Here is a 230686-nt window from a genome sequence, read left to right on the forward strand (position 1 = left end):
AGCCGTCGGCGGTGGCGGCCGCGGCGGCGGCCCGCCGGACCGGGGTCCGCACCAGGCCGCGGAACAGCGCCGGGACGGTACCGGTCGCCGTGGCCTCGGTGCGCAGCCCCGCGTAGTCGAGCCGCATCGGGAACAGCACGGCGCCGCCGTCGGCGCGGGCCGCCTCGAAGAGCGCGAGCCCCTCGTCGGCGGCGATCGGGGCGACCCCGCCGCGCGCGATGCGCCGCAGGTCGACCTCGTCGAGACCGCTGCCCATGCCCGCACCGCCCCACAGGCCCCAGGCCAGCGCGGTGGCCGGAAGCCCCTGGGCCACGCGGTGCTGGGCGAGCGCCTCCAGGAAGGAGTTGGCGGCGGCGTAACTCGCCTGTCCGGGCGCACCGAACACGGCGGCGGCACCGGAGAACAGCACGAACGCGGACAGCTCGTGGCCGCGGGTCAGCTCGTGCAGGTTGAGCGCCGCGTCCACCTTGGGACGCAGCACCCGGGCCACCCGCTCGGGCGTCAGCGAGCCGAGGATGCCGTCGTCCAGGACGCCCGCCGTGTGCACCACGGCGGTCAGCGGATGCTCGGCCGGGATGGCGGCCAGGGTCGCGGCGAGCGCGTCGCGGTCGGCCACATCGCAGGCCGCCCAGGTCACGGTGGCACCGGCCGCCGTGAGATCGGCGGCCAGCTCCTGGGCGCCGTCGGCGTCGGCGCCACGGCGGCTGACCAGCAGGAGTCGCCGTACGCCGTGGGCGGAGACCAGGTGGCGGGCGAAGAGGCCGCCGAGGGTGCCGCCGGCGCCGGTGATCAGTACGGTGCCGTTGGGGTCGTACGACGGGGCGGTGACGGTATCCGCGTCGGTGTCAGCGGTGTTCTCGGTGACCGGCACCCGGGCCAGCCGGGGCGCGAGCGCCACGCCCGCGCGCAGCGCCAGCTCCGCCTCGTCCACGCCGAGCGCGGCGGGCACCGTACGGTACGAGCCCTCCTCGCCGTCCACATCCAGCAGCACCAGACGGCCGGGGTTCTCCGACTGCGCGGAGCGGAACAGACCGCGCACGGCGGCGTACGGCAGATCCGCCACGCCCGCCCCCGGCTCGGTCTCCACCACGCCCCGGGTCAGCAGCACCAGGCGCGACGCGGCGAACCGCTCATCGGCCAGCCACTCCTGCAGCAGGGCGAGGGTGGCCTGCGTGGCGTCGTACACGGCCGCCGCGTCGGCGCCAACACCGGCACCGAGACCAGCACCGGCACCGGCCAGCAGGACGGTGTCGGGCGCGGGCGCCCCGGCGTCCACCGCCGTCCGCAGCACCGACAGATCCCGGTACGCGGCGAGCCGGATTCCCGGCCCGAACGCGCCCTCCAGCGCGACCAGTTGATCGGCGTCGGCGCCGAGCACCGCCCAGTCGCCCGTGGCCGCGCCGGTCGCGGGCGCCGGAACCGCCGTCCAGTCCAGCCGGAACAGCGACTCGTGCAGCCCACCGCGCGCCGCGCGGACCTGGTCGGCGGAGGCGGCCCGCAGCGCCACGGACTCGACCGTGGCCACCGGACGGCCCGTACCGTCTGCCACCAGCAGCGAGACCGCGTTCGACGGCCGCTCGGACAGCCGCACCCGGAGCGCACCGGCCCCGGCCGCGTGCAGCTGCACGCCGTTCCAGGCGAACGGCAGCAGCGCGCCCTCGGCCAGCGCCGCCTCACGGTCGGCGCTGTCGAGGCCGATGACGTGCAGCGCGGCGTCCAGCAGAGCCGGGTGCAGCCCGAACCGCTCGGCCTCGGCGCCCGACGTCAGCGGCGAGCCCTCGGGGAAGCCCACCTCCGCGTAGAGGTTCTCGCCGAGCCGCCAGGCGCCCTTGAGCCCCTGGAACACCGGCCCGTAGCCGAGACCCGCCCCGGCCAGCTCCTCGTACAGCCCCTCGACCGCGATCGGCGTCGCGCCATGCGGTGGCCATACGGCCAGCTCATCGGTCTCGCCGGACGCGGGGATCCGGGCACCGGGTGCGAGCACACCGGTGGCGTGGCGCGTCCACGGCTCGGTCCCGAGCGCGTCCTGCCGACGCGAATGCAGGCTGAAGGAACGGCGGCCGGACTCATCCGGCCCGTCCACCACGAGCTGCACCCGCACCCCGGTGTGCTCGGGCAGCACGAGCGGGGCTTCCAGGGTCAGTTCATCCAGCCGCTCGCAGCCGACCTGGGCGCCTGCGGCGCCGGCCAGCTCGACGAAGGCCGTACCGGGCAGCAGCACGGTGCCCATGACCGCGTGGTCGGCCAGCCAGGGATGCGTACGGGTGGAGAGCACACCCGTGAGCAGGAGTCCATCGGCGTCGGCGAGCGCGACGGCGGCGCCGAGGAGCGGATGGTCGATGTCGCCCAGCCCGATCGACTCGGGGTCGCCCGCCGCGAGGGCGGCGGCGCTGGGCCAGTAGCGCTGGCGCTGGAAGGCGTAGGTGGGAAGCTCGGCCGGGTCCACGGGGGCGACGCCCGCACCGGCGAAGAGGGCCGTCCAGTCCGGCGTCACCCCACGGACATGCGCCCGCGCGACGGCCGAGAGCAGCGCCTCGGCCTCCGGGCGGTCCTTGCGCAGCGCGGCGGCGAACGCGGTGTCCTCGCCGGTCACACACTCCTGCGCCATCGCGGAGAGCACGCCGTCGGGGCCGAGTTCGACGAAGGTGGTCACACCCTGGGCTTCCAAGGTGCGGACGCCGTCGAGGAAGCGGACGGCCTGACGGACGTGGCGCACCCAGAAGTCGGGGCTGGTGATCTCCTCAGCGGAGACGACGGAACCGGTGAGGTTGGAGACGATCGGAATGCGCGGGGCCTCGTACGACAGCCCCTCCGCGACCTCACGGAACGCCTCCAGCATCCCGTCCATACGCGGCGAGTGGAACGCGTGGCTGACCGTGAGCCGCTTCGTTTTCCGACCCTGCGCCTCGAACGACGCGGCGATCTCCAGCGCCGCGTCCTCGTCGCCCGCGACCACGACCGACGTCGGCCCGTTCAGCGCGGCAATGCTGACCCGTTCGGTCAGCAGCGGCAGCACCTCGTCCTCCGACGCCTGCACCGCGATCATCGCGCCACCGGCCGGAAGCTCCTGCATCAACCGCCCACGCGCCGCCACCAGCGCGGCGGCGTCCGCGAGCGAGAGCACACCCGCCACATGGGCGGCGGCCAGCTCACCAATCGAATGCCCGGACAGGAAGTCCGGCGTCAGACCCCACGCCTCGACCAGCCGGAACAGCGCCACCTCAACCGCGAACAACGCAGGCTGCGTGAACCCCGTCTGGTCCAGTACGGCCGCGTCATCCCCGAAGAGAACCTCGCGCAGCGGCCGCTCCAGATGCAGATCCAGATGCGCGCACACCTCATCCAGCGCATCCGCGAACATCGGATAGGCGTCATACAACTCACGGCCCATGCCCAGCCGCTGGCTGCCCTGCCCCGTGAACAGGAACGCCACCCTGCCCTCGGCAACCACCCCCTCGACCACACCCGAGGCAGACTCACCCCGAGCCACGGCGTCGAGCGACCGCAGCAGCTCGTCCCGGTCGCCGACGGTCAGCACCGCACGCCGCTCCAGGGCGGCGCGGCCGACGGCCAGGGCGTGGGCGACGTCGAGCGGCGCCGACTCCGGCCGCGACGCGAGGTAGGTGTGCAGCCGCGCGGCCTGCTCCCGCAGCGCCTCGGCGTTCTTGGCCGACAGGACGAACGGCAGGAGGCCATCGAGGCCGTTCCGCTCGGGCGTCTCGGCCGGGGCGGCCGGAAGCGCCGGGACCGGGTCCGGGGCCTGCTCGATGATGGTGTGCGCGTTGGTGCCACTGATGCCGAACGAGGAGATACCCGCACGGCGCGGACGACCGGTCTCCGGCCACTCAACCTGCTCCGTCAGCAGCGAGACGGCCCCCGCCGACCAATCCACATGCGGCGACGGCGCGTCCACATGCAGCGTCTGCGGCAACACCCCGTGCCGCATCGCCAGCACCATCTTGATGATGCCCGCGACACCGGCCGCCGCCTGCGTATGACCGATGTTGGACTTGATCGAGCCCAGCCACAACGGCCGGCCCCCAGCCCGCTCCTGACCGTACGTGGCCAACAGCGCCTGCGCCTCGATCGGATCACCCAGCGTCGTCCCCGTACCGTGCGCCTCGACCACATCCACATCGCCCGCCGACAGCCCGGCGCTGGTCAGCGCCTGCCGGATGACACGCTGCTGAGACGGACCGTTCGGCGCCGTCAGACCGTTCGACGCACCATCCTGGTTGATCGCCGAGCCCCGCACCACCGCAAGCACCAGATGGCCATTGCGCCGCGCATCCGACAGCCGCTCCACGAGCAGCATGCCGACGCCCTCGCCCCAGCCGGTGCCATCGGCCCCGGCCGCGAACGCCTTGATCCGGCCGTCCTCCGCCAGCCCGCGCTGACGGCTGAAGTCGATGAAGTTCTCGGGGGTGGACATCACCGTGACGCCGCCCGCGAGCGCCATCGTGCACTCGCCCTGCCGCAGCGCCTGCACCGCCAGATGCAGCGCCACCAGCGACGACGAGCAGGCCGTGTCGACCGTGACGGCCGGGCCCTCCAGACCGAAGGTGTACGCCACCCGGCCGGACACCACGCTCGCCGCGTTGCCCGTGCCCAGATGGCCCTCCAGGCCCTCGGGCGCCTGCATCAGCAGCGACAGATAGTCCTGGCCGTTGGTCCCGGCGAAGACGCCGATCTGCTGACCGCGCAGCGCACCCGGGTCGATGCCCGCGCGCTCGAACGCCTCCCACGAGGTCTCCAGCAGCAACCGCTGCTGCGGGTCCATCGCCAGCGCCTCACGCGGCGAGATCCCGAAGAACGAGGCATCGAAGTCCCCGGCGTCGTAGAGGAAACCACCCTCACGCGCGTACGACGTCCCCTGACGGTCCGGGTCCGGGTCGTACAGCCCCGCCAGATCCCAGCCACGGTCCGACGGGAACTCCGCGATGGCGTCGCCACCCGCCGCCAGAAGCTCCCACAGCTCCTCGGGCGACCGCACCCCACCCGGGAAACGGCAGCTCATCGCCACGATCGCGATCGGATCGTCGGCCACCGCGACCGCCGGCGCGGCCACGCCACCGGCCACCGCGGCGTCCGCGCCCAGCAACTCCGTGCGGAGGTGGTCGGCGAGGGCGGTGGCGTTCGGGTAGTCGTAGATGAGCGTGGCGGGCAGCCGGAGGGCGGTCGCCGCGTTCAGCCGGTTGCGGAGTTCGACGGCGGTGAGCGAGTCGAAGCCCAGCTCCTTGAAGGCACGTCCGGCCTCGACCGCCTCGGCCCCACCGTGCCCCAGCACCGACGCGACCTGCGTCCGCACCAGCTCCAGCAGCGTCTGTGCGCGCTCGTTGTCCGTCAGGCCGGACAGCCGCTCCGCCAGGGTGCCGGTCCCGGCGGTGGCGGCCGGGCGCGGCGCGCCCTCGACGGGCGCCGGACGCGCGGCCCGTACCTCGCCGAACAGCGCACTCGGCCGTACGGCGGTGAACTCGGCCAGGAACCGGTCCCAGTCGATGTCCGCGACCGTCACGGCGGTGTCATCGAGGTCCAGCGCCTGCCGCAGCGCGGTGAGCGCCGACTCGGGCGCCATGGGCGGCACGCCGTCGCGGCGCATCCGCCGCTCCAGCGCCTCGTCGGCGGCCATGCCGCCCTCGGCCCACGGGCCCCAGGCGATCGAGGTGGCGGGCAAGCCCTGGGCGCGGCGCAGCTCGGCCAGCGCGTCCAAGTAGGCGTTGGCCGCCGCGTAGTTGCCCTGCCCGGCGGCACCCACCGACCCGGCGAACGAGGAGAAGAGGACGAACGCCGAAAGGTCCAGGTCGCGCGTCAGCTCATGGAGGTTCTGCGCGGAGGTGGCCTTGGCGCGCACCACGCGCTCCAGGCGCTCGGCGTCCAGCGTGTCCACAAGGCCGTCGTCCAGCACACCGGCCGCGTGCACGACGGCGGTCAGCGGGAACTCGGCCGGTATGGACGCCAGCAGTTCCGCGAGCGCGTCCCGGTCCGCCACATCACACGCGGCAACGGTCACCCGAGCACCCGACGCCGCCAGCTCATCCCGCAGCCCCATCGCGCCCGGGGCGTTGAGCCCCCGGCGACTGGTGAGCACCACATGCTCGGCACCGTTCGCCACCAGCCAGCGGGCCAGCCGCGCACCCAGCGCACCCGTACCGCCGGTCACCAACACCGAACCCGAGGGCCGCCAGCCCTCGTCGTCCGACATCCGGGTGCCGGAAGCCTCGGTCAGCCGGCGTCCGAAGACACCCGAGCCGCGCACCGCGACCTGATCCTCGCCACCGGCCCCGGCCAGCACACCCGCCAGCCGCCCCAGCGCACGCTCGTCGGCCGTCTCGGGAAGGTCGACCAGACCACCCCAGCGCTCCGGCAGCTCCAACGCCACCACCCGGCCAAGCCCCCACACCAGCGCCTGGCCCGGGCTCACCACACCATCCGAACGCCCCACCGACACCGCACCCCGCGTCGCCACCCACAACGGCGCCACACCCACACCCGCATCACCCAACGCCTGCACCAACGCGGCCGTCCGCAGCAGACCCGCCTCACCGTCGACCGCCGCCAGCAGGGAGAACACCCCCGCCACCGAACCGCCCACGACCGCCGTACGCAGCTCATCCGCCATCCCGGCCCGGTCCGCCGCAACCGACTCGACCACACGCACATCCACACCACGCCCGGCCAGCATCCGCACCACACCCGTGGCCCACACACCCCCGGCCCCCTCCACCGGGACCACAACCACCCAGCAGCCACCCGACACCCCAACCGAAGACCGCTCCGTCACCGGCTTCCACACCACCCGGTAACGCCACCCATCCACCGCAGAACGCACCGACTCCTGCCGCCGCCACGACGACAACGCAGGCAGCACCTCACCCAGCGAAACCCCCGGATCCACCGCCAGCTCCGCCGCCAACGCGGCCACATCCCCGCGCTCCACCACATCCCAGAACCGCCCATCGACGGCACTGCCCGACGCGGCGACCTCCGCCGCCGGGGCCTCCTCCCACCAGTACCGCGTGCGCTGGAAGGCGTACGTCGGCAGCTCGACCCGCCGGGCACCGGTGCCCGCGAAGTAGCCACCCCAGTCCAGGGACTGGCCCCGGACGTGCAGCAGGGCGAGGGCGGCGGTCACCGACTCGGCCTCCGCACGTCCCTTCCGCAGCACGGCGGCGAACGCGGCTTCGCCGCCGGTCACACACTCCTGCGCCATCGCGGAGAGGACACCGTCGGGGCCGAGTTCGACGAAGGTCGTCACACCCTCCGCTTCCAACGTCCGCACGCCATCGAGGAAGCGAACGGCCTGACGGACGTGGCGCACCCAGAAGTCGGCCGTCGTGATCTCCTCGGCGGAGACCACGGTCCCGGTCAGATTCGACACGATCGGAATGCGCGGGGCCTCGTACGACAGCCCCTCCGCGACCTCACGGAACGCCTCCAGCATCCCGTCCATACGCGGCGAGTGGAACGCATGGCTGACCGTGAGCCGCTTCGTTTTCCGACCCTGCGCCTCGAACGACGCGGCGATCTCCAGCGCCGCGTCCTCGTCACCCGCGATCACGACCGACGTCGGCCCGTTGAGCGCGGCAATGCTGACCCGTTCGGTCAGCAGCGGTGAGACCTCGTCCTCCGACGCCTGCACCGCGATCATCGCGCCACCGGCCGGAAGCTCCTGCATCAACCGCCCACGCGCCGCCACCAGCGCGGCGGCGTCCTCCAGGGACAGCACACCCGCCACATGGGCGGCGGCCAGCTCACCAATCGAATGCCCGGACAGGAAGTCCGGCGTAAGACCCCACGCCTCGACCAGCCGGAACAGCGCCACCTCAACCGCGAACAACGCAGGCTGCGTGAACCCCGTCTGGTCCAGTACGGCCGCGTCATCCCCGAAGAGAACCTCCCGCAGCGGCCGCTCCAAATGCAGATCCAGATGCGCACACACCTCATCCAGCGCATCCGCGAACACCGGATAGGCGTCATACAACTCACGGCCCATGCCCAGCCGCTGGCTGCCCTGCCCCGTGAACAGGAACGCCACCTTGCCCTCGGCAACCGCCCCCTCGACCACACCCGAGGCAGACTCACCCCGAGCCACGGCGTCCAGGCCCGCGAGGAACGTCTCGCGGTCGGTGGTGATGAGCGCCGCGCGCTGTTCCAGCGCGGTGCGGCTGGTGGCGAGCGAGAAGGCGAGGTCGGTCGGGCTCAGTTCGGGGTGGGTGCGGAGATGGGTGGCCAGCTGTGCTGCCTGGGCGTGCAGCGCCTGTCCGTCTTTCGCCGACAGCAGCCACGGCAGCACGGGCAGATCACGCGGCGCGGGCTCCACGACCGCAGCCGGAAGGTCCGGGGCCTGCTCGATGATGGTGTGCGCGTTGGTGCCACTGAGCCCGAAGGACGACACGCCCGCGCGGCGCGGACGACCGGTCTCCGGCCACTCAACCTGCTCCGTCAGCAGCGAGACGGCCCCCGCCGACCAATCCACATGCGGCGACGGCGCGTCCACATGCAGCGTCTGCGGCAACACCCCGTGCCGCATCGCCAGCACCATCTTGATGATGCCCGCGACACCGGCCGCCGCCTGCGTATGACCGATGTTGGACTTGATCGAGCCCAGCCACAACGGCCGGCCCCCAGCCCGCTCCTGACCGTACGTGGCCAACAGCGCCTGCGCCTCGATCGGATCACCCAGCGTCGTCCCCGTACCGTGCGCCTCGACCACATCCACATCGCCGGCCGACAGCCCGGCGCTGGTCAGCGCCTGCCGGATGACACGCTGCTGAGACGGACCGTTCGGCGCCGTCAGACCGTTCGACGCACCATCCTGGTTGATCGCCGAGCCCCGCACCACCGCAAGCACCGGATGGCCATTGCGCCGCGCATCCGACAGCCGCTCGACCAGCAGCATGCCGACGCCCTCGCCCCAGCCGGTGCCATCGGCCCCGGCCGCGAACGCCTTGATCCGGCCGTCCTCCGCCAGCCCGCGCTGACGGCTGAAGTCCACGAACGCCTCCGGCGTGGACATCACCGTGACGCCACCGGCGAGCGCCATCGTGCACTCGCCGCCGCGCAGCGCCTGAACCGCCATGTGCAGAGCCACCAGCGACGACGAACACGCCGTGTCCACCGTCACCGCCGGGCCCTCCAGACCGAAGGTGTACGCCACCCGGCCGGACACCACGCTCGCCGCGTTGCCCGTGCCCAGATGGCCCTCCAGACCCTCGGGCGCCTGCATCAGCAGCGACAGATAGTCCTGGCCGTTGGTCCCGGCGAAGACGCCGATCTGCTGACCGCGCAGCGCACCCGGGTCGATGCCCGCGCGCTCGAACGCCTCCCACGACGTCTCCAGCAGCAACCGCTGCTGCGGGTCCATCGCCAGCGCCTCACGCGGCGAGATCCCGAAGAACGAGGCATCGAAGTCCCCGGCGTCGTAGAGGAAACCACCCTCACGCGCGTACGACGTCCCCTGACGGTCCGGGTCCGGGTCGTACAGCCCCGCCAGATCCCAGCCACGGTCCGACGGGAACTCCGCGATGGCGTCGCCACCCGCCGCCAGAAGCTCCCACAGCTCCTCGGGCGACCGCACCCCACCCGGGAAACGGCAGCTCATCGCCACGATCGCGATCGGATCGTCGGCCACCGCGACCGCCGGCGCGGCCACATCGCCGCCCGCAGCGGCGTCCACGCCCAGCAACTCCGTCCGCAGATGGTCCGCGAGAGCGGTGGCGTTCGGGTAGTCGTAGATGAGCGTGGCGGCCAGCCGCAGGCCGGTCGCCGCGTTCAGCCGGTTGCGCAGCTCGATCGCGGCCAGCGAGTCGAAGCCCAGCTCCTTGAAGGCACGTCCGGCCTCGACCGCCTCGGCCCCACCATGCCCCAGCACCGACGCGACCTGCGCCCGCACCAACTCCAGCAGCGCACGATCCTGTTCGGCCCTCGAAAGGCCGCGCAGGCGCTCGCCGAGCGGGGTGGCGGAGTCGGCATCGGTGACGACCTGTCCGGTGTCGGCGCCGGTCGCGGCGCGCGGCCCGGCCTCCGCCGCCGCCAGCTCGGCGATCAGCGGGCTCGGCCGTACGGCGGTCAGAGTGCGGGCGAAGTTCTCCCAGTCGATGTCCGCGACCGTCACGGCGGTGTCATCGAGCTCCAGCGCCTGCCGCAGGGCGGCGACGGCGGATTCGGGCGCCATCGGTGGCATGCCCTCGCGGCGCATCCGCCGCTCCATGGCGTCGTCACCCGCCATGCCGCCCTCGGCCCACGGGCCCCAGGCGATCGAGGTGGCGGGCAAGCCCTGGGCGCGGCGCCGCTCGGCCAGCGCGTCCAAGTAGGCGTTGGCCGCCGCGTAGTTGCCCTGCCCGGCGGCGCCCACCGACCCGGTGATCGAGGAGAAGAGCACAAACGCCGAAAGGTCCAGGTCGCGCGTCAGCTCGTCCAGATGGCGCGCGGCGTTGACCTTCGCCCGGAGCACCGAGGCGAACCGCTCGGGCGTGAGCGAGTCCAGTACGCCGTCGTCGAGCACACCGGCCGCGTGGACGACGGCGGTCAGCGGAAGCTCCTCCGGCAGCCCGGCCAGCAGTTCCGCGAGCGCGTCCCGGTCCGCCACATCACACGCGGCAACGGTCACCCGAGCACCCGACGCCGCCAGCTCATCCCGCAGCTCCACCGCGCCCGGAGCCTCCAGCCCCCGGCGACTGGTGAGCACCACATGCTCGGCACCGTTCGCCACCAGCCAGCGGGCCAGCCGCGCACCCAACGCGCCTGTACCGCCCGTGACCAGCACCGACCCAGCACCCGGCGACCACGAGCCCTCGGAGGCCGAACCCGTTGCCGACCCCGCCGCGGCCGCCCGCACCAGCCGGCGTCCGAAGACACCCGAGCCGCGCACCGCGACCTGATCCTCGCCACCGGCCCCGGCCAGCACACCCGCCAGCCGCCCCAGCACCCGCTCATCCACCGACTCCGGCAGATCGACCAGACCACCCCAGCGCTCCGGCAGCTCCAACGCCGCCACCCGGCCAAGCCCCCACACCAGCGCCTGGCCCGGGCTCACCACACCATCCGAACGCCCCACCGACACCGCACCCCGCGTCGCCACCCACAACGGCGCCGCACCCACACCCGCATCACCCAACGCCTGCACCAACGCGGCCGTCCGCAGCAGACCCGCCTCATCGTCGACCGCACCCGCACCCTCGCCCACCGCCAGAAGCGACACCACACCCGTCACCGAACCGCCCACGACCGCCGTACGCAGCTCATCCGCCATCCCGGCCCGGTCCGCCGCAACCGACTCGACCACACGCACATCCACACCACGCCCGGCCAGCATCCGCACCACACCCGTGGCCCACACACCCCCGGCCCCCTCCACCGGGACCACAACCACCCAGCAGCCACCCGACACCCCAACCGAAGACCGCTCCGTCACCGGCTTCCACACCACCCGGTAACGCCACCCATCCACCGCAGAACGCACCGACTCCTGCCGCCGCCACGACGACAACGCAGGCAGCACCTCACCCAGCGAAACCCCCGGATCCACCGCCAGCTCCGCCGCCAACGCGGCCACATCCCCGCGCTCCACCACATCCCAGAACCGCCCATCGACCGCCGAACCCGACGCGGCAGCCTCCGCCGATCCCGGCAGGGCCGGGGCCGGGGCGTTGAGCCAGTACCGCTGGCGCTGGAAGGCGTAGGTGGGCAGGTCGATCGTGCGGGCGCCGGTGGTGGCGTACGGGGCGGCCCAGTCGGCCTTCTTGCCCCGGACGTACGCCAGCGCCACGGCCCCGGTCAGGGTTTCGGCCTCGGGGCGCCCGCCGCGCAGCGTCGCGGCGTAGGCGGTGCCGTCGGCGTCGGGCAGGCAGTCCTGGGCCATGGCGGTGAGCACGGCGTCGGGGCCGAACTCCAGGAAGGTGGTGGCGCCCTTGTCGGCCAGCGTCCGCACACCGTCCAGGAAGCGGACGGCCTCCCGGACATGGCGCACCCAGTACTCGGGCGAGCACAGCTCCTCGGCGGTGGCGACGCGCCCGGTGACGGTGGAGACCACGGGGATGCGCGGCGGTGCGTACTCCAGCACCTGGGCGACGCGCCGGAATTCGGCGAGCATGCCCTCCATCAGCGGGGAGTGGAACGCGTGGCTCACGGTGAGCCGCTTGGTCTTGCGGCCCCACTCCTCGAAGGACGCCGCGATCTCCAGCGCCGCGTTCTCCTCGCCCGAGACGACGACGGAGCGGGGGCCGTTGACGGCGGCGATGCCGATCCGGTCCTCGCGTCCGGCGAGCAGCGGCAGCACCTCGTCCTCCGACGCCTGCACCGCGATCATCGCGCCACCGGCCGGAAGCTCCTGCATCAACCGCCCACGCGCCGCCACCAGCGCGGCGGCGTCCTCCAGGGACAGCACACCCGCCACATGGGCGGCCGCGAGTTCGCCGATGGAGTGTCCGGCGAGCAGTTCGGGGCGCAGTCCCCAGGATTCGACGAGGCGGTAGAGCGCGACCTCGACGGCGAACAGGGCGGGCTGGGTGTAGTCGGTGCGGTCCAGGAGGGCGGCCTCGGGGCTGCCCTCCTCGGCGAAGAGCACGTCGAGCAGCGGGTGTTCGAGCTGCTCCTCGAGGTACCAGCAGGCGTCGTCGAGGGCTTCGGCGAAGACGGGGTAGGCGTCGTAGAGCTCGCGGCCCATGTCGAGGCGCTGGCTGCCCTGTCCGGTGAAGAGCAGGGCGAGCTTTCCGGCGACGGGGGCGCCGCGGACGACGGTCGGTCCGTCGCCGTCCTCGGCGAGGGTGCGCAGGGCGGAGAGGAAGCCGTCGCGGTCGCCGGCCAGGAGCACGGCGCGCTGTTCGAAGGTGGCGCGGGTGGTGGCCAGGGAGTGGCCGATGTCGGTGAGGGCGAGCCCGGGGTCGGCCTCCAGCAGCGTGTGCAGCCGCTCGGCCTGGCCGCGGAGGGCGTCGGTGGTCTTCGCGGACAGGGTCCAGGGCAGGACGGCGGGTTCCGCGGAGCCCTGGCCGTCGGGGGCCTCGGCCTCGCTTCGCTCCTCGCCGTCGGCCGGCGGCTGTTCGATGATGGCGTGGGCGTTGGTGCCGCTCATGCCGAACGAGGAGACGGCCGCGCGGCGCGGGCGGTCGTTCTCCGGCCATGCCCGCGCCTCGGTCAGCAGCTCGATGTCACCGGCGGTCCAGTCGACATGCGGGGTCGGCTCGTCGATGTGCAGGGAGCGCGGCAGGACGCCGTGGCGCATCGCCATGACCATCTTGATGATGCCGCCGACACCGGCCGCGGACTGGGTGTGGCCGATGTTGGACTTGAGCGAGCCGAGCCACAGCGGCCGGTCCGCCGCGCGCTCCTGGCCGTAGGTGGCGAGCAGCGCCTGGGCCTCGATGGGGTCGCCCAGCGTCGTACCGGTGCCGTGGGCCTCCACGACGTCGACGTCACCGGACGAGAGTCCGGCGTTGGCGAGGGCCTGGCGGATGACGCGCTGCTGGGCGGGGCCGCTGGGGGCGGTGAGGCCGTTGCTGGCGCCGTCCTGGTTGATGGCGGTGCCGCGGACGACGGCGAGGACCCGGTGGCCGTTCTTCTGGGCGTCCGAGAGCCGTTCGACGAGCAGCATGCCGACGCCCTCGCCCCAGGCGGTGCCGTCGGCGGCGGCGGCGAACGGCTTGCAGCGTCCGTCGGCGGCGAGGCCGCGCTGGCGGCTGAAGGCGATGAACGAACCGGGGTTGGCCATGACGGCCGCGCCACCGGCGAGCGCCATCGTGCACTCGCCCGCGCGCAGCGCCTGGACGGCCAGGTGGAGCGCGACCAGGGAGGAGGAGCACGCGGTGTCGACGGTGACGGTGGGGCCTTCGAAGCCGAAGGTGTAGGCGATCCGGCCGGAGGCGACGCTGGCGGCGTTGCCGGTGACCAGATAGCCCTCGAAGCCCTGCTCGGCCTCGTGCAGCCGGGGGCCGTAGTCCTGGGTCTCGGCGCCGACGAACACACCGGCCCGGCCGCCCCGGAGGGTCGCGGGGTCGATACCGGCGCGTTCGAAGACCTCCCAGGAGGTCTCCATCAGCAGCCGCTGCTGCGGGTCCATCGCGAGGGCCTCGCGCGGCGAAATACCGAAGAACGCCGGATCGAACTCATCGGCGTCGTGCAGGAATCCGCCTTCGCGGGTATAGCTGCTGCCTGCCTTGTCCGGGTCGGGGTCGTAAAGCCCGGCGAGATCCCAGCCCCGGGTCACCGGGAATTCGGAGATGACGTCTTTTCCGCCCGCGACGATTTCCCACAGTTCTTCGGGAGAGCCGACCGAACCGGGGAATCGGCAGCTCATTCCGACAATGGCGATGGGCTCGTCGGCGGCGATCGGACCCATTGTGGCGTCGGCCGGGGACGCGTCGGGACCGTCGTTCTCCCCCAGCAGTTCGGCGCGCACATGGCGGGCGAGGTCGGCGGGGGTGGGGTGGTCGAAGGCGAGGGTGACCGGCAGTCGCAGTCCGGTGGCGGCGGTCAGCCGGGCGTGCAGATCAACGGTGGCGAGGGAGTCGAAGCCCAGGTCGAGGAAGGGGCGCTCGGGGTCGAGGACATCCGGCGCCTTGTCCTTGAGGGCCTGCTCGACGATCTCGCCGACCCAGGCGGTGAGGGCCTCGGCGCGCTCGGCCTCGGGAATCTGGGCGAGCCGGTCCCGCCACGGGGACGTTCCCTGGGGGCTCGTGCCCCCCATTTCGGTGTGCTCGGGCGTGAAATCCACGGACTCACTCACCATCGCGCGCCCCATTACCCTCGCAGACATAACACCAAGACCGTACGTCAGCTTTACACAGGGCAGGGCGGCTAGAAACCCCTTCAAACCCCCTATGGACCCCTATCATCCCTTTGGGGTCCCGTATCCGCGGGGCATCGCGCAATGGCCACGCTTAATTCACCAGAGTGCATGAGAATTCCGGTGACGACAAGGATCTCGAGCAAATAATGCGCCCAGTATTCAGTTTTTCGGAGGCGGAGGGGTTCAGAGGTGGAGGGGCGGCCTTTCGGTCCGCCCCTCCACCTCTCGGGGGATCGCCAGTTGGTCTTGGGGTGGTGTCAGCCGCGGTCGGGGGCTCTCTCGATGAACGGAGCGAGCAGCCCGGGTACCGCGGTCTCCGCGAGGGCGATTCCCTGGCCTTCGGTCAGGTCGTACACGTGGTAGACGCCTTCACCGGCGGCGGTGGTGGCGCCGAGGGTGATCAGCCCGACCCGGCGCTGGAACGGAGTCCGGGAGAACTTCCAGCCGATGATCGCCTCACGCTGATGGGCGACGGTGCGGCGGGCGAACGCCCCGGAGCACATCACCAGGAAGCGACCGCGCAGGAGGTGGCCGAGGCTGTGGTAAGCGTTGAAGGCGAACGCCACCAGGACCGGCACCAGCACCACACCGGTGATCACGCCGGTGATGACGAGCCAGGAGCCGAGCCACAGGCCCAGGCCCACCGGGACGGCCGCGATCAGGACCGACCAGATGAGGGCGCGGTTGATCCGGCGCCGCAGGGCCTCCCTGGGGTGCGGGAGCAGACCCTTGCGCTCGATCAGACCGGGGCCGGTCGGCAGCGCCTCGGCGGCGACCCGCAGGGCCTCGCCGCGCGGAGTGGGCGGGGTCAGGGCCCGGCGCCTGCGGTTGTCCTCCTGGTTGCCCAGACCGCTGGCGACGGCGTTGAGCTTGGCGCCCTTGGCCCAGCGCAGCGGGATGGGCTCGACGAGTTCGAGGCCGCGCAGATGGCGTTCCTCGATGCTCACGGAGCGGGTGGCCAGCAGTCCGCGGCGGATGCGGAGGATTCCGCCGTCCTCGCGGCGCAGTTCGTAGCCCGCCCAGTTCTCGATGAAGGTGGCGGTGGAGCCGATCATGCCGAGGACGACGATGAGGACGGCGGCCAGCAGGGCTCCGTACCAGAGCGGAATGGTGCCAAACCGGTTCTCGAGGTCCTTGATGATGCCGAGGTCGAGCGGGTTGACCTGGAGCTCGCTCAGGGTGCGGTAGGCACTGGCCGCGGCGATGAAGACGCCGCCCACGCCCCAGAGGGTCAGCGGGCCGTAGCGCAGCCAGGACCAGTCCAGCCGGCTGAGCACACCGTCGCTGTCCACCGGCCGGGCCCGGCCGGCGTCGCGCAGGGCGATGATCCGGCCGCGCAGCTCCAGGGCCTCGGCCTTGGTGATGCCGTCGAGGGCGAGCCTGCGCGCGGCGGCGTCGCTCTGGTCCCCGCTGTCGATCCGCAGCGTGGTGAGGCCGAAGATCCGGTGGACCGGGTTGGCGGTGAGGTCGACACCGCGGATGCGGCCGATCGGGACCGAGCGCTCGCTGCGGAAGAGCAGACCGGTGTGGAGCTCGAAGCGGTCCTCGGTGAGCCGGTAACGGGTGGTGAACAGGCGCATCAGCCCGATGCCGCTGATGACCAGGAAGGTCACGAACAGCGAGCCGAGGGTGATGATGACCTGGAGGTTGGTGTCGCCGCCGGTGACCGCGAGGCTGGCCAGGAACATGGCCACCGGTGCGGCCAGGATGGACAGGTTGACCAGGAGCAGACGGCTGTTGAGCCGCCCCCAGTCCTGGCCGGCCGCGTGGGAGGGCGACCGCACGGTGGTGTCCGACGTCATGTGGCGTCTCCCGGGACGGCCTGGGTGGACTTGGCCAGGTACTCGACCAGGTCCGACGCCATCTTCTGGTCGATGCCCTTGATCTTCACCGCGCCCGCGGCGGAGGCGGTGGTCACGGTGACGCCGGAGAGCCCGAACATCTGCTGGATCGGGCCGCGCAGGGTGTCCACGGTCTGGACCCGGGAGAGCGGAACGACCCGCCACTGCTGCCAGAGCCAGCCGGAGGCCGCGTAGACCGCCTCGTTGGTGGCCTCCCAGCGGTGGACCCGGTAGCGCCAGGCCGGCATGACGGCCATGTAGAGCAGCCCGGGGACCAGCGAGATCAGCGTGGCCCACATGAAGAACTCACGTGTGGGGGGGATGGAGGCCCACAGGATCCCGAAGACGAGCGGCAGAGGCAGGGCGAAGACCGCGGACTGCACGGTCCACCAGCCGATCGCACGGCGGTCGACCCGGTGCCGAGGCGGTCGGAGCCTCAGGTTGTCATGGCGTTCCACTGCTTCACCCTGCTCTTGCGTCTGACGGGTGCCGGGGCGGGCCCGGCGGGGTTGGTGGACTATGAAACCAGGCGGTTCAGACCGACGCACCGGTGGTGGTCTGCTGCGGCAGCTGAGCGCTCGCGGCGTCCTGGCCCTTCAGCTTGCGCATCTTGGCCAGCAGCACGGCGGTACGGGTCAGCACCATGGCCAGCGACATGAACACGAAGGCGTTGGCGTAGGTGTCCTGACCGCTGATCTTGTAGTCGATGGAGAACTTGACCAGGTCCATGGTGAACCAGTGCTCGGCGCCGTAGGCGAAGAGGATGCGTCCGCTGGAGAGGACGATCCACACCAGGGCGTAGCCGATGCCACCGATGGTGTAGAGGTCACCGGACGTGGCGTCCTTGTAGGCGGGCAGCAGCACTCCGGCGATCAGACCGCAGATGACACCGGTGCCGACACCCACGAGCTGCAGGGAGAGGTCGTTGCCCTTGGTGGGGAACGACTCGACGAAGATCGCGATGACGATGGCCACGGCGATGACCGAGCGCACCATCCGCATCGTGGTGATGCGGCGACGGCCGATGTCGGTCGCCAGGATGATGATCAGGATCGTGCCACTGGCGATCAGTGCGGACATGAACTGGCTCATCTGTGGCATACGGGACGTTCTCCAAGCCAAAAAGGGTGATGTGCAGGCGGTGTGACGACTTACCGTCCCACCTGGCTCAACGCTAGAAGCGGTTCGGGCACCGCGAGACGACTGAACGGTGGGTTCCGGCTGTCAACCGTCCGGTGGACACGGTGGACACGCGTGGTAGTACTGAGCCCGTGCGCAATCACTCTCCGGGGGAGGGCTCGCAGACCGGGGCGTACTACGGTCCCGAGTCCGGCACCCGCTGGTTCGGCCTGTGGGACGGCTTCTTCGCCGTCTCCTATCTCGTCACCGCGATCCTGCTCTTCCTCTCCAGTGGCTCCCAGGCCAGTCACTCCATCCCGATCGCCGCGCTGACGCTGTGCGTGCCGTGGTACGCGGCGGTCGGCCGGACGCTGATGATCGAGGACACCTACGGCCCGCGGAACCTGGTGTTCACGGCGGGTCTGGTGACGCTGTTCTGTATCACCACGGCGTTCAACCTCGTCGGCGCGTTCGCGCTGTTCGCCGTCATCCCGATGCTGATCATGAGCCTGCCGATGGTCTCGGCGGTGGTGCTGGCCACGGTGGCCAACCTCTGCCCCGTGCTGGTGGTGGCGTTCATCGGTGAGGACCTGGGGCTGAGCGTCCTGGGTGTCCTGCCCATCTCGCTGCTGAGCATCGCGCTGTCGATGCTGCTGGGGCTGTGGATCAAGCGGGTGGTGCGGCAGAGCAAGGGGCGCGGGCAGCTCATCGAGGAGTTGCGGCGCAGCCGGGAGCGGGTGGCGCGGCTCTCCCACGAGGCCGGCATCTCGGCCGAACGCGAGCGGCTGGCCCGGGAGATCCACGACACCCTGGCGCAGGGCCTGACCAGCATCATCAGCCTGGTGCAGGCGGCCGAGTCGGAGGTGCGCGACGCCCCGGACCAGGCGGTGAACCATCTGTCGCTGGCCGGGCGGGTGGCCAAGGAGTCGCTCGCCGAGGCCCGTGACTTCGTCGCCGCACTCACCCCGCCCGCGCTGCGCGGCGGTTCGCTCTCCCAGGCGGTGCACCGACAGGCCGAGGGGCTGATCGCCGAGACCGGCCTGGAGGTGCGGTGTTCGGTGATGGGCGAGGAGAAGTCGCTCCCGATGGCGGTGAGCGTGGTGCTGCTGCGCACGGTGCAGGAGGCCATCGCCAATGTGCGCAAACACGCCAAACAGGCCCGTACGGTGGATGTGATCGTGCTCTTCGACCAGGGCGGCGTCCGGCTGGTGGTCCGTGACGACGGCGAGGGTTTCACCCCGGACGGCACCCAGGAAGGCTACGGGCTGCGCGGGATGCAGGCCCGGGTGGAGGAGATCGACGGGGTGGCGTCCGTCACCAGCAGCCCCGGACGGGGCACCACCGTGGAGGTGAGCGTGCCGGTGACGGCGCTGACCGGGGAGGCAGTAAGTGGCTGAGCGTGTGCCGGGCAATCCGAGCGGCCCCATCAGGGTCTTGCTGGCCGACGACCATCCCGTGGTGCGGGAGGGGCTGAGCGCCATGCTGGAGTCGGCCGAGGGGATCACGGTGGTCGGGCAGGCCGGTTCCGGTGAGGAGGCGGTGGTCCAGGCGGTCGCGCTGCGGCCGGACATCACCCTGCTGGATCTGCGCATGGGCGGGATGGACGGGGTCGAGGCCACCGGGCAGATCCTGCGGCAGGTGCCGGGCTGCAAGGTGGTCATCGTGACCACGTACGAGGACGACTCCGACATCCTGCGCGCGGTGGAGGCGGGCGCCGCGGGCTATCTGCTGAAGGGCAGTTCACGTCAGGAGCTGATCGACGCGGTGCAGACCGCGGCACGTGGCGAGACGGTGCTCACCCCGTCCCTGGCGGGCAAGCTCTTCCGCTCCCGGACGGTCGAGCCGTCCCCGCTCTCCGGCCGTGAGCGCGAGGTGCTGCGGCTGGTCGGCCGGGGGCTGACCAACGCCGAGATCGGCGCCGAGCTGTTCGTCAGCGAGGCCACGGTCAAGACGCATCTGCTGCGCTCGTATCGGAAGCTCGGCGTCTCCGACCGCACGGCCGCGGTGATGAAGGCCCTGGAGCACGGGTTGTTGAGCTAGCGCGGCCGTGGTTCACGACCGCGGCCGGCCCGTCGGCCGTGGTTCACGACCGCGGCCTGCCCGCCCTACACCGTCCCCGTCAGGCTGCTGTCCGAGAGCTTCGCGGGCAGGTCACGGCGGCGCTTGACGTTCAGCTTGCGGTAGATGCGGGTCAGGTGCTGCTCCACGGTGCTGACGGTGACGAACAGCTTGGAGGCGATCTCCCGGTTGGTGTTGCCGTGCGCGGCCAGCACCGCGATCCGCACCTCCGCCTCGGTCAGCGCCTCCACGTCGCGCTGCTGCTCGGCGCCCTGGCCCGGCTGGGCGGCGGCCGCCGCGAGCTCACCGGCGTCCGCGTGGCGGGGCATCAGTTCACGGCACAGCGGATCGGCGCCGCAGGTCTTGGCCACGTGCCACGCCTTGCGGACGAACACCCGGCCCCGGTTGAAGTCGCCCAGCGAGCGGTAGGCGCGGCCGAGTTCACCGAGGGCGATGGCCAGCTGGATGCGGTCGTCGCCGCCCTCCAGGATCTCGACGGCCTCCTTGAGGCGGGGCACCCGGCGCTTGAGCTCGTCGGTGCGGGCCAGGACGACCAGCAGGGCGCCGCGCAGCCGGGGGTCCTCCGGGCCCAGCCGTAGCTGCTCCTCGGCCAGCGCGCGGGCGCGCTTGGGGTCGCCGAGGGCCAGCCAGGTCTCGGCGGCGTCCACCCGCCAGGGGGTCAGCAGGGGCATGTCCATCCGCCATGCCTCCATCAGCTCACCGGCGGCCGTGAAGTCGCCGAGCGCGGCGTGGTAGCGGCCGGTGGCCAGATGGCAGCGGCCCCTGGCCCGCAGGTAGAGCAGCCCGGGGAGGGTCTGGAAGAGCTCGTCGGGCAGGGGCTGTTCGAGCAGCGCCATGGCCTCGTCGTAGTGGCCCATCCCGGTCTCGGCCTGGATCAGGGTGGACAGCAGCAGCCCGATGCCCACGCCCCAGCCCTGGACCGAGATCCGCGACATCGCGCTGCGCGCCTGGTGCGCGGCGACCTGCAGATCGCCCTGGCGCAGCGCTATCTCGGCCCGTACGGCGGACAGCAGCGCCTGCCAGGTGGGGACGCGGCGGGCGGAGCATTCGCCCAGCAGCCGCTCGCACCAGGACAGGGCGAGGTCGAGCCGGCCGGCCAGGACCAGCGCCAGCAGCGCGATGACCAGCGGCTGGAGGGTGCTGTCGCTCAGGTGGTGGCGCTGCAGGACCCGCTCGGCCTCGATGACGGCCCGGTCGGCCTGGCCCTCGGTGAGCGCGGCGGACATGGTGGCGGCGGCGTGGGCGTAGGCCAGGTAGGCCAGGTCGCGGGGGGCTCCGGTGGCCGCCGTGACGCCGGTCCCGACGGTGGGGAGGCGGTCGCGCAGCGGGGGGCTGAGCATCGTCAGCCACTGGGCGGAGGCGGAGACGGCGGCGGTCATCGCGGGGTCGTCGCCGGTGCCGGCCGAGCGGGCCAGCGCGGCGACGGCGTCGGCCGCCGCGTCCAGCCGCCCGGACCAGACGAGGTAGGAGGTGATCGGGGCGACGTCGCGCGGCGCGAGCCGGCCCCGCTCGGCGTCCGCGAGGAGCTCCGGCAGATGGCTCTCGGCGGCGGCCGGGCCGATCCGCCAGGCGATGCTGACCAGCCGGGCCTTGAGCGCGGTGCGCTCGGGGCCGGACCCGCAGGCGTGGTGGGCCTGTTCGAGGCAGCGGAGCGCGAACTCCAACTCCTCTTCGACCAGAGCGAATTCGGCGGCCTCGCGCAGGACGGGGACGGTCCAGCGCTCGCCGTCCTGCCGGGCGGAGACCAGCTGGCGGGCGACGTCGAGGGCGGAGGCGCCGTCGGCGTGCAGCAGCCGGGCGGCGCGGACGTGCAGGGCGTCACGGGCGTTCGCGGGGGTCGCGTCGAGCACCGCGGTCCGGGCCACTTCGTCGCGGAAGGCGTTGTGTTCCAGGATGGCGCACTGGTGCAGGTCCTGGACGCCCTGCTGGACCGTGCTGACGCTCAGGTCGAGGAGTTGGCCGAGCAGCCGCGGCGAGCGGGCGTCGCCGAGGACGGCGACCCCGCGGGCGACCTCCAGCACCTCGGGCTCGCCGCGGTGCAGACAGCCGAGGACGGCGTGGGCGAACGCCTCACCGGGCGCGGGGCGCTGCTGGGCCTCGCCGTGCTCACCGACGGTCCGCCAGTCCTCCAGCAGGGCACGCAGCAGCATCGGGTTGCCGCCGGAGACACGATGGCACTCGGGGGCGAGGCGGGCGGCGACGGTGGCGGACAGGGAGCCGGACAGCGCCTCGGCGACGCCCGACTCGGTGAGCATGTGCAGCCGCATGCGGACGCAGTTGGGCTGGCGGAGCAGTTCGGCGTGGAAGGTGAATTGTTCCTGACGAAGTCGGGGGGATTCGGTGAGGACGATGAGAACCTTCGCCTGACGCACCCGGCGGGCCAGGTGGAGCAGGAATTGCAGGGACTGATCGTCGCCGCAGTGCACATCGTCGACGAGGACGACAAGAGTGCGATCGTCGACCATCCGCAGCAGTACCGAGGAAATCTGGGACATCACGTGCATGCGTCCCGCGGCGGTGCTTTCCAGCCCGTTTCCGTCAAGCAGTGCGATCACTTCGGATCGCACACCGGAGGGCATCGCGCCGTTGTCGAAAATCTTCCGGATAATCCCGAACGGGAGATCTCTCTCGGCTCTTGAACCGGTCGCTTCCAGGAGCAACGCGCCACTTTCGATGGCTTGTTCGGCAAAGGTGTTCAGCAGCGTGGTCTTCCCACTGGCCACCGCACCGCTGACCAGAGCCAGCCGACCTCTGCCCTGTGTCGCGCCGCGCAGCATTTCACGCAGGGCGGAGAGGTGGTTCTCCCATTCGAAGAGGTTCGCAGGCAAAGAATTCATCCCCCGATGAACGCCACCTGATACCCCCAACGGACCGCCGGGGGCAACAAGCGTGACGAGTGGTATTTTCCAGTGCGTCGGCCAGGTTGCTGAAGCGCCCGGGTCAGGGTCTCAGCCCCGAAAGCTTCTCCGCGACGAGACTCATAATCGGCCCTTGATGCCCGGCCAAGAAGAAGTGCCCCCCGGGGAACACCCGGATGTCGAACGGGCCGGTGGTGTGCGACCGCCATGCCTGAGCCTCTTCGAGGCTGGTCCTGGGGTCGTTGTCGCCGGTCAGCACGGTGATCGGCGAGCGGACGGCGGCGCCGGGCGCGGAACGGTAGGTCTCGATCGCCTTGTAGTCACCGCGGATCGCCGGCATCGCCATGCGCAGAATCTCCTCATTTCCGAGGACGCGCGAATCGGTGCCGCTCAGCAGCTTCATCTCGCGTACGACACCGTCGTCATCGCGCCGGTGCACATTCTCATCGCGGTAACGGGACGGCGCCCGGCGGCCCGAGGCGAAGAGGGCGAGCGCGGAGAACTCCGCGTCGGCCTCCTCCAGCCGACGGGTCACCTCGAACGCGAGAACGGCGCCCATGCTGTGCCCGAAGAAGACGACCGGGAGATCGAGCCACGGCTTCAACTCCGCGGCGATGGCGTCCGCGTACTCACCGATGTTCTCGATCAGCGGGTCCTGCCGCCGGTCCTGACGCCCCGGATACTGCACGCACAGGACATCCGCGGACGACGAAAGCGTTTGGGACATCGGGAAGAAGAACGACGCCGAACCACCGGCGTGCGGCAGACAGATCAGACGGGCGCGACTCTCGGGCGCCGGATGGAATCGTCGTATCCAGACGCTGTCGTCTCGCTGTGCACCCATGCGTAGGGAAGTTCTTTCACTCGTCAGGCAATCCGTGCGGGCAGACGGCAGAGCCTACCGGGCGTGCGTCCAGGGCACCTCGGCGCAGCACTGCCCCTTCATGATTAACACGCCCATTGATGTAGGGGGCACCCCTAGTCTAGGGGGATTCTCCTTGACTGGGGCCCCGGGGCGTGCGTGACTGTCGACCACTCCTCGTGAGCGCCTCCGTCAGATCGTCCAGGGCGAGGACGAGTTGCTCGGCGTCGCGCAGCGCCACCCCCGGGCGGTCCCCGGCCCGCTGCTGCCACCGCGTCAGCGACTGGTGCACCGCCTCCCAGTCCGGCGGCCGCCGCTGCCGTACCGCCTCGGCCGCCGGCGGCAGCGCCTGCCGCAGCGCCTCGGCGAAGTCCCCGGCCGCCTCGGACGGCGCCGCGTCGCGCTCCGGCACATGCGCCTCCAGCAGCATGACCACCCGTGCCATCGTGGACAGCGCCGTCTGTGCCGCCCGCGCCGCCCGCTGCGACAGCCCACGGTGGCGCACCGGTTCCCGGTGCGCCTGTGCCTCGCTCTGTTCCCAGGCCGACCGCGCCGCGCGGGCGTCCAGCAGGGCATCCCGCACCTGGCGGGGGCGGCGGTCGGCGGGGCGGGCGTAGGCGTCGAAAATGGCGGTGGCGAAGGCGCCGTTGGCGGTCAGCCAGTCCGCGAGCCGGTCCCGCAGCCGCGGTGTCTCCCAGGCGGGGAAGACCGCGTACGCCACCATCGCCAGCACCCCGCCGAGCAGGGTCAGCGCCACCCGCGCCTGCACGGTCTGGCCCCAGGCCGCGCCCGCGATGCTGAGCAGGAAGACCACATACGCGCTCACACACGCGGAGGTCACGATGAAACCGGTGCGCATCAGCAGGTACATCGCCAGGACGCACACCACGGCCAGCCCGGCGCTCAGATAGGAGCCGGGGTCGACCAGTGCCACCACACCGCCGCCGACCAGCACACCCGCCAGGGTGCCCAGGAACCGGGCGACACCGCGGGAGTACGTCTGGGCGAAGTCCGGCCGCAGCACCATGGTGGAGGTCAACGGCGCCCAGTAGGCGTGCCCCAGCGGCAGGGCCGTGCTCAGCAGATAGCCGCTGACGCTGACCGCGCACAGGCGCACCGCGTGGCGCAGCACCGGCGAGGACCAGCGGGCCTCGCGGCGGATGGCGCGCAGCGCCATGGCCACGGCGCCGGTCATACCGGGCCGGGGCAGGAAGCGGTGGACCGTGCGGCCTTCGGCGGACACCTCCTCCACCGGCTCATCGGACGCCTCCACCACGTCCGCCACCAGCGAGAGGAGCCGCAGCGCGGCACGGCGGGCGGCGCCGTTCAGCTTCGGCCCGTCCTCCGGCACCCGCAGGACGGACATGGCCTCGGAGGGCACCCGCACCGGCCTGCCGTGGCGGATGGCGTGGGCCACCGCGTCCAGCACGGTGCCCGTGGCGGCCAGCAGTTCCCGCACCCGGTCGCGCTCGGGCCCCTCCTCGGGGGCGCCGACCACCGGGTCGGCGAGCGAGGCGAGCACCGGGCGGATCCGCTCGGCCAGCAGCCGGTAACCGCGCAGCTGCCTAGGGCGCCGCCGGGCCTGACGCGGAGTCAGGGCGGCGGCGCTGCGGGCCTCCATCAGCGGCTTGGGGTCGAAGTGCGCCATCGGCTCGTAGCGCAGCTTGCGGGCGTAGTCGGCTACGGCGGCGAGCGCGTCCGCGAGGGCGTCGCGCTGCACACCCCACGGGCGGACCGGAAAGAGCACGATCAGCGTGGCCTGCACCACGCCGCCGAGCCCGACCAGCAGGGCGTGCCCCAGGGCGCCCAGGGTCGAGGTCGGCAGGGTGACCGTGATCAGCATGACGGCCACCATCTGGGTGGAGACCAGCCCGGAGACCGGGCCGACCGCCCACGACATGCCCGTCATCAGCGTCCATACGGCGAGCATGAGGACGAAGGTGAGGGTGTGGGTGGCGGCCAGATAGCCGAGGAAGGTGCTCACCGCGAGACCGGCCGCGGCGGCCAGCGCCAGCCAGGGGCGGGGGCGCCAACTGCGCTGGAAGGTGGCGACCCCGGCGGAGAAGGCGCCGAAGGCCGCCGAGACGGCGAGCGTCGGCGAGCCGAGCCACAGCGCCATCCCGATGACGATCGCGACCCCGCACGCACCGCGGAGCGCGACCAGCGGCTCCATCCTGGTGCGCTCGATCGCAAGGCCGGTCCGGGCGGTCTCCTTCAACGCGTGCGACCAGGTCATGCGGCGAGACTACGGGGTGGCCCCGGGAGAACTGAACCAACCGTTCCGCTCTGGATTCCGCCCGGGTCCGACCCTCGGCGGGGATCAGTCCCCGGGCTCGCAGTCCACCTGGAGGAGCTGGAGCGGTCGGCTGCCGTCGAGGTCCACATAGGCGGTGAAGGTGCGGGTCGTCGGCGCCTGGCCCCAGTGGGTGGTGATGGTCGCCCAGCCGACCCGCGCGGACTGGGCCGTGGTCACCTCGCCGACCTCGATGTCCCTCGGCTCGTTCTGCGCGCACAGCAGCAGGTCGTAGTCGGGCGTCTGGGCGGCCTGCTCCTTGAGCTGGTCCGAGACCAGGTGCTCCCGCTCCCAGGCGCGCGGGCCGTGGTTTCCGTAGAAGCCCTCCAGGAAGTGGTGGATCTCCTCGGCGGTGTAGCGGCCGTTCGGGTCGGTCTGCGCGGCTGCCGAGGCGGGCGACCCGGCGGCCAGCGCGAATCCGAGGCCGAGCGCGGCCACACAGCCGCCGGCCACCGCGGCACGGGAACGAAGTGAGCGCATCACAACAGACATGACAAATCCCCCTGTATATGGTCTTGCGTTGATGAGTCGCCCCTTATGCGGGCGAGCACCCAAGTAGACCCTTCAGCCCCGCGAATGGTTGCCTCAACTGTCCCTGGGACATGAGAACTTCCCCCGCGGCCCCCAGTGCGTGGCCCGCCCGGCCGGATTCTGGGTGAACGCGCCGCAGTAGAGCACCGGCTCCGAGCCCCGGTCGGTGTGGTGCAGGATCACCAGCGGCTTGTCCCGGGGCACCGAGCGGCCCCGCCCGACGTCCAGATAGCCGCTGGCGCCCTGTTTCCGGATGCCGTTGTCGAGGCCGATCTGCACATTGGAGCGCTCCACGTTGTCGGTGCTGCGGAAGGCCCGGTTGGCCGCCTCGGCCATCAACTGCATCGCGTCGTACGCCAGGGCGGCCCGTCCGTCGTCGCGCCACAGGTCATGGGCTCCGAAGTCCCTGGCGTAGTCGGCGTTGAACTTCTTGGCGATATCGCTCAGCCGCGGATGGCCCGCGGGCAGCACATGGACGGTGTGGTAAAGCCGCAGCCAGGGCCGGTCCGCGTACGCACCGGCGAGGGCGGCGGTGGTGAGGTCATTGCCGCCGAGCACCGTCAGCTTTCTGCCCTCGCACGCGGTGTTGTCCCCGAAGTCGTCGAGGAACGCGCTGAACTGGAGGGCGCGGGAGGCCCAGTAGACGACCGTACGGGGGTTGGCGACGACCCGCTCGCACACCGCGTCGGCCAGCTCCCCGATGCTGTCCTTACGGGCGGCACCGTCCGGCCCCGGCCCCTGGGTGACACCACCGGACCGGCCGCCGGGGGTGTACTCCAGGGTGAACGGCCGGGCGCCGAACCGCTCGGCGAACAGCGTCCCTATCTCATCGCTGTACAGATCCCGGGGGTCCTTGACGACCACGGCGGCGCGGGCCGGGGAGCAGCTCCCGGTGCCGTCGTCCATGATGTTGCCCCGGCGGGCGAACTCGGCCTCGATCGCGGCCTCACGGCTGTCGGTGGGCGCCACCCTGCGGTAGTACCCGTCCACCTGCATCAGATCCGCCGTGGCCGTGGTGCCGATGACCGGGATCCGCGCACCGCCCAGGATCCGCACAGCCTCCTGGGTCTGCTTCAGGCTCTTGGAGAAGCCCACCACGCCGATGATCCCGGAGCCCTTCCTCCGGGCGTCCTCGGCGACCTGGCGGGCGATACGGGGCGCGCTGGCGAAGTCGTCCCCCGCGTTACGGCTGTCGATGCGCAGCCACACCTTCTGGGAGTCGTTGCGCGCCTCGTCGTTCAGCGCGCGCTGGGCCAGTGCGATACCGCGCAGCTCGGGCACGGCCGCGTTGTACCGCTGCCCCCGCGGGTCGGCGGCCACGTCCGAGCCGATGTGCACCACCGTACGGGCGGTGCCGTCGCCGTCCCCGACCTCGCGGCCCACCCGTGCGTTCTCCTCGCGGATCAGCCGTCGGGCGTCCTCGTACTGCTTCCGGGGCGAGTCCGCGCTCAGCTCGGGCCGGCCCGCGACGACCTCGCTGGACGCCCCGCCCAGACAGCCGCGGTCCGGCTCGTCCGTGACCCGGTCCAGCAGCCATACGCCCGGGGCGCTGAGCAGGGCCGCCACCACCACCCCGGTCAGGGTCAGCTCCGCGGCCGGGCCCAGCCGGAAGGTGCGCGGCGAGACAGGGTCGAGGTCCAGCCCCTCCGACTCCGGCACGGGCGCGGGCAGCGCGGCCCGCAGCGGCCGGGGCGCCCGCGACGGCATCCCGCTCGCACCGCGCAGCCGGGCGGCCGCCCGGCCCAGCCCGCCGCTCTCCCCCGCGGCCGCCCCGCCCGCCGGGGACGCGGCCGCCCCGTCCGCCCGGGGCACGCCCGCACCGTCCGCCGGGGAGACGGCCACCATGCCCGCCGGGGAGACGGCCACCACCACGACCGCCGCACACCGGGTGTCCCGAGCGGCCTCCGCGTACCGCTCCAGGAAGCGCGACCCGGCGACGTCCTCCGGCAGCTCCAGCAGAAAGACACACCGAGTGCGCCGCCGGCGCCGCCAGGGCGAGATCCGGCCCGGCCGGGCCGCGCGCCGCAGATCCGCCAGCAGCGCGCGCAGCAGCAGCTCCTCCCACCGGCCGACCGCCGCCTCCGGGTCGCGTCCGCGCTCGGCGCGCAGCAGCCGCGCGGCGTTCTCGAAGAAGTCCTCGGCGGTGCGGCCATGGCTGATGCGCCGCCAGTCGGCGTACCAGCCGCGCCGGGTGGAGCGCAGCAGCAGGCGGGTGCGGCGCCGCCCCCACCACCAGCGCGGCAGCAGCTGGAAGAGGGGGCGCGTCAGCAGCCGGCGCAGCTCCGCGATCCAGCCCGGGCCCGCCGTGCCGCCCTCGGCGCCTTCGCCGCCGAGTGTCCATAACGCCCGCAGCAGCGGCCCTCGTGCGATCCGCTGGGCATAGCAGTGGTCGCGCAGCGCGCGGCCGTCCGGCTCCGGGGCCCGCGGGTCCAGCGCCTGCTCGACGATGTCCCACGTCAGGAAGAAGTCGGTGAGCCGCAGGCGGCCGGTGCGGCGGGGCACATCGACGCACAGCTCGCGGCCGAGGTCGAGCGTCAGCGGCCGCCGTCCGGCGGCGTCGCGGATCTCATCGGGGCCGAGCGCCGCGTACGGCACCCGCTTGGCGCCGTCGGGATAGAGCATCCGGCGCAGCCCCCGCATCGCCTGATGGGCGTGGGCCACCGCCCGCTCGCCGTCGGCGAGCAGCAGCACGGGCGGCAGCAGATCCCGCCCCTTGGCCTTGCGGTCCCGAGGCACCACGGCGCCCTTGAGCGCCTCGATGAACTCCTCGGCCCCTTCTCCCTCCACGAACCCAGGCACGTGGCCACCCCCGATGTCCCCCGTTTTCTCCGTGGGCCTGGGATCCCCGGCCCCCACGACGGCGAAACCCCCTGCCGGACCGGGTCCGGCAGGGGGCGGGGTAAACCACTCAAACGTGCGAATCACACGTCACATACGCCTCAGTGGTTCTCCGTATGCACCTCAGTGGTTCGTCACATACGCCTCAGTGGTTCTCCGTATGCACCTCAGCGGTTCGTCGCATGCGCCTCAGTGGTTCTTCGGGAACCCGAGGTTGATGCCGACCTCCTCCGACGGCTCCGGCCAGCGGGTGGTGACGACCTTGCCGCGGGTGTAGAAGTGCACCCCGTCGTTGCCGTAGATGTGGTGGTCGCCGAAGAGCGAGTCCTTCCAGCCGCCGAAGGAGTGGTAGCCCACCGGCACCGGAATCGGCACATTGACGCCGACCATGCCCGCCTCCACCTCCAGCTGGAAACGGCGGGCGGCACCGCCGTCGCGGGTGAAGATGGCCGTGCCATTGCCCCAGTTGGAGCTGTTGATCAGCTCGATGGCCTCGTCGTAGGTCTCAGCGCGCACCACACACAGCACCGGGCCGAAGATCTCGTCACGGTAGGCGTCGGCCGTCGGCGGGACCTTGTCCAGCAGCGAGACGCCGATGAAGAAGCCGTCAGCACATTCAGGGTGTCCCTCGACGGTGTACCCGGTGCCGTCCACGACCACCTCGGCGCCCTGGGCCGCGGCCCCGTGCACATAACCGGCGACCTTGTCGCGGTGCTCCTTGGTGATCAGCGGGCCCATCTCGGAGGCCGGGTCGTTCCCGGGGCCGATGCGCAGCTTGGCGGCCCGGTCGGCGATCTTCTTCACCAGGTCGTCGCCGATGTCGCCGACCGCGACGACGACGGAGACCGCCATGCAACGCTCACCGGCCGAGCCGTAGGCCGCGTTGATGGCGTTGTCCGCGGCGAAGTCCAGATCCGCGTCGGGCAGCACCAGCATGTGGTTCTTGGCGCCGCCGAGCGCCTGCACCCGCTTGCCGTGTTCGATGGCCTTGGACTGGATGTACTTGGCGATCGGCGTGGAGCCGACGAAGCTGACGGCCGCGATGTCCGGGTGCTCCAGCAGCCGGTCGACGGCCACCTTGTCGCCGTGGACGACATTGAGCACCCCGTCCGGCAGCCCCGCCTCGGTGGCCAGCTCGGCCAGCCGGCGGGAGGCCGAGGGGTCCTTCTCGCTGGGCTTGAGGACGAAGGTGTTACCGCAGGCGATGGCCACCGGGAACATCCACATCGGCACCATCGCCGGGAAGTTGAACGGCGTGATGCCCGCGACCACCCCGAGCGGCTGGCGGATCGAGGACACATCGACCCCGGTGGAGACCTGGGTGGACAGCTCGCCCTTCAGCTTCTCGGCGATCCCGCAGGCCAGCTCCACGATCTCCAGACCACGGGCCACCTCGCCGAGCGCGTCCGAGTGGACCTTGCCGTGCTCGGCGGTGATCAGCTCGGCGATCTCGTCGCGGTGGGCGTCCAGCAGCTCGCGGTACTTGTAGAGGATCGCGGTGCGCTTGGACAGGGACACCGTGCCCCAGGAGCGGAACGCCTCCGTGGCCGCGGCCACGGCCGCGTCGACCTCTTCCACGGAGGCCAGGGCGACCTGGGTGTCCTGAGCGCCGGTGGCGGGGTTGTAGACCGGGCCGTACGCGCCGGTCGCGCCCTCGACGGTCTTTCCGCCGATCCAGTGGTTGACGGTCTTCATGGGTGCGGAGCCTTTCTCTCGAACAACGTCAGAAACGTCAGAGGTGGCGGCGGCGTGCGGCGGCCTGCCGGTCGTAGTCCTCGCGGGCCTTCACGGCGGCCGGACGGGTCGCGGTCTGGGCGACAGGCACATCCCACCACGCCTGTGCCCCGGGTGCGCCGGACACTGTGTCGGCCGTTTCGGTCTCCACATAGACACATGTGGGCCGGTCCGAGGCGCGCGCTGCGGCCAGCGCCTCGCGCAGCTCGCCCACGCTCTCGGCACGCAGCACGTCCATGCCCAGCGAGGCGGCGTTGGCGGCCAGATCGACCGGGAGCGGATCGCCGGTGTACTGCCCGTCGGGCGCTCGGTAGCGGTAGGCGGTGCCGAAGCGCTCGGCGCCGGTGGTCTCCGAAAGACCGCCGATCGAGGCGTAGCCGTGGTTCTGGAACAGCACGATGTTGATGTTGATGCCCTCCTGGACCGCGGTGACGATCTCGGTGGGCATCATCAGATACGTACCGTCGCCGACCAGCGCCCACACCGGGGTGGCGGGCGCCGCGAGCCGTACGCCGATGGCACCGGGGATCTCGTAGCCCATGCAGGAGTAGCCGTATTCGAGGTGGTACTGGCGCGGGGAGCGGGCGCGCCACAGCTTGTGGAGGTCGCCCGGCAGCGAACCCGCCGCGTTGATCACCACATCCTCGTCGCCGACGACCGCGTCCAGCGCGCCCAGCACCTGGGTCTGGGACGGGCGGGCGCTCTCGTCCCCGGCGGCGTACGCGGCGTCCACCCGGCGCTCCCACTCGGCCTTGCCGGTGCGGTACTCGGCCTCGTACGTCTCCTCGACCCGGTGCCCTGCCAGCTCCGCGGTGAGCGCTTCGAGCGCGGCGCGGGCGTCGGCGACCACGGTGGTGGCGCCCAGCTTGTGGGCGTCGAACGGCGTGATGTTGAGGTTGAGGAAGCGCACGGCCGGGTCCGCGAACAGGGTCGCGGAGGCGGTGGTGAAGTCGCTGTAGCGGGTGCCCACGCCGATGACCAGGTCGGCTGTGCGGGCGAGGTCGTCCGCGACGGCGGTGCCGGTGTGGCCGATCCCGCCGATGTCGGCGGGGTGGTCGTAGCGCAGCGAGCCCTTGCCGGCCTGGGTGGAGGCCACCGGGATGCCGGTCGCGTCGACAAGCGCGCGCAGGGCGTCCTCGGCCTCGCTGTGGTGGATCCCGCCGCCCGCCACGATCAGCGGCCGGCGGGCGGCCCGGATCGTCCGCGCGGCGGCGGCCACCTCGGCCGCCTCGGGGGCGGGGCGGCGGACATGCCAGACCCGGTCGGCGAAGAACTCCCCGGGCCAGTCGAACGCCTCGGCCTGGACGTCCTGCGGAAGGGCCAGGGTGACGGCGCCGGTCTCGGCCGGGTCGGCCAGCACCCGCATGGCCTGCAGCGCGGCCGGGATCAGCGCCTCGGGGCGCATCACCCGGTCGAAGTAGCGGGAGACCGGGCGCAGCGCGTCGTTCACCGAGATGTCGCCCGCGTACGGGACTTCGAGCTGCTGCAGCACCGGGTCGGCGGGCCGGGTGGCGAAGATGTCGCCGGGCAGCAGCAGCACCGGCAGCCGGTTGACGGTGGCGAGCGCCGCACCGGTGACGAGGTTGGTGGCGCCGGGGCCGATGGAGGTGGTGACGGCCTGGGCGGCGAGCCGGTTGTTCTGGCGGGCGTAGCCGACCGCGGCGTGCACCATCGCCTGCTCGTTACGGCCCTGGAGATACGGCATGGTGTCCGGCCCGGACTCCAGCAGCGCCTGGCCGAGCCCGGCCACATTGCCGTGGCCGAAGATGCCCCAGGTGGCGTTGATCAGGCGCTGCCGCCGCCCGTCGCGCTCGGTGTACTGGTGGGCCAGGAACTCCACCAGCGCCTGGGCGACGGTCAGGCGGCGCACTGCCGAAGCGGTCATCGTGGGTCTCCAGCGGGTGCGGAATCGGGTGCTTGACCGGGTGCGGAATCGGGGGCTTGATACAGGGGCAGACGGGGGTCGACGGGCTGGTCCGGCCAGGTGGAGCGGATCCAGGCGTGGTCCGGGTGGTCGCAGATGAGCCAGGCACGCTCCTCCTCGGGGCCCGCCATGACGTTGAGGTAGTACAGGTCATGGCCGGGGGCGGCGATGGAGGGGCCGTGCCAGCCGTCGGGGATCAGCACGGTGTCCCCGGAGCGGACCTCGGCGAGGACGTCGGTGCCGCGGCCGTGGCCCGACGGGGAGACCCGCTGATAGCCGATGCCCTCGTTGCCGTGGGCCTCGGCGACCTCGAAGTAGTAGATCTCCTCCAGCTCGCTCTCCTCACCGGGGCGGCACTGGTCGTGCTTGTGCGGCGGGTACGAGGACCAGTTGCCGCCCGGGGTGAGCACCTCGACGGCGATGAGCTTGTCGCATTCGAAGACGCCGGCCGCGCCGAAGTTGTTCACCTGGCGCGAGCAGTTGCCGCTGCCGCGCAGCTCGACGGGGACGGCGGAGGCCGGTCCGTAGCGCGCGGGCAGCCGCCGCTCGCAGCGGGCGCCGGTGAGCGCGAAGCGGCCGCCCGCCCCACTGGCGATCTGGGCGTGGGAGTCGCGCGGCAGGTAGACGAAGTCGCTCACCCCGCTGAACACGCTCTCCCGGCCGTGCAGTTCGAAGGTCTCGCCCTCCGCGATCACGGTGCAGCCACCGCTCAGCGGCAGCACGATCCACTCGCTGTCACCGGTGGCCAGGGAGTGCGAACCGCCGGGCGGCAGTTCGAGGACCCGCAGGCTGGAGTAGCCCCAGCCGGCCCGCTCGGGGGTGATGTCCACGACGTAGGGGCCGTCGGCCGCCTTGCCGGCCCGCACATGGAAGCCGGGGAACGGATCAGTGGTGGTCATGGCGTGAAGTCTCTGCCTTCCGTAGCGTCACGTCTCGTAGCGTCACGTCTCGTGCTCACGTTTCGTAGCTCACGTTTCGTAGCGTCACAACAGGCCGACGGCGGTGTCCACGGCGGTCTCGACGCTGCCCTCCGCCGGATAGAGCAGCGAGCGCCCGACGACCAGCCCCTGTACGGTCGGCAGCCCCAGTGCCTTGCGCCACTTCTCGTACGCCTCCTCCTGGTCCTGCGGAGACTTGCCCACGTCGCCGCCGAGCAACACCGCCGGCAGGGTGCTCGTCTCCATCACCGTCGCCATCTCGTCGGCGTCGTCGGTGACCGGCACCTTCAGCCAGGTGTAGGCGGAGGTTCCGGCGAGGCCGGAGGCGATGGCTATGGACTTGGTGACGGCCTCGGCGCTCAGATCGTTGACGACCTTTCCGCCCGTGCGCCGGGAGATGAACGGCTCGACGAAGACGGGCAGCCGCCGCTCGGCCATCTCGTCGATGGCGCGCGCCGTGCTGACCATGGTGGTCAGCGAACCGGCGTCGTCGTAGTCGATGCGCAGCAGCAGCTTGCCGGCGTCGAAGCGCAGCCGGGTCAGGTCCTGGGGGCGGTGCCCGGTGAACCGGTCGTCGAGCTCGAACGAGGCCCCGGCGAGGCCGCCACGGTTCATCGAGCCCATGACGACCTTGCCCTCGAGGGCGCCGAGCAGCAGCAGGTCCTCGAGGATGTCGGCGGTGGCGAGCACCCCGTCGACCCCGGGACGGGACAGCGCCACGCACAGCCGCTCCAGCAGATCGACCCGGTTGGCCATGGCCAGCTTGTGCCCACCGACGGCGAGGGCGCCGCGCGCCGGGTGATCGGCGGCCACGATCATCAGACGGCCGCTGTCACCGATGAGGGGGCGGCGGACCCGGCGGTCGGCCGCCTCGGCGATGGCCTCCGGGTGGCGGCTCCGCACCGTCACAAGGTCCGAAACGCTGATACTCAAGGTGTTGCTCCTCCTTTTCGAGGCTCGGTTCGCCTCCGGGGCGCTCCAGCCTCCCCCAGCTACCGCTGGGAGGTGCCCCCTGTCGACGGTCGACCGTGCTCGGTCGCCCACGCGGCGGAGCCGCATATCGATTGCGGCCCTCGCTCCCTGTGCGCGCTCTCCCTTACGACAGCGACGCGCCCCTTCGGCTCGCCCCCAGCTACCGCTGGGAGGTACCCCCAGCCGGTTGACGGGGACACCCCCGTAACGATGGGCACCCATCGGCCTTGCCGCTGGGCCCTGGGTCAGTCCCCACCCAGCAGGGCCTCGACCTCCCCTTCCGTGGGCATCGCGGAGGAGCAGGCGAGGCGGGACGCGACGATGGCGCCCGCCGCGTTGGCGTACCGCATGACGCGCTCCAGGGGCCGGCCCGAGAGCAGTCCGTGGCACAGGGCGCCGCCGAACGCGTCGCCCGCGCCGAGTCCGTTGACCACCTCGACCGGGACGGGCGGGACCTCCGCGGTGGTGCCGTCGCGGTGCACGGCGAGCACCCCGCGCGGGCCCTGTTTGACGACGGCCAGCTCCACGCCCGCGTCCAGCAGCGCCTGCGCGCAGGCTTTGGGCTCGCGCGCACCGGTGGCGATCTCGCATTCGTCCACGTTGCCGACGGCGACGGTCGCATGGCGCAGCGCCTCGGTGTAGAAGGGCCGGGCGGTCTCCGGGTCGGCCCAGAACATCGGCCGCCAGTCGAGGTCGAAGACGGTGGTGCCGCTCTTGGCACGGGCGGCGAGCGCGGCGAGGGTGCTGGTGCGGCTGGGCTCCTCGCTGAGCCCGGTGCCGGTCATCCAGAAGATCCGGGTGGCGCGGATGGCGTCGAGGTCCAGCTCATCGGAGTGGATCTCCAGATCGGGTGCCTTGGGGCGGCGGTAGAAGTACAGCGGGAAGTCGTCGGGCGGGAAGATCTCGCAGAAGGTGACCGGGGTGGGGTACTGCTCGACGGGGGTGACGAAGCGGTCGTCCACCCCGAAGGCCCGCAGCTCCTGGTGGATGTAGTCGCCGAACGGATCCGCCCCGGTGCGGCTGATCACCGCGGAGCGGCGGCCGAAGCGGGCCGCGGAGACCGCGACATTGGTCGCCGAGCCGCCGAGAAACTTTCCGAACGATTCGACCTGCGGCAGTGGCACACCGGTCTGCAGCGGATACAGGTCCACTCCGCTGCGGCCCATCGTGATCAGGTCGTACGGCTCACTCATGCCTGCCCCTTCGGGAAAGACGCAGCTCAGGGTCTGGTGCACAGAACTCCGGGAGGTCCCCCGGCCCTTCAGGTCTAGACGTGTCCCCCAACCACTGTCAAGGCTTTGTCCTTACATACTGACGTCATCATTCGGGACCACCAGGGGCACGTTATCGCGTCGTTACGTCCAGATGAAATGTTGTCATGACAAAGCCTTGACAGAGGCCGGCCGCGAGGAGTTGGCTCCCGTTCTGCACGGCCGTGCCAACTCGACGGACCTGCCTTGAGAGGTACTGGAACGGATGGACCTCAGACTCAATCGACCCCGCAAACGGGTTCGCTGCCGACAAGACCGACACCCCCGGCTGAAGATCGCGGCGATCACCCACGCCCCTGGGAACACCTTCTGGGACACGATCCGCAAGGCGCCAAGGCCACGGACCTCGCCTACTCCAGCAACCGTTCCTAGTGACTGAGCGGGAGTGAGTCCTGGTGCCAGGACTCGTGCTCAGCCGTGTGCCCCAAACGGTTGTGGGCACACTGGTCCCCCGCTTTCGCTCCGCGTCCGGCGCCGACGGATCGTGTCCGTGGTCCGGGAACGCGGGGGCGGGTTTCCTCACGCCCCGGGATACCCGATGCGGCCTGGACGGTCCGATGCCCCGCACGATCGCTCCGGTCGTGCGGGGGCGGTGCCGTCCGTCGCCGGATCGGATGCCCCAGGGCGCGCCTGCCGATCGCCACCGCTGCCGCATGATGGCGAGTGGTCTTCCTTCTCTTCCCGGTGAGGGACTTTTGCCAGTGCTGAGCGCCCCAGCGACTGGTGTAGGCGGGATCGACGGACACAACAGTGATGCCAAGCTCGGCGGCCATGGACACCAGTCGGCCGCGCAGCCTGCTCACGGGCATGCCGGAGATCAGCCGTCGGAACCGCTTTCGCCGCCCGTGCTTCTCCCGGGTCTTCTCCGCTTGGAAGTTCAAGTCCTCGATCGCGATGGCCGCCCCGTAGCGTTTGGCCCAGTGCAGCAGACGGATCAGGGCATGCCGCGCCTGCGCATCCCGGTGCGATGCGCAGCCGGTGAGGTCGTAGTCGAACCTGCGGGGCGCACCGACGGGGTTGCCGTGGATGTCCAGATGCCAGGCGGCCAGATGGTCGGCGTTGGTGTCCACACCGACCAGCCCTCCGGACCGGACCGCCTCCAGCGGTACTGCCCGCACGGGCGGGGTCTGCCAGGAGGCAGTCAGGTACCAGCGGTCCCGCTCCACGTCGTACTGGATCCGGTATGCCACGGCACGGTTGGCCGCAACACGGTCGGCCCACTGCTCGCCCCGGTGCCGGAAGCCGACCCGGCAGGCCAGCACGTACCGGCCGTGGGGTCTGTTCGCCAGCCCGGCCAGCGGTGCCGGAAGCTTGATGCTCACCTCACCATCCGGGCTGACACGGATCGTCTCGTTCCCGTACCGCTTCCCCGACTCGCCGTCGGCCCGGAGGAACCAGCGCTCAGCCTCCCACCGCACACGCCACTTCGCCTCGGACATCTGGGCGGCCTGGAGGTTGTGCCGGTTGCGCAGCAGCTTCCTGCCACCCCGCACCACGCGCACCCGCCCGGCCTCACGATCCGCCCGCTCCCGCTCCAGCCAGTCCTCCAGCAGGCGCAGGCGCCGAGACTTGGCGAACCATTCCCGCCGGGAGCGGTAACCACCCGGCGAACCCTTGCAACCTTTCGCGCCGACCGGCAGCGACAGCCGACCAGTGATCATGTCGACCCCCGCCTGGAGGTTCTGGATATGCGCGAGCTGACCCCGCCGGGCCAGCGCCCACTGATCATGAGTGGCCTTGGTGACACTGCCCGCCCACCGCGAGGAAGACTGTCCGGTCAAAGCCCGCTTGCGCTGCGCCCACTGATCACTGTCATGAGCCAGCCCGGCCGCACAGCGGGCCTTCAAGTCCCGGGACGCCAGGGATCCCATCTGGCCACCGACCAGGCGCAGGGCCATCACGTCCTGCCCGGCCAAGCCCTTGAGGCCGGTGCGGATGGCCACCCCGGTCGGGCCGGGCGCCACGAACGGGTCCGCTACCTCGCGCAACCCGCCCACTCCCGCCACCCCCTACCCGGCACGAAGACTTCCCGTCACCGCAGCCAACGAGCATCACCCGCAAAGGTCACGCGTACGACGCAGGAGCTCCCGTTCCCTTCCGGGACCCATAACGCGGTCGTCGATGCTCACTCGTGCACACCAAAATGCTCCCAAGTGCTGTCAACCGACAGCAGATCCGAACCCCGACTGGTTCAAGTTCTTCATCGGCGTGATGCTGCTGCTCGCGACCCTCGTCAATCTGTGGGTGCGCCGTCAGGCCGCCAGGAGGTGACCGTCATGGCAACGAAGGAACCCAAGAACAGCCCCGCCGGCGCCGCGCAGGCCGCCGCACCGGCCGATGAGCCGGTGGTCCGGCTGCGGGGCGTGGGCAAGCTCTACGGGAACGTACGCGCCCTGGAGGGCATCGACCTGGCCGTCCGGCCGGGCCGGGTGACCTGTGTGCTCGGCGACAACGGCGCCGGCAAGTCCACCCTGATCAAAATCATCTCGGGGCTGCACCAGCACGACGAGGGCGAGTACCTCGTCGACGACAAGCCGGTGCGGCTGAACAATCCGCGTGACGCCCTGAGCCTGGGCATCGCCACCGTCTACCAGGACCTGGCCACCGTGCCCCTGCTGCCGGTGTGGCGGAACTTCTTCCTCGGCTCCGAGCTGACCCGCAGCCCCTGGCCGGGCGCCAGCTGGACATCCAGCGGATGAAGAAGATCAACGACGAGGAGCTGTCCGCCATGGGCATCCACCTCGACAACCTGGAACAGCCCATCGGCACCCTCTCCGGCGGCCAGCGGCAGTCCGTGGCCATCGCCCGGGCGGTCCACTTCGGGGCCCGGGTGCTGATCCTGGACGAGCCGACCGCGGCGCCAGGCGGCGTCATCTTCATCACCCACAACCCGCACCACGCCTATATGGTCGGCGATCACTTCGCGGTGCTGAGGCTCGGCGCGCTGGAGCTGAACGCGGCGCGCGAGGACGTCAGCCTCGAAGAGCTGACCAACCATATGGCGGGCGGCGCCGAACTGGCCGCGCTCAAGCATGAGCTGGCCCAGGTCCGCGGGGTCGATGTGGATGAGCTGCCCGAGGAGGTGACCGCCCCTTCCGCCTGACCGAACGCCTTCCCCCTGACCCCCTGACCCTCCGCCCCCTGGCCCCCTGGCCCCCTGGCCCCCTGGCCCCCTGACCCTCTGCCCCTCCGACCGTCTGACAGGACGCCATCCTCCGGACACCTTTCTCCTGACAAGACGTCCGAATGTCCTGACGAACTCTTGACGGCCGCCCGCCCGGCCGGTGAAGCTGCCCAAAACAGTACGACGCGGGCACCCCAGAACACCGAGGAGACCCTCTGCCATGACTGCCGACGCCTCCCCCGCACCCGCCCTGGACCGCATCCGGGTCGGCTCGGCCCCCGACTCCTGGGGGGTCTGGTTCCCCGACGACGACCAGCAGATCCCCTGGCAGCGCTTCCTCGACGAGGTCACGGAGGCCGGCTACCAGTGGATCGAGCTGGGTCCGTACGGCTATCTGCCGACCGACCCGGCCCGGCTCACCGAGGAGACCACCCGGCGCGGCCTCACCGTCTCCGCGGGCACCATCTTCACCTCGCTGCACCGGGGCCCCGAGGTCTGGGACGCCACCTGGGAGCATGTCTCCCAGGTGGCCGAGCTGACCCGGGCGATGAACGCCAAGCACCTGGTGGTCATCCCGTCCTTCTGGCGGGACGACAAGACCGCCGAGCTGATCGAGCCCCCGACGCTCACCGCCGAGCAGTGGCGCTATCTGTCCACCGGGATGGAGCGGCTCGGCCGTGAGGTGCGGGAGCGCTTCGGGCTCGACATCGTCGTCCACCCGCATGCCGACACCCATATCGACACCGAGGAGAACGTGGCCCGCTTCCTGGACGCCACCGACTCCGACCTGGTCAACCTCTGCCTGGACACCGGCCACTACGCCTACTGCGGCGGCGACAGCGTCAAGCTGATCGAGACCTACGGCGAGCGCATCGGCTATCTCCACCTCAAGCAGGTCGATCCGGAGATCCTCGCCGATGTGGTCGAGAACGAGGTGCCGTTCGGCCCCGCCGTCCAGCGCGGCGTCATGTGCGAACCGCCGAACGGCGTTCCGGAGCTGGGACCGGTCCTGACCGCGGCCCAGAACCTGGATGTGGACCTGTTCGCCATCGTCGAGCAGGACATGTACCCCTGCCCGCCCGACCAGCCCTTCCCCATCGCCGAGCGCACCCGGCGCTTCCTGCGCTCCTGCGGCGCCTGACCTCCCTTTCGCCCCCACGGGCCGCTTCGCCCCCACGGGCCGTCGAACCGTCCAGAGAGCAGAGAGAGAAGAGAGATCAGCCAATGACGCAGCAGGGAACGCTCGGGGTCGCCGTCATCGGGACCGGCAAGATGGGCGCCGACCATGTCCGCCGCATCAACGAGGTGATCAGCGGCGCCCGGGTGGCCGCCGTGGTCGACATCGACGAGGCGCGGGCCAAGGCGGTCGCCGACACCGCCGACGGCTGTCAGGCGTTCACCGACCCGGCCGCCGCGATGGCCGCCCCCGGCGTGGACGCGGTGCTGATCGCCTCGCCGGGACCCGCGCACGAGGCCGCGCTGCTCAGCGCGTTCGAGCACGATCTGCCGGTGCTGTGCGAGAAGCCGCTCACCCCGGACTCCGCGTCCGCGCTGCGGGTGCTGGAGGCCGAGCAGAAGCTGGGCCACCGCCGGGTCCAGGTGGGCTTCATGCGCCGCTACGACACCGAGTTCATGAAGCTCAAGGCGCTGCTGGCCGGTGGTGAGCTGGGCCGCCCGCTGCTGCTGCACTGCCGCCACCGGAATGCCTCGGTGCACTCGTACTTCACCAACGAGATGATGATCACCGACTCGGTGGTGCATGAGATGGACCAGTCGCGCTGGCTGCTGGAGCAGGAGATCGCCGCGGTCACCGTGCTCAAGCCGACCCCCAGCTCGCTGTCCCCCGAGCCGCTCAGCGACCCCCAGCTGGTGGTCTTCGAGACCACCGGTGGTGCGATCGTCAATGTGGAGATCTTCGCCACCTGCGGCTTCGGCTACCAGGTCCAGGCGGAGGCGGTTTGCGAACGGGGCACCGCCCGCGTCGGCGACGCCCACGGCATGCTGGTCAACCGGCCCGGCACCTGGGGCGGGGAGATCGCCCCCGACTTCGTCGCCCGCTTCGAGGAGGCGTACGACCGGGAGGTGCAGGCGTGGGTCAATGCCACCCGGCGCGGGGAGGTCGAGGGCCCCAGCACCTGGGACGGTTATGCCGCGACCGCCGTCAGCGAGGCGGGGGTCCGGGCCCAGGCCACGGGTGAGCGCACGATCGTCGAGATGATCGAACGCCCCGCCTTCTACAGCTGACGCCCCACAACTGACGACCCATCAACTGATGCCCAGCGGACCGGCCGTTTCCACGCGGCCGGTCCGCTGTGGCTGGTCCCTCTGTGGCTGGTCCCGCTGTCGTCGCGGCACCGGGTCCATCGTCGGGTGCGTCACTCCTGCGTCACAACCGTCACATCTCCACAGGTCTACGTCACAGGTGCTCAACAGCCCCTGGCCGCCCGTCACTCAGCGTCGTTGACCCGGGCACAGGCTGATGGAGCGTGAGCAGGCGCGCCGCGGCTCCCCCGACGGCCCCACTGGCCGTGGCCGCGACGACCTGCGGAAGGGCGTAAGAGATGACCGACCGGAGGCTGTGGTCCTACAAGGAGATCGCCGCGCATATCGGTGTGCAGACCGACACCGTGCGGTCCTACCGCAAGCACGGCCTGCTGCCGCCCCCCGATCTGGTGGAGGGCGGCAAGCCGTACTGGTACGCGGATACGATCCGCTCCTGGGTGGCCCGCAGACCCGGCAACCGCCGCGCCCGGCGGGACGCCAAGGACTAGCGGCGCCGTGGTGCCGTATCCCCGTGATCCGTTAGCGGCGGCCCGTGCTCACCCGGTCCCGCCCCGTCTCCCCGTCTCCGGACAGCCCGTCCTCCTCACACTGGCGGTCCGCCTCGCTGCCACTGGCGGCATCTGTGCCGGTCCCGGCGTCCGTGCGGCTTCCGGCGGGAGCGGACTCCCCCTCGCTCAGCCCGAACCGGGTGTGCAGCCGGCGCAGCGGGCCTGGGGCCCACCAGGTGGCCCGGCCGGTCAGCTTCATCACCGCCGGCACCAGCAGACCGCGCACCACCATCGCGTCCATCAGCACGGCCAGGGCGATGCCGAGCCCCAGCATCTTGGTGTTGGTGACCCGCGAGGTGCCGATGCCCACCATCACCACGGCGAGGATCAGCGCCGCCGCCGTGATCAGGCCGCCGGTGCGCCGCAGTCCGAACTCGACCGCCGTCTGATGGTCCCCGGTGCGGTCGTACTCCTCCTTGATCCGGGAGAGCAGAAAGACCCCGTAGTCCATGGAGAGACCGAAGGCGACGCAGAACATCAGGACGGGCAGGGTGGTCTCGATATCGCCGGAGGTGGTGAAGGAGAGCGGACCGGACAGATGCCCGTCCTGGAAGACCCACACCACCGCGCCGAACATCGCGGTCAGACTGAGTGCGTTGAGCAGCACCGCCTGAAGCGGTATCAGCACGCTGCCGGTGAGCAGGAAGACCAGCAGCAGGGTGACGGCGACGATGATGCCGACGGCCCAGGGCAGCCGGTCGCCTATGGAGTCCTTGGTGTCCACCAGGACGGCGGCGGTGCCGGTGACCGAGGTGGTGAATGGCGACTCCTGGGCGCGGATCGTGCGCACCAGGTCCTGGCTGGCGGCGTCCACGGCCTCGCCCTTGGGCAACACGGTGATGTCGGCCGAGCCACCGGCCAGACGCGCGGCCTCCGCCGGCCCCGGCTCGGCCACCCGCCGCCCGTCCGCGAACCGGCCCGCCGGGCCGTCCACCCGCAGCACCTGGGGGAGGGCTGAGACCTCGGCGCTGTAGTCGGCGAGGGCCTTGGTGCCGGTGTCGCCCTCGGCGAGGACCTCCACCGCGCCCCCGGGACCGCCGGGGAACCCCTCCCGGATGTGCTGCTGCACCACATGGGACTCGGCGCTCGACGGGAGCTGGCGGTCGTCCGCCGTGCCGAACTCCACCCTCAGGAACGGCAGTCCCAGCACGACCAGACCGGCGACGGTGGCCAGCGCGAACAGCGGGGCGCGCCGCATCACCAGCCGGGCGAGCCGCGCCCAGCCCGCCCCGGGCTCACCCTTGCGGGCCGGGCGGCCGCGGCGCAGCAGCCGGGTGAGGTCCAGTGCGTTGACCCGGTCCCCCAGCAGGATGAGCGCCGCGGGCAGGACCACCAGGGCGGCGGTGGCGGCGATCAGCACCACCGCGATCCCCGCATAGGCGAAGGAACGCAGGAAGTACTGCGGGAAGACGAGCATGGCGGCGAGCGAGGCGGCGACGGTCAGCGCCGAGAAGAGCACGGTGCGCCCGGCGGTGCGCAGCGTGGTCGCGACGGCGGGCAGCTTCTCCGCGCCCTGGGCCAGCTCCTCCCGGAAGCGGCGCACGATGAACAGGGCATAGTCGATGGCGAGTCCGAGGCCGAGCGCGGTGGTCAGGTTCTGCGCGAAGACCGAGACATCGGTGAACTCGGTGAGCCCGCGCAGCACCGCGTCGGTGCCGAGGATGGCGATGATGCCGACGCCGAGCGGAAGCAGGGCGGCCACGGCGCTGCCGAAGACCATGACGAGCAGCACCAGGGTGATGGGCAGGGCGATCATCTCGGCCCGCAGCAGATCCTCCTGGATGGTGGACTGCAGCTCATGGCGGACCGCGACCATCCCGCCGACCGATACCTCGACCGGGCCATGGGCGCCCCGGTAATGGGGCGCTATGCGCTCCAGCGTCTTGCCGGCGGCGGACTCGTCGCCCACGATCCGCGCGGCGATGATCGCCTCGCCCCGGTCACGGGCCCGCAGCGAGGGCGCGCCGGTGGCCCAGTACGAGGTGACACCGGTGACCGCCTGCTCATCCGAGAGCTTCTTGGCGAGGGCCCGGGCCTCGGCGGCGACGGCCGGGTCGTCCACGGTCCTGCCGCCGCTGTCGACGAGCAGGATCAGATTGGGCTGGGAGGCGGGGAAGCGCTTCTCCAGTGCCTTGGTGGCATACGAGGACTCGGCCGCCGGGTCCTCCCAGCCGCCGCTTCCCAGCCGGTCGGCGACCCCGCTCCCGGCCACGACGGCCAGTGCCGTGAAGAGCAGAGCGATCAGAAGGGACAGCCGCGGCCGCGCGGTGACCAGGCGCGTCCACCCTCCGATCCGCTCCCCGGGCGGGCGGTTGACATCGGTCATGGCGCGGTGTCCCCTTCACCTGTGCCCCATGCCGCCACCCACACGTCCGTAGGCAGCATGGGCCGCTGATTACCATAGGTGGTAAACACGAGCGACCGCTCGCGTTTCTCAAGAATGCGAGCGGGCGCTCGCGTTTGTCAATCGAACACGGAGAGCCGGGGAAAACAGGTGAGCGAGAGCAAGACGGACCTGCGCGACGAAACGGCGAAGCCGCGCCGCAGACAGGCGCGCGGTGAGCGCCGGATCCAGCAGCTGCTCGACGCCGCCGCCCATGTCTTCTGCCGCACCGGCTACACCTCGGCGAGCACCAACGCCATCGCCCGCGAGGCCGGGGTCTCCCCCGGCACGCTGTACCAGTTCTTCCCGAACAAGGAGGCCATCGCCGTCGAGCTCGGCGAGCGCCTCAACCGCCGGATGGTGGAGACCCACGGGACCGTCTTCACGCCCGAGAACGTCGGACTGCCCCTCGGCGAGCTGCTCGACACGGTCCTCGACCCGATGATCGAGTTCAATTGCGCGAATCCGGTCTTCCTGGCCCTGCTCCAGTCCTCCGACGCACCGGGCCGGCTCCTCGAAGAACACGCCGAACTGCACGACTCGATCCAGGACCGCATCAGCGAGCTGATCGGCGTCCGCAACCCCGGCCTCTCCCCCGAGCGCCGCACCCACACCACCACCATGGCGTTCGCCCTGTTCAAGGTCGGACTGACGCTGATCCTCGGCCATGAGGGCGCCGAACGGGAGGCGTACGTCGCGGAGTTGAAGGCCGCTCTGTACGGCTATCTCGCCCCGGTGCTCGGCACCGAGGGAGTCCGCGCCCGCCCCTGACCCCGCACCACGCCCCCTTCCCCGGCCCCTCGTATGCCCCGGACCGGGGAGAAGTGCGCGCGGGCGCGGCACACCTGTCACGGACCGGCGCACTACCGGCTTCCATCAATACCCCCTAGGGGTATAGAGTGGGACTCGTCAGGAGACGCTGAGGCATCCCGGTGCCTCCTGCGCACCGACCGTCACGCTCACCCCACACAGGAGAAACCCCATGAGCTCCGAGGCAGTCACCACCGTCTACCAGGTGACCGGCATGACCTGCGGCCACTGCGAAGGCTCCGTCGCCGAGGAGATCGGCACCCTCGACGGCGTCACCTCCGTCAAGGCCGTGGCGTCCACCGGGCAGGTCACCGTGATCTCGGCCGCTCCGCTGGACGACGAGACCGTCCGCGCCGCCGTGGACGAGGCGGGCTACGAGCTCGCCGGCCGGGCAGCCTGAGCGAGCCCCCACCAAACCTCCGCCGGACCGTACCGCCCTGCTCATACAGCCGCCGTACGGCCCGGCCCTCCTCCCAGGAGACCAGACATGACCAGCACGGCACCCCCCGCCGGGGCCGCCGCCGACACCACGGCGACGACCGGCGGGCCCTCGCAGGTCCAGCTCGCCATCGGCGGTATGACCTGTGCGTCCTGCGCCGCGCGCATCGAGAAGAAGCTCAACCGCCTCGACGGCGTCACCGCCACGGTGAACTTCGCCACCGAGAAGGCCAAGGTGTCCTACGGCGCGGGGATCGAGGTCGCCGACCTGATCGCCACCGTCGTCAAAACCGGGTACACCGCCGAGGAACCGCGCCCCGCCGTGCCCGAGCCCCGCACTCCCGGGGACACCGGCGCACCGGAGACCGACCGGCGCGGCGAGGCCGGACCGGACCCGCTGCGCCATCGCATGCTCGTCTCCCTCGCCCTGTCCCTGCCCGTCGTGGTGCTGGCGATGGTGCCGTCGCTGCAGTTCGACAACTGGCAGTGGCTCTCGCTCACCCTCGCCGCGCCGGTCGTCGTCTGGGGCGGCGCGCCCTTCCACAAAGCCGCCTGGACGGGCGTCCGGCACGGCGCGGCCACTATGGACACCCTGGTCTCCATCGGCACTCTGGCGGCCCTTGGCTGGTCCCTGTGGGCCCTGTTCTTCGGCCACGCGGGCATGCCGGGAATGCGCCACGGCTTCGATCTCACCGTCTCCCGGGCCGACGGCTCGTCTTCGATTTACCTGGAGACGGCCGCCGGGGTGACCACCCTGATCCTGCTGGGCCGCTTCCTGGAAGCGAAGTCCAAGCGGCGGGCGGGCGCGGCGCTGCGCGCGCTGCTGGAGCTCGGCGCCAAGGACGTGGCCGTGCTGCGCGGGGGGAGCGAGGTGCGGATCCCCGTCGGCGAGCTGGCGGTCGGCGACCGCTTCGTGGTGCGCCCCGGCGAGAAGATCGCCACCGATGGCACGGTGGTCGAGGGCTCCTCCGCCGTGGACGTCTCGACGCTGACCGGCGAATCGGTGCCGGTGGACGTGGTGGCCGGCGACGCGGTGGCGGGCGCGACCGTCAACACGGCGGGCCGGATCGTGGTCGAGGCCACCCGCGTGGGCGCGGACACCCAGCTCTCCCGCATGGCCAAGCTGGTCGAGGACGCGCAGAACGGCAAGGCCGAGGTGCAGCGGCTCGCCGACCGGGTCTCGGGGATCTTCGTGCCGATCGTGCTGCTGATCGCCCTCGGCACCCTGCTGGGCTGGCTGCTCACCACCGGCGAGACGGCCGCCGCCTTCACCGCGGCCGTGGCCGTCCTGATCATCGCCTGCCCCTGCGCCCTGGGCCTGGCCACCCCGACCGCGCTCATGGTCGGCACCGGCCGCGGCGCCCAGCTGGGCATCCTGATCAAGGGGCCCGAGGTGCTGGAGTCGACCCGCCGGGTGGACACCGTCGTCCTGGACAAGACCGGCACGGTGACGGCCGGGCAGATGCGGCTGCGCGGGGCCGTCACGGCGCCCGGCGTGGACGAGGAGGAGCTGCTGCGGCTCGCGGGCGCCCTGGAGCACGCCTCGGAGCACCCGATCGCGCGCGCCATCGCGGACGGCGCGGCCGAGCGGCTCGGCGACCTCCCGACGCCCGCGGACTTCCGGTCCGAGCCCGGCCTCGGCGTCCAGGGCACGGTGGACGGTCACGCCGTCCTGGTCGGCCGCGAGAAGCTGCTCGGCACATGGGCCATCGAACTGCCCGAGGACCTGGCGGCCGCCAAGGCGGCGGCCGAGTCGGAGGGGCGGACGGCGGTCGCCGTGGCCTGGGACGGTAGGGCGCGCGGCGTCCTCCTGGTGGCCGACGCCGTCAAGGAGACCAGCGCCGAGGCGGTCGCCCAGCTACGCGCCCTCGGCCTCACCCCGATACTGCTGACCGGCGACAACAGGCTCGTCGCCGAGGCGGTGGCCCGCGAGGTCGGCATCGACGACGTCATCGCCGAGGTGCTGCCCCAGGACAAGGTGGACGTCGTGCAGCGGCTGCAGGGCGAGGGCCGTACGGTCGCCATGGTGGGCGACGGGGTCAACGACGCGGCCGCCCTCGCCACCGCCGACCTCGGGCTCGCGATGGGCACGGGCACGGACGCGGCCATCGAATCCGGGGATCTGACACTGGTCCGGGGCGACCTGCGGGTGGCGGCGGACGCGATCCGGCTGGCGCGCCGGACGCTCGGCATCATCAAGGGCAACCTCTTCTGGGCCTTCGGCTACAACGTCGCCGCGCTCCCGCTCGCGGCCGCCGGACTGCTGAACCCTATGATCGCGGGAGCGGCCATGGCGTTCTCGTCCGTGTTCGTGGTGACGAACAGTCTGCGACTGCGGACCTTCACAGCGTCTACATAGATTCACCAAGTCCCCATAAGCCGCACAACACCCATACGGCAGAGCCTTGATCTTCAAATCGAGGCTCTTGCCCTTTTATGGCCCATATGGCAAGAGACGCAGATCACAGACAACCCAACGTAACCATCGAGGGGGGTCGCGAGTCTAATGGGACGGTGGGGATTCGTCTTGGGGGACGCGTCCCGCTACGCGTAGCCGGGACGACGTACTCGGGGAGCTTTGAGCGGCCCTCCCGTAGGTACGCGTCCCGGCGGATCGCGCACCGTACGGCCCGCAAGGGCCCGTGGACACCCGGCCGGATCCCGTGGGGGGAATCCGCTCCGGGGCAAGGGAAGCGCCCCGCTCCGACCCGTGGGGGGATCGGAAGCGGGGCGCTTCTCGGTATTTTTTGAGGCTCGGTTCGCCTCCGGGGCGCAAAAGCCTGTGTCGACAGCCGGCGTGCCCGGTCGCCCACGCGGCGGAGCCGCATATCGATCGCAGTCCTCGCTCCCCGCGCGCGCCTCCCTTTCGGCACAAGGCGCGCCCCTTCGGCTCGCCCCCAGCTACCGCTGGGAGGTGCCCCGGCCGGAAGACCCCATGGGGCGGATGCGCGAAGGTGCCCGGCTCAACTACAAGTGCCCCCGACCTATCAGGACGGGGGCACCGGAGAAGCGAAGGTCAGCGCTCCTCGACCGGGACGAAGTCGCGCTCGACGACGCCCGTGTAGATCTGGCGCGGGCGGCCGATGCGGGAGCCCGGCTCCTTGATCATTTCGTGCCACTGGGCGATCCAGCCCGGCAGCCGGCCGAGCGCGAACAGCACGGTGAACATCTCGGTCGGGAAGCCCATCGCCCGGTAGATCAGACCGGTGTAGAAGTCCACGTTCGGGTAGAGCTTGCGCTCGACGAAGTAGTCGTCCGCGAGGGCGTGCTCCTCCAGCTTGAGCGCGATGTCGAGCAGCTCGTCGGACTTGCCGAGCGCGGAGAGGACATCGTGCGCCGCCGACTTGATGATCTTCGCCCGGGGGTCGAAGTTCTTGTAGACGCGGTGCCCGAAGCCCATGAGCTTCACGCCGTCTTCCTTGTTCTTCACCTTGCGGATGAAGGTGTCGACGTCGCCGCCCGAAGCCTGGATGCCCTCGAGCATCTCCAGCACGGACTGGTTGGCGCCACCGTGCAGGGGACCCCACAGCGCGTTGATGCCCGCCGAGATGGAGGCGAACATATTGGCCTGCGAGGAGCCGACCAGCCGGACCGTGGAGGTCGAACAGTTCTGCTCGTGGTCGGCGTGCAGAATCAGCAGCTTGTCGAGCGCGGAGACCACGGTCGGGTCGAGCTCGTACTCCTGGGCGGGGACCGAGAAGGTCATCCGGAGGAAGTTCTCGACGTAGCCAAGGTCATTGCGCGGGTAGACAAAGGGGTGGCCGACCGACTTCTTGTACGCATAAGCGGCAATGGTCGGCAACTTGGCCAGCAGCCGGATCGTCGAGAGGTTGCGCTGCTTCTCGTCGAAGGGGTTGTGGCTGTCCTGGTAGAAGGTCGACAGCGCGCTGACCACGGAGGACAGCATCGCCATCGGATGGGCGTCCCGCGGGAAACCGTCGTAGAACCGCTTGACGTCTTCATGCAGGAGCGTGTGGCGGGTGATCTCCCCACGGAAGGCCGCCAGTTCATCGACGGTCGGCAGCTCCCCGTTGATCAGCAGGAAGGCGGTCTCCAGGAAGGAGGCGCGCTCCGCCAGCTGCTCGATGGGGTAGCCGCGGTATCGCAGGATGCCCTGCTCACCGTCCAGATAGGTGATCGCGGATTTGTACGCGGCGGTGTTGCCGTAACCGGAATCCAGGGTCACCAGACCGGTCTGGGCGCGCAGCTTGCCGATATCGAAGCCCTTGTCGCCGACGGTGCTGTCGACCACCGGGTAGGTGTACTCGCCGTCCCCGTACCGCAGTACTACAGAGTTGTCGCTCACGTCATCCCTCACCGACGTCTGGTTCTCTTCTTCGAGGTGCCCTGACTCCCCCCACCTTCCCCTACTCGGGTAGAGAACGTGCACTCGGGGTCGGCTGAAGAGCCTTTTGGCGGCACTCAGTGCCGCCTTCACGGCCATCCTGCCCCGTTCGTCATCGTTCGGAAACCCTCTTGACACGCTCGACTGTCACATCGCCGCCGAGTCGGTGGTCCAGCGCGGTACAGCGCCTCCCCGCCGAGACGGTGCGCACCGCTTGCCCCAGCGCGCGGCGCGAGCCGACCAGCACGACAAGGCGCTTGGCACGGGTCACCGCCGTGTACAGAAGGTTGCGCTGCAACATCATCCAGGCCCCGGTGGTCACCGGAATCACGACGGCCGGGTACTCACTGCCCTGTGACCGGTGGATGGTCACCGCATAGGCATGAGCCAGCTCGTCCAGCTCGTCGAAGTCGTACGGTACCTCCTCGTCCTCGTCCGTCCGCACGGTCAGCCGCTGTTCATCGGTGTCGAGTGAGGTGACGACGCCAACCGTGCCGTTGAAGACCCCGTTGGCCCCTTTCTCATAATTGTTACGGATCTGGGTCACCTTGTCGCCGACCCGGAAGACCCGGCCGCCGAAGCGGCGCTCCGCGAGGTCCGGACGGGCCGGGGTGATGGCCTGCTGAAGCAGTCCGTTGAGCGTGCCCGCGCCCGCCGGGCCCCGGTGCATCGGGGCCAGAACCTGCACGTCACGGCGGGGGTCGAGGCCGAACTTGGCGGGGATGCGGCGGGCCGCGACGTCGACCGTGAGCCGCCCGGCCTCCTCGGTGTCGTCCGCGACGAAGAGAAAGAAATCCGACAGGCCCTGGGTGACCGGCGGCACCCCCTCGTTGATCCGGTGGGCGTTGGTGACCACACCGGACTGCTGGGCCTGGCGGAAGATCCGGGTCAGCCGCACCGCCGGGACGGGGCTCCCGGGGGCCAGCAGATCGCGCAGCACCTCCCCGGCGCCCACGCTGGGCAGCTGGTCCACATCCCCGACGAAGAGCAGATGGGCACCGGGCGGAACCGCCTTGGCCAGCTTGTTGGCCAGCAGCAGATCGAGCATCGACGCCTCGTCGACCACGACCAGATCCGCGTCGAGCGGGCGGTCCCTGTCATATGCCGCGTCCCCGCCGGGCTTGAGCTCCAGCAGCCGGTGGACGGTGGACGCCTCCGCGCCGGTCAGCTCGGACAGCCGCTTGGCGGCCCGGCCGGTGGGCGCCGCCAGCACCACCTTCGCCTTCTTGGCGCGGGCCAGCTCCACCACGGACCGCACGGTGAAGGACTTGCCGCAGCCCGGCCCGCCGGTGAGCACCGCCACCTTCTCGGTCAGCGCGAGCCGCACCGCCTGGCTCTGCTCGGGCGCCAGCTCGGCGCCGGTGCGGCTCGCCAGCCAGCTCAGCGCCTTGTCCCAGTCCACATCCCGGAAGGCGGGCAGCCGGTCCTCCTGGGTGCGCAGCAGCCTCAGCACCTGGCCGGCGAGGGAGATCTCGGCGCGGTGGAAGGGCACCAGATAGACCGCGGAGACCGGCTCGCCGTCCGCCGGGCCCGGGACCGGCTCGCGCACCACGCCCTCGTCCTCGGCCGCCAGCTCCCCCAGGCAGTCGATGACCAGACCGGTGTCCACCTGGAGCAACTTCACGGCGTCCGCGATGAGTTGCTCCTCGGGGAGATAGCAGTGGCCCTGGTCGGCGGACTGGGACAGCGCGTACTGCAGACCGGCCTTCACTCGATCGGGGCTGTCATGGGGAATGCCGACCGACTGGGCGATCTTGTCGGCGGTGAGGAAGCCGATGCCCCAGACGTCGGACGCCAGCCGGTACGGCTCGTTCTTCACGACCGAAATCGACGCGTCGCCGTACTTCTTGTAGATCCGCACCGCGATGGAGGTGGAGACGCCCACCCCCTGAAGGAAGACCATCACCTCCTTGATGGCCTTCTGCTCCTCCCAGGCCGCGGCGATCATCTTGGTGCGCTTGGGGCCGAGGCCCGGAACCTCGACCAGCCGCTCGGGCCGCTCCTCGATGACATCGAGGGTGTCCACGCCGAAGTGCTCGGTGATCCGGTCGGCGATCCGGGGGCCGATGCCCTTGATCAGGCCCGAGCCGAGATAGCGCCGGATGCCCTGGACGGTGGCGGGGAGGACGGTCTGGTAGTTCTCGACGGTGAACTGTTTGCCATATTGCGGATGGGAACCCCAGCGGCCCTCCATCCGCAGTGACTCGCCCGGCTGGGCTCCCAGCAGCGATCCGACCACGGTCAGCAGATCGCCCGAGCCCCGGCCGGTGTCGACCCGCGCGACCGTATAGCCGTTCTCCTCATTGGCGTAGGTGATCCGCTCCAGGACCCCTTCGACCACCGCGAGTTTGAGCATGCCTCGACCGTACCGCCGGGAGGCGACAGGCGGTTCGGGCCTGTGGACAACGCCTGCGGACAACGCCTGCGGACAGCGCCCGTGGACAGCGCCAGTGGACAGCGCCCGTGGGGAAGAACAGGTCGTGGATCCCACGGCGGAATATCACGATCCGGTTTCACCGGCGACCGACCCCTTGCCTCCTTCGATGTAATCGATTCCAATCCATGTAATCGATTCCACAAGGAGGTGGACGATGCCGGCCATCAAGGACGTGGCGCGGCGTGCCGGGGTCTCCGTCGCGACGGTCTCACGGGTGCTCAATGACCACCCCTCCGTTCGCCTGGACACCCGTGAACGGGTGCTCGCCGCGGTCGCCGACCTCGGCTACCGCCCCAACGCGGTGGCCCGCTCGCTGCGCACCGATCAGACCCGGACCCTGGGGCTGGTCATCAGCGACGTGCTGAATCCCTTCTTCACCGAGCTGGCCCGCTCGGTCGAGGACGCCGCCCGCGAGCTGGACTACAGCGTGATCATCGGCAACGCCGACGAGCGGCCCGAACTCCAGGACCACCATGTGCGCACCCTCATGGACCGCCGCATAGACGGCCTGCTGGTCAGCCCCACCGACGGCGGCTCCCCGATGATGCTGGCCGCCGCCCGCGCCGGCACCCCCATGGTCTTCGTCGACCGCTGGATCGAGGGCGAGGGCCTGGACGCGGTGCCGGTGATCCGCACCGACGGACGGGGCGCCATCCGCGATCTGGTGGACCATCTGTGCGCCCTCGGACACCGCCGGCTCGCGATCATCGCGGGCCCGGCGGCCACCACGACCGGCCGCGAACGGGTGGACGCCTTCCGCTCGGCGCTGCGCGAGTTCGGTCTGGCGCTGTCCGAGGACCACATCGGCCAGGGGGACTTCCAGGCGGACAGCGGCCGCCGGGTGACCGCCCGCTTCCTCGATCTGCCGCACCCCCCGGACGCGATCTTCGCCGCGGACAACCTGATGGCGCTCGGCGCGATGGACGAGATCCGCGCGCGGGGGCTGCGGGTGCCGGGCGATGTGGCGCTCGCCGCGTTCGACGACATCCCCTGGTTCGTCCACACCGATCCACCGATCACCGCCGTCGCCCAGCCGACCGGAGCGCTCGGCCATGCCGGCGTACGCGCGCTGATCGACCTCGTCGAGGGGCGGCCCGCCGAATCGGTGACCCTGTCCGCCCGCCTGGTCACCCGCCGCTCGTGCGGCGAGCCCGAAGGGAGCAAGCCATGAGTGCCGAGTCCGAACGGTCCTCCCCCGGCGGGGCGGAGCTGCTGCGCATGGAGGGGGTCCGTAAGACCTTCCCCGGGGTGATCGCCCTGGACGGGGTGGACTTCGATCTGCGCCGGGGCGAAGTGCACGTCCTCCTGGGCGAGAACGGCGCGGGCAAGTCCACGCTGATCAAGATGCTCTCCGGCGCCCACCGCCCCGACGGGGGCCGGATCCTGGTCGACGGCGGCCCGGTGCGCATCAACAGCGCGCAGGACGCCGAGCGGCTCGGGATCGCCACCATCTACCAGGAGTTCAACCTCGTCCCGGACCTCACCGTGGCCGAGAACATCTTCCTGGGCCGCCAGCCGCGCCGCTTCGGCATGATCGACCGCAAGACCATGGACGAGCGCGCCGCCGAACTGCTGGCCCGCGTCGGGGTGGACGTCGCGCCCCGGACCCGCGTCCGGGACCTCGGTATCGCCCGGCTGCAGATGGTGGAGATCGCCAAGGCGCTGAGCCTGGACGCCCGCGTCCTGATCATGGACGAGCCGACCGCCGTGCTCACCACCGAGGAGGTCGACAAGCTCTTCCGGATCGTGCGAACCCTGCGCGCGGACGGGGTGGGCGTCGTCTTCATCACCCATCACCTGGAGGAGATCGCCGCCCTGGGCGACCGCGTCACCGTGCTGCGCGACGGCCGCAGCGTCACCCAGGTCCCGGCCACCACCGAGCAGGACGAGCTGGTGCGGCTGATGGTGGGCCGCTCCATCGAGCAGCAGTACCCACGGGAGCGCACGGACGCCGGTGACCCCCTGCTGAAGGTCCGGGGGCTCACCCGGAACGGCAGCTTCCAGGACATCGGCTTCGACGTGCGCGCCGGGGAGGTGGTGGGCCTGGCCGGGCTGGTCGGCGCGGGCCGTACGGAGGTCGTCCGGGCGCTCTTCGGCGCCGACCCGTACGACTCCGGCTCCGTCGAGGTGCTCGGCCGTCCGCTGGCCCGCCATGACGTGGTGGCCGCCATGCGGGCCGGGATCGGCCTGGTCCCCGAGGACCGTAAGGGCCAGGGCCTGGTCCTGGACGGCAGCGTCCAGGAGAACCTGGGCCTGGTCACGCTGCGCGCCGCCACCCGCGCCGGGCTCGTCGACCGGGCCGCCCAGCGGAGCGCGGCGGCCGGGGTCGCCGAGCGGCTGGCCGTCCGGATGGCCGGGCTGGACCAGCGGGTGCGCACCCTGTCCGGCGGCAACCAGCAGAAGGTCGTCATCGGCAAGTGGCTGCTCGCCGACAGCAAGGTGCTCATCCTCGACGAGCCGACCCGCGGTATCGACGTGGGCGCCAAGGTCGAGATCTACCAGCTCATCAACGAACTCACCGCGTCCGGCCACGCCGTTTTGATGATCTCCAGCGATCTGCCCGAGGTGCTGGGGATGAGCGACCGGGTCCTGGTCATGGCCCAGGGCCGGATCTCGGGCGAGCTGACCGCGCGAGAAGCGACCCAGGACGCCGTGATGGCCCTGGCAGTGAAGGACGTCAAGGGCGCCGACGAAGGAGTCGGCGGCAACGAAAAGGAGGGCCCCCGTGGCCACTGACACGCTTACGAAGGACCCCGGGGGCTCGGCGGTGCTGCGCCGCGTGCTGCTCGACAACGGCGCCCTGAGCGCCCTGGTACTGCTGGTGGCGGCCATGTCGCTGCTCTCCGGCGACTTCCTCACCACCGGCAATCTCCTGAACGTCGGCGTCCAGGCGGCGGTCACCGCGATCCTCGCCTTCGGCGTCACCTTCGTCATCGTCGCCGCGGGGATCGACCTGTCGGTCGGCTCGGTGGCCGCGCTGTCCGCCACCGTGCTCGCCTGGTCGGCGACCTCACAGGGGCTGCCGGTGTGGATCGCCGTGCTCCTGGCCGTCGCCACCGGTATCGCCTGCGGCCTGATCAGCGGGGCGCTGGTCTCCTTCGGGAAGCTGCCGCCGTTCATCGCCACGCTCGCGATGCTGTCGGTCGGCCGCGGCCTGGCCCTGGTGATCTCCCAGGGCAGCCCGATACCGATCCCCGACTCGATGTCCGGCCTCGGCGACACCATCGGCGGCTGGCTGCCCATCCCGGTGCTCGTGATGATCGGCATGGGGCTGATCACCGCGGGTGTGCTGGGCCGTACGTACGCGGGTCGCGCGATGTACGCGATCGGCGGCAACGAGGAGGCCGCCCGGCTCTCCGGGATCCGGGTGACCCGCCAGAAGCTGGTCATCTACGCGCTCTCCGGCGGCTTCGCGGCCGTCGCGGGCATCGTGCTCGCCTCCCGGCTGTCCTCCGCCCAGCCGCAGGCGGCCGTCGGCTACGAACTCGACGCGATCGCCGCGGTCGTCATCGGCGGCGCGAGCCTGTCCGGTGGCGTCGGTAAGGCGTCCGGCACGCTCATCGGCGCGCTGATCCTCGCGGTGCTGCGCAACGGGCTCAACCTGCTGGAGGTCTCCCCCTTCTGGCAGCAGGTCGTCATCGGGGTCGTCATCGCGCTCGCGGTGCTGCTGGACACGGTGCGCCGGCGCGCCGGGGCCGGCCCGGGCGCGCCCGGGGCCGCGGCGGGCGGACCGTCCGGTGGCGGCCGTAAGAAGGCCGTCAACGCGGGCAAGTTCGCGCTGGCCGCCATGGTCGTCGCCGCCATCGCCTTCGGTGCCTCCGTCTGGCGCTCCGGCTCCTCCGGGGGCGCGTCCACCAAGGTCGGGCTCTCGGTCTCCACTCTCAACAACCCCTTCTTCGTGCAGCTGAAGGCGGGCGCCCAGGAGGAGGCCAAGCGGGCCGGGGTCAGCCTTACGGTCACCGACGCCCAGAACGACGCCTCCCAGCAGGCCAATCAGATCCAGAACTTCACCAGCCAGAACATGAAGTCGATCATCATCAACCCGGTCGACTCCGATGCCGCGGGCCCGTCCGTCCGGGCCGCCGACAAGGCGGGCATCCCGGTGCTGGCCGCCGACCGTGGCGTCAACAACGCGAAGATCGCGACCCTGGTGGCCTCGGACAACATCACGGGCGGCAAGCTGGCCGCCAAAACGCTGGCCGAGCGGCTCGGAAAGAAGGGCACGATCCTGGTGCTGCAGGGCACTCCCGGCACCTCCGCCTCGCGTGAGCGCGGTAAGGGCTTCGCGGAGGGCCTCAAGGCGTACCCGGACATCAAGGTCGTCGGCAAGCAGACCGCCGACTTCGACCGGGCCAAGGGGCTGGATGTGACCACCAATCTGCTCCAGGGCCACCCGGGCATCGACGGGATCTTCGCCGAGAACGACGAGATGGCGCTCGGCGCGGTCAAGGCGCTCGGCTCCAAGGCGGGCAAGTCCGTGGATGTCGTCGGCTTCGACGGCACCCCGGACGGGCTCAAGGCCGTCGAGAACGGCACCCTCGCCGCGACCGTCGCCCAGCAGCCCAAGGAGTTGGGCCGGATGGTGGTACGGAACGCCGTCAAGGCGGCCAAGGGGCAGAAGATCGACGGCACGGTGAAGGTACCGGTGAAGGTCGTCACTGCGAAGTGACAAACGAAAGGACGTGCGGATGCACGACTACGACCTGCTGGTCGTGGGGTCGGCCAACGCCGATCTGGTGATCGGAGTCGACCGCCGCCCCGGGGCCGGCGAGACCGTCCTCGGGTCCGACCTCGCGGTCCACCCGGGCGGCAAGGGCGCCAACCAGGCCGTCGCCGCCGCCCGGCTGGGGGCCCGGACGGCGCTGCTGGCCCGGGTCGGCGACGACGACTACGGCCGGCTGCTGCTGGATTCGCAAGCGAAGGCCGGGGTCGACACCGCCGGCGTCCTCGTCGGCGGCGCGCCCACCGGGGTCGCGCTGATCACGGTGGACCCCTCGGGTGACAACAGCATCGTGGTCTCCCAGGGCGCCAACGCCCGGCTGACCCCCGGCGACGTCCGGGCCGCGGCGAGCCTGCTGGCCGCGGCGCGGGTGGTCTCGCTGCAGTTGGAGATCCCCCTGGAGACGGTCGCCGAGGTGGTCCGCGCGGCGGGCGCGGGCTTCGGCGGCCGCCCCGGGCCGCGGGTGGTGCTCAACCCCTCGCCGACCGCCCCGCTGCCCACCGATGTGCTGGCCGCCTGCGATCCGCTGGTGGTCAACGAGCACGAGGCGCGGTTCCTGCTGAGCGACGCCCCGGTGGGGTCCTCGGACGACCCCGAGGAGTGGGCCGACGCCCTGCTGTCGCGCGGTCCGCGCTCGGTCGTGGTGACCCTGGGCGCCGAGGGCGCGCTGGTCGCCGACGGCGACCGTACGGTGCTGGTGCCCAGTCCCGCGGTGACGGCCGTGGACACCACGGGCGCCGGGGACGCCTTCACCGGCGCGCTCGCCTGGCGCCTCGGCGTCGGCGACGACCTGACGACCGCGGTGCGGTTCGCGGTGCGCGTGGGCGCCGCCGCGGTGACACGGGCCGGGGCGCAGGCGTCGTTCCCGAGCGCCGAGGAGGTGGCGGCGCCGTGAAGCGATCCGGGATTCTCAACCGCCGTCTGAGCGCGGGCATCGCCCTGTTGGGCCACACCGACACGGTGATGGTGTGCGACGCGGGCCTTCCGATACCGGACGGGCCGTTCGTGGTGGACCTCGCCTTCACGGCCGGGGTGCCGTCGTTCGAGCGGGTGCTCACCGGGCTGCTGGACGAGCTGGTGGTCGAAGCGGCCACGGCGGCGCGGGAGGTACGCGACCACAACCCCGGGGCGACCGCCCTGCTCGACCGCCTCTTCCCGGCTCCCGCGCTGGATCTGGTCCCGCACGAGGAACTCAAGACGATGACAGGACGGGCGAGGCTGGTGGTGCGTACGGGGGAGGCGCGGCCGTACGCGAACGTACTGCTGCGGTGCGGGGTGCCGTTCTGAGGGGTGCGACGCGCGGTCGCCCCCGGGGCGCGGTGCGAGACGTTTCGAGGGGCCCGGCCTTGGCCGGGCCCCTCGTTTCCCCCTCCACAGGGCTCCCTCTCAATCCCCCCGGATCCTCCCCAGGAAGCCCGATGCCAGGTACGACCCACCAAGGGTGGGAACGGTTGCACGGTTTCCGGTAGTTATCGATCCGTTACGAGACATCAGCCCAGGACATTTTCTCGGGCCGCGACAACCTCGGGTGGGGCCGCACGTCTGGTGGGGTGAAGGCGGGTTCCGGAACGGGTCCTTCGGGCCCTCGGTACGCGCCTCCCCATCAGCGTTCGCCCAATCCTTTCGGGAGTCGTTCCGTATGCAGCACGACCGCGCCAAGAAGCCCAACCGCCGTCTGCGCCCCTGGATCGTGGGGTCGGCCGCCGGTATCGCCCTGATCGTGGGCGGGGGCATCGCCGCCCAGGCGGCCACCGGCGACCACTCCGGCCCGGCCAAGCCGGCCCCGTCGGCGACCTCGAAGCCGGAGCCCACCAAGCCGCCCACCACCAGCAAGCCGGAGCCCACGAAGCCGCCCACCGGCAAGCCCGAACCGACCCAGCCGCCGGCCAACGGGCCCGAGCCCACGCTGCCGCCCACCAGCGTCCCCGAGCCGACCCAGCCGCCCACAAGCAGGCCCGAGCCCACCAAGCCGCCCACCACGCGCCCGGAGCCCACCAAGCCCGCACCCACACCGCCGCACACCAGCGTGCCCGCGCCCACCAAGCCCAGCCGCTAGCCCGACCACGGGTGGGGCGGGGCCGGATCCGGAGCCGGTCCCGCCGCACCGATGAGGTGAACGAGGACGATGCAGCTCACTCTTGTCCTGCCCTGGTGGGCCCGGTTGCCCTGGTGGACCCGGCTGCTCCGCCGCGCCCGGACGACCGCCTCGACACCGCCGGTGGAGACACCGCGCGCCGGGCGGCGGCTGCGGGCGCTGAGGCCGGTGGGCGGCCGGGGCGACGGCGAGCCCGGCCCCACGCTGGCCGATCTGTACCGGGCCCGGCGGCTGGACATGATCCGGCTGGCGGTCTTCCTGGTGGACGACCTGCACACCGCCGAGGACGTCGTCCAGGACGCCTTCGCCGCCGTCTGCCGCCGCCACGGCTCACGGCTGGACAGCCTCCAGGACGCACACGCCTATCTGCACACCGCCGTGGTCAACGCCGCCCGCTCGGTCCTGCGCCGACGGCGTACGGCGCGCGCCTACACCCCGCCGTACCAGGGGCCGGGAGCGCCCGTGGACGAGCCGCTGCTGCTCGCCGAGGAACACCGGCAGGTCCTCGACGCGCTGGCCGAACTCACCGCGCGCCAGCGCGAGGTGCTGGTGCTGCGCTACTGGTCAGAGCTGTCCGAAGCCCAGATAGCCGAAACGCTGGGCGTCTCCCGAGGCACCGTGAAGTCGACCGCGAGCCGTGCGCTCGTCACTCTGGAAAAGCTGCTGGAGGCGGCCCGATGAGCACTCCCCCACCCGTCGAGGACCGGTTGCGCGCCGCGCTCGACGCCCGTGCGCGGCTCATCGACGTCCACGAGCTGTCCCCGTACCGGCCGCCCACCGGCCCGGCCTGGGGCACGCGGCGGATCCGGCGGGTCGCGTCCGCCGTCGCCGTGGCGGCGGCAGCGGCGGCGGCCGTCGCCTTCCTGCTGCTGTCCGGCTCCCCGGAGGACAACCGCCCGGCCCCGCCCGCCCGCGACCCCCACACCTCGCCTCCGGCCACCTCGGCCCCCTCGGCGCACGGCTCGCCCACGTCCGAGCCCTCCCCGACCTCGCCGCCCGCCACCCCGCCCCCGACCTCCACCGCCACCCAGCGCTGACCGGCCGCCCCGCACGCGCTGGGTGATACGCCGCGCTCTTGGTCAGTCGCGGGTAGCACCCTCCGGCCAGATCACCCGAGACCGGACACCGGTGCGCTCGGCGTAGGCCACGACATCGGCCGTGCCGCCGTACCCACGGGCCGGCTGCCCGTCCCAAACGGCGACCAGCTCATCCACCGCGCCCACCAGAATCTCGCTTCCGGCCATGTGCGCCTGGGAGCCCGACTCCACCATGCCTGTGCGGTGGATGTCGGCGGCCTGTTGGATGAGACGGTCATAGGTCTGGTGGTGCTCCTCCGGCAGGCCCTCGCGGTACTTCTCCGCAGGGACCACCACCTCCAGGCGGCCACCAGCCTCCAGCACCAGCTCAGCGAACCAGGCGTCCGGGCCGTCGGCGATACACGAGACCCCGGTCAGGTCAGGACCGTAGCGCGCAAGTTCCTCTTGAAGGGCCCGGCGGACCAAACGCTCCGTCTCTGGGGGGAGACCGCGGTGGCCGGTGATGCCGAGGCGCATGGGCCACTCCTTTCGTGATCACAGGTAGATGCCGTGCAGTCGGTCGTCGAAGTCGCGGACAACCCTGGGTGGAGTCGTCGAAGCGTAGGACCGTCGGAGCCCACGGGCGCGCTCGATGATCCGGCCTGACCGATACCGTGCGCCTGTTTCCACACGAAGGCCCCCAACCTGGTGGTCAGGGGCCGATCGCTGCAATCCCGTTCGGGCCGGGAGTACCGTCTGAGTGTCGAGTTCAGAACGGAGTTCAGTATGCACGAGGACACAGGCATTGGCTCCAGCCTCCGCAAGATCCGCAAGCGGCGCGGTCTGACGCAGAGGGAACTGGCCACAGCATCAGGCGTATCGCTCTCGCTGATCCGGAAGCTGGAACAGGGAGAGATCGCCGACACGCGCATGGAGACCGCGCACACACTGGCCTCCACACTGCGCGTCCCGACGAGTTACCTCCTGGAGCGCGATGACGAGGAGCCCGCCGGCGAGGCCGCCGAGCCCTGGCGCCCGCTGAGGCAGGCCGTTCAGGTCGCGCCGGTCCGCACGGGCGAGGCCCCGACGGTGGAGGGCGTGCGTGCGATGCTTCCGGAGGTGCGCTCGGCCTACTTCGACAACCGGCTCGGTGAGTTGACCGGGCTCCTTGCCCCGCTTCTGGTGGATGCCGACGCGCTCGGCGACTCCGCTGAGGCGCGGGACGTGCGCTCCCATCTGCTGCAGATCGCCGGATCGGTGCTGACCCAGGTCCGCCAGTACGGTGCCGCGGAGACCGCGCTGCGCCGCGCCCTGGATGACGCACCGGACCGGCTGCGCGCGGCGGGGATCATCGCTACCTGGAGCTGGCTCCTCGTCCGGCAAGGCAAGTTGGCCGCGTCCCGGGAAATGGCCACCAAGTGGGCGGACGATGTGGAGCCGCGAGTGTCCCGGGCGACGCCGGAGGAGCTGGCGGCGTGGGGCTGGCTGCTGATCCAGTCCTCAGCCGCCGCTCTGCGCGACAACCGGCGGGGGGAGGCAGACGACACGATGCGCCTCGCCCAGTCAGTCTCCGTCCTGCTGGGGCGTGAGTTGCCCCGTGGCACTGAGCGCCTGACGACCTGGGGCCCGACCACCGTGCGTTATAAGGCGTGCGAGAGGCACATCGTGCTGGACGAACCGGACAAGGTGCTCCGCGCAGCCAAGCCGAAGCGGCCCGGCCGGGCCACGGCCAGGAAGTCCGGCGGTCTGGCGGTGAGCACCGAGTACCACCGGCACCGGCTGGACGTCGCGAAGGCTCACACCATGATGCGGCAGTACCCAGAGGCTGTGGACGTACTGACCAGCGTGCACGCCACCGCGCCGGAGTGGCTGGCCAGTCAACGATACGCGCGCGACATCCTCGGCGATGTGGTGGAGAAGCGGCGGACGTTGACGCCGGATATGCGGACGCTGGCGGACGCGGTCAGTCTGCCGCTGTAACGCTCAATGGCACTTCCGCCCACGGCCCACTGGAAGTGCCATTGAGTGACCCCCGTCACCACACTTAGCGTCACGACACGGATACAAACCGGCCACGAGGAGCCGTGTCGTGATCGCTGATCCACAGCCAGCGCTGCCCTGGACACCGTCGAACAAGCAGGACATCGAGGCGTTACCCGCAGGCAGATGGTGGGACGCCGTGCGCGCAGCCCCGACCATCGGCGAACGCGCCCTGCAGCTGCTCGGCGACGAGACCGGCGCCGTCATCCAAGACAAGCACGGCCCCCTCTACTGGCTCGTCGCCGTCGGCACCGCAACGAGCTGGCACCTGAGGCAAGTCCGCGTCCTCACCCAGCTCACGGACGAGAGCACCGACCTCGGCGTACCGCCTGCCGCCTGGACGAAGGGCCCCAGCACCCACTGGCGCGTGCCCCTCTCGGCCGACCACTACCTGACCGACGCCTGGCGCCTGTGGGGGGCGCTGGCCAAGGCCGACCGCGCCGAATACGGGCGCGTACCTGAGGGCCGCCAGCTCTGCTACCGCTGCCAGCTGCCCACGAACGAACCGATCCCGGTCGAGGTGGAGAGCGGTGACGCTGTCGGCAGGACCGTCTACGCCTGCCCCACGCACGCCGCCGGCTACCGGAGGAACGGCCGCCGCCCGCCGGCCCTCACCAACGCGACCGCAGACCAGCACGAGGGGCGGGCCCGATGACGGCCGTCGAGCAGACCAAGGACCCGTTCGCCGACGAGACATGGCGCGCGGCCATCGACCACGCCGCGGGGTGCCCGGCCTGCCGCACGCCCGGCGCCGGATGTGAGACCGGGGAGCGACTGCTGCGCGCCTACGAGGAGGCCGCGCGGCTGACTCGATCCTGCAGCCCGTGACCCACCAATTGACTCCCTCTCCGGTGCTGAAGTGCACAGTGCCGGAGAGGTGATTCCCGTCCATCGAGCGAGAGGCATAAACATGCAACTGGTTGCCCCCCTTCCCCTTCAGACCAGTGCCCCCGTGGGCACCGCGCCGGACAGCATCCGCCCGTACGCGTTAGCCGGAGCGCGTTTCCGGCCCGCCACCTCGGCCGCGGTTCCGCAGGGTCGCCCGGTCTACGACCCTGTCAGTCAGACGGCCAGGTTCGAGGACGGCGCTCCGCTGACGGCCATGGCCACGTCCCAGAAGACCAACCAGGACGGCGCCATCAACAACCCTCCGCCGAGCGACGAGGGTGGGGATCCCGGAGCGATTGAGTGACCAACACCGTTCTGGTGGTGGACGACCCCTTCGAGGCGGGAACCGATCTCGTCGTGGAGGGGCTGTCCTCTTCCGATATCCCCGTTTTCCGCATGGATACCGCTGACTTCCCTCGCGAACTGGAGTTACGGGCCACCAACGTTGACGGACAGTGGGCCGGCACGCTCTCCAACAAGTACAGAAGCATCGCGCTGGCTGACGTGAAGGCGGTCTACTGGAACCGGCCGAACCTGTTCCAGTTCCCCGAACTGTCTGAGTCGTACGCCCACTGGGCTCGTGGCGCTGCCCGCATCGGCCTCGGCGGCGTGCTCATGAGTCTCGCCGCCAGGTGGATGAACCACCCATCCAGAGCGTCTGTCGCGGAGTTCAAACCCCAGCAGCTCCGCACCGCACGCTCCATGGGGCTCGCTACTCCCCGAACTCTGATCACGAACTCCGCGGATGAGGTGCGGGCCTTCGCGGAGAACGTCGAAGTCCCATTGATCACCAAGCCACTGGGGGCACCGCACGTTGTCCACTCCCGGGGCTCGGAGACCATGTATACGCGCGAGGTCGACCTTGACGCCCTGGGCGGCGTGGAACTCACCGCACACCTGTTACAGGAGCGTGTCCCCAAGCAGTACGAAGTGCGCCTCATCGTCGTAGACGACATCTGCCACAGCGTGAAGATCAAGGCGCACAGCGAGGCCGCCCGTACGGATTGGCGATCCGACTACGACGCGCTGGAGTACGAGCCGATCGAGACGCCGACCGATGTCATCAACGGAGTGCGCGGGTGCATGGCTCGACTGGCCCTCACCTACGCTGCGATGGACTTCATCGTGCAGCCGGATGGTCGGTGGACCTTCCTGGAGGCAAACCCCTCGGGCCAGTGGGCATGGCTCAACCGTCCGGAAATCCCCCTGGCCGCTTCCATCGCTCACACCCTGGAGAACTGGTGCCGCCGGTGAACTGGAAACCGCTCGCTGAGAATCTGGCAAGCATCCTGGAGGGCTCGGGCGACCTGGTCTCCTCTCACTGGAAGCAGGCGTTCGAGGAGGTGCCTCGGCACGTCTTCGTCCCACGCTATTTTCAGAATCAAGGGGGCGTACCCACTCGATGGAAGCCGCTCGACGCCGCTTACAGCGGAGACTGGCTCAACCCCATCTACACCAACGCCACACTCGTCACCCGTCTCGACCCCGAGACGGCGAAGTCCGCGGATGGGCTGTTCACCGGCGTCCCCACGTCGTCCAGCACACAGCCGAGCCTCACGGCCCGGATGCTGGAAGCCCTTGACGTACAACCTGGAGACCGGGTCCTCGATGGGGGCACTGGTACTGGCTACCAGACCGCCCTCATCGCTCACCGCCTGGAGAGCGCTGACCAGCTCGTGACGGCGGACATTGACCCGAATGTAACGTCCGAAGCCCTGCTCAACCTGGAGGCCATCGGCATCACACCGAACGTGCTCACCGTGGACGTGAGGGAATGGACTTGGCCGCCGGAGTCGTTCGACAAGGTGATCATTACGTGTGCCCTCCCACGGATCACCGAGACATTGCGGTCTGCGGTCGCCCCCGGGGGACGACTCGTCGCGAACCTCTTCCCGCCGCTGAGCGGGGGTCTGGCCGTCCTCGACCGCATGCCGGACGGGAGCCTGGAGGGGCGCTTCCAGGCGGGCGGCGGGTCCTTCATGGCGGCGCGTACGGCGGCGCCGCCCCCTCCTCCGCCGCTTGCATCGGGACCGGTAGACGCATCGGGGGAATCCCACGTACCGGTCACGGCCTTCGACAGCTACCACTTCACCTTCCTGCTGGCGTCCACGCTGCCCGGGGTGGTGCTCCAGTACGGCACTGACGACGAGGGGCACACTATGCGTCGCCTGGTGATGCCTGACGGGGCGTGGGTTGAGGGCATCTTCGTCGGCGAACAGACGCAGTTCCACGAGACAGGCGAGCGCGGCATCTGGGACACCGTCGAGGGCTGGTGGGGGTGGTTCGTTGATCACGACATGCCGACATGGGATCGCTTCGGCCTGACGGTCTCGGACGAAGAACATCGCCTCTGGTACGAGACACCTCGGGGCCTCTCGTGGCGGCTGCCTGTGTGAGTGAGGCGCGTAACCAGAGCGCTAAGGGGCCCCTCCCGACAGGAGGGGCCCCGCTGTTCCCGGCCTCGGCTACACCGCCGCGTCGCTGTCCCGGATGGAGCGCGGCAAACAGCCCATGCGCGATGTACAGCTGTCACGGCAGGTTGCCGAGTATCTGGACATCCCGCCCGACCTGCTGGGACTCGCACCCCGACACGAGCAGGAGACATCCCGCCGATACGTCGATCAGCGCCTCTCCGACACCACTAGCGTGGACGCGCAGGCCCTGTTCGGCGAAGAGGGGGACGACCCGGTGCGACGCCGCAAGCTTCTGACCGGTCTGGCCGGGGCGACCTCCAGCGCCGGGGTGCGTTCGGCTGTCTGGAGGCGACGCTGCCCGACGCACCCCGGAGCAGTCGCTACAGCACCAGCGCCCGATAGCGGTCGGCGACCTCGGCCAGGACCTCCGCGCCGTCCCGGGCCCACAGGTCCGGGTTGAAGATCTCCACCTCGATCGGGCCGGTGTAGCCCGTGGCGTCGACCCGCTCGCGGAACCAGCGGAAGTCCACCGAGCCGTCGCCGAGTTGGCCCCGGCCCAGGAGGACGCCCTCCGGGAGGGGCGTGGTCCAGTCGGCGAGCTGGAAGGCGGCGATGCGGCCGCCCTCGCCCGCGCGGGCGATCTGGTCCGCCACGGTGTCGTCCCACCACAGGTGGTAGGTGTCCACGATCACGCCCACCTGGTCCGCCGGGAAGCGTGTCGCAAGGTCGAGGGCCTGGGCGAGGGTGGAGACCACACAGCGGTCGGCGGCGAACATGGGGTGCAGGGGCTCGATGGCCAGGCGGACGCCGTGGTCGGCGGCGTACGGGGCCAGTTCCCCCAGCGCGTCGGCGATGCGCTCGCGGGCGGCGAAGAGGTCGCGGCTGCCGGGCGGGAGGCCGCCGGAGACCAGGACGAGGGTGTCGGTGCCCAGGGTGGCGGCCTCGTCGATGGCCTTACGGTTGTCGGCGAGTGCCGCGGCGCGCGCCTCGGGCTCGATCGCGGTGAAGAAGCCGCCCCGGCACAGGCTGGTGACGGTCAGGCCCGCGTTCCGCACCAGCTCGGCGGCGGCCGCTACGCCGTACTTCTGGACCGGCTCGCGCCACAGGCCCACACCCGTGACGCCCGCCTTGACACAGCCCTCCGCCAGCTCGGGCAGCGACCACTGCTTGATCGTCTCCTGGTTGAGGCTCAGCCGGGACAAGGCGCTCATCGGGCGACTCCGTACACGGACAGCAGGTCTTTCATCCGGGATTCCGCCAGCGCCGGGTCCGGGAACAGGCCAAGCCCGTCCGCCAGTTCGTACGCCCGCGCCAGATGCGGCAGCGAACGGGCCGACTGCAGGCCGCCGACCATCGTGAAGTGCGACTGGTGGCCCGCCAGCCAGGCCAGCAGCACCACGCCCGTCTTGTAGTAGCGGGTCGGGGTCTGGAAGAGGTGACGGGAGAGTTCCACGGTGGGGTCCAGCAGGGCGCGGAAGGCCCCCACATCGCCGGTGTCGAGCCTGCGCACGGCCTCGGCCGCCAACGGGCCCAGCGGGTCGAAGATGCCGAGCAGGGCGTGGCTGAAGCCCCGGTCGTCGCCCTCGATCAGCTCGGGGTAGTGGAAGTCGTCGCCCGTGTAGCAGCGCACCCCGTCCGGCAGTTCGCGCCGCAGATCGATCTCGCGCTGGGCGTCCAGCAGGGAGACCTTGATGCCGTCGACCTTGTCGGGGTGGGCGGCGATGACGTCGAGGAAGGTGCGGGTGGCGGCGTCCAGGTCGGTGCTGCCCCAGTAGCCCTCCAGCGCCGGGTCGAACATCGGGCCCAGCCAGTGCAGGACCACCGGCTCGGCGGACTGGCGCAGCAGATGGCCGTAGACCTCGAGATAGTCCTCGGGGCCCTTGGCCACCGCGCACAGGGCGCGCGAGGCCATCAGGATGGCCTGGGCGCCGGACTCCTCGCAGACGGCGAGCTGTTCCTCGTAGGCGGCCCGGACCTCGGCCACGCTGTAGGGGTAACCGATCTCGGTGGCGGAGAGCTGGTCGGTGCCGACGCCGCAGGCGATCCGGCCGCCGACCGCCTTCGCCTCGGCCGCCGAGCGGCGGATCAGCTCGGCGGCGCCCGCCCAGTCCAGGCCCATGCCGCGCTGGGCGGTGTCCATGGCCTCGGCCACGCCCAGCCCGTGCGACCACAGGTGGCGGCGGAAGGCCAGGGTGGCGTCCCAGTCCACGGCGGCCGGGCTGTCGGGGGTCACATCGGCGTACGGGTCGGCCACCACATGGGCGGCCGAGAAGACGACCCGGGAGGTGAAGGGGGCCCCGGGGGTGAGCGACAGCGGCTCGGTGCGGGGTTCGTAGGGGCGGGTCGTGCCGCCCGGCGCGGGAAGGTGGACGGTCACAGGCTCAGCTCCGGTACGTCGAACCGGCGGCCCTCGGCCGACGACTTCAGGCCCAGCTCGGCGAGCTGGACGCCGCGCGCCCCGGCCAGCAGGTCCCAGTGCCAGGGCTCGTCGAGCGCGACATGGCGCAGGAAAAGCTCCCACTGCGCCTTGAAGCCGTTGTCGAACTCCTCGTTGTCCGGCACCTGCTGCCACTGGTCGCGGAACGCCTCGGTGGCGGGCAGATCGGGGTTCCAGACCGGCTTGGGGGTGTGCGAGCGGTGCTGGACGCGGCAGTTGCGCAGGCCCGCGACGGCCGAGCCCTCGGTGCCGTCCACCTGGAACTCCACCAGCTCGTCGCGGTTCACCCGGACCGCCCAGGAGGAGTTGATCTGGGCGATGACGCCGCCCTCGAGCTGGAAGACGCCGTAGGCCGAGTCGTCGGCGGTGGCCTCGTACGGCTTGCCGCGCTCGTCCCAGCGGGTCGGGATGTGGGTGGCGGCCTGCGCCTGGACGGTGCGCACGGGGCCGAACAGCTCGTGCAGCACGTACTCCCAGTGCGGGAACATGTCGGAGACGATGCCGCCGCCGTCCTCGGCCCGGTAGTTCCACGAGGGCCGCTGGGCGGCCTGCCAGTCGCCCTCGAAGACCCAGTAGCCGAACTCCCCGCGCACGGAGAGGATTCTGCCGAAGAAGCCGCCGTCGATGAGGCGCTTCAGCTTCAGCAGGCCCGGCAGGAAGATCTTGTCCTGGACGACCCCGTGCTTGACGCCCGCCGCCTCGGCGAGCCGGGCCAGCTCCAGGGCGCCCTCCAGACCGGTGGCGGTCGGCTTCTCGGTGTAGATGTGCTTGCCCGCCGCGATGGCCTTCCTTATGGCCTCCTCGCGGGCGGCGGTGACCTGCGCGTCGAAGTAGATGTCGACGCGGTCGTCCGCGAGCACGGCGTCCAGGTCGGTCGAGACGTCCGCGACCGGGTCGAGGCCGTGGTGCTCGGCGATCTCCTTGAGGGCGTGCTCCCGGCGGCCGACGAGCAGCGGCTCGGGCCACAGCACGGTGCCGTCGCCGAGGTCCAGGCCGCCCTGTTCGCGAAGGGCGAGGAGAGAGCGGACGAGGTGCTGGCGGTATCCCATCCGGCCGGTCACACCGTTCATGGCGATCCGCACTGTCTTGCGTGTCACGTGGGTTCTTCTCCTCACCGCGAGTGATAGTAAGCGCTTTCTAACATCAACGCTAACCGCCCCGCCCCGCCCCTGTACAGAGCGAACACGGGGGCGAACGCGGGACAGTCAGCGCTTCAGCGGGGCGTCAGCCGATAACGCAGGGACGCACGCCCGGTGATCAGGACCCGCTGCCCCGCCGGGGTCAGCTCGCCGCCCAGCCGGCTGTAGCGCTCGCCGGAATCCACGACGGCGGGCTGGCGCGGGCCACTGCCCGGGGCGCCGACGGCCAGCAGTCCGCCCGCCACGGCCGTCCCGGCAAGGAGGTGACGACGGGGCAGGGGGGTCATAGGTGGTGCTCCGTGGCTCGGGCCGCCAGGGCGAGGGGGCCGGGGACGAGGAACGCGAGTGGCGGGTAGGCCCAGGCGCAGACGGCGGCGGTGGCGACGGCCAGCAGCAGCACGGCACTGGCGCGGGGCCCGCGCACGCTGTCGTACGCCGCCGAGCGCAGCGCGGCCCGCCAGCTCGTCGCCGACTCGGGGCGGGCGCAGGCCCGCAGATAGACGACGGCGAGCAGTCCGGCCACGGCGAGCAGCGCGGGCCGGAAGACCGCCGCGCCCGGCAGCCCCGCGCCCGCCGCGAGCGCGTTGAACAGCAGCAGGACGCCGCCGGCCAGCAGGCCCGCCCCGGCCAGCAGATCGCCGGTGCGCAGCCGTTGGCGCAGCGCGCGGAGGTAGCCGCCCGCCGTGGTGGGCGCGTCCTGGCGCACCCGCCGGTCCAGGACGGCGCAGGCCGTGGACATGGCGGCCGGGGCGGTGATCAGCGGCAGCGAGGCGGCGGCCGTGGCCAGGCCCACCGCCAGGACGTCGGCGAAGAGGGCGAAGCGCGGGCCGAACAGCTCGCCGGGTTCACGTTTGGTGGCGGTGTCCATGGCCGGTCACCCCTTCAGTCCGGAGCTGGCCATGCCCTCGACCAGGAACCGCTGGAAGGCGAGGAAGAAGAGCACGATGGGCAGCAGCGCGAACACCGACATCGCGAACATCGGGCCGAAGGCCGACTGGCTGGAGGCGTCCACGAAGGACCGCAGGGCCAGGGTCAGGGTGAACTTCTCCGGCTCGAAGAGATAGATGAGCTGGGTGAAGAAGTCGTTCCAGGTCCAGATGAAGGTGAAGATCGCGGTGGTGATCAGGGCGGGCCGGGTCAGCGGCAGGATGACGCTGAAGAACGAGCGGAAGGGCCCGCACCCGTCGATCCGCGCCGCCTCCTCCAGCTCACGCGGCAGTCCGCGCATGAACTGCACGATGAGGAAGACGAAGAAGGCGTCGGTGGCCAGGAACTTCGGCAGGATCATCGGCCAGTAGGTGTTCACCATGCCGAGCTGGTTGAAGATGATGTACTGCGGAATGAGGATGGCGTGGTGCGGCAGCATGATCGTCGCGATCATGAACGCGAAGAGCGGACCGCGCATCGTGAACCGCAGCCGCGCGAAGGCGTACGCGGCGAGCGAGCAGCTGATGACGTTGCCGAGCACCGCGCCGCACGCGATGAGCAGCGAGTTCCACAGCAGCCGTCCGACGCTGACCTCGTTCACCCCGTCCAGGGCGGTGGAGTAGTTGCTCCATTCGAAGTGGCTGGGCAGCAGCTTGAGGCTGGCGATGACCTCGTCGGCGGGCTTGAACGAGGTCGCCAGCAGCCAGGCCAGCGGATAGAGCATCACCAGCAGCACGGCGATCAGGCAGGCGTGCAGCGCGATCCGGCCCGCGGGCCGCCGCCGCGCCGCCGGGCCGGCCGGGGCGGTGGAGATCGGGGCGGTGGTCATCGGCCCCCCTCATTGGTGTCGTTGGCGTAGAAGACCCAGGCCCGGGAGGTGCGGAAGAGCACCGCGGTGACGACCCCGATGGCCAGCAGCAGCGCCCAGGCCATGGCGGAGGCGTAGCCCATATGGGAGGCGGTGAAGCCGCGGTCGTAGAGGTAGAGCGTGTAGACCAGCGTGGAGTCGGCGGGTCCGCCCTTGCCCGCGCTGACCGCGAAGGCGGGGGTGAAGACCTGGAACGCCTGGATCATCTGGAGCACCAGGTTGAAGAAGAGCACCGGGGAGAGCATCGGGATGGTGATGGAGCGGAACTGCCGCCACCAGGAGGCCCCGTCGACCGCGGCCGCCTCGTACAGCTCCACGGGTATCTGCTGAAGACCGGCCAGGAAGATCACCATGGGGGCGCCGAACTGCCAGATGGTCAGCAGCGCGACCGACAGGATGGCCCAGCCCGGCTTGTTGATCCAGCCGCCGATGTCGATGCCCATACCGGAGAGCAGATTGTCCACCGAGCCACCGTCGTTGAAGATCGCCCGCCAGACCAGGGCGATGGACATCGACGCGCCGAGCAGCGAGGGCGCGTAGAACGCCGAGCGGTAGAAGCCCTTGCCGCGCTTGACCGACTTCAGCGCGATGGCGACGGCGAGCGCCATGGCGAGCTGCAGCGGCACCGCGATCACGACATACGTCAGGGTCGTGATGACCGACCGCCAGTAGCGGGGGTCCTCGGTGAACATCTGCGTGTAGTTGCGGAAGCCGATCCACTGCGGCGCGTCGAACATGTCGTAGTCGGTGAACGACAGGTACAGGGACACGGCCATGGGCAGCAGCGTCAGCACGGCGGCGCCGAGCACCCATGGGGACAGGAACACCCAGGCGGCCCCCTGCCGCTCGCGCTTCGGCGCCCGCTTGCCGCCGGTGGCGGGGGGCGCGGCGTCCTGGGGGCGGGTCGCGGTCGCGGTCATTGCCTCAGCTCCGCCTTCGCCTCGGTGATGTAGTTCTCCGCCGCCTCGCGCGGCGACAGGCGCTCGTAACTGACCTGGTCGTAGTCGCGCGAGAAGGTGGACTGCAGGGAGGTGTCACCCTTGGGCGGCGCGGGCGGCGGGTCCTTCAGCTTGCCCTCGAACTGCTTCTGGTAGGTGGAGATGACCTGGTCGAAGCCCTCCAGCTTGGGCAGGACGCCCTGCCGGATGGTGTCGTTGGCCGGGATGCCGCGGGAGGCGCCGAGGACCGCGCCCGCCTCCTTGTCGTTGAGCAGGAAGTCGATGAACTGGGCCGCCTGCTTGGGGTGTCCGGTCTTGGCCGAGGCACCGAAGAACATCGACGGCTTGAAGTACTGCCCGGGGGTGCCGTCCTCCCCGACCGGGAACGGTGCCAGCTTCAGCCCCTCGCCGACGATGGCCGAATAGCCGCTGACGGGGGCGTCCCAGTTGAAGTCGGCGACGGACTTCAGCCGACCCAGCGGGGTGTTCTCCACCGTGCCGTCCATCTGGGTGGTCTGCTCGGCGGACGAGACCGCCCCCTCCTTGCGGAGCCCCGTGCACCACTCCCAGTAGCGGGTCAGATCGTCGGCGGTGAAGCCGAGCTTCTCGTCCTTGGTGTAGAGGGACTTGCCCCGGCTGCGCAGCCAGATCTCGAAGACGTCCTCGCTCTGGCCCGGGTCGGTGGAGCCGACCCGCCCCTTCGTCGCCGGGGACGCCGCCAGCTTGCGCATCGCGTCGGCCCAGTCGTTCCAGGTCCAGGTCAGGGTCGGTTCGGGGACGCCCGCCTTGCGCCACAGCGTGGCGTCGTACGCCATCGTCTCGGTGCCGCGGGCCACCGGGAGCGCGTACTGCTCGCCGTCCACCACTCCGGTGGCCAGCAGCCCCTTGTCGATCTCCGAGGTGCGCAGCTCGGGGTGTTTGCCGAGGTTCAGCAGGATGCCGGAGGTGGCGTACTGGTTGATCTGCCGGTAGTCCAGCTGCATCACATCGGGGGCGTCGCCGCCCGCCGCCTGCGTGGCCAGCTTCGCCTTGTAGGTGTCGAAACCCGCGAAGGACGTGCTGATGTCGATGTCGGGGTGGCGCTTCTCGAAGAGCCCCACGGCCTCTTCGGTGCGGGCGGCCCGGTCGGGGTTTCCCCACCAGGTGAACCGCAGGCTGACCTTGCCGCCCGAGCCGCCGCCGCCATCGCCGCCGCAGCCCGTGAGGGTCCCCCCGAGCGTGAGCACGAGAGCCAGGGCGCAGGACGCCTTTGTCCTGTTTCTGCGCATACCGGAGCCGACCTCCCTCCTGAATTGTCCGTTGAGCGTATGAGTGTGCGTGGTGGTGTTCTACGGCGACTATTCGCCGTAGTACGGGAGCGTGACACCCGGCAGTTCGTACTCGTCCCGGCGGCCGCACATGCCGTAGCCGCCCCGGCGGCTGGGCCCGGTCGCGGTGACCCGCGCCTCGGCCAGATGCGAGGGGTCGCCCGCGGCGAGCGCGGTGAGCTGCTCACCGGTGCGCCGCGCGGCGGCGAGCGCCCCATCCCGCCAGCGCGGCTCCCACTCCTTCACCTTGGGCGCGGCGATCCGCACCGCCGCCTCGTGGAAGGCGCGCAGCGGCCCCTCGTCGCCGCTCTCGGCGGCGGCCCGCAGCGTCAGATAGCCCTCGATCGCCAGGTCCCGGCGGCGCCGGGCGGCCGCGTCGGCCTCCGGCCCCTCCTTGGCGGGCAGCGCGGCGGCCGCCGCGTACCGCTCGGGGTCGGCCAGCACCTCGGGCGGGAAGGTGAAGACGGCGTCCCCGGCCTCCGGCAGCCCGCTGTTCTGCATCAGCACGGTCACCCTGAGGCCGCCGCCCTGCACCATCCGGTGCACCGTGCCGGGGGTGAACCACACCACCGCGCCCGGCTCCAGCGGGGTCTCGGTGAAGCCGTCCCCGACGGTCAGGGTCTGCACGGCGCCGCGTCCGGCGGTGACCACATACGCCTCGGTGCAGGCCAGATGGAGATGGGGGCTGCCGCCGCACACCCCGTCGGCGGCCTCCCACTCGTACGCGCTGATGTGGGACATCCCCACGCCACCCGGCAGCGGGGCGAACATCTCGCTCATCCGGCTCACCACCCGTGGTTCTTGAGGTAGCCCTCGGCGCGCGCCCGGTCCCAGGCGCCGTCGGCGACCACCACCCGGTAGCGATAGCCGAAGGACTCCCCCGGGGGAAGCTCGAACTCCTCGAAGAACGCCCAGGAGGGGGCGACCGAGGGGATCGGCTCGGAGCGCACGAACCAGTGGGAGGCGTGGATGGATTCCGTGTTGTCGAGGTTCTCCGGGGCGTGCGCGAACAGCAGCGTGGAGTGGCCGTCCACGCCGTCGTGCTCACCGGTGAAGGCGACCCAGGGGGCGTCGGCCGCCGGGGTGCCCATCAGGTCCGAGGCGCCCTTCTCGCCCTCGCCGCCGCGCCCGTCCGGGCCGATCACGTCGCCGCCGGTGAAGTCGCGCGGGCCGCGCCAGTTGAGCCCGGTGTATCCGGCCATCTCCCGGCCGGCGGTGGTCGGGGAGCCGAAGCGCAGGGCCTCGCCGCGGATGTTGGTGAGGCGGATGGACCAGTCCAGGGCCCAGGTACCCTCCTCCGGTTCCACCGAGTGGAGTTCGATGGTCCGCACCTCGCGCGCCCACTCCTGGCCACCGCTGTGTTGTGCAGAAGGATGGGCGACCCACGTGAGGTTCTCCACGAAGCGCAGCCGGTCGTCCGCGACCGCGAACTCCTCGAAGCCGTCGTGGCGCATCGAGCCCACGCGCTCCTCGACATGCTGGTAGCCCTGCTCGGGGCCGAGGTAGGAGTTGCCGCCCCAGAAGTTCTGACCGGACAGATGGCTGGAGGTCATCTGCAGGCCCTTGTGCCAGCGGTGGTCGCTGGGCCGGTAGCCGGAGACCGGGTTACCGGCGAGGGTGCGCAGCGGGTGGGCGTAGGGCTTACGGGCCTCGAAGGCTTCCGGGTCGGGCCGGTAGACGTAGGCCATCAGCTCGACGCCGCCGGAGGCGACCGAAATCCGCTCGCCGTGGGTGTGGGTGACGGTGATGTGCTGGGTCATGGCGGCCTCAGCTCTCCTTGGTGGTGGCGGTCGCTGCCTTCGGCGCCCAGGCGGGGTGGTCGCCGTGCATGGCGTCGTAGTACGGGTCCCCGGGCACGATCTCGCCCGCGCGCACGGGCTGCCCGGTGAAGGCCGCCTTGTAGAGCGCGGCGATGAACTCGAGGGTGCGGCGGGCGTCCTGGCCGCTGCCGGGGGGCCGTACGCCGTCGCGTATCGCGTCCAGCAGCCCGGTCAGCTGGGCCCCGTGCGAGCTGGGCAGATCGGCGGCCGGGGTGCGCCAGCGCCGCTGCCGGGCGGGCTCGTCGCGAAGGTGCGGCGCGGGGGTGTAGACCCAGTCGTCGTTGCGGTGGCCGTAGAGATGGGTCAGCTCGACGGTGGCGTCCGCGCAGTCGATGCGAATCCGGCTGACCTCGTCGGGCGAGAGCACGCTGTTGACGACGGTGGCCATGGCGCCGTTCGCGAACCGCACCAGCGCGGTGGACACGTCCTCGCTCTCCACCTCGTGGATCAGCCGTCCGGCCATGCCGCGGATCTCGGTCCAGTCGCCGAGGAGATGGAGCAGCAGATCCATCTGGTGGATGCCGTGGCCCATCGAGGGGCCGCCGCCCTCGGTCTCCCAGCGGCCGCGCCACGGCACCGCGTAATAGGCGGTGTCGCGGTGCCAGGTGGTCTGGCAGTGGGCCACCAGCGGCTGCCCCAGGGCGCCCTCGGCCAGCAACTCGCGGGCGTGGACGGCGCCCGAGCCGTAGCGGTGCTGGAAGACCACCGAGGCGTACGGACCGCCGGCCTCCCGCTCGGCCGCGGCTATCTCGTCGTACTCGGCGAGCGTGAGGCACAGCGGCTTCTCGCACAGCACCCAGGCGCCGGCCTTCAGCGCGGCCACCGTCTGCTCGCGGTGCAGGGAGGGCGGGGTGCCGATGAGCACCAGTTCGGGGCGTTCGGCCTCCAGCATGGCCGCCACATCGGAGTAGCCGGTGACGGCGAAGGTGCCGCCTTCGGCCGCCGTGGCGCGGAAGGCGTCGAGTCGGTCGGCGGCCACGTCGACGGCGGCGACGAGGTCCACACGGTCGGCGTGATCACGTAGTGCGGGCAGATGGCTGCCGGTGACGATTCCTCCGGTGCCGACCACTGCGGCACGGATACGGGCGGTGGCTGCTGCGGCCATGGGCTGAGGCTCCTCGCCGGGGGTAAGCGCTTACTGGGGAGGACCCTAGGCATGGTCCGGATGACAGGACAAGACCCTGGACGGCAGAATCGCGCCGCTCATGGAGTGAGAGCATGGGGGCGCCAATCAGTGCGCGCGGTGCCCCAGAAGGTGACCATCGGGTGACCATCCAACGGAGGAAACATGGCAGTGACCCTGGCCGATGTGGCGGCACGGGCTCGGGTCTCGGCGGCCACCGTGTCGCGCGTCCTGAGTGGCAACTACCCCGTCGCGGAGTCGACCCGGACCCGGGTGCTGCGCGCGGTCGATGAGCTGGAATACGTGGTCAACGGCCCGGCAAGCGCTCTCGCCGCCGCCACCTCCGATCTGGTCGGGGTACTCGTCAACGACATCGCGGACCCCTTCTTCGGCATCATGGCGGGCGCCGTACAGGCCGAGATGGGCGCACCGGCGGGCGAACCGGGCCGCGGCGCCGAGAAGCTCGCGGTCATCTGCAACACCGGCGGTTCGCCCGAGCGCGAGCTGAACTACCTCACCCTGCTGCAGCGGCAGCGCGCCGCCGCCGTCGTGCTCACCGGCGGCGCGGTCGAGCACCCCGACCACGCCGCCGCCGTGGCCACCAAGGCGTCCCGGCTGGCCGCGTCCGGCACCCGGGTGGTGCTGTGCGGCCGCCCCCCGATCGCGGACGCGACCACCCTCACCTTCGACAACCGAGGCGGCGCCCGCCGCCTCACCGAACATCTGCTGACCCTCGGCCACCGCCGCATCGGCTATGTCGCGGGCCCCGCCGAGCGCACCACGACCCGCCACCGGCTGGAGGGCCACCGGGCGGCGCTCGGCGCCGCCAACGTGAACAGTCTCGACGCCGACATGGAGCGGCTCACCGTGCACGGCCTGTACGACCGTGCCTCCGGCTATGACGCGACCCTCGAACTGCTGCGCCGCGACCGGGCGTTGACGGCCATAGTCGCCGCCAACGACACCATCGCGCTCGGTGTCTGCGCGGCCCTGCGCGACCAGGGCCTGCGGATCCCCGAGGACGTCTCGGTCGCGGGCTTCGACGACCTTCCGTTCAGCGCGGACGCGGTCCCGGCCCTCACCACGATGCGGCTGCCGCTGCACGAGGCGGGCGCGCGGGCCGGGCGCCTGGCCCTGGGCCGCGAGCCGCAGCCGCCGGGCGGGGTGGCGATGGTCCGCGCCGAACTGATGGCTCGCGCCTCGACGGCCCCGCCGCGCGGCTGAGCGAGGCCCTCCGGGCGGGGTGCCCCCTCCGGGCGGGGTGCCCCCTCCGGGCGGGGTGGCCCTCCTCCGAGCGAGGCCCTCCGGGCGGGGTGGCTCTCCTCCGGGCGGGGTGCCCCCTCCGGACGGGGTGGCCCTCGCCAGGCGGGGTGGCCCTCCTCCGTACGAAGGGGTCTTCTCCGTACGGAGGGTGGGCCACCGGTGTCGTCACTCCGGCGGGGGCTCGGGCCCAGTAGCCCACCCCGGCTATGCGCCGGTCCGCCGGCGGGGCGCGCGGACCACCGGGCGGTCGCCGTCCGGCGGGGCCGGGCGCTGTGCGGCGCGGGCCGTCACCCACGCGGCGCGGGCCGTCTCGCACGAGGGAGCACAGACGTACAGCTGGTACGTCTCGGTGACGCTGCCGTAGTCCACCTCCACCGTGCAGATCGGCCGGTCGGCGTAGAGGCGTGCCGCGCACAGGGCGCAGTTCCAGCCCTGGAGCTGGCCGAAGACCCACTTCCGGCCCGGGGCCCGCAGTTCCGCTATCCGCTCCCGCTCGGTGCGCTCGTCCTCCGTCACCGGGTGTGCCCCCGTTCGCGGGCGCGGCGCATGGCGGCGGCCTCGGCGACCGGGTCGCGCCGGTGGGCCAGGGCGTGGATCGGGCAGGCGTACACCGTGCGGCCGGGTCCGCTGCCGCCGTGCTGGACGTCCACGATGACGGGCTCGTCGGTGGGCAGTTCGCAGCGATAGCAGGTCTGGCGCCCTCGCGGGACGGGGCCGAGTTCGACGCGGTCGGCCTCGGCCAGCGCTCCCCACAGCTTCCAGGCGTCGGTCAGGTAGTGGTCGACCGAGAGCGGCACGCGCCAGTGGGTGCCGGGCGGCGTGGTCCAGGAGTCGGGCGGCACGCCGAGGTAGGTGCACTCGTCCGCCAGCTCGCTCAGGATCCGGACCTGCCGTAGATGCCAGCTCGTGGCCGAGCCCACCGCGACGAGCCAGTACAGGGTGCCGTACGTGTCCTGGATGACGGCACCGTTCTCGTCGCCGAGGAGCTTTAAGGCGCGTTCCCCGACGGTCGGCGCGGCCCGTACGGCGTCCCATTGTTTCCCTGCGGGTAACGCCTGGACATCTGTGGCGGGCGGCGGCATCCACGGTAAGGATCTGGTCGTCACGTCGGGCTCCCCTGCTGATCTGCGAGGGGCGGCGCCGAACAGGTTCCTGGCGGGAGCAAGGGCCGACGCCGCCTCGATGCGGATCACGCTACGTGCGCGTGCGATCACTGCCCAGTGACGAAGTGCCGTAGTCCAGCCTCAGTTTTCGGCGGGACTACGGCACTTGTTCATGCCGCCGGGTCCACGCCCAGCCGCACCGCGAGCTTCCGCAGGTCTCGGTCGCGGCGCCGCTCGCTCTCCAGCAGTCCCCCCACTGTGGAGGCGGCGAGCACCTGATGGGTCAGCCACTCAGGATGCTCCTCGTCGAGGGTGAGCAGCACATCGCGGGCTCCCTCGTCGTCATGCGTCTGGTAGCGGGCGAATGCCAGATCCAGTCGGTGCCTGGCGCGCGAGATCTTCCACGGCAGCTCATCCACGTTGACCCCACTGGCTGTGGCCAAAGCCTTGTCCGGATGGCCGAGCGACACCTGAACGGTGGTGGCCTGCATGCTCACACTCGCCGGACCGAAGGCGGTGCCTCGCACCCGTACCGGCCCGGACAGCGCGGCCGCCGCCTCCGCCTGCCTGAGGAAGGTGAGCGCGTCATCCTTTGCGCTGTCGGACTCATCGCGGTTCGCCCGTGCTGCCGAGACGGCACCGGACAGCAGCAGGATCCCGAACATCGCGAACTTCTCGGGGCTGCGGTCGGAGAACCGCGGCTCGATCTCAGCCGCCCTGCGGGTCGCGACCCGCTGGGCATCACTCCATCGGCCTTGCCGCAGGAGCACAAGCGAGAGCGTCGAGACGGCGAGAGCGTGCCGCAGCTCGTCGCTGGCGCGCGCCGTGGCATGCATGGCTCGCTCCACCGCCGTGTAGGCCAGATCGGTCTGCCCCAACTGCGCGGCCACGTCGGCGACGATGATGTGCGCGGCAGCGGACATCGACCACACCGTGTCGTGGTCGGGGCCGCCCTCGGCCTCGCGGGTGGCCGCCTTCAGATCGGTCACGAGCCCGGGCAGCATGCCGACCAGGTCGGTGAACTGTCCCAGCCGATAGTGCCTCTGGGCCTGCTCCATGACCGGGCGGAGATCGTCCGGGCCGGGCGCGCCACTGTCCGCGCCGCACAGGTCCAGCCCTGGCAGATCGCTCGGGGCCTGGATGGCGGCCCGCAACGCGATGACTCCACCGTCGGGCGCGAGGGATTGCGTCATGGTGGGCTGGCCCAGCAGGCGGGCGAGTTCGATATCGAGTGCGCCCGCCAGCTTCTGATACGTGGCGATTCTCGCTCCCCGCTGGGTGCCCTGCTCCAACCTGCGGATGGTGTCGACGGACACGCCGGCACGGTCGGCGAGTTGCTCTTGCGTGAGGTCGCGAATGTCGCGGAGTCGGGCCAGTCGTTTACCAACGGACAGATCAGTCATGCGATACACCACCGCCAGAAGGTCTTTGGGCCACGGTACGCCCGGAGGGGGAACCGTGGGAGCCCAGCAGGCATCGGGCACCCGAAGGAGCCCTCGCCCGCCCCGCAGGCCGGGACGGACTCGAAGCGCGTCGGCGTTGCGGTCGCCGCCGACATCTCCCTCCCCCGTGAGGGACCCCCTTCCCAAATACTTGATCTGGCACAACTATAAGATCAAGCGAAATCGACACAGGGGTACGGAGGGGTGCCTGATGGGCCCGCGTGACAATCTCGATCTGGCCGTGGACGAGGTCCGCGACTTCAACCGGATGTACACCCGCCTGATCGGCGTCCTCGACTACCCCGGGCAGCTCAACACCCCGTACACGCTGAGCGAGGCCCGCATCCTCTACGAGCTGGCGCAGCGGGAGCGCACCCATGTCTCGGCGCTGCGGGAGCACCTGGGGGTCACCGCCGCGCATCTGAGCCGCACACTGAGCCGGTTCGAGGAGAAAGGGCTGGTGACGCGCGAGCGCCACCACCGCGACGCCCGCTACCAGGAGGTGCTGCTCACGGCTGAGGGCCGGGCGGCGGCGGCAGACCTGGACCGGCGGTCGCGCGAGGCGGTGACCGGGCTGCTGGCCAAGGTCCCCCGGAACGAGCTGGGGCGGCTGCGGGAGGCGCTGGCGACCGCGCGGCACGCGCTCACCGGTCCGGCCGATCCCGAGGTGCGGCTGCGCGGGCTGGAGCCGGGCGACCTGGGCTGGATCGTGCAGCGGCACGGCGCCGTGTACGCCCGGGAGTTCGGGTGGAACGCCGAGTTCGAGGCCCTGGTGGCCCGGATCGTCGGGGAGTTCGGCGCGGGCCATGACCCGGCCCGCGAGCGGGCGTGGATCGCGGAGCTAGACGGTCGCCCCGTCGGCTCGGTGATGTGCGTCCGGGACGAGGAGCCCGACACGGCCCGGCTGCGGCTGCTGCTCGTCGAACCGGAGGCACGCGGGCGGCGGCTCGGCGAGTGGCTGGTCCGCACCTGTGTCGACTTCGCCCGCGAGGCGGGCTACCGCGATCTCGTGCTGTGGACCAATGACGTCCTGACCTCCGCCCGCCGGATCTACGAGGGGGCCGGGTTCAAGCTGATCGCCGAGAAGCCGCACCGCGGCTACGGCTCGCCCCTGGTCGGGCAGGACTGGCGACTCGCGCTCCGGGACGCCGCGCGGGGCTGAGGGCCGTCCGGCGCGGCTATGACGCGGCCTCACCCCGGCGGGAAAACCGCTCGCGCGAAGGGCCCGGTACCGGGAGGATCGGCCCACACACACCGGCCCGTACCGCACCCGGGCATCGCACGGGCGACGTACGGACGACGCATCCGTGCGGCGTACGGACGACGCGCGTAAGAACCGCACAAGAGCACGCATCAGAACCGCACAAGAGCACGCATCGGAACGGCACAAGAGCAAAGGGTGTACCCCTGAGTACCCAGCAGGTCATCGAGTGGACCGAGGACGGCCGGACCCGGACCGCCCACTGGCGCTCCGAGAACGGCGCGCCGCCGCCCCGGCGGATCGAGGTGGCGGACGACCGGATGCCCGCCGGCACCGCCCACCGCCGCGCCTGCGAGGGCACCGCGCTGCTGTGGCGCGGCGACTACCAGGGCGCCCGTCAGCTGCTGGCGGCGCTGGCCCGCCGGATCGACCGCGGACCGCGCCGGGCCAAGGAGCGGCGGGCCCCGGCGGCGTCACCGGCCGAGGTGTTCCACCGGCACCGCCAGGCCCAGTCCCGGCGGGCCCGGCTGCTGGGCATGCTGCTGGTGCCGCTGGACGCGGACTTCGGTATCCCGCTGCGCCGGGCGCCGGACGTACGGCAGGCGTGCGCCGAGGCGTACGGCCCGGCGAGCGGGCACCCGTCGGTGGCCTCGCTGTCGGAGTTGCTCGGGCTGATCGGCGCGCATCAGTGGCGCCGTAAGGGCGTCAAGGTGCCGGCGCTGGGCGGGGACCGCATCCATCCGCACTACGGGGTCTTCTCGCCGGTGCGCGGCGAGTACGTCGATCTGGTGGCCGAGGCCCCGCTGCCCACGCACGAGCTGGCCTTCGACATCGGCACCGGAACCGGTGTCCTGGCCGCCGTCCTCGCCCGGCGCGGCATCCGGCGGGTGGTGGCCACCGACCAGGACGCACGGGCGCTGGGATGCGCCCGGGAGAACGCGGCCCGCCTGGGCCTGTCCGAGCGGGTCGAGGTGGTCGAGGCCGACCTCTACCCGCCGGGCCGTGCCCCGCTGGTCGTCTGCAACCCACCCTGGGTCCCGGCCCGGCCCTCCTCACCGCTCGAATACGCGGTCTACGACCCGTCCAGCCGTATGCTGCGCGGCTTCCTGAACGGGCTGGCCGGGCATCTGACCCCCGGCGGCGAGGGCTGGCTGATCCTCTCCGACCTCGCCGAACACCTCGGCCTGCGGCCACGCGCCGAACTCCTGACCGCCTTCGCCACGGCGGGCCTCACGGTCACGGCCCGCCTGGACATCCGCCCCACCCACCCCCGCGCCCTCGACCCCACCGACCCCCTCCACTCGGCCCGCGCGGCGGAGGTGACGTCGCTGTGGCGCTTGGCGGCGGGCTGAGCAGCCACGGCCCTGCCCTGGGCCATGGCCCGGTCGCCCGGTCCGGGGGCGAGCCATGGCGTAGGGGACACGACGGCTGGGCCACCCGATAAGACACGCCGCAGGCGTGATCGGCACGGCAGGATTGATTCGGCGCGTGCCCCTGCTTAGCGTCGCGCGTGAAGGGCAAGAAGATCCCCACGCCCGCACGCCCCGACCAAGGGAGCCCGCATGAAGCTCGCCTTCTCCACTCTCGGCGTCCCCGGTATGCCCATGCCCGACGTCGCCCGGCTCGCCGCCGGGGCCGGGTACCACGGCGTGGAGCTGCGTGCCCACCCCGAGGAGCCGGTGCACCCGGGGATCGGGGCGGATGAACGCGCCCGGGTGGTGGCGGAGTTCCGGGACGCCGGAATCGAGATCCTCACCGTCGCCGGGTATGTGCGCGCCGCCCAGGCCGGGCCGGACGGGCCGGTGCTGGCCGGGCTGCGGGAGCTGCTGGAGCTCGCCCACGACCTGGGTGCCCGCCATGTCCGGGTCTTCCCGGGCGGCGGGGAGCAGAGCCCGGAGGAGGCCGACGCCACGGCCGCCCGGCGGCTGGCGGCGGCCGCGCCCCGCGCCGCCGACCTCGGCGTACGACTGCTGCTGGAGACCCACGACTCGCATCGGACGGGCGCGGACGCGGCCCGGGTCCTCGGGCTGGTGGGCCATGGCAGCGTCGGGGCGATCTGGGATGTGATGCACACCTGGCTGGGCGGTGAGGACCCGGCCACCAGCTATCCGGCGCTCTTCCCGCATCTGGGCTACGTCCAGGTCAAGGACATCGCCTCGGCCGACGACACCACCCCGCTGCCGCTGGGCGAGGGGGTGCTGCCGCTGACCGAGTGCGTCGAACTGCTCAGCCGTGAGGGCTGGGACGGCTGGCTGTGCTGGGAGTACGAGAAGCGGTGGTATCCGCGGGCCCGGGAGTTCCCGGAGCTGCTGGCCCCGGGCCGGGAGCACCTGCTACGCCTGCTGACCGACGCGGCCTGAGGCCGGGCGGGACGGACCCGACGACGGGCCGGACGACGGGCCAAAGGACCGCCGGGACGTCCGGTAGTGCGGCGGGGCAGCCCGACGGCACGTCTGAACGGTCAGGGCCACGCCGACCAGCAGCGCCGCCGCCAGCCAGCTGCCGGGACCGTGTAGCACCAGCGCGGATGCCTTCATGCTTGGATGCGGTAACGGTTGAAGACGCAGGACCGGTCGACGCCGCGGTACCAGCCAAAGGTGTGAAGGGGAGGGCCCATGCTGGATCTGGCCCGGCTGCGGGCGCTGCACGCGGTGTCCGTGCACGGCTCGGTCAGCGCCGCGGCCACCGCGCTCGGCTACACCCCGTCCGCCGTATCGCAGCAGATCGCCAAGTTGGAGCGGGAGACCCGGACGACCCTGCTGGAGCGGCAGGGCCGGGGCATCGCGCTGACCGACGCGGCCCGGCATCTGGCCGCCACCGCCCAGCAGTTGCTGGCCATCGTCGAGGAGGCCGAGACCACCCTGGAGGAGCGGCGCGGACAGCCGATGGGCCGGCTGGTGATCGGCGCCTTCGCCTCGGCGGCGCGCGGGCTGATGCCCGTGGTGCTGGCCGCGCTCATGGCCGAACACCCCTCCCTGGACGCCCGGCTGCTCGAAGTGGATCCGCATCTGTCGGTGGACCTGGTGGCCCAGGGGGTCATCGACCTGGCGGTGGCCCATGACTGGGACATCGCCCCGCTGCCCGCCCCGGAAGGGCAGGAACAGGCGGTCATCGGCGACGATCTGTGCGATCTGCTCGTCCCGGCCGGGCATCCACTGGCCGAGCGGGCCGCACGGCGGACGCTGCGCCGCGAGGACCTGCCGGGGCAGCGGTGGATCTGCCAGCCGCCCGGGTCGGTGTGCCACGACTGGCTGGTCCGTACGCTGCGCGCCTCGGGCCATGAGCCGGACCTGGCGTATCAGGCGGCGGAGAACCACACCCAGATCGCCCTGGTGGCGGCCGGTCTCGGCGTCGCCCTCATGCCCCGTCTGGGGCGCGGTCCGCTGCCGGACGGGGTGCTGGCGCTGCCCCTGGAGCCGGTCCCGGTGCGGCGGCTGTACGCGCTGTGGCGCACCGGCGCGGCCCGCCGCCCCGCCATCACCGAAACGGTGCGGCTGCTGGGCGGCCTCTGGCCGCGGCGCATGGTCTGAGCACCGGCTCAACTGGCTGTCCAGTGACGCTACTTGGGGCGCGTACGCCCCTCCTCGCCGATCCGCGCTGCCCACACCCTGCGCGGAACCGGCGTGGGCCGCCACGCGTCGAAGCAGTGTGCTGATGGAGAGTCTCCGCATGGCGGTAATCGGCCTCGCCGCTGACTGCGTCGCTGACCACCTCTCCGCCGCCCGCGGCCAGCAGCACCCCGCCGCCGACGCGACACCCCTCCCAGAGCGTCGGCGGCACCCTATGGGCACACCGGAGGGGCACCCAAGGGGCGCCCCAGGGGGCCCGGTGCACCCATAGGGCAGCCCTCAGACGGGCAGCTCCGCCTCGATCAGGTCCGCCGCGCGGTCCGGTCCGCCCTCGGCGGCCATCCGCGCCTTGAGCGTGGCGCAGCGGGCCGCCACCTCGGGGTCGTCCACCAGGTCGAGCACCGCCTTGCGCAGCGCCTGCGCGGTGGCCTCCTCCTTGGGCAGATGGCGGCCGACGCCGAGCGCTTCGAGGGTGTCCGCGTTGCTGAACTGGTCGACGGCCTGCGGTACGGCGACCATCGGCACCCCGCAGGCCAGCCCCTCCTGGGCGCCGCCCGCACCCGCGTGGGTGACGAAGGCGTCGGCCTTCCGCAGAACGCTCAACTGCGGTATCCAGCTGTGCACTTCGACATTGGCCGGGATCTCGCCGAGGTCGGCCGGATCGACGAACTCGCCGATCTGCAGCACCACATGCCACCCCGGCAGATCGCCGAAGGCCGCGACGCACGCGCGGTAGAAGCCGGGCTCCTTGGTCCAGGTCGAGCCGAGCGAGACCAGCAGGATCCGGTCGGTCTCGGCGGCCCGCTCCGGGCGGGGCCACTCCGCCACCTCGCGGCGGGCGCTCTGGCAGCCGCCGACGAAGCTGTAGACGGACGGGTCGACGCGGTCGGCGTTGGGCTGGAGCAGCTCGGGGATGAGGGCGACACAGCGGCTGGGGCGGCCGATGAGCCGGTCGGGGTCGGTGCCGGCCAGTCCGTTGTCCTCGAGCCAGGCGCGGTAGCGCGCGTAGTAGGCCCGGCCGCGCTCGGAGCACCGCAGCTGCGCGTACATCGGTTCGAAGACCTCTTCGCGGTACCCGTCCCAGGGCACGAAGCTGGGCGCCAGCTCGACGGCGGACACGCCCCAGCGATGGGCGAGGACATGTGCCGGGTACGCCGTGACGTCGTACATCACCAGATCCGGCTCATCGCCCTCGTAGGCCGCCAGATGCTGCGGCAGCGCCTGCTCGGCCTCGGCGAGAAACGGCTCGATGTAGTCGATCAGATCGGAGCCTCTGGCACCCGGCACGTTCTCACCATGGAGGACCGAGGTGTAGGTCTTCGGCTCGGCGCCGGTCTCGGCGACCTTCTCGGCGAACGACTCGGGGATGGCGTAGGTAACCCGATGGCCGCGGGCCACCAGCTCGCGGATCACCTCCAGGCTCGGGTTGACGTGCCCGTGCGCCGCGATGCCGAACATGGCGATATGTGTAGGGGGCTTGGCACCCGTCGATAGGGTCATGAAAACGGAACCTAAGCGAGAACGGATGCCTCATACAAATAGTGCGCATACCCGATCGCTACATTAGCGCCGGTTTCGCACGAGCGCCAGATCCCCGTCTTTAACGAGTCTTTCCCTTTACGTTTCCGGGCCGTCGGAAAGTCCAACTCTCCTTGACCCGGCCGTGCTTTGTGTCCCAGCGTGTCCATGCGCCACCTTCGGCCACCCCCTCCGAACGTCCCATGGAAGGAGTGCGGGTGCACACGACGACGTCTCGCCGCGCCCTGCTCACCGCCACCCTGGCCGCCGCCGCGGCCGGTGCCTGCAGTGCGCCGACGAACAGCTCCCCCGCGCCCGCGGCCCCCGCGCGCCGCACCACCGCCGGTTCCGGCACCCCTTCCGCGACGCCCCCACGAGCCGCCGCGGAGCCCGGCCGGGACCAGGAGCGCGACCGCCGACGGATCGACGAGCTCATCGGCCGGATGACGCTGGACCAGAAGATCGGCCAGCTCTTCGTGACACGGGTGTACGGCCATTCGGCCACCCACCCCGATCCGGCCGATGTCGCGGCCAACCGTAAGGACGTCGGCGTGGACAACGCCGCCGAGCTGATCGCGAAGTACCACGTGGGCGGGGTGATGTACATCCGCTGGGCGCACAACATCCGCGACCCCCACCAGGTCGCCGCGCTCTCAGGCGGCATCCAGAAGGCCGCGCTGGCCGCCTCCGTGCCCGTCCCCGTCCTGCTCTCCACCGACCAGGAGTACGGCACCGTCGCCCGGGTCGGCGCGCCCGCCACGCTGTTCCCGGCCGCCATGGCGCTCGGCGCGGGCGGCAGCGCGGCCGACGCCCGTACGGCCGCCCGCACCGCGGGGGCGGAGCTGGCCGCGCTCGGCATCCGGCAGGACTACGCCCCGATCGCGGACGTCAACGTCAACCCCGCCAATCCGGTGATCGGCGTGCGCTCCTTCGGGGCCGATCCGAAGGCCGTGGCGCGGCTGGTGGCGGCCCAGGTGGAGGGCTATCAGAGCGCCGGGGTCGCGGCCACCGCCAAACACTTCCCCGGCCACGGCGACACCTCGGTGGACAGCCATGTCGGCCTGCCGCGGATCACCCACTCCCGCAAGGAGTGGGAGCGGCTGGACGCGCCGCCGTTCCGCGCCGCGATCGAGGCCGGGATCGACTCGATCATGACGGCGCATCTGCTGTTCCCCGCGCTCGACCCGGCCGACGACCCCGCCACGCTCTCCCGCCCCATCCTCACCGGTGTGCTCCGCGAGGAACTGGGCTACGACGGGGTGGTGGTCACCGACTCGCTCGGCATGGAGGGGGTCCGGAAGAAGTACGGCGACGACCGGGTGCCGGTGCTCGCGCTCAAAGCGGGGGTGGACCAGCTGCTGAACCCGCCGAGCCTGTCCCGCGCCTTCGAGGGCGTGCGCAAGGCCGTCCGGGCGGGCGAGCTCGACGAGGACCGGATCGACCGCTCGCTGCGGCGCATCCTGGAACTCAAGGCGCGCCGGGGGCTGTTCGACGATCCGTACACCAGCGACCGCGCGGTCAACCGCACCGTGGGCACCCGGGAGCACCGGGACACCGCCGACCGGATCGCCGAGCGCACCACCACGCTGATCACCAACCGCGGCGGGCTGCTGCCGCTGTCACCGAGCCGCCATCACCACCTGCTGGTGGTGGGGGTGGACGCCGCCGCGCCCTCGGGGACCGGCGGCCCGCCGACGGCCGTCCTGGCCCGTGCGCTGTCCGGGCTCGGCTTCGCGGCCGAGGCGCTGCCCACCGGCACCGCCAACTCGCCCGGCCCCTCGCCCGAGCGGATCGAGGCGGCGGTCGCGGCGGCGCGGGGGCGGGAGGCGGTGATCGTGGCGACGTACGACATCGCCTCCGGATCCGCCCAGCGCACCCTGGTCGCACGGCTGGTGGCCACCGGGGTGCCGGTGGTGCATCTGGCGCTGCGCGATCCGTACGACATCGCGCGGCTGGGCGGACGCGGCACGGAGCCCGCCGCGTCGCTGGCCACCTACTGCTGGACGGATGTGGAGCTGCGCGCCGCCGCCCGGGTGATCGCGGGGCGGGTCACCCCGCGCGGCAGGCTGCCGGTCGCGGTGCGGCGCGCGGACGACCCGTCCCGGGAGCTGTATCCGATCGGGCACGGGCTGACGTACTGAGCAGCCGCCAGCTCGGTCATTCGCATGCGAAAAGGGCGTCCGCCGGGGCGGACGCCCTTTCTGCCGCGGAACCGGGCCCGTTACGGCCGCAGCACCGGCCGCCGTTCGGCCTCGCGGCGGTCCAGCTCGGCGTCATGCCGGGCCAGCGGCTTACTGGTCGGGCTGACGCCCGCCCACCGCTGCACCTCCGCCGTGGCCTGGGCCTTCTCCGCGCCCGTGAGCTGGGCGATGCTGGAGCCGTGGTTGCCGCCGGCGACCGTGTAGACGTGGGAGTCCTTGGCGCCCTTGCCGACCCGGAAGCGCTCGGCGCCCCACGGGTCGTTCTGGCCGTAGACGAAGAGCATCCGCCGGGCGTCATGCCGCACCCAGTTGTCGACGTCCCGCATCACGCCCGGCGTGAACCGCATCGGGATGTCGCGCGGCACATAGGTGCGCGGGGCGTAGATGCCGGGGTAGCGCAGCAGCCCGTCCAGGTGCGGGGTCTTGAAGGTGGGCGAGCCGAGCTCGGTGCCCGCCTGGTAGTAGTACGGCGTGTAGGTCTCCAGGCCCTGGTCGGTGTAGGCGGAGAAGCCCGAGATCTCGTCGATGAAGCCGTACAGCTCGTCGGTGGACGCGGTCGGGGCGGGGACGTCCGCGCAGTCCTTCAGCAGGTGGTACTGCCAGAAGGCCCACACCAGGTCCAGGACGACGTTCTCGTACGCCTTGTCGGCGCTGCCGACGACGGTGAAGGTCTGCTTCTCGTCGTCCGCCCACTTCTGGTAGCGCTTCACGATCTCGTCGCGCCGCACCAGCGCCTCGCGCTGCACCGCGTTGAGCTTGGTGCGGCATTCGGCCGTGCCGACGTCCGCGAAGAAGCGGTCGTAGGAGGAATCCTCGTCGTTGGCCACGTCGTTGGGCGCGACATACGCGACGGTGCCGTCCATGTCGTGCGGATAGAAGCGGCGGTAGTAGGTGGCCGTCATACCGCCCTTGCTGCCGCCGGTGGCCAGCCACTTCTTGCCGTAGATGGGCTTCAGGGCCCGGTAGAGGCGGTGCTGGTCGCTCGCGGCCTGCCGGATGTCCAGCTTGGACCAGTCGGCGGGCTGCGGCCGGGAGGGAGTGAAGAAACGGTACTCCATGGACACCTGGTTGCCGTCCACGAGCTGTGTCGGCTCACTGCGGCGCGGTGCGGTGGTCACGTTGTAGCCCGAGGTGTAGAAGACCGTGGGCCGGTCGGTGGCCTTGTGCAGCAGGGTGAACCGCTGCTGGAAGGTGCCCTTGGAGGGATGCCGGTGATCCACCGGCTGGGCGTAGGTGAAGACGAGGAAGCGATAGCCCTCGTAGGGCTGCTCCTCCACGAAACGCATCCCCGGAATCGCCAGGACGCGCTCCTTGATGTCCGGCTGGACGGGGGCGGCCGGCTCCGCGGACGCGCCTCCGGCGCCCGCACCGACCGCCCCCATCAGTATCGCGAGCGCCATCAGCCATCTGAGCATCTTGCGCATGCACCCTCCCCTTGTTGCCTCAATGACCCTGGTGGCCCGAGAAATCGCACAGACCGCCGAGAACCTATCCGGGCACACACTCGGGTCGCCAGAGGTCGTCGGTACTCCAACACGACGCCGAATACGGAGAGTTGTTACCGTCGCCCTCTTTCGTAGCGGGCTGTGATGGCTCATGCTGCCTGTATGGACCGAGACGAACACGACCGGAGTGAACGGGCCGAGCGACTGACGCGGTATCTCAACGAATTGCAGGAACGAATCGATCCTCGCTCGCTCGAGCTGCTGATGCGGCTGCTGCGCGAGTTGAGCACCTCACCGGCCGTCCGCGGGGGGACGTACGAGCTCGGCATGGGGCCGGAGGAGAAAGAGCTGTTCACCCCCGCTCTCCAGGCCGAGCTGCTGGTGCTGTTCGGCCTGCTCACGTCCCAGGACGAGCGGGTGGTGGTCGACCTCGGCGACAGCCCGCACGCCAAGGGCATGAAGGTGCTGGTGCCTCAGGAGCGGGCCGGGGACCCGGATTTCCTGCACCGTCACAAGCAGCGGGTGGCGGCCGAGGCGGAGCAGCGAGAGCAGGACCGGCGGGAGGTGGAGGCCATAGCGAGGGCCAGCGGCATGGAACCATGATGTTACCGTACGTAACAGCGGGCGAACGCTGAGCGTCACCGGCCGTAGAGCGTCATGACCGGTGCACACCGCCCCGCGACGCGGGCCCATCCGGCGCGCTTCCACGCGACGAAGGGCCCACGCGACGGCGGGGCCACCGGCGGGCCCCAGGCGGCGGGTTGCCGCTCAGACGACGACGGGGGCCGTCTCGCCCATGAACGTGCGCCACAGCGCGGCGTACCGGCCGTCCCGCGCCACCAGCTCCTCATGAGTGCCGTCCTCGACGACCCGGCCATGGTCCAGGACCACCACCCGGTCCGCACGAGCGGCGGTGGTCAGCCGGTGCGCGACGACCAGCGTGGTGCGCCGTCCCGTCAGACGATCCGTGGCCTGGTTGACCAGCGCCTCGGTGGCCAGATCGAGCGCGGCCGTGGCCTCGTCGAGCAGCAGGATGTCCGGGTTCACCAGCTCGGCGCGCGCCAGTGCGATCAACTGCCGCTGCCCGGCGGAGAGATTGCGCCCGCGCTCGGCGACCTCGTGCAGATAGCCACCGTCGAGCGACGCCACCATGGCATGGGCGCCGACCGCCCGCGCGGCGGCCTCCACCTCCGCGTCGCTCGCGCCGGGCCGACCGTAGGCGATGGCGTCGCGCACCGTCCCGGCGAAGAGATACGGCTCCTGCGGGACCACCCCGAGGTGGCCGCGGTACCCGGTGAGGTCGAGCTCGCGCAGATCCACGCCGTCCACCCGCACGGCGCCCTGCGTCGGGTCGTAGAACCGGGCCACCAGCTTGACCAGGGTGGACTTCCCCGCCCCGGTCTCCCCGACGAACGCCACGGTCTGCCCCGCGGGGATCGTGAGCGAGATGCCCGCCAGCGCCTCCTCGTCGTCCCCGTACCGGAACCGCACATCGTCGAAGGAGATGTCGCCACGCATCGCGCGCACCTCGCGCGGGGCCTCGGCCACCGGTGTGGTGGTGGGCTCGCGCAGCAGCTCCTGGATGCGGCCCAGTGACACCGAGGCCTGCTGATAGCCGTCGAAGACCTGGGAGAGCTGCTGGACGGGGGCGAAGAACAGGTCGATGTAGAGGAGATAGGCCACCAGCGCGCCCGCCGTCAGCGTGTGGTCCCCGACCCGCCCGGCGCCCACGATGAGCACCAGCGCGGAGGCCACGGACGACAGCAGCTGGACGAACGGGAAGTACACCGAGATCAGCCGCTGCCCGCGCAGCCGTGCCTGGCGGTAGGCGTCGCTGCGCGCCGCGAACCGCTCCCGGCCGGACCGCTCGCGCCGGAACGCCTGCACGATCCGCAGCCCCGCCACGCTCTCCTGCAGATCCGCGTTGACCACGCTCACGCGCTCGCGGGCCAGTTCGTACGCCTTGACGCTCAGGCGCCGGAAGACGACGGTGCCGATGATGAGCGGCGGAAGGGTCAGGAAGACCACCAGCGCGAGACCCACGTCGATGATGAGCAGCGCGACCAGGATGCCGAAGAAGGTCAGCAGGCTGACGACGGCGGTGACCAGGCCGGTCTGGAGGAACGTGGACAGCGCGTCGACGTCGGTGGTCATCCGCGTCATGATCTTGCCGCTCAGCTCGCGCTCGTAGTAGTCGAGGCCGAGCCGCTGCAGCTGCGCGAAGATCTTGACGCGCAGTGCGTAGAGCACCCGTTCACCGGTCCGCCCGGTCATCCGCGTCTCGCCGATCTGGGCGGCCCACTGCACGAGGACGACCAGGAGCGCGAGCCCGGAGGCGGCCCACACCGCCCCGAGCGCGAGCCGCTGGACGCCCTGGTCGATCCCGTGCCGGATGAGCACGGGCAGCAGCAGCCCGGCGACCGCGTCCACGGCGACGAGCAGCAGCGCGACCGCCAGCGGCGCCCCGAAGCCGCGCAGCAGCCGCCGCAGCCCGTACGTCTCCTCGGGGCGGGCGGCCTGCTCCTCGTCGATGTCGGGGGTGTCGTTGGCGGGCGGCAGCGCGGCGACCTTGGCGAGCAGCTCGGGGGTGGCGGGCATTCCGGACAGCGCCCCGGCGATCCCGGGCCCGGCCACGGCCGCGGCCCCCGCTCCCGCCGCCGTGTCGTCCTTACGGCCGTCACCATCGGGCCGCACCCATAGCTCCGGGGTCACCCCACCGTGGCTCGGGCGCGCCGGGCGGCCCGCCACGGCCCCGTCCGGCGGACAGGCGGCGCTGTCCCCGTCCGGCGCCCATACGGCGCCCTCCCCCTCTCGAACGGCGTGCGCGGGGTCATCCCCACCGCGCGCCCGCCAACCCGCCGCGGGACGCGGGCGCCCCTCGGGGCCGTGCGCCGGGCCGTCGCCGTCGGCCGACGGCCCGCCGTCGACATACGGCTCGGCATACGGCTCGGCCAGCCCCGTCGCGGCGGACTCCCCGCCGAACGCCCCGGCGAGGCCCCCGCGTGCGCGGGGGCGTCGTCGCCGCGCGGCTCGGCATGGGCCGGGGCCGGGCTGTCGCCGCCCGGGGCGGCGACGGCCTCGGACTCGTCCGTCAACAGGCTCCGGTACAGCTCGCTCCGCGCCCTCAGCTCCTCGTCGGTGCCCACGTCCACGACCCGGCCCCGGTCCAGGACCGCGATGCGGTCGGCGAGGGCGAGCGTGGAGGGGCGATGGGCGATCAGCAGGGTCGTACGGCCCGCCATGACGCCCCGGAGCGCCTCGTGGATCTCGTGCTCGACGCGGGCGTCCACCGCCGAGGTGGCGTCGTCGAGGACGAGCAGCCGGGGGTCGGTGAGGATGGCGCGGGCCAGGGCCAGCCGCTGGCGCTGTCCGCCGGAGAGGGTCAGCCCCTGCTCGCCGACCTCGGTGTCATAGCCGTGCGGCAGCGCGGAGATGAAGCCGTCGGCCTGCGCGGCGCGGGCGGCGGCCCGGATCCGCTCCTCGCTCGCGTCCGGCTGCCCGTAGGCGAGGTTGGCGCGCACGGTGTCGGAGAAGAGGAAGCTGTCCTCCGGCACCAGCCCGACCGCTCCGCGCAGCGAGTCGTACGTCAGCTCCCGCACATCGTGGCCGCCGATCCGCACCGCGCCCGACGAGACGTCGTAGAAGCGCGGCAGCAGCATGGACAGCGTCGACTTGCCGCTGCCGGAGGCGCCCACGACGGCCAGGGTCTCGCCCGGTTCGATCCGCAGGGACACCTCGGAGAGCACCGGGCGCTCGGGGTCGTAGCCGAAGCTCACCCGGTCGAACTCGACCGTCGCCGGGGCGTCCTCGGGAAGCTCCCGGGCGCCCGGGCGCTCGTCGATGACCGGCTCGGTGTCGATGAGCTCGAAGACCCGCTCGACCCCGGCCCGCGCCTGCTGCCCGATGGTCAGGAGCATCGTGAGCATCCGCACCGGGCCCACGAGCTGGGCCAGATACGTCGAGAAGGCCACGAAGGTGCCGAGGGTGATCTGGCCACGGGTGGCCATCCAGCCGCCGAGCGCCAGCATGGCGACCTGGCCGAGGGCGGGGACGGCCTGCAGGGCGGGGGTGTAGCGGGAGTTCAGCCGTACGGTCCGCAGCCGGGCGGCGAACAGCCGGCGGCCGACCGCACGCAGCTTGTCGGTCTCCTGCGCCTCCTGCCCGAACCCCTTGACCACCCGGACACCGGTCACGGCCCCGTCGACGACACCCGCGACGGCGGCCGCCTGCCCCTGGGCGTACCAGGTGGCGGGGAAGAGCCGGATGCGGCTGCGCGAGGCGAGGATCCACAGGGCGGGGGCGACGGCGAGGGCGACGACGGTGAGCAGCGGCGAGAGCGTCGCCATCACGACGAGCGAGACCAGGAAGAGGAGGATGTTGCCGATCATCATCGGCACCATGAAGAGCAGGCCCTGGATCAGCTGGAGGTCGCTGGTGGCCCGGCCGATGATCTGGCCGGTGGAGAGGTTGTCCTGCCGTCTGCCGTCGAAGCGGGCGATGGACGCGTACATCTCGGTGCGCAAGGCGTGCTGAACGTCGAGGGCGAGCCGTCCGCCGTAGAAGCGGCGGATATAGGTGAGGACGTACACCACGAGGGCGGCGACGATCAGCAGGGTGGCCCAGGGGGCGAGCGACCGGTCATGCTGGACGATCACATCGTCGATGATCAGCTTCGGCACCAGCGGGACGAGCGCCATGACGGCCATTCCGGCGAGCGAGGCACCCAGGGCGAGCAGCACATCCTTGCGGTACAGCCAGCAGTAGCCGAACAGCCGCCTTACCCAGCCCTGCCCGACATCCGGCCCGTCCACATCTGACTCACTTTTATCCCTTTTGCCCTTTTTGCCCGCTTCATCCGTTGCGTCCGTCACTACGTCCGCCACCCGTTGACCTCCCGATCCGCACACGCTTCCGGAAGGCACCAACACACTGATGTGCGGATTTCATCCTTCAGCAACAATCGGACCGGGTCACATCCGGCCGCGCCGCCGCCTCGGCCCGCTCCGCCCCCGCCCGGATACGCGTTCGCGGAATCGCCCAAAAGCGGACTGTTCAATACCGGACCGTTCATCAAACACTTGGCAGGGCTGTCCAAGGTCGCTTCCACCGAAAAGCTCACCACCGTACGGCGAAAGGGTGATGATCGTGACGGGACTCCAGATCGACGACATCCCGCCCGCGGAGCGATTCGCGGCCTGGCGCGCCCTGTGCGAGCTGACGGCGATCCCGATGGAGCTGCGCAGCGACCATGAGCACGACTTCCGCGCGAGCGTACGGGGCGGAGTGAGCCTCGGCGAGGTGACGCTGACCTCCACTTCCGTACCGTCACTGCGCAACGAGCGGACGGCGGCCCATATCCGGCGCTCCGACCCGGAGCTCTACCATCTGCGGCTCACCCTGAGCGGTGAGAGCGATGTGCGCCACGGGGACGTCGAAGCCACGGTCGGCGCCCGGCAGCTCATGCTCACCTCGACCTCCACGCCCTATCTGGCGGTGTGCGAGCGCGGCAGGGTCGACGGGATGACGATCACCCTCCACCCCTCGCTGCTGCCCTTCCCGGCGGCCGAGCTCAACCGGCTGCTCGGGCAGCGGCTGTCCGGGCGGTCCGGCATCGGGGCCATGCTCGCCGACTTCCTCATCCGGCTGGCCGCCGAATCCGACCACTACGGCCCGGCCGACGCACCGCGCCTCGGCACCGTCGCCGTCGATCTGCTCAACGCGCTGGTCGCGCATGAGCTGGACGCCGGTGCCGAGGCGTGCGCCGAGAACCGGCTCACCCCCGAGAGCCGTCGGCGCGCCCTGCGGTTACGCATCGAGGAATTCGTCCGGCAGAACCTGCGCAGCCCGGGGCTCACCCCGGCGTCGATCGCCGCGGCCCATCACATCTCGCTCCGGTACCTCTATCGCCTCTTCGAGGAGCAGGGGCACACGGTCTCCGCGTGGATCCGCGCCCAGCGCCTGGAACGCTGCCGCCACGACCTCGCCGATCCCGCTCTGGGCGACACCCCCATCCATGCCATCGCCGCCCGCTGGGGTTTCAGCCACGCCGCGGACTTCAGCCGTGCCTTCCGCGGCGCCTATGGCATCCCCCCTCGGGACTTCCGCCATACGGCGCTGTGGACGAACAGGTGAGCGGGGCTCCCCCCGTGGTAACCCTGCTCACCCGTCACTGATCAGCATGGGCCGAGCGGGGCCGGGATGTCATTGGCGTCCTGTGCACAGTGCCTTGATCCTCTGTGCACGGATCCCCTTCCCTGTGCACCGACTCTCTGCGCACCGACTCTCCGCGCACCGACTCTCCGCGCACCGACTCTCCGCGCACCGACTCACGAGCCGCGCCCCGCCCCGCGGGGTCTCGATCCGCGTCGGCGCGCCTTCGGTCAGCCTTACGGTCGTCTGGTGCGGGCCGATGGCCACGCCGTAGGCGCGGCCCCGCCCGGGCCCGTCAGAACGCGGACGGGCGCACCAGCCCCGTCTCGTAGGCGAAGACCGCCGCCTGGGTCCGGTCGCGCAGCCCCAGCTTGAACAGGATCCGGCTCACATGGGTCTTCACGGTCTGCTCGGCCACCACCAGCCGGGCGGCGATCTCCGCGTTCGACAGCCCCTGGGCGATCAGGGTGAGCACCTCGGTCTCGCGCTCGGTCAGATCGCCCACCCGGTCCCGCAGGGGACCGCGCGGGGCGGCGGCGCTCACCCTGGAGAACTCGCCGATCAGGCGCTTGGTGATGTTCGGCGCCAGCAGCGCGTCCCCGGCCGCCACCACCCGTACCGCATGGGCCAGTTCATCCGCCGAGGCGTCCTTCAGCAGAAACCCGGACGCGCCCGCGCGCAGCGCCTCGTAGACATACTCGTCGAGGTCGAAGGTGGTGAGGACCAGGATCTTGACGGTGGCCCCGGCGGGCTCGGTGAGCCGGCGGGTGGCCTCGATACCGCCGACTCCCGGCATCCGTATGTCCATCAGGACCACGTCCGGGGCCAGTTCGGCGACCTGGTCGATGGCGTCGGCCCCGTCCACGGCCTGGCCGACGACCTCGATGTCCGGTTCGGCATTGAGGAGCACCGTGAAGCCCTGGCGGACCATCATCTGGTCGTCGGCGATCAGGACGCGGATGGTCGTCGTCATACGGGGTCCTCGGCGGTTTCGGTCGCGGCGGTGGACGGGTCGGGGTGGTGCGTGGGCAGCACGGCGGTCACCTCGTAACCGCCGTCCGGCGTCGGGCCGGTGGTCAGCTCACCCCCTAGCATCGCAGCGCGCTCCCGCATCCCGAGCAGCCCGTGCCCGGCGCCCGGCGAGGGCGGGGCGGGCCGGTCCGGGGTCGTGTTGACGATCCGGACGGTGAGCCCGCGCCGCTGGTAGCCCAGCTCCACCCGCGCCTGGGCGCCCGGCGCGTGCCGCATCACATTGCTCAGCGCCTCCTGCACGATGCGGAACGCCGACAGCTCCACGCCCGGCGGCAGCGGCCGCCGCTCCCCGGTGACATCCGTAAGGATCGTGATTCCGGTCCCGCGCACCGTGCCCACCAGCTCGTCCAGCCGGTCCAGGGTGGGCTGCGGGGCGTGCCGGGCGCCGTCGGCCAGGGCGTCCTCGGAGCGCAGCACGCCCAGCACACGGCGGAGTTCGGCCAGCGCCTCGACCGCGTTCTGGCGGATGCCCGCGAGGTTCTCCTTCAGGTCGTCGGAGGGGTTCTCGGCCAGATGCGGGGCGACCTGCGCCTGGATGGAGATCACCGACATGTGGTGGGCGACCACGTCGTGCAGCTCGCGGGCGATGCGGTTGCGCTCCTCCAGCAGGGTGCGCCGGGCCCGTTCCTCCGCGGTGAGCTCCTCCTGCTCGACCAGCCGCCTCCGCGCCACCCGGCGGCCGCGCAGCGCGGCGCCCACCACCACGGCGGTGGTGAAGGACACGAACGCCTCGTCCAGGCCGTCCGCGTGGGGCCGGGTGGCGAGGACCGCGATGACCGTCCCCACCAGCAGGGTCAGGATCAGCGCCTCGGCGGCGATCCGGGGGCGGACCCGCAGCGCGAGGAGGAGCAGCACGACGGTGTGCAGCGCGATCTGGCCGTAGTTCCAGGGGTAGAGCACGTATGCGGGGAGACGGCCGTCCCCCTCCAGCGCCGTCACCAACAGCATGGCGGTCGAGAGCCACCACGCCGGTATCGGACGGGTCAGCGCCAGCTGGACGGCCAGCGCTTCGAGCACCACGAGACCGATCAGGGGCACCGGGTCCTGGGCCGTCCCCGGGCGGGCGGGCTCCTGGAACTGCGCCATGCTGAGCCAGGCCATGAGCACCGCGAACAACACCACATGGCCATGGGGCAGCCGGCCCAGCCAGCGCAGCCGCGGCAGCGGGTCCCGCCGCATCGTCCACAGGTCCGCACGGAGGATGCCCGGCGCCGCGCGCAGTCCCTCGCCCAGCGTGCGCGGCAGGACACGCGCCCCCTCCGCCATCCGGTCCGCCATCCGCCCGCCCGTCATGCCCTTGACTTTAGACACTGGGCTTCTCCACATGCCGGGCCTCCCGGGCCAACCGTCCCTCGCGGACGACGCGGCTCCCACCGTGAACGACGCCGCCACCACCGCCGACGACCCCGCCGCCGCCCTTGCGCGGCCGCCCCGCCTCGTACCCGTGGAACGCCGCCCAGCAGATCAGCAGCGCCCCCGCGAACACCGGCAGCCAGCACAGCCGCGCCAGCACCCAGCCGAGGCCGTCGGGCACGGTGTGCAGCCCCGGCAGCGGCCCGTACAGCCGCAGCGTGGTCACGCTGACCGCCATCATCGCGGTCTGGTGCCACAGGAACACGGTCATCGCGGAGAGGTTGACCAGCGCCACCGCCGCCCACGCGGCGGGCCGCGCCAGCACCCGGCGCAGCGGGCCACGCAGCAGCAGGGCCGCGCCGCACTGGGTGAGACCGAAGGTGACGGCCGCCAGGGTGGGCGGGTTGAGGTTGGAGACCGGGGCGCCGGGCACCCCGACCATCGCCGCCGGATAGCCGCCGAGCAGGACGAGCCCGGCGGTGACCGCCGCGCCCCCGATCAGCAGCACCCACCCGGCCGTCCGGCCGCGCAGCAGGCCCCGGCCCCAGGTGGCGCCCAGGCAGTACGGGACCAGCCAGCCCGCCGCCAGATTGATCCAGCCGAGCCAGGCCGGGCCGCCGAAGCCGAACCGGATCAGGTCGACATGGAGCACGACGGCGAGCGGCCACAGCGGATGCAGCCGCGCCACCAGCGGGGTCGCGGCCGTGAGCACCGCGTAGACCAGCAGGAACCACAGCGGGGACAGGACGAGTTTGAGCAGCGTGTGCACGGTCAGCAGGCTCACCCCGGAGCCGAGCATCGCCCCCGCCGCCACGGCCCACACGGCGAGCACGGCGGCGACGGGCCGGAACAGCCGGGCCAGCCGGGCGCGCAGCCACCGCCCATAGCCGATGCCCCGGGCGCGGGCGCAGGCGTGGCTCTTGGCGCCCATCTGCCCGCCGACCAGGAAGAACACCGCGAGGGTCTGGAACGCCCAGGAGACGGGGGTGAGTTCGGGCTGGTACAGCAGCGGGCTGGCCGCGCGCAGGGTGCCGCTGTCGGCGACCAGGGCGGTCACCAGCCAGTGGCCGAGTACCACGCCGAGGATGGCGAGGGCCCGCAGGGCGTCCACGGCGCGGTCGCGGTCGGGCGGCGTGGCGGCCTCGACCCGCCGGACGAGATCACGCACACGGAACGTGTCACGCGTACGAGCCGCGTCACGCGTACGGAACCTCTCGCGCGTACGAAAGGTGTCAGACGTACGAACGGTGTCACGCATAGCGGCCCTCCACGATCCGGCCCATGCTCACCAGGGCGGCGGATCCGGGCTTGAGATAGTCGCTGTGCCCGACGTCCCCCGCGTCGAATTTCCGTGCCCCGAACCGCCCGGAGACGGGATCGGTCCCGAAGCCGACGGTCGTGCCCAGCAGCCGGATCCGCACATGCGGCACCCCACCGATCCAGTCGTTCCCGCCCCGCCCGGCCCAGACGGTGGCCCGGGTGTGCAGTTGCCGGGCGTCGTCGAATCCCGTACCGGGGCTGCCGTACAGGACGATGTCCGCGGCCTTCAGCCCCCGCGCGGCCCGGGCGCAGACCACCGAACCGTAGGAGTGGCACAGCAGCGAGATCCGGGCCCGGGGCTTGGCCGCGTTCAACTCCCGTACGAATGCGGCCAGTCGGGGAGCGGCACCGGCGGCCCGGCCCGTGGTCAGCACCTGGGGTGCCACGGTGCCCGGCGTCTTGTACCCGAGCCAGCCGACGACGGCGGTACGGCTGCCGAGTTGATGGCTCAGCGCGAGGGCCCCGGCCCGGAACCGGTCGTACGTCTCCAGGTTGGTGTCCGACCCGGGCACCAGCACGGCGACGCGCGTGGCGCGGCCCAGGTCCCCGTACACCTCGACGGCCCGGCCGCCGTGCCGCCCGTCGAAGGACAGGAAGTGCCGCGACGGCTTCCGCATCTTCCGCAGCGCCCGCTCCCGCGCGCGGTCGCCGTGCCGGGCCGCCATCGCCTCGGCCGCCGCGATCCCCTCCCGGTTGGCCTCGTACCGGTGATCCAGCCCCTGGACGCTCACGGGCCCCAGCGCCACGGGTGCGGGCGCCGGCACCTCGCTCGGCCCTGCGGCCCCCATCAGGGGCACCACCACCGAGGTGGTGACGAGCGCCGCGAGCAGGGCGCGGCGAAGACGGGACGCCATGGCTGATCCTTCCGTACCGACAGCTGGTGTGAGTAAGGAAGTTATGGAGTCGGCCGTGTGGTCGGCGTCCCACCGGGGAGTGCATCCGCGGGGTAGTCCTCAGGTACTACGGGTAGGGGGTCGGGCCGGCGCGGTGGTCGCGGTCCGCGCCGCGATGGGGCCGGATGCCCGGCCGAAACCTGGTCACGGCCGATACCTGGTCACGGCTGATACGCGGTTGATGCACAGTCGAGCGGCCCCGGAGGCCCCGCTCCGCGTCATGCTGGGCCACGCCGCCATCCCCACCAAGTCGGCCATCTCGGCAGCCTCGTCGAGACCTTCCTGCCCTGGACGGGCCTGGCCGTGCCCCTCTTGCCGCTGTGCGCCCTCGTCCGCCGGTCCGCGACCGCCGTCGTGGCGGTCGTTCCGCCCGCGCTCATCTGGTGTTCGCTCTTCGGCTGGACGCTGCTCGACAAGCGGGCGGACGGCGGAGACCTGACCGTGGTGGCCCACAATGTCGATGAGCACAACCCGCACCCCGTCCGCACCGCCCGGGCCCTCGCGGCCTCCGGCGCCGATGTGCTGGCTCTTGAGGAACTGGGCGCCGCGACAGCGGAGTACGAGCGCACACCGGCCGGCACATACCCGTATCACACGGTGCGGGGCACGGTCGGGCTGTGGAGCAGATACCCCGTCGGCGCGTCCCGGACGGTGGACATCGCGCCCTGGCCACGCGCCCTGCGCGCCGTCGTGCGGACGCCCAAGGGGCCGGTCACCGTCTTCGTCGCCCATCTGCTGTCGGTCCGGTTCAGCCCCATTTCGGGCTTCACCGCCGCCGCGCGAGACGCCGCCGCGCACCGCCTCGGCGCCGCCCTGCGCGCCGAACCACGGGAGCGCACCGTACTCGTGGGTGATTTCAACGGCACGCTGGACGACCGGGCGCTGTCCGCCGTCACCTCGCCCCTGCGCTCGGCCCAGAGCGAGGCGGGCGCCGGGTTCGGTCTCACCTGGCCCGCGTCGTTCCCCGTGGCGAGGATCGACCACATACTCGTCCGCGGCGTGGACCCGCGCTCGTCCTGGACGCTGCCCGCCACCGACAGCGATCACCTGCCGGTGGCGGCACGGCTGAAGCTATGACCCGCCCCGAGTCACCCTCACGGCGGGCCCTCACGGCGGGCCCGCGCGACTACCCCTGGGGTACGTAGAACGCCGTGGTCGCCCGCATCGTCGCGGCCGCGACCTCCGCCGGCGCCCCCGAGGCTTCGTACGCCGCGCCCCAGGCCGCGCTGGAGCGGGTCATGAACTCCCGTGCCTCGTCCGAGGTCTGCCAGGCCGCCGGGTCGGCGGGCGTCTGGCCCACCAGATGCAGGGCGAGGCCGAGCAGTGCGCCGTCCCAGCCGACGCCGACCGCGCCGGGGCCGAACTGGTCCCACATCTCGGGCGGTACGACGGCGACATGCTCCAGCTCGAAGACGGTCCGCTCCTCGCCCTCGGCGCTCAGCCGCACCTCGACCTCGCTGAAGCCGGGGTTCTCGCCGAACAGCCAGCTCACCGCGAGCAGCCGCGGGGGTTCGCAGCGCAGGATCTCGCCGCCCGCGTTGCCCTCCAGCTGGTAGTGGCCGCCGAGCTTCAGGTCGCCGCTCACCGGCAGGAACCAGCGGCTGATCCGCTGCGGGTCGGTGCACGCGTCCCATACGTCCTCGATCGCGGCGTCGTAGGTGCGCCGCAGCAGGACGGTACGGGCCTCGCCGTCGGGCACCTCACGGGTGCCGACCTGACGGTGGACGTCGTTGATCTGGTCGACGATCTCGCTCATGACTTCCTCACCGGTTCGACTGGTCGCCGCGCCCCTGATCGAGCCGCCGCTGCCGCTTGCCTCGCGCCAGTTCGGTCCCCAGCGCGTCCAGCCGCTGCTCCCAGAAGCCCCGGAACTGATCCAGCCACCGGTCGACCTCCCGCAGGGGCGCGGCCTCGACGGCGTACAGCCGCCGTGTGCCCTCGGCCCGTACGGAGGCGAACCCGCCCTCCCGCAACACCCGCAGATGCTGTGACACGGCAGGCTGTGAGATGCCGAACTCGGACCGGATCACGGTGCTGACCTCGCCGGAGGATTGCTCCCCCGCGGCCAGCAGCTCCAATATCCGGCGCCGAACGGGGTCTCCGAGGACATCGAGTGCGTGCACGCCAGGACTATGCCAGTCGCCGCTTATATAAGTCAACGCTTAAGTTCACTCATGGCCGCCATGGACGGCCGATGATGTTGCCCACCCGTGGAAGCGCAGGAGGTCAGCGTCTTCTCGACGCCCTTACCGTGCCCGCGCCGCGCCGGTGGGGGTCAGCCCTCCAGCGGCTTGCCCAGAAGGTCGGAGGCGGTCTCGAGGGGGTCGGACGCCGCGACCGCGGGCGCCGGGTGACAGGTGAAGCCGAGGCGCGTCATCGCCCGGATCACCTCGCCCGCCGTGAAGTCGCGGCGGTCCTGGCGGGTGATCACGGCGCCGACCTGCTTGACCGGGTAGGCGCGACGGCCGATCTGGACCGATGGGCCGGTGATCGGTTCCGGGCTGACGCCGCTCATCGCGTCCGTCACCTCGCGCGCGGTCAGGTCGAAGGCGAAATTGGCGATGATGCAGCGCATAGTGCCTCAACGGGGAGAGAAGGGAGCCGGGACGCCCAGCGTGTCACACCTCGAAGCGGGATGGCACGGCCCGGCGGCAAAAATCGCCCACGTGGTGCCCGCCGTTCCGGGGCGGCACGTGATAGGGTCCTTACTAGTTGCAGTTTTGGTACCCATGGACTTGTGTGCGCCTGACGGTATGTAGCGTCCGGCGCATTTTTTGTTTCTGCCGGTCATTTCCGGATGGGGTCATTTCGGCGACTCGGGACGCGCTTCCTGCACGTTCCGGACCGATCCCAGGTAAAAGGAGAATGACTATGGCTACTGGCACCGTGAAGTGGTTCAACGCGGAAAAGGGCTTCGGCTTCATCGAGCAGGACGGCGGCGGCGCCGATGTCTTCGCCCACTACTCGAACATCGCCACCCAGGGCTTCCGCGAGCTGCAGGAAGGCCAGAAGGTGACCTTCGACGTCACGCAGGGCCAGAAGGGCCCGCAGGCCGAGAACATCGTTCCCGCCTGATAGCAGCGCCTGTCACGAGCCGGGGCCCGCATCCTGAAGGGGTGCGGGCCCCGGCTCGTAGGCATTTCCACAGACCACGCCCAGCCGAAAGGCACCGCGTTGACCCGATCCACCCGCCCGCACCGCCGCAAAAAACCCGTACCCTCCCGTTCCGCCGTCAGTGGGCGCCCCCGCTCATCCGGCGCGAGTGAATTCGCCCTGGCGCCCGGTTCCACCCCGGTGCTGCCCGCCGTCGCCTCCTTCGCCGAGCTCGACATGCCGAAGGAGCTGATCACGGAGCTGACCCAGCAGGGCGTCACCGTGCCGTTCCCCATTCAGGCGGCCACCCTCCCGAACGCGCTCGCCGGCCGGGACGTACTGGGCCGCGGCCGCACCGGCTCCGGCAAGACCCTCGCCTTCGGCCTCGCCCTGCTGGCCCGCACCGCCGGGCAGCGCGCGGAGCCCCGCAGCCCCCTCGCGCTGGTGCTGGTCCCCACCCGGGAGCTGGCCCAGCAGGTCACCGAGGCGCTCACCCCCTATGCCCGGCGGCTGGGGCTGCGTGCGGCCACGGTGGTCGGCGGCATGTCGATCAACCGCCAGGCCGATGCCCTGCGCAAGGGCGCGGAAGTGGTCATCGCGACCCCCGGGCGCCTCTACGACCTGATCGAACGCGGCGACTGCCGTCTGGACCAGGTGCGCACCACCGTCCTCGACGAGGCCGACCAGATGGCCGACATGGGCTTCCTGCCCCAGGTGACCCGGCTGCTGCGGCAGGTCCCCGCCGACGGCCAGCGCCTGCTGTTCTCCGCGACCCTCGACCATGACATCAGCAAGCTGACGCGCCAGTTCCTCGACGACCCGGCCGTGCACTCGGTCGACCCGTCCGCCGGTGCCGTCACCACGATGGAGCACCACGTCCTGCACATCGCGGACACCGACAAGCGCTCCATCGTCACCCGGGTGGCCGCCCGGGACGGCCGCGTCCTCCTCTTCCTGGACACCAAGCGCGCCGTCGACCGGCTCACCCGGCATCTGCTGACCAGCGGTGTACGGGCGGCCGCGCTGCACGGCGGCAAGTCCCAGCCGCAGCGCACCCGGACCCTGGACCAGTTCAGGTCCGGCCATGTCACCGCGCTGGTGGCCACGAACGTCGCGGCCCGGGGCATCCATGTGGACGATCTCGATCTCGTGGTCAATGTCGACCCGCCCGCGGACCACAAGGACTATCTGCACCGTGGCGGCCGCACCGCCCGTGCGGGCGGATCCGGCAGCGTCATCACGCTGGTCACCCCGGACCAGCGCCGGGAGATGGGCCGTCTCATGGCCGACGCGGGCATCACCCCGCAGACCGCCCAGGTCCACTCCGCCGACCCCGAGCTCACCCGGATCACCGGCGCCCAGGAACCCTCCGGCGTGCCCGTGATCATCAGCGCGCCCCAGCCCCAGCCCCAACCGCAGCGTGCGCGCCGTCCCGGCGCCCCCCGCCGCTCCGCCCGGAGCCGTCGGCCCGGCCGTTAGGCCCGGCCCGATACGGGGGCCCGGGCGGCGGCCGTCCGGGCCGACATCCGGAATTTCGCCATGGCCGCATCACGCCCGGCCGGCGGCGGATGTCCCCATTCCCCGTCGGAGAGGCGACAATGGGCCACATGCCGATACCCAGCGCCGTGCCCAGCCGTGCCGAACTGATCGACCACCTCATCCGTACGCGCATCGCGGGCGATGTCGCCACTCCTCGTGAGAACAACCTCTCCCACTACCGCAAGCTCGCGAACGGCGACCGCCACTACTGGCTCGGCCTGGAGCTGGGCGACCGCTGGACCGATGAGCAGGACGTGCTGGCGGTCATGGCGGAGCGGTGCGGCGTGGTGGACGACCCGGAGTACCGCTCGGGGCAGGACACGATCGACCCGGAGCTGACGGTCGGCGCGCTGGATCGGATGGCCTCGGTGCTGCGGAAGGCGGCGGAGGCGAGCGAGCGGGTGCTGTTCGCCACCGGGCATCCGGGCGGGCTGCTGGAGGTCCACCGGGCCACGGCGGCGGCGCTGCGGGCCGCCGGCTGCGAGATCGTGGAGATCCCGGGCGGGCTGCAGGCGGACGAGGGGTATGTCTTCCAGTTCTGCGATGTGGCGATGCTGGAGCGGGGCGCCACGCTGTGGCACACCCACTCCCCCGCGCCCATGGCCGCGATCCTCGACGGGCTGGCCCACGAGGGGCGGCCGCTGCCCGATCTGGTGGTCGCCGACCACGGCTGGGCGGGCTGCGCGGGGCAGCGGGGCATCGACGCGGTCGGCTACGCGGACTGCAACGACCCGGCGCTCTTCCTCGGCGAGTCCGAGGGCACGCTGTCGGTGGTGGTCCCACTGGACGATCACGTCACCAGCCCGCGGTTCTACGACCCGATGACGGCGTACCTGCTGGACGCGGCGGGGCTGTCGGCCCAGTTCTGACGGCGCCGGGCCGCCGCGGCAGACGCCCGGCGGGCCCTGGCTGCCCCCGCGGGCTGCCGACGAGCCCGGGCGGCCCCGCCGCCCGCCGCGCTCACTTCTTCTTCGCGCGCGGTACCCGCATGACCCCCTCCTGGATCACCGAGACGGCCAGCCGCCCGTCGGCGGTGAAGATACGGCCCTTGGCCAGGCCGCGCCCGCCGGACGCGGAGGGGCTCTCCTGGTCGTACAGCAGCCAGTCGTCCACCCGGAACGGCCGGTGGAACCACATGGCGTGATCCAGGCTGGCCCCGACGATGTCGCCGACCGCCCAGCCGCCGCGCCCATGGGCGAGCAGGATGGAGTCCAGCAGCGTCATATCGGACACATAGGTCGCCAGGCAGACGTGGAGCAGGGGGTGGTCGGCGACGCCGTCCAGTTTGCCGTTGGTCCGGAACCAAACCTGCGACTTGGGCTCGCGCGGCCGTCCGACGCTGCCGAAGGGCGGCTCGTCCACGTACCGCAGATCGATCGAGGCCCGCGCCTGGAGCATCCGCTGCGTCACCCCGGGGCCGAAGAGGTGCTCATAGCGGGGCAGCAGCTCATCGGCGGTGGGCAGGGTGAGCGGGTCCGGTACGTCCGGCATCGGCTCCTGGTGCTCGAGGCCGTCCTCGTAGAGCTGGAAGGAGGCCGAGAGATGGAAGATCGGCTGCCCGTGCTGGACGGCGACCACCCGGCGGGTGGTGAAGGAGTGGCCGTCCCGGATCCGGTCGACGGTGTAGACGATGGGCGCCCCGGGGTCGCCGGGCCGCAGGAAGTACGCGTGCAGCGAATGCGCCGAGCGGTCCTCGGGGACGGTGCGGCCCGCGGCGACCAGGGCCTGGGCGGCGACCTGACCGCCGAAGACCCGCGGTACGAGGGGGGCGGCGTCGCTGGTGCCACGGAAGATGTCCTCCTCGATCTGCTCGAGATCGAGCAGATCGAGAAGGCTCTGAAGTGCGTCATTCATGGTTCAAGCAGTCTTGCAGACCTGGATTGCGGTCATGTTGCCGCCGCTCATGACGGTCGTCACAGCCCCATCGACTTGGCGACGATGGACCGCATGACCTCGCTGGTGCCGCCGTAGATCCGGTTGACGCGGGTGTCCGCGTACAGCCGGGCTATGGGGTACTCCATCATGTAGCCGTAACCGCCGTGGAGCTGCAGGCACTTGTCGATGACGACGGCGGCGCGCTCGGTGGTGAAGAGCTTGGCGGAGGCGGCGTCGGCGGCGGTCAGCTCATCGGCGTCATGCGCGTCCAGGGCCCGGTCCACGACCGCCTGCATCGCGTCCACCTCGGACTGGCAGTCGGCGAGCACGAACTTGGTGTTCTGGAACGACGCCACCGCCTGGCCGAAGACCGTGCGGTCCCGGACGTACTCGGTGGCGAACCGGACGGCCGCCGCGGCCTGTGCGTACGCCCCGACGGCGATGCCCAGGCGCTCCTGCGGCAGATTGTGGGTGAGGTAGCCGAACGCCTTGCCCTCCTCGCCCAGCAGGTCCTCCACCGGCACCTTGACGTCGGTGAAGGAGAGCTCGGCGGTGTCGGAGGTCTTCAGGCCCAGCTTCTCCAGCTTGCGGCCGACCGCGTAGCCCTCGCTCTTGGTGTCGACCACGAGGATGGATATGCCGCCGCGGCGGTCCTCGGGGGTGGCCGGGGCGGTGCGGGCGCAGACCAGCACCCGGTCGGCCAGGACGCCGCCGGTGATGAAGGTCTTGGCGCCGTTGAGGACGTAGTGGGTGCCGTCCTCGGAGAGCTTGGCGGTGGTCTTCATGCCCGCCAGATCGGAGCCGGTGCCGGGCTCGGTCATGGCGATGGCGGTCATCAGGTCGCCGGTGACGAAGGAGGGCAGCCAGCGCCGCTTCTGCTCCTCGTTGGCGTACTTGAGGAGGTACGGCAGGCACAGCGCGGTGTGGACGCTGCTGCCGCCGAAGCTGACCCCGGCGCGGGCGGTCTCCTCGGTGATGACGGCGTTGAACTTGAAGCTGGTCTCGCCCGCCCCGCCGTACTCCTCGGGCACCTCGATGCCGAAGACACCCAGCTCGCCGAGCTTCTTGTAGAAGTCGCGCGGGGCCTGGCCGGCCTCCCGCCACTGGTCGTAGTACGGCACGACCTCGGCCGCGATGAAGTCGCGGATGGTCTCCCGGAACGCCTCGTGGTCCTCGTTGAACACCGTGCGGCGCATTGACGCGGCCCTCCTTACGGCTGAGCCGCCGCCGCTGCGCGGACCGGCCGACCGCCGTCGTGATTCCTCAACTGATAGCTTGGCGACACTCACCTAAGCGCTTGCTCAGCGAAAGCTACCCGTGAGTCACCAGGGCTGTCCAGCCCCCTGTCACAGGGGCTCGGTTCGCCTTACGAGACCCGGTTCACGTCCCCGTCCGCACCGTGGGCACCGCTGAAGGCACCGAGGGCCAGGCGGTGCAGCAGGGCGGCGGTGGCCGCGCGCCCCGGGAGGGCGCCGGGGCGGCCGAGGTGGGGCGTGGAGTTGAGCAGCCCGAAGACGGCGTGGACACACGCACGGGCCTCGGCCTCGGCGAGCCGGGGGTAGACCTCGCGCACCACCTCGACCCACAGCTCCACATACTGCCGCTGGAGCGAGCGCACCAGCTTGCGGTCGGTGTCCCGCAGCCGGTCCAGCTCGCGGTCGTGGAGGATGATCAGCGGGCGGTCGTCGAGGGCGAAGTCGATATGGCCCTCGATCAGCGAGTCCAGCACCTCGGCCGGGGCGAGCCCGGCCCCCTCCCCCTCGGCCGCGCGCCGCTTGCCGCCCGTCAGCAGCCGGCCGCTGATGCCGACCAGCAGCTCGGCGAGCATCGCCTCCTTGCCGGGGAAGTGGCGGTAGAGACCGGGGCCACTGATGCCGACCGCGGCGCCTATCTCATCGACGCCGACGCCATGGAAGCCGCGCTCGGCGAAGAGGCGGGCGGCCTCACTGAGGATCTGCTCGCGGCGGGTCGGGGCGGCTGCTTGCGTGCTCATGAAATCGATTCTAGACAACCGGGTTAGTGGTCGTTAACCTGGTGGTGACTAGTTAACGTTCACTAACCGTACGGAGCGAGGGGGCTCGCAGCCATGGAGCAGGCACCGGCGCTGCACAGCGGCGCCGACCCGGCGTCCGACGCCTGGAAGGCCAATGAGGCCGCGCACCGCGAGCTGGCCGCGCGGCTGCGCGAGAAGCTGGCCGTGGCGCGGCTGGGCGGCGGGGAGAGGGCGCGGGCGCGGCACACGGCGCGCGGCAAGCTGCTGCCGCGCGACCGGGTGGACACACTGCTGGATCCGGGCTCCCCGTTCCTGGAGCTGGCCCCGCTCGCCGCCGAGGGGATGTACGAGGGCCAGGCCCCGGCGGCGGGGGTGATCGCCGGGATCGGCCGGGTGTCCGGCCGTGAGGTGGTCGTGGTCGCCAATGACGCCACCGTCAAGGGCGGCACGTACTACCCGATGACGGTGAAGAAGCATCTGCGTGCCCAGGAGGTCGCGCTGGAGAACCACCTGCCGTGCGTCTATCTGGTCGACTCCGGCGGTGCCTTCCTCCCCATGCAGGACGAGGTCTTCCCCGACCGCGACCACTTCGGGCGGATCTTCTACAACCAGGCGCGGCTGTCCGGCTCCGGGATTCCGCAGGTCGCGGCGGTGATGGGGTCCTGCACGGCGGGCGGGGCGTATGTCCCGGCGATGAGCGACGAGGCCGTGATCGTGCGCGGGCAGGGCACGATCTTCCTGGGCGGGCCGCCGCTGGTGAAGGCGGCCACCGGGGAGGTCGTCTCGGCGGAGGAGCTGGGCGGCGGCGAGGTCCACTCCCGGGTCTCGGGCGTGACCGACCATCTGGCCGAGGACGACGCCCACGCGCTGCGGATCGTCCGCTCCATCGTCGCCACCCTGCCGCCGTCCCCGATGCGCCAGGGGTCGCCGCCGTGGGCGCTGGAGCCCTCCCAGGAGCCCGCGGTCGATCCGGCGGGGCTCTACGGGGCGGTTCCGGTCGACTCCCGCACGCCGTACGACGTGCGGGAGGTCATCGCGCGGCTGGTGGACGGCTCGCGGTTCGCCGAATTCAAGGCCGAGTTCGGCACCACACTGGTCACGGGCTTCGCGCGGATCATGGGCCACCCGGTGGGCATCGTCGCCAACAACGGCATCCTGTTCTCCGAATCGGCCCAGAAGGGCGCCCATTTCATCGAGCTGTGCGATCAGCGCGGCATCCCCCTGGTCTTCCTGCAGAACATCTCGGGATTCATGGTGGGCCGCAGCTACGAGGCGGGCGGTATCGCCAAGCACGGCGCCAAGATGGTCACCGCCGTGGCCTGCACCCGCGTCCCCAAGCTGACGGTCGTGATCGGCGGTTCCTACGGCGCGGGCAACTACTCGATGTGCGGCCGCGCCTATTCGCCGCGCTTCTTGTGGATGTGGCCCAACGCCAAGATCTCGGTGATGGGCGGTGAGCAGGCCGCCTCCGTGCTCGCCACCGTCAAGCGCGACCAGATGGAGGCGCGCGGGGAGGAGTGGAGCGCCGAGGAGGAGGAGACGTTCCGGGCCCCGGTCCGCGAGCAGTACGAGGCGCAGGGAAACGCGTATTACGCCACCGCCCGGCTGTGGGACGACGGTGTGATCGACCCCCTGGAGACCCGCACGGTGCTCGGCCTCGCCCTGACGGCCTGCGCCAACGCACCGCTGCCCGGCCGTACGGCCACCGAGCCCGCGGCGCCCGGCTACGGCGTCTTCCGGATGTGAGGGGGATGCACCAGATGAGCGCGAGGAGCCCGATGAGCTCGGCGAGTGGTCGGCGTGCGGCGAGCCCGTCGCCCGCGATGTTCGACACCGTGCTGGTGGCCAACCGCGGTGAGATCGCCGTGCGCGTCATCCGCACCCTGCGGCGGCTGGGCGTGCGCTCGGTCGCCGTCTACAGCGACGCGGACGCGGACGCCCGCCATGTGCGCGAGGCGGACACGGCGGTGCGGATCGGCCCCGCCCCCGCCACGGAGAGCTATCTGTCCATCGAGCGGCTGCTGGACGCCGCGGCGCGCACCGGCGCCCAGGCCGTCCACCCCGGCTACGGCTTCCTCGCGGAGAACGGGGCGTTCGCCCGCGCCTGCGCCGAGGCGGGCCTCGCCTTCATCGGGCCGCCCGCCGGGGCCATCGAGCTGATGGGCGACAAGATCCGCGCCAAGGAGACCGTGCACACGGCCGGGGTGCCGGTGGTGCCGGGCTCCTCGGGCAGCGGGCTGACGGACGACCAGCTCACCGCCGCCGCCCGGGAGATCGGGATGCCGGTGCTGCTGAAGCCCTCGGCGGGCGGCGGCGGCAAGGGCATGCGGCTGGTCCGCGACGAGGCGCTGCTGGCCGACGAGATCGCGGCCGCCCGGCGCGAGGCGCGCGGGGCGTTCGGCGATGACACGCTGCTGGTGGAGCGCTGGATCGACCGGCCCCGGCATATCGAGATCCAGGTGCTGGCGGACGGCCGGGGACACGCGGTCCACCTCGGGGAGCGCGAGTGCTCGCTGCAGCGCCGCCATCAGAAGATCATCGAGGAGGCGCCCAGCCCGCTGCTGGACGAGGCCACCCGGGCGCGGATGGGCGAGGCCGCGGTGGCGGCGGCGCGCTCGTGCGGCTATGTGGGCGCGGGCACGGTCGAGTTCATCGTGCCGGGCGACGATCCGTCCGCGTACTGCTTCATGGAGATGAACACCCGCCTCCAGGTGGAGCATCCGGTCACCGAGCTGACGGTGTCCGTCGGCGGGCAGGCCGGGCTGGACCTGGTGGAGTGGCAGCTGCGCGTCGCCGCGGGCGAGCCGCTGCCGTTCGGGCAGGACGAGATCGGCTTCAGCGGTCACGCGGTGGAGGCCCGTATCTGCGCCGAGACCGCCCGCGCGGCGGCCGACGGCCGGGTGGACTTCCTGCCCTCGGCCGGCACCGTGCTGGCGCTGGACGAGCCGGAGGGCGAGGGGGTGCGGGTCGACTCCGGGCTCGGCGCGGGCACCGAGGTCGGCACGGTCTACGACCCGATGCTCGCCAAGGTCATCACCCACGGCCCCGACCGTCCCACCGCCCTGCGCCGGCTGCGCGCCGCCCTCGGCTCCCTGACCGTCCTGGGCGTGGACACCAACACCGGCTTTCTGCGCCGTCTGGCCGCCCACCCCTCGGTCGCCTCGGGCGAGCTGGACACGGGGCTGGTCGACCGCGCGGCGGCCTCGCTGATCCCGCCGGCCATACCGGAGGAGATCTACGCGGCGGCGGCCTTGCTGCGCCAGGCGGCGCTGGAGCCCGTCGCTCCGCGTGGCGGCGGATCCGGTGGGCGCCCGGAGCCCGGCGGCTCCGGCCTCGGCGGCCCGGCCGCGGACGTCTGGGTCGATCCGTTCTCGGTGCCGACCGGCTGGCGGCTGGGCGCCGAGCCCGCCTGGACCGTCCACCGCCTCCGCGTGGCGGGCCACCCGTCGGTGACAGTCCGCATCCGCGGCCGCGCTCACGATGCGGAGCTCCGCATCGAGTCCGCCGACGGCACCACCCCGGCACCAGCCGGGACCACCGCCGTGCCCGTCGGCCACTCCCCGTCCCCCGCACCAGCCACGGACCGGCCCGGCACGCCACAGGGCGTGGCGGCCGAGGCCCCCCGGCCCGTGGGCGCGGCGGGCCGGACCGCCGCACCCGCTCGGGCGGCGGTGACCGATACGCGGCGCCCGGCAGCCGATGCGGAGGCCGCCCCCGCAGGGGGCAGCGGCACAGCCGCGAAGCCCGGCACCGGCGGCACCGGGGGTCCGCGGACGGGCCGAAGCAGCGAGACGGGGACAACGGGGAGCGCAGGCGCGACGGTGCGGGCACGGCTCATCGCCCTCGACGAGGGCACCGTGCTGCTGGACCTCGGCGGGGTCACCCACCGCTTCCGCCATGCCGCGCACGGCGCGAGCCACTGGCTGGGGCGGGACGGCGACACCTGGCGCGTGGTCGGGCACGACCCCGTGGAGGAGGCGCTGCGCGGCGGCGGCACCGCCGCCCACGCCGGGGAGCTGACCGCGCCCATGCCCGGCACCGTCACCGTCGTGAAGGCGGCGGTCGGCGACGAGGTCTCGGCGGGTCAGGGCCTGCTGGTGGTCGAGGCGATGAAGATGGAGCACCTCATCTCCGCCCCGCACGACGGCACCGTCACCGACCTCGATGTGACCCCCGGCAGCACGGTCGCCATGGACCAGCTGCTGGCCGTCGTCACCCCGCACGAGAGCGAGGAGCGTGAGTGATGACCCTCCCCATGACCGTCCCGGCCCCCGGGCTGCCCGCCCGGGTCCGGATCCATGAGGTGGGCCCGCGGGACGGGCTGCAGAACGAGAAGGCGCTGGTCCCGGTGGCCATCAAGGCCGAGTTCATCCGGCGGCTCGCCGAGGCCGGTCTCACCACCATCGAGGCCACCAGCTTCGTCCATCCCCAGTGGGTTCCCCAACTGGCGGACGCCGAGCAGCTGATGCCGCTGATCGACGACGTGGCCGCCCGGCTCCCCGTGCTCGTGCCCAATGAGCGCGGTCTCGACCGCGCCCTCGCGCTGGGCGCGCGCGAGATCGCCGTCTTCGCCAGCGCCACGGAGTCCTTCGCCAAGGCCAATCTCAACCGCACGGTGGACGGCGCGCTGGAGATGTTCGAGCCGGTCGTCGCCAAGGCCAAGGACGCGGGCGCGGCCGTGCGCGGCTATCTGTCGATGTGCTTCGGCGACCCGTGGGAGGGGCAGGTCCCGATCTCCCAGACCGTCTCGGTCAGCCGCCGCCTGCTGGACATGGGATGCGACGAGATCAGCCTCGGCGACACCATCGGCGTGGCCACCCCCGGCCATGTGCGGGAGCTGCTGGCCACGCTCAACGAGGCGGGCGTCACCAACGACCGGCTGGCCGTGCACTTCCACGACACCTACGGCCAGGCACTCGCCAACACCCTCGCCGCGCTCCAGCACGGCGTGACCACCGTCGACGCCTCCGCCGGTGGCCTCGGCGGCTGCCCCTACGCCAAGAGCGCCACCGGCAATCTCGCCACCGAAGACCTCGTGTGGATGCTCGACGGCCTCGGCATCGAGACCGGGGTCGACATCGGCCGTCTCACCGCCACCAGCGTGTGGATGGCCCGGCATCTGGGCCGGCCCAGCCCGTCCCGCACCGTTCGCGCCCTCTCCCAGAAGGAGACCTGAGCCATGCCGATCGACCACCGACTCTCCCCCGAACACGAGGAACTGCGCCGCACCGTCGAGGCGTTCGCGCATGATGTGGTCGCCCCCAAGATCGGGGAGTACTGGGAGCACCATGAGTTCCCGTACGAGATCGTCCGCGAGATGGGCCGGATGGGCCTGTTCGGCCTGCCCTTCCCGGAGGAGTACGGCGGCATGGGCGGGGACTACTTCGCGCTCTGCCTCGCCCTGGAGGAGCTGGCCCGGGTGGACTCCTCGGTGGCGATCACCCTGGAGGCGGGCGTCTCCCTCGGCGCGATGCCGATCTTCCTCTACGGCACCGAGGAGCAGAAGCGCACCTGGCTGCCGGGGCTCTGCTCCGGTGAGACCCTGGGCGCGTTCGGCCTGACCGAGCCCGGCGGCGGCTCGGACGCGGGCGCCACCCGCACCACGGCCCGGCTGGACGAGGCCACCGGCGAGTGGGTGATCAACGGCACCAAGTGCTTCATCACCAACTCCGGTACGGACATCACCGCGCTGGTCACCGTCACCGCCGTCACCGGCCGCAAGGAGGACGGCCGCCCCGAGATCTCCTCGATCATCGTGCCGTCCGGCACCCCCGGCTTCACCGTGGCCGCCCCCTACTCCAAGGTCGGGTGGAACGCGTCGGACACCCGCGAGCTGTCCTTCGCCGACTGCCGGGTCCCGGCCGCGAACCTGCTGGGCGCCGAGGCCCGGGGCTATGCCCAGTTCCTGCGGATACTGGACGAGGGCCGGATCGCGATCTCCGCCCTGGCCACCGGGCTCGCCCAGGGCTGTGTGGACGAGTCGGTGGCGTACGCCAGGACCCGCGAGGCGTTCGGCCGCCCCATCGGCGCCAACCAGGCCATCCAGTTCAAGCTGGCCGATATGGAGATGCGCGCCCATATGGCCCGGGTCGCCTGGCGGGACGCGGCCTCCCGCCTCGTCCTCGGCGAGCCGTTCAAGAAGGAGGCGTCGATCGCGAAGCTCTACTCCTCCGAGATCGCGGTGGACAACGCCCGCGAGGCCACCCAGATCCACGGTGGCTACGGCTTTATGAACGAGTATCCGGTGGCCCGGATGTGGCGCGACTCCAAGATCCTGGAGATCGGCGAGGGCACCAGCGAGGTCCAGCGGACGCTGATCGCGCGGGAGCTGGGCTTCGCGAGCTGAGCCACCACGAGGTGGGTCCCGGGGGCAGCACCCCCGGGACCCAGCCCCAGCACCAGCACCGTGCCGGGAGAGGCTCAGCTCGTGGGCCAGGGGATCTGCGGGGAGTGGTAGTACGTGATGCCCATGGCGTCCCAGCGGGGGCCCTGCGCCGCCACCCGGACCCGGTAGCTCTCCCAGTCATGTGCGCTCGCGGGCGACCAGCCGAGTTCGGCGATGCCGGGGAGACGGGGGAAGGCCATGTACTCGATGTGCGCGCTGGTCTCGAGGGTCTCCGACCACAGCGGCGCCTCGACGCCGAGCACCGAGGACGCCGGGGCGTCCTTGATGTAGGTGCCCGGGTCCCAGTCGTAGGACTGCTTCGCCTCGACGTACCCGGCCCAGTTCTGCCCCAGCGGCGTGTCGGCGTCGTACTTCATGTCCAGATAGGCGCGGTTGGCCGGTGAGAGGATCAGCTGGGTGCCCGCCTTGGCCGCGTCCGCGACCTCCTTCTCGCTCCCGTCCGTTCCCCAGTACTGGGCGATCGCGCCCTTCGCGGGGTGCGCACCGGTGAGCTGATGCCAACCGATCACCGTCTTGCCGTACTTGGCGACCACCGGCTGCACCCGGTCCATGAAGGCCACATAGTCCTCATGGCTGGTGGAGTGGGCCTCGTCCCCGCCGATGTGGAGGTAGGGGCCGGGGGTGAGCGCGGCGAGCTCGCGGATGACGTCGTCCACGAAGTCGTACGTCACGTCCTTCGGCACGCACAGCGAGCTGAAACCGACTTCGGTCCCGGTGTAGAGCGGCGGGGCGACGCCATCGCAGTTGAGCTCCGCGTAGGAGGCGAGCGCCGCGTTGGTGTGGCCCGGCATGTCGATCTCGGGGACGACGGTCAGCTCACGGCTGGCCGCGTAGCTCACGATCTCGCGGTAGTCGTCCTTGGTGTAGTAGCCGCCCGGGCCGCCTCCGACCTGGGTGGAGCCGCCGTACGTGGCCAGCCGCGGCCAGGAGTCGAGCGCGATCCGCCACCCCTGGTCGTCCGAGAGGTGCAGATGGAGCCTGTTGATCTTGTAGAGGGCCAGCTGGTCGATATAGCGCTTGACCTGGTCCACGCCGAAGAAGTGCCGGGAGACATCGAGCATCGCGCCCCGCCAGGCATAGCGCGGCTCATCGGTGATGGTGCCGGCGGAGATCCGCCAGGGGCCCGCCTGCCGGTTGGTGCGCTCGATCGACGCGGGCAGCAGCTGCCGCAGCGTCTGGACGCCGTGGAACAGCCCCGCGGAGGCGCGCGCGGTGACGGTGATCGCGCGGCCGGTCACCTCCAGCCGGTATCCCTCCGCGCCCAGCTTCGACACCGCGGCGGCCTTGGGCGTCAGCCGCAGCCTGATGCCGTCGCCGCCCGCCCGCGCGGTGACGGGCAGCCGATAGCCGGTGGCGGGGCGCAGCACCGTCGCGAGGTAGTCGGCCACCCGGCGTGCCGAGCGCGCCGAGCCGTCGGAGCCGGAGACCCGGATGGGGGTGTCGGGGTGGATCGCGTACGAGCCCGCCGCGGGCCGTACGGACGCGGGCGCGGGCACGACCCGGTCGAGGGGGGTCGGGGCGGCCGCGGCGTCCGGGGCGGAAGACGAGGGGGAAGCCGGAGCGGCGGAGGCGGAGGAGGCCGCGGTCCCCGCCCCGGCCACCACGGTCAGCAGGAGGGAACACAGAAGTCGGGCACGACGTCGTCTCACAGGGGGTCCCTTCAACGCAACGTGGCATCTTGGGTACCGCGACGCCCAGTTGCGGTCAAGGTGTAGACCAATGTGTCGCTGTGGGCCTGTCAGAATGCCCCGCATGGCGGAAATCACCCAGCGCGATGGCGCCTGGAGCTTCGACGGGGAGGCGATCCGGATCGTCCCGGGGCGGGACCGCGGCGTGCGCGCCGTACGGCAGGCGCTCGGCGAACTGACCGTCCCCCTGGTGGCCTTGGCCGGTGTCGCCTACGAGCCGGGGCGCGAGTCGGGCCGACTGCGGCTGCGGCTGCGTGAGGGGGCGGACCCGCTGCGACGCCACGGCCTCGTTCGACGGTGAGCGGATCCGGCTGAACCGGAACTGGAAGACCGAGGAGTCGAAGACGTCCGGCGGCCCCCGCACGATCCTCCTGCCGGACCTGGAGCTGGTGGAGTGGGTCCCGGCCGCCGGGCTGGAGAATGGCTACCTGCGCTTCGTCGTGGCGAAGGCCACGGCGACGGCCGCGCCCAAATACGACCCGCATGCGGTGGTGCTGTACGGCTTCACGAAGGATCCGCTGATGCCGCTGGTCGCGGCGGCCGTCGTCGCGCGGATGCCGCATCCAGGGGCCCCGGCGAAGTCGCTCCCCGTCCAGCCGCCCGCCCCGGAGCGGCCCGCGGACGCCCCGCCCACCGTTGGCGACGAGGGTGACGTGGATCACGACGCCCTGCTGCGACGGCTGCGTGAACTCGGCGATCTCCACCAGATTGGGATCCTCACCGAGGCGGAGTTCACCACCGCCAAACAGGCCGTGCTCCGCCGCTTTCCGGCGCCTGAGGCACGGCTTTCCCGTCATCGAGGCCCCACTTTTCCGTCACCGAGACCCGTCCCTGCCCGATATCGGGCAGGAATGTTGCGAAACACTTCGCCGCATCGCAGTATCAACGGATGCTCGACCGCCGTATGTCCCACGATGACCTGATCGACCACCTGGTCCGCAGTACGCCGCTGAGCCGCGGCGAGGCGGGCCGGGTGGTGCTGGACGTACTGGCGTACTTCGACGAGACGACGGAGGAGTTCGTCCGGCGCCGCCACCGCGAGCTGCAGTCCGGTGGACTCACCAACGCGGACATCTTCGAGCGGATCACGGCCGAGCTGCCGTACCGCGCGGTGGCCCCGCCCGAACTCTCGCTGCGCCAGCTGCGCCGCATCGTCTACGGCTGACGGCGCCGGTCCACGGCACCGGTCCACGGCGCCGGTCCACGATGGCGGCCGCCACCGCCGGACACGAGCACGAGCATGTACGAGCGATCAATGGGAGGGCCTGAACACCATGTGCGGAATCGTCGGATACATCGGCAAGCGCGATGTGGCACCGCTGCTGCTGGAGGGGCTGCAGCGGCTGGAGTACCGCGGCTATGACTCCGCGGGCATCGCCATCCAGGGCAAGCCCGCCAAGGGCTCCCAGAGCGCCGGGCTGAAGACCGCCAAGGCCAAGGGCCGGGTCCGCGAGCTGGAGGCCAGGCTTCCCAAGCGGTTCGCGGGCACCACCGGAATCGCCCACACCCGCTGGGCCACCCATGGCGCGCCCAATGACACCAACGCGCATCCGCATCTGGACGCGGACGGCAAGGTCGCCGTCGTCCACAACGGCATCATCGACAACGCCGCCGATCTGCGCGCCAAGCTGGCCGCCGACGGCGTCGAGCTGGCCTCCGACACCGACTCCGAGGCGCTCGCCCACCTCATCGGCCGCTCCCAGGCGCCCACCCTGGAGGAGAAGGTCCGCCACGCGCTCTCGATGGTCGAGGGCACCTACGGCATCGCCGTGCTGCACGCCGACTTCCCGGACCGCATCGTCGTCGCCCGCAACGGCTCGCCGGTGGTGCTGGGCATCGGCGAGAAGGAGATGTTCGTCGCCTCCGACGTCGCCGCGCTGGTCAGCCACACCCGCCAGGTGGTCACCCTGGACGACGGCGAGATGGCCACCCTCAAGGCCGACGACTACCGCACCTACACCACCGAGGGCAGCCGCACCGCCCCCTCCCCCACCACGGTGGAGTGGGAGGCCGAGTCGTACGACATGGGCGGCCACGACACCTATATGCACAAGGAGATCCACGAGCAGGTCGACGCCGTGGACCGGGTGCTGCGCGGCCGGATCGACGACCGCTTCTCCACCGTCCGGCTCGGCGGGCTCAACCTGGACGCCCGCGAGGCGCGCGGGGTGCGCCGGGTCAAGATCCTCGGCTGTGGTTCGGCGTACCACACGGGCCTGATCGGGGCCCAGCTCATCGAGGAGCTGGCCCGGATCCCCGCGGACGCGGAGCCCGCGAGCGAGTTCCGCTACCGCAACCCGGTCGTGGACCCGGACACCCTCTACATCGCGGTCAGCCAGTCCGGCGAGACCTACGACACCCTGGCGGCCGTCCAGGAGCTCAAGCGCAAGGGGGCCCGGGTGCTGGGCGTCGTCAACGTCGTGGGCAGCGCCATCGCCCGGGAGACCGACGGCGGGGTGTACGTCCACGCGGGTCCGGAGGTGTGTGTCGTCTCCACCAAGTGCTTCACCAACACCGCCGTCGCCTTCGCGCTGCTCGCCCTCCACCTGGGCCGGATCCGCGATCTCTCGGTCGCCGACGGCAAGCGGATCATCGCCGGGCTGCGCAAGCTGCCCGAGCAGATCGCCGAGGTGCTGAGCGGCGAGGAAGAGATCAAAAAGCTCGCCGCGGAATATGCGAACGCAAAGAGCATGATGTTCGTCGGGCGGGTCCGCGGCTACCCGGTGGCGCGCGAGGCGTCCCTGAAGCTGAAGGAGGTCTCCTACGTCCACGCCGAGGCGTACCCGGCCTCCGAGCTCAAGCACGGGCCGCTCGCGCTGATCGAGCCCGAGGTGCCGACCGTGGCGGTCCTGCCGGACGACGACCTGCTGGAGAAGAACCGCGCGACGCTGGAGGAGATCAAGGCCCGCAGCGGCCGGATCCTGGCCGTCGCCCACCGGGAGCAGGAGAAGGCGGACCACACGATCGTGGTACCCCGCAACGAGGTGGAGCTCGACCCGATCCTCATGGGCATCCCGCTCCAACTGCTCGCCTATCACACGGCGCTGGCCCTCGGCCGGGACATCGACAAGCCCCGCAACCTCGCCAAGTCGGTGACGGTCGAGTAGCCCCGCACCCCACGCGACCTCGGCGAATCCTCCGAGAATCCCTGCGCGGACCCCTTGGCGGCCCCCGCGTGTGCCACCACGCACGCGGGGGCCGCCTCCCCTTCGCCGGCGTCGCCCTTTTTCGCCGGCGGCTGGCCGGCGCGCGGGAACCGTCACTTCCCGCGCGCCGGCACGATCGAACGTTTTGTACCCCTCACAAACGCACAATCCACCTCTACGCACGGGTAGGTTTGTCCGTTGTCAAGATGAACTTGACGCCATCTCACCTGCGGTCAAGGGGAGTTGAGGGTGTCCGGTTCCAGGCGTCCGGGCCACGTCCTGCCGACGGCAGAGGTTTTGGGCTGAACAACCGCGCTTGACGAACGGGCGCCGGAGGCACGGCGCGCAAGTGCGCGGGGACTTGAGGGCTTGGAAGGGCCGGGAAGGCCCGTAGAGGCCGCTCAGGGGCGCCCGGGGACCTGTGGAGCGCCTGGAGCGCTCTGAGGCGCCAGGAGACACCCGGTGACACTCAGGAGATGCCCAGCGGATACCCAGGGGATACCCGGCGGACGTCAGGAGACACCCAGGGAATGCCCGGCGGACGTCAGGCGAGAGCAGGCGACGCCCAGCCGGCGCTCAGGGGATGACGATGACGGGCCGCTGCGCCCGCCGTGCGAGCCGCCCCGCGACCGAGCCGAAGATCCGCCCCACCAGCCCGTGCGTGGAGCCCACCACGATGGCGTCGGCCGCGTACTCCCGGCCGACCTCCTCCAGTTCATGGCAGATGTCCCCGCCTCGTTCGACGAGGATCCAGGGCACCTCGGAGAGATGATCGGCGCATGCCAACTCGAGCCCCAGCACCTCGGTGCGGTGATCGGGGACGTCGACGAAGACCGGCGGCTCACAGCCCGCCCACACCGTCGTCGGCAGCCGGTTGGCCACGTGGACGATGATCAGCCCTGAGCCTGAGCGCCGGGCCAGGCCGATGGCGTAGGCGAGGGCGCGCTCGCTCGACGTGGAGCCGTCGAATCCCACCACAACACCGTGCTGGAACGCTGGATCGCAGGAATGACGTGTTTCTTCCGCCGCTTCGGGGGTCGCCATGTGATCGGCGACCCGCTTGCGGTCCGCGGGTTCGGGGATTTCGTGACCGGCCATCGGTGTCTCGGCGAAGGATGTCCTCGTGCGGAGGGATCGGCGGGGGCTCAGGTTGGGGGTTGTCGGGGGACTTGAGCTCCGCTGGAGCTCGGGGACGATCTCGAGGGGTCGAAATCCGTCCGGGATTCATCTTTCCAAGCCCTTACCCCCAAGGGTACGGCGGCATTCACCACCTGCCCAGAGGCAGCCACGGGAGCGGAGCCGCCCGAAGCGTTCCCCGGAGCATGCCGGAGGGCGGCCCGTAACGCAATGCCCCAAGTAGTCCCCGCCACGCCCGGACCCCGGCCCGTTGCCCGGCCCGGCCGCACCGCCGTGGCACGCCGCCCGGCCGCCCGGCAGTGACCTGGGGGCGGGCCGGGCGTTGTAGTAGCGGCAGCCGGTACGGCGGCCCCGGCCCGCCCCCGCTCACCTGCCCGGATCTCCGGCCCGCCGCCCCTCCCCACCCCCGCGCGGAGCGCCCTGCCGACATCTCGCCGGCCGCTCGAGAGGAGCCTTGCCCGTGTCCGTCGCCCGCGAGTACGACGCCCCCGGCGGCATCCCCGGCGACCCGGCCGGGACACCCGGACGGCCCCATATTCCAAGCCCCGCTCGAGCCCCGGTCCAGCCCACCGCTAGCGACGCGGTGAACGAGGTGATCCGCTGGGCGGCCTTCAGCTGCGCCGTGGTCCCCGTCGTCCTGCTCATGTGCGGATTACCCCTCGGCGGCGCCCTGGCGGCCGGTGCGGGCCTCACCGCCGTGACCGCCGCCAGCCGCGGCCTGCTGCGCCATTCCGAACGCACCGCGGCCCGGCTGGACGCGGACGGCGCCAGCCCACACCGGGGCCGCCACGGCCGTACGGGGATCGGCGCGCACCGGGGCGGCCGCCGCGCCTGAGGACGCGCGAAGGCCCCTGGCACCGGGAACGCGGTCCGTAGCGCTCCGCACACTCAGCGCTGATGGAGCGCCGCTGGAGCGTCGCTCGAGCCCCGAGGGTGTACGAGCCGGCCGTACGCCGGTCGCATGACGCATCCGTACACATGCGCCCGCTTGTTTTAAGCCAACTTCGGGTCACACTTCTTCCCTTGGCAAACGCCGTGCTCAACACCCGTCCGGCCAGCGTGGAAAGGGGTCCGCGGGGCACGTACCCCCTACGGGAAGTGGGTGTCCGCACAAGGCGTACTTCACAGCGAGGGCTACGAGTGCAACGCTTCGTGATCGAATGCTTCGCGCCAAGTTCCCATGTCGACATAGTGGCGGGTGGTGAACTGGTCACGGCGACCACACGCGACACAGTAGATTCGATCTTGGCCATGACCGGCGGGGGAACCGTTCAGGACCGAGGGGAAACGTGCAGGACCGAGAGGACGCGACCACCGAGGGGGGCTTAGTGCCATGAGCCAGGACTCCACGACCGTACCGGAGACCTCGCGCAAGCTCTCCGGACGCCGGCGACGAGAAATCGTCGCGGTGCTGCTGTTCAGCGGCGGCCCCATCTTCGAAAGCTCCATCCCGCTCTCCGTCTTCGGTATCGACCGGCAGGACGCCGGAGTCCCTCGGTACCGATTGCTGGTGTGCGCGGGCGAAGATGTGCCACTGCGAACGACTGGCGGACTGGAACTGACCGCACCATACGGCCTGGAGGCACTCTCCCGGGCCGGCACCGTCGTCGTACCGGCCTGGCGGTCGATAACCCAGCCGCCACCGGCCGCCGCGCTCGACGCTTTGCGCCGCGCACACGAGGAGGGCGCGCGGATCGTGGGCCTGTGCACCGGGGCCTTCGTACTGGCCGCCGCCGGGCTGCTGGACGGCCGCCCGGCGACCACCCACTGGATGTACGCACCGACGCTCGCCAAACGCTATCCGTCGGTCCATGTGGACCCCCGCGAGCTCTTCGTCGACGACGGCGACGTACTGACCTCGGCGGGCACCGCCGCCGGGATCGACCTGTGCCTGCACATCGTGCGCACCGACCACGGCGCGGACGCCGCCGGCGCCCTCGCCCGGCGCCTGGTCGTCCCGCCACGCCGCAGCGGAGGGCAGGAGCGCTATCTGGACAGGTCGTTACCAGAGGAGATCGGGGCGGATCCGCTCGCCGAGGTGGTGGCGTGGGCACTCGAGCATCTGCATGAGCAGTTCGACGTCGAGGCCCTGGCGGCGCGCGCCTATATGAGCCGCAGAACCTTCGACCGCAGGTTCCGCTCGCTCACTGGGAGCGCTCCACTGCAGTGGCTGATCACCCAGCGGGTACTGCAGGCGCAGCGGCTTCTGGAGACCTCCGACTACTCGGTCGACGAGGTCGCCGGCCGCTGCGGCTTCCGTTCGCCGGTCGCGCTGCGCGGGCATTTCCGGCGGCAGTTGGGGTCCTCCCCGGCCGCCTACCGGGCCGCGTACCGCGCCCGCAGGCCCCAGGGCGGGCCGGCGGAGCGTACGGACCGCCCCGACCGCCTGGAGCGGCTGGAGCGGGCCGACCGGCCTGACCGCGCCGAGGTGATCGAGCCCCGCTCGGGTGACCACTCCCTGCCGCTGCGGCGACAGGGCGCGCCCGGCGGTCCCACCGGTCACTCGGGGCATCCTCCGCACCACCATCACGCTCCGCATCCGGACCCTGGCAAACCGGAGTCGGACGCCTACGCCCCACGCCTGCCCGAACAGGCCGCGGGCCGCGCTCCAGGCCGTCCGTCCCTGCCCGGCCAGCGGGAACGCCCCGTAGGGTGAGACGTATGAACGATCGCATGGTGTGGATCGACTGCGAGATGACCGGGCTCTCGCTGGCGAACGACGCGCTTATCGAGGTGGCCGCGCTGGTCACGGACTCCGAGCTGAACATCCAGGGCGAGGGAGTGGACATCGTTGTCCGCCCCCCCGCGGAAGCGCTGGTCACCATGCCCGAGGTGGTGCGCGAGATGCACACCACCTCCGGCCTGCTCGCCGAGCTCGAGGGCGGGACCACGCTCGAGGATGCCCAGGACCAGGTGCTGGCCTACATCCGCGAGCACGTCCCCGAGGCCGGCAAGGCCCCGCTGTGCGGAAACTCGGTCGGCACCGACCGGGGTTTCCTCCTCCGGGACATGCCGACGCTCGAGAGCTACCTCCACTACCGGATCGTCGACGTCTCCTCGATCAAGGAGCTGGCCCGCCGCTGGTATCCGCGGGCCTACTTCAACAGCCCCAAGAAGAACGGCAACCACCGCGCGCTCGCGGACATCCACGAGTCCATCGCCGAGCTGCGCTACTACCGTGAAGCGGTCTTCGTCCCCGCGCCCGGACCGGACTCGGACACGGCGAAGACCATCGCGGCCAAGCACGTCCTGCCCGCCCGGCAGACCTGACCCGGGCCGGACCGACCCGGTGCTCGCTCCCGACACCCCGAAAGCCGGGAGCGAGCACCCCTTCGGACCCTGTACACTTTTTCTCGGCCGGTGCGGAAAGCGCCGGTCATGGTGGGTATAGCTCAGCTGGTAGAGCACCTGGTTGTGGTCCAGGATGTCGCGGGTTCGAGTCCCGTTACTCACCCTCTGCGAAGAGGCCGCTGACCTGTGAGAACGGGACAGCGGCCTCTTTCTCGTCTTCTCTTGCGATCTTCACGGAAGCCGACAGCGGCTCATGGTCCACGCGTTCGTCGTCGAAGACTGTGAACGGCTCAATGGGCCACATGATCCGCTCCGCAGAGGCCGGGATGACCCCCAGCGACACTGAGGGCAGGTCCGTCGCCGAGAGCAGCGATCCCCGTTGCCCGGCCATCACGCCCGCGTCTCCGAGCCGGTATCGGAGCACCGTCTCACGCCGACGTTGAAGCGGTCTTCACCACCTGGTCAGGGCCAGGCCGTGCGGCATGTCGGTGTCCCGCGCCCGATGCTGTGGACCGGTGGTCGGAGATGGGATTCGAATCGCCCATACAGCCCTAAACGTGTGATCTCGGAATGTATATGGAGATACCGGAACATAGCGTGGACGCGGTCATCGCTGGTTCGGCTCATGTGCACTTCAGGAGGTCTTCGTGTCAGATATCGCGGTACAGGGAACGCCGGAACGGGGAATCACCGGGCGATGTGACGGCGGTGAGCGCTCGCGGGGGAGGGTCGTGCGGGCCTGGGTAGGGTTGGCGGTGCTCGTGGGCCTGACGGTCCCACTCGCCGTGGCATCGCCCGCCGCCGCGTATGACGACCCTGCCCACGCCTACGTCACCAACATCGACGACGACACGGTGTCGGTGATCGACACCAAGACCAACGCCGTCACCACCACCATCCCCGTCGGTGACTATCCCATCGGTGTGGCCATCACCCCGAAAGGTGGCCGCGCCTACGTCGCCGACAACCGCGGCGACAGCGTGTCGGTGATCGACACCAGGACCAACACCGTCACCACCACCATCCCCGTCGGCGACGGGCCTTTCAACGTGGCCATCACCCCGAAAGGCGACCGCGCCTACGTCACCAACTTCGCCGCCGACAGCGTGTCGGTGATCGACACCAGGACCAACACCGTCACCACCACCATCCCTGTCGGCGACGGGCCTTTCGACGTGGCCGTCACCCCGGAGGGCGACCGCGCCTACGTCACCAACGACCTCGACGACACCTTGTCGGTGATCGACACCAAGACCAACACCGTCACCACCACCATCCCCTCCGGCGGCGACGGGCCCGGCCACCTGGCCATCACCCCGAACGGTCAGCGTATCTACGTCACCAACGCCAGCAGCGACAACGTGTCGGTGATCAGCACCAGGACCAACGCCGTCATCACCACCGTCCCCGCCGGCGACCTTCCCAACGGCGTGGGCATCACGCCGAACGGTCAGCGCGCCTACGTCACCAACCTCAACAGCGGCACCGTGTCGGTGATCGACACCAAGACCAACGCCGTCACCACCACCATCCCCGTCGGCACCTGGCCCCGGGGAGTGGCCTTCACTCCGAAGGGTGACCGGGCCTACATCGCGAACCAGTTGGACAACACCGTGTCGGTGATCGACACCAGGACCAACGCCGTCACCACCACCATCCCCGTCGGCGACGCGCCCAACGGTGTCGCCATCACCCCGCGAACCGTCGCCAAACCGAACTCGCCAAACAGCTCAACTTCATCCTGAAGGACCGCAGTCGGTCGGTCCTGAGCAGCGAAACCCGGCGCCCCAAGATCCCTGACGCGGAGGGCGGCGAACGCACAGCAACGAAGGAGCCCGGCAAGGTGCCGGGCTCCTCCGCTGTCGCGGTACCCCCGCCCTGGCCCAGCGGAAGTTCCGCGAGCATCACGGCGAAAAGCGGAGAGTCCGGGAAGGGCTGGCGCTCCCCCACCTTCCGGAAGCCCCAGGACTCGTACAGGGCCTGCACCCGGGGGTGTTCGGGCCGCCCCAGTGGTCCACGAACCAGGGGAAGCGCTGGTTGAACTCGTCGTCCATCGCGTCCGCATACGCGTCGGCGGGGCTGCTGTTGGCCGACGCCCTCCCGGAGCGCCTCAGCAGCTCGCCAGCGGGGGGCGTCACGGTCGCGACGGAGCGGGCCCAGCGGGGCCCGCCGCGTTCCGCCCACACCACGCACGCGCACCCGCCGATGACAAGCGCCAAGACGCCGAGCAGCACCAGAACAGGCATGCTCTCCACCCTGCATTCGTTCATGCGGTCCTCGTGATCGTCTCACCGGAGAGAGGCGGCTGAGGTTGGGCCGGGCGGCGGGATGCGGGGAACCGTGGAGGCCCTCCTCGGCGTGCACATGATGAAGGCGGTCGTCCGGTCAGAAGCGAGGTGTCGCGTCCCGATGAAGCGCAAGACCAGAATCCTCCTGGCGGGCCTGGCCTCCGTGGGCGGCGCCGTCGTCGGCGCGGGCATGTTGCACAACCGGCGGCCCGATCGCAGGGAACGCCTTTACGCCACGGTCTACAGCGAGCCCGGCTATATGGGCCGCTACGAGAGGCTGACCTGGAACGGCGGCAAGCGCGAGGTCGTCCCGCTCAACCGGATAAAGCTGCCGCGCATCGGCTCGATCAGGCTGGAGCGGCTCGTCTACCGCTTCCAGCCCGATGTGCGGCTGCCGAACCCGTATTTCCTGTGGCACGCCCTCACCGAGCGCTTGGACCCCTCGGACCCCGAGGAGGGCATCGTCGGCTTCATCGCCATGCACCAGCTCGCCGGCATGTTCTCGATGGGCTTGTGGGAGCCGGTCCGCGAGTCCGAGGCGCGGTCGGGGGTACGGCTCTGGGCCGGGCGCCCCGGCTATCCGCTGCCCGCGCGTGACCGAGGGGGCCCCTCCGGTAAGGCGGCTTCCGGCGGCTCGCCCTGGCGCGACGTCCTGGCCAACACGCCCGACCTCGGCCCCTGGAGCACCCGCGCCCGCTACCTCGAACTCGGCTACCACGGCGGGAGCGGCGCCCGCCGCTGACCGGCCGTCCGCCCGGCCCGCCCCGCGCGGCCGCCGCGGTGGATCAAGCGCTGAGCGGGGCGCACCGGGTCTCGCCATCGACCATGGTGTCGGCCGCGGCCATGAGGGCCTCCAGGTGGTCGCGGGCCTTGGCCAGGTCGACGATCTGGGCGTTCATACGGTCGCGTTCGGAGGTCAGGCGGGCGAGCATGGCGGGGGTGGCGACGCCGGTGTGCATGCAGGGGAGGAGTTCGCGGATGGTCTTGCTGGACAGGCCCGCGGCGTAGAAGCACCGGATCAGCAGGATGCGGGCGACCGCGGTGTCCGGGTAGTGGCGCTGGCCGCTGGGGCTGCGCTCCGAGGTGAGCAGGTGCTGCTCCTCGTAGTAGCGCAGCGCTCGCACACTGACGCCGGTCTGGGCGGCGAGTTCGCCGATACGCACCGTGACTCCTACCTCTGACGTCAAGGGTCGTTTCAGCGTAGTCGAGGGGCGGTGCGGCGGGGTCGGGTCTCGGTGGGCGGGAGCGTCAGTGTGCCGTCGGGTTTCCACCGCCGACGGACCCGTCGGCGCGCTCGCGCCGGGCCTCGTCCTCGACGAGCAGGGAGAGGAGCGAGGCCACCGGGAGTCCGGCCTCGGCCGGGTGGCGCAGGACCTTCCCCGGCTCGATGCGGTACGTGTTCGTACGCCCCTCACGGGTGTGGGACAGATACCCGTCCTGCTCCAAGTCGGCGATGATCTTTTGTACCGCGCGCTCCGTCAGTCTGCAGTGCGCGGCGATGTCGCGGATCCGCACATTCGGATCGTCGGCAATCGCGGCCAGCACGCGGGCGTGGTTCGTCAGGAACGTCCATCCGGTATGCGATTCAGGCACTCCTCCCATGTCCTCATGATATTGCCAAAGCGACAACGCATCTGGAAACATGAATCGCGCTTCGCGTAAAGCAAGTCGTGTAATGATAGCTCGGCGACTTGAGGGGAGACAGACAGGTGCACGCACGAGAGGTCTCCACGCCCGAGCCAGGACACCACTCGCCATACCGGCCCCCGCACGAGGCCGTACGCGGGATATCAGCCGGGCAGACGCCGTCGCACCCCTCCCCGGCATTCTCGACCACCCTCATCACCGACAGCTACCAGGAGGGACCCCGAAAGGTTGTCGTGGTACGGGGGGAAGTGGACTACGAGACCGCCCCCGCACTGTCCGCCGTCCTGCACGACGCCCTCCGCGCCTCCACCGAGGGCGTGGACGTGGACCTGAGCGGGGTGGCGTTCTGGGACTGCTCGGGCCTCAACGCGCTGCTCAGGCTTCGCCGAGAGGCGCTCGCGCACGGCAAGACGGCCACCGTCCGCTCCCCGAGTCGCATGGTCAGGCGAGTCCTCACCCTGACCGGCACATCACGACTGTTCTTGCCCTTGCGTCCCCGCCTTCGGGCCGCCGAGGGCCGCTCGGTCACGCCTCCATCTCGCCCTTGATGGCCTCGGCGATTCGGGTCAGTGCCCTGGTGAGGGTGTCCACGGCGGTGGCCTTGTCGATGCCCAGGCCGGTCAACAGGCCCGCGCCGTCCTCGTGTTCGAGGAGGGCCAGGAGGATGTGCTCGGTGCCGATGTAGTTGTGGCCCAGGCGCAGCGCCTCGCGGAAGGTGAGTTCCAGGACCTTACGGGCGCCCGCGTCGTACGGAATCAGCTCGGGCACCTCCTCGACGGCCGGGGGAAGGGCCGCGGTGGCGGCCTGGCGGACGGTGTCGAGCGGGACGCCCTGGGCGAGGATCGCCTTCGCGGCGAGGCCCTCCGGCTCATGGAGGAGGCCCAGGACCAGGTGCTCGGGGCGCACCTCGCCGCTGGAGGCCGCGCGGGCCTCGTTCGCCGCCGCCATCACGGTGTTCCGTGCCCGTGGGGTGTAGCGGCTGAAGCCCTGACTGGGGTCGAGGTCCGAGGGTTCGCCGGGCGCCTTGGGGACGAAGCGCTTCTGGGCCGCCTGCCGCGTGACCCCCATGCTCTTGCCGATGTCGGTCCAGGAGGCGCCGGAGCGGCGGGCCTGGTCCACGAAGTGGCCGATGAGGTGGTCGGCCACCTCATCGAGGTGCTCGGCGGCGATCACCGCGTCGGTGAGCTGCTCAAGGGCGTCGGTGTGGACCTTCTTGATGGCCTCGATCAGATCGTCGAGGCGTACGGGATGACTGAGTCCGACTGGTTTCGTCATGCGTCAACCATAGGTTGACACCCGGTGGATCGTCAACGTTGGGTTGACAGTCAATCCACATCGCCGGAACCCGCCCCGCGGGCCCGCTTGGCCCGGTGCTCGTGGTGCGACCGGTGCGACCGGTGCGGGGGCCAGAACGACGTCCAGGTGAACTTGTCGCCGCCCACCCACCGGACCACATCCGGATCGTCCAGATCGACGTCGTCCAGGCCGACCTCCCGGGCGATCTCGATGACGTCCAGGACCGAATGCGCCTTGCCCGCCAGCTCACCGGCGATCTCGACCAGACGGTACGGCGGGTCGTTCTGCTGCACGCCGAGCACCACGATCGGAGGCCGGTGAATGCGCGGGGCCTGGGATTCGGTCATATGTCCCAGATTGCTCCCCGCGCCCCCACGCCGCACCTCGGAGGCGCCGGACCGCGCGGCCGGATACTCCGTCGGACCGCGCCGGCTCGCCCACGTCCGCGGCGCGGCCCACGATGATCCGGTGGACGGAGAACAGGGCCGCACAAGCGGCGGGCTGGTCCGCCGGGGCTTCCTCGGGGCCGCGGCGGCGGCCGGTGCCGGAGCCGCCGGGGTGGCCGCGACGGGCTGCGACTCCGCCGGACGCGATGTCCACCGCGCCCGCCCCTCCCGTCGCGCCGACGCCGCGCGCCGGGCGGAGGAGGCGGAACGGGCCCGGCCGGGCAGTGCCGACTGGCGCATCCGCTCGACGGGGCCGCCCGACGCCATCGAGGGCTATACCGACCGGGTGAGCGTGCTGCCCGACGAGGAGGTCGGCCTCTACGTGTCGACCACCGCCCCCGCCTTCCGCGTATCGGCCTACCGGATCGGCTGGTACGGCGGGGCACAGGCGCGGCTGGTGTGGCGGTCGGGCCGGGTGGACGGCAGAAAGCAAGGCGCGCCCCTGTTCCTCGACGCCACCCGCACGGTGCGGGCCGACTGGGACCGTTCACTGCGCATACGCGCCCGGAACTGGCCGGAGGGCGCGTATCTGCTGCGGCTGGACGCCTCGAACGGCCATCAGCGCTATGTGCCGCTGATCGTGCGCTCACGGCAGGCGCGGGGCCGGACGCTGCTGATGCACGCACCGGCCACCTGGCAGGCGTACAACACCTGGGGCGGCTACAGCCTCTACCAGGGCCGGGACGGTGCGTACGGGAGCCGCTCGCTGGCCGTCAGCTTCGACCGGCCGTACGCGAAAAGCGGGGCGGAGAAGTTCCTGGTCTACGAGCGGGCCCTGGTGGTCCTCGCCGAACGGCTGGGCCTTCCGCTCGCGTACACCACGGGCATGGACGTCCATCTGCGACCGGCCGTGCTGAAGGGCGCCTCGGCCGCCCTGTCGCTCGGTCACGACGAGTACTGGACCCCGCAGCAGCGGCGGTACGTGACCCGGGCCCGGGACGACGGCACCAACCTGGCCTTCCTCGGCGCCAATACCTGCTTCCGCCGGATCCGGCTGGAGCCCGGCCCCGGCGGTGCCCCCGCGCGCACCGTGGTCTGCTACAAGACCGCCTACCGGGACGACCCGTACCTGGTGAACCATCGCGACCTGGCGACCACCGACTTCCGTCAGTCCCCCGCGCCCGATCCCGAGTCCTCGCTGACCGGCGTCCTCTACGAGGGCTACCCGACCGACGCCCCGTACGTCGTCCTGGACAGCGGCCACTGGCTGTTCGCCGGGACCGGGGTGGACGACGGCGACTCCTTCGACCACCTGGTGGGGGTGGAGTACGACCGGGTCACCCCGGGCGTCCCCACCCCGGCGCCGCTGCGCATCATCGCCCACTCCCCCCTGGTCTGCCGGGGGCGGCACAGCCACTCGGACACCGCGTACTACACCGTGGCGAGCGGGGCGGGGGTCTTCGCCTCGGGGACGATGCGCTGGGTGGAGGCCCTGATGGCGGGGACCCATGAGAACGGGCGCGATCACGGGATGGACGCACGCACCAGGGCCTTCGTCACCCGCACCACGGAGAATCTGCTGCGCGCCTTCGCGGCGGGGCCCGCCGGGAGGGACAAGCCACGGCCGGCGGACAATGTCCGCGCGGTGTACGGGACCGGGGCGCGGGCCGGGCCCGGGTCCGGCGCGGGGGCGGCGGAGCGGGCCGCGCGCTGAAAGGCGCATGAGCGGCGGGGCCCCGGTCCGGGAGCCCCGCCGCCGCGCGATGGTGACTACTCGAAGAGGTCCGCGTACGACCCCATCGCCAGCGCGATGTCCGCCTGGGCCCAGAACCGGTGGTACGTGAAGCTCGGGACCGCCCCGCCCTTCAGATACGCCTCGACCTTCGACCAGGCCGGGTCGTTCTTGTAGAAGGAGCGGATCGACTGGAAGGTGGAGCTGGAGTCGATCTTGTCGCCGTTCGGCATGGTCCCCGTCCAGCCGCTGGGGACGTAGACCGGGTCGTCGAAGCGGTTGTAGTCGGCGCGGGACTCGGGGACCGCGATCCCGAGGTCGTCCTGGTAGTTGTTCCACATGCCGTCCAGCAACGCCTTCGCGGTGTCCCTGGCCTCGGTGTCGCCGGACTTGGCGGCGTAGTAGGACAGGGTCTTGGCGTACGCGGCCGCCACGCCCACGTCATTGGTGTAGTCGGCGACGGTGACATGCAGGCTCGCGTTGGCGCCGGGGCTGGAGGCGTTCCAGGTGTCGGGCTGGCCGGACCACTGGAGGGTGGACGGGATCTGGTACGTGCCGTCGGCGTTGACGGTGGTCTTGGACAGCGCCCACTTGACCCACTTGTCCAGGACCGTCTTCGCCGAGGCGTCACCGGTGCGGTTGTAGTACTCCGCGACCCGCTCCATGGACCACGCCTGGAAGCCGAACCACTGGTTGGACGGCGGATCGTGGTAGACCGGCTTCTCGTCGTAGTACATGCCGTAGAAGGTGGACGCGCCCGACGGCGGCGTGGCGTAGCGGCCCTGCCAGCTGTTGGTGGCGCCGCCCGCGATGGCGCCCTCGCTGGACTGCAGCCAGCGGTAGAACTCCAACTGGCGCTTCAGGCTGGTGGACCAGTCGCTCGCGCCCGTGGCGGACTTGGGCTTGAGGTCGGCGTACGAGCTCAGGGCCCAGGCCGCCATGGGGTTCTGGTAGCCGCCGTGGGCGTGGCTGGAGCCGATGCGCCAGGACCAGCCCGCGGAGGTGTCGGTGGCGCCGCCCCAGGCGTAGTACCAGGACAGCAGGTAGTGGGAGCTGTTCTTGCCGTTGCCGGCCGGGCAGGTGGTCTCCCCGGCACAGTTGCCGATCTTCTTGAAGTACTTGTCGTACATCGCGTAGCGCAGATAGTCGCCCATCTTGGCGGCCTTGGCGACGTTGCCGGAGATCTGGCCGCCCTTGCCCTGCGCCTTGGCCCACTCCGAGGCCCAGTAGGCGGCCTGGACGACGCGGGCGTCGGCGTCGGGGGCGTTGGTGAACTTCCACTGCTTGGAGTAGGAGGCGTCGCCGGTGAACAGGTCCAGGTAGCCGTTCTTGCCGCCGTACTTGAAGCCGTCGCAGGTGGGCTGGGTGACGGTCTCCCAGACCGACTCCTGCGGGCCGCGCTGGAAGGTGTTGACATAGCTGGGGCCGGTGTCGCTCGGGCCCGCCTCGCACTTGCCGGGCGCGTTGCCGTAGCCATAGACGTTGTCGACGTCCTGGATCCAGTGCATGCCGTAGATGTCATCGGTGCCGTACGCGCTCTTCAGCTCGGCGGCGATGGGGTCGTTGCCGACCGGGACATTGCCGTTGAGCTGAGAGGGGTACTGGGAGGGCTGGTCCCACTCGGGCGCGTAGGTGGCCGGCTTGGAGGCGTTGTAGAAGCTGCCCGTGGGCTGGTCCGCATGGGTGGGGATCATGTACTTCTCCATGATGTCCCACGCGTTGTTGAACTTGGACCAGTCGCCGGCGACCTTGCCGTACATCGCCTGCAGCCAGATCAGATAGCTGTACGCCTCGGAGGTCGTCTCATGGCCGTGGTCGGGGGCCTCGACGATCAGGGTCTCCACCGAGTGGTACGGAACGCCCTCGGGCGAGAAGTAGCCCGCCGAGGGTGCGGTGATCTTGTTGTAGAGGTCCAGGAAGCGGGCGTCGTAGTCCTTCGCGGCGGCCAGCTGGGTGACGGTGACCTCGGCCTTGGTGTGGCCGGCGGCGGTCGCGGTGAAGGTCGCGGCGCCGGTGCCGCTGTTGGCGGCGGCCACGGTCACCTGCTGCGCGGTGTCCCAGTTGGCGGGGGTGAAGGTGAGGGTGGCGCCCGAGGAGATCGTCAGCCCGGAGTTGCCCGAGGTGCGGGCGACGGAGACGGTGACATTCGCGGACGGCTTGGTGGACAGCTTGACGCCGAACGTCCCGGTCCTACCCTGCTGCACCCCGAGCTGACCGGGGCTGGCCACCAGCGTGGGCCCGGCCGCCACATGGATGCCGACGGGGGTGGACTCGGCGGCGGCGCCCTGACTGTCGTACGCCTTGGCATAGAGCGAGTAGTCGCCCGCCGGGACGTCCTTGTAGTCGAAGGCGTACGGGGAGGTGGTGTCGGTGCCCAGGAGCTTGGTGTCGCTGTAGAACTCGACCTTGGTGATCGTCGCCCCGTCGGCCGCCGCGGCCGTGGCCGTCATCGGAACGGTGCCGCCGGAGGTGAAGACGGCGCCGGGGGACGGGCTGCTCAGCACCGCGATGGGCGGCTGATGGGCGCCCCGGCAGGCCACGCCGTTGACGGCGAAGGAGGTGGGGGCGGCGTTGGTGCCGCTGTAGGTGAACTGGGCGCCGGTGGTGACATTGCCCCCGGCCGCGATCTTCGCGTTGTGCCCGGCGTTGGTGACGGTGACGGTCTTGCCGGACTGCGACCAGCTGCCGTTCCAGCCGTTGCTCAGCTTCTGGTTGCCGGCGTAGTCGTACGTCAGGGTCCAGCCGTCGATGGCGTCGGTGCCGGGGTTGGTGAGGGTGAGGTCGGCGGTGAAGCCGGAGCCCCAGTCGTTGGTCTTGTAGTCGACCCCGCACTGGACCGCCGCGGCGTGCGCGGGGGCGGCGCCGCCCGCCGCGGTCATGGCCACGGGGAGCGAGAGCGCGGCGGCCAGGGCGGTCACCAGCCGTCGCATGCGTCGTCGTACCCCAAGCCGTGCCCCTGAAAGTCGTGCCCCTGATAGTCGGGTGCCTGATAAGGGCGAGCCACGCTGTACGCGCATCGGGGGACCTCCTCGCGGTTCGTGCGGGTGGTGGGGGAAAGTGCGAACCAGTGGGAGCGCTCCCAAGATTCGGGTCAGCCTGATGAGGTGTCAAGTCTTTGAACAACACCGGGTGCTCAGAGGTCCTCAACCGATAATTCCGTGAACGGGAACTGTTGACATGAGCCCGTCGGGCGCTACCTTCACTTCAACCAGTGGGAGCGGTTCCAGCAGTCTGCGCCGTAGCGAACGGCGCGTGGATCCCAAGGAGTCGCTCCATGCGAGCACCCCCGCGCCTTTATGCCTTGGTGGCCGCCGCGGTCTTGTCCGTGGTGGGTACCGCCCTGGTGCCCACCGGCGCCACCGCCTCGGCGGCGAGCGCATCCGCCACGACCACCGCGTCGGTCGCCCCGGCCGACGCGCCGTCGAAGCGGTCGATGCCGTCGATGCCGTCGAAGACGTCGAAGGCGACTGAGCCACTCCGTCCGAACGCCGCCGCACCGCCGAAGCTGCGCGCCTCGGGCAACAAGCTCGTCGACGAGAACGGCACCACCCGGCGCCTGCTCGGCGTCAACCGCTCCGGCGGTGAGTTCATGTGCGTCCAGGGCTACGGCATCTTCGACGGCCCCGTGGACGACGCCTCCGTCAAGGCCATCGCGGACTGGAAGGTCAACGCGGTCCGGATCCCGCTCAACGAGGAGTGCTGGCTGGGCCTTTCCCATATCGACCCGGCCTACGGAGGGACCAACTACATCGCGGCGGTCAAGGCACTCGTCGCCCGACTGGAGGCCCATGGCATCACCCCCATCGTCGAACTCCACTGGTCCCACGGCACCTACACCGGAGGGGACAGCCACTGCCCCGACACCGCGTACGCCACCTGCCAGAAGCCGATGCCGAACGCGCAGTACACCCCGGCCTTCTGGACGTCGGTCGCCCAGACCTTCAAGAGCGACCAGGCCGTGGTCTTCGACCTGTTCAACGAGCCGTTCCCGGACCGCGCCACCTCCGACCTCACGGCGGCGTGGAAGTGCTGGCGCGACGGCGGGAGCTGCCCCGGAATCGACTTCCAGGTCGCCGGGATGCAGACCCTGCTGAACGCCGTAAGGGCCGCGGGCGCCAAGAACCTGGTCCTGATCCCCGGGGTCGCCTACTCCAACGATCTGCGCCAGTGGCTGACGTACAAGCCGAACGACCCGGCGGGCAATCTCGCCGCCGCCTGGCACACCTACAACTTCAACACCTGCTCGAGCGAGAGCTGCTTCAACGAACAGCTCGCCCCGGTCATCGCCCAGGTCCCGTTCGTGGCGGGCGAGATCGGCGAGAACACCTGCTCCCACGGCTATATCGACCGGGTCATGGCCTGGCTGGACGCCAAGGGCGCCTCGTATCTGGGCTGGACCTGGAACACCTGGGACTGTTCCTCGGGCCCGTCTCTGATCAGCGATTACAACGGCACGCCGACCAACTTCGGCGTGGGACTCCGTGATCACCTGAAGGGAATGCAATGAGCCGCAGAATCCGAATGGCGGGCACTTTGCTCGCCGCCTCCGCGCTGACCATGGGGGCGCTGACCGGTGTGGCGTCCGCCCAGGGGGACAGCGGCAAGGCGGCCGCCGCGAAGGTCGACAACCCGTACTCGGGCGCCAAGGCGTACGTGAACCCGGACTGGTCGGCGAAGGCCGCCGCCGAGCCCGGCGGCAGCAAGATCTCCAACCAGCCGACCGGCATCTGGCTGGACCGGATCGCCGCGATCAACGGCACGGGCGGCGCGATGGGGCTGCGCGCCCACCTCGACGAGGCGCTGAAGCAGTCCGGCGGCAGCCCGACGGTCGTCCAGTTAGTGGTCTACGACCTGCCCGGCCGTGACTGCTCCGCGCTGGCGTCCAACGGCGAGCTGGGCCCGACCGAGATCGACAAGTACAAGACCCAGTTCATCGACCCGATCGCGGCGATCCTCTCCGAGTCCAAGTACGCCAACTCGAGTCTGCGGATCGTCACCACCATCGAGGTCGACTCGCTGCCCAACCTGGTCACCAACACCGGCGGCAAGCCCACCGCGACGCCCGAGTGCGACACGATGAAGGCGAACGGCAACTACGTGAAGGGCGTCGGCTACGCCCTGAACAAGCTGGGCTCGATCGGCAACGTCTACAACTACATCGACGCCGGGCACCACGGCTGGATCGGCTGGGACGACAACTTCAACCCCACCGCACAGGTGATCAAGCAGGCGGCGACGGCCGAGGGCAGCACGGTCGACAAGGTGGCCGGCATCATCGTCAACACGGCCAACTACAGCGCGCTGAAGGAGAACAACTTCACCGTCAACGACTCGGTCAACGGCACCACCGTGCGCCAGTCGAAGTGGGTGGACTGGAACCGGTACGTGGACGAGCTCTCCTACGCCCAGGCGTTCCGCCAGGAGCTGGTCAACGTCGGCTTCCCGAGCAACATCGGCGCCCTGATCGACACCTCCCGCAACGGCTGGGGCGGCTCGGCCCGGCCCAGCGGCCCCGGCGCTAAGACGGACGTGGACACGTACGTCAACGGCGGGCGCTACGACCGCCGCATTCACGTCGGCAACTGGTGCAACCAGTCCGGCGCCGGGCTCGGTGAGCGCCCCAAGGCGGCACCCGCGGCCGGGATCGACGCGTACGTGTGGATGAAGCCCCCGGGCGAGTCGGACGGCGCGAGCTCCCAGATCCCGAACGACGAGGGCAAGGGCTTCGACCGGATGTGCGACCCGACGTACACCGGCAACCCGCGCAACAACAACAACATGTCGGGTGCGCTGGCGAACGCTCCGCTGTCGGGCCACTGGTTCTCGGCCCAGTTCCAGGAGCTGCTCAAGAACGCCTACCCGGCGCTGTAACCGCACGACCCGTCCCCTGAAGTGGGGCCGGTGGACACTGTCCACCGGCCCCATGCCCGTTCCGGCCCCTCAGGAAGACTCCCGCCGCACCAGCTGGGTGGGAAGTACCATCTGCGGCCGCTTGGAGGTGCGGTCCGACAGCCCCTCGATCTCCTCCAGCAGCACCCGCACCATCGCCCGGCCCATCTCCTCCGTGGCCTGCCGGACGCTGGTGAGCGGAGGGTCCATATGGCGGGCGACGGCCGAGTCCTCGAAGCCGACCAGCGCCACGTCGTCCGGGACGCGGCGCCCGCTCTCGCGCAGCACCTGCCGGGCGCCCGCGGCCATCACGTCCGAGGCGGCGAAGACCCCATCCAGGTCCGGGCGCTGGTCGAGCAGTTGGCTCATGGCCCGGCGGCCGCCCTCCTCGGTGAAGTCCGCGGCGGCCACCAGCTCCGGTTCCACCTCCCGGCCGGCCGCCCGGACCGCGGCGCCGTAGCCCTCCAGGCGGCACTGTGCGACATACATGTCCAGCGGTCCGGTGATGGTGGCGACCGTCGAGCGGCCGCGGCCGATGAGGTGTTCCACGGCGGACTGGGCGCCGCCGGTGTTGTCCGAGTCGACGTACGGGACCGATTCATGCGCCGAGCGGCGGCCGCTGAGCACCGCGGGCATCTCGATTTGCTCCAGCAGGTCCGGCAGCGGGTCGTCCGCGTGCACGGAGACCAGCAGCACCCCGTCGACCCGGTGCGCGGAGAGGTAGTCCGCGAACCGCTGCCGTTCCTTGGGCGTGCGCAGGAGGGTCAGCAGCAGCTGGAGGTCGGTGTCGGCGAGCTCGGCGCCGACACCGCGGATGATGTCGGAGAAGTACGGTTCGGCGAAGAGCCGGGTCTCGGGTTCGGGGATGACCAGGGCGACGGCGTCGGCACGGTTGGCGGCGAGGGCGCGGGCCACCCGGTTCGGCACATAGCCGAGTTCGGCGACGGCCTGCTCCACGGCCGTGCGGGTGCGGTCGCTGACCCGGGGCGAGCCGTTGATCACCCGGGAGACGGTGCCGCGGCCGACTCCGGCGCGGGCCGCCACCTCCTCGAGGGTCGGCCGTCCTCGCCCCGCGCCATGCCGCCGCGTTCCTGCCATATCGCGCCTCCAGCCGTTCATGCCCAGCAGCTCCACCCCCCAAATGGGCGGCTGCGGGGACATTCAACAGCAATGTGGTTTCCGGAAGTTGTTGTGCGCACTCCCTTGACACCCCAGCGAGGAGCCGCGACCCTTCAACACATCACAGCTGGGAGCGCTCCCACACTATCCGAGTCATACACAACCCGCACGATGCCCACCCGACTCGATGCATCTCAAAGAGCCATGTATCACCACTTTCCGACCGGAAGCCGTTGGGCGGGGCGCAAGGAGGACGGAATGCCCAGGAGCACTGGTAGTCATCGCAGCAGAGCCGTGGTCCTCGCGGCCGTGGCCGCTATAGGAGCCGGGCTGCTCAGCGGCTGCGCCGACGACGGCGATGACGGGTCCGACGATTCGTCCGGTGGCAGCAGCAACGGCAAGACGGTCGTGACCGTCGGCACGTACGGCGTCATGGGTTTCAAACAGGCCGGGCTCTATGACGAGTACACAAAGCTGCACCCGGATATCAAGATCGAAGAGAATGTGATCGACCCGGCCTCGAACTACTACCCGCAGCTGCTCACCCATCTCGGCTCGGGCAGCGGACTCGCCGATATCCAGGCGGTCGAGGTGGGCAACATCAATGAGGTGACCACCACCCAGGCCGACAAGTTCGTTGATCTTTCGAAGGCGGATGGCGTCAAGAAAGAAAACTTCCTCGACTGGAAGTGGGCGCAGGCCACCGCCAAGGACGGAAAGACGATCGGCCTGGGCACGGACGTGGGCCCGATGGCGATCTGCTACCGCAAGGACCTCTTCAAGCAGGCGGGGCTCCCGTCCGACCGCGACAAGGTCTCCGAGCTCTGGGCGGGCGACTGGCAGAAGTACCTCGACGCCGGCAAGGACTACGCGAAGAAGGCGCCGGGCGGCGCCGCGTTCCTGGACTCGGCCGGCGGGCTGTTCAACGCGGCGGTCTCCGGCGGTTCCGAGGTCTATTACGACAAGAGCGGGAAGCCCATCTACGAGGACAACCCGGCCGTCAAGAAGGCGTGGAAGCTGGCGACCGACGCCTCCGGGGCCAAACTCTCCGCCGGGCTGCAGGAGTTCACCAAGCCCTGGCAGCAGGCGCTCGCCAACGGCAAGTTCGCCACCGCCTCCTGCCCGGCCTGGATGCTCGGCCAGATCAAGGAGTACGCCGGGGACAAGTACAAGGGCAAGTGGGACGTCGCCACCGCCCCCAAGCCCGCCAACTGGGGCGGTTCCTTCCTCTCCGTGCCGCAGGCGGCGAAGAACAAGGACGAGGCGGTCAAGCTCGCCACCTGGCTGACCGCGCCCGAGCAGCAGGCCAAGCTCTTCGAGAAGCAGGCCAGCTTCCCCAGCGCCCAGGCCGCGTACGACCTGCCCCAGGTGGCCGACGCCAAGCACCCGTACTTCGACAACGCGCCCATCGGCAAGATCTTCTCGGAGGCCGCGAAGGCCAGTCCGACGCAGGTCCTGGGTCCGAAGGACGCCGTCATCAAGCAGAACTTCGTCGATGTCGGCCTGCTCCAGGTCGACCAGCAGGGCAAGTCCCCCGCCGAGGGCTGGAAGGCCGCGATCAAGACGAACGACAACGCGCTGGATCAGTGACCCGGACATGACAGCACCTTCCGGTTTCACCCCTGATACGGCCGCGCCCCCCGCAGGGCAGGGGGGCGCGGCCCCGCGCGCCGCGACCGCCTCGACGCCCGACCCGGCCGAGCAGCGGCGCCGCGACCGGCGCAGCCGCCGCTACCGCTGGGACGTGCGATGGAGCCCGTACGCGTTCGTCGCCCCCTTCTTCGTCTTCTTCGCCGCCTTCGGCCTCTTCCCCCTGATCTACACGGGGTGGGCCTCGCTGCACCAAGTGGAGCTCACCGACCCGACCCATATGGAGTGGGCGGGCTGGCACAACTTCTCCAGGCTGTGGGAAGACGAGTTCTTCTGGAAAGCGCTGCGGAACACCTTCACCATCGGGGTGATATCCACCGTTCCCCAGCTGATGATGGCCCTCGGGATCGCGCATCTGCTCAACTACCGGCTGCGCGCCTCGATGTTCTTCCGAGTGGCGATCCTCACCCCGTACGCCACCTCCGTCGCTGCCGCCACGCTGGTGTTCGCGCTGCTCTTCGGGCGTGACTACGGGATGATCAACTGGGTTCTGGGGCTGGTCGGGCTGGACGGCATCGACTGGCAGAACGGCACCTGGACCTCGCAGATCGCGGTCTCCACGATCGTCATCTGGCGGTGGACCGGCTACAACGCGCTGATCTACCTGGCCGCCATGCAGGCCGTGCCGAACGATCTGTACGAGTCGGCGGCGCTGGACGGGGCCTCCCGCTGGGAGCAGTTCCTGCACGTCACCATCCCGTCGCTGCGGCCCACCATCCTCTTCACGGTCGTCGTCTCCACGATCGGGGCCACCCAGCTCTTCGGTGAACCGCTGCTGTTCAACACCGCCGGGACGGCCACCGGCGGCGCCGATCACCAGTACCAGACGCTCGGCCTGTACATGTACGAGCAGGGCTGGGTGAACCTGCACCTCGGCCGGGCCTCCGCCATCGCCTGGACGATGTTCCTGATCCTGCTGCTGATCGCCGCGGTCAACGCGCTGTTCGCGCGACGGCTGCGTAAGAGCCAGTGAGGGAGACGAGGAGAACCATGAGCGTCACTGTCTCTTCCCGGCGGACACTCGATCCGGCGGCTCCCGCGCACAGCACTCCGCGGGGCGGAAAGGGCCGCAACCGGGCGGGCAGGCAACTGCACGGCGGCAAGATCACCTACGCCGTGCTGATCCTGTTCACCCTCGGCTCGCTCTTCCCGCTGGTGTGGACCGCCATCGCCGCCTCCCGCACCAACGGCCGGCTGGCCCAGACACCCCCTCCCCTGTGGTTCGGCGGCAACCTCTTCCACAACCTGGACAAGGCGTGGAACGGCGCCAACATGGGCACCGCGCTGCTCAACACGACGATCGTGGCGGGCACGGTCGCGGCGTCGACCGTGCTCTTCTCGACCATCGCCGGCTTCGCCTTCGCCAAGCTGCGCTTCCGCTTCAAGAACGTCCTGCTGATGCTCACCATCGGCACGATGATGGTGCCGCCCCAGCTCAGCGTCGTGCCGCTGTACATGATGGTGGCCAAGCTGGAGTGGACCGACCAGCTCCAGGCGGTCATCGTGCCGACCCTGGTCAGCGCCTTCGGGGTCTTCTTCATGCGGCAGTACCTCACCCAGGCGCTGCCGACCGAGCTGATCGAGGCGGCGCGGATGGACGGCGCGAGCAGCCTGCGGATCATCTGGCATGTCGTCTTCCCGGCGGCGCGTCCGGCGATGGCGGTGCTGGGGATGCTCACCTTCGTCCAATCGTGGAACGACTTCTTCTGGCCGTTCATCGCGCTCACGCAGAGCGGCAACCCGACCATGCAGGTGGCATTGACCGGTCTGAGCCGTGGGTATACCCCGGATCAATCACTGATCATGGCGGGGGCGCTGCTGGGCACACTGCCGCTGCTGATCGCCTTCGTCCTCTTCGGCAAGCAGATCGTGGGGGGCATCATGCAGGGCGCGATCAAGGGTTGAGCAGCCCGCGACCACCACTCCCTCCCCGTCTCCTTCCCTCCCCCACGACCTCGAATGGGAGCGCTTCCATGACCCTTACCTTCCCGCCCGGATTCCTGTGGGGCGCGGCCTCGGCCGCCTATCAGGTCGAGGGCGCCGCCCAGGAGGACGGCCGCACCCCCTCCATCTGGGACACCTTCAGCCACACCCCCGGCAGGGTGCTCGCTGGCGACACCGGCGATGTGGCGGTCGACCACTACCACCGCTTCCGCGATGACGTCCGGCTGATGTCCGAGCTGAACCTGGGGGCCTACCGCTTCTCGGTGTCCTGGTCACGGGTGCAGCCCACCGGCCGGGGACCGGCCGTCCAGCGCGGGCTCGACTTCTACCGCTCACTGGTGGACGAGCTGCTGGGCGCGGGCATCCAGCCGGTGCTCACCCTCTACCACTGGGACCTCCCCCAGGAGCTCGAGAACGCGGGAGGATGGCCGGAGCGCGAGACCGCCGAGCGCTTCGCCGAGTACGCGGGCATCGTGGCGGGGGCGCTCGGCGACCGCGTCGAGTTCTGGACCACCCTCAACGAGCCGTGGTGCAGCGCCTTCCTGGGCTATGGCTCGGGGGTGCACGCCCCGGGCCGCACCGAGCGGCTGGCCCCGCTGCGCGCCGCCCACCATCTGAACCTCGCCCATGGCCTCGGCGCCCAGGCGCTGCGCGCCGCGCTCCCCGCCCGCGCCCAGATCGCCATCAGCCTCAACCCGGCCGTGGTCCGGCCGCTCAGCGACAAGCCCGAGGACCTGGATGCTCAGCGGCGTATCGACGCGCTGGCCAATCGCGTCTTCACCGGGCCGATGCTGCGCGGTGCGTACCCCACCGACCTGATCAAGGACACCGCCTCGATCACCGACTGGTCGTTCGTCCGGGACGGCGATCTGGCCGTCATCAAGCACCCCCTCGACGCGCTGGGCATCAACTACTACACACCGTCATTGGTAGCAGCCGGCACCGACAACGAGGGCTCGCCCGCCCGCCACGACGGCCACGGCGCCAGCGACCACTCCCCCTGGCCGGGCTCGGAGCAGGTGGCCTTCCACCAGACGCCGGGCGAGCGCACCGAGATGGGCTGGGCGATCGACCCGACCGGACTGCACGACCTGCTGATGCGCTACACCCGCGAGGCGCCGGGCGTACCGCTGTACATCACCGAGAACGGCGCCGCGTTCGACGACAAGCCGGACGCGGAGGGCGCGGTCCACGACCCGCGGCGGATCGACTACCTCCGGGACCATCTGGCCGTCGCCCACCAGGCCATCGCGGACGGCGCCGACCTGCGCGGCTACTTCCTGTGGTCGCTGATGGACAACTTCGAATGGGCGTACGGCTACAGCAAGCGCTTCGGCGCGGTCTACGTCGACTATCAGACGCAGGCCCGGGTGCCGAAGTCCAGCGCCCGCTGGTATGCCCAGGTGGCCCGCACCGGAGAGCTTCCGGCGGCGTAAGGACCTGCGTCCGCGGCGCCGCCCGCTGGGGGGCGGGCGGCGCCGCGGATGGCAGTCGAGGCGGCGTGCGGGGCCGCAACCGGGCCGGTGCGTTCTTCCTTCAAAGGGGTTACACCCTGACCCACCCGGCCGAAGAGCGCCGTCATCCCTGGAGAACGCCTGGTAAACCCATTGAGACATGAGAGCATTTCCGGAGCGCCGACAGAGGGTCCGCGATGAGGGATCCGGCCGGCGCGCGCCCGCCGGAAAAGGCGAGGCCCTCGCCGACTGGTTCGACGGCCGGGTGGGCCTCTTCAAGATGGCCAAGGCCAATCTGCGCAAGGTCTTCCCCGACCACTGGTCCTTCCTGATCGGCGAGATCGCCCTCTACACATTCGTCATCATCATTCTGACCGGTGTCTATCTGACCCTGTTCTTCAAACCGGCGATGAACGAGGTGGTCTACGCCGGCCGGTGGACGCCGCTGAACGGCATCCGCATGTCGCAGGCGTACAAGTCCACCCTGGACATCAGCTTCGATGTGCGCGGTGGACTGCTGATGCGGCAGGTCCACCACTGGGCGGCGATCATCTTCATCGCCAGCATGCTCGCCCATATGATGCGGACGTTCTACAACGGCGTCTTCCGCAAACCCCGCGAGATCAACTGGCTCTCCGGCGCCGGTCTGCTGATTCTCGGAATGTTCGACGGTTTCATGGGCTATTCACTGCCCGACGATCTGCTGTCCGGCACCGGGCTGCGCTTCATGGAGGGCGCGATCCTGTCGATCCCGATCGTCGGCACCTATCTGTCGTTCTTCTTCTTCGGTGGCCAATTCCCGGGAGACTCCATCGTGCCACGGCTGTTCACCGTGCACGTACTGCTGATTCCGGGCATCATGCTCGGGCTGCTGGCGCTCCATATGATCCTGCTCGTCTACCACAAGCACACGCATCTCCCGGGGCCCGGAAAGAAGAACATGAATATCGTGGGGCCGCCTCTCTGGCCGGTCTATGTGGCCAAGTCCGGCGGTTTCTTCTTCCTGGTCTTCGCCGTCACCACGCTGATGTCGGCCATCGCCCAGATCAACCCGGTGTGGGCCTATGGCCCCTATCGGCCCGACCAGGTGTCCACCGACGCCCAGCCCGACTGGTACATGGGCTATTCCGAGGGGCTGATCCGGCTGATGCCGGGCTGGGAGATCAATCTCTGGGGCCACACCCTGGTACTCGGCGTACTGATCCCCTTCCTGGTCTTCCCCACGGTGTTGCTGGTGATCTGGCTCTATCCCTTCCTGGAGGCATGGATCACCGGGGACAGACGCGAGCACCATCTGAACCAGCGCCCGCGCAACGCCCCCACCCGCACCGCCTTCGGCAACGCCTGGGTCGCCCTCTACGGGGTCCTGCTGCTGGGTGGCGGCAACGACCTCATCGCCACCCACTTCGATCTGTCGATCAACGCGATCACCTGGGCCTGCCGGGTCGGCTTCTTCGTGGTGCCCGTCGTGGTCTTCATCATCTCCAAACGGATCTGTCTCGGCCTCCAGCGCAAGGACCGGGAGCTGCTGCTGCACGGCCGGGAGACCGGCATCATCGAGCGGCTGCCGCACGGCGAGTTCGTCGAAGTGCACGAGCCGCTGTCGCCGGCGGAGAAGTACACGATCACCGCGTACGAACAGTACGAGCCGCTGGAGCTGCCGCCGACAGTCGACGAGGCCGGAGTCGCCCGCAAGCTCTCCGTCATGGAGAGGCTGCGCGTCTCGCTGTCCCGGAGCTACTTCGGTATCAACGGCCAGATCGCCAAGCCCACGAGGGAGCGGGTGGCGGAGCACGAGGAGCATGAGGAGGCGGAGCGGGCCGAGGAGCCCCAGCGCCCCTAGGGCGACGGAGACGGCGGGGCGCGGCGGGTGGGGGATTCCGTCCGCGCCCCGCCGTGTGGGGGGTGCCGTGGGGGGTGGTGATGGTGGGGCTCACGGGCTGACAGGCCCCTCATGTGGCTGTCAGCCCGTGAGCCCTATGCGGCTGACGGGCGGTGTGGGGGCCCGCCGGTGTCAGCCGACGTCAGCCGTTCAGCCGTTGTAGGCGCCGAACGCCTTGGTGAAGGCGAGCTCCTCCTGGTCGATCGAGCTGCAGGTCGGCGACGCGGTGTCCTGCGGGCTGGGGCACTGCTTGTCGCGGGTCGCGGACCACATCGACAGCCAGGCCAGCCCCTTGGACTTGGCGAACTCCACCACCTGGGAGGCGTCGTCGACCTTGAATATCTCGTTCTTGACGTCATTGACGCCGATCATCGGGGTGACCGCGACGGCCTTCCACGCCTCGTCGTCGCTCAGCTCGAGGGCGCCCTTGATCTGGCCCTGGGTCGCCGTGGCGGCGTCGATGGCGTACTGGCCCATGTCGTCGTCGAAGGAGGCTCCGTAGTCCATCGCCATGATGTTGACGGCGGAGACCTTCACCCCGTTCTTCTTGGCGTCGGCGACGAGGTCGACACCGTCCTGGGTGAGGCCGGTCGGGAGCACCGGAAGGGTGAAGGAGACGTCCAGGTCGGGGTTGCTCTGCTGCAGCTTGGCGATGGCCTGGGCGCGGCGGGTGTTGGCCTCCTTGTTCGGAAGCGCGCTGCCCTCGATGTCGAAGTCGACCTTGGTGAGCTTGAGGGTGTCCACGACCTTGCCGTAGGCCGCGGCGAGCTCGTCCACCGATGTGCAGGCCAGGCCCAGCTCGGAGCCGGAGGCGCCGCCGAAGGAGACCCGGACGTCGCCGCCGGCCGCCCGCAGCTTCTCGGTCTGGTTGGCCACCTCGTTGTCGCCGACCTCGGTGACGCCGCCCCACTTGGGGGTACAGCCGCCACCGGAGGTGATGAAGGCGAGGTTGAACTGCTTGACGCCGGTCTTCTCGGCGGTGCCCACCATGTCGTAGGCGGGGTAGAGCGAGGTGTCGATGTACGGGGCGAAGCCGCCGCTCGCCACCGCTGCGGCCTTCTCGGACGCGGCGGGCTTCTCGGAGACGGTGCCGGCGTTCGCCGCCCCGCTGAGCGCGAACGCCGTGCCGCCGGCCACGACGGCGGCGGCGGTCGCGCCGATCACCTTGGTGGTCCGGCTCGCCTTGCGACGGTGCGTGCTGCTCATCAGGTCCCTGCCTTCGCTGTGCGGATGTGGGGGGAGATGGTGCGGGCGCCACGCTAGCGAGGGGAAGTCGGACAAACGGCAGGATCCGTGCACCGGCCATGGATCTTATGGCTGCCTTAAGGAACCCATGGGCGGCGATTAATGCTCCGCGGGCTCCTTGGGGCGGGTGCGGCCCCGGCTCTTCCGCTTACGGCCGCGCCGCCGCTGCCCCGGGTCGGCGGAGCCGGCGCCGTTCAGCGAGAGCCACACCCGTACCTCGGTGCCGCCCAGCACCGACCGCCCGATCCGCAGATCGCCGCCCGTGGACTCCGCGACCCGGCGCACGATGTCCAGGCCGAGGCCGGTCGAGCCGGGGCCACCGTCGCCGTGGCCGCGGCGGAGCGCCGCGTCCGGGTCGGCGATGCCGGGGCCGGCGTCGGAGACCAGGATGATCACTGAATTGCTGGCGTCCCCACCATCGTGGACGTCGACCGCGAGCGCCGTGCCCTCGGGCGTGTGCCGGAAGACATTGCCGAGCAGGGCGTCCAGCGCGGCGCCGAGTTCGGGGCGGGCGACCGGCACCCGCACGGTCCGGTCGACCCCGGCCAGCCGTACCGTACGGCCCTCGTCCTCGGCGAGCGCGGACCAGAACTCCATCCGGTCCCGGATCACCTCGGAGGCGTCACAGCCGGACGGGGTGTGCGTCTTCTGCTGGCGCGCGGTGCGGATGATCTGGTCGACCTCGCGCTCCAACTGGGCGACGGCGGCGCGGGTCTGGTCGGCCGCCGGTCCCTCGCCCAGCGAGGCGGCGTTGAGGCGCAGCACGGTGAGCGGCGTACGGAGCCGGTGGGAGAGGTCGGCGGCCAGCTCGCGCTCACCGGCCAGGAGCTGCACCACCTGGTCGGCCATGGAGTTGAACGCGGCGGCGGCCGCCCGGAGTTCGGCCGGGCCATCCTCCGGCACGCGCACCCCGAGTTCGCCATGGCCCAGGTCGTGGGCGGCGTCGGCGAGACGTCCGGCCGGACGCACCAGCCGGGTGCCGAGCCGGTCGGCGGTGGCGACCGCGCCGACGATCAGCGCGAGGCCGACGCCCGCCAGCACCAGCCAGGACGTGGTCACCCCGCTGGTGACCACCCCACGCGGGACAAAGACCTCCACGACCGCGACCTGACCACTGCTCAGCGCGGTCGGCTGGAGCAGCGCGTAGCCCCCGGGGGCGGCGGACACCGAGGCTCGGCCGAGCCGCCGCGCGGTGGCCAGCTCGCCCTTGGCCGCGCGGCTCTTGCCGAGGTCGTAGCCGCTCCCCGGCTCGCCCGGCTCATCGGGGACATGCACCGCCATCCGGCCGTCCCCGCCAGCCTGGGTGCTGGCGACCGCGCGCTGCAGCCGCGTCCGCTCGGTGGTGATGGCGAGCGCCGGGCCGATGGTGGCGGCCTGCCGCTCGGCGTCGGCGAACGCCCGGTCCCGGGCCAGCTCCTTGACGACGAGGCCGAGCGGGACGGCGAAGGCGACCACCACCATCGCGGTGACCGCCAGGCAGACCTTGACCAGGGCCCATCTCACGCGGGCTCCGCCGGGGGCTCCAGTTTGACGCCGACCCCGCGCAGCGTATGGAGATAGCGCGGCCGGGCGGCCGTCTCGCCCAGCTTGCGGCGCAACCAGGACAGATGGACGTCTATCGTCTGGTCGTCCCCGTACGCCTGCCGCCAGACCTCGGCGAGGAGCTCCCGGCGCGGCACCACGACGCCGGGCCGCCCGGCGAGATAAGCGAGCAGGTCGAATTCCCGCCGGGTCAGATCGAGCGTCACCCCGTCCAACTGGGCCTGGCGGCGCAGCGGATCGACGGCCAGCCCGCCGACCCGGAGCACCGCCGGGGGCGCCGCCGCACGGCCCGGCTCGCCCGCCCCACCCCCGCGCACACGGCGCAGCACGGCGGTCATCCGGGCGGAGAGATGCGCCACGGAGAACGGCTTGACCAGGTAGTCGTCGGCGCCGTCGTTGAGCAGCCGGACGATCTCGCCCTCGTCGTCACGGGCGGTGGCCACGATGACCGGCACATCGGTGATGCCACGCAGCATCTTGAGTGCCTCCGCCCCGTCCAGATCGGGCAGGCCGAGGTCCAGAATGACGACGTCGAATCCGATCTGTGCCACCTCGCGCAACGCCTCCAGGGCGGTGCCGACGCTGCGCACGGTGTGGGACGCCTCGGTCAACTGCCGTATGAGGGCTGAGCGTACGAACTGGTCGTCCTCGACGACGAGCACACTTGCCATGAGCGGCACCGTACGCCATTCGGGTGAGGCAAGATGGGGAAGATGCGAAGAGGTCTGGTCCAATGTCTGGCGTGGGTCCTCGCGACCGGCGCCGCGGTCACGCTGTCGTGGTACGGCGTGCGGACCGTCCTGACCGGAACGGCCTACGATCCGCCGCGCGCACTGCCGATCGCGGACGGCTCCCGTTCGGCGAACGGGGCCTGGTCCTCCTCGACGCACCGACCCAAACCGCCGTCGCCCTCGGCGACTTCGCCCGCTTCGCCGTCCTCGCCTTCACGCCCGGGGGCGGACGCGGGAGGCGATGAGGATGAGGACAAGGGGTCCGGTTCGGCCGGGCGCAGCCGGAAGCCGACGCAGGCGCCGACGCGGCAGGAAACGGCGCGGCCGGAGGAGAGCGGAGAGGTGCGCGGCTATCCGGCCAAGGGCGGCCGGGTGGTCTTCGACATCCGGGCGGCGTCGGCGGATCTGGTCTCGGCGACACCGGACGGCGGATGGCAGATGCAGGTGTGGAAGCAGACCGAGTGGATCCGGGTGGACTTCGTCTCCGGAGCCGACACCACCACGATCTTCTGCACCTGGCATGACGGCCCGCCGCAGGTCCGTATCGACGAGCACTAGGGTCTGTCGTCGAAGGGGGCGCCCGGCCGCGAGCAGGGGCACCTCCCAGCGGTAGCTGGGGGAGTCCGGTGCGGTCGATCGCAAGGCGGAGCGTCGCCCTCGTACTGGGCGTACTTGGGTGACGCGACAACGCGGCGAGCGGCCGTGCCAGGCGTCGGGAGCAGGGCGCCCCCCCTTTGACGACAGACCCCAGCGGCGGGTCGGCCGGCTGCCGATCCGCTCGGGCCGGCCGCCGGTCAGCTCCGCTCAGGTGAAGACGGCGGGCGGCGGGGCCGGGGAGGGGGCGGCGGTCGCGTCGGTGACCGGGGCCGCGCCACCGGTGAAGTCCGCGAGCGCGCGCCCGTGTTCGACCCGGGCGGGGTGTGGATCACCGGCGGCCCGGCGGGTGAGGTCGGCCAGCGGCAGGTCGCGGTCGGCGGCCAGCAGCACCGCGTTCCCGAAGCGGCGGCCGCGCAGCAGGGCGGGGTCGGCGGTCAGACACACCTCGGCGAACACGGCGCGGGCGGTGGCGATCTGGGCCTTCAGATGGGCCAGCGGCGGACCGTCGGCGAGATTCGCGGCGTACCACCCGTCCGGGCGCAGGGCGCGCCGCACCTCGGCGAGGAACTCCACACTGGTGAGATGGGCGGGCGTACGGGCCCCGCTGAAGACATCCGCGACGATCAGATCCGCCCAGCCGTCGGGCACCTTGGCGAGCCCGGCCCGGGCGTCGGCGCCGCGCACCCGTATCCGGTCACCGGGGTCCAGGGGCAGCGCACTGCGGACGAACTGGACGAGCGGAGCGTCGATCTCGACGATCTGCTGGGTGGAGCGGGGGCGGGTCGCCGCGATGTAGCGGGCGAGGGTGAAGGCGCCGCCGCCCAGATGGACCGCGTGCAGCGGGCGGCCGGGAGGGGCGACGAGATCGGCGAGATGGCCGAATCTGCGCTGGTACTCGAAATCGAGATACGCGGGATCGTCGAGATCGACATGCGACTGCGGCTTGCCGTCGAGCAGCAGCGTCCAGCCGCGCGGCCGGTCCCGGTCCGGCACGAGCTCGGCGAGCCCCCCGTCGACGGATGCGGTGACCGGCTCGGGGCTGCGCCCCCGCGCCGCTCCGCGCCCGCGCGCGGCTCGCTTGTTCGTGCCTTTCGCCATGTGCCCCAGTATGCGGCGGACCACTGACAGCCGGTCGCCGGCAGGCAGGGGCGGATGGTCACCGCCTCACTGGCAGCGGTCACCCGGGGTCTGGGTTCACTGGCAGCGGTCGACGGCCTCGATCGTACGGGCCGCCTCGCCGAGGGCCGCCCGGAGCTCGGCGGGGTCGGTGGCGACCGTGTACGCCGCGTCGGGCGGCACCAGCCAGCCGGTGCCGTTGCCGGGCGGCGCGTCGTCCCCGGCCGCTCCGGATTCGGTGTCGCCGGCTTCGGCGTCTCCGTAGGCGGCGCCTCCGGACGGGATATCCCCGGCTCGGGTCTCTGCGGATGAGGTGTCTCCGGCTGCGGCGGGTGCGCCGGTGCCGGAGCCGATATTTATCCGGATTCCACGCCCGGATGTCTGGGTGCACGCCGAGCCCGGCAGATCCCAGCCGTCCGCCGTTCCGGGCGGTACCAGGAAGCCGAGGGTGTCGCAGGCGTTGTCATGCAGGACGGGACCGAGGCCGTCGCACGCACGGCGCAGGATGTCCACCGCCTCCAGCCCCTGGCGGGCGGGCACGGTGACGAGATCGCAGTCCTGGCGCTGGGGGTGCTGGGCAGTAGTCCGCGAGCGGCTGATGTCCACTCCGGCCTCCCTCTTCATCGGGTCGCACCTCATTCAACGCGCGGCGGTGTCAACGGCTACGGCCGAATGCCGCCGTAAAGGATGGCAGTTCATGGCAGATCATGGGCGATATATCACTTTTGCCGGAAACCTCCGAGTGTCGGAGATCGCGCAGCCGGTACGGTTCTCCCCCGCCCACCCGGCATCACCAAGGGAGAGGCACAGCATGACGCCGCTTCCGGAGCCCTCGCCTCCCCGGCCGAACACCGCGTTCCGCCGACTGCGCGGACAGCTCTCGCCCGCCGAGTTCGCGGCGTCCGTGCGCCGCGCGGCCCTCGAGATCGGCGAGCAGGTCTCCTGCGACGCCCGCTATATCGGCCGTGTCGAGTCGGGAGCGATCCGCTGCCCCAACTACGCGTACGAGCGGGTCTTCCGCCATATGTTCCCCGGCCGCACCCTTACGGATCTCGGCTTCGCCTCCCGTGAGTCGGTGCGCGGCCACCAGGCCCGCGGCCCCGCGGGCCCTCCCGTGCCCGTACCCCTGTCGGCCCCCGTATCCGTCCCCGGCCCGCGCCCCGGACCTCCCGAGCCCCAGGGCAAGGGGACCGTCGACATCTTCGAGGAGAGCGAACTGCTACGGCGCTCGTTCATGGCCGGTGGGGCGGCGGCCGCCGCCGTGGCCGCCGCGCCCCGGGCCGGAACGCCGCCCCGGCGGGCGGGGCGGCGGGTGGGGGAGGCCGAGGCCGCCGCCGTGGAGGAGGCCGTACGGCGGATCCGGTTACTGGACGACCGGCACGGCGCCGATCCCCTCTATGCGCACACCGCCAAGCCGCTGAGCGCCGCCTACGCGCTGCTCGACGCGGGCGGCTACAGCCGCTCGATCGCCGAGCGGCTCTTCGCGGGCGCCGGTGAACTGGCCATCTCGGTGGGCTGGCTGGCCCATGACTCCGGACGGCTGTCCGACGCGCGGTCCCACTACGCCGAGGCCCTGGCCACCGCGCGGGTCTCCGGCGACGCCGCCCTGGAGACGCACGCGTTCTGCAACACCGCCTTCCTCGCCCGCGACGCCGGCCGCCCCCGCGAGGCCGTACGGGCGGCGCAGGCGGCCCAGCGGGTCGCCGAGCGGCTCGCCTCGCCGCGGCTGATGTCGCTGCTCGCGCTCCGCGAGGCCGGGGGCCTCGCCTGGCTGCCCGACCGGGGCGGCTGTGAGCGGGCGCTGCTGCGTGCCCGGACGCAGTTCGGGCGCGGGCCCCGCGACGCCGACCCCGAGTGGATGAGCTTCTTCGGGGAGGCCGAACTGGAGGGGCTGGAGGCGCAGTGCTGGTCGGCGCTGGGCGACTGGAAGCGCGCCGTGGAGCACGCCCGGCGTGCGGTCGCCCTCCAGAACCCGCACTTCACGCGCAATATCGCGCTGTTCACCACGGAGTTGGCGAGCGATCTGGTGGCCGGGGGCGCGCCGGACGCGGCCGCCGCCGCGGCCGGCCGGGCCCTGGGCCTGCTGGACCAGGTGAAGTCGTCGCGGATCCGCCGGATGCTCGACGACACGGCCCGGATACTGCGTCCTTACGGTCGCGATGAGGCGGTCGCGGGCTTCCTCGACCGCCATGCGGCGGCCGTCACCCGCCCTGAGGCGGCCGGTCGCGCCTGCCCGGTCTGACGCCGGTTCGGCTCTCAGTCCAGATGGCCGGTGTCGTTCCAGCGCTCGATGGCGGGTTCGCCGTAGGCCCAGCCGAGCACCGACAGGGATGTCGGGTCGAGCCGGATCCGGGCGGCGAAGGAGGCGTCATGGCCGAGCCAACGGGCGCCCAGCGTCCGCAGGATGTGGCCGTGGGCGAAGACCAGCACATCGCGGTCGGCCGAGCGCGCCCACTCCACGACCTCGTCGGCCCGCGCCGCGATCGAGGCGATCGACTCGCCCTCGGGCACCCCGTCGCGCCAGATGAGCCAGTCCGGCCGGGTGGCCTTGATCTCGGCGGGGGTCATCCCCTCGTACGCGCCGTAGTCCCACTCCAGGAGCGCGTCCCACTCCTGCGCCCGGTCGCCGAAGCCCGCCAGCCCGCAGGTCTCCTTCGCCCGGGACAGCGGGCTGGTGCGCACCTCGGCGTCCGGAAGGCCCGCCCAGGGGCCGTGGTGCAGCCGCTCGCCGAGCAGCTCGGCGCCGCGCCGCCCCTCGTCCAGCAGCGGGATGTCCGTACGGCCGGTGTGCTTCCCGGAGAGCGACCACCGCGTCTGTCCGTGCCGGGCCAGGAGGATGCGTGGGGGCATGCGTACTGCCTTCTTTCACCGGTTTCGCACCGCTGCGCCGCCGTGCGCCATTACACGCCGCTGCCTGCGGTTTCATGCACTCTTCGGGACCGGCACATGGCCGATCGCCATCCCTCCATCATCGCGCATGTGATCGACAGGCAACCTCCGGGCCACTCCTGGCGTCTTCCTGTCTGCGCGCGGGTCCGCCAGGGCGGGTTCCGACAGTGGGCGCCGCTCGCGGACGGGGGCGGTGCGCTGGTCGTTTCGCCTACACCGTACGGTTGACCGCGCGCCTTCTTGTGGCCGCCTGAACTTTGGAGAGCGTCCGAATGCCCCATACGGTGCCCCGTGCCGGAGCAGCACAGGGCAGTCGGCCCCGTTGGTGGACCGAACTGCCGCTCATAGCGGTGGTGTACGCCGCCTACTCGGCCGGTCGGCTGCTGGCCCGCGGCGACGTGTCCACCGCCGTCGATCATGGTCTGGCGATCCTCCATTTCGAACAGCGTCTGAACATCGACTTCGAGTCGCCGCTGAACGATCTGTTCACGGCCCACGCGGTGATAGGCATACCGGCGGACTTCGCCTACGCCTCGCTGCACTACGTCCTGACCCCCGCGATCCTGCTGTGGGTGTGGAAGCGCCGTAAGGCGTCGGACTACCGCTTTCTGCGCACCTGGCTGCTGGTCTCCACGATCATCGGGCTCATCGGCTTCACGCTGCTGCCGACCTGCCCGCCGCGGCTTCTGGAGGCGGGCCACGGCTTCGTCGACACCATGGCGCAGTACCGCTCGTACGGCTGGTGGGGCGGGGACGCCAGCGCACCGCGCGGACTGGGCGGGCTGACCAATCAGTACGCGGCGATGCCCAGCCTCCACGTGGGATGGGCGCTGTGGTGCGGGGTCGCCCTGTGGCGGCACGGACGCTCGACCTGGGCCAAGATCGGCGCGGTCGGCTATCCGCTGGCGATCACGCTCGTGGTGATGGGCACCGCCAACCACTACTTCCTGGACGCGGTCGCCGGCGCCGCCGTCATGGCGCTCGGGGCGCTGCTGACGGGGCCCGCGCTGCGGCTCACGGAGTCGCTGCGCAGCCGCCTGCGTCCGGCCCGCGAGACCGTCACCGCCTCCCGAAACGCGGGTGTGCCCGCGAATGTCGGTGACAAGTGCGAGACTTCGCCGCGTGAACGGGAACGGATCCCCCGACAGCAGAGCAGGGGCGCGGACAGGCAACGCACCGACGGTGCCGCGGACGACGGCGGCCGGGGAGCCGGTGCCGGTACCAGCGGCCGGGGAGCCGGTGCCGGTACCAGCGGCCGGGGAGCCGGTGCCGGTACCAGCGGCCGGGGAGCCGGTGCCGGTACCAGCGGCCGGGGAGCCGGTGCCAGTGCCGGAGGCGGCCGGGGAGCCACTGCGGGCGGCTCGGCCCCCGCGGCAGGTGACGAGGCTGCGGCAGCGGCTCGCTGAGCTGCGCGGTCCGGCCACCGTTCCCCATCCGATGGACGCCCGCGCGCTGGCGGCGCTGGCCGCCAACCCGGGCTGCCGCCGCCGAGCGCTGCTGGACGGGGCCGGGGTCGACAAGGGCGCGCTGGCGTCGGCGCTGGGGGCTCCCGCGAACTTCGGGCAGTCGCAGTTCGCGCATCAGCGCGGCAACTCCTTCGAGGCCCGGGTCAAGGCGGACGGCGGCGCTGATCTGGTGCGGCTGCTGCACGAGCGGCTGCGTGACGGCTCGGAGGCGCCCGGTCCCGGCGCCGTCGCGACCCCCGATCTGACCGCGCCCGGGCCGCAGGGCCGCACGGCCCGTACGGCGCTCGCGCTGCGCGAGGCCACGGAGGCGGGTCGCTGGGCGCTGCTGGACCATCCGATGGTGAGCCTGGACGTCGCGGGCTCGCCCGCCTTCCTGGAGCCGGACGCGGTCGTGGTCCACCCCGACGGGTCGTGGACGGTCGTGGAGATCAAGTCCTTCCCCATGGTGGACGGCTCCGCCGACCCGGCCAAGGTCGGCGCGGCCGCCCGCCAGTCCGCGGTCTACACCCTGGCGCTGGAGCGGGTGGCGTCGATGATCGGCCGGCCGCCCGAGGACGGGGACGACACGGCGGCGCGGGAAGGCTCGTTGCCCCCGGCGGAGACCGCTTCCGTGCGGGCCCGGGTGCGCCATCATGTGCTGCTCGTCTGCCCCAAGGACTTCTCCAACCTGCCGACCGCCGAAATGGTCGATGTGCGCAAGCAGCTCGCGGTCACCCGGCGGCAGCTGGACCGGCTGACCCGGATCGAGGACATCGCCGCCACCCTCCCCGAGGGCACCACCTTCGACCTCCGGCTCACCGACGACGGCCGGACCCCGACCCGGCCGGTCGAGGAGCTGACGGCCGCCGTCGAGGCGGTGGACGCGGCGTACGCCCCGGAGTGCCTGTCCACATGTGAGCTGGCCGCCCACTGCCGGACGCGGTCCCGCGCGGCGGGCCGGGTCGAGGCGCTGGGCCGTGGCGTCCGGGGCGAGCTGGGCGGGCTCACCACCATGGACGCCGTCCTTACGGCCGCCATGGAACGTCCCGCCGACGACGCCCCCACCGGCGACCCCACCGTGGACGCCCTGCGCCGCGCGGCGGCCCTGCGCGCCGAGGCACTCGCGTCCCGCCCCGGGGCGGCGGCATGTCGCTGATCACCACCCTGGCCCGGATGGAGGCGGTCCGGGAGGGGCGGGCCCAGCCCCTGACCACCGTGCGCCACCGCCATCTGTCGGAGCGCCCGCTGGCGTTCGTCCCGCTCACCACCGCCGGTGAGGCGGGGGCGCCGCTCGGGGCGCTGGTGGGTACCGATCGGGACGCACCGCGACTGCTGATCGTGGCCCAGCCGCGCGACCGCGACCTGCGGTTCGCCTTCCTCGCCGCGCTCGCCGAGGAGATCCAGCCGTATCTGGACTCGTACGCGGACCAGGTCGAGCTGGAGGAGCGCAAGGAGACCGACCCGGAGACCGGTAAGAAGGTCCCGGTCCAGGTCGAGCTGTGCGAGGACGCGCCGCAACTGCTGGTGCCCAGCGCCGCGGGCGTGGCGTTCGTCCGGCTGCTGGGCCGGTCGATGCGGTTCCGGCGGACCGCCGAGCAGGACCCGGAGACGCCCTTCCCGGCGCCCGCGCGGGTGCCGCTGCTCGGCCGCTGGCTGACCCACTACGGGGAGCGGTCGCGGGTGCCCGGCTCATGTCTGCTGCTGTCGCTCACCGAGCTGCTGAGCCGTCACTGGGCGACCGGGCAGAGCAATCTGGAAGATCAGCACCTGGGCTCGCTGCTGGCCTGGATCGACCCCCCGGAGGGCCTGCCGGGGGCGGAGGCGGCGCTGCGGGCGGAGTCGGAGCGGGACGAGGACGGCCAGCTGCGCTGCCCGCCCGCCGGCCCGGCCACCGACCCCGCCTTCGACAACAAGCTGCTGGCACCGGCGATGTCCCGCTACGACGCGGCGCGCGCCGAGACGTCCCAGGGCGTGGCCGGGGGCGAGGCGCGGCTGCGGCTCGCCGAGGCGGAGCTGCGCGGGCTGATCGAGTCGCAGCTACGGCCCACCTGGGACGCGCTGTGGCACGGGGTGGATCTGCTGCGCTCTCTCCCGGAGGGCGCGCGGGTGGCGGACCGCTGGAAGCGGGACCGCTGGTCCTACACCGGCCACCGGGACCGGGTCCGGGCCGGGGAGCCGCCGCAGCCCAAGCGGGACGACGCGGTGACGGCGGCGCAGAAGCTCGCCGCGCGCGAGACCGCGCAGGCCCAGCTCGACGCCCATGAGGCGCTGGACGATCCGCTGGTCATGGCGGGGCGGCGGCTGGCCGGTGAGGCGTTCGCGGGCGAGGTGATCGATGTGGAGATGGCCTGGTCGGACGCGAAGGTGCCACGCCCGCGCCCGCTGGTCACGGTCCGCACCGAGGACCGTCCGCATCTGGCCGAGCGGGTCAAGCTGCACCGGGTCATGGCCGACGGCAGGGCGCAGAGCGGGGAGTTCGCCGGTTTCGCGGACACCGATGAGGCTGGTGGAGCCGATGAGGCTGGTGGAGCCGACGAGGCTGGTGGAGCCGATGAGCCCGACGGCCTCGACGGGGCGGACGCTTCGGGCTCTCCGGAGGACCCGGCCCGCGCGCTGGTGGTGCGGCTGACCGGCGGGATGGGCCGTGGCAAGCAGCCGGAGCCTGGCTCGGTGCCCGAGAAGGGCGACCGGGTGTGCTGGACGCTGTTCGAGCATGCCCCGCGCGGCGGCCCGGAGCTGCCCGACGCGGAGAGCACTCCGTGGACCCACGGCGGCCCGCCGGACGCCGCCGCGCCGACCCAGGGCCCCGAGCCCGACCCGATGACCGAGGAGGACTATCTGTGATCGCCGCGGACCCGGCCGCCGGCGCGGCCCACGCCGGCCGCGCCCGAGCGGGCGAGCCGTTCGACCCGTCGGCCGCGGCGGCACGCGCGACCGAGGCGATCCTGCGGGACACGCTGCACGGAGCGGACCGCGGCGTCGTCGTGGACTCCCCGCCCGGTGCGGGCAAGTCGACACTGGTGGTGCGGGCGGCGCGGGAGCTGGCCGCCGCCGGGCGGCCGCTGATGGTGGTCGCGCAGACCAACGCCCAGGTGGACGATCTGGTGGACCGGCTGGCCACGGCGGACCCCGAGCTTCCGGTGGGGCGGCTGCACAGCAGCGATCCGCATCCGTACGACCCGGTGCTCGACGGTCATGCGTCGGTCCGCGCCTCCGCGAAGATCGGCGACCTCGCCGGGCTCGACATCGTCGTCTCCACGGCCGCGAAGTGGGCGCACATCAGACACGTCGAGCCGTGGCGGCACGCGATCGTGGACGAGGCGTACCAGATGCGCTCCGACGCGCTGCTGGCGGTCGCCGGACTGTTCGAGCGGGCGCTGTTCGTGGGCGACCCGGGGCAGCTGGACCCGTTCAGCGTGGTGGGCGCCGACCAGTGGGCGGGGCTTTCGTACGACCCCTCGGCGAGTGCGGTCACCACGCTGCTCGCGCACAATCCGCGGCTTCCCCAGCACCGGCTGCCGGTGTCCTGGCGGCTGCCGGCCTCGGCCGCGCCGCTGGTCTCGGCCGCGTTCTATCCGTACACCCCCTTCCGCAGCGGCACCGGCCACGGCGAGCGGCGGCTGAGCTTCGGGGTGGCCTCCGACGGCTCGGGGCCGGACCGGGTGCTGGACGAGGCCGCCGCGTCCGGCTGGGGGCTGCTGGAGCTGCCCGCCCGGCGCACCCCGCGCACCGACCCGGAGGCGGTGGCGGCCGTGGCCCAGGTGGTGCGCCGGCTGCTGGACCGGGGCGCGGTGGCGGTCAGCGAGCGGTCCGACGAACCGCTGCCGGTCGCGGCGGACCGGATCGCGGTGGGCACGGCGCACCGGGACCAGGCGGCGGCGGTCCGGGCGGCGCTGACAGGGCTCGGGGTCTCCGGCGTCACCGTCGACACCGCCAATCGACTCCAGGGGCGTGAGTTCGAGGTCACGGTCGTCCTGCATCCGCTGTCGGGGCGGCCGGACGCCACGGCCTTCCATCTGGAGACGGGGCGGCTGTGCGTGCTGACGTCGCGGCACCGCCAGGCGTGCGTGGTGGTGTGCCGGGCGGGGGTGGCCGAGCTGCTGGACGAGCACCCGTCCACGGAGCCGGTGCAGCTGGGCGTGACGGTGAAGTTCCCGGACGGCTGGGAGGCCAACCACGCGGTGCTGGCGCATCTGGCCGAGCACCGCGTGACATGGCGGCCGTAAGGGCGCGCTGGCGGCGGCCACGGCTGGGCGTGAGGGTCGTCTCGGCGCTGCCGTAAGCGCGAGTCGATGGCTGCCGTAAGACCGTAACGGCGGGTCGGTGGCCGCCGTAAGGGCTCATCGGCGCGGGTCGTGGGGCGTGTCGGTGGCCGCCGTAGGGGCTTGTGCGGGGGTCGTGGCGGCGTGTCGGTGGCCGCCGTAAGGGCGACGCGTCACCGGCGGCCGCGCGGTGCGTCACCAGGGGCGAGGGTCCGGCCATGGTTCAGCGGGCGGCGGGGTGGGGAGAGACCCCAGGTCGGCGGCGTACGGCGGGGGCGCCCTTGCCCTACGCGCGACAATGGAGACAACAGGACCACCGTGAACCGTAGGTGCCTCACGGCCCAGGAGGAGAGATCACATGCCCGAGCCGGATTCGGCTCAAGGCCGGCACGGCTCCGCGCCCCGGCGGCTGAAACCAGCGCCCCTGCTCTTCGAACCGGCCGCCGCCGCCTCGGACGAGGCGCACTTCTTCGACCTGGAGTCGATCGAGGACCCGCGCGAGCTGCTGTCCCGCTCGACGGAGCTGGTGCTGGCGTTCCGCGCGGCGACGGACCGGGCCATGGAGTTCCAGGCGATGGCGGCCGCCCAGCTCGCCGACCCGAGGCGGTTCGATCGGCTGACCCCCGCCGTGATCGCCGAGCGTGCCGAGTGGACCGAGGACTACGCCAAGAAGATGGTCGAGTTCGGCCGTGAGCTGATGCGGAGCGGCGAGTTGCCGGACTGACGGCAGGCGTGAGCCTGGGGCATATGCGGGCGGAAGATACCCGATGCCAACACCCGATGTCCCGGTTTCACCGCATCTCTCTACACCGTCATCGCCGACGGTAAAGGTGGAAACATGACCAGAACGCCGCAGGACGCACTTCACACCGCCGCCTACGTCACCCCGGCGGGCGCGGACTGGCTCGCCTCGGCCAGCGCCTCGCCGCGCGGTGTGCAGGCCCTGTGGGCAGGGGACCCGACCGCCGCGGTGACACTGCCGTGCGGTACGGCGTTCGACGTCATCAGCATGGACGCGCTCTTCGGCCGCCGGGTGGTGGGCCGGTTATGGACCGACGGCCCCGGCACCGGCCCGGTCGCGGCCCGAGGCGGCCGCGTCATGCTCTTCGCCACCCCGGGGACCGCCCAGCGGCTGCCGGCGCTGCTCGGCTGGGAGGAGTGGGGTGCGACCGCTCCCCCGCTGCTCTGCTACGGGCGGGGCGACGCGGTGACCGTGCCGCCGCTGTTCCCGCCGGACCCCGATCAGCCGGAGGCGGCGCCCCTGGAGCACGAGGGCCGGGAGACCGGGGCCCCGGAGACCGGCGCCCGCGAGACCACCCCCGTGCCGTCGCCGCGCTGGCTGGTCGCGCCGGATGTCCGCAAGCCCTGGCTGCCCGGTCCCGAGGTACTGCTGTGGGCCTGTGTGAGGGCGGCCCGCGCCGCCGGTGGTGATCTTGTCGGCACGGCTGTGACCAGCACACCCGCCGTTTTTCCGGGCTGAAAGTTATCGATTTTCACTCCGTGGCGTCCGGGTGCTAAGGTCTCCTACGTCAGCAGGCGCCGCTAGCTCAGTTGGTTAGAGCAGCTGACTCTTAATCAGCGGGTCCGGGGTTCGAGTCCCTGGCGGCGCACAGACAGCGAAAGGCCCCCCACTTCGGTGGGGGGCCTTTCGCGTGGCCTTTCCCCCAGGACGGGGCCCTCCGCGTACGACCGACCTCACGCCGCCGGGCCCGTGAGCCGGGTGACCGCCAGGACCGCCTTGTCCGGGCCGGGCATCGCCAGCGCTTCCCGCCGCAGGGCATGCGCCGCCGCCGCGTACGAGGGCTGCTCCAGCAGAGCGAACAAGTCCAGGGCCAGCCGGCCGCCCACTGCCTGCGCCCCGCGCCGCGTGCCGTCGAGGGCGTCGGCGGGCAGATATATCCCGGCGCCCGCCCGGGCCAGCCGCGCCCCGTTCAGCTGCTGCTCCAGGCGGGGCGCGACCACCAGCTGCGGCACCCCGGCCGTCGCGGCAGCCAGCACCGCCGCGCCCCCGCCCTGGTGGAGCAGAGCCCGGCAGCCCGGCAGCACCCGGTGCAGCGGCCCGGCGGGCGGGCGGCCCTCGGCGGCGCTGCCGACCCGGACGACCTCCACGCCCCGCGCCTCGGCGGCCCACAGTGCCGCCCTTACGGCGTCCGGCGGGCCACTGGCGTCGTCCCACGCCGCGCACACCCGCACCGGCCCGGAGCGCCTGGGACCGCCCGGCCCGCGCCGTCCGTTCGACGCGGCGGCCTGGCGTGCGGGGTGCGGCCCGGCGCGGCGGGCCTCGTAAGGCGACGGCGTCTCATGCGGCGAAGGCCCATCGTGCCGAACGAGACGCACCGGCAGCCGCCGCGCCCGCGAGGGCAGCGCGAGGCTCGGCGGGCAGGGGTCGAGCCACAGGTCGGGCTCGCGCGCCGGGTCGGCGCCGTAACGCCGCATCAGCCGGGCGTAGCCGGGCAGCGGCGGGCCTTCGAGCCGCTGCCGGTCCAGCCGCAGCACGGCCGCGCTCCCCCACAGCTGACCGATGGCGGGCACCCCCAGCGCTCCCGCGGCCACCGTGCCCGCGTACGCACTCGCGTCATGCACCACCAGCTCCGGCTGCCAGCAGCGGGCGAAGGCCACCAGGCCCTGGGCCATCGCCTCGGCGATCCGCACCTGCCGATCGCCCAACGCGCGCAGCACGCCGTGCTGCTCCGGGGTGAGCGCGGCGGGCCGCACCGGCCAGTCCGTCGGCCAGATGCCGCGTGGGCGCCGCGTCGCGTCCGGTGCCCTGACCGCCGCCATGGGCAGGGCACCGATCTGCACCGGCACCAGGCCGGTGCGGGCGACGGCCGCCGCGCATTCGGACGGCACCGCGACCCGCACCTGGTGCCCGGCCCCGAGCAGGGCGCGCGCCAGCGGCACCATGGGAACGAGATGGGCGCCGGAGGCCCAGGTCGTGAACAGGACGCGCACGGTTCACCTCCCTCAGAGGTCGAGTCGGCCGGACCGCCCCGTCCGGCCGATGGACATGACACCGAGCCGCCCCATCGCATCCCTCGCCGGGCTCAGCGACACCCCGCGAGCGTCAGCGCTTCGCCGGTGATCGTGCCGTTGGCCGCCGAGCACAGGAAGAGGAGGGCGCGGGCGATGTCCTCGGGGGTGGCAGGCGGCCGGTCGGGCGGGGTCGGCGGCCGATCGGGCGGGGTGGATGGCCGGTCGGGCGGAGTCGGCGGCCGATCGGGCGGGGTGGGCCCGGGGCACACGGCGTTGATCAGCACTCCGTCGCCGCCCACGTCGCCCGCCAGACCGCGGACCAGACCGTGCAGCCCGGCCCGCGCCACCGCGTGGAACTCCCCGTCGGCCGCGCCGTCCGGTGCCTGTGCCGGGGCCACCAGCGCGATCCGGCCCCAGCCGCGCTTGCGCATCCCGGCGACGGCCCACTGGACAGTGCGGACCGCGGGCACGAAGCCGTCGGCGACAAGCGGCCGCCAGTGCTCCTCCGGTACGTCCTCGAACCGGGTGTGCGGATCGCGTCGCGCGCCCCGTCGCCGGGCGGCCGCCACCAGCACGTCGAGCCCGCCCCAGTGCTCCTCCACGGCGGCCACGACCCAGCGCGGCGACGCGGCGTCGTCCAGGGCGTACGGCACGGCGAAGGCCCTGCCGCCGTCCGGTCCGGACAGCTCGGCGGCCAGCGCCTCGGCGGCCTCGCGCTGGTACCGGAAGGCGAGCGCCACCCGGGCGCCCTGCTCCGCGAAGGCGCGTGCGGCGGCCCGGCCGATGGCCCCGGTGGCCCCGGTGACCAGGACCGTGCGCCCCTCCAGGCCGAGGTCCAACATGGGCGCTCCTCGCGGTCGTTCCCACTGAGGAGGCCATGGTCGCCGCCGTGACTCGAGTCCGCCTCGACCCGTGCCCGAGGCTGCCCAGGGGACCGCTCGGCGGCTATCCGGCGTTTCGCTGGAAGGCGGAGCGGTAGCTGTGCGGGCTGGTGCCGACGACGCGCTTGAAGCGGTCCCGGAAGGAGGTGGGCGAGCCGAAGCCGACCTGGGTGGCGATGCGCTCGACCGGGTGGGTGGTGGCCTCCAGCAGATACTGCGCCTGCCGGATCCGGGCGCGGTGCAGCCACTGCAGCGGGGTGGTGCCGGTGTGCTCCCGGAAGCGGCGGTTGAGCGTGCGGGTGCTCATGCCGATGTGGGCGGCGATCTCGTTGAGGGTGAGGTCCCGTCCGGCGTTGTCCTCCATCCACCGCAGCAGGGGTTCGAACAGCGATCCGCGCGGTACGGGCGGCTGGTCGTGGACGATGAACTGGGCCTGCCCGCCCTCCCGTTCCAGGGGCATCACGGACAGCCGCGCGGCGTCGGCGGCCACGGCCGAGCCATGGTCGCGCCGGATCATGTGCAGACACAGATCGAGCCCGGCCGCCGCGCCCGCCGAGGTGAGGAACTGGCCGTTGTCCACATAGAGCACATCCGGGTCGACCTGGATCTTCGGATAGAGCTCGGAAAGCAGCGCACCGGCGAGCCAGTGGGTGGTGGCGCGGAGTCCGTCGAGCAGCCCGGTGGCGGCGAGGACGAAGGCGCCGGAGCAGATCGAGGCGATACGGGTGCCCCGGTCGGCGGCGTCCCGCAGCGCGTCGATCACCTCGTCGGAGACCGGGAGCAGGGCGTCGCTGCGGCCGGGCAGGACGATCGTGTCGGCCTCCACGAGCACCTCGAGCCCGTACGGGGGCTGGAGGGCGAACACCCCGGCGTCGACGCTGGGGGCGGGGCCGCAGACCCGGACCCGGTAGGGCTCCCGGCCGTCGGGCAGCCGGGTGCGGCTGAACACCTCGATCGGGGTGGCCAGATCAAAGGGGACGACCTGGTCAAGCGCCAGGATCACGACAGTGTGCATGGCCTCAACCTAGGCGGTGCGGCACCGGTGGTCGAAGCCGGGGTGGCGAGAAGTCGGCGCACTACTGCTTTCCGGCCCACGCGCTCCAGGTGTCATATCCGGCCGCACACTCCGGCGTCGGCGATGCGGATCGACGGGTTGCCGTAGGCCATGCGCTGAAGGATCTTGCGATAGAGCGGCGTATGACGCAGCGCCCGTGCGAGTCGGGGGCGCACCCGGGTGGTGAACGCGCCCTGCGAGAGGATCGCCCGGCTCTGCAGGGTCTGCATCCGCATCACCGCCGCGATATCGGGCCCGCGCCGCCGCTCGAACTCCGCCAGCCGCTCGGCGCTGGTGTCGCCCTCGGCCAGGGCGCGGGCCAGCAGGGGGTGCAGCACCACCGCGTCCTGCACCGCGAGGTTGATGCCCTGGGCGCCGATCGGGCTGTGGGTATGGGCGGCGTCGCCGATCAGCACCAGACCATCGGCGACCCAGCGCTCGGCGCGTGCCGAGAAGACCTCGAGCGCGCCGAGGTCGGCCGGGGTGCGGATCTGATCGCGGATCAGCGTGGCGTACCCCGGCACGGCACGCACCAGCCGCTCCGTGACATGGTCGAGGCCGAGGGCGGCGAGATGGCCGTAGCGCCGGTGCGGCAGGGTCCAGCCGATCTGGATCCGGTTCGGCCAGGAGCCGTAGACCAGCACCGGGCCGCCGCCGGTGCGGAACACCCGCACATCGCGGAGCGGCGGCTCTTCCCGGGGCGCGATGAGCGTGCACCACAGCACGTCCTGGGCGAACGCGTCGGCGCGGCCCGCCCCGATGCCCGCCAGCCGCCGGATCCGCGAGAACCGGCCGTCCGCGCCGACGACGACCCGGGCCCGTACGGCACAGCGGCCCGGCGGTCCCTCGGCGATGACCCCGGCGATCCGCCGCTCCCGCCACAGCAGGGCTCCGGCCCGCCGTCCGGGCAGATAGCGGAAGCCGGACGAGCGGCGGCAGCGGGCGAGGAGCTCATCCAGCAGATGGGGGCGCGGAACGCTCAACAGGTGGTCGTACGGGGCCGCGAGCAGCCGGTAGTCGGCCTCCAGCAGCACTCGCTCGCCCTCGATCACCAGGAACCGGTCGTGCTCATGGGCGCCGCGGGCGCGGGCGCCGGCGAGCACATCGAGCGCGTCCAATAGCGCCATCGCGCCGGGTTGGAGGATTTCGCCGCGGAACACGCGCTGATGTGCGCGGGCGCACTCCACCACGGTCACCCGAGCCCCCGACCGCAGCATCAGCAGTGCCAGCACCAGACCGGCCGGGCCGCCGCCGACGACGCACACATCGGTGTCGATCTCGCGCGTCATCGCGCCTCCTGCTGGTCGAGCTCCAGGGAATGGGGCATCGGGCGCCTGTGACCTCCCCTGGACGCACTACGGCTCCGCTTGCCCGCGCGGGGGGATCGGGCAGCGGAGCCGTAGCAAGCCCGGCTGAAGGGCGGCGCCGGGCGTTCTTGGGGGGATGGTTCGCCGGACGGGGACGGCTGGTCGGGGACGGCTGGTCGGGGACCTTACGGGGCTCCGGACGAGGGACGGTGTCGGGACTGTGGGGCTATCGGCTCGGGACTGTGGGGCTATCGGCTGTGGACTGCCGGCCGTTGGTCTATGCGGCGAACAGGTCGAGCACCGGGCGGCGCCAGTGGCCGTCCAGGTCCAGATCGAGCGCCGGGTCGGAGGCGAGCACCGCCTGCTGGAGCTTCTGCAGCCGCGGCGACGGCTCCAGCCCGAGGTCCTCGACCAGTCTGGCGCGCAGCCCCTGGTAGACCTCCAGCGCCTGCCAGGGGCGGCCCGCGCGGTAGAGAGCGGCCATGCACTGGGCGTGCAGCCCCTCGTGCAGCGGATGACGAGCGGTCAGCTCGGTGAGCTCCGTGAGCAGCTCGGCATGGCGGCCCAGCCGTAGATCGGCCTCGATACGGCGCTCCAGGACGCCGAGCCGGCTCTCCTCCAGACGGGCCAGCTCGATCTCCAGGACCGGCCCGACCTTCACATCCACCAGCGCGGGGCCGCGCCAGACGGCCAGCGCCTCGCGCAGCAGCAGGGACGCCTGGACATCGTCGCCGGCGTCCAGCGCGTCCCGCCCCGCGGCCACCAACCGGTCGTACTCATGGATGTCCACCGCGCCCGGCTGGGCCTCCAGCACATATCCGCCGTAGCGCGTGGCCAGGACGTCCTTGGAAGCCTGCGGGGCCTGCGGGCCATAGGCCGTGGCCAGCCTGCGGCGCAACTGCAGGATGTAGGTCTGCAAAGTGGTCAGCGCGCTGCGCGGCATCTGCGTGCCCCAGATTTCCTCCATAAGGGTGGGCACCGGCAGCATCTGGTTGGCGTAGACGGAAAGCAGTGCAAGGATCTGGCGCGGCTTGCCCGCGCTGGGCACGATCGACTGACCGCACGCCTCGACGCTCAGCGGCCCCAACACCTTGATGTCCATGGTCGTGTACCTCCGTCAACGGTCCGTCAAGTGCCTCCTGGCCGCGCGGCCTGCCACCGAGGCATTTACGAGCCTCGCTTGTGGGCGACCTGTGCGGCCAGTGCCGGAGTAACGAGCTCGATATGAGTTCCAGAGCGCCGCACCATGACAAATTCACACCCTGGCGATGAGAGAGTCCGCGATGACCGATACGCCCGTCCCACATGAGTCCACGAGCCCCGCCGTCCTGGCTCATTCCGCCGAGAACACCGAGGTCACCCGGGTCACCGGGGTCGTCGAGATCACCGAGCGCGCCAGGATCGCCCAGCGCGCCGGGGCCGCCGGAACCGCCGCCGGGGCAGTTCAGCCGCCCGCCGAGGACGACGACCTGGTCATCGAGGACCTCTCCGACGCCGCCTGGCCCATCGGCGCGCCCGCCATCTGCATCTGCACCGTCGGCGCCGAATGACCGGCCGATGACCGGCGAACTGGGCTTCACACCACATCTGCGGGTCGAGCCGGTGCCGGGCGAGGCCGTGTATCTCGTCTCCGAGCACGGGGTCACGGCGCTGCACGGGCGGGCCATCGCCGCGCTCGCGCCGCTGCTCGACGGGTCGCGGGACCTCGCCCACATCCTCACCGAGGCCGCCGCGCCCGCCGGCGCCGCGGGGCCGCCCGGCGCGGTCCCGGCCGGGCAGGCCGAGCGCGTGATCGCCCGCCTCCGCGCGGCCGGGCTGGTCTCCGAGCGGGACCACGCCTGGACCCCCGAGGAGGCGTACTGGGAGCTGGCCGGGCTGCACACCGCGGGCGGCTCCGCCCCGGCCCCCGCGTCCCAGCCCACCCGGCCCGCCGTGGCCCCGCTGGTCCTCGGCTCGGCCGACCCTGGCGAGGTGGTCCGGGCGCTGCGCGCCGCGGGGCTGAGCATCGCGGACCTGAGAACCGTGGACCTGAGGGCCGTGGACGGGAAGGCGACGGACGGCGAGGCGGCGGACGGCGATCCGACGACTTCCGGGGCCTTTAGCCTTCGACGAGAGATATGTCAACTCGCTCTCCGTCAACATGACGACGCAGAACTCACCCTTGTGGTGTGCGATGACTACCTCGATCCGCGGCTCGCCGCCGTGGACGCCGCGCACCGCGCCGCCGGCCGTCGCTGGCTGCCCGTCAAACCGGTGGGCACCCAGGCGTGGCTGGGCCCGTTCCTCGGCGCCCCCGACGACCCGTGCTGGGTCTGTCTGGCCGACCGGCTGTGGCGCGGACGGCAGGCCGAGGCGTATCTCCAGCGCCGGCTCGGCCGCCCCGGACCGGTACCGCGCCCGCCCGCCTCCCTGCCCGCGAGCCGCGCCGCCGCGCTCCAGCTCGCCGCCCTGGAGGCCGCCAAGTGGCTGGCCGGGCACCGGCATCCGGGCCAGCGGGAGCTGCGCACCCTGGACAGCCTCACCGCCACCGTGGACCGCCATCCGCTCTCCCGCCGCCCGCAGTGCCCCGGCTGCGGCGATCCGGCGCTGGTCGCGGCCCGGATACGGGCGCCCCTGGCGCTGCCGTCGCCACGGGAGCCGCTGACCGAGACCGGCACCGACACCTCCCCGCGCCGGATCATGGAGCGCTACGGACATCTGGTGGACCCGGTCACCGGGCTGGTCACCGAGATCCGGCGCGATCCGCGCGGCCCCGCCGTCCTCAACTGCTTCCACGCCCGCCACCCTTCGTACGCGGGAGCGGGCCCCCGGAGCGGCCTGGACGCCGTAAGGGCCGGACTGCGGGCGGCCGCCCACGGTAAGGGCCGCACCGCCGAACAGGCGCGGGCGAGCGCGCTGTGCGAGGCCCTGGAGCACTACAGCGGTCATTTCCAGGGGGACGAGCCCCGGCAGCGCGCTTGCTACCGCGATCTGCACCCGGACGACGCGGTGCACCCGGACACCGTCGAGCTCTTCGACCCGCGCCAGTTCCGCGACGCCGTCCTCCCCGCGCGCCACCGGATCCACGACCCGTTCGACGAGGGCGCGGAGCTGGACTGGACCCCGGTGTGGTCACTCACCGCCGAGCGCCACCGGCTGCTGCCCACCGCGCTGCTGTACTACGGCGCCCCGCAGCCCCCGCGCCACCGCTGCTGCCGTGCGGACTCCAACGGCGCGGCGGCGGGCGGCACGCTGGCCGACGCGGTCGTACGGGGCTTCCTGGAGCTGGTGGAGCGGGACGCGGTCGCCCTGTGGTGGTACAACCGCACCCGGCAGCCCGCCGTGGCCCTGGACGCCTTCGACGACCCGTGGCTGGCCGAAGTGCGCGCCGTCCACCGGGGATTGCGGCGCGAGGTGTGGGCCCTGGACCTCACCACGGACTTCGGCATCCCGGTGGTCGGCGCGCTCTCCCGGCGCCTCGACAAGCCCGCCGAGGACATCACCCTCGGCTTCGGCGCCCACTTCGACCGGCACACCGCGCTGTGCCATGCCCTTGCCGAGCTGAACCAGATGCTCCCGGCCGTGGTCGAGGCCCGCGCCGACGGCGGGGGCTACGGCAGCGCCGAGCCCGAGGCGCTGCGCTGGTTCCGTACCGCGACCCTGGCCGACCACCCCTACCTGACGCCCGATCCGGGCGCCGTACCGCCCCGGGGGATATCCAGGCCCCCCGAGGGCGGCGCACTGGCCTCCGTAGGGGAGTTGGTGCGGCAGCGCGGGATGGAGTTGCTGGTGCTGGACCAGACCCGGCCGGATGTGGGGCTGCCGGTGGCCAAGGTGCTGGTGCCCGGAATGCGCCCGCACTGGGCCCGGTTCGCGCCCGGCCGGCTCTTCGACGTCCCGGTCGCGCTCGGACGGCTGCCGGGGCCCACGCCCTATGCGGATCTCAACCCGATTCCGTTTTTCCTGTGATCCCACGTGATAACGCGTAACTCTGCGTACACCATGAGCTTCCACGCGGCCTCTCCACCCCGAGTAAAGATCGGATACTCTCGGGCAAGCCGCCCAATCCGGCCCGACCATCCGGAGGACGAGTGCAGGGGAGCCTCTTGCCCGACGATGCCGGGAACCACCCACCGCGCCACCACGACAATCTGGCGCCGCGCCTGGCCGTCGTCATCACGGTCCTGGTGCTGGTGGGCTACTTCGCCGTGGCCGTCACCTATGTGGTCGACGGCAATCGTTCGGGCAGGACGATCGACGCGGCGATGCTCGGGCTGGCGCTGCTGCCGATGACCATGCTGCTCTGCCTCCAGATGCTGCACTCCTTCCCCGGCCTCGCGCCCCGGCTCAGCGGCGCACGGCGCCGGACGCTGGCGCTCCAGACGGTGCTGACCTTCGCCCCCTTCGCGGTCTTCAAGCACGCCTGGCTGGGCATGCCGGGCTTTCTGGCCGGTTCCTCGCTGCTGGTGCTGGCACCGGCGCTGGCGTGGCCCGCGTTCGCGGCCATCCTGCTGTGCACGGATGTGCTGCTGTTCCAGGTGGGCTTCGGCTGGGGCCAGGTCGCGTACACCTCGGTTTCCACCGCGCTGACCGGGCTGGTGGTCTTCGGGCTCTCGCGGCTGTCCGGGCTGGTCGCCGAGGTGTCCCGGTCCCGGGCGGAGCTGGCCCGGCTGGCGGTCGCCCAGGAGCGGCTGCGGTTCTCCCGGGATGTGCACGATCTGCTCGGGTACAGCCTGTCCACGATCACCCTCAAATGCGAGCTGGTGCACCGGCTGGTGCCGCGGCAGAACTCCCGGGCCCAGCAGGAGCTTTCGGAGATCCTGCAGACCTCCCGTCAGGCCCTGGCCGATGTCCGGGCCGTGGCCAGCGGCTACCGCAAGATGTCGCTGTCGGCGGAGTCGGCGACGGCCCGCTCGATGCTGGCCGCGGCGGGCATCAGCGCCACGTCCGAGATCGACTGCGGACCGCTGCCGGAGGTGGTGGACACGGTGCTGGCGAGCGTGTTGCGCGAGGGACTGACCAATGTGCTGCGCCACAGCAAGGCCGACCACTGCGCGATCGAGGCGCGGCGCAGCGGGCGCCAGGTGTGGCTGACCCTCGTCAACGACGGGGTCGGCAGGCCGTCCACCATCCTGCGCGCCGACAGCACGGACGGCGGCAGCGGAATCGGCAACCTCCGGGTCCGGGTGGAGAACCTCGGCGGGCGGCTGCGCGCGGGCGTGCGGTCGGACGGCTGTTTCGAGTTACGGGCGGAGCTGGATGTGTCCGTGGACGCGCCGCCGCGAAGCGGCCGGGAGCGCGGCTCGAAGGAATCGAAGGACTCGAAGGACTCGAAGGACTCGAAGGAGGAGTACGGCCCGGGGCCGACCGTGACGGCGTAACGGTCTTGAGGACGGCGGACCTGACGGCGGGACGGGCGCGAGGACCCGACGCGGTCTACAGCCAGCCCGCCTCGCGGGCGATCCGGATGGCGTCGACCCGGTTACGGGCGTCCAGCTTGGTCACGGCGGACGTCAGATAGTTGCGCACCGTGCCCACCGACAGAAACAGCTTGGCCGCGATCTGCGCGGACTCCTCCCCCTTCGCGGCGAACCGCAGGACCTCCAGCTCACGCGGGGTCAGCGGCTGCGGACCGTCGTCCAGGGCGGCCAGCGCCAACTGTGGATCGATCACCCGCTCGCCCCGGGCGACGGCGCGGATGGCGTCGCTCAGCTTGTCCGGGCTGCTGTCCTTGAGCAGAAAGCCGGAGACATGGGCGGCCAGCGCCCGGCGCAGATTTCCGGGGCGGCCGAGGCTGGTGAGCATCATGGTGCGGCATTCGGGAACGGCGGTGCTCAACTCGGCCGCGGCGGTGAGCCCGTCCGTACCCGGCAGATCGATGTCGAGGACCGCGACATCCGGGCGGAGTTCGCGGGCGCGCGGCAGGATATCGGCGCCGTTGGAGAATTCGGCCACCACCTCGATGTCCGGTTCGAATTCCAGCAGGGCGACCAGGGCCTTGCGCAACATATGCATGTCTTCCGCGATCAACACCCTGACCATCCCGCCCCCTGCTTTCCCCGCCCCGTCATCACCCCGCGTGCCGATTATTCCCCCGCTCTCCCGGCCCTTCCATAGATTCGCGGGCAAATGCGCCCGTCGAACGCATATCTCGTTGCGCGAGCGCGACCGCGCGCCCCCTTGTCATGCCGCACCACCCCGGCAGGGTTCACCCACCACCGGCCCGAACTCCGCCTGCCGGGCGCGTACTTCACCCCGCAGAGAGCGCTCGCGCAGCAGGGCGCGCCGCACCTTGGCGGTTCCCGCCCCGCGCACGGTGCCGGGGCGCACCAGCAGCAGCGGATGCGGCACCTGCTCGATCAGCCCGGGGGTGTGGCGGCGGGGCAGCCAGCCGCCCAAGCGGTCGTAGAAGACCGGCGCTGCCCCGTCATCACCGCGCCCGGCGGTTGACCCGGACGGTCCAGCCCCCGTCGGCGGCCCGGCCGGCCACCCTGATCCGTACGGAGTCCTCCTTGACCGACAGGCTGTCGCCGACGCCGAGCGGGGCATCGGCGAGTTCGGGGTAGACCGACTCGTTCCAGCAGGCGGAGGTGGCCGGGTGGCCGTCCAGCACCTGGACGGGGCCGTCGCCCGACGCCTTGTCGTTGTGGACGCGGTAGACCAGCACGCCCTCGGTGCAGGTGCCCGCGTCGTTGCCGCGGCCGCCGCGCGCCTCGATGGCCAGTGCGGTGGTGGGTCCGGTGCGGACCACGACCAGCCGGGTGCGGGTGTCGGCGCCGTGCCTGCCCCGCCCCATGGGGGCGGCGAGGGGGTGGAGGGTGTAACGGCGCGGACCGACGGCGCGGTCGCAGGCCACCTGGCGCGCGCCGAGCCAGCCCAGCTTCCACTTGTGCCAGCCGAACGGATCGGGTGCCATGCCGAACTGGCTTCCCATCAGGTCCCAGTCGCCGACGTAGGTGTCCCATTCGGCGCTGGCGTCGGTGTCCTTCGGCCGGTGGTAGAGGTCGGGCAGGTCGAAGACATGGCCGGTCTCATGGGCCAGGACATTGCGGTCCGGCGGATGGTGTTCGAAAACAGTCACCAGGCGGCGCAGATCAACACCGTCGGCGCGCAGTGGCTTTTCGAAGTTGACCACTTTCGTCGCGTCGGCGTCCACGCCGGGCGCGTCGGGGTCGGCGACCAGATAGACGAGGTCATAGCGGCCGAAGTCGAGGTGCGGATCGGCGGACGCGATGGCGTCGCGCAGATACGCGGCGCGGCTCTTGGCGTTCCAGTCGCGCTGTATGGCGTACGCGGTGGAGCGCTGGGGCATGGTGAGCCAGCGCCGCAGCGGATGCACCCGCAGCGCGAACTTCCCGTAGGACGCCCGCTTGAAGAAGTCGGGGGTCGCGGGGACATGGTCGGCGGCCAGCCGGGCCGGGGTTACTCTGGGCTTGGCGTCCGGGAACGACAGGAAGACCATCGCCGCGTCCAATCGGCGCACCGGGCGCGGATAGCGGGAGTTCCAGGTGTCCAGGCCCTCCGAGTGGTGGGCGTCGGTACGTTCCAGGTCACAGGGTCCGCCGGGGCCGGCCGCGACAGCGGGGCCCGCCACCACGGTGGTCGCGATGAGCGCGCTCAACGAGGTCAGCAGGGCCCCGGTCCGACGCAACCGAGGCTGCCGGTGCACCCCCTCGGGTACCTGAGGACGCACCATGTCGACCTCCCGGGCGTAGTCCGAACACCCACTCCACCCTGAGGTGAATTGGCGGGGTACGCCCTGTTGGCATGGGCTGGTCGAGTGAAGAGGCCGCGATCCGGGTACGTAACAGACGGTCACAATCGGTCAGAGCGACTGTTGGCCCGCGCAGAGTCGAACAGATACGACCAAACACATTGTCAAGGCGGCGGTGAGCGCGATGACGTCGATGGAACGCCCGGAGTACGAGCCCCTATGATCGGCACACGTCCAGCGGGGAATCCCCCTTCAGGCAGGAAATTACGGTCTGCCCGGCACCCGGTGTGAGACAACAAGATGCGTACGAACAACCTGGACACAACGAACGCCACGCGGGAGCGAGCGGTGAGCGGAATCCCTGACGGGCAGGGCCGCGCCCTGGGCGCGACGCTGCCGACGATCACAGAGCGTGATGCTGCCCCCAGCGTCCTCCCCGTTGCGGAGGACGCCGGCGCACCTCGCCCGGCCATCGGCGCGCCGTCGCCCACGGACGCGCCCCCAGCGCCGGGGGCGCCCTCGGCGCCAGGCGCGCCCCCGGGCGCCGGCCCGGCCCCGGGCCCCGCGCCCGGCGACTACCGCGCCGCCTTCAATGTGGCGCGCCTCGCCATGGCCGTCGTCGACCGCGAGGGCAGAGTGCGCGACGCCAACCCCGCGCTCGGCGCCCTGCTCGGCACCGATCCGGCCGTGCTGACCACCCGCAGCGCGGCGGATCTGGCCAATCTGCGCGAGGATCCGCGCACCTGGAAGGAGTACCGGGACGTGCTGGGCGGCCGTCTCGCGCGGCTGCGCCGCACCCGGCGCCTGCTGCGCGCCGACGGCCATGCCCTGTGGGCCGAGGTCACCATCGAGCCCGCGCCGGACAGCTGCAGTCTGCTGCTGTCGATGGCCGACATCAGCGACCAGCGGGATCTCCAGGGGCGGCTGCGCCATCTGCAGATGCACGATCCGGTCACCCGGCTGCCCAACCGCAGCCTGTTCTTCGAGCGGATGACCTCGGCGCTGGAGGCGGCCACCTACGACCACGGGGGCACCGGCCGGATCGGGCTCTGCTATCTCGACCTGGACGGTTTCAAGGCGGTCAACGACACCCTGGGCCACCGGGTCGGCGACCGGCTGCTCGGCGCGGTCGCCCAGCGGCTCACCGAATGCGCCGCGCCCGGCGGCCATCTGGTGGCGCGACTCGGCGGGGACGAGTTCGCCCTGCTGGTCCGCAACTCCACCGGCACCGAGCAGTTGTGCGACCTCGCCCGGACGCTGCTGGCCGCCCTGCAGGAACCGTTCGAGGTGGGCGGGCAGCGGCTGTCGGTGTCCGCGAGTATCGGCGTGGTGGAGCGGCCCGCGGCCGGCACCCACACCACCTGGCTGATGCAGGCCGCGGACACCACGCTGTACTGGGCGAAGGAGGACGGCAAGGCGCGCTGGACGCTCTTCGACCCGGAGCGCAACGCCCATCGGATGACCCGGCAGGCGCTGTCCAGCACCCTGCGCCCGGCGGTCGAGCGGGACGAGTTCGTGCTCGACTACCAGCCGCTGGTGGGGCTGGGAGACGGGGTCGTCCGGGGGGTGGAGGCGCTGGTGCGCTGGGACCATCCGCAGTTCGGACGGCTGTCGCCGAACCGGTTCATCCCGCTGGCCGAGGAGAACGGCGCGATCGTGCCGCTGGGCCGGTGGGTGCTGCGCACCGCCTGCCTCCAGGCCCGCGCCTGGCAGCTGGCCAATCCGACCCATCCGCTGGTGGTCAGCGTCAACGTGGCGGTCCGCCAGGTGTGGGACTCCGACCTGGTCGCCGATGTCGGCACGATCCTGGCGGAGACCGGGCTGCCGCCGCATCTGCTGCAACTGGAGCTGACCGAGTCGGCGGTGATGGGGTCGACGGGGCGTCCGCTGCAGGCGCTGCAGCGGCTCAGCGATATGGGGGTGCCCATCGCGATCGACGACTTCGGGACGGGCTACTCCAATCTCGCCTATCTCAGCCGGCTGCCGGTCTCCACGCTCAAGCTGGACGGCTCGTTCGTCCAGGGGTTCCGGGCCGAGGAGCATCCGAATCCGGCCGACGAGACCATCGTCGAGGCGCTGGTACAGCTCGCGCACCGGCTGGGCCTGACCGTGACGGCCGAATGCGTGGAGAGCGCCGAGCAGGCGGAGCGGCTGAGGCGGATCGGCTGCGATACCGGACAGGGGTGGTTCTACTCCCGTCCGGTGCCGCCGGACCGCATACAGACGATGATCACCTGCCCGGCGTCCGGTGAGGGCTACGCCGGGCAGGGCTAGGCCGGTGAGGGCTAGCCCTCCGTCTGCGCCGTCGGGAGATCGTAGGCATCCGCGATCAGCTCGTACGAGCGCAGACGGGCGTCACGGCCGTGCGCATTGGCCGTGATCTTTATTTCGTCCACTCCGGTGCGCTTGATCAGCCCGTCGAGCCCCTCGCGGACCTGGTCCGGAGTGCCGTACTCGACGTTGGCGAGCCAGCTGTTGATGAAATCGCGCTCGATCTCGTTGAACTCGTACGCCTCGGCCTCCTCGGGCGTCGGCACCAGGCCGGGGCGTCCGGTGCGCAGCCGGATCATGGCCAGGGCACCGGTGAGCACCTGCCGGTGGGCCTCCTTCTCGTCCTCGGCGGCGAAGGCCGAGACGCCGATCGAGGCGTACGGCCGGTCCAGCGCGGCGGACGGCCGGAAGGTCTCGCGGTAGAGGTCGAGCGCGGGGACCGTGTTGGCCGCGGAGAAGTGATGGGCGAAGGAGAACGGCAGGCCGAGCATCCCGGCGAGCCGGGCGCTGAATCCGCTGGAGCCCAGCAGCCAGATCGAGGGCCGGTCGGCGGACTGGACCCCGCCGGGCACGGTGCCCTGCACCGGTCCCGGCACCGCGTGGATACGGGCGTAACGGTGGCCGTCGGGGAAGTCGTCGTCCAGGAAGCGGGTCAGCTCGGCGAGCTGCTGGGGGAAGTCGTCGGCGCCCTCGCGCAGCCGTTCGGTGCGGCGCAGGGCGGCGGCCGTGGCCCCGTCGGTGCCGGGCGCGCGGCCGAGGCCGAGGTCCACCCGGCCGGGGGCGAGCGCCTCCAGAGTGCCGAACTGCTCGGCGATGACCAGCGGGGCGTGGTTGGGGAGCATCACCCCGCCCGAGCCCAGCCGGATCCGCTCGGTGTGCGCGGCGAGGTGGGCGAGGATCACCGCCGGGGAGGTGCTGGCGACCCCGGGCATGGAGTGGTGCTCGGCGACCCAGAAGCGGTGGAAGCCCCGGCGCTCGGTGAGCCGGGCGAGCTCGGTGGTGGTCCGCAGCGCCTCGGCGGCCGTCACCCCGCTGCCGACGGTCGCGAGGTCCAGCACCGACAGGGGCACCGGTGCGCTGCCGAGGGCCCGGGCCCGGATGGGGTCGTGCTGGTCGTCTCGCCGGTCCTGCTCATCGGCCACGGTGGCCCGCCTCCCTGGTCGCACTGCGGTGCGCGTACGTCTGCCTCGGTACGCCTCTGCGTCTACCGTCCGCATTCAACCGGAGAAAGGCTCCGCTTTATTCCCCGCCGCTCCTCCCCCGCCTCGGCCGTCCCGCCCTACGGCATACGGCCGGATCCGCCGCCGATATACGGCCGGGTCCGCCGCCACCTGGGGAGGAGGTGTGGCGGCGGACCCGACGGCGGTGTGCCGTGCTCGCGCGGACGGGCCTAGCCCGCGGTCCGCACGGTACGGCGACGGTGGAGGGCCAGCGCCGTACCGGCGCCGCCGAGCACCAGCACACCCGCCGTGAGGCCGATGGGCAGAGCGACGGAGGCGCCCCGGTCATCGGCGAGACGCCGGGTGGTCAGGGCGTTGGCGGCCGCGGCGTTCACGATCGGGGCGTGGTCTGCCAGGGCGGAGGTCGTGTAGTGACCGGCCTTGTGCACCGACGCGACCGAGCCGTCGGACTTCAGCAGCACCTGGGTGTTGTTGGGGTGACGGAAGTCGAAGAGCCCGGAGAGGGTGTTCGCCCGGCGGTCGAAGGAGGCGTCACCGATCCGGCCGGTGTGCCAGTTGTCCTCGATGAAGCGGGTGATCGAGGTCTGCTCGGTCTGGGTGTGGTCGACCTTGTCGGACTTGCTGAAGGGCGAGATCACCAGCAGCGGCTGCCGGGGGCCGGGGCCACAGCGGTCCTGGTAGCCGCCCGCGGGCTTCGGGGCAGACTGGCAGGCGGGGCTGTCGGTCGCCTTGCCGCCCGAACCCGTGGTCTTGTCGGTCGACCCGTTGCGGGGCTTGGCGTAGGCGTGGTCGTACCAGCCGTCGCTGTCGTCGTACGCGACGACGATCGCGGTGTCCTTCCACTGCGGCGACTTCTGGATCGCGTTGATCTGCTTGACCAGGAAGTGCTGCTCATCGACCGGGTCGGAGTAGCCGGCGTGGCCGTCCTGGTACTGGGCGGCCTTCAGGAAGCTGACGGACGGCAGATGGCCCGTCTTGAGCGCCGCGTCGAAGTCGGTGAGGTCGTAGTTGTGGTTGGCCCGGCCGCTGTGCCCGATCTCCTGGACGTTCTTCGGCGGGAGGTGATGCGGGTTGGCCGTGGACTTGTAGTACTGGAACGGCGCATGGTGCGGGCTGTAGTCCACCGAGGCCGCGCCGCCGACGTTCTTGTGGGTGGTGCCGGAGCACTTGGCGTAGTGGTCCTGCTCACCGTCCCAGGCGGTGCTGGGGCGGAAGCCGCCCTGGAACCAGCCCCAGCTCACACCCTTGGCGGTGAGCAGATCGCCAACGTTCCGACCCTTCATCAGGGCCAGGGCGTTGCCACTGGTGTGGTCCTTGTTGGAGCAGTCGTCGAAGGCCGGGTCCGGGTCGTTGATCATCGTGCCGACGCCCTTGGCGTCCGGCGAGGCCACCGTGTACGCGTCCGGCTTGTCGGTCTGCTTCGGATTCTCGGTGGAGGACTTGGGGTCGGTGGAGATCACCCCATGGGTCTGGCCCGAGACCAGCTCCAGCGCTCCGGGGGTGGAGGGGCCATAGGCCGAGCTGAAGGAGCGGTCGCTCATCGCGTAGTGCTGGGCGTAGTTCCACAGGCCGGTGACGGTGTTGCCGTCGAAGTAGTCCATCACCAGACCGGGCTCGCCGAACAGCCCGGTGCACTTGCTGACCTCGGTGTTCTCCACGAACTTATCGGCCTTGCCACCATTGGCCGCGTACTGCTCGGGGCCGTAGGAGTGGTTCTGGTCGCAGGTCATGGCCTGGTCACTGCGCAGCCGCTTGGGCTGGTAGAGATTGGGGTTCTTCTCCAGCAGCCCGGCGTGCGCCAGGGTGTCGATGTTCTTGGGCGTGTGCGTGGACGGCGTGAACTTCGTGCCGTCCGTGTTGGCCGCCTTCGGATACGTGCCGAAGTAGTGGTCGAACGAGATGTTCTCGTCGAAGATCACCACCACATGCTTCACCGGGGTCGCGGTGTCGCGGCCCTTCGAGGGTGCGGCCCATGCGGGGGCCACCCCGCCCACGGTCGCCAGGGCCGCGGCGCCGGCCAGGGCACCCCAGCGCGCTACCCGGCCACGCCGTCGGCCGCCTTCGGATCCTGCCGTGCCGCCCATTCCCATGCCTCCACATGATTCACGAGTCACGCCTGCGTCTGATCCTGTGCCGCGGGCAGGACTCTCCGATGGAATCCATGGAGGCGGCCGAGTGAATAGAGGGTCAGGAGAATCCAAGGAACTCTTGAGGTGTTCTTGACCGGATGGTGGGGCGGTGTCAGGACAGAAGGGTCCGTCCCAGCCAGTCGGAGCGGTCCCTCACACCGGGGAGCGCGAAGAAATAGCCGCCGCCGAAGGGGGTGACGTAGTCCACCAGCGGCTCCCCCGCCAGGCGCTTCTGCACAGTCTCGAACTGACGCACGAGATCCTGCTGATAGCAGCAGAACAGCAGCCCCATGTCCAAGTTGCCGTTGGCGTCCATGCCGCGGTCGTAGTTGTAGGCACGGCGGAGTATGCGCTGGTCCTCGGTCCGGGCGGTGCGCGGATTGGCCATCCGGATATGGCTGTCCAGCGGGATGATGTCGCCCTTGGGGTCCTGTGCGTAGCGCGGGGTGTCGAACTCGTGCTGACCGTCCAGCGGGGCGCCCGAGTCCCGGTTGCGGCCGACCATGCGCTCCTGCTCGCTGATCGACACCCGGTCCCAGAACTCCACCAGCATCCGGATCAGCCGGACCACCTGATAGCTGCCGCCGGTCGTCCAGGCCGGCTCCGCGGAGTGGGCGCCCACCCACACCAGACGGTCCATCGCACGGGCGTCATCGGTGTCCGGATTGGCGGTGCCGTCCTTGAACCCCATGTGGTTGCGCGGGGTGCCGGACGGGCGCGGCGGGCTGACGAAGCCGTCGACGCGCCAGCGGATCTGCAGCGCGCCCCGGGTGTGGCGGGCGATGTCGCGCAGCGCGTGCAGCACCGCGTCCGTGCTGTCGGCGCACAGCTGGAGACTCAGATCGCCATGGCACCAGTCGGGGTCGAGATCGTCGTCGGGGAAGGACCGCATCGCGGTCAGCCGCCGGGGCCTGCGGCCCCGCAGCCCGTACCGCTCGTCGAAGAGCGAGGCGCCCACGCCGACCGTCGCGGTCAGCCGGTCGGCGGCCACCTGGGAACCCAGGGTGCCGGAGTCGGCGGGCGGCGCGGTGATCCCGACCGGGTCGGGGGTGCCTCCGGTGGTGAGGAAGCGGCACCGCTCGGTGAGCGTCCGGAAGGCGTCGGCCAGCTCCTTGCGCCCCTCGGCCATGGCGTCGAAGGCGATGAGCGCGGTGGCCCGCTGGGGCGGGGTGAGGATGCCGGCCTGATGGGCGCCGTGGAAGGGGACGCGGGTGGGCTTCTTCTCCCGCCCCTCCTCCTTCGCGGCCGCCGTGCCCCCGGCCAAACCCGCCACGGCGCCGACCGTGCCCGCGGCCGCGCCCAGCAGAAGACCCCTGCGCAGCACCTCGCTCACCGGGTCCTCCGCACATCCATCAGCGCCGCCACCTGCGCCAGCCGCTCCACCAGCGCGCCCGCGTCCGCGTTGAGCCGCTGGCGGCCGGTGCGGCTCAGCCGGTCCAGCGGGGTCCAGCGGCCCCCGTGGTGCGAGCGCTCCAGGGTCCGCTCGGTGCGGTCCAGATCGCTCTTCAGCTCGGGCAGCCACGGGGCACGGGGCTTCAGCAGCGGCTCCAGCCGGGTCAGCACGGCTCGGGTGCCGTCGAGGTTGGCCCGCGCGGTGGCCAGATTGGTGCCGCTGCCGTAGTCGGTGCGGCCGGTCAGCTCGAACTGCACGGTGTTCTCCATGATTTCGTGCGCCCGCAGGCCCAGGTCGGCCGGGTCCATCCGCTCCTGCGGCCAGTCGTCCCGCAGCCCTCGGACGTCCTTGACGAGCCGGTCGGCGACCGGGCGCAGGGAGCTGGCGGACTGGCCGTGCCACAGGCCGTACTCGAGGCGGTGGAATCCGGTGAAGTCCGGGTCATGGACCCCGCCGGACAGCCCCGCCGTGGTGCCGTTGATGGCCCCGTCGGCGTCGCCGAAGGCACCATAGGCGGCGCCCATCCGCTCGTACACCAGATGGGCGGGCAGCCAGGCCGCACGGGCCGTGGCCAGATCACCGCAGCGGATGGCCGAGCGCAGCGCGTCCGTGCGCCGCACCAGCTCGTCCATCCGGCCCGTCACCCACTTCTGGTAGGCGATGGTCGGCGGAATCAGATCCTGCTGGCCGACCGGAACCGCGGCCGGTCCACCGCCCCGCGCCGGTCCGGGGACGGTGACGGTGGGTCCGGTGACCGCGTCCACGTCGTCGGGCAGGCAGACGAAGGCGTAGGAGCCGCCGCCGAGCGTGACGCTCAGCGGTCTGCTGGTGCCGGGGCCCAGGCCCTCCACCTCTCCGTAGACGGCGCCGTTCGCCGGATCGGTGAGATAGACCTCGGCCGGTCTGCTGGAGGTGTTCCGCAGATCGAAGACCTGCTTGCCACGGGTGGGGGCGGTCCAGCCACGGCCGCAGCCGCCCTCGGACACCTCGACGGAGGTGTGCCGGAGCCCGTCCGATGCCTTCGCGGGCACGCTTCCGCTCGCGGAGGGGTTCGCACCAGGGCCGTCCGGGGAGTCCCCGCCGACCGCCAGCACGCCGATTCCGACGGCCGCGGCCACTGTCACCGCACCGGCGACCAGCAGATAACGAGCCGGCGGGACCGGGGAGAGATGTTGGCGACGCACGGCTGCATGCTAGGCGCAGTCCGATAAGCGGAATGCCCTGATGGCGAAAGAGCGCCATGGAATTCCGTGGGGATTCAGCTCCCCGTCACCAGCCCCTCGGCCACCGTGCCGTGCCCCTCCTCGGCCGGGCCGGCCGCCGCTATCCGCCGCTCCGGGCGAAGAGCGTGCCCAGCCGGTCATGGACCGGATCGCGGCCCAGCAGCCGCAGCCCCTCCCAGACCGTGACCTGGTTGGCCGTGAGCACCGGCTTGCCCAGCTCCGCCTCCAGATCCGGAATCCAGGCGGCGGTGTGCAGGGCGGTGTCCGGAAGGAGCACCGCCTGGGCCTCGGGGTGGTCACCGGCGCGGGCCAGCTCCAGCACCTCTTCCCGGCCCCAGGTGCCGACCTCCGCGGCCGTGATGATCCCGCTGCCGCGCATCGAGACCACCTCGGCGCCCGCCGCCTTCAAAAATGCCCTGAAGTAGTCGGCGACATCCTCCGGATAGGTGGCGGCGATGGCCACCCGCTCGGCGCCGAGCGCCTGCACCGCGTGGGCGAAGGCGAAGGAGGTGCTGGAGGCGGGCAATCCAGCCGTCTCGCCCAGCTCGCGCACCTGCTCATGGGCGCCCTCCCAGCCGAAGACGAAGCTGGCGCTGGTGCAGGCCCAGACCACGGCCCGGGCCCCGCGCTCGGCGAGCTCGGCGACCCCGGCCGCGAGGCGGGCCGCGGAACCCATCTCCAGCAGGGCGTCCACCCGGTGGGCGTCCTCCCCGATGTCGGTATGGACGAGGGGAAGCCGGACATCGCCGCTGTCGCCGCCGAGCATGCCTTCCAGGCGGGGGTATTCGTCCTCGGCGGAGTATCCGGGGTAGAGAAAGCCGACCGTGTCCGGGGCCGGGCGCGTCGAGTCCACCATGACTGCCTCCTTACTGGCGGCCCCCGCGAGCGCCGCCCCTGCACTGCTCTTACTTCTCCTACACCGCGAAGGCCCGGCGGGTTCCCACCCGCCGGACAACTCCCCTCGCGCAGGTGACGGGCCTGCCTCCGCACCGGCGACAGACCTGCCCGCCACACCGGCGACGGATCGGCCCCTCGGTCTGTCGGCAGACCGGCCCGCCACACCGGCGACGGACCGGCCGCCACACCGGCGACGGACCGGCCGTCACACCGACGACGGGCCGCCCGAATCGTCGAGGTAGGGCCCCTCGCCGAGACCGGTTCCGAAGCCCGGGTCGAGCCCGTCGGCCGGATCGCCGTCCAGCCCGGGCGACGCCGCCCCGGCCAGCGCCGCCTCCGGCTCGTCCACGGCGGCCTCGACCGCTTCCACGGCCTCGATCACCGATTCGACGACGGGATCCGTCACCGGGAGCGGGCGGCTCATCGGCGACACCGACATCCCCGCCGGACCGGACCGGGCGAGCGGGTCCATCAGCGCCTGGTACGGCCCGACGGCCTCGGCGCCGATCGCCCGCAGCGCCGCCCACATCGTGACCTGGTTCGCTGACAGCACGGGCATCCGCAGCTCCGCCTCCAGCTGCGGAATCACGTCGTAGGTCGGCAGATTGGTGCAGCTGATGAAGAGCGCGTCGGTCGCCCCGACCACCGCCTGCCGGGCCATGTCGACCACGTCGCGGTACGGCACCTTCCAGATGTGCCGGGTCAGGCCGAGGTACGCCCGTCCGGTGACGGTCATCCCGCCCTCGGCGAGATACTCCTCGAGCGAGTCGGTGACCGACCGGGTGTACGGCGTCACCACCGCGATCCGCCGGGCGCCGATCTCCCGCAGCGCCTCCAGCAGCGCGCCCGAGGTGGTCAGCGACGGGATCTCACCCGCCTGGGACATGGCCGCGCACATCGCGCGCTCACCGGCCACACCGCCGACGAAGCTGCCCGAGGTGCAGGCGTACGCCACCACTTCCGGTGCGACGGCCGCCAGCGCCTGCACGGCGTCGTGCAAGGTCTCGTGTTCGCTCACGAGCCGGGCCAGGTCGAGGCTGACCTCGACGGGTACGAACGGGGTACGGGTGAGGTGCAGGGAGACCTCATCGGGTACCCAGCGCCATAGTTCACGATCGAGTGCGAAGTCGAACGGTGCCACCACGCCCACGCCGCGCTGCGGCTGCGGGCCACCCAGAAAAGAGACGTCCAAAGCGAGCCCCAATACGGAACGGAGGGACTGGACCATTGGCCAGAGGTTGCGATGGAGAGAGACCGGCCTACTGCCGGGGACGCCGGGACAGATGCCGTTGTTGACGACGGTAGTTTCCGCTGCCTAGCGTGGTCAATCCTCAAACTGAGGCGCCTGCCCCCTCCTTCTTCAGGCAAACCCATCCACGTTTCGAAACGGTTTCCCGCCTATGTCCGAAAGCACAGTTGTCGTCTTCGGCGACCAGCCGCCGGTCCACCTGGACCGGGTGGCCGACCGGGCGAAGGTACTTGTCTGCGACGAGAATTCGCTCCCCCAGGCACTCCCTGCCGCGGATGTGCTCCTGGTCTGGGACTTCACCTCCGACGCGGTCCGCGACGCCTGGCCCGGTGAGGGCCACCGGCCGGCCTGGGTCCATACCGCGAGCGCGGGGGTCGACCGGCTGCTCTGCCCCGAACTCGTCACGTCCGACACGGTGTTGACCAATGCCCGAGGGGTCTTCGAGCAGCCGATCGCCGAGTATGTGGCCGGCCTGGTGATCTCCATGGCCAAGGACTTCCACGGCACCTGGGAGCTGCAGCGGCAGCGCCGCTGGCAGCACCGGGAGACGATGCGGCTGGCCGGTACGCGCGCCGTGGTCGTGGGCGCGGGCCCCATCGGCCGGGCGATCGACTCCACCCTGGCCTCGCTCGGCGTGGTGGTCGACCTGGTCGGCCGCACCGCGCGGCCGGGCGTGCGCGGCGGCGACGAGCTGCCCGAGCTGCTTCCCTCGGCCGACTGGGTGGTGTGCGCGGCGCCGCTCACCGACGCCACCCGCGGCATGTTCGACCGGACGATCTTCGATCGGATGAAGTCCACCGCCCGGTTCATCAACGTCGGCCGCGGCCCCCTGGTCGTCGAGAAGGACCTTACGGCGGCCCTGGTGGCCCGCCGGATCGGCGGCGCGGCTCTGGATGTCTTCGAACACGAGCCGCTGGCCTCGGACGATCCCCTGTGGGACGTGCCGGGGCTGTTCATCTCGCCCCATATGAGCGGCGACACGGTCGGGTGGCGCGACCATCTGGCCGACCAGTTCCAGGACAACTACGAGCGCTGGTGCGCGGGCGAGCCACTGCTCAACGTCGTCGACAAACGCCTCGGGTACGTACCGGTGGACTGATCGCAGGACCTGAACGGAGAGCCGGATGACGGACATTCACAACCTGACAGCCGTTCAACTCATCGAGCTCTATGCCTCCGGCGAGCTCTCCCCGGTCGAGGCGACCCGTGCCGTCCTCCACCGGATCGAGCAGATACAGCCGGAGGTGAACGCCTTCAGCCGGGTGGACGCCGAGGGCGCGCTGCGGCAGGCGGAGGAGTCCGCCGAGCGGTGGCGGCGCGGGACCCCCGCGGGCCTGGTGGACGGGGTTCCGGTGTCGGTGAAGGACATCCTGCTGCTGCGCGGCGCGCCCACGCTGCGCGGTTCGCGGACCGTACGGCCCGAGGGCCAGGCGTGGGACGAGGACGCGCCCTCGGTGGCGCGGCTGCGCGAGCACGGCGCGGTGTTCGTGGGAAAGACGACGACCCCGGAGTTCGGCTGGAAGGGTGTCACCGACAGCCCGGTCTACGGGGTCACCGGCAATCCGTACGATCCCCAGCGGACCGCGGGCGGCTCCAGTGGCGGCAGCGCGGCCGCGGTCGCGCTGGGCGCGGGTCCGCTGAGCCTGGGGACGGACGGCGGGGGTTCGGTCCGTATCCCGGCGTCCTTCTGCGGCATCTTCGCGCTGAAACCCACCTATGGGCGGGTTCCGCTCTATCCGGCGAGCGCCTTCGGCACCCTGGCCCATGTGGGGCCGATGACCCGGGACGCGGCGGACGCGGCGCTGCTGATGGATGTGATCTCCGGTCCGGACTGGCGCGACTGGTCCCAGCTGGCGCCCTCCGGGGGCGGCTTCCAGGAGGCGCTCGCCCCCGGCGGAGGCGGGGTGGACGGGCTGCGGGTGGCCTACAGCCCCTCGCTCGGCGGTGCGGCCGTGGTCGACCCGGAGGTGGCCGCGGCGGTGCGGCGGGCGGTGGATCTGCTGGCGGAGCTGGGCGCCGTGGTCGAGGAGATCGACCCGGGGTTCGAGGATCCGGTGGAGGCGTTCCACACGCTGTGGTTCAGCGGCGCGGCCCGGGTGGTGCAGCCGCTGGGGGCGGAGGACTGGGAGCTGCTGGATCCGGGGCTGCGCGAGATCTGCGCCCAAGGGGCGTCGTACAGCGCGCTGGACTATCTGGCGGCCGTGGATGTGCGGATGGCCCTCGGCCATGCGATGGGACGGTTCCACTCCGCGTACGACCTGCTGGTCACCCCGACGCTGCCGATCACCGCGTTCGAGGCGGGGGTCGAGGTGCCCAAGGGCTCGGAGCACACCAGGTGGACGGGCTGGACGCCGTTCACCTACCCGTTCAACCTGACCCAGCAGCCCGCGGCGTCGGTGCCGTGCGGCCTCAGTGGCGCGGGTCTGCCGATCGGGGTGCAGCTGGTGGGCGCGCGCCACGCGGACACGCTGGTGCTGCGGGCGGCGCATGCGCTGTTCGAGGCCGGGCTGGCGGGCACGGTGCGCCCCACGGCGGCCTGAGGCGCCTGACTCGCGCGGCCGGGCCGGGGCGGAGCCGCCCCGGCCCGGTCCGTGCGCTACGCCGAGCGGAAGCCGAGGGCCGCCACCGGCGAAAGCCGAAGCTCTCCGCCCGGCGGAAACCGACGGCCCCCGCCCGGCGGAAGCCGCGAACTACGCCCGGCGGAAGCCGAGGTCTACGCCCTGCGGAAGCTGAGGGTCTCCCCCAGGGCCCCGGCGCGCCACAGGTCCTGGCAGGCGTCGGCCATCCGGTCGAGGCCGTCGACCACCGAGCCCCAGACGATCCCGGGCACCCAGCCCGCGTCACCGTTGATCAGCAGGTTGTTCCGCTCGTAGAAGAGTGCCAGGTCGACGACCTGCTGCCGTCCCTGATGCTTGGCGTCGGTCTCGTATCCGTACGACTTGGTCCCGAGCTGGGTGTCCGTGAAGGTGAAGTAACACAGGTCACCGGGGATCGGGGTGATCGTCGGGTTCTCCAGGGGCGGCTCCTCGGGAGCGAAGGGGGGCAGCAGCGCATAGATCTCATTGCGCGCGTACTTCGCGTGATATACGTCACCCCCCAGCGGTAGTGCGTTCCACACCGCCTCGCAGGTGATCGGCGCACGCTCGTCGAGGAGCTTGGCCGTGCAGCTCACCCCGCGCTTCTCGAGCGAGACCTCGATGAACCGGTCGGCTCGGTCAACCATCGACTTTCCTCCAGGTCGCTTCGGAACCAGTCCTGCCGTAGGGGGCCTACCCAGGCATCGGCTATATCAAGGGCCGGAAACAGCCTGCATACATTTGCTGGAGTCGGGTAGCCGCGCGCCCATGGCTCCACCACGTGAGAAAGACACCGATAGCAGAGAAATAGCGAAAATGGGACCCAGTCGCCGCTCTCTTCTCGCCGGCGGCGCGGCCCTGGGTCTGCTGGGCGCGGCCGGCTGCAGCCGGGTGTCCGGCTCCGGCGCCGAGGACGGGGGCAATGTGCTGGAGCGACTGCGGTCGCAAGGCACGGTCCGACTGGGAATAGCGGGGGAGATCCCATTCGGCTATATCGACAAAAACGGTGAGTTCACCGGCGAGGCGCCGGAGATCGCGAAGGTTATCTTCAAGCGGCTGGGGGTGCCCAAGGTCCAGCCGGTGCCGACCGAGTTCGGCTCACTCATCCCGGGACTTCGCTCGCAGCAGTTCGACGTGGTCTCGGCGGGGATGTACATCAACCCGGACCGCTGCGCCCAGGTGATCTTCTCCGACCCCGACTACCGCATGCGTGACGCGTTCATCGTGCGCAAGGGAAACCCCAAGAACCTCCACAACTACGAGGACATCGTCAAGCAGAAGGCCAAAATGGCCACCGGTACCGCATATGCCGAGATCGGCTACGCGGAGGCCGTCGGGATCAAGCAGAGCGACATGCTGATCCTCCCCGACCAGCTCGCCGGGCTGCTGGCCGTGGAACAGGGCCGGGCCGATGTCTTCGCGGGCACGACCGTGACCGTCCACAACGTGGTGAAGCAGCGGAACAGCCAGCGGGCCGAGGCCACCGAGCCGTTCCAGGCGTACGTCGACGGCAAACCGGACATCGGTGCCGGCGGCTTCGCCTTCCGGCCGGAGGAGACCAAGCTCCGGGACGCCTTCAATGTCGAGTTGCACAAGATGAAGAAGAGCGGCGAGCTGTTGCGCATCGTGCGGCCCTTCGGCTTCACCAAGGAAGAGATGACCGATCTGACCGCCAAGGAGCTGTGCTCATGACGGCCGGACTGTGGGAAAACTGGCTTCTTCCGGGCGTCTGGATCACCATTCAGCTCACCCTGTTCAGCGCGGTCTTCGCGGCCGCCGTGGCGTTCGGCATCGGGATCGCCCGCACCTCCCGGCTGTGGATCGTCCGCTTTCTGACCGGCTTCTATGTGGAGATCTTCCGCGGCACCTCGGCCCTGGTGCTGATGTTCTGGCTGTTCTTCGTGATGCCACTGGCCTTCGGGTACCAACTGGTGTCGATGTGGGCGGCGGTGCTGGCGCTGGGCCTCACCTACGGGGCGTACGGCTCGGAGATCGTGCGCGGCGCGATTGCCTCGGTGGCCCCGGCGCAGCGTGAGGCGGCCATCGCACTCAGCTTCACCCCCGCGCAGCGAATGCGCCGGGTGATCCTGCCGCAGGCGATCCCGGAGATGATCCCGCCCTTCAACAATCTGCTGATCGAGCTGTTGAAGGCGACCGCCCTGGTCTCCGCGGTGAGCGTCGCCGACATCACCTTCGCCGCCCAGCTCTCGCGGCTGGCGACCGGCGACAGCCTGGAGATCTACGCGATCATCCTGGTCCTCTACTTCGTGTTGGCCTTCGTCCTCACCCGGCTGATGCGGCTGCTGGAACGGCGCGCCAAGGCGGGCATCGGCCAGGCTCCGGTGAAGTCCGGCAAGGGCCCGCTGGTCACCCGGAAGCTGTCCGCGCGCCAGGAGTCCGAGCAGTCGTCCAACATCATCACCGGAGGTGCCCAGTGACCTGGAACTGGGATGTGGCCAAGGACTTCCTCCCCGAGCTGGGCCGCGGACTGCTGATCACCCTGGAGGCGACCGCGCTGGGCTCGATCCTGGCGTTCGCGCTCGGCCTGGTGTGGGCGATGGCCTTCCGCTCGCCGACCCGCTTCGTGCGCTGGCCGGTGGCGGCGGTCGTGGAGTTCACCCGCAACACCCCGCTGCTGGTCCAGCTCTTCTTCTTCTACTACGTGCTGCCGACCTGGGACATCAAGTTCTCGGCGCTCACCACCGGCGTGATCGCGCTCGGCCTGCACTACTCGACGTACACCGCCGAGGTCTACCGGGCCGGTATCGACGGTGTGCCCAAGGGGCAGTGGGAGGCGGCGACCGCGCTCAGCCTCTCCCGCGGCCGTACCTGGACCGCGGTGATCCTGCCGCAGGCCATCCGCCGGGTGGTGCCCGCCCTGGGCAACTACGTCATCGCGATGCTGAAGGACTCCCCGATGCTCGCGCTGATCGGCGTCGTCGACATGCTGCAGAAGGCGCGCGCGGAAGGCGCGTCGTCCTTCCAGTACATCGAGCCCTACACGATGGTCGGCATCGCCTTCATCGTCATCGCCTATCCGGCTTCCCTTCTGATGCGAGCCCTGGAGCGTCGTCTTGGCCACTGAAACCGACCACACGAATCCTGCCGTGGACGGCAGTGAACTGATCCGCTTCGACCAGGTGACCAAGCGCTTCGGCAGCAATACGGTCCTGGACAACCTCGACTTCTCGGTGTCCTCCGGCAAGCACGTCACCCTGATCGGCCCCTCGGGATCGGGCAAGACCACGATCCTGCGGCTGCTGATGACGCTGATCAAGCCGGACGAGGGCACGATCAAGGTCGACGGCGACTACCTCACGCATGAGGACAGAGGCGGCTCGCTGGTCCCGGCGGGCGAGAAGCACACCCGTGAGGTGCGCAAGAAGATCGGGATGGTCTTCCAGCAGTTCAACCTCTTCCCCAATATGCGGGTGCTGCGGAACATCACCGAGGCCCCGGTGCATGTGCTCGGCCTGAGCAAGGACGAGGCCGAGACCCGCGCCCGGGAGCTGCTCGACCTGGTCGGGCTCGGCGACAAGTGCGACGCGTACCCGACGCAGCTCTCCGGCGGGCAGCAGCAGCGGGTGGCGATCGCCCGGGCGCTGGCGATGCGGCCGCAGGTGATGCTGCTGGACGAGGTGACCTCGGCGCTGGACCCGGAGCTGGTGGCCGGGGTGCTGGATGTGCTGCGCGACATCGCTCATACGACGGACATCACCATGCTGTGCGTGACGCATGAGATGAACTTCGCCCGGGATATCTCCGACGATGTGCTGATGTTCGACGCGGGCCGGGTGATCGAGTCCGGGCCGCCGGAGAAGATCTTCACCGAGCCGGAGCACGAGCGGACGAGGGAGTTCCTGAGCGCGGTTCTCTAGATCGCCCGGCCCTGGCCGGGCCACGACCGGCACTGCCCCCGCGAGCCGCTTGCGGGGGCATGCCTATGTCATATGCCACAGAAATACGCCCCTGCTGACCGGGCTGTAGCGCCCCGGCAATATCCTCAACAGCCGATCCGGATAAGCCCCTTGGCGGTTATCGTGATACAAAGCCACGCCAACCTGCGAGGGGGGAGACCGTGGCGCTCAGGCCCGAGCCGACCGCGCCGTTCCACTCGGTGCGGCACGCCCTCCGGATCCTGGAGGTCGTCGCCAAACACTCGTCCGGCGTCAGCGACATCATGATCGCCCGGGAGACCCGGCTGCCGGCCCACCAGCTCGCCGATCTGCTGCTGATGCTGCGCCGCGAGGGCTATGTGGAGCAGATCGCCGACGGCGCCTATGCCGGCGGAATCTCCCTGGCCCTGCTGGGCTCCGCCGGCCCCGGCCGCGGCCACGCCGTCCAGGACAAGCTCCAGCGCTCCCTCACCGCGCTGCGCGACTCGGTGGGCGCGGCGGTCTATCTCAGCCGCTATGTGGACGGCGAAATCAAGATCACGCAGTATGCGGACGGACCGCGGACGCCCAAGGTCAACGAGTGGGTGGACTTCCGCTCCGCCGCCCATGCGATGGCGCTCGGCAAATGCCTGCTCACCCAGCTCGACCACGACAGCCGACGCGATCACCTCGCCCGCCACAAGACGGTGCGGCTCACCTCCCGGACCACCACCAACGAGAAGGCGCTGTTCCGCAAGCTGGACAGCCAGCCCGCCACCGTGCCCGTGCTCGACCTGCAGGAATACGCGATCGGCACGGTCTGTGCGGCGGTCCCGGTCAGCGCCGGCCGCTCGGTGGGCTGTCTGGCCCTCTCGCTCCCCCTTGCCCATGCCCACCGGCTGCGCCAAGCCGCCGACGCCCTCAACCGTGAGGCGGCCCCGATGCTGCTCTCCCTCTCCATCTGAGCCGGGCCCCCGGCCCCAGCCGCCCCGGAGGGAGCCCCGGCCGCCCCCGAAGGAGCCCCAGCCGCTCGGAGGGCCCCGCTATGCCCCGGAAGGCGATGGTCAAAACCACCCTCCCGGACCAGGTAGTATTTACTTCGTCAGCAGGCGCCGCTAGCTCAGTTGGTTAGAGCAGCTGACTCTTAATCAGCGGGTCCGGGGTTCGAGTCCCTGGCGGCGCACAACTGATCAAGCGGATGGCCCGGGTGCTCAAGAGCCCCGGGCCATTCAGCGTGCCGCCCCGCCCCGCACCTCGAGCGAGTCCAGCAGCTCGCCCGTGGCGGCGGCAATCGCCTCGACGGCCTTGTCGAACGCCTCCGCGTTATGCGCGGCCGGCCGGCGGAAGCCGGAGATCTTGCGGACGTACTGCAGCGCCGCGGCGCGCATATCGTCCTCGGTGACCGCTTCGGCGTACGGCGGGCGGAGTGTCTTGATGGATCTGCACATACTGACGACGGTACGCCGGGGGTCCGACAGTCCCTAGGCCGTGGGCGCGCCGCCCAGGACGAACGCGCGGATCAGGTCGGCCAGCGGCCCCGGCTGGTCCGCGGGGATCAGGGTGTAGCTGTCGGGGATCTCCACCAGGCTGCCGTGCGGAAGCAGACCGGCCAGGCGCAGGCCGTGCTCGGGGGGCATGACACGGTCCTCGGAGGCCCAGGCCACCAGGGCGGGGCGGTCGAAGGTGCGCAGCGCGTCGGCCCAGCGGAGCAGCTCCTCCACCGGTGGCACCCCGAGAACGTATTTCCGCAGGTCACGGCGGATCTCCGGGGAAGTCCACAGCGGCTGGAACCAGGCATCCATCACCTTCCGGTCCACTGGGCGCTTGGTCATCCACCCCCAGGTGATCGGAAGCCGCCGCAGGGGCTCCATCTTCAGCAGCTTGAAGGCGACGTTGAGCCCGCCGGGCAGCTTCGCGGCCATCACCAGATTCCGGCCGGGCAGCCCGGGCGGGAAGTTCTCGAACGCCTCGCAGGAGGTGATCACCAGTCGGCCGATGCGCCGGGCGCGGCCGTCGGCGATCAGCGCCTGGGCCCCGCCCCAGTCGTTCATGGCCAGCGTGACGTCCGTAAGGTCGAGCCGTTCCAGGAACTCGGCGACCAGCCGGGCCACCCCGAGCACCGACAGATCCGCGTCGGGCCGCATCGCGCGGCGGTGTCCGCCCAGGGGGAGGGTGGGGACGACACAGCGGATGTCGGGGCCCAGCTCGGCGACCACATCGCGCCACAGCGAGCCGTTCATGGCGACCCCGTGCAACAGGACCGCGACGGGCCCCTCGCCTCCCGTGTCCTCGTACTCGACGGTGCCCGCCGAGAGTTCCACCTCGAGATGCGGCATGGCGCCGACTGTACCCGGGCCGCTCAGCCCAGGGGCAGACCGGCCACGGTCACCACCGGCCGCGCCGGGCCACCGGGCGCGGTCTCGTTCCGTACGGCGACCGCGGCGTGGTAGCCGGGCGGTGCCCCGATGTCGGCGAAGGCCCAGCCGCTGGGCCCGGACGGCGCGTCGGCGGGGGCCAGCCCCTCGGCGAGACCCACATGGTGGGCGCTGATCCCGCCCGGCAGCCCGGTGCCGATGCCCTTGAGGTATGCCTCCTTACGGACCCAGCAGCCCAGGAACGCCTCCGCGCGCAGCCCTTCCGGAAGCGCGTCGATCGCCGCCCGCTCCTCCGGGTGCAGCTGCCCGATCAGCCCCGTCAGCCGGGTCCCGGTGCGCTCGGGGTCCCGCTCCTCGACATCGGCGCCCACGGGCACCCCGGCGACGGCGCACAGGGCGGCGTCCCCGGAGTGGGAGAGGGAGAAGTGCAGCGAGTCCTCGCCCGCGATGGCCGGACGGCCGTGCGGCTTGTCGCAGTCCGGCATTCCGCAGGTCTCCCGGACGAACGCGACCTCGGCGGGGGCAATGCCGAGATAGCCGCCGAGCAGCGTCCGCAGCCCCACATGGGAGGTGACATAGCGCTCGCGCAGCAGGTCGGTCCGCAGCCTCCCCGCGCGCTCGCGCTCCCGCTCGTCCAGCATGCCCTCCGCGACGGCGACGGCAGCGGCGGCACAGGGCGGTATCCGCAGCAGCCACACGGCCACCTCACCGGGGCCGGGACGGTCTCCGGGAGTGGGCAGGGCGCCGACCGGAGCCCATTGCCGGGGCTCTTGTGCGGGCTGAACCGGGCTGGTGAAGGACACTGTTCGCTTCCCCCGTGCTATCGGCCGATGATGCGCTCGCTGTGGACGTACTGACGGTACAACGGGGCGCGCGGCGCGCCGTGGGCCCCCCGCCGTCCGAACGTGCCACCACACCCCGTTCCCGCGTCCCCAACGCCCTTGCCGCGCGGCGGCGTTGCCGATCACGGACACCCGGTGACTTCGGCCACGTTCGCCTCCCGGCCGACGCGGTCACCTGCCCGTCCGCACTACGATCGCGCACGTCCGGGCACGAGCGGTGATAGGGGTTTGACGACCATGGCGACGGGATTCCTGGCCAAGGCGGCTTCGGCGGTGACCCTCCCGGTGGCACCGTTGTACGGCGCCTTCCTCTCGTACATGATCTACCACCCGCCCCGCAGACCGCATCACAAGAAGCCCGCCGACCTGGGGCTGACCAGCACGGATGTCAACGTTCCGCTGAACGGTCAGCAGGGGCGCGGACTGCATGTCTGGCTCATCCCCGGCGACACCGAGCGGGTCGTGGTCCTCGGACACGGCCTGGGGCTGAGCAAGTCCGCGAGCCTGGCGCAGGCGCGGCTGCTCAGCGAGGCCGGCTATACGGTCGCGATGTTCGACCACCGCAACCACGGTAAGAGCGTCGCGGACCGGGCGGGCTGGGGCATGAGCGACCGTCACACCGACGATGTCGTCGCCGTGGTGCGGCATATGCGGTCGATGGACGAGTACGCCACGGCGCGCATCGCGATCTACGGCTTCTCCATCTCGACCTTCCCCTCCTTCTACATGCTCAAGAGGGAGGACTGCCCGGTCGACGCGGTGATCTTCGACAGCGGTCCGGCGCTGGAGCTGGCCCCGCTGTTCCGGAACTTCGTCGCGGCCGGCGGCGTGCCCATCCCCGGCCCGCTGGGCACCGGCCCCTCCCGCACGGTCGTCGAGACGGTCGCCTCGTCGGCCGCCGTGGCGATGCTGCGGGTGCAGTGGCCCCCGCCGCTCGGCGGCGCGTACGAGCGCACCCCGATGCTCTTTCTGACCGGTGAACTCGACACCATGATCCCCGCGTCCGGGGTGCGGGCGCTGGCCGAGCGCTATCCGCTGGCCGAGGTGCACACCCTGCCGGACACCGAGCATCTGCAGGGGATCAAGACCCAGCCGGAGACATACGCGGAGACCGTCCTGGGCTTCCTGGAGCGGACGCTCAAGGACTGACCTCCGGGACCGGCTCCAAGGGCCGACCTCAAGGACTGAACGTGGCGGGCTCCGCTCGGAGCCCGCCGTAAGGGTGCCATCGCGGCGGGTCAGTCCTTGAGTTCGCAGATCACGGCGCCCGCGCTGACCGAGGCGCCGACATTCGCGTTCAGGCTCTTGACGGTGCCCGCGCGGTGGGCGTTGAGGGGCTGTTCCATCTTCATGGCCTCCAGGACGACGATGAGGTCGCCCTCGGCCACGGTGTCGCCCTCGTCCACGGCGACCTTGACGATGGTGCCCTGCATCGGGGAGGCCAGGGCGTCGCCGGAGGCGGCGGAGCCGGACTTCTTGACCGCCTTGCGCTTCGGCTTCTTGGTCCCCGCGACCTCCCCGGGCGACACCGCCAGGCCGAGGACCGCCGGAAGCGAGATCTCCAGCCGCTTGCCGCCGACCTCCACCACGACGGTCTCACGGGCGGTGGGCTCGTCGGCCTCGTCCATCCCGGTCGGAGCGAAGGGGGCGATGGTGTTGTTGAACTCGGTCTCGATCCAGCGGGTGTGGATCGTGAACGGTTCGCTGGTGAACGCCGGGTCCACCACCACGGCCTGGTGGAACGGGATCGCGGTGGCCATGCCCTCGACCTGGAACTCGGCCAGGGCGCGGGCGGCGCGCTGCAGGGCCTGGGTGCGGGTGGCGCCGGTGACGATCAGCTTGGCCAGCAGCGAGTCCCACGCCGGGCCGATGACGCTGCCGGACTCCACGCCCGCGTCCAGCCGCACACCGGGCCCGGCGGGCGGGACGAAGGAGGTCACGGTGCCGGGGGCGGGCAGGAAGTTGCGGCCCGGGTCCTCGCCGTTGATGCGGAACTCGAAGGAGTGGCCGCGCATCGGCGGGTCGTCGTACCCCAGCTTCTCCCCGTCGGCGATGCGGAACATCTCCCGGACCAGGTCGATGCCGGTGACCTCTTCGGTGACCGGGTGTTCCACCTGGAGACGGGTGTTGACCTCGAGGAAGGAGATGGTGCCGTCGTTGCCGACGAGGAACTCGACGGTGCCGGCGCCCACATAGCCGGCTTCCTTGAGGATGGCCTTGGAGGCGGCGTAGAGCTGGTCGTTCTGCTCCTGGGTCAGGAACGGGGCCGGGGCCTCTTCGACGAGCTTTTGGTGGCGGCGCTGGAGGGAGCAGTCACGGGTGGAGACGACCACCACGTTGCCGTGGGTGTCGGCCAGGCACTGGGTCTCCACATGGCGGGGCTTGTCGAGGTAGCGCTCGACGAAGCACTCCCCGCGGCCGAACGCCGCCACGGCCTCGCGGACGGCGGAGTCGTAGAGCTCGGGGACTTCTTCCATGGTGCGGGCGACCTTCAGGCCGCGGCCGCCGCCGCCGAAGGCGGCTTTGATGGCGATGGGCAGGCCGTGCTGTTCGGCGAAGGCCACGACCTCGTCCGCGCCGGAGACCGGGTCGGGGGTGCCGGCGACCAGGGGGGCGCCGGCGCGCTGGGCGATGTGGCGGGCGGCGACCTTGTCGCCCAGGTCGCGGATGGCGTGCGGCGGGGGGCCGATCCAGGTCAGGCCCGCGTCGAGGACGGCCTGGGCGAATTCGGCGTTCTCGGAGAGGAATCCGTAGCCGGGGTGGACGGCGTCGGCGCCGGATTCGGCGGCCGCGGCCAGGACCTTGGCCTGGTCGAGATAGCTGGCTGCCGGGGTGTCACCGCCCAGCGCATAGGCTTCATCGGCCGCGCGCACATGACATGCGTCCCGGTCCGGATCGGCGTAGACGGCTACGCTCGCGATCCCGGCATCCCGGCAGGCACGGGCAACACGGACAGCGATCTCGCCACGATTGGCGATGAGCACCTTCTGCATGCTCTCTCTTCCCTCTTCCGAAAAGTTCCGTCCCGGGAGGGACGGTCAAGGTTGCTACCCCAGGGCCCGCTCAAGGAAATCCAGCACCACGCTCGCGTAGCCTTCAGGATCGGTCTCCAGCCCGAGCAGATGCTCGGCTCCCGGCAGGACGTGCGTCTCGGCCTGGGCATAGCGCTCGGCCAGCGCGTCCACCGAGGAAGGCGGCACGATCGCATCGTGCTCGCCCGACATGAACAACAGGGGGATCTTGGCGAACTTGCCCGTCGCGGGCGGGGGCCACTGGGCCCGGAGCATGGCCGGGCCCACCGCGCACAGCGTCCGCGCCACCACCGAACGGGCCGGCTCGCCCTTCAGCACAGCGGGCAGCGGCAGCGCCTCCGCCTCCAGGAACTTGCGCAGCAGCGGCGGGACGTCGTGCCCCGGCCCGCTGTCACACACCAGCGCGTCAAGTTCGAATCCGTCGTGCGTCAGCGCCCACATGGACGAGAAGCACGAGAACGAGAAGCCGTAGAAGGCTATCCGCGCCGTGCCGTACCCCCGCTGGTCGCGCAGGTGGGACACCACGGCGGTGACATCGCTCGCGAACCGGTCACCGAGCCCGAACAGCGCCCGGTCGTCGCTGCTGGCCCCGTGGTTGCGGTGGTCGAACAGACAGACGGTGTACCCGGCGTCGTGCAGGAACTTCGCATGGCGCAGGCTGTGGTCCTTCGCCGTGGCCATGCTGTGCCCGAGCACCACCACCTTCTCGGGGGACGCCGGGCACAGCCAGGTGTCCAGGTGCTTCCGCGCCGCGAACGGCACCTTCAGCTCCGTACAGGGCAGCCCGTGGTCCCGTGGGTGCTCCCGCTGTTCCCGGCGCCGCGGATGGAAGGCCAGATACGCCAGCGAGGCCCCGTACAGCGGGGCGATCGGCAGGGCCGCGGCCGAGAGGGCGCGGGCTCCCAGGGAGGGAGAGCGCGCCGACGTCTGGCGTGGCTCGGGCATCTGCGGCCTCCAGGAGGGGGAGTGTCCGTCGGCGGTCAGGGCGTTCTCGTCTCGGTCGCGGCGGGCGGTGGACGGGCGGTCGGGACGGGCGGTCGGACGGGCGACAACGTGTGAACGAGCGGGCGGGCGAAGAGTCAGCCACAGCCTCCGGCATGGCCCGGATCGGCCGACCGGGCGGCCGCGAAGTCGGTGTCCGACGGCACGGCGGCGGGCGTGTCCCGGGAGCGGGGGCCGGACCGGTCACCGGAGCCCGGGCGCGGCCCGGAGCCGGAGCGGACCGCGTCGACGAAGGCCGGCAGCCGGTCCACGCCCCAGAACTTGTCATAGCCGTGGGTGAAGAACGGCACGCCGAACGCCCCGGCGTCGCTGAGCGCGAGCAGGGCCTGGAGTCCCCGGCCGCCGCGCAGCTCCTCGTCATCGGCCGCTGCCGCCGCCCGGTCGGCCGGAAGCCCCAGCTCACCGGCGATGGCCGCGATGGTCGTACGGTCGCAGATGTCGCGGCCCTCCTGCCAGCGCGCCCGGTAGACGCGCTCGATGTAGTCGGGGCCGAGCCCCGCGTCCAGCGCCAGGAAGTACGGCAGATGCGGCACCTCCCAGACCGGGTCGAGATCCACCGGCCAGTTGACCGCGAGGCCGCGGCCGGTCGTCAGCCGGCGCACATCCTGGAGGATATAGAGATGCTTCTCCCGGGACATCGCCGTATACGGAAAGTGATGGCGTTGTTCGGCCATACGGCGCTCACCATCCGCGTCCGGTTCCCACCAGGGGTGCCATTCCACCGCCTGTGCGACATCCGGATAGCGGTCCATCAGGTCACGGTAGGCGATCCAGCTGTACGGGCTGCGGAAATTGAAATAGAAGCGCGGTACTTTGCTGCGCTTGGCTGCCACGTCCGTACCTCCTCGCTCGTCCGTCTCGTGCATGACGCTCATTGAGCGGCCCTCAGCCGCCGAACACCGCTCGGTCAAAGGTGCCGACGGCGCCCGTCAGAGGACGATGCCGCCATCGACCTGGAACACCGCTCCGGTCACATACTCCGCTCCGACCAGGTACCCGACCATGTCGGCGACCTCCTCCGGACGGCCGAAGCGGCGCAGTGGGATGCTCTGCTCCGCCTCCTTGCGCACCCGTTCGGAAAGCTCCGCCGTCATATCGGTCTCGACGAAGCCGGGCGCCACCACATTGGCCCGTATGCCATACCGTCCGACCTCCTTGGCGAGCGACTTGGTGAAGCCGATGATCCCCGCTTTGGAGGCCGCGTAATTGCTCTGGGTCGCATTGCCGTGGATCCCGGCGGCCGACGAGATGTTGATGACGCATCCGGACTTGCGTTTCATCATTCCGAACACCACGGAACGGCACAGGTGATAGGTGCCGTCCAGGTTGACCTCCAGAACGTCCCGCCACTCCTCGTCCTTCATCAGCAGCAGCGGATTGTCCCGGGTGATCCCGGCGGAGGTGACCACGACGTCGACCGGGCCGAGCGACTCCTCGGTGAAGGCGACCAGTTCGCGCACCGCGCCCGCGTCGCGGACGTCCGTCTGCCGGCCGATCACCCGCCCGCCGCCGTGCCGCGCCGCCTCCTCCTCCAGCTCACGGGCGGCATCGGGGCTGGAGTGATGGCAGAACGCCACGTCGAAGCCGTCCCGGGCCAGCCGCAGCACGGTGGACCGGCCAATGCCGCGGGAGCCGCCGGAGACCAGCGCGACGCGCCGCGTCGGCTCGTTGTCACCGGATGCGCGGCCCGTGTCGTCGGATATTCGGTCGGACATACGGTGAGGTCCTTCTCCCGGAGGTGGTGTCGGTCAGAGGGGGTCGGGCACAGGAGGGTCGGGCACGGGCGGCGCGGCCGCCGGCGGGCCGGTCACGGGCGAGGCGGTCACGGGCGGGGCGTCCAGGTCGGAGGCCGGGCGCATGGTCATCGTCAGCCGCCCGATGGTGAGGACGGTCTCCTTCCCGACCAGGCTCTCGCCCTCGAAGACGAAGGTCTCGCCGACCTGGCGGGCCAATCGCACATGATGCTCCACCACATCGCCCGGCACCACCGGGCGGTGGAACTCGGCGTCGGTGATGCCGCCGAGCAGCATCGCCTTGCCCTTGCGTACATCGGGGTTGGGCCGGTCCCAGGCCACCAGCACCCCGGCCACATGGCACCAGGACTCGATGAGCACCGTCCACGGATAGTGGTAGTCCTCCGCGGACGCGGTGTCCGGCATCCCCTCGTACCAGGGTTCATTGCAGGTGACCGCCTTCAGCCCGCTCGCCCGCTCGCCCGGCACCAGCTCGGTGACCCGGTCGATCAGCAGCATGGGGTAGCGGTGCGGCAGCACCCGCTTGATCTCATCGACGGTGATCATCCGGCGTCCGCTCCTCGGCCCTGGTCTCTCCGCTCCCCCGCCCCGGCCTCCGCGCCCCGGACGTCCCGGTTCTCGAAGCGCAGCCTTATCTGCGCGGCGGGGCCGCGCCCGGTGGCCGCCGAGGCCCGGCAGCGCACCGCCCCGTCCTTGCGCGACCAGACGTATTCGCTGGTCAGCTCGTCTCCGGGGTAGACCGGGCTGAGGAAGCGGGAGGACTCGACGGCCGCCAGGACCCAGCGCCCGCCCGGTTCGCGCTCCGGCAGCGTGGCGAGGGCGCCGCGCTGGACGTACTCCACGACACATACGCCGGGGAAGATGGCGAACCCCGGGAAGTGCCCGGCGAACACCTTCTCCGACGCGCCGACCACGGCCACGCACCGGGCGGGCCGCTCACCGGGGACGCCGGGGTCCACGACCTCCACGGTGCCGTCGACCGGCCCGCACGCGGCCGCCGTCATCTCACTTCTCCAGCTTCGAGGCGAGCAGGTCGTGCACCTTGCGGAGCGTGGTGATGTCCTTCATCTCCCGCTCCGCCAGCTTCACCGAGTACTTCTTCTCCAGGACGACCATGACCTCGAGGGCCATGAGGGAGTCCACGCCCAGCGTCTTGACGAAGTCGGCGTCGTCGGTGACGTCCTCCTCGTCCACATCGAGCACATCCGCGACGAAGGTGCGCAGTTCGTCCATGTCCAGGGCGGCGATGGCGTCGGCCATGCGGGGGTCTCCTTCCGCTCTCAAAGGGTGAGGCTCAGCGGGGTTCGGGGGTTCCGGATGTTTCCGGGTTTTCGGGGGCTTCAGGGGCTTCGGGGGCGGCGAGCTTGGCGAGGGCGGCGGCCGACTCGACCGGGACGGTGAGCGCGCCCTTCGCGATCCGGCGGATCATGCCGGTGAGCTGGCGCCCGGGACCCAGCTCCACGAACCGGGTGCATCCCAGATCATCGGCGAGCGTGCGCACGCTCTCCTCCCAGCGCACCGGGCTGGTGAGCTGGTTCAGTTCGAGCTCCCGCCAGTGCTCGCCGCTCGCGTACGGGCGGGCGTCCACGTTGGCGACGACCGGAAGGTGCTCGGCGGCGAAGTGCACGGCGGCCAGGGCCTCGCGCACGTCGTCGGCGGCCGAGGCCATCAGCGGGCTGTGGAAGGCGCCGCCGACGGCGAGCCGGATCACCTTGCCCTCGTTCTCGAGGGCCAGTTCGGCGAGCCGGTCCACGGCCTCGGCGGTGCCCGAGAGCACGATGGCGCCGGGTGCGTTGACATTGGCGATCCAGACCTGGCCGCCGTCCTCCTGGACCTGGGTGACCAGCGCCTCCACGGTCTCGGGGCCGAGCCGCACCACGGCGGCCATGGTGCCGGGCGACCGCTCGGCGCATGCGCGCATGGCCCGGCCGCGGGCGGCGACCAAGCGGGCGGTGTCGGCGAGCGGCAGGGCCCCGGCGGCGTGGAGCGCGGTGTACTCGCCCAGGCTGTGCCCGGCGCAGGCCACCACATCGCCCAGCAGTCCGGCCGCCTCCGCCTCGCGGTGGGCGAGCACCTCCGTGGTGAAGACGGCGATCTGGGCGAGATCGGTGCGGCGCAGCGTCTCGTCGTCGGTCTTCAGCAGGAGTTCCTCGACGTCGATACCGGAGTACTCCGATACCTCGGCCACCAGCCCCCAGGAGGCGGTGTCCCGCCACGTCTGGCCCATGCCCGCCTTCTGGGCGCCCTGCCCGGGGAAGACCAGCGCCGTACGGGGCGCCGTGCCGTCGAGGGCGCCGCCCGTCGTCTCTCGGTCCGTCATCTCAACCAGCTCCTTCAGCTCAGGGGGCGGTCGGCCCGTCACCGGATCCGCAGCAGGGCCGCACCGACCACGCCGTCCCGGTCCACGGTGGTGACCAGGGCGGTATCGCCATTTTTCAGAGGCTCGATTCGCCTCCGGGGCGCTTCAGCCTCCCCCAGCTGCCGCTGGGAGGTGCCCCCTGTCGACGGACGACCGTGCTCGGCCATCGCCAGGACGGCGGCGATCTGGAAGGCCGCCGCGGCGGCGCAGGTGTCCCCGACGGTGTCGGCGGCAGTGATCCGCGGCGGCTCCGCATCCCCGAGGGCGTCGGCGAGGGCGGCGCGCTCGGCCTCCCCCTCGGCGCCGGGGGCTCCGGAGTCGGCGACGGCCCTCAGCTCGCCGGGGGTCACGGCGGTGCGGTCCAGCAGCCGGCCGATCGCCTCGGCGAGCACCGTACGGGCCTGCGTCGCGTCCGCCGCGCAGCCGAACTCCAGGCCCAGGACCTCGGCGAGCGGCTTACGGCCGTGTTCGCGCGCCGAGGCGTCGGGCTCCAGCAGCCACACGGCCGCGCCCTCCCCGAGCACGGCGGCGCTGTCGGCGCTCTCCTCATCCGTGCGGGCGTGCCACTCCAGCCAGGCGCGGGCGGAGGAGAACTCCTCGACCGCCCCGCACAGCACGGCCTGAGCCCGCCCGGCGCGCTGCAGCCGCAGCGCGTACCGGAGGGCGAGCAGTCCGGTGGCGCGGCCGCCCGCGATGGTGGTGTTGGGGCCCTTGAGCCCGTGCCAGATGGCGGACTGCCCGGCCGCGCAGTTCATCACGGTGTTGGGGAACCGGGCCGGGTCCACGTAGAAGGGCTTCTCCCCCACCAGCGAGTCCCGGGTGAAGTCCATGATGCTCTGGGCGGAGCCGGTGCTGGTGCCGAGCGCCAGGCCGGTGTCCTCGCCCACCCCCGGCAGCCGCTCGGCCTCGTCGTGCTCGCGCTCGCCGGTCAGCAGATGGCGGATCGCGGTGACGGCCAGTCCGGTGGCCCGGTCCATCGAGCGGGTGCCCTTACGGCCGAGGATCTGCCGGATGTGGAAGTCGGGCACGAGGCTCGCCTCGCGGAACGGCACCGACCACTCCTCGGGGTCCAGCGGACGGCCGGCCGCGCGGCCGGACCGCAGGGCCGCGGTGAAGTCGGCCCCGCGCAGTCCCAGGGGCGATACGGCGGTCCAGGCCGAGATGACCGGGGCTGCCCCGCCGGGGGCGTTGACCATGGGTTCGGGTACTCCTTCGGTAGAGGCCCGGGGGCCGTGGGAGGGGCGGGTCACAGGAACCACACCTGTTCGTAGGAGGGCCAGCGCGCGGCGAGGTCGTCGCCCTCGATGACGCGTACGCCGGGCAGCAGCCGCTCGGCGGCGGTGCGGCCGAGCGCGGCCAGGCCGTCCTCCTCGACCAGCACGGTCACCCCGGCGGCCAGCAGCTTCGCCACGGAGGCCGGTGGATGGGGCAGGGTGTCCAGGGTGCGGGTGCCCAGACGCAGCGAGGGCCGCGGGCCCGTGTCGAGGGCGTAGCCGACGGCGGGGCCGCGCAGCGCCACATCGCAGCCGCCGCTCTGCCGGTGCAGATCGGGCACGCAGTACAGCACGTCGGCGTACTGGGTCTCGATCGAGCCCCGGTACGCCTTCTCCACGATCAGCAGCCAGCGCGCCTGGTCGCCCATGGCTCAGCACACCCCCATGAGCAGGCTCTTGTCCGCCGCGTTCACATGCTCGGCGAAGACGAAGGGGGCCCGCGTGCGCACCTGTGGTATCTGGTCGGCGGCGCCCCGCTCCTCGGCGCAGAAGCGGCACACGTACCAGTACAGCCGGTCGGGGTGATCCTCGATCAGCTCGCGGACGACGCGGGCGGTGGACGGATGCTCGCGCCCCAGGTCGGTGTAGTCGCGCGGTTTGGTGTCGCCGAGGGCCGCACCGGTCAGCCGGGTGGCGTCGCCGCAGGTCCAGATCTGCACCCTGGCCCCCCGGGCGAGCAGCGCGGACGCCAGCCGCAGCGCCGAGGTGACCAGGTCGCTCTGGTGGGGCGCGCCGAAGAGGTTGAGCAGCACCTCGGTACGGGGAACGGGCCTGGGCATCAGTGCCACACCGCCCTGACCCGCGGTTCCAGCAGCTTGGCGGCCACGTCGTCCATCTCCACCAGCCGCGCCCGGGGCGTCAGATCGGCGGCGGGCAGCGCGCGCTGGGCGGCGGAGAAGGAGTCCACCCACAGCTCGCCGCCGTCGCCGAGGAACGTCTCGATGCTTGGGGCGGCGCCGGGGACGGCGGCGGTCACACCGTTCTCCACGAGGAACAGCACCACCTGGTGGCCGTCCCTGACCAGCCGCGCGGCGTCGCCGAGGAACCGTTCACAGGCGGGTCCGGTCTGCGGCCCGCCCGTCTCGATCAGCAGATGGGCCGTCATGTCAACAGCTCACCCCCGTCCACGCCGATCACATTGCCGGTGATCCAGGAGGAGTCGGTGCGCGAGAGCAGCGAGACGGCTTCGGCGACGTCCTCGGGGCGGGTCAGCCGCCGGTGCGGATTGAGGTCCCGCGCGTGGACGGCGAGCCGGTCACTGCCGGGGATGCGCTCCATGGACGGGGTCGGGGTCACCCCGGCGCGCAGCGCGTTGACGGCGATACCGGAGGGGGCGAGCTCCAGGGCGAGCTGGCGTACGTGGGACTCCAGGGCGGCCTTGGCCGCGGAGACGGCGCCGTAGTGGGGCATCACCCGGGTGCCCCCGGCGCTGGTCATCGCGTACACCTTGGCGCCCTCGCGCAGCAGCCCCGCGGTGAACAGGTCCTGGGTCCAGTAGACGAGGGAGTGCGCCATCACGTCGAGCGTCATGTTCATCTGGCGGGCGGTCAGGCTGTCCTCGCCCTCGGCGCCGACGTACGGCAGCAGGGTGCCGAAGGCCAGGGAGTGCACCACGATCCGGATGCCCGTGCCGCCGGTCAGCTCCTCGAACCGGGGCAGCAGCTCCTCGCGGGTGCGGGCGGAGGCGGCGTTGGCGTTGAAGAAGTGGGCCTCGACGCCGTGGCCGCGCATCTCCTCCCGGGCGACGGCGGCCTTCTCCTGGCCGTCGGTGGTGTCGAAGTGGACGCCCAGGATGTGGACGCCCTCGCGGGCCAGTTCATGGGCGATGGCCAGGCCCATTCCGCTGGAGGCGCCCAGGACCAGGCACCAGGAACCTTCGAGTCGGGTGATCATCGGCCGCTCGCCCTCCGTCGTCCGCTCATCGGCTGCTCGCTTCCGCGCTGCCGGCTTCCGCTCCGGCGGTGCCGCCCTGGGTGGTGCCGCCCTGGGTGGCGCCGCTTGGAGTGACCAGGCAGACCGCGATGTTTCCCTCGGCCGCCGCCGTGACGACGGCGTGGACATGCCCCGCCGGTGCGCCGAGGGCGGCGGCCACGCGCGCCACCGGCTCCAGGGCGCCCGCGCCCGCCAGGACCCGCTCGGGCTTCCCGGCCGCCGTCCGCCCGCCGGGGGCCCGCTCGTCCAGCACCTTCTCCTCCAGCGCCGCCGCCACGGCCTCGCCGACCGGGGAGCCGTCCAGGACGGCGGTGACGGCCAGGGGCCGGTCGGGCCGGTGGCCGAGGGCGTCCAGCGCGTCCCGCAGCAGCGCCGCGGCCCGCTCGGCCCCCTCGGCGGAGCCGGCCACCCGCGGCGGCAGGAAGAACGAGCGGACACCCACCCGGCCCAGCGCCGCCGCCCCCCGGCTCCGGGCGGCCGTCTCGGGCTCCAGCACCAGCGCGACGGCTCCGGCCTCCGAGGTCTCCGCCCCCGGTTCGCCCTCGGGCAGCGCCTCCTCGGTGGCCCCGGCCAGCAGCCACCGGGCCCGGCCGGTGACGAGGGCGCGCCGGCCGTTCTGCAGCGCTTCGAGGCCCGCGACCCGGGGGCTGGTGAAGGTGAGGTTGAAGCCCTTGAGGTCGTGTTCGGTGGCCAGCCGGCTGCCGAAGAGGTTGATGGAGAAGTAGGGCGCGGTGACCGGGGACAGATCTTCGGCCCCGGTGGCGGTGACCGTACGGTCCATCGTGTGGTGCAGGGCGACGGCCGCGCTGTTGGTGCCCACCGCGGCGCCCCGCTCCTCGGGCCCGACCGCCTCCAGGGCGTCCGGGCCCGCCTGTGCCAGCGCGCGCTTGGCCGCGGCGAGGAAGTACTGGGAGGCGGCGGGCAGGTACTTGTAGCCGTGCCGGCCGAGCGCCGTACGGAAGTCGAAGCCGTCCGCGCCCACGGTGCCGATGCCCGTCACCACCAGGCCGACGGCCGGTTCGCTGCGCTCCGCCTCCTCGTTCGCCTCTCCGCCCACGCGGCGCGGAGGCGCGGCTTTCGTCGCCGTCGGCGGCCTGGCGGCCGCACGTGCGTCGCTCACGCGGCGGCCTCCCCGAAGACGAGCGAGATGTTGTTGCCCCCGAAGGCGTAGGCGTTGACCAGCCCGTACGCCCCGGTCATGGGCGCGGAGCCGGACGGCAGCGGCACCGCGCACTCCGGATCCGGCGTGCCGACCGGCACATTCGGCGGCAGCGTCTTGTGGTGCAGCACCAGGCTGGCGGCCAGCGCGGCGAACGCGCCCGCCGCGCCGCCGGTGTGCCCGATGAGCGCCTTGACGCTGTAGAGCGGCGTCCGGGGGGTCAGGGCGTCCAGTACCTGGCTCTCCACCACGTCGTTGAGCGCGGTGCCGGTGCCGTGCGGGATCACGAACCCCAGCCCGCCCGAGCCGGATTCGGCCCCGGACCCTGTCCCGGCCCCCGCCTCCCGCAGCGCCACGCGCATCGCGCGCTCGATCTGCTCACCGGAGGGCTCGGGGGCCGTCGGGTGGTAGGCGTCGCAGCTCCAGCCGGCGCCCGCCAGACGGCCGTAGACGGTGCGCGCGCCGCGCGCGCGGGCGTGCGCGGCGGACTCCAGGACGAGCACGGCGGCGCCCTCACCGAAGAGAGTGCCGCGCCGCTCGGCGGCGAACGGGCGGCAGCGCTCCGGGTCGATGGCGCCCAGCCGGTTGAAGCAGGCGAGGGCGACCCGGGAGTACGCCTCGGCGCCGCCCGCGATGACCACGTCGGCCTCGCCGGAGCGGATCAGATCCGCGGCCATCGAGAGCGCGTAGCCGCTGGCGGCGCACGCGTTGCTGACGCAGGTGTTGACGCCCTGCGCGCCGAACCACCCGCCGACCACCGAGGCCAGCGGAAAGGCGGGCGCCCAGCGGCCGGACGCGGGGGTCTCGCCGGTCCACCAGCCCTCGTGCAGATCCGTGTCGCCCATACCGGTACTCAGGGCGACGGCCACCCGGCGCGGATCGAGCCCGGCGTCCGTGGCGCCCGAGGCGTCCGGCCCCGGCAGCGCGGCGAGCCCCGCGTCGGCGACCGCCTCGCGCGCCGCCGCGAGCGCGAACCGGGAGCCGCGCCCCAGCGGCAGCCCGTCCTGCTCCTCGGGACCGTCCGGAAGGTCGGCCTCCGGCACCAGGTACATCAGCGGATGGTCCATGTGCGCGAGCGGATCGGGGACCCGCACCGGCGCGGTGTCCGCCGCGTGCATCCCCCGCCAGAAGGCGCCGGTGCCCGCGCCCAGCGGGGACAGCGCGCCGAGCCCGGTGACCAGTACGTCGTCCATCAGGTGCCGCTCTGCTTTCCGGCCAGCGCGTCCAGCACCCGCTGGTCGAAGGGGACCAGCCGCCAGTCACTGCGGTTCTCGATCACCGCGTAGCCGTGGGTGATCCGGCCGGTGGCGGTGAGGGTGAGCGCGCCGTCGCGGACGACGAAGCAGTCCATCCGGGCGGTGTAGGTGAGGTCCTTGAAGATCTCCTCCACCGTGTAGACGGTGTAGAGGTCCTCCTCCATCACCGCCTCGTCGATGACGCGCACCGAGGACTGGGGGACGACCGGTATCCACCTGCGGTCGTCCAGCAGGGTCTTGATGGAGATGCCGCGGTCCCGGACGAAGCGGTCCTTGGCCTCCTCCATCAGCCGCAGATAGCCGGACATCTGCAGCCGCTCGGTGAAGTGGCAGTACGGATAGGGGATGTTCCACTTCCAGGCGTAGGCGTTGCGGCCCTCGGTCAGCGAGGCCAGGACGGCGTCCTCGGCGCCGTCCGGCAGCGACACGCGGATCCGCGCGAGCTCGCCGGCGGCCCCCTCGGCCCCCAGCCGGTCCACCACGAACGGCGCGAATTCGGCGGGCGGTTCGGTGGGCTCCGGCAGATAGGCGTCGGCGCGCAGCGAGACCCGCACCTTGGCGGCGACGGCCTTGAGGACCGAGCCGCCGCGCTCCACGCGGAGGGTCACCCGGAAGCCGAGGGTGCGGTCGTCGTCGGCGGTGTCCGGCGTCACCTCGGCCTCGGCCACGTCGTCCATGTGGAAGGCGTGCAGGATGCGGGTCTCCAGGGCCACGACGTCCAGCCCGAGACCGTGCTCCTCGTACAGCCGGCGGGCGGGCGCCCCGGAGCCCGCGAAGTGCACCAGCACGGCTTCCTCGACGAGGTAGTTGACGTGTTTGAAGCCGATCCAGGTGCAGATGTTCGAGCCCTCGTAGCGCGGGCGCAGCCGGACGGTGGTGGCGTCCGTCAGCAGGGCTTTGGTCGACATCGGCGGGGCGGCGGCGGTCATCGGGAACACTCCATGGAGATAAGGGGGGCACGTGGAGGGTGCGGGTGGCACCGGTCGGGCGTGGGGCGCAGCAGCAGTCCGGCCACGGCGTCCGCGGTGTCGTCACCGCTGGTGATCAGCGCCTGGCGGGACGCGGGCACGGGCACCGGGCCCGGCGCGGCCCCGGGACCGGCGGCACAGGCGGTACCGCTCCCGGCTCCCGCTTCCGACCCGGCGGCTTCCGACCCGGCGGCTCGCCGTTCGGCGGCTTCCGACCCGGCGTCTCGCAGTCCGGCGGCTTCCGACCCGACGGCTCGCGGTCCGGCGGCTTGCGGTCCGGCGGCTTGCGGTCCGGCGCCGGGCGCAGCGTCCGTCCCGGCCTCGGCGCGGGCCAGCCAGCCGATGGCCGCCACGCACTGCAGCACCCCGAGGGCCCCGGAGGCCCGGCCCACCGCGCTGGTGACGTCGTAGCGCGGCACGGCCTCCGGCACCGGTACGGCCCCGTCGGTCCCGGCCCCGGCCCCGGTCCCGGCCCCGGTCCCGGCGGGCCCCTCGGCGTAACGCTCGGGGGTGAACCAGACGCCGGGCGCGGCGCCGCCGGGCAGCAGGGCCTCCACACAGCCGCTGAGCCCGGCCCGCCGTTGGTACCGGCCGAGGGTGGCGGCGGCGCGCGCCCCCCGGCCCTCGGCCCACCGGGCACCCTCGACCACGAGGGCCGCCGCGCCGTCCAGCAGCTCATCGGCGGACCGGCCGAGCAGATCCTCCACGACGGCGTTGTGCGTCTCCACGCCGATCACCACCGCGCGCCGGACCCGGCCCGCCGCGACCAGCGCGGCACCCCAGTGGACGGCGTCCAGACCGGATGTCGCCCCGTTGCACAGCATCAGGTTGGGGCCGCGCAGACCGTGGCGGATGGCGACCCAGGAGGCGATCACATTGCTGGAGGCGTTCGGCAGGCTCATGGGGCTGAGGTCCACGGCCGAACGCTCGGCGATGGCGGCGGCGGTGAGGCAGGCGGTGTCGAGGTTGCCCAGGTTGGAGCTGGCGACCACGCCGACGGTGTCGCCGGGCACCGTCACCTCCTCGCCGTCGGAGGGGATCAGACGGGCGTCCCGCAGCGCGTCGAGCGCTGCGCACAGCGCCAGCCGGGTGGCCCGGTCCTTGTAGCGGTGGCCGCGGCGACCGATCCGGGCGGCGGTGTCGAACGGTTCGGCGGCGGGTCCGGTGACGGCGCAGGCGGTGCGGCGCAGCAGCGCGTCGGGGGTGTCGGCGCCCGGGAGGGCCAGGCCGACGCCGGTGACGACGACTTCGCCGGGGCCTCGCGTCATCGGCCGGCCCTCTCCACGATGGCGACCGCGTTGACACCGCCGAAGCCGAACGCGTCGATCTGCGCGACCCGCAGATCCCCGCCGTCCCGCGCCTCCTCCCGGACGAACCGGAACGCCGCGGCCTCGGGCAGCGGTTCGGTCAGGCCCAGGGTGGGCGGTACCCGGCCCGACGCCAGGGACTCCAGCGCGACGATCAGGCTGAGCAGACCGGAGCCGCCCGAGGTGTGGCCGGTCATGGACTTGATGGCGGTCATCAGGGGCCCGCGCACTTCATGGCCGAAGACCTCGGCGATGGCGGCCGCCTCGGCGGCGTCGTTCAACTGGGTGCCGGTGCCGTGCAGCAGCACCAGATCGATGTCGCCCGGTTTGACGCCGGCCCGCCACTGCGCCTCGTGCACCGCCCGCGCGATGCCCCGGGGGTCGGGGGCGGTCACATGGCGCGCGTCGCAGTTCATGCTGACGGCGCGCACCCGGCCGAGCGCACCGGTCCCCGCGCCGGGCTCCTCCCGGCGCAGCACCACCGCCGCCGCGCCGTCGCCCATCAGCACCCCGCGGCGGTCCCGGTCGAACGGCCGGACGCGGTCGGGAGGTTCGCTGTTGACGCGGTCCAGCAGCCCGTACATCGACTCGGTGAGGGTGTCCACACCGGCCACCACCACGGTGTCCTCGGCCCCCGTGGTCAGCAGGTCGGCGGCGAGTGCGAGCGCGTAGAGGGAGGCCGAGCAGGCCCCGGAGAAGGTGTGGGTGCGCACCGCGCCGAAACGTGTCCGCAGTGCGGTGCCGAAGTGCAGCCGGCCGATGTCGAAGGGCGCGCCGTCGCGCCAGGCGAGTTCGGCGGAGCGCAGTTCCCGCAGCCCGGTGCCGACGAGGACGGGCACCTCGCTCAGGTCCTCGCCGAGCCCGGCCTGGGCCGCGGCCTCGCCGACCGCGCGCAGCAGCCAGTCGGTGGCGCGGCCCGGGAGGTCGGCGCCGGGTGCGGGGCGGTCGTCGATCTCGTACGCGTGGCGGGTCCGGTACCGCTCCCGGTCGAAGCCGCGCAGTTCGCCGAGTCCGCTGATGCCGGCGCACAGAGCCTGGAAGACCTCGTCGACGCCCTCGCCCACGCTCGCCACGGCTCCGGCGCCGGTCACCAGCTGACTCATGCCCAGTCCGCTCGGCTCTTGCCGAAGATGACGACGGCGTTGTTGCCGCCGAAGGCCAGGCCGTTGTTCTGGACCACCTTCAGATCGGCGTCCACGGCCTGGTTGGGCACACAGTCCAGACCGCATTCCGGGTCGGTCTCTTGGTGGTTGATGGTCGGCGGGATGAAGCCCTCGGTGAGCGCGAGGGCGCAGGCGATCGAGGCCAGCGCCCCGGCGGCGCCCATGGAATGGCCGATCATCGACTTGATGGAGACCGTGCGCGGCGGGGCGGCGTCCCCGAACACCTGGCGGATGGCGCGGGCCTCGGTGATGTCGTTGGCCTTGGTGCCGGTGCCGTGCGCGGAGATGAAGTCGACCTCGTCCGGCTTGACGTTGGCGTTGTCGAGGGCCAGCCGCATACAGCGGGCCACGCTGTCCTGGTTGGGGGCCACGGGGTGGTCCGCGTCGCAGTTGAGCCCGTAGCCGAGGACCTCGGCGTAGATACGGGCGCCCCGGGCCAGCGCCGACTCCAGGCTCTCCAGCACCAGGATGCCCGCGCCCTCGCCGGTGAGGATGCCCTTGCGGTCCTTGTCGAAGGGCCGGCAGCGCTCGGGGGCGATGGTGCCGAGGCGGTAGAAGCCGGTGAAGGTCTTACGGCACAGGGCGTCGGCCCCGCCGCACAGCGCGAGGTCCACGTCCCCGGCGCGGATGGCGTCGAAGCCGTAGCCGATCGCGTAGTTCCCGGCGGCGCATGCGGTGGGGAGGGTGACCGCCTCGGCCCGGGTGAGACCGAACTCCTGGGCGATCGCGCTCGAAAGCCGTCCGGCGGGCACCCGCCGGGCGACCGTGGGATCCATCCGCTCCGGCCCGAGGTCCACTTCCTCCTCGACCAAATGGTCCAGGTCCCTGGACTCGCCGTCGGTGGTGCCGACGGAGATCAGACAGGGGATGTCGCGCAGCGCGCTCTCCGACTCGGCGAATCCGGCGTCGGCCACCGCCATACGGGCCGCCGCGACCGAGAACCGACTCGCCCGGCCCAGGGTCCGTACATCGAGATTTCGAATCCACCGGTCCGGCTCGAAATCCTTGACCTCACACGCCGTAGAGCGGTCGAAGCCCTCCGTGTCGAACGCGGTGATGGGGCCCGCCGCGCTCTTCCCGGCGCGCAGTCCGGCGAGGAATTCCGCCGCGCCGATGCCGATCCCGGACACCGCACCGAGGCCGGTGACGACGACCCTGCGACCCGGCTCACCACGCATTTCGCCCTGCCTTCCGAGAGACCGCCTGGATCCGGCGGTCACCAGCCCGCCGCGCCGGAGACAACCTCGTAGACGCCTTGAAGGTTCACCATCCGGCTGAGTTCGGACTGCTCTATGACGATATTGAAGTTCTTCTCCAAAGCCGCGAGTATTTCAATGGCACGCAGTGAATCCGCGTCATGCTCTTCTTTGAAGAGACTGGTCTCAGTGACCTCGTCGGGGTCGATCTCAAGAATATCGGTGACGATTTCCTTGATGGTTTCACGACGCTCTTCGACGATGGCGGTCATTACCGCGCACCTCCATTTTCGGGCATGGGCAAAGCGACGAAGCTTCCGCTGACGCTAGGCGCCGGTAGAGGAGGGGACAACCCCAGAGTCCACTAGCTGTCACGCGCCGGGTGAACACCAGCATTCGACTGGTCCGGGTGTCATAAAGCTGCAGACGGCAGCCGGTTACCCCGCGGTCAGAAGTTGAATTCTGCAGGAAGCTGCCAGGTCGTCAGTGGACAGAAGCGTGCCAATAGCGTTCAAACCACCAACAACCCGGCTGCTGCCCGGGTGTGCGGACCGCCCCCTAGTCGGGGTCGGACTCCATCAGCCCGGCGCGCACGGCGCGCACTCCGGCCTGGAACCGCGATTCGACCTGCAGGTCCCGCATGATGTCAGCCACATAGCGACGGTAGGTACGCACCGAAAGGCCGAGTTTGCGGGCCGCGGCGTCGTCCTTGTAGCCCTCGGCCATCAGCTTCAGCACCTCGCGCAGCACCCGGCCGCGCGCGCCGCCCTCGAACGACAGGGGCCGCATCGGGCGCTGGGCCGTGTCCCACATGCCGCTCAGCAGCTGATGCAGCATATCGGCCACGGTCGAGTTCTGGATCATCGAGGCGCGGGAGCCGCCGGGCTCGCCCGGCGAGGCGTCGGGCGCGATGACCGCCGCTCCGTCCACGACCACCAGCTCCTGCCGCACGCCCTCACAGACGCGCACCTCCAGCCGCGCCACGGTCCCCACCGAGCGCTGCCAGGCCGCGCCCCGGATGACGCCCGGCGGGCAGAGCATCCGGGTCCTGACCCCCTTGCCCGCCAGCTGGGCGAGCGTCTGTCCGACCAGCCGGGCGTGGTCATCGCCCGTCACCTCGGGCAGGCTCCAGATCACATCCCGCTCGGCGCGCAGCACCAGCCGCGCCACCCACCCGGCCACGGCCTCCCCGGCCACCGGCAGTTCGGCGGACGCCGAGGCCAGCGCGGAGCGGCGGTGGTGGTGCACTGCGGACTCCAGCAGGCGTAACGCCTGGCCCAGCGTCTCCTCCAGGTTGTCCGACCCCATGTCCGGCTCCGTTCGAACCGCTCTCCCCGCGCCGACCTCCGCGTCAAATCCGTCAATAGGCACTCGCCCATTTGGTTGATTTCCGAAATGGCTCAAAGGACACCCCCGTTCCCTTTCCGGGAACAGTAACGAGCCCCCTGGCACACGGCAAGGAAGATCGTTCCTTATGGGACACTTCCCGCCGGGAAATACCCGCGTGTTCCGGCCACGACACCTCCCCGTGCCGGGAAGGGGCTGCGCCCCCGCTCGGCGGATTGGTAACTTCCTCTAGAGCCAGCACGCCATCCCTTGCCATACGACGCGGACCCCCCCACCTTCCCCAGGGTCCCGAAAGGCGCCGCCCCCATGGCTGCACAGAACACCGCGACCACCGATGCCGCGCAGGCCGGTTCCGCGCACTCCCCCACCGGCCGGCAATGGCTCGCGCTCTCGGTGCTCGTCCTGTCCCAACTCGCGGTGTGGCTGGACAACACCGTGCTCAACGTGGCCCTCAAGACCCTCGCCGATCCCGACGAAGGGCTCGGGGCGAGCCCCAATCAGCTCCAGTGGAGCATCAGCTCCTACACCCTGGTCTTCGCGGTGCTGCTGTTCACCGGCGGTGTGCTCGCCGACCGCTACGGCCACCGCCGCTTACTGCTGACCGGCATGGTGCTCTTCGGCGCGGCCTCCGCCTGGGCCGCCTACTCCGGCTCGGCCACCGAACTCATCGTGGCCCGCGGCGCGATGGGCATCGGCAGCGCCCTGATCATGCCCGCGACCCTCGCCCTGATCGCCCAGGTCTTCGACGAGCGGCACCGGGCCACCGCCATCGCGATCTGGTCGGGTTCCAGTGGAATCGCGATCGCCACTGGGCCGATGCTCAGCGGAGCGCTGCTCGACCACTTCTGGTGGGGGTCGGTCTTCCTGGTCAATGTGCCGATCGTGGTGCTGTGCGTGGCCGGTTCGTTCGTCTTCCTGCCCGGTGTGGTCACCCGGGTGCGGCAGAAGTTCGACCCGCTGGGCGTGGTGCTCTCCACCGCCGGGCTCTTCGCCATCGTCTGGGGCGTCATCGAGGGCGGCCACCGCAACGACTGGACCGATCCGGCCATCGTCGCCTCGCTGGCCGGGGGCGTGCTGCTGGTCGTGGTCTTCGTCCTCGTCGAACTGCGCGTCGCCAACCCCAGCTTCGACGTCCGGCTCTTCCGTGACATCCGCTTCACCGGCGCCAGCGTCGCCGTCATGCTCACGTTCTTCGGGCTCAACGGCTCGATGTACTACACCAGCTTCTATCTGCAGGGCGTCCAGGGACAGACGCCGCTGGAGTGCGGGCTGTCGATCGCCCCGGTCGCCCTCGGTGTGCTGCTGGGCGCCCCGCTCTCGGCCAAGCTGGTACGGAACCACGGGGTGCGCCCGGTCGTCACCGCGGCCATGCTGATCGCCACCACCGGCTTCGTCGCCTACGTCTTCCTGGACGAGAGCAGCGGACTGCCGCTGTTCTGGGTCTTCCTCATCCTCCAGGGCCTGGGCATGGGTGCCGCCGTCGCGCCCACCACCGAGGCGATCATGGCCATCCTCCCCGCCGACCGGACCGGCGCCGGCTCCGCCGTCAACAACTCGCTGCGGCAGATCGGCGGGGTCCTCGGAGTGGCGGTCCTCGGCTCCGTCCTGGTCAGCGTCTACCGCGACCGGGTCACCCCCCGGCTGAGCGGGCTGCCCTCCGGTGCCGCCGACACCGCCGGGGAGTCGCCCGAGGCCACCCGGCTGCTCGGCGCGAAGATGCGGCTGCCCCGGCTGTCGGACATCGCCGACGAGGGGTTCGTCCACGCGATGCACGTGGCCTCCATCGTCGGCGCGGCCGCCGCCGCGGCCGGAGCCGTGATCATCTGGTGGGCGTTCCGCAGGACGTCTTCCGGTGCGCGATCCAGCATGTGATCGTTCTTCCTTGCCACCCCTGTCGCCCCGGCATAGCCTCCCGGCACAACGTCCGTAATCCGGAAGGCAGTTCACATGCGTACAGCTGTCATCACGGCGGCAGGCCGGGTGGAGACCAGAGACATACCTGTCCCCGACATCGGTGACTCCGAGGTGCTGGTACGCATCGCGGCCTGCGGTATCTGCACCATGGAGGCCAATCTCTACGCGGGCCGGATGGCGGTCTATCCGGCCGCCGCCGGACATGAGATCTCCGGCTGGGTGGAGCGGATCGGCGCCAAGGCCGCCGCACTGGAGGACATGCCCGCCGTCGGCTCCCTCGTCACCCTCGACGGACTGCCGCGCTGCGGAGCCTGCCGCAGCTGCCGGCGCGGCCAGACCGCCATCTGCGTGGCACTCCAAGGGCACAAGCGCGAGGACGGCGCGATCACCATGGGCGCCGGGCTCGCCGAATACATCGTCCTGCCCGCCTCGCGGGTGTGGTCGGTCGGCGACACCGACCCCGCCGTCGCCGCCATGGGCGAACCACTGGCCTGCGTGGTCCACTCGCTGCGCCGCGGCGGCTTCCGCGCCGGGGACCGGGTCACCGTCATCGGCGCCGGCTATATGGGCCATCTCCACTTCGCCGTCGCCGCGCAGCTGCAGGCCCGCGGGGTCGCGGTGGTCGAACGGGACGAGCAGCGGCTGGCCGCCATCGCGGCGGCGGGCGCCGACGCGGCCGTCACCCCCGAGGACATCGGCCAACTGCCCCCGGCGGACGTGGTCGTCGTGACCATCGCGTCCAAGGAGGCCATCGCCGCCGCTCTCGCCGCGGTCGCCGACGGCGGCACCATCGTCCTCTACGGCGGCGGCCCCGGCGGCCCGCCCGCCGAGCTCCCCGGCTACGAGGTGCACCGCCGCCAGCTCACCGTCACCGGCTCCTTCAGCCATGAGCCGGACGACTGGCGCGCCGCCGCCGAGCTGCTGCGCGGCGGCCGGCTGGCCGCACGGCTGGAGACGCTGGTCACGGCGCGCTACCCGCTGGACGAGGTCGAGAAGGCGCTCAAGCAGGCCGCCGAAACCCCCGTCTACCGCGTGGTCGTCACGCCGTAACGGCTCCGCTTCGGCCGCATCGCGAACAGAGCCGCCCACAGAGTCCCCCACAGAAAGGATTCACCTCCGTGTCCCTGCGCGTAGGCGTGCAACTCCACCCCCAGCACACCGGAATCGCCGAGCTGCGCACCGCGTGGCGCGAGGCCGACGCCCTCGGGGTCGACTCGCTGTGGACCTGGGACCACTTCCTGCCGCACACCGGCGACCCCGCCGGGCGCCACTACGAGTGCTGGTCGCTGCTGTCCGCGATGGCGGTCGAGACCCAGCGGGCCACCATCGGGCCGCTGGTGAGCTGCACCGCGTTCCGCAATCCGGATCTGCTGGCGGACATGGCCCGCACCGTCGACCAGCTCAGCGGCGGGCGGCTGGTGCTCGGGCTGGGCGCGGGCTGGTTCGAGGCCGAGCACACCGAGTACGGGCTGCCCTTCCCCGGACCGGCCGGGCGCATGGACGCCTTCGCCGCGTCCGTCACCGCCGTCAAGGAGCGGCTGGCCAAGCTCAACCCCGGCCCCGCGGGCCCGCTTCCGCTGCTGATCGGCGGCGCCGGGCGGCGGCGCACCCTGGAGCTGGTGGCCCGCGAGGCCGACTGGTGGAACTGGTACGGCTGGGCCTCCGAGGACCCGGTCGCCGACTTCCGCGAGCTCAGCGGCGTCCTGGACCAGTGGTGCGAGCGGGTCGGCCGGGACCCGGGCCAGGTCGCCCGCACGGTCATGGTCAACCCGGACCAGCTGCCGCTCGTCGAGGGATTCGCCGAGGCCGGGGCGGTCCATGTGGTGCTCTCCCTCCCGGCCCCGTACGACCTGCGGAAGGCCGAGGAGCTGCTCAAGGTGCGCGCCGCGCTCACCTCGTGACGGCCCTCCGCGCGACGGCGCCCCGCACGCCCCTGGGGCGCCGCTTCGGTCTGCTCATGGGCGCGCTGCTGCTGTCCAGCCTGGGCAACGGGCTGTGCTTCCCGTTCACCTCGATCTACATCAGCCAGTTGCTGGGGCTCGGCGGCCGGGCGGCGGGCGGCTACTTCATCGCGATGGCCACGGCCAGCTTCGCCGCCGCCCTGGCCGGCGGTCCGCTGGCCGACCGGGGCAGCCCGCACCGGGTGGGCGCGCTGGGCGCCGCGGCGCTGGCGGCCGGATACGCCCTGCTGGCACCGGCCGGCTCGGTGCCGCTGGTGCTCGCCTCGGGGGTGTGCGTCGGGGTCGGCTTCGGGCTCTTCTACGCCTCGATCGTGGGCATCGTGGACACGGCCGTCCCCGAGAGCGGCCGCCGCGCGGCCTTCGCCATCCGGCACATCGTCAACAACGCCGGGATCGGCCTGGGCTCGGTCGCGGCTGGGCTCGCGCTGCACGGCGCGGACACCCCGGCGGGGACGCTGCGCTGGCTGTACCTGGCCAACGGACTGGCGGCGCTGCCGCTGATCGCGGTGATCCTGGGCGTACGGCCCCGGGCCAGGACCGCGGCGAGGGAACGGCCCGGCGGCGCACAGCCGTCCGGGCCCGGGCCGACCTATCGCTCCCTGCTGCGCGCCCGCCCCATGGCCCTGCTGATCCTGGCCCAAGCGCTCTTCGCGATCGTCGGCTTCACGCAGATCGAGGCGACCGTACCGCTGCTGTTGCACGACCGGATGGCGGTCACACTGGGCTGGGTCAGCGTGGTGGTCGCGGCCAACTCCTTCGCCCTGATCGCCCTGCAGCCGCTGCTGCGCGGCCGGCTGGAGCGGCTGCCGGAGACCGTGGTCCTGGCGGGCGGACCGGTGCTGTGGGCGGTGGCGTTCGGCTGCGGTCTGGGCGCGGCCCTGGCCGGACAGGCGGCCCCGGCCGCCGTGCGGTACGGGCTGCTGCTGGCCTTCGCGGTGGTCTTCGCGGCGGGCGAGCTGATGTACTCCTCCGCCTTCTATCCGCTGCTGCTGCGCTGGTCGGGCGAGGAAGCGGTGGGCCGGGCGAGCGCGCTCGCGTCGCTGGCCTGGAACCTGGGCACGGCCTCCGGGCCACCGATCGGGCTGTTCATCGTCGCCCACGCCTCGGCGACGGGCGGCTGGCTGGCGCTCGCGCTGGGCGCGGCGGCCGCGTTCGCCGTGACCGCCGCGCTGCGTGGGCGGGCGGCGGACACCTGAACCGTCCGCCGCGCCCCGAACTCTCCTCAGGACTTCACGACTTGGGGAGATACGACGTGTCGTAGGCGTCCTCCGGCGTGACCGTCTTCTCCAGGAGCCCCTGGTCGTACATGAAGTCGGCCATCCGGGTCCAGGTCTGCGGATCGATCGCGCCCAGCTCGCCCTGGTCGTTCTTCATCAGCGGCGCGGTGGCCTTGAGCACCGCGCGGGCGTTGTTCCGCTGCTTCTCGCCGCGCAGCCCCGGTACGTACTTCTCGCTGAGCTCGATGGCCTCGTCCTGGTGGTCGATCGCATAGCGCAATCCGCGCAAAGAGGCGTCGACGAACTTCCCGATGTCGTCACCGCGCTTGTCGAGCGTCTTCTTCTTGGCGCCCAGACCCACGCCCACCAGCTGATCTCCGGCCGCGCCCGAGTCGAGGGTAATCGACCGGACGTCCTTGCCGGCCTCCTTGAACGAGACGGCGTCATTGTTGAGATAGCCCATCACCCCCTCCACCTTGTTTCCGGTGAGGGCCGCCTGCTGGGTGAAGCCGATGTTCTGCACCTTGGCATCCTTGGTGGAAAGACCGCCCTCCTTGAGGAGCGCCAGCAACCCGAAATAGGTCTCACCGAAGGGACCGGGAGTGCCGATCTTCCGGCCCTTGAGGTCGGCGGGGGTGCGGATGTCGGAATCCTTGGGCACGATCAGCCCCACCGGATATTTCTGGTAGAAGGTGGCGATATCCACGACGGGCACATTTTTGGCGCGCGCCTGGAGCATCTCGTCACCGCCCGCGTAGATCACATCTTCCTTGCCCGAGGAGAGGGCCCCGAAGAGATCTTCGGCCGCGCCGTGGTGGCGCAGCGTCACATGGAGTCCGGCGTCCTTGTAGTAGCCCTTTTCGGCGGCCACATAGAACGGGGAGAACTGGATGTTGGGGGTGTAGGTCAGCCCCACCGTGATGCTTGCCCCGCCCTTGTCCCCCGCGTCCTTCGGCTCCTCGGCGCATGAGGTCAAGGTGGCCAGGGCCACCATGGAAGCGAGGGCCGCGCCCATAACCCGGTGTCTGCGAGCACGCCTCATGGACGTCTGCACGAAACGCACGTACTTCTCCTCTGGGATGAAAGTTGTCAGTCGCGCTGAACGAGCCGCTCGACCAGGCGGACCATTCCGTACAGGACGGCGGCGAGAAGGCCGAGCATGACGAGCGTCGAGAACAGTCCGATGGTGTCGGCCTCCTGGCGCTGCACCGACAGCAGCTGCCCCAGTCCGTCGCCGCCCATCACGAATTCGCCGACGACCGCGCCGGTGATGGAGAGCGTGAGGCCGTTGCGCACCCCCGCGAGGACGCTGGGCAGGGCGAGCGGAAGCTCGATGTACCAGAGCATCCCCCACCACCCCACCCCGTCCACCCGCGCGGCCCCCATCACATCGGGGTCCAGCGAACGCAGCCCCAGCACGGTGTTGACGAGGATGGGGAAGAAGACCAGCAGTGCGCAGAGGACCGCGATGGGCAGCAGTCCGTAGCCGATCCACAGGGCCAGCAGGGGGGCCAGCGCCACCGCGGGCATGGCCTGCGAGGCGGCCACATACGGCTGCAGCGCGGCCGCCGCGAGCTCACTGCGGGCGATCAGATAGCCGAGCGGCAGCGCCACTCCGATCCCGATACCGCTGCCCGCCAGCGCCTCCCACACCGTCTCCTTGGTGTAGTCGACGAGATCACCGTGGAACACGTCGTCGAGGAAATGCCGCGCGAGGTCGAGCGGAGCCGGAAGATAGAACTCCGCAACGGCGCCGGTCCGGGTCACGATGTCCCAGACGACAAGCAGCAGCAGCCCAAATGCCAGCGGCGGCAGCACACCCCGGAACAGCGTTCTCCGCCGGTCGGCGGAGGCTGTACCGGATGCCGATCCGGTCATTTTCCGGCTGTCACCGGCCCATGATTTCTCACCATTTCCGCCGCTGTCGCCGGTCTTTCGCGCATGTCCCGGTCGGGGTGAATGCGGCTCGTCCGTACTCGGCTCGCCGTCCGCGCCCGCCGTGGCGGTCGCGCCCCTTCCGTGCCCTTCGGTCATCCCCAAATCCCCTTGCATTACCGGCTGTTGCCAGATCTCGGCACGCCCGCAGGCAACCTATCGCCAGCACGCTCCGGATCACAATGTCGATGGGGAAAACGAAATAATCATGTTGATGTATTTCCGAGGATGCCGAGCTCAGTGGCGCGCACCCCCGCCTGGAAACGGGAGTTGGCCTCCAGCAGCTCCAGGATCCCGGTGACATAGCGGCGGTACGTACGCACCGAGATCGCCAGGTCGCGGGCGGCGGCCTCGTCGGTGACCCCGTCGCGCAGCCGGGCCAGCACCCGCCGCACCATTTCGGTACGGGCGCGGTTGCCGAAGTCGAGCGGACGGGCGGCGGGCACCGCACCGCCCCAGATGGAGCCGAACATGCCGTACAGGGTGGCGACCACCACCGGGTCCTCGACGACCGAGGTCTGCCGCCCCTCCTCGGCCTCGGTGCACACCAGGGCGGTCCGGCCGTCGGCGATCACCGCGGTGGGCAGCGCCACCGCCGCGATCCGCACCTGCACGGGGCGCGCGGCCGCGTCGGCGCCGGGCGCCTCGGCGGGCGGCGCGGGCCCGGGGATGGGCCGCGGCACGGGCCCGGGCGACGCTCCGGTGGCGGCCCCGGGGCCGGTCGCGGAAACGGCGGGCCCGGCTCCGGCGGTTCCGGAACCGGCAGCGGATCTGCCGCGCAGCACCCGCACCCCAACCGGGTCGCCGAGGTCCTCCACCAGCGCGCCGAGCGCGGCCTGCGCCGGCGCCATCCGGGCCGAGCACTCGGGGAAGACGGCGTCCACGCTCCGCCCCGCCTGGCCGATCACCTCCTCGGCGGCGGCGAGGAACGCGGCGTCCTCCACCCCCACCTCGGTGAACCGCGCGTCCCGGCTCCGCCGCGCGCGGTGCTGGATCACCGTGGACTCGATGAGGTCCCGTACCTCCCGTAGCGTCCCCTCCAGCATGTCCCCCGCGAGCGCGGCCTCCGGTCCAGGATCGCGTCCGCGGTGCTTCATGTCGACATTCCCGTACTTCCCGCCTCGTGACGTGGTCAAGGTCTCGAGCGCCGTCAGTGACGGCCGGGCAGCAGCCCCAATTCCACCGCCCGCACCCCCGCCTGGAAGCGGGAGTTGGCCCCCAGCTCCCGCATGATCTCCGCGACGTACCGGCGGTAGGTGCGCAGGGAGACCTGCATCGTGCGCGCCGCCACCTCATCGGTGTGGCCGGTGCGCAGACACTCCAGGATTCGCCGCACGGACTCCGGGCACAACCGCCCGCCCAGCCGCGGATGGTCCGCGAGCGCCACGGCGTTCCCCCAGGTCCCGGCGAACATCATCTCCAGGGCCCGCACCGTGGCAGGGTCCTCCACCAGCGACGCCTGCCCCGGGCCCCGCCCCGGCTCCGACGGTCCCCTTCTGAGGTAGACCACCTGGCCGTCGATGAGCAGCGCCTCGGGTAACGGCGGCAGCCCGCCGTCACTGATCCGGATCTCGCACCGCGGATCGGTGCGCGCCAGCGCCCGCACCGCGCCCGAGGCCAGCACCGGCTCCTCGCACAACAGCCGTACGACGACGGCGCGCCGGCTCCCCCTGGCCGGGCGGGCGAGCGCGGCGCAGACGGCCCGCGTCTGCTCCTCGTTCCCCGACAACACCACGCTGACGGTCCGCTCGGCGCAGTCGACCAGGGTGTCGACGACCTCGGCGAGCGGCACCTTCCCCAGAGCCGCCCCCGCCCAGGAGTCCTGGGCCAGCTCCCTCCGGTGCCGGGTGACCGTCGACTCGATCAGATCACGGGCGGCCAGCAGCGCGTGCTCGACATAGTCGACGGCGCCTGACGAGGGAGTCTCCGTGCTCAGCGGCGAAGGCTCGGACACCCTCACAAGACCAACCATGACTTCCCCTGCCGGGCGACAGTGACCTGGTTATGCGAATACCGGCCTGATTCTCGTCAATTTCGCTGCCCCGAATTGCCGAGGCGGCATTGTGCGAAATCCATGACGACACTAATTCGCACACAGCGACCACGTCAACGCGGGGCGTGAGGTAAAGAGTTGACCAAACCGGGTGCGGCGGCTCGTATCTTACGGCCGCGCCACCGGTACGCCGGGGGCGCATGTCCACAAGTTACCGGCGAGTCCGGGTTCCGCACGCGGCGGGACTACGGACCGCAGCGATTCGACCCCGTTCGACGACGCGGAGTGGGGAATGGTGTCCGGTTGCTGCCAGCTCGGCACCGGACGTCCCCTCCCTCGCCCCCGGGCGGCCGCCGGGATCAGCCGAAGCTGATCGGCCCGTGGAAGTCCCGTCCCTGGATGACCGGGCCGGTGATGCGGGCGTTGCCCGCGATGGTGTTGTGCACGGCGTCCGCCTCCCCGGCCGGCTTGCCGTGCTCCCGCATCCAGGAGGCCAGGTCACGGCCGAACTCCGGGTCCTGCCGGGCCCGTTCGACCAGCAGATCGGCCAACTGGCGCAGCCGCTCGCCGTCGTCGTACGGAATCGCCACCGGCTCCGGCTCACCGGCCGGCTCGCCCTCGCCCCGCCGCAGCACCCTGCGGACCAGCGTGCCGAAGGACTCCAGGGCCCGCCGCCCGGCCTCGCCGCCGGCGCCCGACACCGCCGCGTTCACCGCCGTGACCAGCGCTCCCGCGGTCACCGGGTCCATGGCCCACCCCCTGCCCTCGTGCGCGGCTCTACGCTACTCGCGCCGCAGGTCACGGTTCCACCGATTCCGCGTGCAGGGTGAACCAGACGGTCTTGCCCGTCGGGGTGAGGTCCGTGCCCCATTCATGGGCGGTCTTGCTGAGCAGGAACATTCCCCGGCCGCTCTCGGAGAGGAAGTCCGGCTCCTTGACCACCGGCAGCGCCGACTCGGAGTCGCTCACCGCCGCGCGGATCCCGTGCGGAAGCTTCTCCAGGGTGAGGACGCATTCGGGAGAGGCCGCGTGCTTGTGGACGTTGGACAGCAGCTCGGTGACGCACATCCCCGCCGCGCTGATCAACTCCTCGCGCCCCCACAGCCGCAGGCGCGCACCGACGGCACGGCGAATGTCGGCAAGCATCCGCGGATGAGCGCGAAGGCGCAGTTCGTATCGCTGCGAGATGTTCTCAGCCATATGATCCGGGGCCCCTCCACACCACGGCGCGCTGCCGTGTCCCCTAGCGATCCTGGCCTATGGAACGTCCCACTCGCAATGTTTCGACCCAGTCGTACAAGACTGGCATATGCCCGGCTGGTAGGCGTAGTTGGCAATACGACAGACTGGCGACATGTCCTACCAGCCAGTGCCCACCGTTCGGCGCAGGCGCCTGGGCTCCACGCTGCGACAGCTGCGCACCGAAGCGGGGATGACACTGGACGCGGCGGCCGCGGCGCTCAATGCGGCCGCGAACGGATCGGCCGACGCCCGCCGCTGGACCGCGCCGAAACTCTCCCGGATCGAGAACGCCAACGCCACGATCCGCGCCGCCGAGGTCGAAACGCTGCTGAGGGCCTATGCCGTCACCGACCCCACCACCCGTATCGCCTTGGAGGGACTGGCCAAGGACGCGGGCAAACGCGGCTGGTGGCAGACCTACCGTGGCGTCGTCGCCCCCGCCTACGCCGACTACATCTCGCTGGAGAGCGACGCGGAAAGCGTCCGCGACTACACCCCGCTGGTGGTCCCCGGTCTGCTGCAGACGGCCGACTACGCTCGCGAGACCATCGCGGCGAACGCCGTGGCCCGCACCGCCGCCGAGGTCGACGCCCTGGCCGAGGTGCGCCTGGCCCGCCAGGCCGTCCTCACCCGCTCCCGCCCGCTGCGGCTGTGGGCCGTCATCCATGAGGCGGCGCTGCGCCGCCGGTTCACCGGGCAGCCCGGCATCATGGCCGCTCAGCTGCGGCGGCTGCTGGAGGTGGCGGAGTGGCCCACCGTCACGCTGCAGGTGATGCCGATCGACGCGGCACCCAATCCGGGGGACGCGGGCGCGTTCACACTCGTGGCCTTCCCGGGGCCGATGCCGGATGTGGTCACCCAGGAGAACCTGCGCGGCCCCTCGTACGTCGAAGGAGTCGACGACGTCAACGTCTTCGCCGACGCCTTCGGCCACATCGTGGACTGCGCGCTGTCCACGGATGAGACGAAGGCCCTCATCGCTGGTCTGGTATGAGAAAGAGGGCCCCACATATGAACACCTCTGAAACGACCACGCACCACCGCCCCCACTGGCGCAAGTCCTCGTACTCCGCGGGCGAGGGCCAGTGCGTCGAGGTCGCCGTCGCCGGTGGCCGCGTCCAACTGCGGGAGAGTGACGCCCCCGGCACGGTCCTGACCACCGTGCCACCGGTCCTGGCCGCCTTCGTCCGCAGCGCGAAGGCGGGCGCGTTCGACGCCTGATCGTCACGTCGGTGCGGTGCCGTCCCGGGACGGCACCGCACCCACCCGCACTACCGGATCGACCGGATCGACCGGATCGACCGGACAACGATCAGAACTGGACGTCCGAGCAGGCGTAGAAGGCGTTCGAGGTGTCCGCGATGGTCCACACGGCGAGAATCACATGTCTGCCGCTCTTACCGCTCGGGATGGTGCCCGAGTGGGAGAGCGTGGACGGCGGACGCTGGCCGTTGTACGGAACGGTCAGGAAGGGCTGGGACTCCAGGCTCGCACGGGTGAGCTTCTGGCTGGGGTTCCAGCCGTTCTTGGTGATGTAGTACTTGAAGTCCGTGGTCGCGTGGGAGGCCGTGAACCGCCAGTTGAAGGTGTAGCTCCGGCCGGCGGTCATCCTGGTCGCGGGCCAGTTGCCGCCCCGCGGGTCGTCGAGCTGGGAGAACCGGCTGTTGCCGCCCGCACAGATCGAGCCGTCCGCGGGACCGCCGGACGGGAAGCCCTTCGGGCCCTCGACGCTCTGGGGCTCGTACTGGATGTCACCGCAGCCCGTCACCGAGCCGTTGGCGCACAGCTTCTGGCGGCTGATGGGTGAGTCGGTGTAGCCGTGGCTGGAGGCGCTGCCGCCGGTCGCGAGGACGGAAATCGCCGCGAGACCGATGCCGATGACGGCGGCGCTGATCTTCTTGCGCATGCTTCGCTCCTGAAGACGTGGGGAGTGCTTCGATGAGCCGTGCACGGCGGTCTAGACCAAGTGGAGAGTATCCAGGGCCAATAGTCATGTCCATACCAATGACGCAAGGCCGCGGCGCGGCTCGCGGCACCCTGAGCACGGCCCGAGGCCGGGCCCGACCACCACCCAAGGTCGGGTAGAATTTCCACGTCAGCAGGCGCCGCTAGCTCAGTTGGTTAGAGCAGCTGACTCTTAATCAGCGGGTCCGGGGTTCGAGTCCCTGGCGGCGCACCAGTACCCATATCGCTGACCTGGGCGTCCTCGGCTTCCGAGGGCGCCCATTGTTCATGGCGGCCGCGACCGTCGAATAGTCTCCTTTTGATGTGTCAATCAGCCCCAAACAGTGCTAGTCACGACCCAAGACCTGCCGAAGATGACATGTAAGCTGCCCATATGTCTCTGTCGCACGCACTGCTGGGCCTCCTCGCCATCGAGCCCGCGAGCGGCTACGAACTGAGCAAGGAGTTCGAGCGCGACCTCGGGCGGTACGCCTGGCAGGCCGGCCACACGAGCGTGTACCCCGAGCTGATCCGGATGGCGGAGCAAGGGCTCGTCGAGGTGACGCATGAGGGCGCTCGCCGTAGCCGGACCTACGCGGTCACGGACAAGGGCCGCGAGGAGCTGAGGGAGTGGCTGCTCGCGCCATGGGGGCAGGGCGTGGTGCGCAATGAGCAGGTCCTGCGGTTGTTCCTGCTCGAAGCGCTGGAGCCGGACGAGACCGTCACCGCGCTGCGCGGCCTTGTCGAGCACGCCGAGGGGCGCATCTCCGAACTCCGCAGGCTCCGTGAGGAACAAGACGCCGAGCCACGACAGGGCCGCGACACTCTCGGGCAGCTCGCCGCCGAGTACGGCCTGCGCCAGTACCAGGCGACGCACGACTGGGCGCTATGGGCCATCGAACACGTGAACAAGCGCCAGGGGCCCGATTCGGCATAGCCTCCGCCGCGGCCCCAGCCGACGCCCCCGTCGCTCGTCCGGCAGCCGGTTGCTGAACGAGGGGGGATTCGGCCACCGCGGGCCGTCACCTCCAGTCGCTGAACCGGCGTGCCCGCCGCTGCCGCCTGCGATCGCGTATGAGGTCCAGCGGATCGCCCTGACGCCCGTCGGCGTACGGCGCCGCCGGGCCGGCGCCGCCCGGCCGCCCGGGGGCCTCGTCGTCCAGCGGCGGAGGCGCGAACCGCTGCGACACCTGTTCCGGGAATGTCCTGCCATCCCGCTCCGGGGCGAACGCCATGCCGGAGGACATCACGCGCGGGACGAGGACGAGCGCCTGCCCGAGCCGGTTGACGCCCAGCATCAGCAGAATGGTCGCCGAGGACGCCGCCACCTTCGCGTCCACCACGTGGGCGACGGCCATCATCCCCACGCGGGTGACCACCAGCGAGGCCCACAGCCACAGGCCGACCGCCGGCATCCGCGCCCACAGCACACCGGCGCGCCGGTCCAGCCGGATGGCCACGCCCTGTGCCGCGCCGATGGCCGCGGCCAGCAGCGCGCCGACGACCAGGCACACCACGTCGATGGAGGTCGGGTGGCGGTCGTGCCGACTCAGGTCGGCTATGCCGATCACGGTGAGGACCACGGGGAGCAGCATCAGCCGCCGGCCGGTGAGTGCCTCTCCCCGCAATTGGCGCGCGATGAGGGCCACGACGACCGCCACGGCGGCCAAAACCTCGAAGAAGCTCATGCCTGCACACTATATGTCAGTCTCGACATGTCAAAGCCGATGCAACCAGAGCCCACCGTGAGCAGAGTCCGCACGGTTTGGGCATTGAACTCAGCAGCCGAGCTAACTTGACATGTCAGTTTCGTAGTATGCAGAGTCCCAGCGGGCCGCACCCGCGCCCGCACTCGAAATGAATCAGGAGCTGTTGACGGTGAAGCCTTTGAACGGGATCGACATCGAGCGGATACAAGCGTTCTCCGACGCGGTCTTCGCCATCGCCATCACGCTCCTCGCCCTGGAGATCACGGTCCCGGAGCATCTCCCCACGGCCGAACTCGGGCACGCGCTGAGGGAGGAGGCGCTCCCGTCCGCTGCCGGATATCTGCTCAGCTTTGTCGTGGTCGGAGCACTGTGGATCTCGCATCACCGGCTGTTCCGGATGACCAAGGTGGTGGACGGCCCGCTGCTCTACCTGGATCTGGCGCTGATGGCCCTCGTCGCCGCCCTGCCGTTTCCGACGAAGATCGTCACGGAGTACCACAGCAGCGCGATGGCGACCTCGCTGTACGCCGGCACGATCGCCATGGCCGCGCTGCTGATCGCGGCGATGGCGACCCGCCTCCTCCGGCGCCCCAGCCTGCGCGACACCGACATTCCGCGCGCTCTGTTCACCCAGTCACTCCAGCACGCGGCGGGTGTCGCGCTCGTCTTCGGAAGCTCGGTGCCGGTGGCGGTGATCATCTCGTCCGACGCGGCGGAGTACTGGTGGCTCCTGGCCGTCCCCGTCCGGTATTGCCTCGGACGGCGCCACATCAGTGCGAGCAAGCATGCGGCGGTCGCGCCGTCCCACCCCACCCCGTGACCACGGAGACGGTGAACTCGGGGCGCTGAGGGCCTTTTGCACATGAGCCGCTTTATCCCCTCATGACGGACGCACGGTGACGCACCCCATACCTCCTCCGTGACCCCCCGCCGACGGAGGCTCCGACTCCGCTCCCCATGCCTCTTCGGGCCTCTTGTCCAAGGCCATGACCAGTGCATATGTTCCGTGCGACCACAGCGGGGAAAGCGCTTGTTCCCGCGTCCGGGCCTTGGGGAGAGGCCGGTGGCGTCGATGCCGGACAGCCTCTTCAACCAGGCGTATTACCCGGGGCTGCTGGCCGACGTCCGGTTCCCTGGACTACAAGGAGTCCGAGATCTACGAGGTGCTGCGCCGCTACCAGGGATATGAGGAGCCCGCGTTCACCGATGCCAGGAAGCGCATGCCCCTCTACTACATCTTCGAGAAGTACAACAGGATGATGCGGTGAGCGAAGAACCTTCCCTGCTGGCGGCCGATTCGGCGGGCGGGCACGACTCGATCCTGCTGCTCTTCATCTGCCTGATCGGGATCATCGTCATCTTCACCCTGATCGGCATACTCGGCTCCGGCGTCTCCCGGCGCACCGGCCGCCGGAAGACCCCGGCCGACTGGCTCGGGGGAATCGCCCTGCTGTCGGTCTGCGCCACCATCGCCCTGTACATCTGGGGCGCACTCCACGTGATGTTCATGGAGAACGCCAATATGCGCGAGGAGTGCGCCGAGGCGGGCGGCGCGGCGAAGGCGGCTCAGGTCGACCGCTATGAAGCGCACTACCTTCCGCTTCGCTTCACCTGCCATCTCGACGAGGGCGGAAGTTACGACGCCGCGGTCCCCGGATACGTCAACCCGGCCATGGCCATCGCCTTCATCATGGCCATCGCCACGGGCGCGGTATCCGTAGTGGCCCGCGACCAGGACCGGTCCACCAGCCCTACCGTCACGAGGGGACGATGAATGAGCGTGTTCGACCCATCCCGTAGGCAGCTGCTCATCCGCTCCGGTGCGCTGGCCGGCGCGGCGGCGCTGGCCTCTCTCCCCGGTTCGGCCCTGCTGGCGACGCCCGCGTACCCCGCGTCCTCGCATTCCAAGACGCCCACCGGCGAGGAGATCCGGAAGGCATACCGCCGCTTCCGGGCCAACCAGGCCCGGGTGCTGACGGGCGGACCGAGCCCCAACGGCTGGGAGATGGAGAAGGCCACCGACGGCGACGGAACCATCTGGTCCCGTCCGGTGCCCGTCACCCCGCTGGAGGGCGTCACCGTCCGCATCGGCGCACCGGAGGCCGTGCTGGTCCATGTGATCCGCCGCTTCCACTACGAGATCGACGAGCTGCGCAAGGGCGATGTGGCGGGCTGGCGCAGCCCCGGCACGGTCCGCAAGGGGCTGCCGGAGGGCAACCTGGCGTCCGGTACGGCGGTCCGGATCCGCCCGGCCACTACCCGCCGGGCGTCAAGGGCGGCTTCTTCCCCCAGCAGGAGGTCGTGCTCCGCGACATCCTCGCCGAGCTCGGCGGCGTGGTCCGCTGGGGCGGGGACGACCGGAAGCCGGACGAGTCGCTCTTCTACCTCGCCGTGAAACCCGGCGATCGGCGGCTGGCCGAGGTCGTGGCCCGGCTGGGCCGCTGGCGCGAGACACCGGGCAGGGGCGCGGGCGCTCCCGTCGACGTCCTCGGGCCGGGGCGCCGTAAGGCGGCGGCGTCCCTGGCACACCGCCAGCGCGCGGCAGCCTGAGCGGCGGACCGCGGGGCGCGTCCATGGAGTGCGCGCCTGGTCGGCGCGGGCCGACCGGGCGCGCGCCCCCAGAGATCGGGGAGCCCCCGGCGCGTGGGGCGCCGAGGGCTCCCTTTGGCGCTCAGCCGCAGGAGGGGCAGGGCGTGCAGCTCCGGACCATGACGTCGTCGATGACCGGCCCGTAGGCGGAGTTGTTCGTGCTGGCGAACGCCAGCGTCGTGGAGCCCCGCGCCACGAAGGTCACCTCCTGGGTCACATAGCCCATGTTCCCGAAAGACTTGCCGGTGATGTCGAAGGTGAAGTTCCGGAAGTTCTGCCCGTCGACCAGGACCGATCCCGTCTTCACGGTGGGACCGCCCGCCGGGTTTCCGGCCAGGGAGTACGTGACCGTGTACCGCTTCCCCGGCACCGTCGTGAAGGTCTGGGCCACCGTGCCGGCGCCCGTACCGTTGAGGTCCACCGACTGGCCCCCCTCGGCCGCCTGCCAGAAGCCGTCCCCGATGTGGTCCACGTTTCCGGATGTGACCTTCCACGGCCCGATGGTCCCCCCGGCCACCACGGTCCCGAACGTGTTGGCCCCCACCGCGGGCGTCTCAAAGCTGCCGTCGTCGAAACGGCTGACGGCGGCGGCCGACGCGG

The 230686-nt window shown here is 71.5% G+C and carries 191 protein-coding genes, 4 tRNA genes and 6 pseudogenes (2 of these 201 only partly in view); 90 read left to right on the forward strand and 111 right to left on the reverse strand.

Annotated features, from left to right (window positions below; translation table 11 throughout):
* From AS97_RS47390 to AS97_RS17715, 4 genes are all read right to left on the reverse strand, one after another.
* Positions 1 to 14707, reverse strand: partial view of a type I polyketide synthase gene (locus AS97_RS47390; RefSeq protein ID WP_247204405.1) — the 5' portion only. It extends 9860 nt beyond the left edge of the window; 14707 of the gene's 24567 nt are visible here — the first part of the coding sequence; it begins with the start codon at positions 14705 to 14707; the stop codon falls past the left edge of the window.
* Between the two features lie 332 nt (positions 14708 to 15039).
* Positions 15040 to 16584, reverse strand: coding sequence for a PH domain-containing protein (locus AS97_RS17705; protein ID WP_210565256.1), 1545 nt, complete (start codon positions 16582 to 16584; stop codon positions 15040 to 15042).
* On the reverse strand, positions 16581 to 17081 hold the full coding sequence (locus AS97_RS17710) for a PH domain-containing protein (protein WP_059142150.1): 501 nt from the start codon (positions 17079 to 17081) through the stop codon (positions 16581 to 16583). The genes AS97_RS17705 and AS97_RS17710 overlap by 4 nt, the downstream gene beginning before the upstream one ends.
* Before the next feature lie 76 nt (positions 17082 to 17157).
* Positions 17158 to 17703 (reverse strand): hypothetical protein, encoded by a 546-nt coding sequence (locus AS97_RS17715; RefSeq protein ID WP_236669726.1) that lies wholly within the window; start codon positions 17701 to 17703, stop codon positions 17158 to 17160.
* A gap of 191 nt (positions 17704 to 17894) precedes the next feature.
* On the opposite strand from AS97_RS17715, the gene AS97_RS17720 reads away from it, so the two are divergent.
* Complete coding sequence (locus tag AS97_RS17720) at positions 17895 to 19139, forward strand: sensor histidine kinase (protein WP_079059126.1); 1245 nt, start codon at positions 17895 to 17897, stop codon at positions 19137 to 19139.
* On the forward strand, positions 19132 to 19782 hold the full coding sequence (locus AS97_RS17725; RefSeq protein ID WP_125757586.1) for a response regulator transcription factor: 651 nt from the start codon (positions 19132 to 19134) through the stop codon (positions 19780 to 19782). The genes AS97_RS17720 and AS97_RS17725 overlap by 8 nt, the downstream gene beginning before the upstream one ends.
* Before the next feature lie 65 nt (positions 19783 to 19847).
* On the opposite strand, the gene AS97_RS48585 is transcribed toward AS97_RS17725, so the two are convergent.
* The 11 genes from AS97_RS48585 to AS97_RS17780 form a co-directional block, all read right to left on the reverse strand.
* The gene (locus tag AS97_RS48585) at positions 19848 to 22658 is read right to left on the reverse strand and encodes a LuxR family transcriptional regulator (RefSeq protein ID WP_059142147.1); all 2811 of its coding nucleotides are present in this window, start codon (positions 22656 to 22658) and stop codon (positions 19848 to 19850) included.
* 103 nt (positions 22659 to 22761) lie between these two features.
* Positions 22762 to 23523: an alpha/beta fold hydrolase gene (locus AS97_RS17735; RefSeq protein ID WP_125757582.1), complete on the reverse strand. Its 762-nt coding sequence runs from the start codon at positions 23521 to 23523 to the stop codon at positions 22762 to 22764.
* A gap of 139 nt (positions 23524 to 23662) precedes the next feature.
* Positions 23663 to 25777: an FUSC family protein gene (locus tag AS97_RS17740; RefSeq protein WP_059142145.1), complete on the reverse strand. Its 2115-nt coding sequence runs from the start codon at positions 25775 to 25777 to the stop codon at positions 23663 to 23665.
* An 84-nt stretch (positions 25778 to 25861) separates the two neighbouring features.
* Positions 25862 to 26326, reverse strand: coding sequence for a hypothetical protein (locus AS97_RS17745; RefSeq protein ID WP_185929812.1), 465 nt, complete (start codon positions 26324 to 26326; stop codon positions 25862 to 25864).
* Between the two features lie 93 nt (positions 26327 to 26419).
* Entirely contained in the window at positions 26420 to 29164 is a 2745-nt protein-coding gene (locus AS97_RS17750; RefSeq protein WP_210565257.1) for a hypothetical protein, read from the reverse strand.
* A gap of 228 nt (positions 29165 to 29392) precedes the next feature.
* The gene (locus AS97_RS17755; RefSeq protein WP_059142142.1) at positions 29393 to 30898 is read right to left on the reverse strand and encodes a CoA-acylating methylmalonate-semialdehyde dehydrogenase; all 1506 of its coding nucleotides are present in this window, start codon (positions 30896 to 30898) and stop codon (positions 29393 to 29395) included.
* Positions 30899 to 30935: 37 nt separating this feature from the next.
* Complete coding sequence (gene iolD / locus AS97_RS17760) at positions 30936 to 32822, reverse strand: 3D-(3,5/4)-trihydroxycyclohexane-1,2-dione acylhydrolase (decyclizing) (protein ID WP_125757578.1); 1887 nt, start codon at positions 32820 to 32822, stop codon at positions 30936 to 30938.
* Entirely contained in the window at positions 32819 to 33760 is a 942-nt protein-coding gene (gene iolB, locus AS97_RS17765; RefSeq protein ID WP_210565258.1) for a 5-deoxy-glucuronate isomerase, read from the reverse strand. The genes iolD and iolB overlap by 4 nt, the downstream gene beginning before the upstream one ends.
* Positions 33761 to 33844: 84 nt before the next feature.
* Positions 33845 to 34732, reverse strand: coding sequence for a deoxyribose-phosphate aldolase (locus tag AS97_RS17770; protein WP_086706834.1), 888 nt, complete (start codon positions 34730 to 34732; stop codon positions 33845 to 33847).
* A gap of 284 nt (positions 34733 to 35016) precedes the next feature.
* Entirely contained in the window at positions 35017 to 35964 is a 948-nt protein-coding gene (gene iolC / locus AS97_RS17775) for a 5-dehydro-2-deoxygluconokinase (protein ID WP_210565259.1), read from the reverse strand.
* A gap of 446 nt (positions 35965 to 36410) precedes the next feature.
* Positions 36411 to 38039, reverse strand: a complete 1629-nt coding sequence (locus AS97_RS17780; protein WP_210565260.1) for an IS200/IS605 family accessory protein TnpB-related protein — start codon at positions 38037 to 38039, stop codon at positions 36411 to 36413.
* A gap of 279 nt (positions 38040 to 38318) precedes the next feature.
* Here AS97_RS17780 and AS97_RS17785 point away from each other — a divergent pair.
* From AS97_RS17785 to AS97_RS17800, 4 genes and pseudogenes are all read left to right on the forward strand, one after another.
* Positions 38319 to 39145, forward strand: a pseudogene (locus AS97_RS17785) (ATP-binding cassette domain-containing protein).
* A gap of 241 nt (positions 39146 to 39386) precedes the next feature.
* The gene (locus AS97_RS17790; RefSeq protein ID WP_210565261.1) at positions 39387 to 40307 is read left to right on the forward strand and encodes a sugar phosphate isomerase/epimerase; all 921 of its coding nucleotides are present in this window, start codon (positions 39387 to 39389) and stop codon (positions 40305 to 40307) included.
* Positions 40308 to 40390: 83 nt separating this feature from the next.
* Positions 40391 to 41410, forward strand: a complete 1020-nt coding sequence (locus tag AS97_RS17795; RefSeq protein WP_059142135.1) for a Gfo/Idh/MocA family oxidoreductase — start codon at positions 40391 to 40393, stop codon at positions 41408 to 41410.
* Positions 41411 to 41727: 317 nt separating this feature from the next.
* Positions 41728 to 41937: a MerR family transcriptional regulator gene (locus AS97_RS17800; protein ID WP_014060813.1), complete on the forward strand. Its 210-nt coding sequence runs from the start codon at positions 41728 to 41730 to the stop codon at positions 41935 to 41937.
* 31 nt (positions 41938 to 41968) lie between these two features.
* On the opposite strand, the gene AS97_RS17805 is transcribed toward AS97_RS17800, so the two are convergent.
* Positions 41969 to 44323, reverse strand: coding sequence for an MMPL family transporter (locus AS97_RS17805; RefSeq protein WP_210565262.1), 2355 nt, complete (start codon positions 44321 to 44323; stop codon positions 41969 to 41971).
* 168 nt (positions 44324 to 44491) lie between these two features.
* Here AS97_RS17805 and AS97_RS17810 point away from each other — a divergent pair, with 168 nt between their 5' ends.
* The 3 genes from AS97_RS17810 (at position 44492) to AS97_RS17820 (ending at position 47987) form a co-directional block, all read left to right on the forward strand.
* Positions 44492 to 45151: a TetR/AcrR family transcriptional regulator gene (locus AS97_RS17810; protein WP_210565263.1), complete on the forward strand. Its 660-nt coding sequence runs from the start codon at positions 44492 to 44494 to the stop codon at positions 45149 to 45151.
* Positions 45152 to 45362: 211 nt separating this feature from the next.
* The gene (locus tag AS97_RS17815) at positions 45363 to 45590 is read left to right on the forward strand and encodes a heavy-metal-associated domain-containing protein (RefSeq protein ID WP_059142133.1); all 228 of its coding nucleotides are present in this window, start codon (positions 45363 to 45365) and stop codon (positions 45588 to 45590) included.
* Positions 45591 to 45677: 87 nt separating this feature from the next.
* Positions 45678 to 47987 carry a heavy metal translocating P-type ATPase gene (locus tag AS97_RS17820; RefSeq protein WP_210565264.1) on the forward strand — a complete coding sequence of 770 codons (2310 nt, stop codon included), beginning with the start codon at positions 45678 to 45680 and terminating at the stop codon, positions 47985 to 47987.
* A gap of 657 nt (positions 47988 to 48644) precedes the next feature.
* Here the strand turns inward: AS97_RS17820 and AS97_RS17825 are convergent.
* Positions 48645 to 49934 carry a citrate synthase gene (locus AS97_RS17825; RefSeq protein ID WP_059142131.1) on the reverse strand — a complete coding sequence of 430 codons (1290 nt, stop codon included), beginning with the start codon at positions 49932 to 49934 and terminating at the stop codon, positions 48645 to 48647.
* A 151-nt stretch (positions 49935 to 50085) separates the two neighbouring features.
* A complete protein-coding gene (locus AS97_RS17830; protein WP_086710506.1) occupies positions 50086 to 52329 on the reverse strand; it encodes an ATP-dependent RecD-like DNA helicase in 2244 nt (747 codons plus the stop codon).
* A 235-nt stretch (positions 52330 to 52564) separates the two neighbouring features.
* Here AS97_RS17830 and AS97_RS17835 point away from each other — a divergent pair, with 235 nt between their 5' ends.
* The 8 genes from AS97_RS17835 to AS97_RS17870 all read left to right on the forward strand — a co-directional run bounded on the left by AS97_RS17835 (position 52565) and on the right by AS97_RS17870 (position 60262).
* Entirely contained in the window at positions 52565 to 53581 is a 1017-nt protein-coding gene (locus tag AS97_RS17835) for a LacI family DNA-binding transcriptional regulator (RefSeq protein ID WP_059142129.1), read from the forward strand.
* The gene (locus AS97_RS17840) at positions 53578 to 55146 is read left to right on the forward strand and encodes a sugar ABC transporter ATP-binding protein (RefSeq protein WP_210565265.1); all 1569 of its coding nucleotides are present in this window, start codon (positions 53578 to 53580) and stop codon (positions 55144 to 55146) included. The genes AS97_RS17835 and AS97_RS17840 overlap by 4 nt, the downstream gene beginning before the upstream one ends.
* Positions 55136 to 57079: a substrate-binding domain-containing protein gene (locus tag AS97_RS17845; RefSeq protein ID WP_210565266.1), complete on the forward strand. Its 1944-nt coding sequence runs from the start codon at positions 55136 to 55138 to the stop codon at positions 57077 to 57079. The genes AS97_RS17840 and AS97_RS17845 overlap by 11 nt, the downstream gene beginning before the upstream one ends.
* Positions 57080 to 57098: 19 nt before the next feature.
* Positions 57099 to 58025 carry a ribokinase gene (gene rbsK / locus AS97_RS17850; RefSeq protein ID WP_059142126.1) on the forward strand — a complete coding sequence of 309 codons (927 nt, stop codon included), beginning with the start codon at positions 57099 to 57101 and terminating at the stop codon, positions 58023 to 58025.
* The gene (gene rbsD / locus AS97_RS17855) at positions 58022 to 58417 is read left to right on the forward strand and encodes a D-ribose pyranase (RefSeq protein WP_059142125.1); all 396 of its coding nucleotides are present in this window, start codon (positions 58022 to 58024) and stop codon (positions 58415 to 58417) included. The genes rbsK and rbsD overlap by 4 nt, the downstream gene beginning before the upstream one ends.
* Positions 58418 to 58769: 352 nt before the next feature.
* Positions 58770 to 59186, forward strand: a complete 417-nt coding sequence (locus AS97_RS17860; protein WP_059142124.1) for a hypothetical protein — start codon at positions 58770 to 58772, stop codon at positions 59184 to 59186.
* A 69-nt stretch (positions 59187 to 59255) separates the two neighbouring features.
* Entirely contained in the window at positions 59256 to 59906 is a 651-nt protein-coding gene (locus AS97_RS17865) for a SigE family RNA polymerase sigma factor (RefSeq protein WP_059142123.1), read from the forward strand.
* Positions 59903 to 60262, forward strand: coding sequence for a hypothetical protein (locus tag AS97_RS17870; protein ID WP_059142122.1), 360 nt, complete (start codon positions 59903 to 59905; stop codon positions 60260 to 60262). The genes AS97_RS17865 and AS97_RS17870 overlap by 4 nt, the downstream gene beginning before the upstream one ends.
* 42 nt (positions 60263 to 60304) lie before the next feature.
* Here AS97_RS17870 and AS97_RS17875 read toward each other — a convergent pair whose 3' ends face one another.
* Together AS97_RS17875 and AS97_RS47410 are read right to left on the reverse strand one after the other, a co-directional pair.
* On the reverse strand, positions 60305 to 60778 hold the full coding sequence (locus AS97_RS17875) for a hypothetical protein (RefSeq protein ID WP_086706019.1): 474 nt from the start codon (positions 60776 to 60778) through the stop codon (positions 60305 to 60307).
* An 18-nt stretch (positions 60779 to 60796) separates the two neighbouring features.
* Positions 60797 to 60931 (reverse strand): annotated as a pseudogene (locus AS97_RS47410) (DNA-binding protein); the annotation flags it as partial.
* Positions 60932 to 61027: 96 nt separating this feature from the next.
* Here AS97_RS47410 and AS97_RS17880 point away from each other — a divergent pair.
* From AS97_RS17880 to AS97_RS17905, 6 genes are all read left to right on the forward strand, one after another.
* Positions 61028 to 62221, forward strand: coding sequence for a helix-turn-helix transcriptional regulator (locus tag AS97_RS17880; protein WP_086706018.1), 1194 nt, complete (start codon positions 61028 to 61030; stop codon positions 62219 to 62221).
* Between the two features lie 109 nt (positions 62222 to 62330).
* On the forward strand, positions 62331 to 62936 hold the full coding sequence (locus AS97_RS17885) for a hypothetical protein (protein ID WP_125759164.1): 606 nt from the start codon (positions 62331 to 62333) through the stop codon (positions 62934 to 62936).
* The gene (locus tag AS97_RS17890; protein WP_185929968.1) at positions 62933 to 63109 is read left to right on the forward strand and encodes a hypothetical protein; all 177 of its coding nucleotides are present in this window, start codon (positions 62933 to 62935) and stop codon (positions 63107 to 63109) included. Before AS97_RS17885 ends, AS97_RS17890 begins: the two co-directional genes overlap by 4 nt.
* Positions 63110 to 63191: 82 nt before the next feature.
* Positions 63192 to 63473: a putative ATP-grasp-modified RiPP gene (gene tgmA, locus AS97_RS48590; protein ID WP_210565267.1), complete on the forward strand. Its 282-nt coding sequence runs from the start codon at positions 63192 to 63194 to the stop codon at positions 63471 to 63473.
* Positions 63470 to 64423 (forward strand): MvdC/MvdD family ATP grasp protein, encoded by a 954-nt coding sequence (locus AS97_RS17900; protein ID WP_210565268.1) that lies wholly within the window; start codon positions 63470 to 63472, stop codon positions 64421 to 64423. Before tgmA ends, AS97_RS17900 begins: the two co-directional genes overlap by 4 nt.
* Complete coding sequence (locus AS97_RS17905) at positions 64411 to 65565, forward strand: methyltransferase domain-containing protein (protein WP_210565269.1); 1155 nt, start codon at positions 64411 to 64413, stop codon at positions 65563 to 65565. The genes AS97_RS17900 and AS97_RS17905 overlap by 13 nt, the downstream gene beginning before the upstream one ends.
* 398 nt (positions 65566 to 65963) lie before the next feature.
* Here the strand turns inward: AS97_RS17905 and AS97_RS17910 are convergent, their stop codons facing one another.
* The 11 genes from AS97_RS17910 to AS97_RS17960 form a co-directional block, all read right to left on the reverse strand.
* Positions 65964 to 66794, reverse strand: coding sequence for a sugar phosphate isomerase/epimerase family protein (locus AS97_RS17910; protein WP_086706016.1), 831 nt, complete (start codon positions 66792 to 66794; stop codon positions 65964 to 65966).
* On the reverse strand, positions 66791 to 67960 hold the full coding sequence (locus tag AS97_RS17915; RefSeq protein WP_059142115.1) for a dihydrodipicolinate synthase family protein: 1170 nt from the start codon (positions 67958 to 67960) through the stop codon (positions 66791 to 66793). Before AS97_RS17915 ends, AS97_RS17910 begins: the two co-directional genes overlap by 4 nt.
* The gene (locus AS97_RS17920; protein WP_059142114.1) at positions 67957 to 69117 is read right to left on the reverse strand and encodes a Gfo/Idh/MocA family oxidoreductase; all 1161 of its coding nucleotides are present in this window, start codon (positions 69115 to 69117) and stop codon (positions 67957 to 67959) included. Before AS97_RS17920 ends, AS97_RS17915 begins: the two co-directional genes overlap by 4 nt.
* 116 nt (positions 69118 to 69233) lie before the next feature.
* On the reverse strand, positions 69234 to 69446 hold the full coding sequence (locus tag AS97_RS17925) for a twin-arginine translocation signal domain-containing protein (RefSeq protein WP_086706015.1): 213 nt from the start codon (positions 69444 to 69446) through the stop codon (positions 69234 to 69236).
* On the reverse strand, positions 69443 to 70027 hold the full coding sequence (locus AS97_RS17930; RefSeq protein ID WP_086706014.1) for a hypothetical protein: 585 nt from the start codon (positions 70025 to 70027) through the stop codon (positions 69443 to 69445). The genes AS97_RS17925 and AS97_RS17930 overlap by 4 nt, the downstream gene beginning before the upstream one ends.
* A gap of 6 nt (positions 70028 to 70033) precedes the next feature.
* A complete protein-coding gene (locus tag AS97_RS17935) occupies positions 70034 to 70915 on the reverse strand; it encodes a carbohydrate ABC transporter permease (RefSeq protein ID WP_086706013.1) in 882 nt (293 codons plus the stop codon).
* A complete protein-coding gene (locus AS97_RS17940; RefSeq protein WP_086706012.1) occupies positions 70912 to 71874 on the reverse strand; it encodes a sugar ABC transporter permease in 963 nt (320 codons plus the stop codon). The genes AS97_RS17935 and AS97_RS17940 overlap by 4 nt, the downstream gene beginning before the upstream one ends.
* On the reverse strand, positions 71871 to 73160 hold the full coding sequence (locus tag AS97_RS17945) for an ABC transporter substrate-binding protein (protein ID WP_059142110.1): 1290 nt from the start codon (positions 73158 to 73160) through the stop codon (positions 71871 to 71873). Before AS97_RS17945 ends, AS97_RS17940 begins: the two co-directional genes overlap by 4 nt.
* Positions 73161 to 73229: 69 nt before the next feature.
* Complete coding sequence (locus AS97_RS17950) at positions 73230 to 73979, reverse strand: cupin (RefSeq protein WP_059142109.1); 750 nt, start codon at positions 73977 to 73979, stop codon at positions 73230 to 73232.
* A gap of 5 nt (positions 73980 to 73984) precedes the next feature.
* Entirely contained in the window at positions 73985 to 74959 is a 975-nt protein-coding gene (locus tag AS97_RS17955) for a PmoA family protein (protein ID WP_059142108.1), read from the reverse strand.
* A 7-nt stretch (positions 74960 to 74966) separates the two neighbouring features.
* Complete coding sequence (locus tag AS97_RS17960; protein WP_210565270.1) at positions 74967 to 76124, reverse strand: Gfo/Idh/MocA family oxidoreductase; 1158 nt, start codon at positions 76122 to 76124, stop codon at positions 74967 to 74969.
* Positions 76125 to 76307: 183 nt separating this feature from the next.
* On the opposite strand from AS97_RS17960, the gene AS97_RS17965 reads away from it, so the two are divergent.
* Positions 76308 to 77366, forward strand: coding sequence for a LacI family DNA-binding transcriptional regulator (locus tag AS97_RS17965; protein WP_059142106.1), 1059 nt, complete (start codon positions 76308 to 76310; stop codon positions 77364 to 77366).
* A 243-nt stretch (positions 77367 to 77609) separates the two neighbouring features.
* Here the strand turns inward: AS97_RS17965 and AS97_RS17970 are convergent, their stop codons facing one another.
* The 3 genes from AS97_RS17970 to AS97_RS17980 form a co-directional block, all read right to left on the reverse strand.
* Positions 77610 to 77921 carry a hypothetical protein gene (locus AS97_RS17970; RefSeq protein WP_210565271.1) on the reverse strand — a complete coding sequence of 104 codons (312 nt, stop codon included), beginning with the start codon at positions 77919 to 77921 and terminating at the stop codon, positions 77610 to 77612.
* Positions 77918 to 78511, reverse strand: a complete 594-nt coding sequence (locus AS97_RS17975) for a hypothetical protein (protein ID WP_086711019.1) — start codon at positions 78509 to 78511, stop codon at positions 77918 to 77920. Before AS97_RS17975 ends, AS97_RS17970 begins: the two co-directional genes overlap by 4 nt.
* 167 nt (positions 78512 to 78678) lie before the next feature.
* The gene (locus AS97_RS17980; protein WP_063804810.1) at positions 78679 to 79911 is read right to left on the reverse strand and encodes a helix-turn-helix transcriptional regulator; all 1233 of its coding nucleotides are present in this window, start codon (positions 79909 to 79911) and stop codon (positions 78679 to 78681) included.
* Between the two features lie 250 nt (positions 79912 to 80161).
* Between AS97_RS17980 and AS97_RS17985 the strand changes: the two genes are divergently transcribed.
* From AS97_RS17985 to AS97_RS18000, 4 genes are all read left to right on the forward strand, one after another.
* Positions 80162 to 81112 carry a helix-turn-helix domain-containing GNAT family N-acetyltransferase gene (locus AS97_RS17985; protein WP_247204406.1) on the forward strand — a complete coding sequence of 317 codons (951 nt, stop codon included), beginning with the start codon at positions 80162 to 80164 and terminating at the stop codon, positions 81110 to 81112.
* Positions 81113 to 81357: 245 nt separating this feature from the next.
* Entirely contained in the window at positions 81358 to 82503 is a 1146-nt protein-coding gene (locus AS97_RS17990) for a class I SAM-dependent methyltransferase (protein WP_059142102.1), read from the forward strand.
* Between the two features lie 210 nt (positions 82504 to 82713).
* The gene (locus AS97_RS17995) at positions 82714 to 83511 is read left to right on the forward strand and encodes a sugar phosphate isomerase/epimerase family protein (protein ID WP_210565272.1); all 798 of its coding nucleotides are present in this window, start codon (positions 82714 to 82716) and stop codon (positions 83509 to 83511) included.
* Positions 83512 to 83766: 255 nt separating this feature from the next.
* Complete coding sequence (locus AS97_RS18000; protein WP_210565273.1) at positions 83767 to 84681, forward strand: LysR family transcriptional regulator; 915 nt, start codon at positions 83767 to 83769, stop codon at positions 84679 to 84681.
* A 318-nt stretch (positions 84682 to 84999) separates the two neighbouring features.
* Here AS97_RS18000 and AS97_RS18005 read toward each other — a convergent pair whose 3' ends face one another.
* Positions 85000 to 86220: a macrolide family glycosyltransferase gene (locus tag AS97_RS18005; RefSeq protein WP_210565274.1), complete on the reverse strand. Its 1221-nt coding sequence runs from the start codon at positions 86218 to 86220 to the stop codon at positions 85000 to 85002.
* Positions 86221 to 86456: 236 nt separating this feature from the next.
* Here AS97_RS18005 and AS97_RS18010 point away from each other — a divergent pair, with 236 nt between their 5' ends.
* A complete protein-coding gene (locus AS97_RS18010; protein ID WP_125758978.1) occupies positions 86457 to 88379 on the forward strand; it encodes a glycoside hydrolase family 3 protein in 1923 nt (640 codons plus the stop codon).
* Between the two features lie 80 nt (positions 88380 to 88459).
* Here the strand turns inward: AS97_RS18010 and AS97_RS18015 are convergent, their stop codons facing one another.
* Positions 88460 to 89863 (reverse strand): S28 family serine protease, encoded by a 1404-nt coding sequence (locus tag AS97_RS18015; protein WP_210565275.1) that lies wholly within the window; start codon positions 89861 to 89863, stop codon positions 88460 to 88462.
* Positions 89864 to 90046: 183 nt separating this feature from the next.
* Here AS97_RS18015 and AS97_RS18020 point away from each other — a divergent pair, with 183 nt between their 5' ends.
* The gene (locus AS97_RS18020; protein WP_059142097.1) at positions 90047 to 90487 is read left to right on the forward strand and encodes a hypothetical protein; all 441 of its coding nucleotides are present in this window, start codon (positions 90047 to 90049) and stop codon (positions 90485 to 90487) included.
* Positions 90488 to 90652: 165 nt separating this feature from the next.
* On the opposite strand, the pseudogene AS97_RS18025 reads toward AS97_RS18020, so the two are convergent.
* Positions 90653 to 94695: pseudogene (locus tag AS97_RS18025) on the reverse strand (ABC transporter transmembrane domain-containing protein).
* Between the two features lie 328 nt (positions 94696 to 95023).
* On the opposite strand from AS97_RS18025, the gene AS97_RS18030 reads away from it, so the two are divergent.
* Complete coding sequence (locus tag AS97_RS18030; protein WP_125758982.1) at positions 95024 to 96016, forward strand: helix-turn-helix domain-containing protein; 993 nt, start codon at positions 95024 to 95026, stop codon at positions 96014 to 96016.
* A 313-nt stretch (positions 96017 to 96329) separates the two neighbouring features.
* On the opposite strand, the gene AS97_RS18035 is transcribed toward AS97_RS18030, so the two are convergent.
* The 4 genes from AS97_RS18035 to AS97_RS18050 form a co-directional block, all read right to left on the reverse strand.
* Positions 96330 to 97007: a response regulator transcription factor gene (locus AS97_RS18035; RefSeq protein ID WP_014060867.1), complete on the reverse strand. Its 678-nt coding sequence runs from the start codon at positions 97005 to 97007 to the stop codon at positions 96330 to 96332.
* Positions 97004 to 98377 (reverse strand): sensor histidine kinase, encoded by a 1374-nt coding sequence (locus tag AS97_RS18040; RefSeq protein ID WP_079059121.1) that lies wholly within the window; start codon positions 98375 to 98377, stop codon positions 97004 to 97006. The genes AS97_RS18035 and AS97_RS18040 overlap by 4 nt, the downstream gene beginning before the upstream one ends.
* Positions 98370 to 99587 carry an acyltransferase gene (locus AS97_RS18045; RefSeq protein ID WP_125758974.1) on the reverse strand — a complete coding sequence of 406 codons (1218 nt, stop codon included), beginning with the start codon at positions 99585 to 99587 and terminating at the stop codon, positions 98370 to 98372. Before AS97_RS18045 ends, AS97_RS18040 begins: the two co-directional genes overlap by 8 nt.
* 82 nt (positions 99588 to 99669) lie before the next feature.
* Positions 99670 to 100593, reverse strand: a complete 924-nt coding sequence (locus tag AS97_RS18050) for an alpha/beta hydrolase (protein WP_059142093.1) — start codon at positions 100591 to 100593, stop codon at positions 99670 to 99672.
* A 342-nt stretch (positions 100594 to 100935) separates the two neighbouring features.
* Between AS97_RS18050 and AS97_RS18055 the strand changes: the two genes are divergently transcribed.
* Positions 100936 to 101709 carry an endonuclease/exonuclease/phosphatase family protein gene (locus AS97_RS18055; RefSeq protein ID WP_247204407.1) on the forward strand — a complete coding sequence of 258 codons (774 nt, stop codon included), beginning with the start codon at positions 100936 to 100938 and terminating at the stop codon, positions 101707 to 101709.
* 49 nt (positions 101710 to 101758) lie between these two features.
* On the opposite strand, the gene AS97_RS18060 is transcribed toward AS97_RS18055, so the two are convergent.
* The 3 genes from AS97_RS18060 to AS97_RS18070 all read right to left on the reverse strand — a co-directional run bounded on the left by AS97_RS18060 (position 101759) and on the right by AS97_RS18070 (position 103207).
* On the reverse strand, positions 101759 to 102388 hold the full coding sequence (locus tag AS97_RS18060) for an SRPBCC family protein (RefSeq protein ID WP_059142092.1): 630 nt from the start codon (positions 102386 to 102388) through the stop codon (positions 101759 to 101761).
* A gap of 7 nt (positions 102389 to 102395) precedes the next feature.
* Positions 102396 to 102755, reverse strand: coding sequence for a metalloregulator ArsR/SmtB family transcription factor (locus AS97_RS18065; RefSeq protein WP_059142091.1), 360 nt, complete (start codon positions 102753 to 102755; stop codon positions 102396 to 102398).
* Between the two features lie 152 nt (positions 102756 to 102907).
* Positions 102908 to 103207: an SCO5918 family protein gene (locus AS97_RS18070; RefSeq protein WP_059142090.1), complete on the reverse strand. Its 300-nt coding sequence runs from the start codon at positions 103205 to 103207 to the stop codon at positions 102908 to 102910.
* Between the two features lie 296 nt (positions 103208 to 103503).
* Here AS97_RS18070 and AS97_RS18075 point away from each other — a divergent pair, with 296 nt between their 5' ends.
* The 3 genes from AS97_RS18075 (at position 103504) to AS97_RS18085 (ending at position 106133) form a co-directional block, all read left to right on the forward strand.
* Entirely contained in the window at positions 103504 to 103707 is a 204-nt protein-coding gene (locus AS97_RS18075) for a cold-shock protein (RefSeq protein ID WP_010986199.1), read from the forward strand.
* Positions 103708 to 103806: 99 nt separating this feature from the next.
* Positions 103807 to 105204: a DEAD/DEAH box helicase gene (locus AS97_RS18080; RefSeq protein ID WP_059142089.1), complete on the forward strand. Its 1398-nt coding sequence runs from the start codon at positions 103807 to 103809 to the stop codon at positions 105202 to 105204.
* Positions 105205 to 105332: 128 nt separating this feature from the next.
* A complete protein-coding gene (locus tag AS97_RS18085) occupies positions 105333 to 106133 on the forward strand; it encodes a phosphatase (protein WP_059142161.1) in 801 nt (266 codons plus the stop codon).
* 91 nt (positions 106134 to 106224) lie between these two features.
* Here the strand turns inward: AS97_RS18085 and AS97_RS18090 are convergent, their stop codons facing one another.
* The 3 genes from AS97_RS18090 to AS97_RS18100 all read right to left on the reverse strand — a co-directional run bounded on the left by AS97_RS18090 (position 106225) and on the right by AS97_RS18100 (position 109132).
* Positions 106225 to 107118 (reverse strand): acyl-CoA thioesterase II, encoded by an 894-nt coding sequence (locus AS97_RS18090; RefSeq protein WP_059142088.1) that lies wholly within the window; start codon positions 107116 to 107118, stop codon positions 106225 to 106227.
* Between the two features lie 59 nt (positions 107119 to 107177).
* A complete protein-coding gene (locus tag AS97_RS18095) occupies positions 107178 to 108335 on the reverse strand; it encodes an acyl-CoA dehydrogenase family protein (protein ID WP_059142087.1) in 1158 nt (385 codons plus the stop codon).
* Between the two features lie 170 nt (positions 108336 to 108505).
* Positions 108506 to 109132, reverse strand: a complete 627-nt coding sequence (locus AS97_RS18100; RefSeq protein ID WP_210565276.1) for a TetR/AcrR family transcriptional regulator — start codon at positions 109130 to 109132, stop codon at positions 108506 to 108508.
* A 93-nt stretch (positions 109133 to 109225) separates the two neighbouring features.
* Here AS97_RS18100 and AS97_RS18105 point away from each other — a divergent pair, with 93 nt between their 5' ends.
* The 4 genes from AS97_RS18105 to AS97_RS18125 all read left to right on the forward strand — a co-directional run bounded on the left by AS97_RS18105 (position 109226) and on the right by AS97_RS18125 (position 115478).
* Positions 109226 to 110878 (forward strand): carboxyl transferase domain-containing protein, encoded by a 1653-nt coding sequence (locus AS97_RS18105; protein ID WP_059142085.1) that lies wholly within the window; start codon positions 109226 to 109228, stop codon positions 110876 to 110878.
* 77 nt (positions 110879 to 110955) lie between these two features.
* Complete coding sequence (locus AS97_RS18110) at positions 110956 to 113376, forward strand: biotin carboxylase N-terminal domain-containing protein (protein ID WP_247204814.1); 2421 nt, start codon at positions 110956 to 110958, stop codon at positions 113374 to 113376.
* Complete coding sequence (locus AS97_RS18120; protein ID WP_125760479.1) at positions 113376 to 114308, forward strand: hydroxymethylglutaryl-CoA lyase; 933 nt, start codon at positions 113376 to 113378, stop codon at positions 114306 to 114308. Before AS97_RS18110 ends, AS97_RS18120 begins: the two co-directional genes overlap by 1 nt.
* 3 nt (positions 114309 to 114311) lie before the next feature.
* Positions 114312 to 115478 (forward strand): acyl-CoA dehydrogenase family protein, encoded by a 1167-nt coding sequence (locus tag AS97_RS18125; RefSeq protein ID WP_185930145.1) that lies wholly within the window; start codon positions 114312 to 114314, stop codon positions 115476 to 115478.
* A gap of 74 nt (positions 115479 to 115552) precedes the next feature.
* On the opposite strand, the gene AS97_RS18130 is transcribed toward AS97_RS18125, so the two are convergent.
* Complete coding sequence (locus AS97_RS18130) at positions 115553 to 117187, reverse strand: beta-N-acetylhexosaminidase (RefSeq protein ID WP_086710190.1); 1635 nt, start codon at positions 117185 to 117187, stop codon at positions 115553 to 115555.
* Positions 117188 to 117290: 103 nt separating this feature from the next.
* Here AS97_RS18130 and AS97_RS18135 point away from each other — a divergent pair.
* The 3 genes and pseudogenes from AS97_RS18135 to glmS form a co-directional block, all read left to right on the forward strand.
* Positions 117291 to 117990 (forward strand): annotated as a pseudogene (locus AS97_RS18135) (DUF4429 domain-containing protein); the annotation flags it as partial.
* A gap of 125 nt (positions 117991 to 118115) precedes the next feature.
* Positions 118116 to 118391 carry a hypothetical protein gene (locus AS97_RS18140; RefSeq protein WP_037953108.1) on the forward strand — a complete coding sequence of 92 codons (276 nt, stop codon included), beginning with the start codon at positions 118116 to 118118 and terminating at the stop codon, positions 118389 to 118391.
* A gap of 109 nt (positions 118392 to 118500) precedes the next feature.
* Positions 118501 to 120333: a glutamine--fructose-6-phosphate transaminase (isomerizing) gene (gene glmS / locus AS97_RS18145; protein WP_059142081.1), complete on the forward strand. Its 1833-nt coding sequence runs from the start codon at positions 118501 to 118503 to the stop codon at positions 120331 to 120333.
* A gap of 615 nt (positions 120334 to 120948) precedes the next feature.
* Here the strand turns inward: glmS and AS97_RS18150 are convergent.
* A complete protein-coding gene (locus AS97_RS18150) occupies positions 120949 to 121470 on the reverse strand; it encodes a universal stress protein (RefSeq protein WP_059142080.1) in 522 nt (173 codons plus the stop codon).
* Between the two features lie 499 nt (positions 121471 to 121969).
* Between AS97_RS18150 and AS97_RS18155 the strand changes: the two genes are divergently transcribed.
* From AS97_RS18155 to AS97_RS18170, 4 genes are all read left to right on the forward strand, one after another.
* Positions 121970 to 122344, forward strand: a complete 375-nt coding sequence (locus AS97_RS18155) for a hypothetical protein (protein WP_312846969.1) — start codon at positions 121970 to 121972, stop codon at positions 122342 to 122344.
* 498 nt (positions 122345 to 122842) lie between these two features.
* Positions 122843 to 124165 carry a helix-turn-helix domain-containing protein gene (locus AS97_RS18160; protein ID WP_059142079.1) on the forward strand — a complete coding sequence of 441 codons (1323 nt, stop codon included), beginning with the start codon at positions 122843 to 122845 and terminating at the stop codon, positions 124163 to 124165.
* A gap of 5 nt (positions 124166 to 124170) precedes the next feature.
* Positions 124171 to 124779, forward strand: coding sequence for an oligoribonuclease (gene orn, locus AS97_RS18165; protein WP_059142078.1), 609 nt, complete (start codon positions 124171 to 124173; stop codon positions 124777 to 124779).
* A gap of 111 nt (positions 124780 to 124890) precedes the next feature.
* A tRNA-His gene (locus tag AS97_RS18170) sits at positions 124891 to 124963 on the forward strand.
* Here the strand turns inward: AS97_RS18170 and AS97_RS18175 are convergent.
* Positions 124955 to 125224, reverse strand: a complete 270-nt coding sequence (locus AS97_RS18175) for a Scr1 family TA system antitoxin-like transcriptional regulator (protein ID WP_210565277.1) — start codon at positions 125222 to 125224, stop codon at positions 124955 to 124957. The genes AS97_RS18170 and AS97_RS18175 overlap by 9 nt on opposite strands.
* 307 nt (positions 125225 to 125531) lie before the next feature.
* Here AS97_RS18175 and AS97_RS18180 point away from each other — a divergent pair, with 307 nt between their 5' ends.
* Positions 125532 to 126545 carry a beta-propeller fold lactonase family protein gene (locus AS97_RS18180; RefSeq protein WP_210565278.1) on the forward strand — a complete coding sequence of 338 codons (1014 nt, stop codon included), beginning with the start codon at positions 125532 to 125534 and terminating at the stop codon, positions 126543 to 126545.
* A 139-nt stretch (positions 126546 to 126684) separates the two neighbouring features.
* Here the strand turns inward: AS97_RS18180 and AS97_RS47415 are convergent.
* Positions 126685 to 126875 (reverse strand): annotated as a pseudogene (locus AS97_RS47415) (hypothetical protein); the annotation flags it as partial.
* 334 nt (positions 126876 to 127209) lie between these two features.
* On the opposite strand from AS97_RS47415, the gene AS97_RS18185 reads away from it, so the two are divergent.
* A complete protein-coding gene (locus AS97_RS18185; protein WP_059142074.1) occupies positions 127210 to 127830 on the forward strand; it encodes a hypothetical protein in 621 nt (206 codons plus the stop codon).
* A gap of 43 nt (positions 127831 to 127873) precedes the next feature.
* On the opposite strand, the gene AS97_RS18190 is transcribed toward AS97_RS18185, so the two are convergent.
* Together AS97_RS18190 and AS97_RS18195 are read right to left on the reverse strand one after the other, a co-directional pair.
* Positions 127874 to 128251, reverse strand: coding sequence for a MerR family transcriptional regulator (locus AS97_RS18190; protein ID WP_210565279.1), 378 nt, complete (start codon positions 128249 to 128251; stop codon positions 127874 to 127876).
* 85 nt (positions 128252 to 128336) lie between these two features.
* Positions 128337 to 128690 carry a helix-turn-helix domain-containing protein gene (locus tag AS97_RS18195; RefSeq protein WP_059142072.1) on the reverse strand — a complete coding sequence of 118 codons (354 nt, stop codon included), beginning with the start codon at positions 128688 to 128690 and terminating at the stop codon, positions 128337 to 128339.
* 278 nt (positions 128691 to 128968) lie between these two features.
* Between AS97_RS18195 and AS97_RS49020 the strand changes: the two genes are divergently transcribed.
* Complete coding sequence (locus AS97_RS49020) at positions 128969 to 129283, forward strand: STAS domain-containing protein (protein ID WP_349017640.1); 315 nt, start codon at positions 128969 to 128971, stop codon at positions 129281 to 129283.
* Here AS97_RS49020 and AS97_RS18205 read toward each other — a convergent pair.
* Complete coding sequence (locus AS97_RS18205; protein WP_059142070.1) at positions 129261 to 130010, reverse strand: Clp protease N-terminal domain-containing protein; 750 nt, start codon at positions 130008 to 130010, stop codon at positions 129261 to 129263. The two genes, AS97_RS49020 and AS97_RS18205, sit on opposite strands and share 23 nt — an antisense overlap.
* A 50-nt stretch (positions 130011 to 130060) precedes the next feature.
* Entirely contained in the window at positions 130061 to 130378 is a 318-nt protein-coding gene (locus tag AS97_RS18210; RefSeq protein WP_086705573.1) for a hypothetical protein, read from the reverse strand.
* A gap of 121 nt (positions 130379 to 130499) precedes the next feature.
* On the opposite strand from AS97_RS18210, the gene AS97_RS18215 reads away from it, so the two are divergent.
* Entirely contained in the window at positions 130500 to 132131 is a 1632-nt protein-coding gene (locus AS97_RS18215; RefSeq protein WP_247204409.1) for a N,N-dimethylformamidase beta subunit family domain-containing protein, read from the forward strand.
* Positions 132132 to 132187: 56 nt separating this feature from the next.
* Here the strand turns inward: AS97_RS18215 and AS97_RS18220 are convergent, their stop codons facing one another.
* Complete coding sequence (locus tag AS97_RS18220) at positions 132188 to 135079, reverse strand: glycoside hydrolase family 48 protein (protein WP_210565280.1); 2892 nt, start codon at positions 135077 to 135079, stop codon at positions 132188 to 132190.
* Between the two features lie 344 nt (positions 135080 to 135423).
* Between AS97_RS18220 and AS97_RS18225 the strand changes: the two genes are divergently transcribed.
* Together AS97_RS18225 and AS97_RS18230 are read left to right on the forward strand one after the other, a co-directional pair.
* Positions 135424 to 136656, forward strand: coding sequence for a cellulase family glycosylhydrolase (locus tag AS97_RS18225; RefSeq protein WP_210565281.1), 1233 nt, complete (start codon positions 135424 to 135426; stop codon positions 136654 to 136656).
* A 50-nt stretch (positions 136657 to 136706) separates the two neighbouring features.
* A complete protein-coding gene (locus AS97_RS18230) occupies positions 136707 to 138020 on the forward strand; it encodes a glycoside hydrolase family 6 protein (protein ID WP_236669464.1) in 1314 nt (437 codons plus the stop codon).
* A gap of 69 nt (positions 138021 to 138089) precedes the next feature.
* On the opposite strand, the gene AS97_RS18235 is transcribed toward AS97_RS18230, so the two are convergent.
* The gene (locus AS97_RS18235; RefSeq protein WP_059142157.1) at positions 138090 to 139136 is read right to left on the reverse strand and encodes a LacI family DNA-binding transcriptional regulator; all 1047 of its coding nucleotides are present in this window, start codon (positions 139134 to 139136) and stop codon (positions 138090 to 138092) included.
* A gap of 279 nt (positions 139137 to 139415) precedes the next feature.
* On the opposite strand from AS97_RS18235, the gene AS97_RS18240 reads away from it, so the two are divergent.
* From AS97_RS18240 to AS97_RS18260, 5 genes are all read left to right on the forward strand, one after another.
* Positions 139416 to 140747, forward strand: coding sequence for an extracellular solute-binding protein (locus AS97_RS18240; protein WP_059142066.1), 1332 nt, complete (start codon positions 139416 to 139418; stop codon positions 140745 to 140747).
* A 7-nt stretch (positions 140748 to 140754) separates the two neighbouring features.
* On the forward strand, positions 140755 to 141780 hold the full coding sequence (locus tag AS97_RS18245) for a sugar ABC transporter permease (RefSeq protein WP_059142065.1): 1026 nt from the start codon (positions 140755 to 140757) through the stop codon (positions 141778 to 141780).
* A gap of 17 nt (positions 141781 to 141797) precedes the next feature.
* On the forward strand, positions 141798 to 142712 hold the full coding sequence (locus AS97_RS18250) for a carbohydrate ABC transporter permease (RefSeq protein WP_059142064.1): 915 nt from the start codon (positions 141798 to 141800) through the stop codon (positions 142710 to 142712).
* A 68-nt stretch (positions 142713 to 142780) separates the two neighbouring features.
* Entirely contained in the window at positions 142781 to 144187 is a 1407-nt protein-coding gene (locus AS97_RS18255) for a GH1 family beta-glucosidase (RefSeq protein ID WP_059142063.1), read from the forward strand.
* 178 nt (positions 144188 to 144365) lie between these two features.
* Positions 144366 to 146048: a ubiquinol-cytochrome c reductase cytochrome b subunit gene (locus AS97_RS18260; RefSeq protein WP_059142062.1), complete on the forward strand. Its 1683-nt coding sequence runs from the start codon at positions 144366 to 144368 to the stop codon at positions 146046 to 146048.
* A gap of 189 nt (positions 146049 to 146237) precedes the next feature.
* Here the strand turns inward: AS97_RS18260 and AS97_RS18265 are convergent, their stop codons facing one another.
* The 3 genes from AS97_RS18265 to AS97_RS18275 form a co-directional block, all read right to left on the reverse strand.
* Positions 146238 to 147293 (reverse strand): chitinase, encoded by a 1056-nt coding sequence (locus AS97_RS18265; protein ID WP_059142061.1) that lies wholly within the window; start codon positions 147291 to 147293, stop codon positions 146238 to 146240.
* 138 nt (positions 147294 to 147431) lie between these two features.
* Positions 147432 to 148835: a HAMP domain-containing sensor histidine kinase gene (locus AS97_RS18270; RefSeq protein ID WP_059142060.1), complete on the reverse strand. Its 1404-nt coding sequence runs from the start codon at positions 148833 to 148835 to the stop codon at positions 147432 to 147434.
* Complete coding sequence (locus tag AS97_RS18275; protein WP_185929862.1) at positions 148832 to 149545, reverse strand: response regulator transcription factor; 714 nt, start codon at positions 149543 to 149545, stop codon at positions 148832 to 148834. Before AS97_RS18275 ends, AS97_RS18270 begins: the two co-directional genes overlap by 4 nt.
* Positions 149546 to 149587: 42 nt before the next feature.
* On the opposite strand from AS97_RS18275, the gene AS97_RS18280 reads away from it, so the two are divergent.
* On the forward strand, positions 149588 to 150163 hold the full coding sequence (locus AS97_RS18280) for a hypothetical protein (protein WP_210565282.1): 576 nt from the start codon (positions 149588 to 149590) through the stop codon (positions 150161 to 150163).
* Positions 150164 to 150409: 246 nt separating this feature from the next.
* On the opposite strand, the gene AS97_RS18285 is transcribed toward AS97_RS18280, so the two are convergent.
* Positions 150410 to 151300 carry a fused MFS/spermidine synthase gene (locus tag AS97_RS18285; protein WP_059142058.1) on the reverse strand — a complete coding sequence of 297 codons (891 nt, stop codon included), beginning with the start codon at positions 151298 to 151300 and terminating at the stop codon, positions 150410 to 150412.
* A gap of 96 nt (positions 151301 to 151396) precedes the next feature.
* Positions 151397 to 151942, reverse strand: coding sequence for a hypothetical protein (locus AS97_RS18290; RefSeq protein ID WP_247204410.1), 546 nt, complete (start codon positions 151940 to 151942; stop codon positions 151397 to 151399).
* A 187-nt stretch (positions 151943 to 152129) separates the two neighbouring features.
* On the opposite strand from AS97_RS18290, the gene AS97_RS18295 reads away from it, so the two are divergent.
* Positions 152130 to 153560, forward strand: coding sequence for a tetratricopeptide repeat protein (locus AS97_RS18295; protein WP_210565283.1), 1431 nt, complete (start codon positions 152130 to 152132; stop codon positions 153558 to 153560).
* Between the two features lie 14 nt (positions 153561 to 153574).
* Here AS97_RS18295 and AS97_RS18300 read toward each other — a convergent pair whose 3' ends face one another.
* Complete coding sequence (locus AS97_RS18300; RefSeq protein WP_086710261.1) at positions 153575 to 154168, reverse strand: histidine phosphatase family protein; 594 nt, start codon at positions 154166 to 154168, stop codon at positions 153575 to 153577.
* 311 nt (positions 154169 to 154479) lie between these two features.
* Here AS97_RS18300 and AS97_RS18305 point away from each other — a divergent pair, with 311 nt between their 5' ends.
* From AS97_RS18305 to AS97_RS18335, 7 genes are all read left to right on the forward strand, one after another.
* Positions 154480 to 155613: a phosphatase PAP2 family protein gene (locus tag AS97_RS18305; protein WP_210565284.1), complete on the forward strand. Its 1134-nt coding sequence runs from the start codon at positions 154480 to 154482 to the stop codon at positions 155611 to 155613.
* 31 nt (positions 155614 to 155644) lie between these two features.
* Positions 155645 to 156808, forward strand: a complete 1164-nt coding sequence (locus AS97_RS18310; protein WP_210567233.1) for a hypothetical protein — start codon at positions 155645 to 155647, stop codon at positions 156806 to 156808.
* Positions 156799 to 158496, forward strand: a complete 1698-nt coding sequence (locus AS97_RS18315) for a hypothetical protein (RefSeq protein ID WP_210565285.1) — start codon at positions 156799 to 156801, stop codon at positions 158494 to 158496. The genes AS97_RS18310 and AS97_RS18315 overlap by 10 nt, the downstream gene beginning before the upstream one ends.
* Entirely contained in the window at positions 158496 to 159878 is a 1383-nt protein-coding gene (locus tag AS97_RS18320) for an AAA family ATPase (protein ID WP_210567234.1), read from the forward strand. The genes AS97_RS18315 and AS97_RS18320 overlap by 1 nt, the downstream gene beginning before the upstream one ends.
* 394 nt (positions 159879 to 160272) lie before the next feature.
* Positions 160273 to 160638, forward strand: a complete 366-nt coding sequence (locus AS97_RS18325) for a hypothetical protein (protein ID WP_059142052.1) — start codon at positions 160273 to 160275, stop codon at positions 160636 to 160638.
* A gap of 114 nt (positions 160639 to 160752) precedes the next feature.
* On the forward strand, positions 160753 to 161394 hold the full coding sequence (locus AS97_RS18330; protein WP_086710263.1) for a bifunctional DNA primase/polymerase: 642 nt from the start codon (positions 160753 to 160755) through the stop codon (positions 161392 to 161394).
* 56 nt (positions 161395 to 161450) lie between these two features.
* A tRNA-Lys gene (locus AS97_RS18335) sits at positions 161451 to 161524 on the forward strand.
* A gap of 85 nt (positions 161525 to 161609) precedes the next feature.
* Here AS97_RS18335 and AS97_RS18340 read toward each other — a convergent pair.
* The 5 genes from AS97_RS18340 to AS97_RS18360 all read right to left on the reverse strand — a co-directional run bounded on the left by AS97_RS18340 (position 161610) and on the right by AS97_RS18360 (position 167231).
* Positions 161610 to 162866: a nucleotide disphospho-sugar-binding domain-containing protein gene (locus AS97_RS18340; protein WP_210565286.1), complete on the reverse strand. Its 1257-nt coding sequence runs from the start codon at positions 162864 to 162866 to the stop codon at positions 161610 to 161612.
* 92 nt (positions 162867 to 162958) lie between these two features.
* Positions 162959 to 163729 (reverse strand): SDR family oxidoreductase, encoded by a 771-nt coding sequence (locus tag AS97_RS18345; RefSeq protein WP_210565287.1) that lies wholly within the window; start codon positions 163727 to 163729, stop codon positions 162959 to 162961.
* Positions 163730 to 163832: 103 nt separating this feature from the next.
* Positions 163833 to 164783: a helix-turn-helix domain-containing protein gene (locus AS97_RS18350; RefSeq protein ID WP_210565288.1), complete on the reverse strand. Its 951-nt coding sequence runs from the start codon at positions 164781 to 164783 to the stop codon at positions 163833 to 163835.
* A gap of 92 nt (positions 164784 to 164875) precedes the next feature.
* A complete protein-coding gene (locus tag AS97_RS18355; RefSeq protein ID WP_125760127.1) occupies positions 164876 to 166111 on the reverse strand; it encodes an FAD-dependent monooxygenase in 1236 nt (411 codons plus the stop codon).
* 295 nt (positions 166112 to 166406) lie between these two features.
* Positions 166407 to 167231, reverse strand: coding sequence for an AfsR/SARP family transcriptional regulator (locus AS97_RS18360; protein ID WP_059142046.1), 825 nt, complete (start codon positions 167229 to 167231; stop codon positions 166407 to 166409).
* A 181-nt stretch (positions 167232 to 167412) separates the two neighbouring features.
* On the opposite strand from AS97_RS18360, the gene AS97_RS18365 reads away from it, so the two are divergent.
* The 3 genes from AS97_RS18365 to AS97_RS18375 all read left to right on the forward strand — a co-directional run bounded on the left by AS97_RS18365 (position 167413) and on the right by AS97_RS18375 (position 171489).
* Positions 167413 to 167679: a hypothetical protein gene (locus AS97_RS18365; protein ID WP_059142045.1), complete on the forward strand. Its 267-nt coding sequence runs from the start codon at positions 167413 to 167415 to the stop codon at positions 167677 to 167679.
* A gap of 7 nt (positions 167680 to 167686) precedes the next feature.
* Entirely contained in the window at positions 167687 to 170077 is a 2391-nt protein-coding gene (locus AS97_RS18370; RefSeq protein ID WP_210565289.1) for a TOMM precursor leader peptide-binding protein, read from the forward strand.
* Positions 170078 to 170214: 137 nt separating this feature from the next.
* The gene (locus AS97_RS18375; protein ID WP_247204411.1) at positions 170215 to 171489 is read left to right on the forward strand and encodes a histidine kinase; all 1275 of its coding nucleotides are present in this window, start codon (positions 170215 to 170217) and stop codon (positions 171487 to 171489) included.
* Positions 171490 to 171544: 55 nt separating this feature from the next.
* Here the strand turns inward: AS97_RS18375 and AS97_RS18380 are convergent, their stop codons facing one another.
* The 3 genes from AS97_RS18380 to AS97_RS18390 form a co-directional block, all read right to left on the reverse strand.
* Positions 171545 to 172150, reverse strand: a complete 606-nt coding sequence (locus tag AS97_RS18380; RefSeq protein WP_059142042.1) for a response regulator transcription factor — start codon at positions 172148 to 172150, stop codon at positions 171545 to 171547.
* Positions 172151 to 172291: 141 nt separating this feature from the next.
* The gene (locus AS97_RS18385) at positions 172292 to 172507 is read right to left on the reverse strand and encodes a hypothetical protein (RefSeq protein WP_125759732.1); all 216 of its coding nucleotides are present in this window, start codon (positions 172505 to 172507) and stop codon (positions 172292 to 172294) included.
* Positions 172508 to 172538: 31 nt separating this feature from the next.
* Entirely contained in the window at positions 172539 to 173804 is a 1266-nt protein-coding gene (locus AS97_RS18390; protein ID WP_125759733.1) for a M6 family metalloprotease domain-containing protein, read from the reverse strand.
* Positions 173805 to 174122: 318 nt separating this feature from the next.
* On the opposite strand from AS97_RS18390, the gene AS97_RS18395 reads away from it, so the two are divergent.
* Entirely contained in the window at positions 174123 to 176096 is a 1974-nt protein-coding gene (locus AS97_RS18395) for an EAL domain-containing protein (RefSeq protein ID WP_210565291.1), read from the forward strand.
* 11 nt (positions 176097 to 176107) lie between these two features.
* On the opposite strand, the gene AS97_RS18400 is transcribed toward AS97_RS18395, so the two are convergent.
* From AS97_RS18400 to AS97_RS18425, 6 genes are all read right to left on the reverse strand, one after another.
* A complete protein-coding gene (locus tag AS97_RS18400; RefSeq protein ID WP_059142038.1) occupies positions 176108 to 177235 on the reverse strand; it encodes an LLM class flavin-dependent oxidoreductase in 1128 nt (375 codons plus the stop codon).
* A gap of 248 nt (positions 177236 to 177483) precedes the next feature.
* Positions 177484 to 179358: an alkaline phosphatase family protein gene (locus AS97_RS18405; protein ID WP_210565292.1), complete on the reverse strand. Its 1875-nt coding sequence runs from the start codon at positions 179356 to 179358 to the stop codon at positions 177484 to 177486.
* A gap of 157 nt (positions 179359 to 179515) precedes the next feature.
* Positions 179516 to 180736, reverse strand: coding sequence for an iron uptake transporter deferrochelatase/peroxidase subunit (efeB, locus tag AS97_RS18410; protein ID WP_210565293.1), 1221 nt, complete (start codon positions 180734 to 180736; stop codon positions 179516 to 179518).
* Positions 180733 to 181980 (reverse strand): EfeM/EfeO family lipoprotein, encoded by a 1248-nt coding sequence (locus AS97_RS18415; protein ID WP_059142035.1) that lies wholly within the window; start codon positions 181978 to 181980, stop codon positions 180733 to 180735. Before AS97_RS18415 ends, efeB begins: the two co-directional genes overlap by 4 nt.
* Before the next feature lie 139 nt (positions 181981 to 182119).
* Complete coding sequence (locus AS97_RS18420; protein ID WP_059142034.1) at positions 182120 to 182875, reverse strand: aspartate/glutamate racemase family protein; 756 nt, start codon at positions 182873 to 182875, stop codon at positions 182120 to 182122.
* A gap of 246 nt (positions 182876 to 183121) precedes the next feature.
* Entirely contained in the window at positions 183122 to 184108 is a 987-nt protein-coding gene (locus AS97_RS18425; RefSeq protein WP_059142033.1) for a decarboxylase, read from the reverse strand.
* Positions 184109 to 184316: 208 nt separating this feature from the next.
* Here AS97_RS18425 and AS97_RS18430 point away from each other — a divergent pair, with 208 nt between their 5' ends.
* Positions 184317 to 185264 (forward strand): D-2-hydroxyacid dehydrogenase, encoded by a 948-nt coding sequence (locus AS97_RS18430; RefSeq protein WP_059142032.1) that lies wholly within the window; start codon positions 184317 to 184319, stop codon positions 185262 to 185264.
* Between the two features lie 25 nt (positions 185265 to 185289).
* Positions 185290 to 186705, forward strand: coding sequence for an amidase (locus AS97_RS18435; RefSeq protein ID WP_210565294.1), 1416 nt, complete (start codon positions 185290 to 185292; stop codon positions 186703 to 186705).
* Positions 186706 to 186878: 173 nt separating this feature from the next.
* Here AS97_RS18435 and AS97_RS18440 read toward each other — a convergent pair whose 3' ends face one another.
* Positions 186879 to 187388, reverse strand: coding sequence for a DUF3830 family protein (locus AS97_RS18440; protein ID WP_059142030.1), 510 nt, complete (start codon positions 187386 to 187388; stop codon positions 186879 to 186881).
* Between the two features lie 169 nt (positions 187389 to 187557).
* Here AS97_RS18440 and ehuB point away from each other — a divergent pair, with 169 nt between their 5' ends.
* From ehuB to AS97_RS18470, 6 genes are all read left to right on the forward strand, one after another.
* Positions 187558 to 188433: an ectoine/hydroxyectoine ABC transporter substrate-binding protein EhuB gene (ehuB, locus tag AS97_RS18445; RefSeq protein ID WP_247204412.1), complete on the forward strand. Its 876-nt coding sequence runs from the start codon at positions 187558 to 187560 to the stop codon at positions 188431 to 188433.
* Positions 188430 to 189179, forward strand: a complete 750-nt coding sequence (ehuC, locus tag AS97_RS18450; RefSeq protein ID WP_059142028.1) for an ectoine/hydroxyectoine ABC transporter permease subunit EhuC — start codon at positions 188430 to 188432, stop codon at positions 189177 to 189179. The genes ehuB and ehuC overlap by 4 nt, the downstream gene beginning before the upstream one ends.
* On the forward strand, positions 189176 to 189826 hold the full coding sequence (gene ehuD, locus AS97_RS18455; RefSeq protein ID WP_059142027.1) for an ectoine/hydroxyectoine ABC transporter permease subunit EhuD: 651 nt from the start codon (positions 189176 to 189178) through the stop codon (positions 189824 to 189826). The genes ehuC and ehuD overlap by 4 nt, the downstream gene beginning before the upstream one ends.
* Before the next feature lie 22 nt (positions 189827 to 189848).
* Positions 189849 to 190619 carry an ectoine/hydroxyectoine ABC transporter ATP-binding protein EhuA gene (gene ehuA, locus AS97_RS18460; protein WP_059142026.1) on the forward strand — a complete coding sequence of 257 codons (771 nt, stop codon included), beginning with the start codon at positions 189849 to 189851 and terminating at the stop codon, positions 190617 to 190619.
* Positions 190620 to 190819: 200 nt separating this feature from the next.
* Complete coding sequence (locus AS97_RS18465) at positions 190820 to 191581, forward strand: IclR family transcriptional regulator C-terminal domain-containing protein (RefSeq protein ID WP_059142025.1); 762 nt, start codon at positions 190820 to 190822, stop codon at positions 191579 to 191581.
* Between the two features lie 144 nt (positions 191582 to 191725).
* Positions 191726 to 191799 (forward strand) — tRNA-Lys (locus AS97_RS18470).
* 46 nt (positions 191800 to 191845) lie between these two features.
* On the opposite strand, the gene AS97_RS18475 is transcribed toward AS97_RS18470, so the two are convergent.
* The 3 genes from AS97_RS18475 to AS97_RS18485 are packed head-to-tail and all read right to left on the reverse strand — an operon-like array spanning position 191846 to position 193794.
* The gene (locus AS97_RS18475; protein WP_059142024.1) at positions 191846 to 192064 is read right to left on the reverse strand and encodes a DUF2277 domain-containing protein; all 219 of its coding nucleotides are present in this window, start codon (positions 192062 to 192064) and stop codon (positions 191846 to 191848) included.
* A gap of 33 nt (positions 192065 to 192097) precedes the next feature.
* Positions 192098 to 192952, reverse strand: coding sequence for an alpha/beta hydrolase (locus AS97_RS18480; RefSeq protein ID WP_210565296.1), 855 nt, complete (start codon positions 192950 to 192952; stop codon positions 192098 to 192100).
* 23 nt (positions 192953 to 192975) lie between these two features.
* Complete coding sequence (locus AS97_RS18485) at positions 192976 to 193794, reverse strand: 4'-phosphopantetheinyl transferase superfamily protein (protein WP_210565297.1); 819 nt, start codon at positions 193792 to 193794, stop codon at positions 192976 to 192978.
* 276 nt (positions 193795 to 194070) lie between these two features.
* Between AS97_RS18485 and AS97_RS18490 the strand changes: the two genes are divergently transcribed.
* Complete coding sequence (locus tag AS97_RS18490) at positions 194071 to 194982, forward strand: alpha/beta fold hydrolase (protein ID WP_059142022.1); 912 nt, start codon at positions 194071 to 194073, stop codon at positions 194980 to 194982.
* 89 nt (positions 194983 to 195071) lie between these two features.
* Here AS97_RS18490 and AS97_RS18495 read toward each other — a convergent pair whose 3' ends face one another.
* The 21 genes from AS97_RS18495 to AS97_RS18595 form a co-directional block, all read right to left on the reverse strand.
* The gene (locus AS97_RS18495; protein WP_210565298.1) at positions 195072 to 196826 is read right to left on the reverse strand and encodes a biotin carboxylase N-terminal domain-containing protein; all 1755 of its coding nucleotides are present in this window, start codon (positions 196824 to 196826) and stop codon (positions 195072 to 195074) included.
* A gap of 54 nt (positions 196827 to 196880) precedes the next feature.
* Entirely contained in the window at positions 196881 to 197810 is a 930-nt protein-coding gene (locus AS97_RS18500; protein WP_059148455.1) for an alpha/beta fold hydrolase, read from the reverse strand.
* 134 nt (positions 197811 to 197944) lie between these two features.
* The gene (locus AS97_RS18505) at positions 197945 to 198700 is read right to left on the reverse strand and encodes a DsbA family protein (RefSeq protein WP_236670208.1); all 756 of its coding nucleotides are present in this window, start codon (positions 198698 to 198700) and stop codon (positions 197945 to 197947) included.
* 96 nt (positions 198701 to 198796) lie between these two features.
* Positions 198797 to 199582 carry a 3-oxoacyl-ACP reductase FabG gene (gene fabG, locus AS97_RS18510; protein ID WP_059148457.1) on the reverse strand — a complete coding sequence of 262 codons (786 nt, stop codon included), beginning with the start codon at positions 199580 to 199582 and terminating at the stop codon, positions 198797 to 198799.
* A 33-nt stretch (positions 199583 to 199615) separates the two neighbouring features.
* Positions 199616 to 200167: a beta-hydroxyacyl-ACP dehydratase gene (locus AS97_RS18515; RefSeq protein ID WP_210565299.1), complete on the reverse strand. Its 552-nt coding sequence runs from the start codon at positions 200165 to 200167 to the stop codon at positions 199616 to 199618.
* On the reverse strand, positions 200164 to 200625 hold the full coding sequence (locus AS97_RS18520; RefSeq protein WP_210565300.1) for a 3-hydroxyacyl-ACP dehydratase: 462 nt from the start codon (positions 200623 to 200625) through the stop codon (positions 200164 to 200166). The genes AS97_RS18515 and AS97_RS18520 overlap by 4 nt, the downstream gene beginning before the upstream one ends.
* 1 nt (position 200626) lies before the next feature.
* Positions 200627 to 200881, reverse strand: coding sequence for an acyl carrier protein (locus tag AS97_RS18525; protein WP_059148460.1), 255 nt, complete (start codon positions 200879 to 200881; stop codon positions 200627 to 200629).
* A gap of 34 nt (positions 200882 to 200915) precedes the next feature.
* Positions 200916 to 201941 (reverse strand): ACP S-malonyltransferase, encoded by a 1026-nt coding sequence (locus tag AS97_RS18530; protein WP_210565301.1) that lies wholly within the window; start codon positions 201939 to 201941, stop codon positions 200916 to 200918.
* Between the two features lie 38 nt (positions 201942 to 201979).
* Entirely contained in the window at positions 201980 to 203176 is a 1197-nt protein-coding gene (locus tag AS97_RS18535) for a beta-ketoacyl synthase N-terminal-like domain-containing protein (RefSeq protein ID WP_210565302.1), read from the reverse strand.
* A gap of 50 nt (positions 203177 to 203226) precedes the next feature.
* Positions 203227 to 203622: a hypothetical protein gene (locus AS97_RS18540; protein ID WP_059148463.1), complete on the reverse strand. Its 396-nt coding sequence runs from the start codon at positions 203620 to 203622 to the stop codon at positions 203227 to 203229.
* Positions 203623 to 203625: 3 nt separating this feature from the next.
* A complete protein-coding gene (locus AS97_RS18545; RefSeq protein ID WP_125758832.1) occupies positions 203626 to 204033 on the reverse strand; it encodes a DsrE family protein in 408 nt (135 codons plus the stop codon).
* Positions 204033 to 204359, reverse strand: a complete 327-nt coding sequence (locus AS97_RS18550) for a DsrE family protein (protein ID WP_125758834.1) — start codon at positions 204357 to 204359, stop codon at positions 204033 to 204035. Before AS97_RS18550 ends, AS97_RS18545 begins: the two co-directional genes overlap by 1 nt.
* Complete coding sequence (locus AS97_RS18555; protein ID WP_059148466.1) at positions 204356 to 205147, reverse strand: SDR family oxidoreductase; 792 nt, start codon at positions 205145 to 205147, stop codon at positions 204356 to 204358. The genes AS97_RS18550 and AS97_RS18555 overlap by 4 nt, the downstream gene beginning before the upstream one ends.
* A gap of 25 nt (positions 205148 to 205172) precedes the next feature.
* On the reverse strand, positions 205173 to 206306 hold the full coding sequence (locus tag AS97_RS18560; protein WP_210565303.1) for a beta-ketoacyl synthase N-terminal-like domain-containing protein: 1134 nt from the start codon (positions 206304 to 206306) through the stop codon (positions 205173 to 205175).
* Positions 206303 to 207538 carry a beta-ketoacyl synthase N-terminal-like domain-containing protein gene (locus AS97_RS18565; protein WP_210565304.1) on the reverse strand — a complete coding sequence of 412 codons (1236 nt, stop codon included), beginning with the start codon at positions 207536 to 207538 and terminating at the stop codon, positions 206303 to 206305. The genes AS97_RS18560 and AS97_RS18565 overlap by 4 nt, the downstream gene beginning before the upstream one ends.
* On the reverse strand, positions 207538 to 208530 hold the full coding sequence (locus AS97_RS18570) for a thioesterase family protein (RefSeq protein ID WP_059148469.1): 993 nt from the start codon (positions 208528 to 208530) through the stop codon (positions 207538 to 207540). The genes AS97_RS18565 and AS97_RS18570 overlap by 1 nt, the downstream gene beginning before the upstream one ends.
* Positions 208527 to 209837, reverse strand: coding sequence for a beta-ketoacyl synthase N-terminal-like domain-containing protein (locus AS97_RS18575; protein ID WP_210565305.1), 1311 nt, complete (start codon positions 209835 to 209837; stop codon positions 208527 to 208529). Before AS97_RS18575 ends, AS97_RS18570 begins: the two co-directional genes overlap by 4 nt.
* A complete protein-coding gene (locus AS97_RS18580) occupies positions 209834 to 210979 on the reverse strand; it encodes a beta-ketoacyl synthase N-terminal-like domain-containing protein (protein WP_086705657.1) in 1146 nt (381 codons plus the stop codon). Before AS97_RS18580 ends, AS97_RS18575 begins: the two co-directional genes overlap by 4 nt.
* Positions 210976 to 212217, reverse strand: coding sequence for a beta-ketoacyl-[acyl-carrier-protein] synthase family protein (locus tag AS97_RS18585; RefSeq protein ID WP_059148472.1), 1242 nt, complete (start codon positions 212215 to 212217; stop codon positions 210976 to 210978). The genes AS97_RS18580 and AS97_RS18585 overlap by 4 nt, the downstream gene beginning before the upstream one ends.
* 38 nt (positions 212218 to 212255) lie before the next feature.
* The gene (locus AS97_RS18590) at positions 212256 to 212507 is read right to left on the reverse strand and encodes an acyl carrier protein (protein ID WP_059148473.1); all 252 of its coding nucleotides are present in this window, start codon (positions 212505 to 212507) and stop codon (positions 212256 to 212258) included.
* A 286-nt stretch (positions 212508 to 212793) separates the two neighbouring features.
* Positions 212794 to 213543: a helix-turn-helix transcriptional regulator gene (locus AS97_RS18595; protein ID WP_059148474.1), complete on the reverse strand. Its 750-nt coding sequence runs from the start codon at positions 213541 to 213543 to the stop codon at positions 212794 to 212796.
* Between the two features lie 345 nt (positions 213544 to 213888).
* On the opposite strand from AS97_RS18595, the gene AS97_RS18600 reads away from it, so the two are divergent.
* The 4 genes from AS97_RS18600 (at position 213889) to AS97_RS18615 (ending at position 218653) form a co-directional block, all read left to right on the forward strand.
* Positions 213889 to 215454 carry an MFS transporter gene (locus AS97_RS18600; RefSeq protein ID WP_059148475.1) on the forward strand — a complete coding sequence of 522 codons (1566 nt, stop codon included), beginning with the start codon at positions 213889 to 213891 and terminating at the stop codon, positions 215452 to 215454.
* A 75-nt stretch (positions 215455 to 215529) separates the two neighbouring features.
* Complete coding sequence (locus AS97_RS18605) at positions 215530 to 216546, forward strand: alcohol dehydrogenase catalytic domain-containing protein (RefSeq protein WP_086705655.1); 1017 nt, start codon at positions 215530 to 215532, stop codon at positions 216544 to 216546.
* Positions 216547 to 216614: 68 nt separating this feature from the next.
* The gene (locus tag AS97_RS18610) at positions 216615 to 217397 is read left to right on the forward strand and encodes an LLM class F420-dependent oxidoreductase (RefSeq protein WP_014060993.1); all 783 of its coding nucleotides are present in this window, start codon (positions 216615 to 216617) and stop codon (positions 217395 to 217397) included.
* Complete coding sequence (locus AS97_RS18615; protein ID WP_247204413.1) at positions 217394 to 218653, forward strand: MFS transporter; 1260 nt, start codon at positions 217394 to 217396, stop codon at positions 218651 to 218653. Before AS97_RS18610 ends, AS97_RS18615 begins: the two co-directional genes overlap by 4 nt.
* Positions 218654 to 218687: 34 nt before the next feature.
* Here the strand turns inward: AS97_RS18615 and AS97_RS18620 are convergent, their stop codons facing one another.
* The 6 genes from AS97_RS18620 to AS97_RS18645 all read right to left on the reverse strand — a co-directional run bounded on the left by AS97_RS18620 (position 218688) and on the right by AS97_RS18645 (position 223802).
* On the reverse strand, positions 218688 to 219689 hold the full coding sequence (locus AS97_RS18620; RefSeq protein ID WP_063805014.1) for an ABC transporter substrate-binding protein: 1002 nt from the start codon (positions 219687 to 219689) through the stop codon (positions 218688 to 218690).
* Positions 219690 to 219763: 74 nt separating this feature from the next.
* Positions 219764 to 220327, reverse strand: a complete 564-nt coding sequence (locus tag AS97_RS47420; protein WP_247204815.1) for an ABC transporter permease subunit — start codon at positions 220325 to 220327, stop codon at positions 219764 to 219766.
* Between the two features lie 488 nt (positions 220328 to 220815).
* Positions 220816 to 221706 (reverse strand): LuxR family transcriptional regulator, encoded by an 891-nt coding sequence (locus AS97_RS18630; protein WP_086708199.1) that lies wholly within the window; start codon positions 221704 to 221706, stop codon positions 220816 to 220818.
* A 53-nt stretch (positions 221707 to 221759) separates the two neighbouring features.
* Positions 221760 to 222563 (reverse strand): hypothetical protein, encoded by an 804-nt coding sequence (locus AS97_RS18635; RefSeq protein WP_247204414.1) that lies wholly within the window; start codon positions 222561 to 222563, stop codon positions 221760 to 221762.
* Between the two features lie 398 nt (positions 222564 to 222961).
* Positions 222962 to 223351: a hypothetical protein gene (locus tag AS97_RS18640; RefSeq protein WP_059148480.1), complete on the reverse strand. Its 390-nt coding sequence runs from the start codon at positions 223349 to 223351 to the stop codon at positions 222962 to 222964.
* A 49-nt stretch (positions 223352 to 223400) separates the two neighbouring features.
* Positions 223401 to 223802, reverse strand: coding sequence for an ATP-binding protein (locus AS97_RS18645; protein ID WP_059148481.1), 402 nt, complete (start codon positions 223800 to 223802; stop codon positions 223401 to 223403).
* Between the two features lie 154 nt (positions 223803 to 223956).
* On the opposite strand from AS97_RS18645, the gene AS97_RS18650 reads away from it, so the two are divergent.
* On the forward strand, positions 223957 to 224838 hold the full coding sequence (locus AS97_RS18650; protein ID WP_210565307.1) for a helix-turn-helix transcriptional regulator: 882 nt from the start codon (positions 223957 to 223959) through the stop codon (positions 224836 to 224838).
* A gap of 17 nt (positions 224839 to 224855) precedes the next feature.
* Complete coding sequence (locus tag AS97_RS18655; protein WP_125760684.1) at positions 224856 to 225065, forward strand: DUF397 domain-containing protein; 210 nt, start codon at positions 224856 to 224858, stop codon at positions 225063 to 225065.
* 91 nt (positions 225066 to 225156) lie between these two features.
* On the opposite strand, the gene AS97_RS18660 is transcribed toward AS97_RS18655, so the two are convergent.
* The gene (locus AS97_RS18660; protein WP_086708195.1) at positions 225157 to 225750 is read right to left on the reverse strand and encodes a lytic polysaccharide monooxygenase; all 594 of its coding nucleotides are present in this window, start codon (positions 225748 to 225750) and stop codon (positions 225157 to 225159) included.
* Positions 225751 to 225946: 196 nt separating this feature from the next.
* Between AS97_RS18660 and AS97_RS18665 the strand changes: the two genes are divergently transcribed.
* Positions 225947 to 226023, forward strand: a tRNA-Lys gene (locus AS97_RS18665).
* Between the two features lie 159 nt (positions 226024 to 226182).
* The gene (locus AS97_RS18670) at positions 226183 to 226725 is read left to right on the forward strand and encodes a PadR family transcriptional regulator (RefSeq protein WP_210565308.1); all 543 of its coding nucleotides are present in this window, start codon (positions 226183 to 226185) and stop codon (positions 226723 to 226725) included.
* An 85-nt stretch (positions 226726 to 226810) separates the two neighbouring features.
* Here AS97_RS18670 and AS97_RS18675 read toward each other — a convergent pair whose 3' ends face one another.
* Entirely contained in the window at positions 226811 to 227476 is a 666-nt protein-coding gene (locus AS97_RS18675) for a hypothetical protein (RefSeq protein ID WP_086708193.1), read from the reverse strand.
* Positions 227477 to 227666: 190 nt separating this feature from the next.
* Here AS97_RS18675 and AS97_RS18680 point away from each other — a divergent pair, with 190 nt between their 5' ends.
* The 3 genes and pseudogenes from AS97_RS18680 to AS97_RS18690 all read left to right on the forward strand — a co-directional run bounded on the left by AS97_RS18680 (position 227667) and on the right by AS97_RS18690 (position 230047).
* Positions 227667 to 228317, forward strand: coding sequence for a TMEM175 family protein (locus AS97_RS18680; protein ID WP_210565309.1), 651 nt, complete (start codon positions 227667 to 227669; stop codon positions 228315 to 228317).
* Between the two features lie 444 nt (positions 228318 to 228761).
* Positions 228762 to 229271: a hypothetical protein gene (locus AS97_RS18685; RefSeq protein WP_210565310.1), complete on the forward strand. Its 510-nt coding sequence runs from the start codon at positions 228762 to 228764 to the stop codon at positions 229269 to 229271.
* Positions 229272 to 230047 (forward strand): annotated as a pseudogene (locus AS97_RS18690) (hypothetical protein). It begins immediately after the preceding gene.
* A 121-nt stretch (positions 230048 to 230168) separates the two neighbouring features.
* Here the strand turns inward: AS97_RS18690 and AS97_RS18695 are convergent.
* Positions 230169 to 230686 carry the 3' portion of a choice-of-anchor C family protein gene (locus tag AS97_RS18695; RefSeq protein WP_210565311.1) on the reverse strand. 70 nt of this gene lie beyond the right edge of the window, so the window shows 518 of its 588 coding nt (coding positions 71-588); its start codon lies off the right edge, out of view; it ends in the stop codon at positions 230169 to 230171.

Origin of the sequence: Streptomyces sp. AgN23, from assembly GCF_001598115.1 — a bacterium.
Taxonomy (GTDB): domain Bacteria; phylum Actinomycetota; class Actinomycetes; order Streptomycetales; family Streptomycetaceae; genus Streptomyces; species Streptomyces antimycoticus.

Excerpts from the sequence above, each read along its gene's own strand:
- AS97_RS17705 (WP_210565256.1), bottom strand. The coding sequence starts at position 16,584 with ATGACGTCGGACACCACCGTGCGGTCGCCCTCCCACGCGGCCGGCCAG.
- AS97_RS17715 (WP_236669726.1), bottom strand. The coding sequence starts at position 17,703 with ATGTCCGCACTGATCGCCAGTGGCACGATCCTGATCATCATCCTGGCG.
- AS97_RS48585 (WP_059142147.1), bottom strand. The coding sequence starts at position 22,658 with ATGAATTCTTTGCCTGCGAACCTCTTCGAATGGGAGAACCACCTCTCC.
- AS97_RS17735 (WP_125757582.1), bottom strand. The coding sequence starts at position 23,523 with ATGGGTGCACAGCGAGACGACAGCGTCTGGATACGACGATTCCATCCG.
- AS97_RS17740 (WP_059142145.1), bottom strand. The coding sequence starts at position 25,777 with ATGACCTGGTCGCACGCGTTGAAGGAGACCGCCCGGACCGGCCTTGCG.
- AS97_RS17745 (WP_185929812.1), bottom strand. The coding sequence starts at position 26,326 with ATGTCTGTTGTGATGCGCTCACTTCGTTCCCGTGCCGCGGTGGCCGGC.
- AS97_RS17755 (WP_059142142.1), bottom strand. The coding sequence starts at position 30,898 with ATGAAGACCGTCAACCACTGGATCGGCGGAAAGACCGTCGAGGGCGCG.
- iolD (WP_125757578.1), bottom strand. The coding sequence starts at position 32,822 with ATGACCGCTTCGGCAGTGCGCCGCCTGACCGTCGCCCAGGCGCTGGTG.
- iolB (WP_210565258.1), bottom strand. The coding sequence starts at position 33,760 with ATGACCACCACTGATCCGTTCCCCGGCTTCCATGTGCGGGCCGGCAAG.
- iolC (WP_210565259.1), bottom strand. The coding sequence starts at position 35,964 with ATGAGTGAGCCGTACGACCTGATCACGATGGGCCGCAGCGGAGTGGAC.
- AS97_RS17790 (WP_210565261.1), top strand. The coding sequence starts at position 39,387 with ATGACTGCCGACGCCTCCCCCGCACCCGCCCTGGACCGCATCCGGGTC.
- AS97_RS17795 (WP_059142135.1), top strand. The coding sequence starts at position 40,391 with ATGACGCAGCAGGGAACGCTCGGGGTCGCCGTCATCGGGACCGGCAAG.
- AS97_RS17800 (WP_014060813.1), top strand. The coding sequence starts at position 41,728 with ATGACCGACCGGAGGCTGTGGTCCTACAAGGAGATCGCCGCGCATATC.
- AS97_RS17805 (WP_210565262.1), bottom strand. The coding sequence starts at position 44,323 with ATGACCGATGTCAACCGCCCGCCCGGGGAGCGGATCGGAGGGTGGACG.
- AS97_RS17815 (WP_059142133.1), top strand. The coding sequence starts at position 45,363 with ATGAGCTCCGAGGCAGTCACCACCGTCTACCAGGTGACCGGCATGACC.
- AS97_RS17820 (WP_210565264.1), top strand. The coding sequence starts at position 45,678 with ATGACCAGCACGGCACCCCCCGCCGGGGCCGCCGCCGACACCACGGCG.
- AS97_RS17830 (WP_086710506.1), bottom strand. The coding sequence starts at position 52,329 with ATGCTCAAACTCGCGGTGGTCGAAGGGGTCCTGGAGCGGATCACCTAC.
- AS97_RS17835 (WP_059142129.1), top strand. The coding sequence starts at position 52,565 with ATGCCGGCCATCAAGGACGTGGCGCGGCGTGCCGGGGTCTCCGTCGCG.
- AS97_RS17840 (WP_210565265.1), top strand. The coding sequence starts at position 53,578 with ATGAGTGCCGAGTCCGAACGGTCCTCCCCCGGCGGGGCGGAGCTGCTG.
- rbsK (WP_059142126.1), top strand. The coding sequence starts at position 57,099 with ATGCACGACTACGACCTGCTGGTCGTGGGGTCGGCCAACGCCGATCTG.
- AS97_RS17860 (WP_059142124.1), top strand. The coding sequence starts at position 58,770 with ATGCAGCACGACCGCGCCAAGAAGCCCAACCGCCGTCTGCGCCCCTGG.
- AS97_RS17865 (WP_059142123.1), top strand. The coding sequence starts at position 59,256 with ATGCAGCTCACTCTTGTCCTGCCCTGGTGGGCCCGGTTGCCCTGGTGG.
- AS97_RS17870 (WP_059142122.1), top strand. The coding sequence starts at position 59,903 with ATGAGCACTCCCCCACCCGTCGAGGACCGGTTGCGCGCCGCGCTCGAC.
- AS97_RS17875 (WP_086706019.1), bottom strand. The coding sequence starts at position 60,778 with ATGCGCCTCGGCATCACCGGCCACCGCGGTCTCCCCCCAGAGACGGAG.
- AS97_RS17880 (WP_086706018.1), top strand. The coding sequence starts at position 61,028 with ATGCACGAGGACACAGGCATTGGCTCCAGCCTCCGCAAGATCCGCAAG.
- AS97_RS17890 (WP_185929968.1), top strand. The coding sequence starts at position 62,933 with ATGACGGCCGTCGAGCAGACCAAGGACCCGTTCGCCGACGAGACATGG.
- tgmA (WP_210565267.1), top strand. The coding sequence starts at position 63,192 with ATGCAACTGGTTGCCCCCCTTCCCCTTCAGACCAGTGCCCCCGTGGGC.
- AS97_RS17910 (WP_086706016.1), bottom strand. The coding sequence starts at position 66,794 with ATGAGCGCCTTGTCCCGGCTGAGCCTCAACCAGGAGACGATCAAGCAG.
- AS97_RS17925 (WP_086706015.1), bottom strand. The coding sequence starts at position 69,446 with ATGACCCCCCTGCCCCGTCGTCACCTCCTTGCCGGGACGGCCGTGGCG.
- AS97_RS17930 (WP_086706014.1), bottom strand. The coding sequence starts at position 70,027 with ATGGACACCGCCACCAAACGTGAACCCGGCGAGCTGTTCGGCCCGCGC.
- AS97_RS17935 (WP_086706013.1), bottom strand. The coding sequence starts at position 70,915 with ATGACCACCGCCCCGATCTCCACCGCCCCGGCCGGCCCGGCGGCGCGG.
- AS97_RS17940 (WP_086706012.1), bottom strand. The coding sequence starts at position 71,874 with ATGACCGCGACCGCGACCCGCCCCCAGGACGCCGCGCCCCCCGCCACC.
- AS97_RS17945 (WP_059142110.1), bottom strand. The coding sequence starts at position 73,160 with ATGCGCAGAAACAGGACAAAGGCGTCCTGCGCCCTGGCTCTCGTGCTC.
- AS97_RS17950 (WP_059142109.1), bottom strand. The coding sequence starts at position 73,979 with ATGAGCGAGATGTTCGCCCCGCTGCCGGGTGGCGTGGGGATGTCCCAC.
- AS97_RS17955 (WP_059142108.1), bottom strand. The coding sequence starts at position 74,959 with ATGACCCAGCACATCACCGTCACCCACACCCACGGCGAGCGGATTTCG.
- AS97_RS17960 (WP_210565270.1), bottom strand. The coding sequence starts at position 76,124 with ATGGCCGCAGCAGCCACCGCCCGTATCCGTGCCGCAGTGGTCGGCACC.
- AS97_RS17965 (WP_059142106.1), top strand. The coding sequence starts at position 76,308 with ATGGCAGTGACCCTGGCCGATGTGGCGGCACGGGCTCGGGTCTCGGCG.
- AS97_RS17980 (WP_063804810.1), bottom strand. The coding sequence starts at position 79,911 with ATGACTGATCTGTCCGTTGGTAAACGACTGGCCCGACTCCGCGACATT.
- AS97_RS17985 (WP_247204406.1), top strand. The coding sequence starts at position 80,162 with ATGGGCCCGCGTGACAATCTCGATCTGGCCGTGGACGAGGTCCGCGAC.
- AS97_RS17995 (WP_210565272.1), top strand. The coding sequence starts at position 82,714 with ATGAAGCTCGCCTTCTCCACTCTCGGCGTCCCCGGTATGCCCATGCCC.
- AS97_RS18000 (WP_210565273.1), top strand. The coding sequence starts at position 83,767 with ATGCTGGATCTGGCCCGGCTGCGGGCGCTGCACGCGGTGTCCGTGCAC.
- AS97_RS18005 (WP_210565274.1), bottom strand. The coding sequence starts at position 86,220 with ATGACCCTATCGACGGGTGCCAAGCCCCCTACACATATCGCCATGTTC.
- AS97_RS18015 (WP_210565275.1), bottom strand. The coding sequence starts at position 89,863 with ATGCGCAAGATGCTCAGATGGCTGATGGCGCTCGCGATACTGATGGGG.
- AS97_RS18020 (WP_059142097.1), top strand. The coding sequence starts at position 90,047 with ATGGACCGAGACGAACACGACCGGAGTGAACGGGCCGAGCGACTGACG.
- AS97_RS18030 (WP_125758982.1), top strand. The coding sequence starts at position 95,024 with ATGATCGTGACGGGACTCCAGATCGACGACATCCCGCCCGCGGAGCGA.
- AS97_RS18035 (WP_014060867.1), bottom strand. The coding sequence starts at position 97,007 with ATGACGACGACCATCCGCGTCCTGATCGCCGACGACCAGATGATGGTC.
- AS97_RS18050 (WP_059142093.1), bottom strand. The coding sequence starts at position 100,593 with ATGGCGTCCCGTCTTCGCCGCGCCCTGCTCGCGGCGCTCGTCACCACC.
- AS97_RS18060 (WP_059142092.1), bottom strand. The coding sequence starts at position 102,388 with ATGAGCGAGATCGTCGACCAGATCAACGACGTCCACCGTCAGGTCGGC.
- AS97_RS18070 (WP_059142090.1), bottom strand. The coding sequence starts at position 103,207 with ATGCGCTGCATCATCGCCAATTTCGCCTTCGACCTGACCGCGCGCGAG.
- AS97_RS18075 (WP_010986199.1), top strand. The coding sequence starts at position 103,504 with ATGGCTACTGGCACCGTGAAGTGGTTCAACGCGGAAAAGGGCTTCGGC.
- AS97_RS18085 (WP_059142161.1), top strand. The coding sequence starts at position 105,333 with ATGCCGATACCCAGCGCCGTGCCCAGCCGTGCCGAACTGATCGACCAC.
- AS97_RS18090 (WP_059142088.1), bottom strand. The coding sequence starts at position 107,118 with ATGAATGACGCACTTCAGAGCCTTCTCGATCTGCTCGATCTCGAGCAG.
- AS97_RS18095 (WP_059142087.1), bottom strand. The coding sequence starts at position 108,335 with ATGCGCCGCACGGTGTTCAACGAGGACCACGAGGCGTTCCGGGAGACC.
- AS97_RS18100 (WP_210565276.1), bottom strand. The coding sequence starts at position 109,132 with ATGAGCACGCAAGCAGCCGCCCCGACCCGCCGCGAGCAGATCCTCAGT.
- AS97_RS18105 (WP_059142085.1), top strand. The coding sequence starts at position 109,226 with ATGGAGCAGGCACCGGCGCTGCACAGCGGCGCCGACCCGGCGTCCGAC.
- AS97_RS18110 (WP_247204814.1), top strand. The coding sequence starts at position 110,956 with ATGTTCGACACCGTGCTGGTGGCCAACCGCGGTGAGATCGCCGTGCGC.
- AS97_RS18120 (WP_125760479.1), top strand. The coding sequence starts at position 113,376 with ATGACCCTCCCCATGACCGTCCCGGCCCCCGGGCTGCCCGCCCGGGTC.
- AS97_RS18125 (WP_185930145.1), top strand. The coding sequence starts at position 114,312 with ATGCCGATCGACCACCGACTCTCCCCCGAACACGAGGAACTGCGCCGC.
- AS97_RS18140 (WP_037953108.1), top strand. The coding sequence starts at position 118,116 with ATGCTCGACCGCCGTATGTCCCACGATGACCTGATCGACCACCTGGTC.
- glmS (WP_059142081.1), top strand. The coding sequence starts at position 118,501 with ATGTGCGGAATCGTCGGATACATCGGCAAGCGCGATGTGGCACCGCTG.
- AS97_RS18150 (WP_059142080.1), bottom strand. The coding sequence starts at position 121,470 with ATGGCCGGTCACGAAATCCCCGAACCCGCGGACCGCAAGCGGGTCGCC.
- AS97_RS18160 (WP_059142079.1), top strand. The coding sequence starts at position 122,843 with ATGAGCCAGGACTCCACGACCGTACCGGAGACCTCGCGCAAGCTCTCC.
- orn (WP_059142078.1), top strand. The coding sequence starts at position 124,171 with ATGAACGATCGCATGGTGTGGATCGACTGCGAGATGACCGGGCTCTCG.
- AS97_RS18185 (WP_059142074.1), top strand. The coding sequence starts at position 127,210 with ATGAAGCGCAAGACCAGAATCCTCCTGGCGGGCCTGGCCTCCGTGGGC.
- AS97_RS18195 (WP_059142072.1), bottom strand. The coding sequence starts at position 128,690 with ATGGGAGGAGTGCCTGAATCGCATACCGGATGGACGTTCCTGACGAAC.
- AS97_RS18205 (WP_059142070.1), bottom strand. The coding sequence starts at position 130,010 with ATGACGAAACCAGTCGGACTCAGTCATCCCGTACGCCTCGACGATCTG.
- AS97_RS18210 (WP_086705573.1), bottom strand. The coding sequence starts at position 130,378 with ATGACCGAATCCCAGGCCCCGCGCATTCACCGGCCTCCGATCGTGGTG.
- AS97_RS18220 (WP_210565280.1), bottom strand. The coding sequence starts at position 135,079 with ATGCGACGGCTGGTGACCGCCCTGGCCGCCGCGCTCTCGCTCCCCGTG.
- AS97_RS18225 (WP_210565281.1), top strand. The coding sequence starts at position 135,424 with ATGCGAGCACCCCCGCGCCTTTATGCCTTGGTGGCCGCCGCGGTCTTG.
- AS97_RS18230 (WP_236669464.1), top strand. The coding sequence starts at position 136,707 with ATGGGGGCGCTGACCGGTGTGGCGTCCGCCCAGGGGGACAGCGGCAAG.
- AS97_RS18235 (WP_059142157.1), bottom strand. The coding sequence starts at position 139,136 with ATGGCAGGAACGCGGCGGCATGGCGCGGGGCGAGGACGGCCGACCCTC.
- AS97_RS18240 (WP_059142066.1), top strand. The coding sequence starts at position 139,416 with ATGCCCAGGAGCACTGGTAGTCATCGCAGCAGAGCCGTGGTCCTCGCG.
- AS97_RS18245 (WP_059142065.1), top strand. The coding sequence starts at position 140,755 with ATGACAGCACCTTCCGGTTTCACCCCTGATACGGCCGCGCCCCCCGCA.
- AS97_RS18250 (WP_059142064.1), top strand. The coding sequence starts at position 141,798 with ATGAGCGTCACTGTCTCTTCCCGGCGGACACTCGATCCGGCGGCTCCC.
- AS97_RS18255 (WP_059142063.1), top strand. The coding sequence starts at position 142,781 with ATGACCCTTACCTTCCCGCCCGGATTCCTGTGGGGCGCGGCCTCGGCC.
- AS97_RS18260 (WP_059142062.1), top strand. The coding sequence starts at position 144,366 with ATGAGAGCATTTCCGGAGCGCCGACAGAGGGTCCGCGATGAGGGATCC.
- AS97_RS18265 (WP_059142061.1), bottom strand. The coding sequence starts at position 147,293 with ATGAGCAGCACGCACCGTCGCAAGGCGAGCCGGACCACCAAGGTGATC.
- AS97_RS18275 (WP_185929862.1), bottom strand. The coding sequence starts at position 149,545 with ATGGCAAGTGTGCTCGTCGTCGAGGACGACCAGTTCGTACGCTCAGCC.
- AS97_RS18280 (WP_210565282.1), top strand. The coding sequence starts at position 149,588 with ATGCGAAGAGGTCTGGTCCAATGTCTGGCGTGGGTCCTCGCGACCGGC.
- AS97_RS18285 (WP_059142058.1), bottom strand. The coding sequence starts at position 151,300 with ATGGCGAAAGGCACGAACAAGCGAGCCGCGCGCGGGCGCGGAGCGGCG.
- AS97_RS18290 (WP_247204410.1), bottom strand. The coding sequence starts at position 151,942 with ATGAAGAGGGAGGCCGGAGTGGACATCAGCCGCTCGCGGACTACTGCC.
- AS97_RS18295 (WP_210565283.1), top strand. The coding sequence starts at position 152,130 with ATGACGCCGCTTCCGGAGCCCTCGCCTCCCCGGCCGAACACCGCGTTC.
- AS97_RS18300 (WP_086710261.1), bottom strand. The coding sequence starts at position 154,168 with ATGCCCCCACGCATCCTCCTGGCCCGGCACGGACAGACGCGGTGGTCG.
- AS97_RS18305 (WP_210565284.1), top strand. The coding sequence starts at position 154,480 with ATGCCCCATACGGTGCCCCGTGCCGGAGCAGCACAGGGCAGTCGGCCC.
- AS97_RS18310 (WP_210567233.1), top strand. The coding sequence starts at position 155,645 with ATGGACGCCCGCGCGCTGGCGGCGCTGGCCGCCAACCCGGGCTGCCGC.
- AS97_RS18315 (WP_210565285.1), top strand. The coding sequence starts at position 156,799 with ATGTCGCTGATCACCACCCTGGCCCGGATGGAGGCGGTCCGGGAGGGG.
- AS97_RS18325 (WP_059142052.1), top strand. The coding sequence starts at position 160,273 with ATGCCCGAGCCGGATTCGGCTCAAGGCCGGCACGGCTCCGCGCCCCGG.
- AS97_RS18330 (WP_086710263.1), top strand. The coding sequence starts at position 160,753 with ATGACCAGAACGCCGCAGGACGCACTTCACACCGCCGCCTACGTCACC.
- AS97_RS18345 (WP_210565287.1), bottom strand. The coding sequence starts at position 163,729 with ATGTTGGACCTCGGCCTGGAGGGGCGCACGGTCCTGGTCACCGGGGCC.
- AS97_RS18350 (WP_210565288.1), bottom strand. The coding sequence starts at position 164,783 with ATGCACACTGTCGTGATCCTGGCGCTTGACCAGGTCGTCCCCTTTGAT.
- AS97_RS18355 (WP_125760127.1), bottom strand. The coding sequence starts at position 166,111 with ATGACGCGCGAGATCGACACCGATGTGTGCGTCGTCGGCGGCGGCCCG.
- AS97_RS18360 (WP_059142046.1), bottom strand. The coding sequence starts at position 167,231 with ATGGACATCAAGGTGTTGGGGCCGCTGAGCGTCGAGGCGTGCGGTCAG.
- AS97_RS18365 (WP_059142045.1), top strand. The coding sequence starts at position 167,413 with ATGACCGATACGCCCGTCCCACATGAGTCCACGAGCCCCGCCGTCCTG.
- AS97_RS18370 (WP_210565289.1), top strand. The coding sequence starts at position 167,687 with ATGACCGGCGAACTGGGCTTCACACCACATCTGCGGGTCGAGCCGGTG.
- AS97_RS18380 (WP_059142042.1), bottom strand. The coding sequence starts at position 172,150 with ATGGTCAGGGTGTTGATCGCGGAAGACATGCATATGTTGCGCAAGGCC.
- AS97_RS18390 (WP_125759733.1), bottom strand. The coding sequence starts at position 173,804 with ATGGTGCGTCCTCAGGTACCCGAGGGGGTGCACCGGCAGCCTCGGTTG.
- AS97_RS18395 (WP_210565291.1), top strand. The coding sequence starts at position 174,123 with ATGCGTACGAACAACCTGGACACAACGAACGCCACGCGGGAGCGAGCG.
- AS97_RS18405 (WP_210565292.1), bottom strand. The coding sequence starts at position 179,358 with ATGGGCGGCACGGCAGGATCCGAAGGCGGCCGACGGCGTGGCCGGGTA.
- AS97_RS18420 (WP_059142034.1), bottom strand. The coding sequence starts at position 182,875 with ATGGTGGACTCGACGCGCCCGGCCCCGGACACGGTCGGCTTTCTCTAC.
- AS97_RS18430 (WP_059142032.1), top strand. The coding sequence starts at position 184,317 with ATGTCCGAAAGCACAGTTGTCGTCTTCGGCGACCAGCCGCCGGTCCAC.
- AS97_RS18435 (WP_210565294.1), top strand. The coding sequence starts at position 185,290 with ATGACGGACATTCACAACCTGACAGCCGTTCAACTCATCGAGCTCTAT.
- AS97_RS18440 (WP_059142030.1), bottom strand. The coding sequence starts at position 187,388 with ATGGTTGACCGAGCCGACCGGTTCATCGAGGTCTCGCTCGAGAAGCGC.
- ehuB (WP_247204412.1), top strand. The coding sequence starts at position 187,558 with ATGGGACCCAGTCGCCGCTCTCTTCTCGCCGGCGGCGCGGCCCTGGGT.
- ehuC (WP_059142028.1), top strand. The coding sequence starts at position 188,430 with ATGACGGCCGGACTGTGGGAAAACTGGCTTCTTCCGGGCGTCTGGATC.
- AS97_RS18475 (WP_059142024.1), bottom strand. The coding sequence starts at position 192,064 with ATGTGCAGATCCATCAAGACACTCCGCCCGCCGTACGCCGAAGCGGTC.
- AS97_RS18480 (WP_210565296.1), bottom strand. The coding sequence starts at position 192,952 with ATGCCGCATCTCGAGGTGGAACTCTCGGCGGGCACCGTCGAGTACGAG.
- AS97_RS18490 (WP_059142022.1), top strand. The coding sequence starts at position 194,071 with ATGGCGACGGGATTCCTGGCCAAGGCGGCTTCGGCGGTGACCCTCCCG.
- AS97_RS18495 (WP_210565298.1), bottom strand. The coding sequence starts at position 196,826 with ATGCAGAAGGTGCTCATCGCCAATCGTGGCGAGATCGCTGTCCGTGTT.
- AS97_RS18500 (WP_059148455.1), bottom strand. The coding sequence starts at position 197,810 with ATGCCCGAGCCACGCCAGACGTCGGCGCGCTCTCCCTCCCTGGGAGCC.
- fabG (WP_059148457.1), bottom strand. The coding sequence starts at position 199,582 with ATGTCCGACCGAATATCCGACGACACGGGCCGCGCATCCGGTGACAAC.
- AS97_RS18515 (WP_210565299.1), bottom strand. The coding sequence starts at position 200,167 with ATGATCACCGTCGATGAGATCAAGCGGGTGCTGCCGCACCGCTACCCC.
- AS97_RS18520 (WP_210565300.1), bottom strand. The coding sequence starts at position 200,625 with ATGACGGCGGCCGCGTGCGGGCCGGTCGACGGCACCGTGGAGGTCGTG.
- AS97_RS18525 (WP_059148460.1), bottom strand. The coding sequence starts at position 200,881 with ATGGCCGACGCCATCGCCGCCCTGGACATGGACGAACTGCGCACCTTC.
- AS97_RS18530 (WP_210565301.1), bottom strand. The coding sequence starts at position 201,941 with ATGACGGACCGAGAGACGACGGGCGGCGCCCTCGACGGCACGGCGCCC.
- AS97_RS18535 (WP_210565302.1), bottom strand. The coding sequence starts at position 203,176 with ATGGTCAACGCCCCCGGCGGGGCAGCCCCGGTCATCTCGGCCTGGACC.
- AS97_RS18540 (WP_059148463.1), bottom strand. The coding sequence starts at position 203,622 with ATGGGCGACCAGGCGCGCTGGCTGCTGATCGTGGAGAAGGCGTACCGG.
- AS97_RS18545 (WP_125758832.1), bottom strand. The coding sequence starts at position 204,033 with ATGCCCAGGCCCGTTCCCCGTACCGAGGTGCTGCTCAACCTCTTCGGC.
- AS97_RS18550 (WP_125758834.1), bottom strand. The coding sequence starts at position 204,359 with ATGACGGCCCATCTGCTGATCGAGACGGGCGGGCCGCAGACCGGACCC.
- AS97_RS18555 (WP_059148466.1), bottom strand. The coding sequence starts at position 205,147 with ATGATCACCCGACTCGAAGGTTCCTGGTGCCTGGTCCTGGGCGCCTCC.
- AS97_RS18565 (WP_210565304.1), bottom strand. The coding sequence starts at position 207,538 with ATGGACGACGTACTGGTCACCGGGCTCGGCGCGCTGTCCCCGCTGGGC.
- AS97_RS18570 (WP_059148469.1), bottom strand. The coding sequence starts at position 208,530 with ATGACCGCCGCCGCCCCGCCGATGTCGACCAAAGCCCTGCTGACGGAC.
- AS97_RS18575 (WP_210565305.1), bottom strand. The coding sequence starts at position 209,837 with ATGACGCGAGGCCCCGGCGAAGTCGTCGTCACCGGCGTCGGCCTGGCC.
- AS97_RS18580 (WP_086705657.1), bottom strand. The coding sequence starts at position 210,979 with ATGAGTCAGCTGGTGACCGGCGCCGGAGCCGTGGCGAGCGTGGGCGAG.
- AS97_RS18585 (WP_059148472.1), bottom strand. The coding sequence starts at position 212,217 with ATGCGTGGTGAGCCGGGTCGCAGGGTCGTCGTCACCGGCCTCGGTGCG.
- AS97_RS18590 (WP_059148473.1), bottom strand. The coding sequence starts at position 212,507 with ATGACCGCCATCGTCGAAGAGCGTCGTGAAACCATCAAGGAAATCGTC.
- AS97_RS18595 (WP_059148474.1), bottom strand. The coding sequence starts at position 213,543 with ATGGGGTCGGACAACCTGGAGGAGACGCTGGGCCAGGCGTTACGCCTG.
- AS97_RS18600 (WP_059148475.1), top strand. The coding sequence starts at position 213,889 with ATGGCTGCACAGAACACCGCGACCACCGATGCCGCGCAGGCCGGTTCC.
- AS97_RS18605 (WP_086705655.1), top strand. The coding sequence starts at position 215,530 with ATGCGTACAGCTGTCATCACGGCGGCAGGCCGGGTGGAGACCAGAGAC.
- AS97_RS18620 (WP_063805014.1), bottom strand. The coding sequence starts at position 219,689 with ATGGGCGCGGCCCTCGCTTCCATGGTGGCCCTGGCCACCTTGACCTCA.
- AS97_RS18630 (WP_086708199.1), bottom strand. The coding sequence starts at position 221,706 with ATGAAGCACCGCGGACGCGATCCTGGACCGGAGGCCGCGCTCGCGGGG.
- AS97_RS18640 (WP_059148480.1), bottom strand. The coding sequence starts at position 223,351 with ATGGACCCGGTGACCGCGGGAGCGCTGGTCACGGCGGTGAACGCGGCG.
- AS97_RS18645 (WP_059148481.1), bottom strand. The coding sequence starts at position 223,802 with ATGGCTGAGAACATCTCGCAGCGATACGAACTGCGCCTTCGCGCTCAT.
- AS97_RS18650 (WP_210565307.1), top strand. The coding sequence starts at position 223,957 with ATGTCCTACCAGCCAGTGCCCACCGTTCGGCGCAGGCGCCTGGGCTCC.
- AS97_RS18655 (WP_125760684.1), top strand. The coding sequence starts at position 224,856 with ATGAACACCTCTGAAACGACCACGCACCACCGCCCCCACTGGCGCAAG.
- AS97_RS18660 (WP_086708195.1), bottom strand. The coding sequence starts at position 225,750 with ATGCGCAAGAAGATCAGCGCCGCCGTCATCGGCATCGGTCTCGCGGCG.
- AS97_RS18670 (WP_210565308.1), top strand. The coding sequence starts at position 226,183 with ATGTCTCTGTCGCACGCACTGCTGGGCCTCCTCGCCATCGAGCCCGCG.
- AS97_RS18675 (WP_086708193.1), bottom strand. The coding sequence starts at position 227,476 with ATGAGCTTCTTCGAGGTTTTGGCCGCCGTGGCGGTCGTCGTGGCCCTC.